Annotated in this window: 211 protein-coding genes, 4 tRNA genes, 1 other RNA gene and 2 pseudogenes; 87 read left to right on the top strand and 131 right to left on the bottom strand. The window is 66.6% G+C overall.

What is annotated here, in order from left to right:
- A pseudogene (locus ACTHQX_RS07925) lies at nt 1-123 on the top strand (sugar phosphate isomerase/epimerase); the annotation flags it as partial.
- A 95-nt stretch (nt 124-218) separates the two neighbouring features.
- Here ACTHQX_RS07925 and ACTHQX_RS07930 read toward each other — a convergent pair.
- Nucleotides 219-1,265, bottom strand: coding sequence for a glycosyltransferase family 4 protein (locus ACTHQX_RS07930; protein ID WP_236806589.1), 1,047 nt, complete (start codon nt 1,263-1,265; stop codon nt 219-221).
- A 179-nt stretch (nt 1,266-1,444) separates the two neighbouring features.
- Here ACTHQX_RS07930 and ACTHQX_RS07935 point away from each other — a divergent pair, with 179 nt between their 5' ends.
- Together ACTHQX_RS07935 and ACTHQX_RS07940 are read left to right on the top strand one after the other, a co-directional pair.
- The gene (locus ACTHQX_RS07935; protein WP_440156970.1) at nt 1,445-2,176 is read left to right on the top strand and encodes a DsbA family oxidoreductase; all 732 of its coding nucleotides are present in this window, start codon (nt 1,445-1,447) and stop codon (nt 2,174-2,176) included.
- Between the two features lie 131 nt (nt 2,177-2,307).
- Nucleotides 2,308-2,958, top strand: coding sequence for a TetR/AcrR family transcriptional regulator (locus tag ACTHQX_RS07940; RefSeq protein WP_236806588.1), 651 nt, complete (start codon nt 2,308-2,310; stop codon nt 2,956-2,958).
- 34 nt (nt 2,959-2,992) lie between these two features.
- On the opposite strand, the gene ACTHQX_RS07945 is transcribed toward ACTHQX_RS07940, so the two are convergent.
- A complete protein-coding gene (locus tag ACTHQX_RS07945) occupies nt 2,993-3,667 on the bottom strand; it encodes a LytR C-terminal domain-containing protein (protein ID WP_236806586.1) in 675 nt (224 codons plus the stop codon).
- Complete coding sequence (locus tag ACTHQX_RS07950; RefSeq protein ID WP_440156686.1) at nt 3,660-3,959, bottom strand: type II toxin-antitoxin system VapB family antitoxin; 300 nt, start codon at nt 3,957-3,959, stop codon at nt 3,660-3,662. The genes ACTHQX_RS07945 and ACTHQX_RS07950 overlap by 8 nt, the downstream gene beginning before the upstream one ends.
- A 148-nt stretch (nt 3,960-4,107) precedes the next feature.
- Here ACTHQX_RS07950 and ACTHQX_RS07955 point away from each other — a divergent pair, with 148 nt between their 5' ends.
- Both ACTHQX_RS07955 and ACTHQX_RS07960 read left to right on the top strand, forming a co-directional pair.
- Nucleotides 4,108-5,037 carry a hypothetical protein gene (locus tag ACTHQX_RS07955; protein ID WP_236806584.1) on the top strand — a complete coding sequence of 310 codons (930 nt, stop codon included), beginning with the start codon at nt 4,108-4,110 and terminating at the stop codon, nt 5,035-5,037.
- 158 nt (nt 5,038-5,195) lie between these two features.
- Nucleotides 5,196-6,767 carry a stealth conserved region 3 domain-containing protein gene (locus tag ACTHQX_RS07960; protein WP_236808928.1) on the top strand — a complete coding sequence of 524 codons (1,572 nt, stop codon included), beginning with the start codon at nt 5,196-5,198 and terminating at the stop codon, nt 6,765-6,767.
- A 102-nt stretch (nt 6,768-6,869) separates the two neighbouring features.
- Here the strand turns inward: ACTHQX_RS07960 and ACTHQX_RS07965 are convergent, their stop codons facing one another.
- Both ACTHQX_RS07965 and ACTHQX_RS07970 read right to left on the bottom strand, forming a co-directional pair.
- Nucleotides 6,870-7,781 carry a phosphodiesterase gene (locus ACTHQX_RS07965; protein ID WP_236806582.1) on the bottom strand — a complete coding sequence of 304 codons (912 nt, stop codon included), beginning with the start codon at nt 7,779-7,781 and terminating at the stop codon, nt 6,870-6,872.
- A 672-nt stretch (nt 7,782-8,453) separates the two neighbouring features.
- Nucleotides 8,454-9,968: a M23 family metallopeptidase gene (locus ACTHQX_RS07970; protein ID WP_440156688.1), complete on the bottom strand. Its 1,515-nt coding sequence runs from the start codon at nt 9,966-9,968 to the stop codon at nt 8,454-8,456.
- A 259-nt stretch (nt 9,969-10,227) separates the two neighbouring features.
- Between ACTHQX_RS07970 and ACTHQX_RS07975 the strand changes: the two genes are divergently transcribed.
- Nucleotides 10,228-11,181, top strand: a complete 954-nt coding sequence (locus ACTHQX_RS07975; protein ID WP_440156690.1) for an oxygenase MpaB family protein — start codon at nt 10,228-10,230, stop codon at nt 11,179-11,181.
- Nucleotides 11,182-11,205: 24 nt separating this feature from the next.
- Here the strand turns inward: ACTHQX_RS07975 and ACTHQX_RS07980 are convergent.
- Nucleotides 11,206-11,293, bottom strand: a tRNA-Ser gene (locus tag ACTHQX_RS07980).
- Nucleotides 11,294-11,369: 76 nt separating this feature from the next.
- Here ACTHQX_RS07980 and ACTHQX_RS07985 point away from each other — a divergent pair.
- The 5 genes from ACTHQX_RS07985 (at nt 11,370) to ACTHQX_RS08005 (ending at nt 17,783) form a co-directional block, all read left to right on the top strand.
- Nucleotides 11,370-11,693, top strand: coding sequence for a hypothetical protein (locus ACTHQX_RS07985; protein ID WP_236806576.1), 324 nt, complete (start codon nt 11,370-11,372; stop codon nt 11,691-11,693).
- Nucleotides 11,694-11,765: 72 nt separating this feature from the next.
- An RNA gene (ffs, locus tag ACTHQX_RS07990) (signal recognition particle sRNA small type) lies at nt 11,766-11,862 on the top strand.
- A gap of 32 nt (nt 11,863-11,894) precedes the next feature.
- Nucleotides 11,895-15,578, top strand: coding sequence for a DNA polymerase III subunit gamma and tau (locus ACTHQX_RS07995; RefSeq protein WP_440156692.1), 3,684 nt, complete (start codon nt 11,895-11,897; stop codon nt 15,576-15,578).
- Between the two features lie 131 nt (nt 15,579-15,709).
- The gene (gene recR, locus ACTHQX_RS08000; protein WP_190604438.1) at nt 15,710-16,309 is read left to right on the top strand and encodes a recombination mediator RecR; all 600 of its coding nucleotides are present in this window, start codon (nt 15,710-15,712) and stop codon (nt 16,307-16,309) included.
- Between the two features lie 115 nt (nt 16,310-16,424).
- A complete protein-coding gene (locus ACTHQX_RS08005; protein WP_440156694.1) occupies nt 16,425-17,783 on the top strand; it encodes an aspartate kinase in 1,359 nt (452 codons plus the stop codon).
- 90 nt (nt 17,784-17,873) lie between these two features.
- On the opposite strand, the gene ACTHQX_RS08010 is transcribed toward ACTHQX_RS08005, so the two are convergent.
- Together ACTHQX_RS08010 and ACTHQX_RS08015 are read right to left on the bottom strand one after the other, a co-directional pair.
- On the bottom strand, nt 17,874-18,059 hold the full coding sequence (locus ACTHQX_RS08010; protein ID WP_236806572.1) for a hypothetical protein: 186 nt from the start codon (nt 18,057-18,059) through the stop codon (nt 17,874-17,876).
- Between the two features lie 176 nt (nt 18,060-18,235).
- Nucleotides 18,236-18,430 (bottom strand): hypothetical protein, encoded by a 195-nt coding sequence (locus ACTHQX_RS08015; RefSeq protein ID WP_194718022.1) that lies wholly within the window; start codon nt 18,428-18,430, stop codon nt 18,236-18,238.
- A gap of 162 nt (nt 18,431-18,592) precedes the next feature.
- On the opposite strand from ACTHQX_RS08015, the gene ACTHQX_RS08020 reads away from it, so the two are divergent.
- A complete protein-coding gene (locus ACTHQX_RS08020; RefSeq protein ID WP_440156972.1) occupies nt 18,593-19,042 on the top strand; it encodes a MarR family winged helix-turn-helix transcriptional regulator in 450 nt (149 codons plus the stop codon).
- Between the two features lie 107 nt (nt 19,043-19,149).
- Here ACTHQX_RS08020 and ACTHQX_RS08025 read toward each other — a convergent pair whose 3' ends face one another.
- Nucleotides 19,150-21,594, bottom strand: a complete 2,445-nt coding sequence (locus ACTHQX_RS08025; RefSeq protein WP_440156696.1) for a S8 family serine peptidase — start codon at nt 21,592-21,594, stop codon at nt 19,150-19,152.
- A gap of 241 nt (nt 21,595-21,835) precedes the next feature.
- Between ACTHQX_RS08025 and ACTHQX_RS08030 the strand changes: the two genes are divergently transcribed.
- The 3 genes from ACTHQX_RS08030 to ACTHQX_RS08040 are packed head-to-tail and all read left to right on the top strand — an operon-like array spanning nt 21,836 to nt 23,836.
- Nucleotides 21,836-22,474, top strand: a complete 639-nt coding sequence (locus tag ACTHQX_RS08030) for an SSI family serine proteinase inhibitor (RefSeq protein ID WP_440156699.1) — start codon at nt 21,836-21,838, stop codon at nt 22,472-22,474.
- A 4-nt stretch (nt 22,475-22,478) separates the two neighbouring features.
- Complete coding sequence (locus tag ACTHQX_RS08035) at nt 22,479-23,435, top strand: 3-methyladenine DNA glycosylase (RefSeq protein ID WP_440156702.1); 957 nt, start codon at nt 22,479-22,481, stop codon at nt 23,433-23,435.
- Complete coding sequence (locus tag ACTHQX_RS08040) at nt 23,432-23,836, top strand: serine protease inhibitor (RefSeq protein ID WP_440156704.1); 405 nt, start codon at nt 23,432-23,434, stop codon at nt 23,834-23,836. Before ACTHQX_RS08035 ends, ACTHQX_RS08040 begins: the two co-directional genes overlap by 4 nt.
- Before the next feature lie 140 nt (nt 23,837-23,976).
- On the opposite strand, the gene ACTHQX_RS08045 is transcribed toward ACTHQX_RS08040, so the two are convergent.
- On the bottom strand, nt 23,977-27,132 hold the full coding sequence (locus ACTHQX_RS08045) for a S8 family serine peptidase (RefSeq protein ID WP_440156707.1): 3,156 nt from the start codon (nt 27,130-27,132) through the stop codon (nt 23,977-23,979).
- A gap of 270 nt (nt 27,133-27,402) precedes the next feature.
- Nucleotides 27,403-27,645 carry a hypothetical protein gene (locus tag ACTHQX_RS08050; protein WP_236806567.1) on the bottom strand — a complete coding sequence of 81 codons (243 nt, stop codon included), beginning with the start codon at nt 27,643-27,645 and terminating at the stop codon, nt 27,403-27,405.
- Between the two features lie 256 nt (nt 27,646-27,901).
- On the opposite strand from ACTHQX_RS08050, the gene purS reads away from it, so the two are divergent.
- From purS to purL, 3 genes are read left to right on the top strand one after another with little or no spacing between them, the layout of a single operon-like run.
- Nucleotides 27,902-28,153: a phosphoribosylformylglycinamidine synthase subunit PurS gene (gene purS, locus ACTHQX_RS08055; RefSeq protein WP_003798434.1), complete on the top strand. Its 252-nt coding sequence runs from the start codon at nt 27,902-27,904 to the stop codon at nt 28,151-28,153.
- Nucleotide 28,154: 1 nt separating this feature from the next.
- Nucleotides 28,155-28,925, top strand: a complete 771-nt coding sequence (gene purQ, locus ACTHQX_RS08060; RefSeq protein WP_236806565.1) for a phosphoribosylformylglycinamidine synthase subunit PurQ — start codon at nt 28,155-28,157, stop codon at nt 28,923-28,925.
- Nucleotides 28,925-31,309, top strand: coding sequence for a phosphoribosylformylglycinamidine synthase subunit PurL (gene purL / locus ACTHQX_RS08065; RefSeq protein WP_440156710.1), 2,385 nt, complete (start codon nt 28,925-28,927; stop codon nt 31,307-31,309). Before purQ ends, purL begins: the two co-directional genes overlap by 1 nt.
- Before the next feature lie 85 nt (nt 31,310-31,394).
- Here the strand turns inward: purL and ACTHQX_RS08070 are convergent, their stop codons facing one another.
- From ACTHQX_RS08070 to ACTHQX_RS08090, 5 genes are read right to left on the bottom strand one after another with little or no spacing between them, the layout of a single operon-like run.
- On the bottom strand, nt 31,395-31,688 hold the full coding sequence (locus ACTHQX_RS08070) for a DUF503 domain-containing protein (RefSeq protein ID WP_111904856.1): 294 nt from the start codon (nt 31,686-31,688) through the stop codon (nt 31,395-31,397).
- A gap of 21 nt (nt 31,689-31,709) precedes the next feature.
- On the bottom strand, nt 31,710-32,027 hold the full coding sequence (locus ACTHQX_RS08075; protein WP_236806561.1) for a putative quinol monooxygenase: 318 nt from the start codon (nt 32,025-32,027) through the stop codon (nt 31,710-31,712).
- Nucleotides 32,028-32,032: 5 nt separating this feature from the next.
- Nucleotides 32,033-32,683 (bottom strand): hypothetical protein, encoded by a 651-nt coding sequence (locus ACTHQX_RS08080; RefSeq protein WP_236806558.1) that lies wholly within the window; start codon nt 32,681-32,683, stop codon nt 32,033-32,035.
- Between the two features lie 13 nt (nt 32,684-32,696).
- Entirely contained in the window at nt 32,697-33,245 is a 549-nt protein-coding gene (locus ACTHQX_RS08085) for a DUF1990 family protein (protein ID WP_440156714.1), read from the bottom strand.
- Entirely contained in the window at nt 33,238-33,642 is a 405-nt protein-coding gene (locus tag ACTHQX_RS08090) for an MmcQ/YjbR family DNA-binding protein (RefSeq protein ID WP_236806555.1), read from the bottom strand. The genes ACTHQX_RS08085 and ACTHQX_RS08090 overlap by 8 nt, the downstream gene beginning before the upstream one ends.
- A 45-nt stretch (nt 33,643-33,687) precedes the next feature.
- Between ACTHQX_RS08090 and ACTHQX_RS08095 the strand changes: the two genes are divergently transcribed.
- On the top strand, nt 33,688-34,713 hold the full coding sequence (locus tag ACTHQX_RS08095) for an isopenicillin N synthase family dioxygenase (RefSeq protein WP_440156717.1): 1,026 nt from the start codon (nt 33,688-33,690) through the stop codon (nt 34,711-34,713).
- A gap of 19 nt (nt 34,714-34,732) precedes the next feature.
- On the opposite strand, the gene ACTHQX_RS08100 is transcribed toward ACTHQX_RS08095, so the two are convergent.
- On the bottom strand, nt 34,733-35,158 hold the full coding sequence (locus ACTHQX_RS08100; protein ID WP_440156720.1) for a CoA-binding protein: 426 nt from the start codon (nt 35,156-35,158) through the stop codon (nt 34,733-34,735).
- Nucleotides 35,159-35,444: 286 nt separating this feature from the next.
- Between ACTHQX_RS08100 and acs the strand changes: the two genes are divergently transcribed.
- The 4 genes from acs to ACTHQX_RS08120 are packed head-to-tail and all read left to right on the top strand — an operon-like array spanning nt 35,445 to nt 40,709.
- Entirely contained in the window at nt 35,445-37,646 is a 2,202-nt protein-coding gene (acs, locus tag ACTHQX_RS08105) for an acetate--CoA ligase (protein WP_440156723.1), read from the top strand.
- An 11-nt stretch (nt 37,647-37,657) separates the two neighbouring features.
- The gene (gene sfnG, locus ACTHQX_RS08110) at nt 37,658-38,866 is read left to right on the top strand and encodes a dimethylsulfone monooxygenase SfnG (RefSeq protein WP_236806551.1); all 1,209 of its coding nucleotides are present in this window, start codon (nt 37,658-37,660) and stop codon (nt 38,864-38,866) included.
- Entirely contained in the window at nt 38,866-40,218 is a 1,353-nt protein-coding gene (locus ACTHQX_RS08115) for an O-acetylhomoserine aminocarboxypropyltransferase/cysteine synthase family protein (RefSeq protein ID WP_440156726.1), read from the top strand. The genes sfnG and ACTHQX_RS08115 overlap by 1 nt, the downstream gene beginning before the upstream one ends.
- Nucleotides 40,215-40,709, top strand: a complete 495-nt coding sequence (locus ACTHQX_RS08120) for a CoA-binding protein (protein WP_440156728.1) — start codon at nt 40,215-40,217, stop codon at nt 40,707-40,709. Before ACTHQX_RS08115 ends, ACTHQX_RS08120 begins: the two co-directional genes overlap by 4 nt.
- Before the next feature lie 263 nt (nt 40,710-40,972).
- Here ACTHQX_RS08120 and ACTHQX_RS08125 read toward each other — a convergent pair whose 3' ends face one another.
- The 4 genes from ACTHQX_RS08125 to ACTHQX_RS08140 form a co-directional block, all read right to left on the bottom strand.
- Nucleotides 40,973-41,764, bottom strand: coding sequence for a hypothetical protein (locus tag ACTHQX_RS08125; RefSeq protein WP_440156730.1), 792 nt, complete (start codon nt 41,762-41,764; stop codon nt 40,973-40,975).
- The gene (locus tag ACTHQX_RS08130) at nt 41,761-42,309 is read right to left on the bottom strand and encodes an RNA polymerase sigma factor (protein WP_440156732.1); all 549 of its coding nucleotides are present in this window, start codon (nt 42,307-42,309) and stop codon (nt 41,761-41,763) included. The genes ACTHQX_RS08125 and ACTHQX_RS08130 overlap by 4 nt, the downstream gene beginning before the upstream one ends.
- Before the next feature lie 103 nt (nt 42,310-42,412).
- Complete coding sequence (locus tag ACTHQX_RS08135) at nt 42,413-42,937, bottom strand: hypothetical protein (protein WP_440156734.1); 525 nt, start codon at nt 42,935-42,937, stop codon at nt 42,413-42,415.
- A gap of 240 nt (nt 42,938-43,177) precedes the next feature.
- Nucleotides 43,178-44,467, bottom strand: coding sequence for an adenylosuccinate synthase (locus ACTHQX_RS08140; RefSeq protein ID WP_440156736.1), 1,290 nt, complete (start codon nt 44,465-44,467; stop codon nt 43,178-43,180).
- Between the two features lie 308 nt (nt 44,468-44,775).
- Here ACTHQX_RS08140 and ACTHQX_RS08145 point away from each other — a divergent pair, with 308 nt between their 5' ends.
- Together ACTHQX_RS08145 and ACTHQX_RS08150 are read left to right on the top strand one after the other, a co-directional pair.
- Nucleotides 44,776-45,987: a cobalamin-independent methionine synthase II family protein gene (locus tag ACTHQX_RS08145; protein ID WP_440174566.1), complete on the top strand. Its 1,212-nt coding sequence runs from the start codon at nt 44,776-44,778 to the stop codon at nt 45,985-45,987.
- Between the two features lie 220 nt (nt 45,988-46,207).
- Nucleotides 46,208-46,840, top strand: coding sequence for a uracil-DNA glycosylase (locus ACTHQX_RS08150; RefSeq protein ID WP_236806536.1), 633 nt, complete (start codon nt 46,208-46,210; stop codon nt 46,838-46,840).
- A 69-nt stretch (nt 46,841-46,909) separates the two neighbouring features.
- On the opposite strand, the gene ACTHQX_RS08155 is transcribed toward ACTHQX_RS08150, so the two are convergent.
- The 4 genes from ACTHQX_RS08155 to ACTHQX_RS08170 all read right to left on the bottom strand — a co-directional run bounded on the left by ACTHQX_RS08155 (nt 46,910) and on the right by ACTHQX_RS08170 (nt 50,293).
- On the bottom strand, nt 46,910-47,332 hold the full coding sequence (locus ACTHQX_RS08155; protein WP_236806534.1) for a DUF3151 domain-containing protein: 423 nt from the start codon (nt 47,330-47,332) through the stop codon (nt 46,910-46,912).
- Between the two features lie 2 nt (nt 47,333-47,334).
- Nucleotides 47,335-48,354, bottom strand: a complete 1,020-nt coding sequence (gene fbaA / locus ACTHQX_RS08160) for a class II fructose-bisphosphate aldolase (protein ID WP_236806532.1) — start codon at nt 48,352-48,354, stop codon at nt 47,335-47,337.
- A 187-nt stretch (nt 48,355-48,541) separates the two neighbouring features.
- Nucleotides 48,542-49,474: a hypothetical protein gene (locus ACTHQX_RS08165; RefSeq protein ID WP_440156741.1), complete on the bottom strand. Its 933-nt coding sequence runs from the start codon at nt 49,472-49,474 to the stop codon at nt 48,542-48,544.
- A 132-nt stretch (nt 49,475-49,606) separates the two neighbouring features.
- The gene (locus tag ACTHQX_RS08170) at nt 49,607-50,293 is read right to left on the bottom strand and encodes a TrmH family RNA methyltransferase (RefSeq protein ID WP_236806528.1); all 687 of its coding nucleotides are present in this window, start codon (nt 50,291-50,293) and stop codon (nt 49,607-49,609) included.
- 52 nt (nt 50,294-50,345) lie between these two features.
- Between ACTHQX_RS08170 and ACTHQX_RS08175 the strand changes: the two genes are divergently transcribed.
- Complete coding sequence (locus ACTHQX_RS08175; protein ID WP_440156744.1) at nt 50,346-51,176, top strand: HAD-IIA family hydrolase; 831 nt, start codon at nt 50,346-50,348, stop codon at nt 51,174-51,176.
- On the opposite strand, the gene ACTHQX_RS08180 is transcribed toward ACTHQX_RS08175, so the two are convergent.
- The 18 genes from ACTHQX_RS08180 to ACTHQX_RS08265 form a co-directional block, all read right to left on the bottom strand.
- Complete coding sequence (locus tag ACTHQX_RS08180) at nt 51,173-52,222, bottom strand: thioesterase domain-containing protein (RefSeq protein ID WP_236806525.1); 1,050 nt, start codon at nt 52,220-52,222, stop codon at nt 51,173-51,175. The genes ACTHQX_RS08175 and ACTHQX_RS08180 overlap by 4 nt on opposite strands.
- 184 nt (nt 52,223-52,406) lie before the next feature.
- Entirely contained in the window at nt 52,407-52,988 is a 582-nt protein-coding gene (pyrE, locus tag ACTHQX_RS08185; protein WP_236806523.1) for an orotate phosphoribosyltransferase, read from the bottom strand.
- A gap of 10 nt (nt 52,989-52,998) precedes the next feature.
- A complete protein-coding gene (locus ACTHQX_RS08190) occupies nt 52,999-54,261 on the bottom strand; it encodes an FAD-dependent oxidoreductase (protein WP_236806521.1) in 1,263 nt (420 codons plus the stop codon).
- A 150-nt stretch (nt 54,262-54,411) separates the two neighbouring features.
- Nucleotides 54,412-54,963 (bottom strand): gluconokinase, encoded by a 552-nt coding sequence (locus ACTHQX_RS08195; RefSeq protein ID WP_236806519.1) that lies wholly within the window; start codon nt 54,961-54,963, stop codon nt 54,412-54,414.
- Nucleotides 54,960-56,189 (bottom strand): D-mannonate dehydratase ManD, encoded by a 1,230-nt coding sequence (gene manD / locus ACTHQX_RS08200; RefSeq protein WP_236806517.1) that lies wholly within the window; start codon nt 56,187-56,189, stop codon nt 54,960-54,962. Before manD ends, ACTHQX_RS08195 begins: the two co-directional genes overlap by 4 nt.
- Nucleotides 56,190-56,272: 83 nt before the next feature.
- Nucleotides 56,273-57,664 carry a glucuronide transporter gene (gene uidB, locus ACTHQX_RS08205; RefSeq protein ID WP_236806512.1) on the bottom strand — a complete coding sequence of 464 codons (1,392 nt, stop codon included), beginning with the start codon at nt 57,662-57,664 and terminating at the stop codon, nt 56,273-56,275.
- Nucleotides 57,665-57,718: 54 nt separating this feature from the next.
- Nucleotides 57,719-59,542: a beta-glucuronidase gene (gene uidA, locus ACTHQX_RS08210; RefSeq protein ID WP_236806511.1), complete on the bottom strand. Its 1,824-nt coding sequence runs from the start codon at nt 59,540-59,542 to the stop codon at nt 57,719-57,721.
- 245 nt (nt 59,543-59,787) lie between these two features.
- Entirely contained in the window at nt 59,788-61,158 is a 1,371-nt protein-coding gene (locus tag ACTHQX_RS08215) for a mannitol dehydrogenase family protein (protein WP_236808917.1), read from the bottom strand.
- Between the two features lie 74 nt (nt 61,159-61,232).
- A complete protein-coding gene (gene uxaC / locus ACTHQX_RS08220) occupies nt 61,233-62,669 on the bottom strand; it encodes a glucuronate isomerase (protein WP_236806510.1) in 1,437 nt (478 codons plus the stop codon).
- 67 nt (nt 62,670-62,736) lie between these two features.
- Entirely contained in the window at nt 62,737-63,798 is a 1,062-nt protein-coding gene (locus ACTHQX_RS08225) for a LacI family DNA-binding transcriptional regulator (protein WP_236806509.1), read from the bottom strand.
- Nucleotides 63,799-63,900: 102 nt separating this feature from the next.
- Entirely contained in the window at nt 63,901-65,067 is a 1,167-nt protein-coding gene (locus ACTHQX_RS08230; protein ID WP_236806507.1) for a Gfo/Idh/MocA family protein, read from the bottom strand.
- Between the two features lie 18 nt (nt 65,068-65,085).
- A complete protein-coding gene (locus ACTHQX_RS08235) occupies nt 65,086-65,946 on the bottom strand; it encodes a sugar phosphate isomerase/epimerase family protein (RefSeq protein WP_440156752.1) in 861 nt (286 codons plus the stop codon).
- 31 nt (nt 65,947-65,977) lie between these two features.
- The gene (locus ACTHQX_RS08240) at nt 65,978-66,862 is read right to left on the bottom strand and encodes an ATP-binding cassette domain-containing protein (RefSeq protein ID WP_440156755.1); all 885 of its coding nucleotides are present in this window, start codon (nt 66,860-66,862) and stop codon (nt 65,978-65,980) included.
- Nucleotides 66,859-68,733, bottom strand: coding sequence for a dipeptide/oligopeptide/nickel ABC transporter permease/ATP-binding protein (locus ACTHQX_RS08245; RefSeq protein WP_236806494.1), 1,875 nt, complete (start codon nt 68,731-68,733; stop codon nt 66,859-66,861). Before ACTHQX_RS08245 ends, ACTHQX_RS08240 begins: the two co-directional genes overlap by 4 nt.
- A complete protein-coding gene (locus tag ACTHQX_RS08250; protein WP_236806492.1) occupies nt 68,730-69,671 on the bottom strand; it encodes an ABC transporter permease in 942 nt (313 codons plus the stop codon). Before ACTHQX_RS08250 ends, ACTHQX_RS08245 begins: the two co-directional genes overlap by 4 nt.
- 6 nt (nt 69,672-69,677) lie before the next feature.
- Nucleotides 69,678-71,210, bottom strand: coding sequence for an ABC transporter substrate-binding protein (locus tag ACTHQX_RS08255; protein WP_236806491.1), 1,533 nt, complete (start codon nt 71,208-71,210; stop codon nt 69,678-69,680).
- Between the two features lie 227 nt (nt 71,211-71,437).
- Nucleotides 71,438-72,448, bottom strand: coding sequence for a Gfo/Idh/MocA family protein (locus ACTHQX_RS08260; RefSeq protein WP_236806490.1), 1,011 nt, complete (start codon nt 72,446-72,448; stop codon nt 71,438-71,440).
- On the bottom strand, nt 72,445-73,293 hold the full coding sequence (locus ACTHQX_RS08265) for a sugar phosphate isomerase/epimerase family protein (protein ID WP_236806489.1): 849 nt from the start codon (nt 73,291-73,293) through the stop codon (nt 72,445-72,447). The genes ACTHQX_RS08260 and ACTHQX_RS08265 overlap by 4 nt, the downstream gene beginning before the upstream one ends.
- Nucleotides 73,294-73,588: 295 nt before the next feature.
- Here ACTHQX_RS08265 and ACTHQX_RS08270 point away from each other — a divergent pair, with 295 nt between their 5' ends.
- Nucleotides 73,589-74,614: a LacI family DNA-binding transcriptional regulator gene (locus tag ACTHQX_RS08270; protein ID WP_236806488.1), complete on the top strand. Its 1,026-nt coding sequence runs from the start codon at nt 73,589-73,591 to the stop codon at nt 74,612-74,614.
- Nucleotides 74,615-74,692: 78 nt separating this feature from the next.
- Entirely contained in the window at nt 74,693-75,547 is an 855-nt protein-coding gene (gene nadE, locus ACTHQX_RS08275; protein WP_236806481.1) for an ammonia-dependent NAD(+) synthetase, read from the top strand.
- Nucleotides 75,548-75,567: 20 nt separating this feature from the next.
- On the opposite strand, the gene ACTHQX_RS08280 is transcribed toward nadE, so the two are convergent.
- A complete protein-coding gene (locus ACTHQX_RS08280) occupies nt 75,568-76,482 on the bottom strand; it encodes an NADP-dependent oxidoreductase (protein WP_236806473.1) in 915 nt (304 codons plus the stop codon).
- Nucleotides 76,483-76,660: 178 nt separating this feature from the next.
- Nucleotides 76,661-77,455, bottom strand: coding sequence for an IclR family transcriptional regulator (locus ACTHQX_RS08285; RefSeq protein ID WP_440156764.1), 795 nt, complete (start codon nt 77,453-77,455; stop codon nt 76,661-76,663).
- Between the two features lie 174 nt (nt 77,456-77,629).
- Between ACTHQX_RS08285 and ACTHQX_RS08290 the strand changes: the two genes are divergently transcribed.
- Both ACTHQX_RS08290 and ACTHQX_RS08295 read left to right on the top strand, forming a co-directional pair.
- Entirely contained in the window at nt 77,630-78,361 is a 732-nt protein-coding gene (locus ACTHQX_RS08290) for a CoA transferase subunit A (RefSeq protein WP_440156767.1), read from the top strand.
- 13 nt (nt 78,362-78,374) lie between these two features.
- On the top strand, nt 78,375-79,049 hold the full coding sequence (locus tag ACTHQX_RS08295; protein WP_440156770.1) for a CoA transferase subunit B: 675 nt from the start codon (nt 78,375-78,377) through the stop codon (nt 79,047-79,049).
- Between the two features lie 81 nt (nt 79,050-79,130).
- Here ACTHQX_RS08295 and ACTHQX_RS08300 read toward each other — a convergent pair whose 3' ends face one another.
- Together ACTHQX_RS08300 and ACTHQX_RS08305 are read right to left on the bottom strand one after the other, a co-directional pair.
- Nucleotides 79,131-79,880: an ankyrin repeat domain-containing protein gene (locus ACTHQX_RS08300; protein ID WP_440156772.1), complete on the bottom strand. Its 750-nt coding sequence runs from the start codon at nt 79,878-79,880 to the stop codon at nt 79,131-79,133.
- 10 nt (nt 79,881-79,890) lie between these two features.
- Nucleotides 79,891-80,469 (bottom strand): GlcG/HbpS family heme-binding protein, encoded by a 579-nt coding sequence (locus ACTHQX_RS08305; RefSeq protein WP_440156775.1) that lies wholly within the window; start codon nt 80,467-80,469, stop codon nt 79,891-79,893.
- Nucleotides 80,470-80,691: 222 nt separating this feature from the next.
- On the opposite strand from ACTHQX_RS08305, the gene ACTHQX_RS08310 reads away from it, so the two are divergent.
- The 5 genes from ACTHQX_RS08310 to ACTHQX_RS08330 all read left to right on the top strand — a co-directional run bounded on the left by ACTHQX_RS08310 (nt 80,692) and on the right by ACTHQX_RS08330 (nt 83,968).
- Nucleotides 80,692-81,888, top strand: a complete 1,197-nt coding sequence (locus tag ACTHQX_RS08310) for a sensor histidine kinase (RefSeq protein WP_440156777.1) — start codon at nt 80,692-80,694, stop codon at nt 81,886-81,888.
- Nucleotides 81,885-82,511 (top strand): response regulator, encoded by a 627-nt coding sequence (locus tag ACTHQX_RS08315; RefSeq protein WP_236806463.1) that lies wholly within the window; start codon nt 81,885-81,887, stop codon nt 82,509-82,511. Before ACTHQX_RS08310 ends, ACTHQX_RS08315 begins: the two co-directional genes overlap by 4 nt.
- 80 nt (nt 82,512-82,591) lie before the next feature.
- Nucleotides 82,592-82,912 (top strand): putative quinol monooxygenase, encoded by a 321-nt coding sequence (locus ACTHQX_RS08320; protein WP_440156779.1) that lies wholly within the window; start codon nt 82,592-82,594, stop codon nt 82,910-82,912.
- Between the two features lie 184 nt (nt 82,913-83,096).
- Nucleotides 83,097-83,300, top strand: a complete 204-nt coding sequence (locus ACTHQX_RS08325) for a cold-shock protein (protein WP_003799085.1) — start codon at nt 83,097-83,099, stop codon at nt 83,298-83,300.
- 80 nt (nt 83,301-83,380) lie between these two features.
- Nucleotides 83,381-83,968, top strand: a complete 588-nt coding sequence (locus tag ACTHQX_RS08330) for a DinB family protein (RefSeq protein ID WP_440156781.1) — start codon at nt 83,381-83,383, stop codon at nt 83,966-83,968.
- Between the two features lie 6 nt (nt 83,969-83,974).
- On the opposite strand, the gene ACTHQX_RS08335 is transcribed toward ACTHQX_RS08330, so the two are convergent.
- Nucleotides 83,975-85,138, bottom strand: a complete 1,164-nt coding sequence (locus ACTHQX_RS08335) for an acyl-CoA dehydrogenase family protein (protein WP_440156783.1) — start codon at nt 85,136-85,138, stop codon at nt 83,975-83,977.
- 178 nt (nt 85,139-85,316) lie between these two features.
- Between ACTHQX_RS08335 and ACTHQX_RS08340 the strand changes: the two genes are divergently transcribed.
- Together ACTHQX_RS08340 and ACTHQX_RS08345 are read left to right on the top strand one after the other, a co-directional pair.
- The gene (locus tag ACTHQX_RS08340; protein WP_440156785.1) at nt 85,317-87,065 is read left to right on the top strand and encodes an AMP-binding protein; all 1,749 of its coding nucleotides are present in this window, start codon (nt 85,317-85,319) and stop codon (nt 87,063-87,065) included.
- A gap of 3 nt (nt 87,066-87,068) precedes the next feature.
- On the top strand, nt 87,069-87,575 hold the full coding sequence (locus ACTHQX_RS08345; protein WP_236806454.1) for a MarR family winged helix-turn-helix transcriptional regulator: 507 nt from the start codon (nt 87,069-87,071) through the stop codon (nt 87,573-87,575).
- Nucleotides 87,576-87,598: 23 nt separating this feature from the next.
- Here ACTHQX_RS08345 and ACTHQX_RS08350 read toward each other — a convergent pair whose 3' ends face one another.
- Together ACTHQX_RS08350 and ACTHQX_RS08355 are read right to left on the bottom strand one after the other, a co-directional pair.
- On the bottom strand, nt 87,599-88,288 hold the full coding sequence (locus ACTHQX_RS08350; protein ID WP_440156787.1) for a PAS and ANTAR domain-containing protein: 690 nt from the start codon (nt 88,286-88,288) through the stop codon (nt 87,599-87,601).
- Between the two features lie 17 nt (nt 88,289-88,305).
- On the bottom strand, nt 88,306-88,494 hold the full coding sequence (locus tag ACTHQX_RS08355) for a YegP family protein (RefSeq protein WP_440156790.1): 189 nt from the start codon (nt 88,492-88,494) through the stop codon (nt 88,306-88,308).
- A gap of 332 nt (nt 88,495-88,826) precedes the next feature.
- Between ACTHQX_RS08355 and ACTHQX_RS08360 the strand changes: the two genes are divergently transcribed.
- Nucleotides 88,827-89,240, top strand: coding sequence for an ArsR/SmtB family transcription factor (locus ACTHQX_RS08360; RefSeq protein ID WP_236806449.1), 414 nt, complete (start codon nt 88,827-88,829; stop codon nt 89,238-89,240).
- Here ACTHQX_RS08360 and ACTHQX_RS08365 read toward each other — a convergent pair.
- From ACTHQX_RS08365 to ACTHQX_RS08390, 6 genes are all read right to left on the bottom strand, one after another.
- Nucleotides 89,237-89,500, bottom strand: a complete 264-nt coding sequence (locus ACTHQX_RS08365) for a hypothetical protein (protein ID WP_236806443.1) — start codon at nt 89,498-89,500, stop codon at nt 89,237-89,239. The two genes, ACTHQX_RS08360 and ACTHQX_RS08365, sit on opposite strands and share 4 nt — an antisense overlap.
- Before the next feature lie 145 nt (nt 89,501-89,645).
- Entirely contained in the window at nt 89,646-90,401 is a 756-nt protein-coding gene (locus ACTHQX_RS08370; RefSeq protein ID WP_440156975.1) for a CPBP family glutamic-type intramembrane protease, read from the bottom strand.
- 62 nt (nt 90,402-90,463) lie between these two features.
- Nucleotides 90,464-91,243, bottom strand: coding sequence for an enoyl-CoA hydratase (locus tag ACTHQX_RS08375; protein WP_236806441.1), 780 nt, complete (start codon nt 91,241-91,243; stop codon nt 90,464-90,466).
- Nucleotides 91,244-91,299: 56 nt separating this feature from the next.
- A complete protein-coding gene (gene mmsB / locus ACTHQX_RS08380; RefSeq protein WP_440156794.1) occupies nt 91,300-92,256 on the bottom strand; it encodes a 3-hydroxyisobutyrate dehydrogenase in 957 nt (318 codons plus the stop codon).
- Complete coding sequence (locus ACTHQX_RS08385; protein WP_440156796.1) at nt 92,249-93,307, bottom strand: enoyl-CoA hydratase/isomerase family protein; 1,059 nt, start codon at nt 93,305-93,307, stop codon at nt 92,249-92,251. The genes mmsB and ACTHQX_RS08385 overlap by 8 nt, the downstream gene beginning before the upstream one ends.
- Nucleotides 93,307-94,806, bottom strand: coding sequence for a CoA-acylating methylmalonate-semialdehyde dehydrogenase (locus tag ACTHQX_RS08390; RefSeq protein WP_440156798.1), 1,500 nt, complete (start codon nt 94,804-94,806; stop codon nt 93,307-93,309). The genes ACTHQX_RS08385 and ACTHQX_RS08390 overlap by 1 nt, the downstream gene beginning before the upstream one ends.
- A 195-nt stretch (nt 94,807-95,001) precedes the next feature.
- On the opposite strand from ACTHQX_RS08390, the gene ACTHQX_RS08395 reads away from it, so the two are divergent.
- Entirely contained in the window at nt 95,002-95,808 is an 807-nt protein-coding gene (locus tag ACTHQX_RS08395; protein ID WP_236806433.1) for an exodeoxyribonuclease III, read from the top strand.
- A gap of 33 nt (nt 95,809-95,841) precedes the next feature.
- Nucleotides 95,842-96,741, top strand: coding sequence for a hypothetical protein (locus ACTHQX_RS08400; protein WP_440156800.1), 900 nt, complete (start codon nt 95,842-95,844; stop codon nt 96,739-96,741).
- Nucleotides 96,742-96,795: 54 nt separating this feature from the next.
- On the opposite strand, the gene ACTHQX_RS08405 is transcribed toward ACTHQX_RS08400, so the two are convergent.
- The 5 genes from ACTHQX_RS08405 to ACTHQX_RS08425 all read right to left on the bottom strand — a co-directional run bounded on the left by ACTHQX_RS08405 (nt 96,796) and on the right by ACTHQX_RS08425 (nt 101,431).
- The gene (locus tag ACTHQX_RS08405) at nt 96,796-97,851 is read right to left on the bottom strand and encodes a LacI family DNA-binding transcriptional regulator (protein WP_440156802.1); all 1,056 of its coding nucleotides are present in this window, start codon (nt 97,849-97,851) and stop codon (nt 96,796-96,798) included.
- 80 nt (nt 97,852-97,931) lie between these two features.
- Nucleotides 97,932-98,195 carry a hypothetical protein gene (locus ACTHQX_RS08410; protein WP_440156805.1) on the bottom strand — a complete coding sequence of 88 codons (264 nt, stop codon included), beginning with the start codon at nt 98,193-98,195 and terminating at the stop codon, nt 97,932-97,934.
- Complete coding sequence (locus ACTHQX_RS08415; RefSeq protein WP_236806428.1) at nt 98,192-99,091, bottom strand: carbohydrate ABC transporter permease; 900 nt, start codon at nt 99,089-99,091, stop codon at nt 98,192-98,194. The genes ACTHQX_RS08410 and ACTHQX_RS08415 overlap by 4 nt, the downstream gene beginning before the upstream one ends.
- Nucleotides 99,088-100,125: a carbohydrate ABC transporter permease gene (locus ACTHQX_RS08420; RefSeq protein ID WP_236806427.1), complete on the bottom strand. Its 1,038-nt coding sequence runs from the start codon at nt 100,123-100,125 to the stop codon at nt 99,088-99,090. The genes ACTHQX_RS08415 and ACTHQX_RS08420 overlap by 4 nt, the downstream gene beginning before the upstream one ends.
- 7 nt (nt 100,126-100,132) lie before the next feature.
- The gene (locus ACTHQX_RS08425) at nt 100,133-101,431 is read right to left on the bottom strand and encodes an ABC transporter substrate-binding protein (RefSeq protein ID WP_236806426.1); all 1,299 of its coding nucleotides are present in this window, start codon (nt 101,429-101,431) and stop codon (nt 100,133-100,135) included.
- 126 nt (nt 101,432-101,557) lie between these two features.
- Here ACTHQX_RS08425 and ACTHQX_RS08430 point away from each other — a divergent pair, with 126 nt between their 5' ends.
- A complete protein-coding gene (locus ACTHQX_RS08430; RefSeq protein WP_440156806.1) occupies nt 101,558-103,405 on the top strand; it encodes a glycoside hydrolase family 13 protein in 1,848 nt (615 codons plus the stop codon).
- 58 nt (nt 103,406-103,463) lie between these two features.
- Here the strand turns inward: ACTHQX_RS08430 and ACTHQX_RS08435 are convergent, their stop codons facing one another.
- The 10 genes from ACTHQX_RS08435 to ACTHQX_RS08480 all read right to left on the bottom strand — a co-directional run bounded on the left by ACTHQX_RS08435 (nt 103,464) and on the right by ACTHQX_RS08480 (nt 109,377).
- Complete coding sequence (locus ACTHQX_RS08435; RefSeq protein ID WP_440156808.1) at nt 103,464-104,075, bottom strand: hypothetical protein; 612 nt, start codon at nt 104,073-104,075, stop codon at nt 103,464-103,466.
- The gene (locus ACTHQX_RS08440; RefSeq protein WP_440156809.1) at nt 104,072-104,722 is read right to left on the bottom strand and encodes a DUF6286 domain-containing protein; all 651 of its coding nucleotides are present in this window, start codon (nt 104,720-104,722) and stop codon (nt 104,072-104,074) included. Before ACTHQX_RS08440 ends, ACTHQX_RS08435 begins: the two co-directional genes overlap by 4 nt.
- Nucleotides 104,719-105,120: a hypothetical protein gene (locus ACTHQX_RS08445; protein WP_440156811.1), complete on the bottom strand. Its 402-nt coding sequence runs from the start codon at nt 105,118-105,120 to the stop codon at nt 104,719-104,721. The genes ACTHQX_RS08440 and ACTHQX_RS08445 overlap by 4 nt, the downstream gene beginning before the upstream one ends.
- Nucleotides 105,121-105,133: 13 nt before the next feature.
- Nucleotides 105,134-105,325, bottom strand: a complete 192-nt coding sequence (locus tag ACTHQX_RS08450; protein WP_003799126.1) for a DUF2273 domain-containing protein — start codon at nt 105,323-105,325, stop codon at nt 105,134-105,136.
- Entirely contained in the window at nt 105,322-105,777 is a 456-nt protein-coding gene (locus tag ACTHQX_RS08455; protein WP_236806420.1) for an Asp23/Gls24 family envelope stress response protein, read from the bottom strand. The genes ACTHQX_RS08450 and ACTHQX_RS08455 overlap by 4 nt, the downstream gene beginning before the upstream one ends.
- A 110-nt stretch (nt 105,778-105,887) precedes the next feature.
- Nucleotides 105,888-106,355, bottom strand: coding sequence for a hypothetical protein (locus ACTHQX_RS08460; RefSeq protein WP_440156813.1), 468 nt, complete (start codon nt 106,353-106,355; stop codon nt 105,888-105,890).
- Between the two features lie 246 nt (nt 106,356-106,601).
- Nucleotides 106,602-108,197: a glycoside hydrolase family 68 protein gene (locus tag ACTHQX_RS08465; RefSeq protein WP_236806416.1), complete on the bottom strand. Its 1,596-nt coding sequence runs from the start codon at nt 108,195-108,197 to the stop codon at nt 106,602-106,604.
- Nucleotides 108,198-109,012: 815 nt separating this feature from the next.
- A tRNA-Phe gene (locus tag ACTHQX_RS08470) sits at nt 109,013-109,088 on the bottom strand.
- 48 nt (nt 109,089-109,136) lie between these two features.
- Nucleotides 109,137-109,210 (bottom strand) — tRNA-Asp (locus ACTHQX_RS08475).
- 94 nt (nt 109,211-109,304) lie between these two features.
- Nucleotides 109,305-109,377, bottom strand: a tRNA-Glu gene (locus ACTHQX_RS08480).
- A 240-nt stretch (nt 109,378-109,617) separates the two neighbouring features.
- On the opposite strand from ACTHQX_RS08480, the gene ACTHQX_RS08485 reads away from it, so the two are divergent.
- From ACTHQX_RS08485 to ACTHQX_RS08500, 4 genes are all read left to right on the top strand, one after another.
- Nucleotides 109,618-110,556 (top strand): DMT family transporter, encoded by a 939-nt coding sequence (locus ACTHQX_RS08485; protein WP_440156815.1) that lies wholly within the window; start codon nt 109,618-109,620, stop codon nt 110,554-110,556.
- A 9-nt stretch (nt 110,557-110,565) separates the two neighbouring features.
- Nucleotides 110,566-110,994, top strand: coding sequence for a metallopeptidase family protein (locus ACTHQX_RS08490; RefSeq protein WP_440156818.1), 429 nt, complete (start codon nt 110,566-110,568; stop codon nt 110,992-110,994).
- Between the two features lie 10 nt (nt 110,995-111,004).
- Nucleotides 111,005-111,925: a cation diffusion facilitator family transporter gene (locus ACTHQX_RS08495; protein ID WP_440156821.1), complete on the top strand. Its 921-nt coding sequence runs from the start codon at nt 111,005-111,007 to the stop codon at nt 111,923-111,925.
- 223 nt (nt 111,926-112,148) lie between these two features.
- Nucleotides 112,149-113,729: a C40 family peptidase gene (locus ACTHQX_RS08500; protein WP_440156824.1), complete on the top strand. Its 1,581-nt coding sequence runs from the start codon at nt 112,149-112,151 to the stop codon at nt 113,727-113,729.
- 49 nt (nt 113,730-113,778) lie between these two features.
- On the opposite strand, the gene ACTHQX_RS08505 is transcribed toward ACTHQX_RS08500, so the two are convergent.
- Genes ACTHQX_RS08505 through ACTHQX_RS08515 form a run of 3 tightly spaced genes read right to left on the bottom strand, consistent with a single transcriptional unit; the run spans nt 113,779 to nt 116,913 of the window.
- Nucleotides 113,779-114,684 (bottom strand): ABC transporter permease, encoded by a 906-nt coding sequence (locus ACTHQX_RS08505; RefSeq protein ID WP_440156827.1) that lies wholly within the window; start codon nt 114,682-114,684, stop codon nt 113,779-113,781.
- 4 nt (nt 114,685-114,688) lie between these two features.
- Nucleotides 114,689-115,747: an ABC transporter ATP-binding protein gene (locus ACTHQX_RS08510; RefSeq protein WP_440156830.1), complete on the bottom strand. Its 1,059-nt coding sequence runs from the start codon at nt 115,745-115,747 to the stop codon at nt 114,689-114,691.
- On the bottom strand, nt 115,744-116,913 hold the full coding sequence (locus ACTHQX_RS08515; RefSeq protein ID WP_440156832.1) for a LolA family protein: 1,170 nt from the start codon (nt 116,911-116,913) through the stop codon (nt 115,744-115,746). The genes ACTHQX_RS08510 and ACTHQX_RS08515 overlap by 4 nt, the downstream gene beginning before the upstream one ends.
- A gap of 154 nt (nt 116,914-117,067) precedes the next feature.
- Between ACTHQX_RS08515 and ACTHQX_RS08520 the strand changes: the two genes are divergently transcribed.
- Nucleotides 117,068-117,727 carry a DedA family protein gene (locus ACTHQX_RS08520; RefSeq protein WP_440156835.1) on the top strand — a complete coding sequence of 220 codons (660 nt, stop codon included), beginning with the start codon at nt 117,068-117,070 and terminating at the stop codon, nt 117,725-117,727.
- Here ACTHQX_RS08520 and ACTHQX_RS08525 read toward each other — a convergent pair.
- Together ACTHQX_RS08525 and ACTHQX_RS08530 are read right to left on the bottom strand one after the other, a co-directional pair.
- Nucleotides 117,724-120,480: a PEP/pyruvate-binding domain-containing protein gene (locus ACTHQX_RS08525; RefSeq protein ID WP_440156838.1), complete on the bottom strand. Its 2,757-nt coding sequence runs from the start codon at nt 120,478-120,480 to the stop codon at nt 117,724-117,726. The genes ACTHQX_RS08520 and ACTHQX_RS08525 overlap by 4 nt on opposite strands.
- Nucleotides 120,481-120,483: 3 nt before the next feature.
- Nucleotides 120,484-121,521 carry a universal stress protein gene (locus ACTHQX_RS08530; RefSeq protein WP_236806405.1) on the bottom strand — a complete coding sequence of 346 codons (1,038 nt, stop codon included), beginning with the start codon at nt 121,519-121,521 and terminating at the stop codon, nt 120,484-120,486.
- Between the two features lie 467 nt (nt 121,522-121,988).
- Here ACTHQX_RS08530 and ACTHQX_RS08535 point away from each other — a divergent pair, with 467 nt between their 5' ends.
- The gene (locus ACTHQX_RS08535; RefSeq protein ID WP_440156977.1) at nt 121,989-122,621 is read left to right on the top strand and encodes an FAD-dependent monooxygenase; all 633 of its coding nucleotides are present in this window, start codon (nt 121,989-121,991) and stop codon (nt 122,619-122,621) included.
- A gap of 87 nt (nt 122,622-122,708) precedes the next feature.
- Here ACTHQX_RS08535 and ACTHQX_RS08540 read toward each other — a convergent pair whose 3' ends face one another.
- On the bottom strand, nt 122,709-123,299 hold the full coding sequence (locus ACTHQX_RS08540) for a copper resistance CopC family protein (RefSeq protein ID WP_440156841.1): 591 nt from the start codon (nt 123,297-123,299) through the stop codon (nt 122,709-122,711).
- Nucleotides 123,300-123,410: 111 nt separating this feature from the next.
- Here ACTHQX_RS08540 and ACTHQX_RS08545 point away from each other — a divergent pair, with 111 nt between their 5' ends.
- Entirely contained in the window at nt 123,411-124,850 is a 1,440-nt protein-coding gene (locus tag ACTHQX_RS08545; protein ID WP_236806403.1) for an NCS2 family permease, read from the top strand.
- 160 nt (nt 124,851-125,010) lie between these two features.
- Nucleotides 125,011-125,976 carry a formimidoylglutamase gene (gene hutG / locus ACTHQX_RS08550; protein ID WP_440156845.1) on the top strand — a complete coding sequence of 322 codons (966 nt, stop codon included), beginning with the start codon at nt 125,011-125,013 and terminating at the stop codon, nt 125,974-125,976.
- Nucleotides 125,977-126,044: 68 nt separating this feature from the next.
- On the opposite strand, the gene ACTHQX_RS08555 is transcribed toward hutG, so the two are convergent.
- Entirely contained in the window at nt 126,045-128,237 is a 2,193-nt protein-coding gene (locus ACTHQX_RS08555) for a transglycosylase domain-containing protein (protein WP_440156848.1), read from the bottom strand.
- A gap of 100 nt (nt 128,238-128,337) precedes the next feature.
- Nucleotides 128,338-129,642 (bottom strand): cation:proton antiporter, encoded by a 1,305-nt coding sequence (locus ACTHQX_RS08560; protein ID WP_440156851.1) that lies wholly within the window; start codon nt 129,640-129,642, stop codon nt 128,338-128,340.
- A 232-nt stretch (nt 129,643-129,874) separates the two neighbouring features.
- On the opposite strand from ACTHQX_RS08560, the gene ACTHQX_RS08565 reads away from it, so the two are divergent.
- Nucleotides 129,875-130,135: a hypothetical protein gene (locus ACTHQX_RS08565; protein WP_236806399.1), complete on the top strand. Its 261-nt coding sequence runs from the start codon at nt 129,875-129,877 to the stop codon at nt 130,133-130,135.
- A 112-nt stretch (nt 130,136-130,247) separates the two neighbouring features.
- Here the strand turns inward: ACTHQX_RS08565 and ACTHQX_RS08570 are convergent, their stop codons facing one another.
- From ACTHQX_RS08570 to ACTHQX_RS08585, 4 genes are all read right to left on the bottom strand, one after another.
- Nucleotides 130,248-130,484: a hypothetical protein gene (locus tag ACTHQX_RS08570; RefSeq protein WP_236806398.1), complete on the bottom strand. Its 237-nt coding sequence runs from the start codon at nt 130,482-130,484 to the stop codon at nt 130,248-130,250.
- A gap of 165 nt (nt 130,485-130,649) precedes the next feature.
- On the bottom strand, nt 130,650-132,245 hold the full coding sequence (gene hutH / locus ACTHQX_RS08575) for a histidine ammonia-lyase (RefSeq protein WP_440156855.1): 1,596 nt from the start codon (nt 132,243-132,245) through the stop codon (nt 130,650-130,652).
- 62 nt (nt 132,246-132,307) lie between these two features.
- The gene (gene hutU / locus ACTHQX_RS08580; RefSeq protein WP_440156857.1) at nt 132,308-134,020 is read right to left on the bottom strand and encodes a urocanate hydratase; all 1,713 of its coding nucleotides are present in this window, start codon (nt 134,018-134,020) and stop codon (nt 132,308-132,310) included.
- Between the two features lie 235 nt (nt 134,021-134,255).
- Nucleotides 134,256-135,080: an IclR family transcriptional regulator gene (locus ACTHQX_RS08585; protein WP_236806395.1), complete on the bottom strand. Its 825-nt coding sequence runs from the start codon at nt 135,078-135,080 to the stop codon at nt 134,256-134,258.
- A 197-nt stretch (nt 135,081-135,277) separates the two neighbouring features.
- Here ACTHQX_RS08585 and ACTHQX_RS08590 point away from each other — a divergent pair, with 197 nt between their 5' ends.
- From ACTHQX_RS08590 to ACTHQX_RS08610, 5 genes are all read left to right on the top strand, one after another.
- Nucleotides 135,278-136,195 (top strand): SDR family oxidoreductase, encoded by a 918-nt coding sequence (locus ACTHQX_RS08590; protein WP_236806394.1) that lies wholly within the window; start codon nt 135,278-135,280, stop codon nt 136,193-136,195.
- Between the two features lie 143 nt (nt 136,196-136,338).
- Complete coding sequence (locus ACTHQX_RS08595) at nt 136,339-137,832, top strand: amino acid permease (protein WP_440156860.1); 1,494 nt, start codon at nt 136,339-136,341, stop codon at nt 137,830-137,832.
- 258 nt (nt 137,833-138,090) lie between these two features.
- A complete protein-coding gene (locus ACTHQX_RS08600) occupies nt 138,091-138,345 on the top strand; it encodes a hypothetical protein (RefSeq protein WP_111903341.1) in 255 nt (84 codons plus the stop codon).
- A 48-nt stretch (nt 138,346-138,393) separates the two neighbouring features.
- Complete coding sequence (locus ACTHQX_RS08605; RefSeq protein ID WP_236806391.1) at nt 138,394-138,612, top strand: helix-turn-helix domain-containing protein; 219 nt, start codon at nt 138,394-138,396, stop codon at nt 138,610-138,612.
- Between the two features lie 105 nt (nt 138,613-138,717).
- Nucleotides 138,718-139,353, top strand: a complete 636-nt coding sequence (locus ACTHQX_RS08610) for a LysE family translocator (protein ID WP_440156865.1) — start codon at nt 138,718-138,720, stop codon at nt 139,351-139,353.
- 13 nt (nt 139,354-139,366) lie between these two features.
- On the opposite strand, the gene ACTHQX_RS08615 is transcribed toward ACTHQX_RS08610, so the two are convergent.
- Nucleotides 139,367-140,116: a 3-hydroxybutyrate dehydrogenase gene (locus ACTHQX_RS08615; RefSeq protein WP_214846108.1), complete on the bottom strand. Its 750-nt coding sequence runs from the start codon at nt 140,114-140,116 to the stop codon at nt 139,367-139,369.
- A gap of 169 nt (nt 140,117-140,285) precedes the next feature.
- Between ACTHQX_RS08615 and ACTHQX_RS08620 the strand changes: the two genes are divergently transcribed.
- Complete coding sequence (locus ACTHQX_RS08620) at nt 140,286-141,206, top strand: LysR family transcriptional regulator (protein WP_440156868.1); 921 nt, start codon at nt 140,286-140,288, stop codon at nt 141,204-141,206.
- A 28-nt stretch (nt 141,207-141,234) separates the two neighbouring features.
- On the opposite strand, the gene ACTHQX_RS08625 is transcribed toward ACTHQX_RS08620, so the two are convergent.
- The 3 genes from ACTHQX_RS08625 to ACTHQX_RS08635 all read right to left on the bottom strand — a co-directional run bounded on the left by ACTHQX_RS08625 (nt 141,235) and on the right by ACTHQX_RS08635 (nt 145,228).
- Entirely contained in the window at nt 141,235-142,209 is a 975-nt protein-coding gene (locus ACTHQX_RS08625) for a spermidine synthase (RefSeq protein ID WP_440156870.1), read from the bottom strand.
- A 77-nt stretch (nt 142,210-142,286) separates the two neighbouring features.
- Nucleotides 142,287-143,804 carry a D-glycero-beta-D-manno-heptose 1-phosphate adenylyltransferase gene (gene rfaE2, locus ACTHQX_RS08630; RefSeq protein ID WP_236806387.1) on the bottom strand — a complete coding sequence of 506 codons (1,518 nt, stop codon included), beginning with the start codon at nt 143,802-143,804 and terminating at the stop codon, nt 142,287-142,289.
- The gene (locus tag ACTHQX_RS08635; RefSeq protein ID WP_440156874.1) at nt 143,801-145,228 is read right to left on the bottom strand and encodes an aldehyde dehydrogenase family protein; all 1,428 of its coding nucleotides are present in this window, start codon (nt 145,226-145,228) and stop codon (nt 143,801-143,803) included. Before ACTHQX_RS08635 ends, rfaE2 begins: the two co-directional genes overlap by 4 nt.
- A 260-nt stretch (nt 145,229-145,488) precedes the next feature.
- Between ACTHQX_RS08635 and ACTHQX_RS08640 the strand changes: the two genes are divergently transcribed.
- A complete protein-coding gene (locus tag ACTHQX_RS08640; RefSeq protein WP_440156979.1) occupies nt 145,489-146,682 on the top strand; it encodes a glycosyltransferase family 9 protein in 1,194 nt (397 codons plus the stop codon).
- On the opposite strand, the gene ACTHQX_RS08645 is transcribed toward ACTHQX_RS08640, so the two are convergent.
- From ACTHQX_RS08645 to ACTHQX_RS08675, 7 genes are read right to left on the bottom strand one after another with little or no spacing between them, the layout of a single operon-like run.
- Entirely contained in the window at nt 146,648-147,349 is a 702-nt protein-coding gene (locus ACTHQX_RS08645; RefSeq protein WP_440156877.1) for an SDR family oxidoreductase, read from the bottom strand. The two genes, ACTHQX_RS08640 and ACTHQX_RS08645, sit on opposite strands and share 35 nt — an antisense overlap.
- A 56-nt stretch (nt 147,350-147,405) precedes the next feature.
- On the bottom strand, nt 147,406-148,779 hold the full coding sequence (locus tag ACTHQX_RS08650) for a PfkB family carbohydrate kinase (protein ID WP_440156879.1): 1,374 nt from the start codon (nt 148,777-148,779) through the stop codon (nt 147,406-147,408).
- On the bottom strand, nt 148,776-149,507 hold the full coding sequence (locus tag ACTHQX_RS08655; RefSeq protein ID WP_236806383.1) for a D-sedoheptulose-7-phosphate isomerase: 732 nt from the start codon (nt 149,505-149,507) through the stop codon (nt 148,776-148,778). The genes ACTHQX_RS08650 and ACTHQX_RS08655 overlap by 4 nt, the downstream gene beginning before the upstream one ends.
- Complete coding sequence (locus tag ACTHQX_RS08660) at nt 149,504-150,757, bottom strand: glycosyltransferase (protein ID WP_440156881.1); 1,254 nt, start codon at nt 150,755-150,757, stop codon at nt 149,504-149,506. The genes ACTHQX_RS08655 and ACTHQX_RS08660 overlap by 4 nt, the downstream gene beginning before the upstream one ends.
- A complete protein-coding gene (locus ACTHQX_RS08665) occupies nt 150,754-151,848 on the bottom strand; it encodes a glycosyltransferase (RefSeq protein ID WP_440156883.1) in 1,095 nt (364 codons plus the stop codon). Before ACTHQX_RS08665 ends, ACTHQX_RS08660 begins: the two co-directional genes overlap by 4 nt.
- The gene (locus tag ACTHQX_RS08670; protein ID WP_440156884.1) at nt 151,845-152,921 is read right to left on the bottom strand and encodes a glycosyltransferase family 9 protein; all 1,077 of its coding nucleotides are present in this window, start codon (nt 152,919-152,921) and stop codon (nt 151,845-151,847) included. Before ACTHQX_RS08670 ends, ACTHQX_RS08665 begins: the two co-directional genes overlap by 4 nt.
- Entirely contained in the window at nt 152,918-153,499 is a 582-nt protein-coding gene (locus ACTHQX_RS08675; RefSeq protein ID WP_440156886.1) for a D-glycero-alpha-D-manno-heptose-1,7-bisphosphate 7-phosphatase, read from the bottom strand. Before ACTHQX_RS08675 ends, ACTHQX_RS08670 begins: the two co-directional genes overlap by 4 nt.
- 115 nt (nt 153,500-153,614) lie before the next feature.
- On the opposite strand from ACTHQX_RS08675, the gene ACTHQX_RS08680 reads away from it, so the two are divergent.
- Nucleotides 153,615-154,559 (top strand): glycosyltransferase family 9 protein, encoded by a 945-nt coding sequence (locus ACTHQX_RS08680; protein ID WP_236806378.1) that lies wholly within the window; start codon nt 153,615-153,617, stop codon nt 154,557-154,559.
- Here ACTHQX_RS08680 and ACTHQX_RS08685 read toward each other — a convergent pair.
- Nucleotides 154,454-155,392 (bottom strand): sigma-70 family RNA polymerase sigma factor, encoded by a 939-nt coding sequence (locus ACTHQX_RS08685; RefSeq protein WP_440156889.1) that lies wholly within the window; start codon nt 155,390-155,392, stop codon nt 154,454-154,456. The two genes, ACTHQX_RS08680 and ACTHQX_RS08685, sit on opposite strands and share 106 nt — an antisense overlap.
- A 184-nt stretch (nt 155,393-155,576) precedes the next feature.
- Between ACTHQX_RS08685 and ACTHQX_RS08690 the strand changes: the two genes are divergently transcribed.
- Nucleotides 155,577-156,641: an NAD-dependent epimerase/dehydratase family protein gene (locus tag ACTHQX_RS08690; RefSeq protein ID WP_440156891.1), complete on the top strand. Its 1,065-nt coding sequence runs from the start codon at nt 155,577-155,579 to the stop codon at nt 156,639-156,641.
- Between the two features lie 57 nt (nt 156,642-156,698).
- Here ACTHQX_RS08690 and ACTHQX_RS08695 read toward each other — a convergent pair whose 3' ends face one another.
- Nucleotides 156,699-157,232, bottom strand: a complete 534-nt coding sequence (locus tag ACTHQX_RS08695) for a hypothetical protein (protein ID WP_440156894.1) — start codon at nt 157,230-157,232, stop codon at nt 156,699-156,701.
- A 207-nt stretch (nt 157,233-157,439) separates the two neighbouring features.
- Here ACTHQX_RS08695 and ACTHQX_RS08700 point away from each other — a divergent pair, with 207 nt between their 5' ends.
- Nucleotides 157,440-157,712: a hypothetical protein gene (locus ACTHQX_RS08700; protein WP_236806374.1), complete on the top strand. Its 273-nt coding sequence runs from the start codon at nt 157,440-157,442 to the stop codon at nt 157,710-157,712.
- A gap of 117 nt (nt 157,713-157,829) precedes the next feature.
- Nucleotides 157,830-158,984 carry a YihY/virulence factor BrkB family protein gene (locus ACTHQX_RS08705; protein ID WP_440156897.1) on the top strand — a complete coding sequence of 385 codons (1,155 nt, stop codon included), beginning with the start codon at nt 157,830-157,832 and terminating at the stop codon, nt 158,982-158,984.
- Nucleotides 158,985-159,050: 66 nt separating this feature from the next.
- Here the strand turns inward: ACTHQX_RS08705 and ACTHQX_RS08710 are convergent, their stop codons facing one another.
- The 6 genes from ACTHQX_RS08710 to ACTHQX_RS08735 form a co-directional block, all read right to left on the bottom strand.
- Nucleotides 159,051-159,812 (bottom strand): glycosyltransferase, encoded by a 762-nt coding sequence (locus ACTHQX_RS08710; RefSeq protein WP_440156899.1) that lies wholly within the window; start codon nt 159,810-159,812, stop codon nt 159,051-159,053.
- Complete coding sequence (locus tag ACTHQX_RS08715) at nt 159,799-161,208, bottom strand: PIG-L family deacetylase (protein WP_440156901.1); 1,410 nt, start codon at nt 161,206-161,208, stop codon at nt 159,799-159,801. The genes ACTHQX_RS08710 and ACTHQX_RS08715 overlap by 14 nt, the downstream gene beginning before the upstream one ends.
- On the bottom strand, nt 161,202-162,539 hold the full coding sequence (locus ACTHQX_RS08720; RefSeq protein ID WP_440156904.1) for a hypothetical protein: 1,338 nt from the start codon (nt 162,537-162,539) through the stop codon (nt 161,202-161,204). The genes ACTHQX_RS08715 and ACTHQX_RS08720 overlap by 7 nt, the downstream gene beginning before the upstream one ends.
- Nucleotides 162,540-162,581: 42 nt before the next feature.
- Complete coding sequence (locus ACTHQX_RS08725) at nt 162,582-163,061, bottom strand: Dps family protein (RefSeq protein WP_236806371.1); 480 nt, start codon at nt 163,059-163,061, stop codon at nt 162,582-162,584.
- Nucleotides 163,062-163,179: 118 nt separating this feature from the next.
- Nucleotides 163,180-163,641: a signal peptidase I gene (gene lepB, locus ACTHQX_RS08730; protein ID WP_440156981.1), complete on the bottom strand. Its 462-nt coding sequence runs from the start codon at nt 163,639-163,641 to the stop codon at nt 163,180-163,182.
- 101 nt (nt 163,642-163,742) lie between these two features.
- The gene (locus ACTHQX_RS08735) at nt 163,743-165,347 is read right to left on the bottom strand and encodes a multicopper oxidase family protein (RefSeq protein ID WP_236806369.1); all 1,605 of its coding nucleotides are present in this window, start codon (nt 165,345-165,347) and stop codon (nt 163,743-163,745) included.
- 357 nt (nt 165,348-165,704) lie between these two features.
- On the opposite strand from ACTHQX_RS08735, the gene ACTHQX_RS08740 reads away from it, so the two are divergent.
- Nucleotides 165,705-167,849, top strand: coding sequence for a VCBS repeat-containing protein (locus tag ACTHQX_RS08740; protein WP_236806368.1), 2,145 nt, complete (start codon nt 165,705-165,707; stop codon nt 167,847-167,849).
- Nucleotides 167,850-167,926: 77 nt separating this feature from the next.
- Here the strand turns inward: ACTHQX_RS08740 and ACTHQX_RS08745 are convergent, their stop codons facing one another.
- Together ACTHQX_RS08745 and ACTHQX_RS08750 are read right to left on the bottom strand one after the other, a co-directional pair.
- A complete protein-coding gene (locus tag ACTHQX_RS08745) occupies nt 167,927-168,604 on the bottom strand; it encodes an O-methyltransferase (protein ID WP_236806367.1) in 678 nt (225 codons plus the stop codon).
- A 62-nt stretch (nt 168,605-168,666) separates the two neighbouring features.
- Nucleotides 168,667-169,002 carry a thiamine-binding protein gene (locus ACTHQX_RS08750; RefSeq protein ID WP_236806366.1) on the bottom strand — a complete coding sequence of 112 codons (336 nt, stop codon included), beginning with the start codon at nt 169,000-169,002 and terminating at the stop codon, nt 168,667-168,669.
- Between the two features lie 112 nt (nt 169,003-169,114).
- On the opposite strand from ACTHQX_RS08750, the gene ACTHQX_RS08755 reads away from it, so the two are divergent.
- Both ACTHQX_RS08755 and ACTHQX_RS08760 read left to right on the top strand, forming a co-directional pair.
- The gene (locus ACTHQX_RS08755) at nt 169,115-169,744 is read left to right on the top strand and encodes a TetR/AcrR family transcriptional regulator (protein ID WP_236806365.1); all 630 of its coding nucleotides are present in this window, start codon (nt 169,115-169,117) and stop codon (nt 169,742-169,744) included.
- Nucleotides 169,745-169,927: 183 nt separating this feature from the next.
- On the top strand, nt 169,928-170,152 hold the full coding sequence (locus ACTHQX_RS08760; RefSeq protein ID WP_236806364.1) for a hypothetical protein: 225 nt from the start codon (nt 169,928-169,930) through the stop codon (nt 170,150-170,152).
- A gap of 67 nt (nt 170,153-170,219) precedes the next feature.
- On the opposite strand, the gene ACTHQX_RS08765 is transcribed toward ACTHQX_RS08760, so the two are convergent.
- From ACTHQX_RS08765 to ACTHQX_RS08780, 4 genes are all read right to left on the bottom strand, one after another.
- Complete coding sequence (locus tag ACTHQX_RS08765) at nt 170,220-170,888, bottom strand: SIS domain-containing protein (RefSeq protein WP_236808893.1); 669 nt, start codon at nt 170,886-170,888, stop codon at nt 170,220-170,222.
- Between the two features lie 92 nt (nt 170,889-170,980).
- A complete protein-coding gene (locus tag ACTHQX_RS08770; protein ID WP_236806363.1) occupies nt 170,981-171,292 on the bottom strand; it encodes an AzlD domain-containing protein in 312 nt (103 codons plus the stop codon).
- Nucleotides 171,289-172,095, bottom strand: a complete 807-nt coding sequence (locus ACTHQX_RS08775) for an AzlC family ABC transporter permease (protein WP_236806362.1) — start codon at nt 172,093-172,095, stop codon at nt 171,289-171,291. The genes ACTHQX_RS08770 and ACTHQX_RS08775 overlap by 4 nt, the downstream gene beginning before the upstream one ends.
- Before the next feature lie 12 nt (nt 172,096-172,107).
- Entirely contained in the window at nt 172,108-173,037 is a 930-nt protein-coding gene (locus ACTHQX_RS08780; protein ID WP_440156911.1) for a glycerophosphodiester phosphodiesterase, read from the bottom strand.
- A gap of 50 nt (nt 173,038-173,087) precedes the next feature.
- On the opposite strand from ACTHQX_RS08780, the gene ACTHQX_RS08785 reads away from it, so the two are divergent.
- Complete coding sequence (locus ACTHQX_RS08785; RefSeq protein WP_440156914.1) at nt 173,088-174,449, top strand: DUF445 domain-containing protein; 1,362 nt, start codon at nt 173,088-173,090, stop codon at nt 174,447-174,449.
- Between the two features lie 185 nt (nt 174,450-174,634).
- Entirely contained in the window at nt 174,635-176,830 is a 2,196-nt protein-coding gene (locus ACTHQX_RS08790; protein ID WP_440156916.1) for a M1 family metallopeptidase, read from the top strand.
- Nucleotides 176,831-176,845: 15 nt separating this feature from the next.
- Here ACTHQX_RS08790 and ACTHQX_RS08795 read toward each other — a convergent pair whose 3' ends face one another.
- The 3 genes from ACTHQX_RS08795 to ACTHQX_RS08805 all read right to left on the bottom strand — a co-directional run bounded on the left by ACTHQX_RS08795 (nt 176,846) and on the right by ACTHQX_RS08805 (nt 179,119).
- Entirely contained in the window at nt 176,846-177,595 is a 750-nt protein-coding gene (locus ACTHQX_RS08795; protein ID WP_236806358.1) for a LamB/YcsF family protein, read from the bottom strand.
- A complete protein-coding gene (locus ACTHQX_RS08800) occupies nt 177,579-178,415 on the bottom strand; it encodes a hypothetical protein (protein WP_236808885.1) in 837 nt (278 codons plus the stop codon). The genes ACTHQX_RS08795 and ACTHQX_RS08800 overlap by 17 nt, the downstream gene beginning before the upstream one ends.
- A gap of 113 nt (nt 178,416-178,528) precedes the next feature.
- Nucleotides 178,529-179,119 (bottom strand): hypothetical protein, encoded by a 591-nt coding sequence (locus tag ACTHQX_RS08805; protein ID WP_236806357.1) that lies wholly within the window; start codon nt 179,117-179,119, stop codon nt 178,529-178,531.
- Between the two features lie 61 nt (nt 179,120-179,180).
- On the opposite strand from ACTHQX_RS08805, the gene ACTHQX_RS08810 reads away from it, so the two are divergent.
- Nucleotides 179,181-180,512 carry an MFS transporter gene (locus ACTHQX_RS08810; RefSeq protein WP_440156919.1) on the top strand — a complete coding sequence of 444 codons (1,332 nt, stop codon included), beginning with the start codon at nt 179,181-179,183 and terminating at the stop codon, nt 180,510-180,512.
- A gap of 50 nt (nt 180,513-180,562) precedes the next feature.
- Here ACTHQX_RS08810 and ACTHQX_RS08815 read toward each other — a convergent pair whose 3' ends face one another.
- From ACTHQX_RS08815 to ACTHQX_RS08825, 3 genes are all read right to left on the bottom strand, one after another.
- Entirely contained in the window at nt 180,563-182,932 is a 2,370-nt protein-coding gene (locus tag ACTHQX_RS08815; protein WP_440156921.1) for a glycoside hydrolase family 65 protein, read from the bottom strand.
- Between the two features lie 87 nt (nt 182,933-183,019).
- Complete coding sequence (locus ACTHQX_RS08820; protein ID WP_440156923.1) at nt 183,020-183,766, bottom strand: HAD family hydrolase; 747 nt, start codon at nt 183,764-183,766, stop codon at nt 183,020-183,022.
- A gap of 631 nt (nt 183,767-184,397) precedes the next feature.
- Nucleotides 184,398-185,015: an alpha/beta hydrolase gene (locus ACTHQX_RS08825; RefSeq protein ID WP_236806353.1), complete on the bottom strand. Its 618-nt coding sequence runs from the start codon at nt 185,013-185,015 to the stop codon at nt 184,398-184,400.
- 172 nt (nt 185,016-185,187) lie between these two features.
- On the opposite strand from ACTHQX_RS08825, the gene ACTHQX_RS08830 reads away from it, so the two are divergent.
- The 7 genes from ACTHQX_RS08830 to ACTHQX_RS08860 all read left to right on the top strand — a co-directional run bounded on the left by ACTHQX_RS08830 (nt 185,188) and on the right by ACTHQX_RS08860 (nt 190,866).
- Complete coding sequence (locus ACTHQX_RS08830; protein WP_236806352.1) at nt 185,188-185,445, top strand: DUF6458 family protein; 258 nt, start codon at nt 185,188-185,190, stop codon at nt 185,443-185,445.
- Nucleotides 185,446-185,688: 243 nt separating this feature from the next.
- Nucleotides 185,689-186,495 carry a DeoR/GlpR family DNA-binding transcription regulator gene (locus ACTHQX_RS08835; protein WP_440156928.1) on the top strand — a complete coding sequence of 269 codons (807 nt, stop codon included), beginning with the start codon at nt 185,689-185,691 and terminating at the stop codon, nt 186,493-186,495.
- A complete protein-coding gene (locus tag ACTHQX_RS08840) occupies nt 186,492-187,496 on the top strand; it encodes a 1-phosphofructokinase family hexose kinase (RefSeq protein WP_236806350.1) in 1,005 nt (334 codons plus the stop codon). The genes ACTHQX_RS08835 and ACTHQX_RS08840 overlap by 4 nt, the downstream gene beginning before the upstream one ends.
- 2 nt (nt 187,497-187,498) lie before the next feature.
- Nucleotides 187,499-189,538, top strand: coding sequence for a PTS fructose transporter subunit IIABC (locus tag ACTHQX_RS08845; RefSeq protein ID WP_440156931.1), 2,040 nt, complete (start codon nt 187,499-187,501; stop codon nt 189,536-189,538).
- Between the two features lie 51 nt (nt 189,539-189,589).
- A complete protein-coding gene (locus tag ACTHQX_RS08850) occupies nt 189,590-189,868 on the top strand; it encodes an HPr family phosphocarrier protein (protein WP_102972873.1) in 279 nt (92 codons plus the stop codon).
- Nucleotides 189,869-190,123: 255 nt separating this feature from the next.
- Nucleotides 190,124-190,597, top strand: coding sequence for an SRPBCC family protein (locus ACTHQX_RS08855; RefSeq protein WP_440156934.1), 474 nt, complete (start codon nt 190,124-190,126; stop codon nt 190,595-190,597).
- A 2-nt stretch (nt 190,598-190,599) separates the two neighbouring features.
- A complete protein-coding gene (locus ACTHQX_RS08860) occupies nt 190,600-190,866 on the top strand; it encodes a DUF7218 family protein (RefSeq protein WP_236806347.1) in 267 nt (88 codons plus the stop codon).
- Between the two features lie 40 nt (nt 190,867-190,906).
- Here the strand turns inward: ACTHQX_RS08860 and ku are convergent, their stop codons facing one another.
- Nucleotides 190,907-192,040, bottom strand: a complete 1,134-nt coding sequence (ku, locus tag ACTHQX_RS08865) for a non-homologous end joining protein Ku (protein WP_236806346.1) — start codon at nt 192,038-192,040, stop codon at nt 190,907-190,909.
- Between the two features lie 40 nt (nt 192,041-192,080).
- Here ku and ACTHQX_RS08870 point away from each other — a divergent pair, with 40 nt between their 5' ends.
- On the top strand, nt 192,081-194,654 hold the full coding sequence (locus tag ACTHQX_RS08870; protein ID WP_440156938.1) for an ATP-dependent DNA ligase: 2,574 nt from the start codon (nt 192,081-192,083) through the stop codon (nt 194,652-194,654).
- A 59-nt stretch (nt 194,655-194,713) separates the two neighbouring features.
- Here the strand turns inward: ACTHQX_RS08870 and ACTHQX_RS08875 are convergent, their stop codons facing one another.
- Both ACTHQX_RS08875 and ACTHQX_RS08880 read right to left on the bottom strand, forming a co-directional pair.
- Complete coding sequence (locus ACTHQX_RS08875) at nt 194,714-194,974, bottom strand: hypothetical protein (protein WP_236806344.1); 261 nt, start codon at nt 194,972-194,974, stop codon at nt 194,714-194,716.
- A gap of 276 nt (nt 194,975-195,250) precedes the next feature.
- Nucleotides 195,251-195,757: a hypothetical protein gene (locus ACTHQX_RS08880; protein WP_440156941.1), complete on the bottom strand. Its 507-nt coding sequence runs from the start codon at nt 195,755-195,757 to the stop codon at nt 195,251-195,253.
- A gap of 459 nt (nt 195,758-196,216) precedes the next feature.
- Between ACTHQX_RS08880 and ACTHQX_RS08885 the strand changes: the two genes are divergently transcribed.
- Both ACTHQX_RS08885 and ACTHQX_RS08890 read left to right on the top strand, forming a co-directional pair.
- Nucleotides 196,217-197,863 carry an MFS transporter gene (locus ACTHQX_RS08885; protein ID WP_236806342.1) on the top strand — a complete coding sequence of 549 codons (1,647 nt, stop codon included), beginning with the start codon at nt 196,217-196,219 and terminating at the stop codon, nt 197,861-197,863.
- A 255-nt stretch (nt 197,864-198,118) separates the two neighbouring features.
- Nucleotides 198,119-199,204 carry an FUSC family protein gene (locus ACTHQX_RS08890; RefSeq protein ID WP_440174569.1) on the top strand — a complete coding sequence of 362 codons (1,086 nt, stop codon included), beginning with the start codon at nt 198,119-198,121 and terminating at the stop codon, nt 199,202-199,204.
- On the opposite strand, the gene ACTHQX_RS08895 is transcribed toward ACTHQX_RS08890, so the two are convergent.
- From ACTHQX_RS08895 to ACTHQX_RS08915, 5 genes are all read right to left on the bottom strand, one after another.
- Nucleotides 199,143-199,946: an SDR family NAD(P)-dependent oxidoreductase gene (locus tag ACTHQX_RS08895; RefSeq protein WP_236806340.1), complete on the bottom strand. Its 804-nt coding sequence runs from the start codon at nt 199,944-199,946 to the stop codon at nt 199,143-199,145. The genes ACTHQX_RS08890 and ACTHQX_RS08895 overlap by 62 nt on opposite strands.
- Nucleotides 199,947-200,023: 77 nt before the next feature.
- The gene (locus tag ACTHQX_RS08900; RefSeq protein WP_440156949.1) at nt 200,024-201,871 is read right to left on the bottom strand and encodes an IucA/IucC family protein; all 1,848 of its coding nucleotides are present in this window, start codon (nt 201,869-201,871) and stop codon (nt 200,024-200,026) included.
- The gene (locus ACTHQX_RS08905; RefSeq protein ID WP_236806339.1) at nt 201,868-202,431 is read right to left on the bottom strand and encodes a GNAT family N-acetyltransferase; all 564 of its coding nucleotides are present in this window, start codon (nt 202,429-202,431) and stop codon (nt 201,868-201,870) included. The genes ACTHQX_RS08900 and ACTHQX_RS08905 overlap by 4 nt, the downstream gene beginning before the upstream one ends.
- The gene (locus ACTHQX_RS08910) at nt 202,428-203,789 is read right to left on the bottom strand and encodes a lysine N(6)-hydroxylase/L-ornithine N(5)-oxygenase family protein (RefSeq protein ID WP_440156952.1); all 1,362 of its coding nucleotides are present in this window, start codon (nt 203,787-203,789) and stop codon (nt 202,428-202,430) included. Before ACTHQX_RS08910 ends, ACTHQX_RS08905 begins: the two co-directional genes overlap by 4 nt.
- The gene (locus ACTHQX_RS08915; RefSeq protein ID WP_440156955.1) at nt 203,786-205,453 is read right to left on the bottom strand and encodes a pyridoxal phosphate-dependent decarboxylase family protein; all 1,668 of its coding nucleotides are present in this window, start codon (nt 205,451-205,453) and stop codon (nt 203,786-203,788) included. The genes ACTHQX_RS08910 and ACTHQX_RS08915 overlap by 4 nt, the downstream gene beginning before the upstream one ends.
- A gap of 300 nt (nt 205,454-205,753) precedes the next feature.
- On the opposite strand from ACTHQX_RS08915, the gene ACTHQX_RS08920 reads away from it, so the two are divergent.
- Nucleotides 205,754-206,266 carry a hypothetical protein gene (locus ACTHQX_RS08920; RefSeq protein ID WP_440156957.1) on the top strand — a complete coding sequence of 171 codons (513 nt, stop codon included), beginning with the start codon at nt 205,754-205,756 and terminating at the stop codon, nt 206,264-206,266.
- Nucleotides 206,267-206,334: 68 nt separating this feature from the next.
- Here ACTHQX_RS08920 and ACTHQX_RS08925 read toward each other — a convergent pair whose 3' ends face one another.
- The 6 genes from ACTHQX_RS08925 to ACTHQX_RS08950 all read right to left on the bottom strand — a co-directional run bounded on the left by ACTHQX_RS08925 (nt 206,335) and on the right by ACTHQX_RS08950 (nt 211,986).
- Nucleotides 206,335-206,661, bottom strand: a complete 327-nt coding sequence (locus ACTHQX_RS08925) for a hypothetical protein (RefSeq protein ID WP_440156960.1) — start codon at nt 206,659-206,661, stop codon at nt 206,335-206,337.
- 167 nt (nt 206,662-206,828) lie between these two features.
- Complete coding sequence (locus ACTHQX_RS08930) at nt 206,829-207,182, bottom strand: GNAT family N-acetyltransferase (protein WP_236806335.1); 354 nt, start codon at nt 207,180-207,182, stop codon at nt 206,829-206,831.
- Nucleotides 207,179-208,492 (bottom strand): acyltransferase family protein, encoded by a 1,314-nt coding sequence (locus ACTHQX_RS08935; RefSeq protein WP_440156984.1) that lies wholly within the window; start codon nt 208,490-208,492, stop codon nt 207,179-207,181. Before ACTHQX_RS08935 ends, ACTHQX_RS08930 begins: the two co-directional genes overlap by 4 nt.
- A gap of 142 nt (nt 208,493-208,634) precedes the next feature.
- Complete coding sequence (locus ACTHQX_RS08940) at nt 208,635-209,519, bottom strand: class II fructose-bisphosphate aldolase (RefSeq protein WP_440156963.1); 885 nt, start codon at nt 209,517-209,519, stop codon at nt 208,635-208,637.
- Nucleotides 209,519-210,427 carry an NAD(P)-dependent oxidoreductase gene (locus ACTHQX_RS08945; protein WP_236806333.1) on the bottom strand — a complete coding sequence of 303 codons (909 nt, stop codon included), beginning with the start codon at nt 210,425-210,427 and terminating at the stop codon, nt 209,519-209,521. Before ACTHQX_RS08945 ends, ACTHQX_RS08940 begins: the two co-directional genes overlap by 1 nt.
- An 83-nt stretch (nt 210,428-210,510) precedes the next feature.
- Nucleotides 210,511-211,986 carry a four-carbon acid sugar kinase family protein gene (locus tag ACTHQX_RS08950; RefSeq protein ID WP_440156965.1) on the bottom strand — a complete coding sequence of 492 codons (1,476 nt, stop codon included), beginning with the start codon at nt 211,984-211,986 and terminating at the stop codon, nt 210,511-210,513.
- Between the two features lie 153 nt (nt 211,987-212,139).
- On the opposite strand from ACTHQX_RS08950, the gene ACTHQX_RS08955 reads away from it, so the two are divergent.
- Together ACTHQX_RS08955 and ACTHQX_RS08960 are read left to right on the top strand one after the other, a co-directional pair.
- Complete coding sequence (locus ACTHQX_RS08955; RefSeq protein ID WP_236806331.1) at nt 212,140-212,841, top strand: FadR/GntR family transcriptional regulator; 702 nt, start codon at nt 212,140-212,142, stop codon at nt 212,839-212,841.
- Nucleotides 212,842-212,916: 75 nt separating this feature from the next.
- Complete coding sequence (locus ACTHQX_RS08960) at nt 212,917-213,129, top strand: dodecin (protein WP_111903282.1); 213 nt, start codon at nt 212,917-212,919, stop codon at nt 213,127-213,129.
- Nucleotides 213,130-213,588: 459 nt separating this feature from the next.
- Here the strand turns inward: ACTHQX_RS08960 and ACTHQX_RS08965 are convergent, their stop codons facing one another.
- Nucleotides 213,589-214,533 carry a helix-turn-helix transcriptional regulator gene (locus ACTHQX_RS08965; protein ID WP_236806330.1) on the bottom strand — a complete coding sequence of 315 codons (945 nt, stop codon included), beginning with the start codon at nt 214,531-214,533 and terminating at the stop codon, nt 213,589-213,591.
- A gap of 219 nt (nt 214,534-214,752) precedes the next feature.
- Here ACTHQX_RS08965 and ACTHQX_RS08970 point away from each other — a divergent pair, with 219 nt between their 5' ends.
- Genes ACTHQX_RS08970 through ACTHQX_RS08980 form a run of 3 tightly spaced genes read left to right on the top strand, consistent with a single transcriptional unit; the run spans nt 214,753 to nt 217,606 of the window.
- Nucleotides 214,753-215,574, top strand: coding sequence for an aldo/keto reductase (locus ACTHQX_RS08970; RefSeq protein ID WP_236808873.1), 822 nt, complete (start codon nt 214,753-214,755; stop codon nt 215,572-215,574).
- 17 nt (nt 215,575-215,591) lie between these two features.
- Nucleotides 215,592-216,563 carry an aldo/keto reductase gene (locus tag ACTHQX_RS08975; RefSeq protein ID WP_236806329.1) on the top strand — a complete coding sequence of 324 codons (972 nt, stop codon included), beginning with the start codon at nt 215,592-215,594 and terminating at the stop codon, nt 216,561-216,563.
- A gap of 53 nt (nt 216,564-216,616) precedes the next feature.
- Complete coding sequence (locus tag ACTHQX_RS08980; RefSeq protein ID WP_236808867.1) at nt 216,617-217,606, top strand: NAD-dependent epimerase/dehydratase family protein; 990 nt, start codon at nt 216,617-216,619, stop codon at nt 217,604-217,606.
- Between the two features lie 27 nt (nt 217,607-217,633).
- Here ACTHQX_RS08980 and ACTHQX_RS08985 read toward each other — a convergent pair whose 3' ends face one another.
- Both ACTHQX_RS08985 and ACTHQX_RS08990 read right to left on the bottom strand, forming a co-directional pair.
- Nucleotides 217,634-217,879: a hypothetical protein gene (locus tag ACTHQX_RS08985; RefSeq protein WP_236806328.1), complete on the bottom strand. Its 246-nt coding sequence runs from the start codon at nt 217,877-217,879 to the stop codon at nt 217,634-217,636.
- Nucleotides 217,880-218,016: 137 nt separating this feature from the next.
- The gene (locus tag ACTHQX_RS08990; RefSeq protein ID WP_236806327.1) at nt 218,017-218,733 is read right to left on the bottom strand and encodes a CDP-alcohol phosphatidyltransferase family protein; all 717 of its coding nucleotides are present in this window, start codon (nt 218,731-218,733) and stop codon (nt 218,017-218,019) included.
- A gap of 168 nt (nt 218,734-218,901) precedes the next feature.
- On the opposite strand from ACTHQX_RS08990, the gene ACTHQX_RS08995 reads away from it, so the two are divergent.
- From ACTHQX_RS08995 to ACTHQX_RS09010, 4 genes and pseudogenes are all read left to right on the top strand, one after another.
- Nucleotides 218,902-219,732 carry an aldo/keto reductase gene (locus ACTHQX_RS08995; RefSeq protein WP_236806326.1) on the top strand — a complete coding sequence of 277 codons (831 nt, stop codon included), beginning with the start codon at nt 218,902-218,904 and terminating at the stop codon, nt 219,730-219,732.
- Between the two features lie 147 nt (nt 219,733-219,879).
- Nucleotides 219,880-220,143: a GlsB/YeaQ/YmgE family stress response membrane protein gene (locus tag ACTHQX_RS09000; protein ID WP_236806325.1), complete on the top strand. Its 264-nt coding sequence runs from the start codon at nt 219,880-219,882 to the stop codon at nt 220,141-220,143.
- A gap of 113 nt (nt 220,144-220,256) precedes the next feature.
- On the top strand, nt 220,257-220,670 hold the full coding sequence (locus tag ACTHQX_RS09005; RefSeq protein WP_236806324.1) for a hypothetical protein: 414 nt from the start codon (nt 220,257-220,259) through the stop codon (nt 220,668-220,670).
- Nucleotides 220,671-221,055: 385 nt separating this feature from the next.
- Nucleotides 221,056-221,825: pseudogene (locus ACTHQX_RS09010) on the top strand (HNH endonuclease signature motif containing protein); the annotation flags it as partial.

Consider the following 221,825-nt stretch of genomic DNA (forward strand, 5'->3'; position numbering starts at 1 on the left):
GAGTGGGAAGACGCCGGCATGGACCGCCTCCACGGCGCCCCCGAAGCCCTCGCCGCGCTGAAGAAGTTCGACTTCCCGGCGTCGCAGACCAGCTTCGACGCCGCTTTCAGCAGCAAGGCCTGACCCCACTGCGTTGGAGTTTTTGTGCAGATATCGTGCTCTCAACAGCCTTTTGAGGCCAGTATCTGCACAAAAACTCCGCCTCAGGCACGCGCGGCCTACCTGTTAGGCCGCGCCGTCTGTTCCGGAATGTTTCCGCCGAGGATCTGTTCGTAGAGCGCCAGATGGTCGGCCACCATGCGGGCCGAGCTGAAGCGCTGCTCGACGGCGGCGCGGCAGGCTTCCCTGCTGAGCCCCGCGGCCTCGGCGGCGAACCCAGCAAGCTGGCCGGTGCTGCCCAGATAACCCGTGACGCCGTGCTCCACGATTTCCGGAGCAGCACCGGCAGGGGTCCCGACCACGGGGGTTCCGGTGGCGAGCGCCTCAATCATCACGAGGCCGAACGGCTCAGGCCACTGGATCGGGTTAAGGAACGCGAGCGCACCACCGACCAGTTCGTATTTCTCGGCGTCGGACAGCGGCCCCATGAACTCCATATCGGGGCCCAGTGCCGGCCTGACCACGTCGTCGAAATAGCCCTGCTCCTCGGCTCCCTGGATCCGGGCGCTGATGCGCAGGGGGATTCCCGCCGCTCGTGCGGTCTGGATTGCTTCGAGGATGCCCTTGTCCGGGGACAGCCGTCCGATGAAGCACAGATAGCCGCCGTCCCCCTGGCCCACCGGAACGGACGCCACGTCCATGCCATGGTGGATCACCTTCGTCACGGTGACCTCCGGCGAGCGGCTCACCTGGTCACGGGAGATGGCAATAATGCCGGTGGTCTTTCCGATCGCGGTGTACAGGTCCACAGCCTGCGGTGCCAGGCGGATATGGATGGTGGTGACCACCGGGACTCCGGCCGGACGGCCGGCGTACAGCGGTCCGCTCATCGTGTGGTCGTGGATGATGTCCATGCCTGTCATGCCGTCGTAGGCCCTGATGATGTGGCTCAGCTCGGACAACGCGAGTCCCAAGTCCGCCGGTTCCGAGGGGCGCATCCGCGGGGCCAGGGGAACCGGGCAGGTGCTGTCGGAAGGGGCGGCAAGCAGCACCTCATGCCCGGCTGCGGCGAACCCGCGTGCAAGGCTGTCCACCACCCGCTCGCTGCCCCCGTAACCGGGCGGCGGCACCGGGATCCACGGTGCCGATATGAGTCCAATGCGCACTTTTGCCTCCCACGAAGGTACGGCCTGACCGCCGGGAGTTAGTCCAAACAATATGGCCGGGCCCGCCGTCAAACAAGGCCTGCGCGACGCCGGACTCCCCGACCACGAGCGGCAGCCAGCGTGACCAAAGCAACTGCCAGAGCAGGAATGCACGGCGAGGCATGCGGGTTGTCGCAGGCATGAAGATTGAGATCTGGTCAGACATTGCCTGCCCCTGGTGCTACATCGGCAAGCGCCGGTTCGAGGCCGCCCTCGCCGAGTTCCCGCACCGCGACCAGGTGGAGGTGCAGTGGCGCAGCTACCAGCTGGACCCCAGCGTGCCCGAGCACTATGACGGCACGGAGCTGGACTACCTCAGCAAGCGCAAGGGCATGGCCCCGGACCAGGTTACGCAGATGTTCGACCATGTAGCAGCCCAGGCCAAAGGCGAGGGACTCAACTACCGGTTCGACGCCGTCGTGGTTGCCAACAGCTTCACGGCCCACCGGCTCATCCACCTGGCCGCCGCGAACGGCAAGCAGGACGTGGCCAAGGAGCGGCTGCTCAGCGACCACTTCGAGCACGGCAAGGACATCGGCAGCCCCGACTATCTCGCGTCGGTGGGCGCGGACCTTGGGCTCGACGCCGGCGAAGTGGCCGAGCTGTTCAGCACCGACAAGTACGCCGACGACGTCCGCCGCGACTTCGCCGAAGCCCGCGCCCTGGGCATCAGCGGCGTGCCGTTCTTCGTGATCGACCGCAAGTATGGACTGTCCGGAGCCCAGCCCGCGGCGAGCTTCACCATGGCCCTCGAGCAGGCCTGGCAGGAGTCGCACCCGCTGGTGATGGTCGGCGACAACGCCGGCGCCAACCACGAAGGGTCCGAGTCGGCTAACGCAGAGGCTTGCGGCCCGGACGGCTGCCCGGTCTGAGCTCCCCGGGCCCGCGGGAGCTCCGGACAGCGGAGTTTTTGTACAGATATCGTCCCCTGAAGGGTATTTAGCGGCCATAAGCTGGACAAAACTCGGAACGGTTTGGTGACAGATGGCGGTAAAGTGTCCCTATGCCCCGGATTTCGGCCCCCAGCAACGCCGCGCAGCGCGCCGAGACCCAGCGCCGCATCCTGAACGCCTTCGGTGAGCTCCTCTTCTCGCACGGGCTGCCCGGGCTCACCATGACCGACGTCGCCCGGCACGCAGGGATCGGCCGCACGGCTGTCTACAACTACTACGCCGACATCGAAGAGCTCCTGATTGCCTACGCACTCGTGGAAACGGAACGGTTCATGACCGGGCTGCGGGAGTCGCTCGCCCGGCTGGACAATCCGGTGGACCGGCTGGCCCTGTACGTGCGGGCCCAGGTGGAGGATCTCAGCCGCCGGCATCTGCCGCCGGGTCCGGCCATGGGCGCCGTCCTCTCGCCGGCGTCGTTCGCCAAGCTGGCCGACCACGTGGGCGGGCTCAGTGACATGCTGCAGGACATTCTTCGCGACGGCATGGACCAGGGCTACTTCCCGGTGGCCGATCCCCTCCAGCAGGCGCAGCTGATCCACGGCACGCTCTCCTCCAGCGCCGCCCGGGGCGGCGACGCCTCCGGGGACCTGGAGGAAAGGATTTCCCGGACCGTCCGCTTCATCCAGTTGGGCGCCGGGGCCAGGTTCGACGACGGCGGCCGCCCCTTGCGCCTGCAGCCGCCCACCGCTGCGGCCGGCTAAGGAACAGCCGGCAAAGGCTCAGGCGGCTAAAGGCTCAGGGCTTGGCGCCCTGGGTCGGCATGACTGGCCACTGCGAATCGTCGGCGACGCGACGGCTTTCCCGCGGGCAGCTGAGCTGGCCCGGCGTCTGGTCAACAAGCTGCGGTTTGACCAGGCCGCGGTAGTCGCCAGTCAGGATCACGTCCACGGTGGCGTCCTTGCGGCCGTCCTGGAAGTAGTCCGAGCCCGGCAGATTCCGCTGCACGGTAAAGGCCGCCGCCTGTCCGGCAGCACCTGAGACGATGGCCGCCACGCCGCGGTAGCCGGTTTCCGTGTTGGCCACATTGCCGAGAACAAACTTCCTCGCCTTGAACTCATTGGCTGCCGCCTTGGCCAGGCCGTTGCGGCTCGTGGCGTTGAGGACGTTCACCTTCACCTTCGCGGGCGGTGTGTAGTCGAACGTTGTTGCCGGGCAGACGGAGGAGTTCTCCTGGGCCTGGATAGCGGACGGAAACTTGATCTGCCCGCTCATCACCCCCATTGCCCCCATGATCCCCGCGACAATAAGGCCAAGCAGCAGCACGAGCACCACACCGTGCAGGATCCGGCGGCGAAGGCGGCCGGGGTTCTCCGCGTTCTCGTCGTCCTCGACGAACGTGGCCCTGAGCTCTGGGCCACTAATCACGCGGTGACCGTGGAGGACGGTCACGTCTTTGGGTTTTCTAGCCATCGATCACAAGCACCCTTGCATGTATGGCGGTGCGCTGGTGGAGTGCAGTCCTTACCGCCCGGTGCAGGCCGTCCTCCAGGTAGAGGGTGCCCTGGTACTGCACCACGTGGGGAAACAGGTCCCCAAAGAAAGTCGAGTCCTCGGCAAGGAGCGCATCAAGATCCAGGGTCCGCTTGGTGGTCACAAGTTCATCCAGCCGCACGGGACGGGGCGGAAGAGCCGCCCAGTCTTTGGGGGTACTGAAACCATGGTCGGGGTAAGGGCGTCCCTCGCCCACAGCTTTGAATATCACCCTGCAAGCTTAAGCAACTGGCCGGTTCCAGGGAATGTGGGACCAGCGCGCCGCCGGAGGTTGTGGCCAAACAGTAACTATCTGTCACATGCTGTCCGCCTGCCCCGGTCCGGGCGGATCGGCCGGTGTCGGCTGACAGAATGGAGCCATGACTGCACCTACCGCGAATGCCGCCCCGGGATTCGGCGCCCACACGCCGTCGACACCCGCCGTGGCCCTGCTCCTGGACGTTGACGGCCCGGTTGCCAGCCCGGTGACCAGGGATGTGAAACCGGAAATCATTGCCGACTTGGTAGCTCTCGCGAACGCCGGAGTGCCGGTCATCTTCAACACCGGCCGCTCGGACGCCTTCATCCGCGAGCAGGTCATGGAGCCCATGATCGCCGCCGGAATGCCGGGCGGAACGCTGATCCACGCAATCTGCGAAAAAGGCGCGGTGTGGTTCAGCTACACCTCGGCCGGCCCCGGACCCATCCACGTGGACCACGAGCTCGCCGTGCCGGCAGCCTACGGCGACGATGTCCGGCGCATGGTGGCTGAGGACTACTCGGCCCACATGTTCTTCGACGAAACCAAGCGCGCCATGGTGTCGGTGGAGCAGCACATTGAGGTGCCCAGCAGCGAATACCTCGCCGAGCAGAAGCTGTTTGATGCCGAGGCGATGGAGCTGATGGAACGCCACGGCCTGGGCGTCGTGCGGCTGGACCACCACGCACCCAACTCCGACGACGAGATCGACTACCGCGTGGACCCCACCATTATCTCCACGGACATTGAATCGGTGCGGCTGGGCAAGGACCTCGGCGCGAGCCGCGCCGTGGAGCTGCTGGCAGCCCAGGGCATTACGCCGCAGGCGTGGCGGACGGTCGGCGATTCCCGCACGGACTACGCCATGGCCGACTGGCTGCACCACAACGACCACGCCGTGAAGCACGTCGACGTCAGGCCTGCGGACGGCGTCCCGGCCAAGCCCTACGACGTCCTCACGGCCGCCGACCTGGGCCTGCAGGAAACGGTCATCCACGACGACGCCGGGGCCGCGTTCCTGTCCAGCTGGCGGCAGGCGCTCCTCGGCTAGGCCCGCTGCCGCGGCCCAGCACACCGGGCCAGGGCCCGGGGGCAGGCCCCGGCCGCCTGCCCGGCATGTTTCCCGGCAGGACTATCATGCAAGTAAGACTTCACCACCCCTAGCAGCATGGGAGAAACGCCATCACGGACGTAACGGTTCAGGACGACATCTATTACGGCGGTCAGGCAGCCGAGGACGACGTACCCGCACTCGCGGAAGCAACGTCGCCGGCGGCTGTGGCGCGCCTCAAACACCGCCCCGACGTCGTCCGCCGATCAGGCCGGTATGCGCTGATCAACGACACCCGGACGCCTTACCAGGCCATGGTGGAGGACCTGCTCTTCCTTCGGAATGTGCTGGACGGGGCCGGGCTGGATTACCTCCTGGTCCGGGGCAACAACGACCGTCCTGTGGTCGCCCTTGACTGGAAGGACCGGAAGAAGCTGCGGTCCGCGCTCGTTGAGGCGTGCCGGCACGAACCGTTCTACTCCATGACCGTGGATGCGAAGAAGAAAACGTCAGTCCTGGTCGCCGACGGCGAGCTCTCCGTCAACCGCCAGGCACGCATCTTCCGGCTGTACCGCCCGCGGGTGGAGCCCGAGGGCGGCTTCGAATTCGGTGCATCCGCCGGCGTCCAGGTAGAACTCTGGAGCTTCCTGGGCAACGAAGTAATCCTGCCGATCGAGAACTCGCTCACCCGCCGCACCATGATGGCCCACGAAGCCGTCCGCGGAACGGTTGAGCGCTACGGCCACACCTGGCCCACCATCGAGAACATGTTCGCTGACCACGCGAGCGACATCAGCTTCGACATCGACATGGTCTTCTCTTGGGTGGACGGCACCTCGCCGGAATACATCGCCGCCCGGCGGGCCCGGATGGCGGGCGCCGTCTTGGGCGAGGGCGACGACCACGAGGCACGCTACCGGCAGATCAATGAGCTCAAATACGCGCTCCGGTCGGTGTACATGTTTGCACCGTGGGTCCGCCGCATCTTCATCGCCACGGACTCCCCCGCGCCGGAATGGCTGAACGACCACCCGTCCGTAACCATCGTCCGGAGCGAGGAGTTCTTCGCTGACCCGTCGGTGCTGCCCACCCACAACTCGCAGGCCGTGGAGTGCCAGCTGCACCACATCGAGGGCCTCTCCGAGCACTTCCTCTACTCCAACGACGACATGTTCTTCGGGCGCCCGGTGGGCCCTGACATGTTCTTCACTCCGGGCGGGATCACCAAGTTCATCGAGGCTGAGACCCGCATCGGCCTCGGCGAAAACGACGCCGAACGCAGCGGCTTCGAGAACGCGGCCCGGGTCAACCGGAAGCTGCTCTGGAACCGCTTCGGCCGGATCACCACCCGCCACCTGGAGCACTCGGCAGCGCCGATGCGCCGGAGCCTCGTGGCCCAGATGGAGCAGGAGTTCCCGGCGGAGTTCGCGAACACCGCCGCCAGCACCTTCCGGGCCGCGGACAATATCTCCGTGACGAATTCCTTCTACCACTACTACGCGCTGCTGACCGGCCGGGCCGTGACCCAGACGGCGGCCAAGGTGCGGTACGTGGACACCACGCTCCGGTCGGGACTGAATTACCTGCCCAAGCTGCTGACCAAGCGCAACATGGACTTCTTCTGCCTCAATGACGGCAGTTTTCCGGAGGTGCCGGCCGACGAACGTGCGGACCTTGTCACGGAGTTCCTGGAGAGGTACTACCCCATCAAGGCGCCCTGGGAAAAGTAGCACTGCGAAAGCAAGAGCTGCACCGCAGGAAACACCCGCCGGATCTGACCAGTTCAGATCCGGCGGGGGTTTCTTCAGTGGAGAGCGCTCCGGCCGGGTTGGCTACTTCCGGGTGAGCACGGGACGTTTGGCCCCTTCGGGGATGCGGATTCCGGCTGCCGCAAGGCGGCGGTCCGTCTCCTCGGGGCTGACATATTCGCCCACAGTGGGAGTGGCGCCCAGCGGCACCACAGAATGCACCACCGTGTGCTCATAAACGTGCACCAGGTTGAAGGCCTGGCCGCCGTCGCGGCCGCGGGTGCCGCCCACCGGAACATTCAGGTCCTGGGTGTAGCACGTGGCTGAGGCCACGGAGACCGGGATGCCGGCGAAGCTCGCCGTCGTGGAGTAGTGCAGGTGGCCGGCAAGGATGCTGCGCACATCGGAGTTCCGGACCACGGCTGCCAGGGACGCCTGGTCGCGGAGCTCCACGAGCACGGACAGGTCCAGCACCGACGGAACCGGCGGATGGTGCAGGGCCAGGATTGTGCCGTCCGGCGCGGGGGTCTCCAGCTGCCCGGCGAGCCAGTCCAGCTGGTTGTCACTGAGTTCGCCGTGGTGGTACCCGGGCACGGACGTGTCCATGGTGATGACCCGCAGCCCGTTGACGTAGTAGCTGTGGTCGACGGGATCGTCGTTGCCGTGCTGGTTGAACAGGCCGGCGCGGAAGTTGGCGCGGTTGTCGTGGTTGCCCATGGCCCAGATGACCTGGGCACCGAGATCCCGGCAGGCAGGCTCCACGACCGCGCGGAGCTTGGCGTAGGCCTCGGGGTCGCCTTTGTCCGCCAGGTCGCCGGTGAAAATCACAGCTTCCGGGCGCGCGCCGGATGCCTGAACCTCGTCGAAGAGCTGGATCAGGCGGGCTTCGCTGTCAACTGCGCCGTATAGGGGGTCCGGACCTCCCAACAGGTGGGTGTCACTCAGGTGGAGTAGAAAATGGCGTGGCCGGGGATGCTCGGCCTCGATGAGCTCCATTGCTGCCTTCGCGGTAGTTAGGAAGCGGGGCGCCTCCTGTGTCCCTCTCAGTACCTTCCATCCAACCAGACAAAAAGCAAACTAGGGGGAAACGGGAGTTGGCATGTTGAAAAATTACAACACCGCCGCCGCTTTCGGGCTACCTTCCTCGCTTTCGTTTCCTTGCACGGCCATCACAGGATGACCGCTTCATTGATATGCCGCGCATTCTTCGATTTGCCGCATTCCGCCGGTATCTGGCGGAGACTGGGCTAGGCGCCCGGCAGTTTTGCTGCAGAGAAAAATGGGAAACCTCCCCTAGGCGTTCCGGGCGGAATACTCTTCCGGAACGTGCCCGGCTTACCGTGCTTGGGGGCCTTTAAAAGAACGACGACGGCGTGCGCCCCCGCTGGGCGCGCCAACGGCCCAGCAGATCCGGTACAGCCCGTACAGCCGCAGTCGGCGGACGCATCCGCCGCCGGCACCGCATCGCCCGAAGGGCATCCGATACCCTGGCGGGTTCCGTCGGGTGTCGGCGGAATCGTTTGGAGGGAAGTCACATCGTGCTCTCTCGCCGGGTGCATGGCTGTTACTAATGACAACGGCCTTGGCCTTCGTTGCATTCCCTGACCCTCCTGACCAGCTGGTTTCACCTCGAGAGCGAACAGCCCGACTGCGGCTGCCCCTCGCCGTCTACGGCGCCGCCGGGGGCTCCGCCGTCGGAACAGCTTCTGCTGTAGCCTTCGCCGTGGCCACGGCAACATCCCCAGCTGGCACGGCACTTGGCGACGTCGCGGGTGCCGGTTCCGATGTGGGAACGGGGGCTGGCGGCGCGGTGACCGGATCCGGCACCGGAGCGGGCTCGACGGGGGCAACTTCCGAACTCGTGATCGGCGCGGAAGGTACCACCGGTTCGGCGGGTGGAGCAGGGTCTGCAGGGACCGCAGGCTCCGTGGGAGCCGGATCAACCGGAGCAGGTTCCGCCGGGGCAGGGTCAACAGGTGGCGTGGTTGGCGTCGTGGGTGTCGGAGTCGGCGTCGTGGGTGTCGGAGTCGGCGTCGCAGGAGCAGGCGCCGGGGCGGGCGTAGGCGTCGGTGTGGGGGTGGGCGTCGGCTTAGGCTTGGTCGTCGCCGGAGGCTTCGGCGCCGGCGGCTTGGGACTTGCCGTAACTGTCGGATCTGTTGCCGGGCTGGAGGCCGACGAACCGGAAGTCGGCGAACCGGACGATGACGCGCTGGAGACCAGGGTGGGCCGCGCGGCTGATGCCGGGCGGGCGGGCGGGTTGGCGAGCGCGGCCGCGGTGACCGGCGTCAGTCCGTCGTCGGTGTTGCCCGGCCCGCTGTTGCCCGGGATGTTGGGGATCGCCCACCCGTAGGTGCTGGCAGCTCCGCCTGCGAAGCTGGTGAACACAGCGGGTGTCAGCTGGTCGGTCTGCCGGATGGGCAGCAGGGTCCATTCCAGGGGATCCTCGTGCTGCCCGTCCTTGATGACCTCGAAGTGCAGGTGGCAGCCAGTGGAGGATCCGGTGGTGCCCACCTCCGCGATGATCTCGCCTACCCGGACCTGGTCGCCCTTTTCGACGGCGATGCCCTGCAGGTGGTTGTACGTGGTGATCAGGCCGTTGCCGTGGTCGATTTCCACCCTGTTGCCCCCGCCCCAGGGGTGCCAGCCGGCGGCCCGGACCACGCCGGCGTCGGCTGCGTAGACACGGGTGCCGCAGGCGGCTGCATAGTCCTGGCCCCAATGGAATTCGCCCGCTTCGCCGGTGATCGGGCTGTGCCGCAGGCCGAACGGGGACGTTGGCGTGAGGTGTTCCAAGGGCGCCATGAGGAAGCCGGCTGCGGGCCGCTTCAGCGCTGCGGAGGCCACGCCCGGAGATTTGGCGGCGCCTGTCTTGGTTGCCTTGGCTTTGGAGTTGGACACGGTGTGTCCGGTGGCGGCCTTCGCGGGGGCAGCGATGCCCGACCCGCTGACCGGGTACCCGGGCGGTGCGGTGTCGGGATCGAGGAGCTCCGGCCCGACGACTCCCGAGGGAGGCGCAAGGGGAACGGCAGCACCCACGGGCTGCTGGATGGTCGTGGCCGGTCCCTGGAATCCGAAGGCAAAGACGGAGAAGCCGACAACCACCGCGGCGGACAGGCTCCGCAAGGCGATCCGGCCCGGGCCGATCACCCTCGGTGCGTGCTTGCGTCCCCCATGATTTGCCACAGAATTCTCCTGGATCAGTACCCGCCAAGCGCGTATCTCGACGAGCGTGTCCTCCATTGTGGCCACAGGCTCAAGAGCCGCGAAACCCCTAAAACTGGGGGATCAGCCGGTATGGATCCATAGGCTTTTAACGGGTGCTGCCTTGGTACTGGCCGCGGGGTACTTGGATGTCTGGCTCATCGGGCGTGCCCGGGGCACAGACAGAAAATGAGGCGGCTCCTCCACTTAACCGGCCCGCCTCGGCGCGCGAGAATGAAATATGCGGACTTTCCTGAGGGAATGGCAGGCGGAACTGAAACGCACGCTCACCGGCAGCCCGGACGCGCAGCCGGACTGGTCCCGCAAATTTGCCCAGGGCGACGACCCCGGGTATTTCCTCCCCGGTTCTGCGGTCTGGACCGTCCATGGCGGCGCGCCGACCATCGTCGGCGGCATCCGGTCCCTGTTGATGCAGACACTTCACCCCGCAGTCCTCGCCGGAGTGCACGATCATTCAAATTTCCGTGAGGATACGTTGGGCCGGCTGGCCCGGACCACTGCGTGGATCCACGCCCTCACGTACGGGTCAACGGCTGAGGCCCGGGCGGCAACCGCGAGGGTGGTCCGGCTGCACGACTCCGTTAACGGCAAGTATGTCGACGGCGACGGCGGCGTCCAGAAGTACTCCGCCAACGATCCTGAGCTGCTCCGCTGGGTGCACATCACGTTCACGGACTCGTTTCTCCGCACTCATGAGCTGTGGGCCGGGCCCATTCCGGGCGGCCCGGATGCCTACGTGCGTGAATGGGCGCAGGCGGGCAGGCTCATGGGAGTGGAGTCCCCGCCGGAGAGCAAGGCCGCCCTCGTCCGGGAGCTCGCGGAATGGTCTGCCGAAGGCACTCTCCGCTGTGATGAACGGGTCTCCGAGACAGTCGCGTTCATCAGGAACCCGCCTCTGCACCCCCTGCTGAAACCGGGTTACCGAGTGCTGTTCGCGGCCGCCGTCCTGAGCCTGGACCCCGACTACCGCCGGCTGCTCGGACTGCGGACTGCCCGGCTCGGTCCCCTGCCGCTGCCGGTGAGGTCGGCCGCCCGGGCGACTCTCGCCGTCGTACGCCTCGCACTGGGTCCGGCCAGTCCCAGCCAACTGGCCGCCCGCGAGCGGCTCCGGAGGCTGGGCGTGACGCAACTCCCTCCAGCAACCGGGGGCAGGAAGCAGAAAACCCGGTCCTGACGATGTCAGAACCGGGTTTCCCAATGGCGGAGAATGGGGGATTTGAACCCCCGAGGGCGTTAACCCAACACGCGTTCCAGGCGTGCGCCATAGGCCGCTAGGCGAATTCTCCAGCTGCTCTTGAACCAAAAGCAGATACTAGGATACCTGAACTTTCCGGCATCTCCCAATCGGCCGAAAATGGTCGCATGTCCCAGCTGCACGCACTCGTGATTTACGTTCCCTATTCCCACGTCGAGGCGGTACTCACCGCCATCGGGGACGCCGGCGCCGGCCGGCTGGGCCACTACTCGCACTGCTCCTTCACGGCGCCGGGTACTGGACGTTTTACCCCCCTGCCCGGAGCGCGGCCCTACATCGGCATCCCGGGTAGGCCAGAGGAAGTCTCCGAGATCCGGGTCGAGTGCATCGTAGAGGAGGACGTGCTCGACGCCGTCGTGCAGGGACTGCGCCGGGCCCACCCCTACGAAGAGCCGGCGTTCATGAGCTGGCCAGTGAACGGACACCGATAAGACGACGGCGGTGCCCGCCACTGCCCAAGCGGTGCCGATTCGGGCCACGCCCAAAGTTCGGGTAAAGTATCTGACGGCCCCTCATGTGGCGTCATCCTGTTGAACTCCCCCAGGACCGGAAGGTAGCAAGGGTAGATGGGCTCTGGCGGGTGCATGAGGGGTCTCTTATTTAATGTCAGTCCCTATAGGTAGGTTTTCCCTGTGACTGTTACAACTGCCCTTTACCGCAGGTACCGCCCGGACTCGTTCGCGGACGTTATCGGGCAGGAACACGTCACGGACCCGCTCATGACGGCGCTGCGCAAGAACCGCGTGAACCACGCCTACCTTTTCTCCGGCCCGCGTGGCTGCGGCAAGACCACATCTGCGCGCATCCTGGCCCGCTGCCTCAACTGTGCGAAGGGCCCCACGGACACCCCGTGCGGCGTCTGCCCCAGCTGCGTCGAACTTGCCCGCGGCGGAGCCGGCTCCCTCGATGTCATCGAGATTGACGCTGCCAGCCACGGCGGCGTGGACGACGCCCGCGACCTTCGCGAACGAGCCACCTACGCGCCGGTGCGGGACCGCTACAAGATCTTCATCATTGACGAGGCGCACATGGTCACCTCGGCGGGCTTCAACGCCCTGCTGAAGATCGTCGAAGAGCCGCCGGAACACATCAAGTTCATCTTTGCCACCACCGAGCCGGACAAGGTCATCGGCACCATCCGCTCGCGCACGCACCACTACCCGTTCCGGCTGGTGCCGCCTGCACCGCTTATGGCATACCTCGAGCAGCTCTGCCACCAGGAAAACGTCCCGGTGGCCCCCGGAGTGCTGTCGCTGGTGATCCGCGCCGGAGCGGGGTCCGTCCGGGACTCGCTGTCCGTGCTGGACCAGCTCATGGCAGGCGCCGGACCTAACGGCCTCGATTACGAGCTCGCCGTGGCACTTCTCGGCTACACGCACGCCTCGCTTCTGGACGACGTTGTCGAAGCAATCGCCGCTTCCGACGCCGCCACGGTCTTCCGCGCTGTGGACCGCGTCATTCAGACGGGCCACGATCCCCGCCGCTTCGTGGAGGACCTCCTGGAGCGCTTCCGCGACCTCATCATCGTGCAGGCCATGCCGGAAAGCGCCCAGGCCATCCTCCGCGGCATGCCGGCCGACCAGATCGCCCGGATGCAGAGCCAGGCACACAATCTCGGTGCGGCTGAGCTGTCTCGCGCCGCCGATGTCACCAACACCGCGCTGACGGAGATGACGGGTGCCACGTCGCCGCGCCTACACCTGGAACTGCTCTGCGCCCGCATCCTGCTGCCCAGTTCCGAGCAGACCGAACGCGGTATCGCCGCGAGGATCGACCGTGTGGAGCGCCGCCTGAACTACGCCGGATCCGACGCCGGTGCTCCGGTTGCAGTTGCGGTCGCGCCGGCTCCGGGGGCGGCCACGCCGGCTCCTGCTGCTCCGGTTGCGGCTGCCCCGGTTGCACCCTCCGCGTCTGTTCCGCCTGCCGCTCCTGTCCAGAACGATTCGGCCTCCCATGCTCCGGCAGCTTCGATGTCAGTTCCTGCCGCTCCGGCCGAGGCAGCTCCCGTGTCCAGCGCGTCGCAGGTGGGCCCACCCAGCATCCAGGCCCCACCCGCGGCGCAGGACGCACCCGGACGCGAAGGATCCTCGGCACAGGGCGCGCCCGGACGGGAAGCCCTGGCCGCACCACGGATCACCACTGGCGACTGGCCTATGGATGACGCCGCCGCCCGCCACCGCCCCGCCCCGGACGCGCACGACGGCCAGGGACGGGACTTCGTCGCCCAGCGTCCCGCGCCCGTACAGACCCCGGAATCCGCCCCGAGGCCGGAAGAGGCCCAACGCCACGAGGCCCCGCCCCAACAGGCCCGAGGCCCAGAGCAGGTTGCCGCAGCGGCGGCCCCGGCCGCTCCCGCGCCGCAACCACACACCCGGCCCCCGTCCAGCGCAGGCTCTGCCAGCACAGCCGCCGCCGGGGCAGCTTCCGCCGGGGCGCATGCCGACGTCGAGGTACTCCGCCGCGCCTGGCCCGAGGTCCTGCAGACGCTGACAAAAATTAAGCGGAGCACCTGGGCACTCGTGGAGCCCAACGCCCAAGTTGGCCAGTTCGACGGCCAGGTCCTGACGCTCGTCTTCACTACCTCCGGGCTGGCCGGTGCATTCGGCCGGGCGGACCACTCCGAGAATCTGCGCCAGGCCATCCACAAGACGATCGGCATCGACTGCCAGATCATCGCGGTGGCAGGCGCCGGCAGTTCAGCGAGCTCTGAGCCAAACCCAAAAGCGCCTACTAGCCGGGACGTTCCGGCTACCACCACCGACGCTGATTGGGGCCTGGCGCCTGCCCCAGGTGGCTCCGGAGACCCGGAGCCCGCCCCTGCCCGCCCTGCGGCAACTGGCCCGGCTCCGGCGTCGACGGGTTCGTCCACCGTACCCGCGGCAGGGCAGGCCCCTGCGTCTTCGCCGCAGGCCCCTGCGTCTTCGCCGGAGGCCCCTGCGGTGTCCGCGCCGCAGTGGTCAGGACCCACCATCACCGCATCCCGGTCGGACACCGCCGCACCCGCTGGCGTGGCAAGCGCTACTGGTGCATCCAGCACACCTGCACCATCGGCGCCCGCCGCCCCTGCCGGCAGCGGCAGCGCGGCGGGAGCATCGGGCAATGAACCGTCCGCAGTCCCCCAGCAGCCGGCCCCGCAGCCTGTGCCCGCCCAGGCGTCCGGCGCGCCGTCCGTTGCCGCGCAGCAAGAGGCGGCACGCGGACCTCAGCAGCAGGCCGGCGACTACTCCTATCCGGATGACGACTGGGGTCCTCCACTCGACGAAGACGCACCTCCGCTGGATGAAGAGCCTCCCATGGACTGGGAGCCATCGCGCCAGTGGCAGGGCAGCCCCGCGCCGTCGTCGGCGCCGGAGATAAAGACACCGGCGGTAAACCAGCCTGCCGAGTCCGCACCCCTGGCTGCGCGAATCCGTGCAAAAACGACACCCCCGGCGCAGGCGGAGCATCAGCCTGCTCCAGACACCTCGGCTGATCCGTGGTCCCGTGCTGTGGAGCAGACACCTGGCGTATGGGCTCTCGGTTCCGAAAGCAACGTGGGCAAGAACCCGGCCGCGGCTGACATGGACTACGACGATGAGTCGAGCGGCTCCTCTGCACCCGTGTACCCGCCAGCAGCCGCCCAGCTGCCACGCGCCGGCGGGGACGCCGGGGGAAGCCAGCTGTCCAGCACCCCGAGTGGGGACACCTCAGTTGAAGGCGGCCCGGGAGTGAGTGGGCCGGCTGTGAGTGGCCCAGCTGAAATCGCCGCTACTGAGAGCGCCCCGGAAACAGCCGAGCGCGGTGCCCCGGAGTTCGAGCCTGCCTACGCCATGGCATCCGCCGCGGCGGCTGCCGGCCACGAGTACGGAGCACCCACCCCGAACCAGGGCGTCCGCGCCCCCGCCGTCACCGCTGCCACCGAAGCCGCCCCGGTCCGCGTGCCCGTATTCGCTTCCGGCCCAGTAGTTCCGGCAGGACCAACGGTGCAGGCAGGGCCCGCGGTTCAGGCCGGACCGGCGGTACTGGCCGGCCCTTCAGTTGCCGCTGCCCGCACCGCTGCACCGGCGGCGGAGCCTGCCACCGAGACTCCCGCAAGGGGCAAACTGAGCCTCTACCAGAGGCTCTCCAACAGCCCGGAGGCCGAGGCTGGGCGGGCCAAGGCGCCCGCGCGGAGCACCGAGGAACCGGCACCATACGTGCAGGACATCCCCAGCGCGGATGACGAAACCATCGAGGAGTCGGGCGTCTTTGGCCGTGCCGCTGTCGAGCGTATTCTGGGCGGAAAGCTCATCGAAGAACGGTCACTGGACGGCAGCCCCCTGGCGCCCCGGTACTAGGCCGCGGAACCCGGCCCTGAAGTAGCTCCAGCCCGGAGCGGGAACCCAAGGGCCGGGCAGCTCGCCCCGTGACGTACCGGTGCCCCGTCTGGCGGCGCCGGCCATCTTTCAACCAAGCAATCGAGGAAAAAGTGTACGAGGGTGCAGTTCAGGAGCTGATCGACGAGCTCGGACGTCTTCCCGGCGTGGGACCGAAGTCGGCGCAGCGCCTGGCGTTCCACATCCTGGAGGCAGACCCCCAGGACATGAAGCGGCTGGTGGAGGCCATCACCACGGTCAAGGAACGGGTCAAGTTTTGCGCCGCCTGCGGCAACGTGACCGAGCAGGAACTGTGCAACATTTGCCGCGACCCGCGGCGCGACCCCTCCGTCATCTGCGTCGTGGAGGAGTCCAAGGACGTGCTGGCCGTGGAGCGCACCCGCTCATTCCGGGGCCGCTACCACGTGCTCGGCGGTGCCATTAACCCAATCGCCGGCGTCGGCCCGGAGCAGCTCCGAATCCGCGAACTCCTCAACCGGCTCAGCGATGGTGCCGTCCAGGAGATCATCATCGCCACTGACCCGAACCTGGAGGGCGAGGCCACGGCCACCTACCTGGCGCGCATGCTGCAGTCGATCGGCATCGCAGTAACGCGGCTCGCTTCCGGGCTGCCAGTAGGCGGCGACCTCGAGTACGCCGACGAAGTCACCCTGGGCAGGGCCTTCGAGGGCCGCCGGAACGCCCTCAGCTGACCGCAACGGTCACAATTCCACAGCGGGCGGGCCACGGCGATAAACTGGGTATGCCGCCGTGCCATAAGGACGCTTGGCCTCCAGAACTCCAATTTGATCCAGTGAGGGTGCACGCATGAGTATGCCCAGTACCGATGTGAAAACCGAACCGCGGCCGCAGGAGCTGCCCGCAGATGCTGCTGCCACCACGCAGCTCATTGTGCAGAAGTTCGGCGGCTCGTCGGTGGCTGACGCTGACGGCATCAAGCGCGTGGCCAGGCGCGTGGTCGACGCCCAGAGGGCCGGCAACGAAGTCGTCGTCGTCGTCTCCGCGATGGGAGACACTACCGACGAACTCCTTGACCTTGCCGGCCAGGTCACCGACTCAGCCCCGGCCCGCGAGATGGACATGCTCCTCTCCGCCGGAGAGCGCATCTCCATGGCCCTGCTGGCCATGGCCATCAACAAGTTCGGCGCCTCCGCGCAGTCCTTTACGGGTTCCCAGGCCGGCATGATCACGGACGGGATCCACGGCAAGGCCCGGATCATTGACGTCGATCCGCACCGCATCCGCACGGCCCTGGACAAGGGCCACATTGCCATCGTCGCCGGGTTCCAGGGCATGAGCCGCTCCACGAACGAGATCACCACCCTCGGCCGCGGCGGTTCGGACACGACGGCGGTGGCCCTTGCCGCCGCCCTCGAGGCTGACGTCTGTGAGATCTACACCGACGTTGACGGCATCTACACGGCGGACCCCCGAGTGGTGCCGTCAGCCCAGAAGATCGACCGCATCTCCAGCGAAGAGATGCTGGAACTTGCCGCGTCCGGGGCCAAGATCCTCCACCTCCGGTGCGTCGAATACGCCCGGCGGTTCGGCGTGCCGCTGCATGTCCGTTCCTCATTCAGCCAGAACGAAGGCACCTGGGTCCTGCCCGGCGCCGATGACAAGATCACGACTCAAGAGGGAGTTGCCTTGGAGCAGCCAATCATCTCCGGTGTTGCACACGACCGCTCGGAAGCAAAGGTCACCGTTGTAGGTGTTCCGGACATCCCCGGCAAGGCAGCCGCGATCTTCCAGGTCATCGCGGACGCGCACTCGAACATCGACATGATCGTCCAGAACGTCTCCACGCACGGCACCGGCAGGACGGACATCTCCTTCACGCTGCCCATCGTCGAGGGCGCCGACGCCCTTGCCGCCCTCCGTGCAGCGCAGGCTGAAATTGGGTTTGAAAGCATCGAGTACAACGAGCAGATCGGCAAGCTGTCGCTGATCGGCGCAGGCATGCGCTCCCACCCTGGCGTTTCCGCCACGTTCTTCAAGGCCCTCTCCGCAGCGGGCATCAACATCAACATGATCTCCACCTCGGAAATCCGCATTTCCGTGGTGACCCATGCAGACCTGCTCGATGACGCGGTCCGGGCCATCCACAAGGCATTCGACCTGGACAGCGAAGCCGTTGCCACCGTCTACGGAGGCACCGGCCGCTAAGGGTCCCGGTCAGGTACTGCGAGTCAGTGCAGAAAGAAGCCCCTGTGCGCTCACGCGCACCGGGGCTTCTTTACTTCGTTGAAGGCGTTGTCACTTATCGAGGTCGCCCTTGCGGACAGCATAGTGGTGCCCTTCCGAGTCGGTCTCGACTTCGAACTGGGCCAGATCGTTTTCGGAAGCATGCTCATAATCGTCATGCAGGTGAACCACCGGCGTGGCTGAGTCGCCGACGGCGGCAGGGCCGAATACGAACCGGAGCCTGTCTGTCAGGTTCATAAAGCCACTGAGCACGTGTGCCACAAGTCCCACCCCCTTCCCTGCTTGAAGGCGGAGAGCGTCTGCCCTTCGACTGCCAGTGCCCTTATTTTACGCCGGGACCCTCAAAAAGAACCCCGGCCGGTACAGCCTGGCCGCTGGCACCGGGCCCGGCCGCCGGGCCCGGCCCTTGGCGGCTAACGCAGGGACTTGTCGTCGGGGTTGCGGGGCACAACGTAGGTGCTGCCGTCCGGGCGGCGGACCGTCTCCCACTGCTGCGTCTCGGCCTCGCGCTGCGCGAGCAGTTTGCGGTTCTCCTCGGTCATGTCGTGCACCAGCGAACTCCTGTTGGCGGGGCCAAAAACCGCCCTGAGCTTGCCGGTTGCCCGCATGAACCGCTGCGCGCCGTTCTCTTTTGCCACGGTGTCCACTCCATTCCACGACTACTGCCACAATCAAGGATACACTAATGATTAGTGCACTAACGATTGAAAGGGATGCTCATCACCACCCGCCCGAAATCCCCGGCCGCCGGCACGGCCGGACCAGCCGCAATGCCTGCCTCCGAGCAGGACGACCTCCTTCTGGAACGGCAACTGTGCTTCGCCCTGACCGTCGCCTCGCGCAGCGTCGTCGGCGCCTACAAGCCCGTGCTGGACAGGCTGGGGCTCACCCATCCCCAGTACTTGGTCATGCTGTGCCTTTGGGAGTCCAGCCCGCGCACCGTCCGCGATATCAGCCAGGCCCTCCTGCACGAGCCCGCGACCATCTCCCCTCTCTTGCGGCGCCTGGAAGCGGCCGGCCTCATCACGCGCAGGCGCGTGCAGGGGAACGAGCGGGCCCTGGCGGTGGACCTGACTCCGCAAGGGGCGGCCCTCCGCCAGCAGGCCACGGCAGTTCCCGGGACCATGATGGCCAAGTTGGGCCTCAGCCGGGACCAGGTGGAGAGCCTGCATAGCTCCATGATGGACCTGATTGCCGCCACAGGCTCCGCCCATGGCTGACTCCCTTTTGCTTTCAACCGGTCCACGCACGACGCCGGGACTCACCACCAGCGGTGAGTCCCGGCGTCGTCCGTCCTGGACCAACTGCGCTCCTTGGACCAACTGCACTACGGCACCGGGCGCACCGCCACCGGTGAACGGACGGTGTTGTCGCCTGACGTCCACGTCAGGGATCCGGTGGAGTACGCGTTCAGCGGCGCCCCAGCGGTAGTGAACGTGATGGTGACCGTGGCACTTTCACCCTCCGCCAGCGTCACTTCTGCCGGACTGACAGTGGCCGTAATACCCGGAAGGGTGATCGCTGCCTGATAGGTTCCCGCCGTGACCGCCGTGACCCGCCGGGTGACTGTCTGGCTGCCGGACATGGCTCCCAGTGCCACCGAGGGAAGGTTGACGTCCTTGGCCGCGATGGGGGCGACGCCAAGGTCGATTCCCTGTCCCTGGAGGAAGCCCATCCAGTCACTGATGCCGGCGTCGTAAACGAGTCCCGGGGAGTCGAACCGGGCGGGATCAACATGGCCGGCGCCCTGGGCAAAGACGTTATGCACTTTGGCGCCGGCCGCGTTGACCAGGTCGTAGGCCGTAGTCATGATGGCTGACTTCACGGCGGCCGGGGACCACTGCGGGTTCTTGCCGAGCAGCAGGGCTCCCGAGCCGGCGATGTGCGGCGATGCCATCGACGTGCCGGACAGGAAGCCGAAATTCTCGCCCTTGAATCCTACGGGCGAAACAGCGGCAAGCACTGCCACGCCAGGAGCCGCAACGTCAGGCTTGAGCAGATCTCCGTTGGATGCCAGGGTGGGTCCGCGTGAGGAGAATTCGGCAATCTGCGGCACCGCCGGGGGTTCGGCTCCGGTGGTGTCTGTCGCCTTGAGGTTTGCCGTCATGCCCGGAGTTGCCGCCACCAGGTCCTTGATCTTCGGGTCGCCAGTATGGACCGTGGGGACACTGTGCAGATCGGCGTCGAGGGAGCCCGGCGTCAGGTTGACCAGGACCATGCCCACACCGCCGGCGCGCTTGACCTCGGCGCTCTTGTCAACGCGTGCCACAACGCCGCGGTCGCAGACCACAATCTTGTCCGCAACCTTGGCCGGGTCCAGGGAGTTCGGCGCGCACAGCGCCGCATCTGTAGCTAGCGCGGCGGCCGCTTTCACGTCCACGGCCAGCACGATCGGCTTGGAGTCAACCTCGCTGCCCATGACACTTGCGCCGGCGAACTTGCTGCCGTCCGACAGTTCCGCGGTTCCGCGCAGCGTGTTGTCGAAGGTCGAGGCGGCCACGCTGGTGATCCAGGGTCCGGCGTGGTTGACGGTCGAGGCCACCGGACCGGAATTGCCGGCGGAGGCGGCCACAAAGATCCCTGCGGCCGCGGCGTTCAGGAACGCGAGCGAAACGGCGTCGACAGTGGAGTTGTTGTTTCCCGAGATGGAGAAGTTCAGCACGTCCACGCCGTCGAGGACGGCATCCTGGATGGCGTTAAGAATGTCCGACTCAACGCACCCGGTAGCCTCCGGAATGGAGCCTTCCCAGCAGACCTTGTAAACGGCAATCTTGGCCGCCGGCGCAACGCCTGAGCTCTTGCCAAAGTCCCGGCCGCCTACCGTCTGGGTGACGTCACTGTTGCCGGCTGCGGTGCTGCCCGTGTGGGATCCGTGGCCGTTAACGTCCAGCGGCGAGAACTTCTCACTCGGGGACCGGAATTCCGGGGGGACCGCCGCCTTGTAGGCCTTGTCGTAGAACCTGGCGCCGATGACCTTGCTGTTGCATTCCGTGCCGTCGAAACCGTCGCCGGCCACGCAGTTACCAACGAAAGTTCCGCCGTTGGCCTTCCGCATTGCGATCACGTTGCCCTGGAGGCGGTACGGCACGCCGACGTCCGGGGTGCCGGACAGCGGATCAACGGTGTCCCCCGCAAAGAACGGGTTGTCGGGCGTGTAGCCGGTGTCCACCACGCCCACGACGACGCCCTTGCCCGCCTCACCCGTGCCGCCGAACTGCTGGTCCCACACGCCGTTGCCGCCGGGAAGTCCAAGGAAGTCGGTGCTCGAGTAGTCCGGCTTGCGCATGCCGTCCGGGACCACGGCCAGCACGCTGCTGTCACCGGCGAGCGCCTTGGCCTGCGCCGCGGAAAGTACAGCGCTGAACCCGTTGAGGGCCAGGGTGTAGCTCCTGTTGATGGTCACGCCCTTGGATGCCGCCGCCCGCCGCTGCTTGGCCCTGAGATGAGTATCGTATTTGCGGGAGTTGGGGCCGGAGGGGTTCAGCTTCTTGCCTTTCGGCACCGCCGTGCCCGGGATGCCCGGGACGCCACCGGAGTAGGTGGCCAGCGGCTTGTCCTTGAGCATCACGATGTAGTGGCCGTCGTCGAGCGGCGACGCCGCCGGCCGGGCGGCGGTTGGCTGGAGAGCAGCCGGCTGCGCCGATGCAGCTACTGGAGCCGCCGCCGTCGGTCCGGCGAGGCCCTGGCCGATGACCATGGCAAGGGATACGGCGAAGATGGCCGGCAGCCTACTGCCGTGTCCGGGGCGGGTAGTGGATTGCTGAGGGATCATGGGGGATGCCTTCCTTGGTTCAGGACCTGTAGACCTTTGGTCCCACGAACTGGACGCTCTGCCCCCCATGGGCGTCATCACTATTTGGTTATGCCGCGCACCCGTTGATGTCAGAAAGATACCGCGGACGCCCCCAAGAATCGATACCCTTCCGTTAGCAATTGCCGGGTACCGTTATCGGGCTGTACCGGACGGCCCGGGGCCCCGACGGTAGAATGGGAAAAACTTGAGGAGACCCGGCATGCGCAAGCAACTGATTTCTGTGCTGCTCGCCCTCGCAGCGACGGGCGGTCTCGCAGCCTGCACCCCGAACACCGGAACCGGCCAGCCTTCGGCCACCCCCGGGACCACCACCGGCTCGCCTGGGACGCCATCGCCCGGGACTTCTTCACCGGGCACCGAGAGACCGGGCACAGAAACCCCCGGCACCGGCACTCCCGGTACCCCGGCGCCAGGCTCCACACCGCCCGACGCCGAAACGACCGTCCCGGCGCCCGCACCCTCTGCCGCTTCTCCCCTGCCGTCCGGACCGGGCGCCGGCGATGCCGAACTGTCCATCACGGTCAAAGCGTCGAAGGACGGAAAGGCCGCCAATTACACGCTGGTCTGCAAGGGCGGCGCGCCAATGGCGGAAAGCCAGCACCCCACCGCCGCAGCAGCCTGCGCGTCGCTGAAGGACAACGCAGCCATCGTGAACCCCGCGGCGCCGTCCAAGGGCATCTCCTGCACGCAGCAGTATGGCGGGCCGCAGGTGGCCACCGTGACGGGCGAAGTCAATGGCACTCCTGTGGAGACCTCCTTCGCCCTGCGGGACGGCTGCCAGATCGGAGCCTGGAACGCCGCCAAGGACATCCTCGGTGCTGCAGGCGGGGCTCTCTAGCACCGTGGCAGGTACTGCATTGACGATCCCCGCCGCCCAGGTCCTCCCCCCTGCTGCCTGGAGGGGACGGGAAGCCGCGCACGTGCGCCGGGTGCGCCGTTACGCCGATCCCTACCTTGCCCGCCGCTCCGCGGGGCGGAAGCATCCCGTGGAGGACTTCCTCTTCACGTACTACACGCAAAAGCCCGGCCAGCTGCTGCGCTGGCATCCCGGCGATGGTGCGGTCCTTTCCGGAACGGAGGCGGCTGCCCGCAAGGACTGGAAATTCTACAAAGCGCTCGACGGCGGTGAGCTGGCCAGCGCGGGCCTCCCGCCCGGCGGTACCGCGGTGGTGTTCGACCGTCAGTCGTTCCTGGCCGAACGGCGCGAGGCCGTCCTGTTTGCCCGGATCATTCTGGCCGGAACGGCCGCGCGGCCGGCGCAGTTCGGCTGCTTCGGCCTGCACGAGTGGGCCATGGTCTACCGGCAGGAGAAGTTCGAGCTGCGCCACGAGTACCTTAAGCTGCGGCTCGGCGGTGCGGGCACGGACAAGGTGGTCGAGGACAACAGGATCCGCTGCTCGCACTTCGACGCGTTCCGGTTCTACACACCCGACGCCGTGCCCCTGAACGAACTTTCCCCCAGCCGGGAGAACCAGCGGACCATGGAGCAGCCCGGCTGCCTGCACGCCAACATGGACCTTTACAAGTGGGCGTACAAGCTCTCCCCTGCCCTGCCCAGCGAACTCGTCATGGACTGCTTCGAGCTGTCCTGGCGGGTGCGGGCCATGGACATGCAGGCCTCCCCCTACGACCTCACGGACTGGGGTTACCCCGCCATTCCGATTGAGACCCCCGACGGCAAGGCTGCCTACGTGGAGCAGCAGCGAGCCTTCTCGGCGGAAGCCCAGGAGCTGCGCGGCAGGCTCATGGCCGCCCTCGCGCCGCTCTTCGGCAGCCTCGGAACGGAGACCGAACGATGAGCGGCACACCTCCGTTCCCGGGCGCAGGCCCGGACGTGGCCCTGCCTCCGGACGCAGACCTTGAACTGACCGTCGCCCTCACCCACGCCCCGGGCGGCCCCGAACACATCTTTGTCCTGGTCAGCCGTTCCGGCCTACTGGTGGAATCAAACCTGCCGGATCCCGCGGCGGCGGTTGCCGCCGTCGGACGCTTCGGCGAACGGATCTTTTTCCCCGAACCGGGCCCGCCCAGGCTGTGCACCCAGCAGTACGGCGGCCCCCAGGTGGCCGTGGTCACCGGCACTTTCAACGGCCGCACCGTGAACTCGCGGTTCTCCATGACGGACGGTTGTGAAATTGCCCGTTGGCGTGCGCTGTCCCCGCTGCTGGGCGGGGTGGCAGGGTCCACGGGCGCCATCTGAGCCCCTGCGAGATCAGCGCTGCCCCGGGGTGCTCGAACAGAGGGATGGCACGGCGAAGGCCGACGGGATCCTGGCAATTTGCGCCATGCCCGCCGGCCTTCGCTGTGGGGCCCCTTCGGGAGCCGCGTTCCGGGACCTTCCTAGATGGAGTTATCCGGTGACCGCGTCAGGTCCTGGTTCTGGACCTTCCCCCGTTCCTTCTTTTTCTTCGGATCTTCCGAAGCCGGTGCGACCGCGACGGCGCCGCCCTCCGCCACCACGACGCTCACGAACGTCGGGGCGCTGGCCCCGTCGAAGGTGATCCGCCCGATGTAGGAGCCGGGCGCCAGGTTTTTCCAGGTGAGGGCGAGCTTCCCGCTGAGCCCGTTCGCAAGGCGGACCGGATCAGGAGTCACGGTCGCGTTGCCCTCATTCGCCCCGAGGACCGCAGCATCCACCGAGGCCTTGGTGGCCTGTTGGTCGGGACTGTCGTAGAGATTCACGAACATCTGGTAGGTACCGGCAGCAGGGTTCGGAATCGAAACAGACTCGCTCGCCGAGGCCGTGGCGACCACAATTGCCTGCCCGTCCGGCGTGACCACCACCATGTCGAAGTCGGCGTTCTCATCCGCGGAAATCACGGACAGCTTGGCCAGGGGCACGCCGGCCGGAACTTCCACCGTCTTGACGAAGTTCGAGGCGTCGGCCTCGTACCGGAAGGGACCGGGTACGAGCTCGATGGCCGAGGAGTCCGCCTTCGACAGGCCGTCGAGTGTCACGTTCGTGCGCGAGTTCGACCCCGAGACGATGCCGATGTTCCCGGAACCGTTGGCCCCTTGGGAGGTGAACGCAATGTTCTTAGGCGCAACCACCGACTGCGGCCGCACCGCAATGGGTGAGGTCACGCTCTTGTTGGCACCCCGCCACGTGAGGGAACCCGCGGCGAACTCGCCCAGCTTGGCGCTCTGGTTTTCAAAGGCCACCTTGAACGTGCGCTTCTCGCCCGCCGCGCTGAAGGACAGGACCGACGGCGTCACCGTGACCTTCACTCCGGGCACGCTGGCCTTCGCGCTGTACACACCCGGTGTCAGGGCGGTCACCGTCCGGGTGACCTCGATCCTGCCGGCCAGGTTTCCGAGCGAGAAGGACGGGACGTTCATGTCGCGGGACCGCGTGCTGCCAAGCCCGGGCATGCCAAGGTCCATGCCGGTTCCCTGGATGAACCGCAGGTAATCGTCGGTGGTGGCGTCGTACACGAGGCCCGGATCCAGGACGCGGGCGGGGTCGACCTGTCCCGCGCCGGTGGCGAGGACGTCCGTGTTCTTGCTGCCGTCTGCGAGCTTGACGTCGCTGGCGGTGGTCATCATGGCCGACTTCACGGCGGCCGGGGACCAGGTGGGATTCTTGCCCAGGATGAGGGCACCGAAGCCGGCCACGTGGGGCGACGCCATGGACGTGCCAGACATGAAGCCGAAGTCGTCGCCGCCGGCACCGATCGGAGAAACACCGGCCAGGACGGCGACGCCGGGTGCGGCCACGTCGGGCTTCAGCAGGTCAGAGTCGGTAGCGAGGAGCGGTCCGCGGGAGGAGAAGCCGGCGATCTGCGGCTGCGCCTCTGCGGGCAGTCCCGTGGTGTCCTTGTTGACCAGCGAGACCGTGATGGCCGGGTTCGCCGTCACCTTGGCCTTGATGGTTTCCGTGGCCGGCGGATTCACGTGCACGGTAGGGACGGAGTGCTTGTCGGCGTCGAGCGATGACGCGGCCAGGTTCACGAGGATCATGCCCACCCCGCCGCCCCGCGCAACCTCGGCGCTCTTGGCCACCCGGTCGTAGACGCCCCGGTCGCAGACCACCACCTTGCCGGCGATCTTGGCCGGGTCGAGGGAGCCTGGGGCACACAGTGCAGGGTCGGCGGCCTGTCCGGATGCTGCACTGGCGGCGAGCACAACGCCCGCGCCGGAAACTTCGCGGTTCATGATGCTGGCGCCGCGGAACTTGCTGCCGTCGGAGAACTCCACGGTGCCCTGCAACTCCTGGGAGAAGCTGCTGGCCGCAACGGTGGTGACCCACGGCTCGCCGTGGTTCACGGTGCTGGCTTCGGGGCCGGAGTTGCCCGCGGAGGTGGCCACGAAGATGCCAGCGGACGCTGCGGACAGGAACGCCATGGACACCGGGTCCGTCGTGGTGGACGTGGTGCCCGAGATCGAGTAGTTGAGGACATCCACGCCGTCGAGTACGGCCTGGTTGATGGCGTCGACAGCGGCCGAGGTGTAGCAGCCGCCCGTGCTGGGATCGTTGTCCTCCCAGCAGATCTTGTAGGTGGCAAGCTTGGCGGCCGGTGCGATGCCGCCGGTCAGGCCGAAGCTGCGGCCGTCGACGAAGGTCTCCACGTCGACGTTGCCGGCCGCGGTGCTTGCCGTGTGGGTTCCGTGGCTTCCCACGTCCACCGGCGAAACCAGTTCCTCCGGCGCCCGGTCCTGCTTGGGCACGGAATCCTCGAAGGCGTCGGAGAAGTACCTGGCACTGAGGACCTTGGAGTTGCAGGCCGTACCGTTGAACTCTTCGCCCGTTTGGCACTCGCCCTCGAAGGTGCTGCCGTCTGCTTTCAGCATCGCGATGTTGCCGCCGGCAGTGCGGTAGGGAACGCCTACCTGCGGGTTGCCCTTGAGCTGTGCAACCTCAGTGCCGGCGAAGAACTGGCTGCCCGGCGTGTAGCCGGAGTCGATGACGCCCACCACAACACCCTTGCCGGCGCCGGCCTTTCCGCCGAACTGCCTGTTCCACGTGCCATAGGCTCCGCTGAGCTTGAGGAAGTCCGTGGTGGAGTAGTCCGGGGCCTGCTGGGTATCGGGTGCCACCGCGAGGACCTCAGGGTTCTTGGCAAGGTTCACGGCCTGGTCGGCGGTAAGCCTGGCGGTGAAACCATTGAGTGCCGCCGTGTACTTGCGGCGGATCTGCACGTTTTCCTTCTGAGCCAGCGCGGCCTGTTTCGCCTCCAGGTGGGCCTGGTACTTGCGTACCTCTGCCCGGTCGGCGTCGAGTTTATGGCCGGACCGCGGCTTGGTGGCCTGCAGGCCCGGAGTGCCGCCCTCGTAGGTGGCGGCGGGCTTCTCGGTCAGGACCACAATGTAGCGGCCGGCCGAGTAGTCGTTGGGGTCAACGTTCTTTTGCTGTGCGGCCGTCGCCGCAACCTGCGACGGCGCCGCGGTTGCCGGCAGCGCGCCGACCGACGAAAGAAGCAAAGGCAAGCCGACAGCCAGTGCCACTGCTTTCCCGGCCCCCCGGCTTCGGAATAAGCTTTTTCCTGCTGATTTCACGAGTGGTTGGAACCTTTCCTAAGGAACAGCCCCGGCTACATTGCCGGGCGCAGGCGGCAACGACACGTGAAGATGACAGGTCCTGTCGATCCCAGCAATCGTCGACCGATCCCCACAGTACCTACTGAGAGCCGTATATGACATAGGCCACAATCCACCAATTTACTTTTTTGTCACTGCCCTTGACGCTCGCATCAAAAAGCAGCGGCGGGCGCCCGAAAAGGGCACCCGCCGCTGCGAGTTGAAGTCTGTGCTGCCGCCTGGCGGGAGCTACTGCCGGGGCGTGCGGACCACCTCACTGATCCACTGGCGCGTCTTCTCGTCGACCGGACCGGCCACCCGGTCACCGCCGGCAGCGCCTCGGCCAGCACGGCGCCCAACCCGGTCCTGGCCGGCATTGTTCTGGCGGGCCGCGCGGTCGGCTTTGATCTTCTGGAACACCATCCTTCCGAGGCCGGCGAACACGGCGACGGCCATCACAGGCAACAGGACGGATTTCGAATTCTCAGCCATTCCGCAATCCTACTGAGCGTGCCCCCGGCGGGCCAGAGCCGGCGTCGTTCTTCCCGCTCAGTGGCGTCCGCCGCACCGGATACGAAAGTGGTGCGCTGCGGCCGGTAGAATAGGCATGCAAGCTCGCGGAGCGCCCGTCCACACCATGCCATTTGAATGCCCTGCCATTTGAACCGGGCAGGCAATTTCAGGAATGGCGTGAGACGGCACCACTCCGCTGCGCCCTTACCCAATGCACACGCACAGGAGTTACCGGATGCCCCGGATCGTTGTCGACGTCATGCCCAAGCCCGAGATTCTGGACCCCCAGGGGAAGGCCATCGTGGGAGCACTCCCCCGCCTGGGCTTCACCAGCTTTAGCTCTGTACGCCAGGGCAAGCGTTTCGAACTGACCGTTGACGGCGAGGTGACCGAGGACATCCTGGCCCAGGCCCGCGATGCCGCCGAAACCCTGCTGTCCAACCCGGTGATCGAGGACGTCGTGAACGTCGAGGTCGTCGAGGCCTGAGATGACTGAACTTCCCCTGATCGGCGAGGCAATCGCCGTCGCCGCCGAGCCGCGCTTGGCAGGCGCGAAAATCGGCGTCGTCACTTTCCCCGGAACCCTGGATGACCGGGACGCTTCCCGTGCGGTCCGGCTCGCGGGCGGCACGCCGGTGGAGCTCTGGCACGGAGACTCCGAACTGGGCGACGTCGACGCCGTCATCCTGCCGGGCGGCTTCTCCTACGGCGACTACCTGCGCGCCGGCGCCATCGCGCGCTTCGCCCCGCTGATGTCCAAGATCATCGACGCCGCCAACTCGGACGCCAAGCTGCCGGTGCTCGGCATCTGCAACGGCTTCCAGCTGCTGACCGAGTCGCACCTGCTGCCCGGCTCCATGATCAAGAACGACCACCTGAAGTTCATCTGCCGCGACCAGGTGCTGCGGGTTGAAAACAACAGCACCTACTGGACCGGGGACTACGCCACGGGCCAGGAAATCACGGTGCCGCTGAAGAACCAGGACGGCCAGTACATCGCGGACGAGAAGACCCTCGACGCCCTCGAGGCGGAGGGCCGCGTGGTGTTCCGCTACGTGGGCTTCAACCCGAACGGCTCGCGCCGTGACATTGCCGGCATCTCCAACGCCGCCGGCAACGTGGTGGGCCTCATGCCGCACCCGGAGCACGCCGTGGAGGTGGGCTTCGGCCCCGAGTCGCTGGACGGTATCGGCGGGTCCGACACCGAAGGCCTCGGTCTCTTCACCTCGGTACTGAACAAGATTGTGGGAGCGAACTAATGACCGAGATCTCACGCCCCACGGGCACCCTAACCTCGCACGCTCGGCCAGGGAACCCTGCCAGTGTGGACCCCAGCTCGATCACCGAGACCAAGAAGTTCAACATCGACACCGTCGAGCACGCGGCCAAGACGCCGGACACCGAACTGCCGTGGGCCGAACTCGGCCTGAAGCAGAACGAGTTCGATGAGATCGTCAAGGTCCTGGGCCGCCGCCCCACCGGCGCGGAACTCGCCATGTACTCCGTGATGTGGAGCGAGCACTGCTCCTACAAGTCCTCGAAGAACCACCTGCGCCAGTTCGGCGACAAGGTGACCGACGAGATGAAGAAGGACATGCTGGTGGGCATCGGCGAGAACGCCGGCGTCACCAACCTGGGCGACGGCTGGGCCGTGACGTTCAAGATCGAGTCGCACAACTCGCCGTCGTTCGTTGAGCCGTACCAGGGTGCCGCCACCGGCATCGGCGGCATCGTCCGCGACATCATCTCGATGGGCGCCCGCCCGGTTGCCGTGATGGATCCGCTCCGCTTTGGCGCCATCGACCACCCGGACACCGCCCGCGTCATGCACGGCGCGGTCGCCGGCATCGGCGGCTACGGCAACTCCCTCGGTCTGCCGAACATCGGCGGCGAGATGGTCTTCGACTCCGTGTACCAGGGCAACCCGCTGGTCAACGCCTTAGCCGTGGGCGTCATGCGCCACGAGGACATCCGCCTGGCCAACGCCTCCGGCAAGGGCAACAAGGTGGTCCTGTTCGGTGCACGCACCGGCGGCGACGGCATCGGCGGCGCCTCGGTGCTCGCCTCCGAGTCCTTCGACGACACCAAGCCGTCCAAGCGGCCTGCGGTCCAGGTGGGCGACCCGTTCGCCGAAAAGGTCCTGATCGAGTGCTGCCTTGAACTGTTCAAGGGTTCGCTGGTTGAGGGCATCCAGGACCTCGGCGCCGCGGGCATTTCCTGCGCCACGTCCGAGCTCGCCTCCAACGGCGACGGCGGCATGAACGTCGAACTGACCTCTGTCCTGCTGCGCGACCCCACACTGACCCCGGGCGAGATCCTGATGTCCGAGTCGCAGGAACGCATGATGGCCGTGGTGACGCCCGAGAACGTCGAGGCCTTCGAAGCCGTCATGGACAAGTGGGCCGTGGAGTACGCCTGGCTGGGTGAGGTGACCGACAGCGGCCGCCTGATCATCACGTGGGAAGGCGAAGTCATTGTCGACGTCGACCCGCGCACCGTGGCCCACGACGGTCCGGTCTACGACCGCCCGTTCGCCCGCCCCGAGTGGCAGGACGCCCTCCAGGCCGACTCCTTCACCGGGTCCGCCCAGGACGCCGGCCGCCCCTCCGCCCCGGCGGAACTGGCCGCGGCCGTCACGGAGCTCGTCGCTTCGCCGAACATGTGCGACAAGTCCTGGATCACCAACCAGTACGACCGGTACGTCGGCGGCAACACCGCCTTGGCGTTCCCGGACGACGCCGGCGTGGTCCGCGTGGACGAGGAATCCGGCCTGGGCGTTGCCCTGGCCACCGACGCCAACGGCCGCTACACCTACCTTGACCCGTACCACGGCGCCCAGCTGGCACTGGCCGAGGCCTACCGCAACGTAGCCACCTCCGGCGCCGTGCCGATGGCCGTCAGCGACTGCCTGAACTTCGGTTCCCCCGAGGACCCGGACGTCATGTGGCAGCTGGCCGAAGCCATCCGCGGCCTCTCCGACGCCTGCATGGTGCTGGGCATCCCCGTCACCGGCGGCAACGTCTCGCTGTACAACCAGACTGGCACCACGCCGATCCACCCCTCCCCGGTGGTGGCAGTGCTGGGCAAGCTCGACGACGTTGCCCGCCGCACGCCGTCGGGCTGGCGGGAAGACGGCGCAGCCATCTACCTGCTGGGCACCACGGCGGCAGAGCTGGACGGCTCCGAATGGTCCAACCTGCGCGGCCACCTCGGCGGTCTGCCGCCCAAGGTTGACCTCGAGGCCGAGCGTGCGCTGGGTGAGATCCTGATCAACGCGTCCCGCGACGGCATGGTGGACTCGGCCCACGACCTCTCCGAGGGCGGCCTTGCCGCGGCCCTGGTGGAAGCGTCGCTGCGCTACGGCGTGGGCGCCCGGATCGCGCTGCAGGATGTCCTGGACCGCGACGGCGTGGATCTCTTCACCGCGCTGTTCTCCGAGACCCAGGGCCGCGCCGTCGTGAGCGTTCCGCGCTCCGAGGAAGTCCGCTTCAAGGACATGTGCACCGCCCGCGGCTTCGAGCACCTGCGCATCGGCGTGGTGGACGCAGCCAGCGGACAGTTGGAGATCAACGGCGTGGACACCCTCTCGCTGGACTCGCTCCGCGAAGCCCACGAGGCCACCCTGCCGAAGTACTTCGGCTAATCCCCACCGCCCACATAAACCAACGCGGGGTCACTTCCCGCCCAATAATCCCCCCGGATTGGGCGCGAAGTGACCCCGCGTTGCTTTAATCCTCGCTGTGGATCTCCCGCTGCCGGGCGCTTAGCAGCTCCAGTTCCGGACGGTAGGCCACGAAGCGTTCGACGGCGGTGAGCACCTCCACGAGGTGCGCGCGGTCTGCGGCGACCAGGCCGGCGCCGATCCTCGTGCGGCGGTACTGGTCGTGGTCCCCCACCTCGGCCACGGAGACGTCATAGCGCCGTTTGACCTCGGCCAGCAGCGGCCGAACAACAGACCTCTTCTCCTTGAGGCTGTGCACGTCGCCGAGGAGGATGTCGAACTCGATCCAGCCGATCCACATGCACACAATGCTATCGAGTGCTCAGATCGTGAGTTCGCCCATCGCGTCCCAGCCGTCGCCGTCGAACTGACGGCTGATGATGCGCGGGGTCTCCGCGAGGGCCTGCGGCATGTCCGCCATGGCCTTCTTGAAATGGGCGCTGTTGACATGGTCCCCGGCGGCATCGTCCTTGAACGCTTCGACCAGGACGAACTCGTTGGGGTCGTCCACACTGCGGGACCAGTCGAACCACAGGTTGCCGGGCTCCTGGCGGGTGGCCTCGGTGAAGTCAGCCACGAGGCCGAGCCATTTGTCGGACCAGTCTGGCTTGACCTTGAACTTGACGACGATGAATATCACGGGATTTATGCCTTTCCTTGGGTTTGTGCGTTCTGTCCGGAGGAGAGTGCCTGCTCGCACTCCTCGATGGCCTCGCGGGCATACTTCTGCTGGGCCGGGGTTCCGACGCGTTCGGCCCACTGCTCGGCGAGCTGGAACTCCACGAGGGCCTCGGTGAGCCGGCCCGCTCCGTGCAGGGTCCAGCCCAGGTTGTTGTGCAGGGCCACCATCCAGCGCTTGGTCCGCTCGTCGTGGACCGTCGAGGCGTACTCCAGGGCGCTGCGGGTCCAGAGCTCCGCGTGGGCGGAGTCGGCGATGGCCAGCATGTGCAGTGCGTCCACGGCCAGGAATTCCTCGCCAAGGTGGTCGCCGAGCTCGGCCGCCTGCTCGAACAGCGGCACCGCCATGGCCGCGTGCCCGCTCGAGTTCAGGACCCTCCCGCGCTCCAGCAGGACGCGGACACCAACCGTCGGCTCGTCCCCATCAATTGAGTCGAGCAGGGCGTCGGCCTCTTCGAAGCGACCCTGGAGCCCGATGGCCCGCCCCAGCTGCGTGGAGAGTTCGGCCCGTTCGTCGGCGTCGTACCGCGGGTCGGCCAGCGCGTCCCGAAAACGCTGCTCGGACAGCTTCGGATCCTCGAAGTTCCACAAAAGGTCAAGGCTCTTTTGGTCCAGCATGTACCTCTCCTGATCAGCTTTCACCTGCGGCGAGTTGCCGTGCACCTTCAATGTAGCGGGAAGTCATGAGGCGCTGCGCACGGCGGGCCAGCGCGCCGCCGGCAGCGTAGAACCAGTTGGACGGCCGGCTGAACGCAGTGATGCTGAGGTACACCCTGCCTTGGGCGTCAATCTCGGCCTCAAACGACTCCTCGCCGCGCACCGGGTGGCCAGGCAGGGAGCCATAGCCGAAACCGGCCGACTGCGGTCCGCCGCCCGGCACGGGACGGTGCACCCACACCACCTCGCAGGGGGCATTGAGGCGGAAGGGCCCGACGCCGAATCCGCTCACCACGCGCGCGCCGGGAACGACGACGTCGGACTCGGTCCGGACGCGCAGCCCGGACCGCCGCTGCAGTTCCCAGGCCAGTATCCCCCGGGCCACCCGGTGGTAGACGTCCGTCCCCTCGCCGAGATAGGTGCGGGACGCCACCCGGCGGTAGCCTGCCGGGTGCCCGCCGCGCTCGGTGGCGCCGATCTCGGCGTAATTGAGGGCACCACGTGCCAGCCGCTTTTCAGCCATCGCGCACCTGGCCGGCCCAGCCCAACTGTTCCCGCTGCTTCCGGCTCAAGGACGCGACCACAAGATCGTAGGAGTCCTCCACCATGTCCCGGACCATGTCGTCCGGCAGTCCACCGTCCAGCCGGACGCCATTCCAGTGCGTCTTGTTCATGTGCCACGCCCCGGTGATCTCGGGATGAACGGCCCGGAGCTGTTCTGCCAGGGCAGGCTCGCACTTGAGGCTGACCGACCAGTCATCAGGATCCATGGTGGACGCGGCGAACATCTTGGCCTCCTGGCGCGCCCCGCCGGACACGGCCGACCTGACCTTGAATACCGACGTTTCGGGCCCGAACGGGAAGTCCTCGAAGGCGCCCGGAAACGACAGGCAGATCTTTCTCAGCGCGGCTTGATCCATGCTGCGAGCCTACAAACCCTTTCCGGGCGGTGCTAGTCTGCGAATATGGCAGCTGCCCGGGAGACCATACCTGTACTGGATCTCGGCTCCTCCCGCCGGGGCGACGGTACATTCAATCCGGAGTTCATCGAGGAGCTCCGCAATGCCACGCACCGCGTCGGTTTCTTCCAGGTCATCGGCTACGGCGGTGCACCCGGCCAAGCCAAGGAGCTGCTGGCGACGATCAGGGGCTTTTTCGACCTGCCCCTCGAGGAACGCATGAAGCTGGACAACCGGCTGTCCCGGCATTTCCGTGGCTACACCAGGATGGGCACGGAGGTCACGCAGGGAAGGGCGGATGCACGCGAGCAGATCGACTACTCACCAGACCGGGAGCCCGTGGAGGACTATCCGCCCGAGCAGCCGTACTGGCTCCTGCAGGGCCACAACCTGTGGCCAGAGTCCATGCCGGAACTGAAGCAGGCGGCGATGGCCTGGGCCGAGCTCATGTCCAAGGTGGGGGCGGAGCTCATGCGGGCCATCGCCGTGTCCCTCAAGCAGCCGGAGAACTATTTCGACGAGCCGTTCGGGGATACCCCCGCCTGGATGGGCAAGCTGGTCCACTACGTTGGCGGCGTAGTGGAAGCAGCCGGAGACCAGGGCGTGGGCTCCCATGCGGACTACGGATTTGTGACCCTCCTGCTCCAGGATGACGTGGGCGGCCTCGAAGTGCTGCCTCCGGGCGCCAGCGCATGGGCACCGGTGGAACCCATCCCCGAAGCGCTGGTGGTGAACCTGGGCGAAATGCTCGAAGTGGCCACCGAGGGGTATTTGGCCGCCACCATCCACCGGGTCAAAGCTCCGCCGCCCGGTGTGGACCGTTACTCGGTCCCGTTTTTCTGGTCGCCCCGTCTTGATGCGGTGATCGATCCGGTGCCCCTCCCGGCGGAACTCAAGGCCCAGGCGCGCGGCATCTCAGACGACCCCGCCAACCCGATGCTCGCCTCGTTCGGCCTGAACATGCTCAAGGGCCGGATGCGTGCCCACCCGGATGTGACCGAGCGTCACTACCCCGGGCTGATGAGGTCCTGACCCGGAGCCTCCGCACAGGCTAGATGCCCACGCGCCACCCTTCGCGGGCAGGGCATGAATTCACGACGACGTCCAGCCCGGCGGCCTTCGCGCGCTCCACGGCGGCGTCGTCGAACACGCCGAGCTGCAGCCACACTGCCTTGGCGCCGACGGCGATGGCCTCGTCGATGACGGGCCCCACCTTCTGGGAGTTGACGAAACAGTCCACGACGTCGATCGGGTGCTTTTCCGCCGGAATCTCGGAGAGGGAGCGGTAGCCCTTCTCTCCGTGCACGTCGTCGCCCGGCAGGTTAACCGGGATGATCTCCATGCCCATGCGGTCGCGGACAAACAGCGAGACGTCGTACGCCGAGCGCCACTCATTCCGGGTCAGGCCAACGATCGCCCAGGTGCCCTTCGTTCGCATGAGTCGGTCGACAACCGCCGGATCGTTTTCGTGAGCCATGCCTCAACTCTACTCCTGCCGTACTTTTGCGGCCTTTTCCGAATATGTGGATGACGGGCAGCGAACGTGGGCCGTGATGAACGAATATTACAGCTCCCCAGACGCCAATTTTGAGAAATCCTGCAACTCGGCTCTAGTAGATAGTGACCATCCCGAGCGGCCGAGAGACCTGGATCGATGAAGCCGCAGCAACCCCGGTGACGTGAGACGACCATTCCCACGTCACTGTTCTTCCATTCCGGCGGAGGACCAGGGGTGCTACTGCCAGGACCGATGGAGTGCTGCAATGACACCAAAGAATACTTCTGCCCTGCCCACCCTTGCCCGGATCCCATCCGAGGCAACCCCACGAACCACTTCGGACGCGACGGCGAACGAAGCAGGGCTGCGTGACGCGCCCGGCTCCTTCAGCGGCTCTTCGGGATGGTCCTCGACCGAGCCAACGGACGGCGCAGTGCACGGCGTCCCCACCGACGGGCCGGCGCGTCACAGCGGCACCACCCCCATTGTGGACGCCGGCAATGTTGCCTTCTGGGAGGAACAGGCCCTCCGGCTGGACTGGGCCGAGCGCCCCGGCGGCCAGGAACCTGGCACCCAGAACCACGGCACCCACAAGCCTTGGCACACGGCGCACAGCTGGCGGCCCGCCGACGTCGAAGCCGGCCGTGGGCCGGAAATCAAGTGGTTCGACGGCGGCAGGCTGAACGTCGCGTACAACTGCGTGGACCGCCACGTCGCCGCCGGCCGCGGGGACAAGGTGGCGCTCTTCTTCGAGGGCGAACCGGGCGACCGCCGCGCTATCACCTACGCCGAACTGCAGGGTGAAGTCTCCAGGGCCGCCAACGCGCTGCTGTCCCTCGGCATCACCAAGGGCGACCGCGTGGTCATCTACCTGCCGGTAATTCCGGAAACGGTCATCATCACCCTCGCCGTGGCCCGGATCGGCGCCATCCACTCCCTGGTGTTCGGCGGATTTTCCGCCGAGGCCCTCCGGTTCCGCGTCGAGGACACCGGAGCCAAGCTACTGGTGACCACCGACGGCCAGTTCCGCCGCGGCGTCGCGGTGCCGGTCAAGGACAACGCAGACGCCGCCGTCGCCGGGGACAACGCCATCGAGCGCGTCCTGGTCATCAACCGCACCACGGCCCCCGACGATCTCGCAGCGGTCCCCATGACCGCAGGCCGCGACGTCTGGTGGCACGACGTCGTCGAACCCGCCTCCGACGTGCACGAACCGGAGGCGTTCGACGCCGAGACTCCCCTGTTCATCATGTACACCTCCGGCACCACGGGTAAGCCCAAGGGATTGGTTCACACATCCGGCGGCTACCTGACCCAGGCGTCGTGGAGCTTCGAGCACCTGTTCAGCAACCCGGACCCTGCGCTCCGGGACCAGGATGTGCACTGGTGCACCGCCGACCTCGCCTGGGTCACCGCGCACACCTACGAAATCTACGGTCCGCTCTCCAACGGCGTCACGCAGGTGATCTTCGAGGGCACGCCCAACACCCCGCACCCGGGCCGGCACTTCGAGATCATCGAACGCTACGGCGTCACGCAGTACTACACAGCGCCCACCCTGGTCCGCTCACTCATGGGCTGGTTCCCGGACGGCGTCCCGAACAGCTACGACTTCTCCTCCATCCGTTTGCTCGGCACCGTGGGAGAGGCCGTTAACCCGGAGGCGTGGCGCTGGCTCCGCGACAACCTGGGGGCGGGGTCCGCCCCGGTGGTGGACACCTGGTGGCAGTCCGAAACCGGGGCCACCATCATGTCCCCCGCGCCCACGGACACCGAGTTCAAGCCCGGCTGCGCCGCCCGGCCGCTGCCCGGCGTCAGCACGCGCGTGGTGGACGAGGCCGGGAACCGCACCGCACCCTGGGTACAGGGCTTCATCGTCGTGGACCAGCCCGGCCCGGCAATCGCCCGGACAGTCTGGGGCAACCCGCGCCGCTACTTCGACTCCTACTGGAGCCAGTACGCGGAGCAGGGCTGGTTCCTTGCGGGTGACGGCGCCAAGTACGACGACGACGGCGACATCTGGATCCTGGGGCGGGTGGACGACACGCTCAACGTCTCAGGCCACCTGCTCTCCACGATCGAGATTGAGTCCGCCCTCGTCACCCACCCGGATGTGGTGGAAGCGGGTGTCTGTCCGGTGGCCGATCCCAAGACGGGGCACGCCGTCGTCGCGTTTGTTGTTTTGAAGAACGGGGTTTCGGCGAGCTCAACCAGCGAAACCCTCCGCAACCACGTTGCCAAGGAAATCGGCCCGATCGCCAAGCCACGCGACATCGTCGTTGTCCCCGACGTACCCAAGACCCGCAGCGGCAAAATCATGCGCCGTCTGCTGACCCAGCTTTTCGAGGGAACCGCGCTGGGCGACACCACCTCACTCCAGAACGAACCGGCCATTGCCGGTATCCAGAAAGCGCTACACAGCCGCGCTGCCGCCGTCCCCGGAAACCCCAACTCCGGGCAGAAGTAAAGGAACAATTCATGAATGACATCAGCAACGTAGCCCGTCTTTCCGAACCGCTGAAGTTCGCTTACTGGGTGCCGAACGTCTCCGGCGGCCTGGTGGTCTCCACCATTGAGCAGCGCACCAGCTGGGACTTCGACTACAACAAGAAGCTGGCCCGCATCGCGGAGGAATCCGGTTTCGAATACGCCCTGACCCAGACCCGCTACGCCGCCTCCTACGGGGCGGACAAGCAGCACGAGGCGACGTCCTTCAGCCTCGCCCTGCTCGCCGCCACCGAACGTCTCAAGGTGATCGCCGCCGTCCACCCGGGCATGTGGCACCCCGGCGTGCTGGCCAAGTACATCATCACCGCCGACCACATTTCGAACGGCCGAGCCGCTGTCAACATCGTTTCCGGCTGGCTGAAGAACGAGTTCACCAACTTTGGCCTCGAATGGCTGGAGCATGACGAACGCTACGTCCGCACCGAGGAATTCATCAGGGTGCTGCGCGGGCTGTGGACCGAGAAGGAGTACAGCCAGGCCGGCAAGTACTACAACATCACGGACTTCACCCTGAACCCTGCCCCCGTGGACGTTCCGGGCCGCGCCCACCCGGAGATCTTCTTCGGCGGAAACTCCACGGCGGCCCAGGCCACCGCAGGCCGCGTCGCCGACTGGTACTTCTCCAACGGCAAGGACCTTGAAGGCTTCAAGGAAAACATCGCCGGCGTCGTCGCTGCTTCGGGCGAGACCAAGCGCGGCACGGAAGGGCAACTGGCCGCCCCAAGGTTTGGCCTCAACGGCTTCGTCATTGCGCGTGACTCGGAGAAGGAAGCCCGCGACACCCTCCGCGAGATCGTGGAGAAGGCGCACAAGCCGGCGGTCCAGGGCTTCCGGGACGCTGTGCAGGAAGCCGGCGCGTCCACCAAGGACGGCAAGGGCATGTGGGCTGACTCCAAGTTCGAGGACCTGATCCAGTACAACGACGGCTTCAAAACGCAGCTGATCGGCACCCCCGAGCAGATCGCCGAGCGCATCGTCGAGTACAAGAAGATCGGCGTGAACCTGTTCCTGACCTGCTACCTGCACTTCCAGGAGGAGGTCGCCGCCTTCGGCCAGGACATCCTGCCCATCGTCCGGGAACTTGAGGCCGACCTGGCCCGCAAGCATGGCGCCGAGCTGGACCTGTCCCAGACGCCGGTGGCTTCGGCGGGTTCAACCACCGGGCTGGTGACTGTCTAGTGGCTGACCGCAAATTCGGATTCCGCACCCGCGCCCTGCATGCCGGCGGCACTCCCGACGCCGAGCACGGCGCCCGTGCCGTTCCGATTTACCAGACCACGTCCTTCGTATTCAAGGACACCCAGGATGCCGCCAACCTTTTCGCGCTGCAGAAGTACGGCAACATCTACTCCCGCATCGGCAACCCGACGGTGGCCGCGTTCGAGGAGCGCATCGCCTCGCTGGAGGGTGGCATCGGCGCTGTTGCGACGTCGTCGGGCATGGCCGCGGAGTTCATCACCTTCGCCGCCCTCACCCAGGCCGGTGACCACATCGTCGCGGCATCCCAGCTCTACGGCGGCACGGTCACCCAGCTCGACGTGACCCTGCGCCGTTTCGGCGTAGACACCACGTTCGTCCCCGGCACCGACCCCGCCGACTACGCAGCGGCCGTCCGGGAGAACACCAAGGCCATCTTTGTCGAGGTGGTGGCCAACCCGTCGTCCGAGGTCCAGGACCTGGCGGCCCTGGCAAAGGTGGCGCACGACGCCGGCATCCCCCTCGTCGTCGACGCCACCTTGAGCACGCCGTACCTCGTGCGGCCGATTGAGCACGGCGCGGACATCGTGATCCACTCCGCCACGAAGTTCCTCGGCGGCCACGGCACCACCCTGGGCGGCGTCATCGTGGAGAGCGGCCGGTTCAACTGGGGCAACGGCAAGTTCCCCACCATGACCGAACCTGTGGCCTCGTACGGCAACGTGTCCTGGTGGGGCAACTTCGGCGAATACGGGTTCCTCACCAAGCTGCGCTGCGAACAGCTGCGCGACATCGGGCCAGCCCTCTCCCCGCAGTCCGCATTCCAGCTGCTGCAGGGCGTCGAAACCCTCCCCCAGCGCCTGGACGAGCACCTGAAGAACGCCCAGGCTGTGGCCGAGTGGCTCGAAGCCGACGAACGCGTGGCTTACGTGAACTTCTCCGGACTGCCCTCCCATCCGCACTTCGAGCGGGCCCGGAAGTACCTGCCGCTGGGGCCGGGTTCCGTGTTCTCCTTCGGCGTGAAGGGCGGCCGGGCAGCCGGCCAGAAGTTCATCGAGTCCCTGCAGCTGGCCTCGCACCTGGCCAACGTGGGCGACGCCCGCACCCTGGTGATCCACCCGGGCTCGACGACCCACCAGCAGCTCAGTGATGAGCAACTGGAATCCGCCGGCGTTCCTGAGGACCTGGTCCGCATCTCGGTTGGCCTGGAGGACCTCGAGGACATCCTCTGGGACCTGGACCAGGCGCTCACGGAAGCGCAGAGCGCCACGGCGGGTGGCGCCGTCGTCCTCGAAGAAACTGCTGATTCCTGCACGATTGGAGCACGGTCATGAGCAACACTGAGCGAACCTGGGCCGGCCCGTCCGCGCCGGAGCGTTTGAACCTGCTGCGTGAAGCTAAGTCGATTGCCATCGTGGGCGCCTCGGACAAGCCGTCCCGGGCGAGCTACTTCGTGGCCACCTATCTGCAGTCCTCGACGCGGTACAAGGTGTACTTCGTGAATCCCGTGGTCAAGGAGATCCTCGGCCAGCCCACCTACGCCTCGCTGGCGGACCTGCCCGAAAGCCCGGACATCGTGGACGTTTTCCGCAAGCACGATGACCTTCCGGGTGTGCTGGACGAGGCTGTGGCCGCGGGTGCCAAGACCCTGTGGCTGCAGCTCGGCTCGTGGCACGAGAGTGTGGCACAGGATGCCGAGGCCGCAGGACTGAACGTGGTGATGGACCGCTGCGTCAAGATCGAGCACGCCCGTTTCCACGGCGGGCTTCACCTGGCCGGGTTCGACACGGGAGTGATCTCCTCGAAGCGGCAGGTCCTGGCCTAGCAACAGCGCCTGGCATCAGGGCCTGGAAACAGGCCAGCAGGACCGGAGAGATAAAAAATGCCGGGCTGGATATTGATGGGGGACAACTTCCAGCCCGGCACTCTCACTTCGGTAATCGACGGGGAACCCGAAAGGGTTACGCCGATTCCAAACCTTTTCAAAAAACTTTTTTGCGCCCCCCCTTCCTTCAGTTTTTGTCCACGTATCGCGACTTCGGCGGCCATTTGCGGCCAATAAGTGGACAAAAACTCGGGCGGCTCCCTCTACGGCGTGCCGGGGACCGGCTTGGCCGGGACGGTCGGCATGCCGCCCGGCAGCGTGGGCACTGCCGGCAGCGGCTTGGCCGGAAGCTTGGGAGCCACGCCGGTTCCGGGGACGGTGGGCAGCTGGCTGGGCCTGCCCGGGGCCGGGGCTTGGCTCTTCGCCGCGTTGCCGGAGGAACCGTTCGCGGCCGATGGATGGGATGATCCCTTCTCGGCAGCCGGGTCCGTCTGGACGGGCGTCACGGGTGCCGACGGCGAAGCAGCCGTTCCGGTAACCGATGGCTGGGGTGCAGCAACAGTCGGCGTCGGAGCCGCCGGAATGCCGGCGGGCGACGTGGGCACCGGCGTCGGCGCGGTTGTCTCGCTGGTCGGCTGGAAGATTCGGACCACGGTGTGGCCTACGCTGTTGCGGAAGTCCTCGCTGGAGGCTGCGACAGCGCCGGCCCCAAGCCCCATGGCACCGACCACTGCGGCGCCCACCACAAAGCCCATCCGCCGCTGCCGGTTGCGGCGGTGAAGTTCAAGGCTCGCCACGTTGGAGGCGGCGCGCCGCATGGCCGGGCCCGGGGCGGGCCTGTCTGACGCGGGTATGTCTGAAGCTGGTGCACCGTGTGCTGATGCCCCGTGTGCGAGCAGGGCGGCGAGATCGGCCCGCGGCTGGGGTGCGGAGTCCTGGGCGAGCCCGCGCAGTTCTTCAAGGGACCTGCGGAGATCGGCGTCGTCTTCGAGCCCGGAATCCAGGAGGATCGCCTGGATCTCTCCTTCTTCGCGGCCTGCCGGCATGACACTCATGATGCTGCGTGGTCCTTTTCCTTGACGAGTTCGCGCAGGGTTATCAGCCCGCGGCGCTGGAGCTGTTTGATGGCCCCGGGGGTCTTGTCCATGATGCCGGCCACCTGTTCCACCGAAAGGTCCGCGACGATCCGCAGGACCAGCACTTCCCGCTGGTCATCGTTGAGCATGGCAAGTGATGAAGTGATTCCGCCCAGTGAACCGAGCACCTCGTCCTCGGCGGAACTCGACCGGCGCTCATCCAGGAGCGGGTCGAATTCAGTAAGATGCGGCGTCCGCGCGGACCGGCGGTGATAGTCCACGAGGCGGGCATGCGCCACGGAGAAGATGAAGGTCCGCAGCCCGGAGTGGCCGCCCCTGACATTGCTGAGCTTGGGCAGGACATCCACGAAGACGTCCTGCGTGAGGGCTTCGGCGTCGTCCACCCCGCGGGCCCGGAAATAACCGAGGACGGCAGGGGAAATGATGCTGTAGACGGCGCTGAAGCCGGAAGGGTCGCCAGACAGGGCTGCTGACAATTCGTCGTCGGTCAGCTGAGCTGCCAAGGAGCGATCCTTCCCTTTACTGCAGGTGTGCGGCGGTAGTAAGCCTAGCCGCCGCACACCTCACGCCCCTATTCGGGGAACGCCCTGTTTCGCGTGCTGTGGACTACTTGCCGGTGGGCAGGTCAGCAGCAGCGTCAGCCTTGACATCAGCGGCGACGGACGGAGCGGCCGGCTTGGCCACGTGGTCCGCAACGTCCGGCACAGCCGGGGCGGCGGGAATGGCCGGGGTGGCCGGAACGCCGGCACCACCGGGAACAGCGGGGATTGCTGCGGTAACATCGGCGCCTGCAGCCTTGTCCCCGGCGGAGACGTTCGCGTTGGCGGCGGCCTTGTCCTTGTCAGCTTCCACTGCGGCGTCGGCTGCGTCAGCAGCTTCGCCGGCAGCCTTGGCCTTGGCGGCCGGGGCGGCAGGAACCGTCGGGGTGGCCGGTGTGGCCGGGACGGCGGGTACTTCCGGAACCTCGGGGGTCGCGGGAACGGCCGGGGTGGCGGGCGTAGCGGGGGTCACCTCTGTGTGCTGCGAGCTGGAAACCTGGGCAGCGTTGGCCAGTCCGATGCTGGAGAAACCTCCAACAGCGACGATGGCGGCTGCGACAGCAATCTTGGTGGTCTTGCTAACACTCTTCATCAGAAAAAAATCCTTTGGTTGATTGAAGGCCGGGCCGGAGGCCGATGGGGGACAACCTCCTGCCCGGCGCTTACATATACGTAATCGCTGCGGCGGGCCGGCAGGTTACGCGGTTCCGAAAACTTTTTTCTGTCGGGATGGTTTCTGCCCGGAAAGCACGACGGCGGCGGGCCACCGTAAGGTGACCCGCCGCCGTCGGGAACTGCTTGTTTGAGCTGTTGTTGCCGGACGCTTTCCGCGTCAGTCGTTGATCAGGTCGTTGACCACGATGGTCTGGTCGCGGTCCGGTCCGACGCCGATCGCGGAGAAACGCGTGCCGGACAGCTTCTCGAGGGCCAGCACGTAGTTGCGGGCGTTCTCGGGCAGGTCGGCCAGCGCGCGGGCACCGGTGATGTCCTCGGTCCAGCCTTCGAAGTATTCGAAGATGGGCTTGGCGTGGTGGAACTCCGTCTGGGTCATGGGCATCTCGTCGTGCCGGACGCCGTCGACGTCGTAGGCCACGCACACCGGGATCTGTTCGATGCCGGTGAGGACATCCAGCTTGGTGACGAAGTAGTCGGTGAAGCCGTTCACGCGGGAGGCGTGGCGGGCCAGGACGGCGTCATACCAGCCGCAGCGGCGCGGGCGGCCGGTGTTGACGCCGAATTCGCCGCCGGTCTTCTGCAAGTACACGCCCATCTCGTCGAACAGCTCGGTGGGGAACGGCCCGGCACCGACGCGGGTGGTGTACGCCTTGATGATGCCGATGGACCGCGAGATGCGGGTGGGGCCGATGCCCGAACCCACGGAGGCGCCGCCGGCGGTGGGGTTCGAGGAGGTGACGAACGGGTAGGTGCCGTGGTCGACGTCGAGGAACGTGGCCTGGCCACCCTCCATGAGCACCACCTTGCCCTCGTCCAGGGCAGTGTTCAGCACGAGGGTGCTGTCGATGACCAGGGGGCGCAGCCGGTCCGCGAAGGAGAGGAAGTAGCTGACCACTTCCTCCACCTCGATGCTGCGGCGGTTATAGACCTTGACCAGGAGCTCGTTCTTTTGGCGCAGTGAGCCTTCCACCTTCTGGCGCAGGATGGACTCGTCGAAGACGTCCTGGACCCGGATGCCGAGGCGGGCAACCTTGTCCATGTAGGTGGGCCCGATGCCGCGGCCGGTGGTGCCGATGGCGCGGCTGCCGAGGAAGCGTTCGGTAACCTTGTCCAGCACCTGGTGGTACGGGGCCACGAGGTGGGCGTTGGCGGAGACACGCAGCTTGGAGGTGTCCGCCCCGCGCGCTTCGAGGCCTTCGATCTCCTGGAAAAGTGCCTCGAGGTTGACGACGCAGCCGTTGCCGATGATGGGGACGGCGTTGGGGCTGAGGATGCCGGCCGGAAGGAGCTTGAGCTCATACTTCTCACCGCCTACGACGACGGTGTGCCCGGCGTTGTTGCCGCCGTTCGGCTTCACTACGTAGTCGACGCGGCCGCCAAGCAGGTCGGTGGCCTTACCTTTTCCTTCGTCGCCCCACTGGGCTCCGACGATCACGATTGCTGGCATGGGATCCTCCCCCATTCGTTCGGGCCTAGCCCGGCTGGATCACCGAGGTGCTTCAACCGGAGGTCGGCGCCGTTCATGAGAATGCCCCGAATTCGTCGTCCGAACCCGCGGCGCTGGCCGGGGAGGGGACGCAAGAGTTCCGGGGCTCTTACCACCCAAGTTTAGCGGATGCGGGGCAAAAGTATGGCTTTTGGTGTTTCGTCCGTGCAGCAGATTCCGGCGACACATTCCACCTGCGATTTGCCACTGTCTCCGTCCGGAGACTTGAGTGAGAGTGAACCATCCCGAGCGGCCGAGGAGACCCAACCATGTCACTGAACACCGACCACATCCGCGTCACACACGCCGGATCCCTGCCCCGCACCCCGGAACTCATCGCCGCCAACGCCGCCAAGGAAGCGGACGGAATCACGCCGGAGTTCCTGGACCTCCTGGAAACCTCGGTGGTGGACATCGTCCGGCGCCAAAAGGACCTGGGCATCGACATCCCCAACGACGGCGAATACGGGCACGCGATGTCCAGCAGCGTCGACTACGGTGCCTGGTGGAACTACTCGTTCGCCCGCCTCGGCGGCCTCGAGCCCACCAACGTGGACCGCTGGGCCGATGCCGAGGTGCACCGTTCCACACCTGGCAACATCGTCCTGACCTCCTTCCCCGACCGCCGGGACAGGCAGAAGTTCAACGACGCCTACAGCGACCCATCCTCCGGGATCCTCGCCCACCGGAAGAGCGTGGCACAACCCAAGATCGCCGGTCCGCTGACCTACACCGGGCAGGACCTCGTGGCCTCTGACGTCACCAACCTCAAGACCGGCATGCAGGCAGCCGGCCTCACCGAGGGTTTCGTCGCGTCGCTTTCGCCCGGCTCCTGCGCACGGGTTGCCAACGACTACTACAAGACCGAAGAGGAACTGGTCTACGCCTGCGCCGACGCCATGCGCGAGGAATACAAGGCAATCGTCGACGCCGGGCTGACCGTGCAGCTCGATGACCCGTCGCTGGCGGAGAGCTGGGACCAGATCAACCCGGAGCCCAGCCTCGAGGACTACCTCAAATTCATCCAGCTCCGGGTCGAGGCCACCAACTGGGCACTTCGCGACCTGCCCCAGGACCAGATCCGGCTGCATGTCTGCTGGGGATCCTGGCACGGCCCCCACACCACGGACATCCCGTTTGCCGACATCATCAGCTCCGTCCTGCAGATCAATGCAGGCGGCTACTCGTTCGAGGCAGCCAATGTCCGGCACGAGCACGAATGGCGCGTGTGGGAAGACACCAAGCTTCCCGAGGGCAAGGTCATCATTCCGGGCGTTGTCTCGCACGCGACCAACGTCGTGGAGCATCCGGAACTGGTGGCGGACCGGATCGAACGCTTCGCGAGGCTCGTGGGACGCGAGAGCGTGATCGCCTCCACCGACTGCGGCCTCGGCGGCCGGGTGCACCCGCAGATCGCGGTCGCGAAACTGGAGGCGCTGGGAGAAGGCGCACGCCTCGCCACCAAGCGGCTCTGGAAGTGATTTAGCCCTCATTCACCGCCCTGCAGGCCCTTCCCCGCGCGAGTCCGCCATGGCGGCGCGCGGGGGCGGGACATTGCGGTTCGGACGCCTTGCTAAACTGGGAAGGACCGGTCAGGTACCGGTCCACACCTCATTTTTCACCACGCCGCACTCGGCATGCCTGCGGCGTGCCGGACTGCGGCGCGGCGGCGCGACCCACCTGCAGGAGACACAGCACCATATGACCGCTCTGGCTACCGAATCCTTCCATGAACAGCTTCTAAGGCGCCGCTACGAGCCCAACGTTGCCGCTGTCAATGAGCTCTGCGATACGTTGCAGAGCGCCAAGCCGGGCACCCAGGTGCCGTACGTCGACCCCGCGCACGACGTCGACGAATGCCGCATCATCAGCCTCTTCTCCAACATCGGCACGGCATCGCCCACCGGCTTCATCATGCCGGGCGACGACGATGCTGCCACCCGCATGCTGGGCCTCCAGTGGAAGCTGGGCCTGCGGCCGGAGTACATCATGCCGTGGAACGTCCACCCGTGGCACACGCCGGATGAGCCCAACGGCAAGTTCACGCCCGACCAGATTCAGGCCGGCCTCAAGCCGCTGCTGAAATTCCTGGCACTGGTCCCTCGCGCCTCGGTCATCGTGGCCCACGGCACCGAGGCCAACCGCCTCGCAGGCCTGCTGCTCAAGACCGAGGTTCCGCTGCTCTGGCGCCGGGGGCTCAAGACCTACAAGGTCCGTTCGCTCAGCGGCCGCTCCTTCGCCGGAAGCCCCGAGCGGCAGAAGCAGTACCTCGACGAGATGCACGTTGCCTACGCCGACGCCATGGCCCGCACCGGCCTGCAGAGGGCCAGCTAACATACGACGGCGGGCGGTCACCTTCCTTGGAAAAGGTGACCGCCCGCCGTCGTATTTAACTTGGTTGTACTACTTGCCCTCGATGGCAGCCTTGGCCGCGGGGTCCGAGTCGTTGAGGAACTTCTCGATGCGCTGAGGTTCCTCCGCCTCGTTGATGGCGGCGGAGGCGCGGCCCAGCGAGTAAAGCGCCCGCAGGAAGCCGCGGTTGGGCTCGTGCTCCCACGGGATGGGACCCACGCCCCGCCAGCCGTTACGGCGGAGCGAGTCCAGGCCGCGGTGGTAGCCGACCCGTGCGTAGGCGTATGAATCGATGGTGCGGCCTTCCGACCACGCCTCCTCGGCCAGCACGGCCCACAACAGCGACGACGTGGGGTGCTTTTCCACGAGGTCCAGCGCCTCGGCGCCGAGCGCGAGGTGCTGGTACACCTCGGTCTCAGCGGGCAGGAGCGTGGGCTCGGGACCCATAAGGTTCTTGCGGAACTCGTCGGACATGACTAGAAGGTCTTGCCCGCGGAGCCCAGCTGCTGGGTTGCCTCGACAACGCGTGCGGCGAGGCCGGCCTCGGCGGAAGCGCCCCAGACGCGGGGGTCGTAGGTCTTCTTGTTGCCCACTTCGCCGTCGACCTTCAGGACGCCGTCGTAGTTGCGGAACATGTGGTCAGCCACCGGACGGGTGTACGCGTACTGGGTGTCGGTGTCGATGTTCATCTTGATGGTGCCGTAGGACACGGCGTCCGCGATTTCCTGGTCAGAGGAGCCGGAACCGCCGTGGAACACCAGGTCGAACGGATTCTCCTTGCCGATCCGGGCACCGACCTGGGCCTGGATGTCCTTCAGGATCTCCGGGCGCAGCTTTACTCCGCCCGGCTTGTACACGCCGTGTACGTTGCCGAAGGTCAGGGCGGTGATGTAGCGGCCGTTCTCGCCGGCGCCGAGAGCCTCGATGGTGGCGAGGGCGTCGTCCACCGTGGTGTAGAGCTTCTCGTTGATCTCGTGCTCGACGCCGTCTTCCTCGCCGCCGACGGTGCCGATTTCAACCTCGAGGATCATCTTTGCGGCCGCAGTGCGCTCGAGCAGTTCGCGGGCAATGCGCAGGTTCTCGTCCAGGGTCTCGGCGGAGCCGTCCCACATGTGCGAGTTGAACAGCGGGTTCCGGCCGGCCTTGACCTCGGCCTCGGAAGCGGCCAGCAGCGGCAGGACGAAACCGTCCAGCTTGTCCTTGGGGCAGTGGTCCGTGTGCAGCGCGATGTTCACGTTGTAGTTCTTGGCCACCTCGCGGGCGAACGCGGCGAAGCCCAGCGAACCGGCAACCATGTCCTTGGTGGAGGCGCCGGACCAGTATGCAGCACCACCGGTGGAGACCTGGACGATGCCGTCAGACTCGGCCTCGGCGAAACCGCGCAGGGCCGCGTTCAGGGTCTGGGAAGACGTGACGTTGACGGCCGGGAACGCGAAGCCGCCCTTCTTGGCGCGGTCGATCATGTCGGCATAGATATCTGGGGTTGCAATGGGCATGCTGACTCCTAAATCGAATTTCGTCTGCGGGTTTCGTTGACCCTGGAGTGAACCTCGTCGGCTAGGAACCATCCTAGCCATTTCTTTACACGCGCCGTGGTTTGGGTCACCCGGCCGGGTAACACTTGCGGCTGTTAGTGAGATGGCACTTCACGGCAGTCTTCGGCGCCAACACTGCCGCGAAGTGTCATCTCGCGCGCCAGCCCCGGCTCTGCAGCGCCGCCCGGACCTTGCCGACGACGGCGGGACGGTCACCGGCGAGGTCGAACTTCGACACCCGGACCTCAAGCCAGCCATGCTCTGCCGCAATGTCCGCCCGCCGGATATCCCGCAGGTACTGGTCGGCCGCATTGTGGTGCGAGCCCTCGTACTGGACCGCTACTCGCTGCGCCGGGTAAGAAGCGTCCGGCCAAAGCACCGGCCTTCCAGAAACCCCAGTCACCACATGGTTCAGAACGGGTTCGGGCAAGCCGCTCCTGATCAGGTGCAGGCGCATCCTTGTTTCAGGCTGGGAATCCGAACCCACACGCACCAGTTCCACCGCGGATCTGGCGGTACGTATGCCGCGCATCCCGGGGTGCCGGGCGATGGCAGCCCGAAGGTCCTCGACAGTGCACATTGGCTCCCGTGGCCGGGGAAAGTCCGGTCCGTGCGAGCACACAAGCGAGTCGCCGGCAATGACGAGCTCATCGGCGGTCAGGACCGAGGCCAGGTCCAGCCACGTCCGGGCAGGGGAGGTGAGCCGGACGCCGTCGTACTCAATGACCTCACCGGGGAGTAGCGTGAGCAGGTGACCCACCACGTTCACCCTGCGCGGCATGCTGAATCCGCGCCGGCGGGCTACGTGGATACGCCAGTCCTGCTCCAGCCAGACGGGCAAGCAGACCTGCAGCATCCTGGCGGCCGAGGCTACGGCAAGCACGGAGGCGTCATCAAGCTCGGTGTAGGCGCGCAGCGCATCCGCCCCGGACGCCTCCGAGCCTAGGTGCATCCGGATTCCCCGCGAAACCGTGACCAAGTCGTTCGCCTCGGTGCCGGTCCTACTAACTCCGGCCTTATCTGCGGCGCGGAGGGAGAAGGAGCCCTTCCTCAGGTGCTCGGGGAGCGGTGCCTTGCGCATGCTCAATTGTTGCTGCTCAGTCAGCGGCCACCGGGGTTATCCACAGGGACAGCTGCCGTACCCGCTTCGAAATGGCACTTCACGGCAGTGTCGGGCGCAAACATTGCCGTGACGTCTCACCTCGACAGAAAACTAGACGTGCTGGCCGAACACGTGCCGGCGCACCCAGGCGTGCATGGCGATCGCCGCGGCCGAGCCTGCGTTGATAGACCTCGTGGACCCGAACTGCTCGATCGACAGCGTGGCCTCTGCAGCCTCATGCACTTCGGGCGTCAGCCCCGGCCCTTCCTGCCCGAAGACCAGCACGCACTTCTGCGGCAGCTCGTAGGTCTCCAGCGGGACGGAATCGGGGAAGATGTCGATCCCGATGATGGCCAGGCCCTCCCCCTGCGCCCAGGCCACGAAGTCCTCCACGGTGGGGTGGTGGCGGACGTGCTGGTAGCGGTCGGTGACCATCGCCCCGCGCCTGTTCCACCGCCGTCGTCCGATGATGTGGACCTCCTTGGCGAGGAATGCGTTGGCGGTGCGCACCACGGTTCCGATGTTGAGGTCGTGCTGCCAGTTTTCGATGGCTATGTGGAAGTCGTGCCGTTTGGCATCCAGGTCCGCGACGATCGCCTCGTGCTTCCAGTACCGGTACTTGTCCACGACGTTGCGCCGGTCGCCATCCGTCAGGAGGTCCGGATCCCAGTGGTCGCCTTCCGGCCATTCACCTTCCCAGGGCCCGACGCCGACCTCCGGCTTTGGCTCCGGCGTCCCGTTCGGTCCTGGCTGGGATGGTTCTGGTTGGGGTTCGGGTGTCCCGGGCGTTTGCGTCACCCCTCAACACTAGACTGGGCTCCGAATGCAAACATCTCGGTGAAGGAATGACATGGCAGAAGCGGACAAGGTAAAGACATCGGCGGCCGTGTACCGCAGCGGCCAGGACATTGAATGCTGGCTCACCGACATGGACGGCGTCCTGGTGCATGAGAACCAGGCCGTTCCCGGGGCCGCGGAGCTGGTCCAGCGCTGGGTGGACACCTCAAAGCGCTTCCTCGTCCTGACCAACAACTCCATCTTCACGCCGCGCGACCTCGCCGCCCGCCTGCGGGCCTCCGGCCTGGAAATCCCTGAGGAGAACATCTGGACGTCGGCCCTGGCCACGGCCCAGTTCCTGAAGGACCAGGTGCAGGGCTCGGATTCCGGGAACCGCGCGTACACCATCGGCGAGGCAGGACTGACGACGGCGCTCCACGAGGCCGGCTTCATCCTCACCGACCAGAACCCCGACTTTGTGGTCCTCGGCGAAACCCGCACGTACTCCTTCGAGGCGATCACCATGGCGATCCGGCTGATCCTCGCCGGGGCGCGTTTCATCGCCACCAACCCGGACGCCACCGGCCCCTCCAAGGACGGTCCGATGCCCGCCACGGGCGCCATCGCCGCCCTGATCACCAAGGCGACCGGACGGGAGCCGTACATTGTGGGCAAACCGAACCCCATGATGTTCCGCTCGGCCATGAACCAGATCGATGCACATTCGGAGACCACCGCGATGATCGGCGACCGCATGGACACCGACATCATCGCGGGCATGGAGGCCGGGCTGCACACCGTCCTGGTGCTCAGCGGCATCACGCAGCGCAACGAAATCGCCTCCTACCCGTTCCGGCCCAACCAGGTGCTGAACTCCGTGGCGGACCTCAAGAACCAGATCTAGAACGGTGTCATCTTTCCGCCGCCTCCGGGCAGCGGGAAGATTTCGTTCTCCAGGTCCTCGAGGATGGGCCGGTACACGAACGGGTTCCAGCCCGGGCTGGCGTGTGCCGGCAGTGCGCCCGTGGTCTGCCGGTCGGCCGTGACCATGTTGGCGGCGAACGTGTGGGCCCAGGAATCACGGGCCGTCCGGTAGTTGACGGTCTGGTCCCGGGGATTTCCGATGTAAGCCATGCGGGTATCGCCGATCTGGCCCGCAAAGCGCGTGGCATCGAAGTGGTAGATGTAGGCGGATTCCGTCTGCACCAGGACGCTGGAGGGTGCGATCGGGGACAGCTGCTCCAGCGTCTGGTCGAGGATCTGCCGCCATGAGCGCTCGTCCTTGTGGGCCACCCGCTCCCCCAGCTCGTAGCCGCCGCGCAGCACGGAGGGGATCCGGAACCCGCTTTCGTAGAGGAACACCACGCCGTCGAACCAGCTCTGGTCCAGGACGTCGAACTTGCTGTAGGGGCTGCAGTCGAGCACGATCAGCTCAACCTTGACGCCATGCAGCTCCAGCAGCCGGGCTGCCACCTGCGTAGCCACCATCCCGCCAAAGCTGTGACCGTAGAAGTACAGGGTAGTGAGGTTGTGTGCCCGGACGTGCTCAATCACCGCGATGACCAGCTGGTCGATGTCCAGTCCGAGGTTCGAATACCCGGCCGCCGCGAGCTGGCCGCGCAGCCGGAGGCTCCCGCGCAGCGAATTGAGGATCCACTGGGCCTCTTCCCAGCTTGTCTTGTAGCCGGGGAACAGGATCCAGCTGGCATTCGGAAAGTAACTCTGCGCGAAGTCGTCCTCGACCACGAGTATTTTATGGACCTGCCGCTCCTCCTGCACGCGCTTCGTGAACAGCATGTCGGCTGCGAGGACAGTGGAGGCGCCGGCTCCAGTGAGGAAGGTCCGGCGGGAGAAGCGTTTGAGGTTGGCGGCGCGCCGGAGAAGCCGGGCAGCGTCTGCGCCCGGCGGCTTCTGCTGGCCGGTCTGGCCCGCGGCCCCTTCGTATGGCACTGAACTACCCTAGGCACAGCCGGGCGGGGCAGCACAAGCGGGGGGGCCGTGGAGCCCAAAAGCTTGGGGCCAAAAGCCGAGCGGACGACGGCGGGAGGTCCCGCCGTCGTCCGCTTCAAACGGCCCGCTCCAGTCGGTCCGCTCCGGGCGTCCCCTCTGGCTGCCAAAGCAGCCTGGGCGAGGATCAGCTCAGGCCGAGTTCGTCCTTGCTGAAGGCGTACAGGTACGGCACACCGGCTTCGGCTTCGATCTTTTCCTTGGCGCCGGTGTCGCGGTCGACGATGACGGCGACGGCGACGACGTTGCCGCCGGCGTTCCGGACGCCCTCGACGGCGGTCAGGGCCGAGCCGCCGGTGGTGGACGTGTCCTCGAGCACCAGGACCTTGCGGCCGTCGACGGAGGGACCTTCCACCTGGCGGCCCATACCGTAGGACTTCTGCGCCTTGCGGACCACGAAGGCGTCGACCGCCCGGCCGGCGTCGGTGGCGGCGTGCATGACGGCGGTGCCCACCGGGTCTGCCCCCATCGTGAGGCCGCCGGCGCACTCAAAGCCGATGCCGGCGTCGTCGATGAGGGACAGCATGACCTGGCCAACGAGCTTGGAGGCCTCGTGGTGCAGGGTGATGCGGCGCAGGTCGATGTAGTAGTCGGCCTCGGCACCGCTGGACAGGATGACCTTGCCGCGGACAACCGCGAGCTCCTTGATCAGTTCCAGAAGTCGGGCACGGGCAGCGGTGTTGGAAAGCGAGTCCGGGGTGGAAGTCATGGGCTCCAGTTTAGTCGGTGCCGGATGCCTTGCCGGGCCCCGCGTCCACCCGCCGGGCAAAGGCGGGCGCGTGCTCGGGCAGGGGTCCGATCGCGATCATCCGGGGCAGCAGCCGCATCAGGACGGGCACGTGCTGGGCGAGGTACATCATCACCGGCGGCGCTCCCGACCTCTTGCCGGTAAAGAGCGGAACGAAGACGCCGCGGTGCATGAAGCGCTGGACAGACTGGATGATCATGGTGGGCAGCTGCCGCCGCCGCTGCACCGCGGCCAGATCCTTCACGGTGACTTTGCCCCGCAGCAACGCGGGGGCGAGCCGGGTTGCCGCGGCCACGGCGTCCTGGATGGCTAGGTTGATCCCCACCCCGCCGGCCGGGGACATCGCATGCGCGGCGTCACCGATGCACAGCAGCCCGTCGACGTACCAGCGCCGCAGGCGGTCCAGCCGGACATCAAGCCAGTGAAGGTCGTCCAGGGAACTGATGGCATCGACCCTGTCGGCGAGGTCAGGGCGCAAGGCGGCGATGCGTTCCCGGAACCGTTCCACTCCCTCGCTCTTGATGCGGTCGCCGGAGCCTTTCTGGGCGAAGTAGCCCATCTGGTAATAGGTGTCCCGGAACAGGGCGATAACGCCGGCGCGGTCACCGAAGGCCGGAACGATCCCGGCCACCTCCCCCTGTTCGGACTCGGCCCTCGGCAGCTTGAACCACCAGGTGTCGAACGGCACCGGGTATTCCTTCGACGTCAGGCCGGCCGCCTGCCGCAGCACCGAATGCCGGCCGTCCGTGGCCGCCACAAGGTCCGCGCGGAGTGCGCCTTCGGCGCCGTCCTTGGTGAGGTAGCGGACACCAGTGACCCGTCCGCCGTCGGACATCAGGGACGTTGCCGTGTGCTCCATCAGGAGCGTGAACGTCGGCTCCTGCTCGGCAGCCCTGGCGAGGAAGTTCAGGAAGTCCCACTGCGGCATCATGGCAATGTAGTTGTACGGTGGCCGGAGCGCGGCGAAATTGCCCAGCGTGACCAGGCCGCCGCCAGGCACGGGGAAGGCGACATTGCGCAGCCGGCTTTGCGGCAGTTCGCGGAACTCGGCGCCGAGGCCGAGTTCGTCGATGAGCCGGATGGTGGAGGCATGGACGGTGTCGCCGCGGAAGTCCCGGAGGAAATCGCCGTGCTTTTCGAGGACGGTGACCTCGACGCCGGCCCGTGCCAGCAAGAGGGCCAGCATCATGCCGGCCGGCCCGCCGCCCACCACCGCGCACCCTGTACTCTCCATGAGCCATACGGTACGCCTCCCGGTGCACGGGAGCACAGAGCGCGAACGGATCCTTGTGGCCCCGCCGGACGCGAACTGGCAGCTAATGACCTCAAACCGCGGATTTGGGGTCATCAGCTGCCAGTTCGCGCAGTGGACGCAGGAGCGTCGCTAGCTCGCCGCGCGGCAGCCCAGGTGCTCGAGGCCGGCCATCGCGTGTTCGACGACGGCGTCCACCGGCGCGGCGATGTCCACCACCACGCCTGCCTCATCAACCTGCAAGGGTTCGAGGGTGGCCAGCTGCGAGGCGAGGAGGGCGGGCGGCATGAAGTGGCCGGTCCGTCCCTCAGTCCGGGCGGTCAGGACCTCTTTGCTGCCGTGCAGGTGCAGGAACACCGTATCCGGCGCCTGTTCCCGGATCGCATCCCGGTAACTGCGCCGCAGCGCCGAGCAGGCGAGGACCAGTCCGTCCGGACCGGCGGCCGCCAGTTTGCGGCCCACGATCGCCAGCCATGGCCAGCGGTCCTCGTCGGTCAGCGGCGTGCCTGCGGCCATCTTGGTGACGTTCTCCACCGGGTGCAGCGAGTCGCCGTCGAGGAACGGGGCCCCCAGTTCGCGGGCCAGGAGGTCGCCGATAGTGGTCTTGCCGCAGCCGGACACGCCCATGACGATCACGTGAAGGCCGGCGGCCGGGACATGTCCGCTGGAACCGGGCCCGCTCACCAGTCGTGGACCGTTCCGTCGACGAGGCGGTTGTAGGGCAGGTAGGCCTGCTGGTACGGGTAGGCGGCCGCGGCTTCGGCGTTGAATTCGACGCCGATGCCGGGCTTGTCGCCCGGGTGCAGGTAGCCGTCGGTGAAGGTCATGGACTGCTCGAAGACCTCATTGGTCGCCGCGGAGTGCTGCATGTATTCCTGGATGCCGTAGTTGTGGATCGCCAGGCCCACGTGCAGCTGCGCGGCGAACCCGACCGGGGAAATGTCCGTGGGGCCGTGGAAACCGGACTTGATCTGGTACTGCGCGGCGAAGTCCATGACCTTCTTCAACGGCGAGATCCCGCCGAAGTGGGTGGACGCTGCCCGGACGTAGTCGATCAGCTGTTCCTTGATGATGCTCTGGTAGTCGTACACGGTGTTGAAGATCTCACCGATCGCCAGCGGCGTGGTGGTGTGGGAGCGGACCAGGCGCAGCGCCTCCTGGTTCTCCGCCGGAGTGCAGTCCTCCAGCCAGAACAGGTCATACGGCTCCAGCGCCTTGCCCAGCTTCGCGGCCTGGATCGGCGTCATCCGGTGGTGCCCGTCGTGCAGCAGCGGCAGTTCCGGGCCGAACTCGTTCCGGACCGCCTCGAACACCGTGGGCAGGTGGCGCAGGTAGGCCCGGGTGTCCCAGTCCTCCTCCACCGGGAACGCACCCCGGCCGGCCGGTTCATAGTCGTAGCGTTCGCCGGAGGCCTGCGCCTGCGCCGCCACCCCGTACACGGCCTTGATCCCGGGCACCGCGGTCTGGATTCGCACCGACCTGTACCCCAGTTCCAGGTGCTCCCGGACCGAATCGAACAGGGACGGGATATCCGAACCCGAGGCGTGGCCGTAGGCGCGCAGCCCGTTCCGGGACGCCCCGCCCAGCAGCTGGTACACCGGCATGCCCGCCAGCTTGCCCTTGATATCCCACAACGCCATGTCCACCGCAGCGATCGCCGCCATCGTCACCGGCCCGCGCCGCCAGTACGAAGACCGGTATAGGAACTGCCACGTGTCCTCAATCCGGTGCGGATCCTTCCCGATCAGCAGCTGCGCCACGTGCTCCTTCAGGTACGCCGCCACCGCAAGCTCACGCCCGTTCAGCGTGGCGTCACCGATACCGGTCACGCCGTCCTCCGTGGTGATCCGCAACGTTACAAAGTTACGGGATGGGCTGGTCACGAAGACTTCCGCGGCAATGATTTTCACAACAGGTCCTTTCGGATGGACTGGGTCAGGGGTCGGCTGGTGGATGCTCGGTTGGTAGGTACTGCCCAGATGGCGGACGGTGCTCAGTTGGTGGTCGTGGTGACGGGCCCGACGGCGGCACCGGCCGTTTTGGGGGCATCGCCGCTTTCACGGCGGGCCGTGATGTCCGCCAGGATCTGGGCGTGCATGGTGTCCGTGAGCTTGTACTTGGCCATGACCAGCACGGCCAGCAAGGTCATGACGGCCGGCAGCGCCCCGGCGGCCACCTGGATTCCGAACACGGCCTCGGCCGTCTGGGCGGCGCCGGACTTGTAGCCGCCGAGGGCCAGCGCATAGGCGGCCAGCGCTCCGCCCACCGCCTGGCCGGTCTTGCGGGTGAAGGAGAAGAGCGCGTAGGTGATGCCTTCCGTGCGTACGCCGGTCTTCCATTCGCCGTATTCAACGGTGTCGGCCTCAAGGGCCCAGACCACGATGCTCACGGCGAGGACGCCCGTCACGCTGATCACCAGGCCGGAGAAGCCGATCCACACCTGGGTGGCCGGGGTGAAGAAGACGATCGCGCCGCCCGCAGCAGAAATCAGTGACGAGACGATGTAGACGCGCTTCTTGCCGACGGTCCGCACCAGCCTGGGCATGAAGGCCGACAGCACGAAGGTGAGAACCAGCTGGGTGATGGAGAGGACCGGGTACAGGTCCAGCCTGCCCAGGACGTCGCGCAGGTAGTACAGCTGCACCGACGTCAGGGCGAGATAGCCGGTGAGGAAGAAGAAGGAGCTCAAGCACAGCATCAGGAGCGGCTTGTTGCCTTTGAGCGTGTCCATGCTCTGCTTGAAGGTGACGTTGGGAACGGCGCGGTGCACCCGTTCCTTGGCGGTCAGGGCGGTGAAGAAGTAGAGGCCGGCGCCGATCACCACAAACACCAGTGTGAGGGCGGTGAACGTTGCCTGCAGATTGGTGGCGCCGGGCTTGATCAGCGGTGCCACGAAGATCCCCAGGGAAGAACCAACCAGCAGTGCGCCGATCATGCGGGCCGAGCCGAGCTTGGCCCGGTCCCCCGGGTCCTGTGTCATGGCGCCGGCCAGCGACCCGTACGGGATGTTGACCAGGCTGTAGGCCAGGCCGAGGGCGGCGTAGGTGACGTAGGCGTAAAGCAGGCTGCCCGACTCACCGAGCTGCGGCACCGAGAAAGTGGCCACGCTGAGCAGCAGGAGCGGGATGGAGCCGAACATGATGAAGGGCCGGAACTTGCCGAACCGCTTGCTGTACGTACGGTCCACGATCCGGCCGGCAAAAACGTCGGCGAAGGCGTCGAAGATGCGCACCGCCAGGAGCAGGGTGCCAGCCGCTGCCGCCGAGATACCGGCGACGTCCGTGTAGTACACCAGCAGGAACATGGTGGCGGTGGTGAAAGCGAGGTTGTTCGCGGCATCGCCGGCGCCGTAGCCGATGATGCTGAGCTTGTTCAGCTTCTTCATGAGTGGGCTCCTTTACCCGAGCCGGCCTAAGGGCGGCGCAAAATGTGAAAAGCGTTAGGGGTTGGTGAGGGTCTTGCCGGTGACGTTCTTGCTGCCGGCGAGCGCCGTCCAACGCTGGCGCAGGGCGAAGGCAGCAGGCTTGGGCCGGCGGTCCCGGGTGAACACACCCTTCTTGTTGCCGTCCACGCGCATGATGCCGTTGTAGGTCTGGAAGTCCGCGAAGTTCCACACCTGCTCCCCCACCATGGCATCCACCCGGTCAAAGACGCGGTGGTACATGGCGAGGAACGCGGCCTGGTACTCCTCGCTCCATGGCTGTTCGTAGATGGAGTGGAAGCCGGGCATGGTGTCCGGGCCGTACTCGGTCATGATCATGGGCTTGCCGTACTTGGCTTCCCATTCCCGGAGTTCCTTCTCGAGGACCTGCTCGGCGGTTTCGAGGTCGCCGTTGTGGACGTACCAGCCGTAGTAGCGGTTGAGCATGAGGACGTCGAAGAGGTCGGCCAGCACTTCCTTCTCGGGGGTATCGAACATGACGTTGACGTAGCCCACCGGACGGGTGGGGTCCAGCTCGCGGGTCAGGTCGGCCAGCGGCTGGAAGTACTCGCGGGCGCCTTCCTCGGAGCCATTGGGTTCGTTGGCGATGGACCAGATCACCACGGACGGGTGGTTCTTGTCCCGGGCGACGAGCTCGGTGATGGCCTGGCGGTGGTTGGCCGCGGTATTGGCGTCCACACCGCCGTCGACGTACGTGGGTTTGGCGATGCCGCCGAATACGGCGCCGAAGCCGAGGTGCAGTCCCACGGCGGCGGTTTCGTCGATCACCACGATGCCGTGCCGGTCGGCGAACTCCATGACCTCTTCGGCGTAGGGGTAGTGCGAGGTGCGGAACGAGTTGGCGCCCACCCAGTCCAGGAGCTGGAAGTCGTTGACCATCTGGGCGTTGCTGTGGCCCTTGCCCACCGTCACGTGGTCCTCGTGCATGCCGAAGCCGGTGAAGTAGAACGGCTCGCCGTTGATCAGGAATTCCTTGCCGCTGACCTCAACGGTGCGGACCCCGACGGGCAGGGTGTACGTGTCAGCCAGCCGGCCGCCGTCGTAAATTTCCGCCGCCAGGCTGTAGAGGTAGGCGGCGCCGGGCTGCCAAAGTACGACGCCGTCAATCGCCAGGGTGCCCGCGGCACCTTCCGCGGTGGCCACCGTGGCGCCGGCGGCGTCCCTGAGAGTGACCCTCACGTCTTCGTTGCCGGCACCTCCCGCCGTGGCGATGCGGTAATCCACCGAGCCGGTGGTGCCTTCGAAGCCGGTCACCACGGTGATGTCCTCAACGGAGACGGCAGGTGTGCTGAACAGCCAGACGCTGCGGTGCAGGCCGGCATAGTTGTAGAAGTCGTGGAGGTAGCTCTGCTGCCGGCGGCCGTCCTCGGTGACGGTGATGGTGCCCGGCGGGATGGTGGCCTGGGTCAGTTCGTTGTTCACGGCGACGGTGAGCCGGAACGCCTGCCCGGCCGCGACGTGCTCGGTGATGTCCGCGCTGAACGGCATGTAGCCTCCGGTGTGCTCGGCCACCAGGACGTCGTCGACCCAGACCATGCCCTCATGGGTGGCGGAGTCCAGGCGGATGTGGATCCGCTCCCCTGCCCAGCCGCGCGGCACGCGCACTTCACGCTGGTACCAGACGTAGCCCACGTGGTCGCGGATGGCCTTGTCCGGGAAGACGTCGTTGTAGCTGGCGGGAACTCCCATTTCGAGGTCCGTGGCCAGCGGAGACCTGAACCACTCCTGCCGGTGCCCGGCCCGGTCAAAGTCCACCTTAAAGCGGTAGAGGCCGTCGAGGTTGATCAGCTCTCGGGTTTCGTTTGCCTGGGGCTTAAGCATCTGGTGGGTCCTATCGCGTCTTTGCGGACTGAGCCGGGTGTGGGGTTCTTGTTGTAATGCTAGTCACCTGGCAATCAAATGGCAAGCGGTTGCCAAAAATTCCTTGAAACTTTTACAAAACGGGGACTGGAGCGGAAGTCGGCCTGCGCGGGAACGGCACTCCCCACAAAGAGCACGGCCTCCACACAACACTGCCCGGCTCCCTATGGTCCAGGAGCCGGGCAGTGCCGCATATGCGCGGGGCGCTACGGGGACGCAGCGGGCTCCCCGAAGCTTCCCCGTAGGTCTTCTATCAGGCCTACAACGTCGGCGTCGCCGGCCAGGGCCGGGTCCACCAGGGCCAACAGCGCGCGGACACGCTCGAGGCCGCTCCCCTCCGGGCCACCCAGCCGGTTCACCGCGGCGATTTGGTCCGCCAGGGGGTCCTGGACCGTCCCCGCCCGCGCGGTGAAGTCCATCCAGGCAGCAATCATGAGCGCGGCGGCAGCCCCGGACCTGCCTGCGGCACGCTCGGCCCGCAGCACCGGCACGGCCCGCATCCGCAGCTTGGTGCTGCCGTCCATCGCTATCTGCGCCAGGTGGTGGGCGATGCGCGCATTGCCGAAGCGCACCAGGAGGGCCTCGCGGTAGGCCGGAATCTGCAGGTCCTCAGCACTCCCGCCAGGTCCATGCAGGCTGCTTGCCGACTCATCCCAGAACGCTTCCACGGCCTTCCTGCACAACGGGTCGGCCAACGCTTCCGCCACGGTGGTGTGGCCACGCAACTGGCCGGCGTACGCCAGCAGCGAGTGGGCCCCGTTCAGGAGCCACAACTTGCGGTTCTCGTACGGCTCGATGTCGCCGACAAACACCGCACCGGCGTCTTCCCACCGGGGCCGGCCCGCAGGAAAGTCACCGCTGAGCACCCAGTTGGCGAAAGGCTCGGCCACCACCGGAGACGTGTCGCGGTAGCCGCAGGACGCTTCGACGGCTTCGAGGTCCGCATGGGTGGTGCGCGGCGTGATCCGGTCCACCGAGGTGCTGACGAAGCTGACGTTGCCCTCAATCCACACAGCGAGCTGAGGGTCCCATGCGCCGGCGACGCCCACCACGGCGTTCCGCGCCACGGTGCCGTTACTGGAGAGGTTGTCGCAGCAGACGACGGCGAGCGGACCCGCATCGGCAGCCCGGCGCGCGGCGAGGGCAAAGACCAGCCGGCCCAGCGGCGTCGCCGCGTTTCCGCTTCCGGAAGACAGCAGCGCAAGGTCGGCCACGACGTCGGGAGCGCTGCGGTCGAGCTGACCGTCGGCGCCGAGCCGGTAGGCGGCTTCGGTGACAGTAAGGGTGACGACGCCGGTCTGCGGGGCCGCGACCAGCTCCGCCAGCCGCTCCACATCGGCCCCGTCCACGGCCTCCACGATGCTGCCGACCACGTCGAAGGAGTCGCCGCCGTCGGACCGTTCCACCAGCGTGAACAGCCCGTCCTGTTCTGCCAGGGCCAGGGCAGCATCGGGGCGCCGGCCGGTGAAGGCAGCAATGCCCCAGTCGGCGGCGTCGCTGGCCCGGTGGGTATACCAGGCCTGGTGCGAGCGGTGGAAGGCGCCGAGCCCCAGATGGACGATGCGGATGGGGGCCATGGTGCCCGGCTGCAGGGTGCGGTCGAGCCTCGGCCGGTCCACGGCAGCCGCCTTTTCGGGCCGCAGTCCGACGCTCACAGCTTGAAGACCCTTCGCGGCGATCCGTCCACGATGTCCACGATGAGTTCGTGGGCCCGCTCCTCACTGACGCGGTGCTCGGCCACCAGCCGGGCGAGGAAGGAGGCCTCAATGCGGCGGGAGGCATCGTGGCGGGCGGGGATGGAGCAGAAGGCGCGCGTATCGTCGATGAAGCCCGAGGAACGGGAGAAGCCGGCGGTCTCGGTAACGGCAGAGCGGAAGCGGAGCATGGCGTCCGGGGCGTCAAGGAACCACCACGGGGCGCCAAGGTAGACGGACGGGTAGAAGCCGGCCAGCGGCGCGAGTTCGCGCGAGAAAACCGTCTCGTCAAGGGTGAAGAGCACCAGGTGGAAATCCTTGGCCGTGCCGAAGTCCTGCAGCAGCGGGCGGATGGCCTCGGTGTAGTTGACCGCGAACGGAATGTCGTGGCCGGTGTCGGGTCCGTACTTTTCGAACGTCGGCTCGTGGTGGTTCCGGTACGAACCCGGATGGATGGTCATCACCAGGCCGTCCGCCACTGACATCCGCGCCATCTGGTACATCATGTGCGCTTCGAACGCGTCACGGTCCTGCGCCGTGGCCGCACCGGAGCGGGCGCGGTCAAACAACCGCGCGGCGTCGCGGTCGTCAAGCTTCAGCGTGGCAGGGGTGCGCACGCCGTGGTCGGCAGACACCGCACCGTGCTCCACGAAATAACGACGTCGGTTTTCCAAGGCGGTGATGTACCCGGCATAGCCGGTGCCGCCATCGCCCGCTGCCGCGATGAGGCGGTCAACGTTCGCGGACCACGCGGGATGCGCGATGTTCAGGTAGGCGTCGGGGCGGAAGGTGGGCAGGACTCGGCCGTGGAATGTGGGGTCTGCGGCGATGGCCTTGTGGCTGGCGAGGCTGTCCAGCGGATCATCCGTGGTTGCGAGCACTTCGATGTTGAAGTCCTTGAAGAGCTGGCGCGGTCGGAAGCCTGGTTCCATGAGCTTGGCGGAGATCGCGTCGTAGCTGGCGTCGGCGGTCTCGGCACTGATCTCCCGGTCCAGGCCGAATACGCCGCTGAACTGGGTGCGGAGCCAGTAGCCGGAGGCGGTCCCCTCGAACAGCGGCCAGGCCCGGCAGAATTCGCGCCAGATGGCCCGGGAGTCCGGGGCGGTCGAGTCCGCATTCGGGGAACCTGCAGCCGAGGAGTCCGGTTGGCGCAGGCGGTCAAACGGCACGCCGCTGGCGTGGATGAGGCGGGTGACGTAGTGGTCGGGGCTGACCAGCAGCGCCGCCGGGTCGGGGAAGGGCGTGTTCTGCTCGATGACTGCGGCGTCAACGTGCCCGTGCGGGGAAATGATGGGGAGGTCCTGGACGCGCTGCAGGAGGTCGCGCGCAATGCTGCGCGTTCCCGGGTCCGCGGGCAGGAGCCTGTCTGGGTTGGCGGCAATCGAGTGTGACATAGCTCAATGGTCGGCCTTCATCCAGTTCTTGTCAACCGGTTGCCAAAGATTGCCAATTCGGTTGCGGTTAGCGTGCTGGAAGAAGCCTTCCGCTCGAGCCGCGCAGCACGAGCTCCGTCTCCACGCGCAGAGTTGCGGCAGGTTCGCCGTCGCCGTGCAGCAGGTCCAGCAGGAGTGTGGTGGCTCCCGATCCGCACTCCCCCAGGGGGGAGCGCACGGTTGTGAGCGGCGGGGTGGTGAAGTCGGCACCGAAGATGTCATCGAAGCCCACGATGCTGATCTGGTCCGGCACCACCAGGCCGGCGGCCTGGAGTTCCTGCATGAGGCCGATGGCCAGGAGGTCGTTGTAGGTCAGCACGGCGGTGGCACCGCTGTCCCGCACGTCGCGCGCCACCTGCCTGCCGCCGTCGACCGTTGGTTTACCGGATTCCAGGCGCACGGCCTCGAGTCGGGACCATTCGCAGGCCGCCTGGACGCCTTCCCAGCGGCGGGCGGACATCCAGGACTGCTGCGGGCCGGCCACGAACGCGACCTTTTTGTGGCCGTTGGCGGCCAGGCTGCGGACGGCCTCGCTGATGCCCTTGTTGACGTCGGGGACCACGCAGGGCACGCCATGGACATCGCGGTTGATCACCACCACAGGCTTGTCGCGGGCGAGCGCGCGGATGTCGTCATCGTCCATGCGGGGGCTGGCGAGGATGAGCCCGTCCGCGGTGGTCATCATCCGCCGGGCCGCGGTGAGCTCGGTGACGGCCGACTCGGCGGACTCCGCCAGCACGAGGGTGTAGTCGCGGAGGGTGGCGGTGGTTTCGGCGCCGCGAATGATGTCGAAGAACGTCGGGTTGGTGATGTCCGCGACGATGAGCCCGAAGGTGTTGGTGCGGCCCGTCGGCAGGGCGCGGGCGAAGGGGTTGACCTGGTAGTTCAGTTCGGCCGCGGCATCCTCGATGAGCTTCTGCGTCCTGGCGCTGACCCGGCCGGGTTTGCTGAGCGCCCGCGAGACCGTGGACGGATTGACGCCGGCCAGTTTGGCGATGTCGTAGATGGTGGCGTTGGACTTGCCGTCCCTGGCGTGCTTCCTGGCCGGAGCCTTGGTGGCGGGGGCATCCGGCGTCTTGGGTTCGGTCACTGCCCCATCCTAACGAGGAACCGGCCCATCCAGGTGGCAGCACAGGGCATTCCCAGCGCCGGGAACGCCCTGTGCTGCCACTGAGTTGGGCGGGGTCGGAGATTACGAGCGCTCGGGGAACTTGCCTTCGCCCGCGATGCGCTTGTTCAGCTCCGCCAGGAACTCGTCCTCGTCAAAGTCCAGGCCCACCTCCGTGCCGGTCCAGCTGGAGAGGTGGATGGCGTTGGCCAGGCGGACCCCGTTGATGCCGTCCGAGCCCGGCGCCAGCAGCGGCGTGCCGTCCAGGATGTTGGCCGCGAAGTTCTGCAGCACGCCGGAATGCTGCGCACCCCAGGCGGACTCGAACTCGAGGACCTCGGTAGTGTAATACTCCTCGGGATTCAGCTGGCCCATGAAGAGTTTGCGGACATCGTCCATGTCCATGCCGTCGCTGAGTTCACGTTCCGGCCTGACCAGGCGGGTCACCGTGGCGGTCTTGGAGCCTTCGACGACGATCTTGCCCTGGTCACCCAGGATTTCGAAGCGGTCGGTTCCGGTGAGGTCGTGCGTGGCCGTGACAAAGACGCCGGTGGCCCCGTCGCCGTAGTCCACCACCGCGGTGACCTCGTCCTCAACGGCGATATCGCGGCGGAAGCCGTAGGCCACCTTTGCGTACACCGACTTGGGCACGCCGCAGATCCATTGCCACAGGTCCAGCTGGTGCGGGGCCTGGTTCACCAGGACGCCGCCGCCTTCCCCGCCCCACGTGGCGCGCCATTCGCTGGAGTTGTAATAACCCTGCGGCCGCCACCAGTTGGTGATGATCCAGTTGGTGCGGCGGATAGCGCCGATCTCGCCGTTATCGACGATCTCCTTGAGCTTCTGGTACAGCGGGTTGTTGCGCTGGTTGAACATGATGGCGAAGGACAGCTCGGGCTTGCCGGCGGCAAACTCGTTGAGCTCCCTGACCTGCTTGGTGTACACGCCCGCGGGCTTTTCCACGAGCGCGTGGATGTTGCGTTTGAGCGTTTCGATGCCCATTTCCGGGTGCAGGAAATGCGGGACGCAGGTGACCACGGCGTCCACGTCGCCGCTTTCCAGCATGGCGATGTAGTCGTCATGGAAGGGCACGTCAGCGTACTGGGAAGCCGCTAGTTCCTTCTTGGCTGGGTCGGTGTCGCAGATGGCGCCGATCACCATGTTCGGGACCAGTCCCTCCGTGATGAACTTGGCGTACGCGCCGCCCTGCTGGCCCAGGCCGATGATGCCAAGGCGTACTTTCTTACTCATGTGCTGATACTCCGTTGTTTAGAAAAGGTCGGCGTGGCCCATGGCCACGAGGTTGTCGTAGGAGGTCTGCAGCGCGTCCCAGACGGTGCGGCCGTACAGCTGGTCCTGCTCCACCAGAAGGTACTTTGCGCCGGCAGCCCGCGCGGCGGGGACGATGGCGGGGAAGTCCAGGTTTCCCTCGCCCACTTCGGCGAACTGCACCACGTCCTTGAACTCGGCCATGAAGCCTGCGATGTCACCGGATTCCAGCAGCCCGAAGGCGGACTCCGGCAGCTGCCCGATCCGGTAGTCCTTCAGGTGCACCATGGCGGTGCGTCCGGCGTACTTTTCCAGGGTCCGGACCGGGTCCAGGCCGCCACGCTGCACCCAGTGGACGTCAATTTCCATGCCCATCGCCGGCGAATTCTCCGCAATGATGTCCAGCATGTACTGGCCGTCGAACTTCGCAAACTCGATGTGGTGGTTGTGGTAGTAAAGGCTGATGCCGTGCTCCTGCAGGCGTTCGGCGTAGTCGTTGGCTTCCCGTGCGAAGTCGACGACGGCGTCGAGGGACTTCATCGCGGGGAACGGCAGCATGCCGATCCGCAGCAGGTTGGAGTCCAGCGTCTTGGCGTCGTCCACGATCTTGCCGAAGTCTTCACGGAGCGAATCGCCCGGCCGGCCCTGGGGTTTCTCCAGCATGACGGACAGCGCCGCGATATCCATCCCGAGTTCGCTGCGGAAGCGGTCCAGTTCCGCCACGTTGTCCGCCGTCATCGGGATCTGGGAAATTTCGACGGCGTTGTAGCCGATCGCGCTGACCTTGCGGAGCGTTTCGAACGCCCCGAGTTCGCTGAAGCTGTCCTTCAGCATCATCGCTTGTACGCCAATGGTGGCCATGGTGGTCCTTTCGTTGGTGGCGGTCGGTCCCCTAGGCAGGGACGCCGGCCTGTTCGTTCTGCTGCCGCTGGATCTCCAGCAGGCGGTGCCGGTCCGCCCGGCGCTGTTCCTGCCGGTCCGGGTCGGGCACCGGGGATGCCAGTAGGAGCCGCTGGGTGTAGGGGTGCTCGGGATCGCGGGTGACCACCTCGGCAGGCCCCTGTTCGACGATCTCGCCGTGGTACATCACGGCAACGCGGTGGCTGATGTGCCGCACCACGTCGAGGTCATGGGAGACGAACAGGTAGGACACGCCGGTGTCCTTCTGGATCTGCAGGAACAGGTCCAGGACGCGTGCCTGGGTGGAGAGGTCCAGGGCACTGACGGGTTCGTCGCAGACGATCAGCTTGGGTGAGAGCGCCAGGGCCCGGGCGATCGCGACGCGCTGGCGCTGGCCGCCGCTGAACTCCCGCGGCAGGCGGTGGATGGCGTCCGAGGGCAGGCCAACCTGGTCCAGCAGTTCCCTGACGCGCGTCCTGGCCGCCTTCTGCTCCATGCCCTGCACGCCGAGGGGCTCGGCGAGGATGTCGCCGATTTCCAGGGCCGGGTTCAGGGAGGTGTACGGGTCCTGGAACACCACCTGCAGGTCACGGCTCAGGATCCGGCGCTGCTTGCGCGTGGCCTGGCTGATGTCCTTGCCCTCGAAGACGATCCTGCCGCCGGTCACGGGCGCGAGGCCAAGGACGGCCCGGCCCAGGGTGGTCTTGCCGGAGCCTGATTCGCCCACCAGGCCAAGGGTCTCGCCCTGGCCGATGGAGATGTTGATGTCCGTCAGCGCCCGGAACGGCCGGGCCCGGAATTTCTTGCTGGGGTACTCGACCACCAGGTTGTCCACCGTCAGCAGCGGTGCGCTTTCCTTGAGTTCCACAGTATTCATGCCACCGGTTCCTTCTGGCTGGATACAAGCATGGACATGGGGGTTTTGCCCTCGAGCATGGACGCCAGCAGGGTCTGCGTGTACCGCTCCTTCGGATTCCGGAGGATGTCGCGGACGGATCCCTCCTCCACCAGCCGGCCATTCTGCATGACGGCCACCCGGTCGCAGAGGTCCGCCACCACGCCGAAGTTGTGGGTCACCAGGATGACGCCGATGTTCAGCCGCTGCTGCAGCTCGCGCAGGAGGTCCAGCACGTCGGCCTGCACCGTGACGTCCAGGGCCGTGGTGGGTTCGTCGGCGATCACCAGGTCAGGTTCGCAGCTGATGGCGCCGGCGATCAGGACACGCTGGGCCATGCCGCCGGACACCTCGTGCGGGTAGGCGCCGAAGGTCCGCTCCGGATTCACGATGCCGACGTCGGCCAGCTGCTTCAGCGCGCGCTTGCGGGCTTCCTCCTTCGAGATTCCAAGGACCCGCACCATGGGGGTGACCAGCTGGTAGCCGATGGTGAACGCCGGGTCCAGGTTGCTCATCGGCTCCTGCGGAATGTAGGAGATCCGCTTGCCCCGCAGCTTGGACAGCCGGTCCTGGCTGACCCGGTCCTCGCCCGGCGCCACCGTGAACTTGCCGTCGAACTGGATGGATCCGGCCACAATACGGGCGTTGTCCGGGAGCAGGCCCAGGATGGAGAACGCGGTCTGGGACTTCCCGGATCCCGACTCCCCCACGATGCCGAGGATTTCGCCGCGGTCCACGTGGAAGGAGACGTCGTCCACCACCTTCTTGACAGTACCGTCGGCCTGCGGATAGCCGACGCCGAGGTTGGTCACCTTCACGAGGTGGTGCTCGGTTCCAAGCTCGACGGCGGCCACGGACTTACGCGACTGGCCCGCCTTGGCGGGTGCCGCCGTCGTGCCTGCCGCAGAAGCACCCGGAGCCGGTGTCCGCTTCCTGCGGTGCTTGATCTTCTCACCGTCCTCGAGCGCGTCCCGGATGGCGTTGCCCAGCAGGACGAGTCCGCCGATGGTCAATGCCATGGCAAACGCCGGCCAGAAGAGCAGTGTCGGGGTCAGGTAGACGTTCTTGAAGCCTTCGGACAGCATGACGCCCCAGGTTGCCTTGGTCGGGTCGCCGAGACCGAGGAACTCGAGTCCGGACTGGATGGCGATGGCTACGCCGGCGATGGCCGCCGTCTGGATGATGATGGGGGCGCGGACCACGGAGAAGATGTGGCGGGCAATGATGCTCAGGTCCGAGAGTCCGGATACACGGGCGGCGTCGACGTAGAGCTCGTTCCGCACTGACTGGACCGCGGCGCGGGTTAGCCGGAAGTAGGACGGGCTGATGAGGATGCCGAACGCGATCATGGAGATCCACACCGAAGGACCGAACGCGGCACGGATGGTGAGCAGCACAATCAAGCCCGGGAGGCTCATGAGGATGCTGACAACCCAGTTGGAGACGGCCTCGAACCTGCCTGAGTAGTAGCCGGCGATCAGGCCGGCCGGGAGGCCGATGGCAATGGCAACACCGGCACACAGCAGCGCCGAAAGGAGGGTCAGCTGGGCTCCGAAGAGCAGCCTGCTCCAGTTGTCACGGCCGGCGCTGTCCGTGCCCAGGATGTTCACCCCGTCGGGCGCCGCCAAGGTCTTGGTGATGTTGGCAAAGTTCTCGTCGAAAGGTGCCAGGACGGGGGCGAGGATGGCCAGCGACGCTATACCCGCCAGGATCACCAGGGATGCGATGCCGAGGGGGTTCCTGAGGAGCCGGCGCATCACGGTGGAACGGACCACCGTTCCGCTCTGCCCGGTTTGATGCGGCCCCGCCGGGGCGGGCGCGGCAACAGCCGCTGTTTCTACGGAATCACTCATGACACACGCACTTTCGGGTTGAGCCAACCATTGAGGATGTCCACCAGGAGGTTCACGACGATGACCACCACCACGGTGTACATCACCACCCCCATGACCACGGGCAGGTCCGTCTGGCCCGTGGCGGTGACCGCGAGCGGACCCATGCCCGGGAGGGCGAAGATCTGCTCGATGATCACCACACCGCCCAGCATGCCGATGAGCTGCAGGCTGAGCACGGTCAGGCCGGCCGGAGCGGCGCTCCGCAGCACGTGCTTGAACAGGATCTCGCGCTCTCCGACGCCGCGGCTGCGCAGCGTGCGGACGTAGTCGCGTTCCAGCTGCTTGATGACGGCGCTGCGGATCTGCTGCGCACCGCCGGTCACGCCGTTGATCAGAAGGGCGATGACCGGAAGGGTCATCGAGTAGACCCACGCCTCGGGACCCACCTCCGGAGAGATGGTGCTGGTGGCGGGAAAGAAGCCCAGCTGGATGGCCAGGAGGGTCACGAGGAAGACGCCGATCACGTACCCCGGGATGGAGTCGCCAACGATCGCGCCCACCTGGACCAGCCTGTCCACCCAGCCGCGCTTGACGGCTGCGGCAACGCCGATCAGCGCTGCGCAGATGGCGATCAGGATCATTGCGGCAAAAACCATGGTCATGGTCACCGGGATCCGGGTGGCCAACGAGTTGGCCACCGGTTCCGACGTGAACCAGGAGACTCCAAGGTTCCCGCCCAGGGCATCGCCCAGCCAGGCGAAGTAGCGCGTCAGGAGGGGCTGGTCCAGCCCCAGTTCCTGTTCTTTCAGGGCAACCTGTTCAGGGGTGGCCTGGTCGCCCAGGATGTTCCGCGCAATGCTGCCGCTGGATGTGTACAGCAGAGTGAAGGTGAGCGCCGAGACTACGAACAGCACCACCAGACCGCTGCCCAGTCTTTTCGCAATGAACCTGATCATGGGGTCCTACTTGGCCGGCGAGTAGTTGTAGATGGACGGAACGGCCTGCTGGACCTGCGGCGTGACGTTCACCTTGGCGTTGTGGTAGTACATCTGGTTCACCCGGAACAGCGGCGCGAACCATGCCTGTTCCACCACATATTTGTTGACTTCCTGTGCCAGCTTGCCTGCATCCTCGCCCCCGGTCCGGACAGCCTGGATCTTTTTCTCGAGCTCCGGCGTCGTGTTCTTGAACGGGTTGTACAGGGCCTTGGTGGAGACGATCTGGTCAATCGCCACAGTGGGCTCGCCCTGGAAGAGGTTGAAGAACAGTGCGTTGTACTTCCGGGCGGCAACGTCCGAGGTGAAGGTATTGGTGATCGCTGCACCGGGCTTCAGGGTGATGCCGACGTCTGCGAGTTGCTGCTGCAGAACCGAAATCAGGGTTTCAGCCCCCGGAAGGGTGGGGACGTCCAGAGTCACGTTGTTCTCGAAGCCGGATTCCTTCAGCAGCAGCTTGGCCTTGGCGGGGTCGTAGCTATAGTAGTTTTCCAGCTCCTCCATCCATGCGCCGCTGTCCTTGCCAAACGGCTGCGAGGTCGGGGTTCCCTGGCCGAGCATCACCTGTTCAAGGATGGTCTTGCGGTCGAACGCGTAGTTGATGGCCTGGCGAACCTTGACGTTGGCCAGCGCCGGGTTCTTGGCACCGTCCCGGTCCAGGAGGAGCAAACCGGACCAGTCGACCTGGTTGGTTTCGAGCTTCATCTTGGTGCCTTCGGCCTGCTTGCCGTTTTTCGGGTCCAGGAGCGTGGCGTCGATCTGGCCGGAAACCAGGGCGTTGGTGCGGGCTGTGGGATCGGTCAGGATTTTGAGGGTGAGCTTCTGGAACTTCTGCAGGTCCTTGTTCCAGTAGTCCTTGCGCGCAGTGAAGACCGTCTGGGAGTCCTTCACGGAGGCAGCCTTGTCCATCACGTACGGGCCAGAGCCGACCGGCAGGGTCTTGATGGCCTCGGTGCCCAGGGCCTCGGGGCTTCCCATCAGGCCGGCGGCCTGGCTCAGGAAGTATTCCAGGGCCGGCTCCGCGGCGCTGAGGTTGATGTCGATGGTGTCCGCGTCCACCACGCTCACGTCCTTCACGGAGGCGAGCTGGGCCATCTGGGGGCCGTTGGCCTTCTTGAAGTGGTCCAGGTTGGCCTTCGCGGCCTCGGCGTCGAACTTGGCGCCGTCGCTGAAGGTGACGTCGGTCCGGAGGTCCACGGTGAGCTTGGTGTTGGTGCTGTTGTACTTCCAGTCGGTAGCCAGCATGGGGCTCAATTTCCCGTCCGGTTCGCGCAGGATCAGGGTGTCATACGCGGCCTGGTACGGCTGCAGCCCATGGCCGACGTGGGCCTGTGCGGGATCCCAGGAGGTGATGTCCCGGAGGGTGCCCAGCGTCAGCGCTGTTCCGGCGCTTCCACCGCCGGCGTTTGAGCCCGAGCCGGCGCCGCCGCCACATGCGGTGAGTGCTAGCGAGGCGCTCAGTATGATGGCGGTTGCTGCCGCCTTGGGACCTAACTTCATTGTTGGCTCCTTGAAAGGAATTAGAAGGGAGTCTGTAGAAACGTGGGCTTTTTGATGAGGCCGGTGTGGCGTGGGCCACACGCTGGCCGTCTGGAATTCAGAGTACGCACTGTTGCACCGCTTGGCAACCGATTGTCAAAAAAGTGTTGCCATGTTTCTTGAAGAAGGCTCAGCACAGCCCAGTAGAACGGCAGAGTAGTAGTGCAGCCGGTTGCCAATGCGGAGCATTAGGAGACCCTTGCAGCGGACTCCGAATAGCTCTGGCGGTACACGTCCTTAACAATGCGCAGGGACTTTTCGGCCTCCGCGGGACTGATCCAGAAGGGATCAGCGTCGCCGAGCCGGGCGTAGAAATCGCCGATCAGCAGCTCGTGCGAGACGCCCCAATAGGACCGGCCGCCGGACTCACTGCGGCGCTCCGGAACGACCTCCACGCGCCCGTCCGCGTAAGTGATGGTGAGATCGCCGCGCAGGGTCAGCACAGCCTCCTCCGTGACCACATCCAGGGTGACCGGGGCGTTGGTGGCATGGGCCAGCGTGGCATAGAACGCGCTCCGCGCACCGTTGGCGTGTTCCGCCACGAACTCCGCAGTGTCCTCCACCTCGATGGTTCCGCCCAGGAAGCGGGTGGACGCGTTGCCGCTGACGGCCGTCACGTCACCCACCAGCCACTGGAGCAGGTCCACGGTGTGGATGGCCTGGTTCATCATCAGGCCTCCCCCGCCGCCTGCCCAGCTACCCCGCCATGGCCGGTCGCGGTAATACTCCGCGGTGCGCTGCCACATCACCGTGGCCGAAGCCCCCAGCACGCGCCCCAGGCCGCCTGCGGACAGCAGCGAATGCATGGCCTGCGACGTCGCGTTGTACCGGTTCTGGAAACACACCGCGATCTTCGCCCTGCCGGCAGCGGCGACTTCGACCAGCCGCCGTCCCTCCGCGAGCGTATGGGCCAGCGGCTTCTCGACGATGACGTGCACGCCGCGCTCGAGGCAGTCCGCCGCAACCGAGGCGTGCCGGTCATGCGGGGTGCAGATGTGCACCACGTCCGGGCGGACAGCTTCGATGAGGCTCTGGTGGTCCGCAAAGCCCGGGACGCCGTAGGCGGCCATCGCGGAAGCCAGCCGCTGCGGGTCCGGATCGCAGACGCCCACCAGGGTGGCGCCGTCGAGTTTTGCTATCGCCTCGAAGTGCACAGAGGAGACATCGCCACAGCCGATGACGGCCGCCGTCGTACTCACGACAGTTCTATTCCGTTTTTCGCGGCGAGCGCGGCGAAGGCGCGGGCAGCGGTTCCGAAAGCCACCGGGCCGGAGAATCCGCCCAGCTCGTGGGCGCTGGCCAGGTGCGGTTCCAGCGAGGCAAAGCCGGTGAATCCGTCCGCCTTAAGGGCGGCGATGGTGGCATCGAGTTCGCCGTCGCCCTCGCCGGCAGGCACCACTTCGCCGGTGGTCGAGAGCGCGTCCTTGACCTGGAAGTACTCCAGGTAGGGGCGCAGCATGGCGTAGCCGTCGGTGTAGGGCTTGACGCCCACCTGGACGAAGTTGGCGTTGTCCCAGGCGATGCGCAGGGCCGGCGAATCCACTGACTGCATGATGTCCAGCACGCGTTCCGGTGTATCCCCGTAGATCCCCTTTTCGTTCTCATGCAGAAGTACGACGCCGGACTGCTCGGCGAGCGCCGCAAGGGCACCCATGCGGGCCAGGACATCCTCCCGGATGCCCTCAAGGCTTTGCCCCTCCGCCCGGTAGAAGGAAAAGATCCGGATATACCGGGCGTCCAGGCCCCGGGCCACGGAGATGATCTGCTTCAGCCGCTCCAGCTCGTGTTCCACCGGGAGGCTGACATCCACCTTGCCGATGGGGCTGGCGACCGCCGAGACCTTGAGGCCCTTGCTGTCCAGGATTTCCTTGAGCCGGGCAACCTGCGCGGGGGCCAGTTCGGAGACGTTGGTGCCCCAGGCGCTGCGGACCTCGATGTGGCTGGCCCCCAGGGCAAGCAATACGGCGGCCTGCACCGCCGGGTCCGGGTCGATCTCGTCGCCGAATCCCGATAGCGGCCAGACGGTGGTTGGGGTTTTGCTCACGCGGGGTCTCCTGGTTTTGGCGGCCGCCGCGCGGCAGTCCGTTCCTGGGGCAGTCCGTTCCCGGTCCGCCCCCGGCCTGAGCGCGGTGACGCAGTTCACAACAGTGTCGGAGCCAGTCTAGGGCCAGTGGCACGCCCACGACAACCGATTGCCAAACTTTGACAACCTGTGGCATTCTTGTTCAACGGACCTGTGCCGCCAGTCACAGACCCGCCATTTCGACCCGTGCCGCAAGGGCCCGGGCGGACGGAGAGAGCCGCAAAGCAAGTGGCTCGTAGGTTCAGAGAGGAGCGCCGTGGCTGCGACGCAACCAGCTGCAGTGGACCGGCCGGCCACCATCCACGATATTGCCGCGCTCTGCGGCGTGGCGGCCTCCACCGTTTCCCGCGCGCTGTCCACCCCGGACCGCGTCAATATCCGCACCCGCCAGCGGATCGAAGCGGCGGCCGCCCAGCTCCGATATGTTCCCAACAGCCAGGCCAAAGCGTTGAGCTCCGGCCGGACCGGCGCCGTCGGGGTCCTGGTGCCGGACATCACCAACCCCTTCTACTTCGACCTCATCAGGGGCACCCAGCTGCAGCTCAAGGCGGCCGGATACACGCAGCTGCTGGTGGACACGGAGGAATCCGATGAGGTGGAGGCCAGCGCCGTCGAGCAGCTGCGCAAGAGCGCGGACGGAGTGGTGGTGGCAGCATCCCGGCTCACCGACGAAGCGCTGCTGGCCGCCGCCGCGAAGATGCCGATGGTCACCATCAACCGCGACGTTGCCGGCGTTCCCGCCGTCATCATCGACACGCCGTCGGCCACCACCCAGGCGCTGGACCACCTCATCTCGCTCGGCCACAGCAGCGTCGCCTATATCGCCGGCCCGGCAACCTCCCAGTCCAGCACCCGGCGGTGGGACACGCTGTCCGGGGCGGCCGAGGAGCGCGGCGTGGAGGTCCGCAGGCTGGGACCCTTCGCCCCGAAGACGCAGTCCGGAGCCGCCGCCGCCGACGCCGCGGTGCACAGCGGAGTGACGGCGTGCATCGTCTTCAACGACCTCATTGCTATCGGGATGCTCCAGCGGCTGCGCGAACGCGGCATCAGGGTGCCCGAGGACATGAGCATCGTGGGCTGTGACGACATCTTCGGCGCCGACTTCTGCAACCCGCCGCTGTCCACCATGGCCTCCCCCATCGAGCAGGCGGGCCGCGTCGCTGTCTCCATGCTGCTGGCCCAGCTGAACCCGCTCGCCGGCGGCGTCGCACGGAGCCGCTCTGTCATGCCCACGCACCTGACGGTCCGGGGCTCCACGGGCCCGGCACCGGCCGGTCGGTAGCCGGAGGGGGCCGTCCTCTGGCGCGAACTCGGCGGAAACAGTTGAGCGGTACTGACGCCGCTGACTAGGCTGTGTCACATGCGCACACTCCAAGCCAAGATCATCGAAGAAATGGGCGTCCAGCCCCAGATCGATCCCGCAGAGGAGGTGCGCAAACGCGTCACTTTCCTGAAGGAGTACCTCAAGGCCACCGGCACCAAGGGCTTCGTCCTGGGCATCTCCGGCGGCCTTGACTCGTCGCTCGCCGGGCGGCTCGCACAGCTCGCGGTCGACGAGCTGCAGTCAGAAGGCGTGGACGCGGAATTTGTGGCGGTCCGCCTCCCCTACGGCGTGCAGCACGACGAGGATGACGCGCAGGCCGCCCTGGACTTCATCAAGGCCTCGAAGGAATGGACGTTCAACATTTCCGCCGCCGTGGACGGCTTCGAGGACGAGTTCGAAAAGACCGTCGGCAACGGGATCTCCGACTTCCACAAGGGCAACACCAAGGCCCGCACGCGCATGATCGCCCAGTACGCCCTGGCCGGAGAGCACAACTACCTCGTCATCGGCACCGACCACGGCGCTGAATCCGTCACCGGATTCTTTACCAAGTACGGCGACGGCGGGGCCGACATCCTGCCGCTGTTCGGCCTGAACAAGCGGCAGAACCGGACCCTGCTGGAACACCTCGGCGCCCCGGAGCGGGTGTGGAAGAAGGTGCCCACGGCCGACCTCCTGGACGACAGGCCTGGCCGCACCGACGAGGACGAACTGGGCCTGAGCTACGACCAGATCGACGACTACCTCGAGGGCCGCGACGTCGGCGACAGCGCAGCGGAGCTGATCGAGGAGAAGTACCTGCGGACCCGGCACAAGCGCACAGTTCCCGTCAGCATCTTCGACACCTGGTGGAAGCACGCGGGTCCGGAAGAGGCCAGGGCAGGTCTCTAGCCGCGGGCCTCCTGACGCGCCTAGGGCAGCAGCAGGATCTTCCCGCGGCCGTGGCCGCCGCGGCTGATTTCCAGCGCATCGGCGGCCTCGATCAGTGGCATCCGGTGCGCGATCGTGAAGGTAATCTGGCCCTCCGCGGCGAGCGTCCCCGCTTCCGCCACCCGGCCTTCCAGCTGTTGTACGGCCACCAGGCCGGCCGCCGATGACTGCTCGCCCGGAACTGTGGTCACCGCCCGGCCGGCGCCCTGGAGCAGCTCGGCCGTTGCTGCCAGCGAATCCTCGCTCCCCACGGTGTCCAGGACAGCGGTGACTGTTCCGGCGTCGTCGGCCAGGGAACGCACCCGTTCGGCCAGGCCGCGGCCGTACGTCACGGGTTCGGCGCCCAGTTCGCTGAGGTACTCCTGGTTGGCCTCTGACGCCGTGCCGATCACGCGTGCCCCGAAGGCCTGCGCGATCTGGACCGCGGCCGAGCCAACCCCGCCAGCGGCTCCGTGGACAAGCACCGTGTCCCCGGCTCCCACCGCGAGCTGCTTCAGGGCCGAATACGCCGTGCCGCCTGCCACCGGAATGCACGCTGCCTGTTCGAAGTCCACGCCCGCCGGCAGGGGGGTCAGCTGGTCGGCCGGCACCACGGCCGCTGTCCGGTAGCCGCCCACGAGTCCGTTCCAAATGACCTCGTCACCCACCGCAAACCCCTCAAAAGCGGTCCCGACGGCGGTCACGACGCCGGCCGCTTCGCAGCCGGGCACCGCCGGAAAGCCCAAAGGCGTCCACTTTTTCAGGTAGCCGGCCACGAGTTTCCAGTCTACGGGGTTGACGCTGACCGCCCGGAATTCCACCCGGACCAGGCCGTCGCCCGGCTCGGGCAGCTGCTCCGTCCCCACCTTCAGGACCTGCGGACCGCCGTATTCCTCAAAGTAGACCCGTGTGCTCATGGCCCTGGCTCCTTCGGTGCTGTCCGGCTTTTCTGCGGACAGCGCTGTCCGCAGAAGGTGGGCTCGTCTGCGGACGGCGCTGCAGGGGATCCCTCTGCAAGGGTAGGCACGGGCAGCAGGCACCACAACAGTTCCAGCAGTCCCGTCCGGCGATGCTGCGCAGCGCCAGGTGCGGCAGCTAGTTCTGCCGCCTACGCTGCCCACCCGCGCCGAGCCGAACGGTGAGCCGGTGGGCCTCCTCCAGCAGGAGCCGTCCCAGCTGTTCGCGCCGGTCTTCACGGAACCGGGGTTCGATGCCGGTCAGGGACAGCGCCCAGGACGGACGCCCAGCCTGGTCGAAGACCGCTGCGCCCATCCCCCAGCTGCCTTCGAGCACCAAGCCGGGGTTCACCGAGTAGCCCCGGCGGCGGGTCTGCTGCAGGCCCTTCCGGACCAAGTCTTCCGGGTGCCCGTCGGCGTATTTGCTGGCGTGAGCAGCCCAGTCGGACAGGATCTGCTCCTGTTCCGTCTCGGGCAGGAACGCCATGATCGCCGTTCCTGCGGATGCCACACCCAGCGGAAACCGGACGCCCTCGTGAAGCACGAAGGAGCGGACAGGGAAGCTGCCTTCTTCCCTCAGCAGGCACACGGTTTCAGAGCCCCGGCGAATCGAGAAGAAAGCGCTCTCGCCGGTCTCCTCCGCAAGCCGGCGCAGACTGGGCCTCGCGAGGTCCTCCAGCGGGAAACGCGCGGCAGCAACCGAGCCCATCAGCAGGGCCTCGGGGCCGAGCACCCAGTTCCCGCTCAGGTGATCGTGGTCGAGGAGGCCCTCGGCCGCGAGTGACGTGAGCAGGCGGTGCACGGTAGGACGCGTCAGCCCCGAGTCACGCACAAGCTCCGCGAGCGGGCTCCCTTCCGGCTTGCGTCCCACGATTCGCAGGAGCCCCGCGATGCGGCTGACGACCTGTGCGCCTTGGACCGGTGCCTGATTCACGACTTCTCCCGATGATCCATATTGTGGACACTCACCAGCCTATCGTCCACAGTGTAAAAGCGCGAGTAGCCCCGGGCCTTAGAGCCTTGACACCGTCGTCTCGGCCCGCCTACGCTCCACAGTCAGAACCAGCGTCCATAAAGTGGACTATAACGAGCTCAACGAGGAGATGCGATGTCGAAACTGAAATCCGGAGCCGCCCAGGCCCTGCACAATGTCCTGCAGGACGGGATCACCCTTGCCGTGGGTGGCTTCGGCTTGAGCGGCATCCCCTCCGACCTGATCGAGGCCGTGCGCGATTCGGGCGTGAAGGACCTTACCGTGGTGTCGAACAACATGGGGGTCGACGGCAAAGGCCTAGGCATCCTGATCGAGGCCGGCCAGGTCCGTAAGGTCATTGCGTCCTACGTCGGCGAGAACAAGCTGTTCGCCGAGCAGTACCTCGCCGGCGTCCTCGAAGTGGAGTTCACCCCGCAGGGCACCCTGGCCGAGCGGCTGCGCGCCGGCGGCGCCGGCATCCCTGCCTTCTACACCAAAACCGGGGTGGGAACCCTGGTTGCCGAGGGCAAACCGCACGAGGTGTTCGACGGCGAAACGTACGTCCGGGAGCGCGCCATTCGGGCCGACGTCGCACTGGTCCATGCCCACACCGCCGACACGGACGGCAACCTGATCTACCGCTACACCGCCCGGAACTTCAATCCGGTGGTCGCCACCGCCGGCGCCGTGACCGTTGCTGAGGCGGAGGTCATCGTCGAACCCGGCGCGCTGGATCCGAACCACATCGTCACGCCCGGCGTCTACGTCCAGCACCTGGTCCGGGCCAGCAACAGGGTCAAGGACATCGAACAGCGCACCGTCCGCCCCCGCGCGGACCGGATCAGCCCCGAACTCGTCAACAACTAACAAGGAGACTCCCGTGGCCTGGACCCGGAATGAGATGGCCGCGATCGCGGCCGAAGAACTGAACGACGGCGACTACGTCAACCTCGGCATCGGCATCCCCACGCTGGTAGCCAACAACCTGCCCGACGGCGTGCGCGTGGTTCTGCAAAGTGAAAACGGACTGCTCGGCATGGGCCCGTTCCCGTACGAGGGCGAGGAGGACGCCGACCTGATCAACGCCGGCAAACAGACCGTCACCGTCCTGCCAGGCGGCAGCATCTTCGACTCCGCCACCTCCTTCGGCATGATCCGCGGCGGGCACGTCAAAGTCGCCATCCTCGGCGCCATGCAGGTCTCCGGCAACGGCGACCTCGCCAACTGGACCATCCCCGGCAAGATGGTCAAGGGCATGGGCGGCGCCATGGACCTCGTCGCCGGCACCCCGCGCGTCGTGGTCCTCACCGAACACAATGCCAAAGACGGCAGCCCCAAGATCGTCACCGGCTGCACCCTCCCCCTGACCGGTGTGAACGTCGTGGACCGCGTCATCAGCGACCTTGCCGTCTTCGACCTCTCCAAAAAGGACGACGGCGGCCGCCGGCTCACCCTCACCCGCCTCGCCCCCGGCGTCACCGTGGACGAAATCCGGGAGAAAACCGGCGCCGAGTTTACTGTTGCCCTGGACCTCGCCGAACCGGCCCAGCTTTGACGGGCAACCTCGCCGCGGAGGCGCGAACGGTGGCGGCCGGCGGTCCAAAAGCGGGCCAGTCCGGCCGCCGCACTTTGACGCTCAGCTCCGCGACCGGATAAGCCGGGCCATCCCGGCAAAGCCCAGCCGCTCAGCGTTCTCCAAGGCCGTCCTGCCCTGCGGGTCGCGGATGTTGGGGTCTGCCCCGGCGTCCAGCAGCTGCCGCACCACGTCCTGCTGCCTCGGACCTCCGTTGTTCAGGAGGATGGCTTCCTGCATCGCGGTCCAGCCAAGATTGTTGACGTGATTGACGCGGACACCGGCGGCGATGAGAATCCGTACTGTCTCCACATGCCCATGCTCGCTGGCCGGAATCAGGGCGGTGCCGCCAAAACGGTTGGTGCTCCTGACGTCCGCACCGTGGGCCAGGGTCAGCCGCAGAATCTCATTGAAGCCCTCGGCGCCCGCGTACAGGAAGGCCGAATCCTGGATCGAGTCCTTGGCGTTCACGTTCCCGCCTTCCCGGATCAGCTGCGCCACGAGCGGCGCGTCGTTGGCTTTCGCGGCCAGGACCAGCCGATGGTCCAGCTTCTGCTGCTCAGCCGGAGACAGGGCAGGAGGTGCAGTGGCGGGAGCCGACGACGGCGGCCGCGCAGTGCCGCTCGCACCGGAACCGCCCGACGTCGTCCGGCTGCCATGGGCTGAAGCGACCGGGCTGGAACTGACTGGGGCCGGGTCCCCGGCCGACGGGGCGCCGGAGCAACCTGCCAGCAGGGACGCCACGAGCACCGCCAGGCCGGCGAGCGAAAAAGCGCTGGCTGGCCGGCCGCCGTCGTTCCTGTCTTTAACCACAGGCCGCAACCTACTTGGCGGCAATCACGGCGGCGCCAGCCTCGGCGCAGGCTTCGTCCAGCTTGCCGTCGGGGGCGCCACCGACGCCAATGCCCGCCACGGAGACGCCGTTCACCTTCAGCGGGACACCGCCGCGGAGGAACAGTGTGCCGGGAAGGTCCGCGATGCTCGGCCCGTTGCCGGAGATGCGCTTGGCAAGTTCACTGGTGGGGCTGCCGAGTGCTGCGGCCGTGTACGCCTTGCGCTTGGCCGACTCGATGGTGTGCTCGGCGGCATTGTCGCCACGCAGGAGGGCCTGGACGGTGCCGAACCGGTCCACGAGGGCCACCGTGACGAACGGCAGCTTGTCGGCCTGGCACTTGGCGAGCGCAGCGCCCACTGCCTTCGCCGAGGCGCCAACGGTGATCCGGTTCTGGGCGACGACGTTGTCCGCACCCGGCTGGACATCCGCGGCGGGCACAGCCGCCGCGGGCTGGACCGAAGCCGCTGCGGGGGAAGGCCCGGACCCCGAATTGGTGAGGGCGGCACCGGCGGTGATGACGAGCGCTCCGGCCGCGGCGGCGGCAAAAATCTTCTGGGACTTCTTCACGGTGGTTCTCCTTCAATAAGCGGGGCGCAGCCCATGTTGGCGGGCGCAGCAAAACGGCTGCATCTCCATGGTGAACCTGTGCCACCACGGGCGCATCAGGCCATCAGTTGGGACCGGCTCGTACTTCCGGATGGCGGTATCAGCCAAAAGGCTGAGAGACCAGCAACGATGCGCGCAATAGCATGGTTCCTAGCACGCCTCCCACCGGAACCGGACCCGCCCATGCCCTTCACCGCCCCCACTGCACCGGAACTACTTCCCGCACGGACCGGCCATGTTCCGGGCAGCCGGCTTGGACGGATCGACGCCGCGGTCCACCTCGGCTTCGCCGTGCTCATCGTGGCTTCGGTGGTGCGCTACGTGATGCGGCACAGCGCCCAGGACAACCTGCTTGTCCTCGCGCTGGCGGCCGCCGCCTGCGCCCTGTACGCCGTCATCGCCGTGCTCGCCCAGCGCCGGCGCCCCTGGGCGGTGTGGATGTTCGTCCTGGTCGCCGTCTGGGCCGTCCTGGTGATCTCCGCACCCAGCTTCGCCTGGTGCTCGTTTGCGCTGTTCTTCCTGTGCCGCATCGCCTTCACAGGGGCGGTCGCCTACGCGGCGGCGGGGGCGACGGCGGCGGCCACCGCGGCGGGACTGTTCCGGCTCAGCGACGGCACCGATCTGGCCATGCTCCTGGGACCGCTCGCCGTCGGCGTCCTGCTGACGCTGATCTACGACCGCATTGAGCACGACGCCGCCGAGCAGCGGCGCCTGCACCGTGAAGTGTCTCTCGCCCAGGGTCAGCTAGTGGCCAGCGAGCGCCGGGCAGGCACCATCGAGGAGCGTGAGCGCGTCTCCCGGGAGATCCACGACACCGTGACCCAAGGCCTCGCCAGCAGCCTGCTCCTGCTCGAAGCCGCTAACCGTGCCTGGCCGGAGCCGGCGTCCCGGCAGGATCTTCGGCATGCCAGCGAATTGCTGCGCCGGAACCTCTCCGACACCCGCAGCCTGGTCCACGAACTCGCCTCCCCCGGCCTCGACTCCTCGCCGCTGCCGGACGCCCTGCTCCAGGCCGCCTCGCAGTACGTACCGGACGCCACGCTGCTGGTCACCGGCGAACCCCGGCAGGTGGCAGGCGAGGTCCGCCATGCCCTCCTCAGGGTGGTGCAGAGCGCCACCTCGAACATCAAGCTGCACGCGTCCGCGGATACCACCACCATCACCCTCGGCTTCCTGCCGGATGCGGTCACGCTGGACATCTACGACGACGGCGCGGGCTTCGATCCGGCGGCGGTAGCACCGCCGTCGGACGCCGGTGGATACGGACTGCGCGCCATGCGGCAGCGGGTGGAGCAGCTGGGCGGCGCCTTCTCGGTGGAAAGCGCCCCGGGCGAGGGAACTGTTGTGGCGGCGCAGCTGCCGGCAAAGGGGGAAGAATGAGCGCCATCACCGTGCTCCTGGTCGACGACCACCTCGTGGTCCGCAGCGGATTGAAGGCCCTGCTGGGGACGCAGCCGGACATCGAGGTGGTGGCGGAAGCCTCCTCGGGCGAGGAAGCCCTGACGGCTGTGGAAGGGCACGCCCCCGACGTCGTGATGATGGACCTGGCTATGGGCCCGGGCATGGACGGGATCGAGGCGATCCGGAAGGTCCGCGAACGCAACCGCAGGCAGGCCGTGCTCGTCTTCACCACCTATGATTCCGACGCCGACATTGTCCGGGCAGTTGATGCCGGGGCCATGGGCTACCTTTTGAAGGACGCCGCGCCCGAGGAAATCTTCGCCGCGGTCCGGGGCGCCGTCCAGGGCAAAAGCGTCATGAGCCCGCCGGTGGCCTCCCGCCTCTTCCAGCAGCTGCGCAACCCTGACGAGGTACTGACACCGCGGGAAGCCGAACTGCTGAGCCTTCTCACCGAAGGACTCAGCAACAGGGAGCTGGGGCAGCGGCTGTTCATTTCCGAGGCCACCGTCAAGACCCATCTCGCCCACATCTACGCCAAGCTGGGGGTGGAAACGAGGGCCGCGGCCATCGCCACCGCCATCCGCCGCGAGGGGATGCGCTAGCAGCCGCATAACGGTTGCGCGGGCCCGGCGCCGGGTCTACCGTGAGCGGCATCAGTCACCACCGCCGTCAAGGAGCCGTCATGGCCGGGTTTGTGCAGATCATTGAATTCCAGACCTCACGCATTGAGGAGGTCGAAGCGCTGGGCCGCCCGTCGAGAACCGAGGGAACCACCACACCGACGTTTCGCCGCATCACCGCCACGGCGGACCGCGACCGTCCCGGGACATACCTCACCATCGTGGAATTCGACTCCTACGAGTCGGCGATGGAGAATTCCAACCGGCCTGAGACGTCAGACTTCGCCGCCCAGATGGCGGCCCTGTGTGACGGACCCCCGGTTTTCCGCAATCTCGATGTGCAGTGGGAGGACACCGGCCAGGAGCCGGGCAGCACACCCTAGAGCAGGAAACAGCCCCTCCGAATGGGGTTTGTGGACAGAATCTCCCGTTACGGGTGGGACTCCTGATGACGGCAACTATTGCACGCCCGGCGGATGGCCCATAGGTTGGAGACAGCGGAGAACAATTTCCGCGTCTGCCTGCTGTCGGAGCAGGACCAGAAAAAGGGTTACAAAGGAAGTAGCAATGGCAACAGGCACAGTTAAATGGTTCAACGCCGAAAAGGGCTTCGGCTTCATCGCTCCGGATGATGGATCAGCAGATGTATTCGCACACTATTCAGCAATTGCCAGCAGCGGCTACCGCTCCCTGGATGAAAACCAGAAGGTCGAGTTCGAGGTGACCCAGGGCCCCAAGGGTCCGCAGGCAGAGAACATTCGCCCGCTGTAACGGCTTTCCAAAGACTCCCCTGTCCGTGCCTCGCACGCACAGGGGAGTTTTTTGGTTTTTAGCCCGGTAGAGTGCCGCCCATGGACGAAAAAGCCACCCTCCACCATTACCTCCGGACACGTCGCGCCCAGCTCCTCGCCAAGCTCGACGGCCTGGGCGAGTATGACGTCCGCCGGCCGATGACGCCCACCGGCACCAATCTCCTGGGCCTGGTCAAACACGTGGCCAGCGTGGAACTGGATTATTTCGGCGAGGTCTTCGGCCGGCCCAGTGGCCGGGTGCTGCCCTGGTTCGCCGACGGTGCCGAACCGGATGCGGACATGTGGGCCACCCCGGAGCAGACGCGTGCCGAGATCGTCGAGCTGCACCACTTTTCGGCGGCGCACACCGATGCCACCATCGAGGCGCTGCCACTGGACGCCCCCGGCGTGGTGCCTTGGTGGCGGGAAAAACGCAGGAACGTGACCCTGCACCAGATGCTGGTGCACATGTGTGCCGAGACAGCGCAGCACCTCGGACACGCCGACATCATCCGCGAACTCATCGACGGCTCCGCCGGGCAGGGCCCCGGCGACCCCAACCTTCCACAGCGGGGCGCCGCCGAGCAGTCCGCCTACGTGGAGCAACTGGAGGCCGCAGCGCGGAAAGCCGCCGCGCTGTCCGGGTAGATCGGCCTAGACGAAGGCCGATTTTCCTGTCACGGCCCGGGCCACAATCAGGGAATTGATCTCGTAGCTGCCCTCGTAGGTGTAGAGGATCTCGGCGTCACCAAAGAGTTTCCCCATCTCGAAGTCGCTGCTGATGCCGTTGCCGCCCAGCAGCGACCGGCCCAGGGCCACGGAGGCGCGGGCCAGCCGGGTGGTGGTGGCCTTGGCCATTGCCGCCTGGGCCATTTCCAGCCTGCCTTCCTCCTGGACCCGGGCCAACTGTGCCATCAGTGCCAGTGAGGCCGAGGCGTTGCCCAGGATCTCGGCGAGCTGCTGCTGGATGAGCTGGAAGCGTGCCAGCTCCTTACCGAACTGGCGGCGCTGCAGCGAATAGGAGCGGGCAACGTCAAAGGCCGCGAGCTGGATCCCCGCAGCCTGCCATCCCACCCAGGCGCGGGAATCCCTCAGCAGCTCGTTTGCCTTGGTGAAATCCGTGGCCCCCGGGAGCAGGTTGGCCTCCGGAATGCGGACGCTGTCCAGCCGGATATCGGCGTTCTGCATGATCCGGAGCCCGATCTTGTTGCTGATTTTGGTCGCCGTGTAACCGGGTCGGTCCGTTTCGACAATGAAGCCTTTGATCTGCTGGTCGGCGGCGTCCCGGGCCCACACCAGCGCAAAGTCGGCGATGGTTCCGGCGCCTATCCACCGCTTGGCCCCGTCGATGACCCACTCGCCGTCCTCCAGCCGGGCCGTGGTGGCCAGCCCGCCGGCGATGTCCGAACCGTGCTCCGGCTCGGTCAGCGCGAAGGCCCCCAACTGTGTGAAGGCGGTCAGTCCCGGCAGCCACCGCTGCTTCTGCTCCTCCGACCCCAGGGCGTCGATCATGCCGACGATCAGTTCGTTGTGGATGCCCACCAGTGCCGACAGGGAGACGTCGGCGCGGGCCACCTCAACGTACATGAGGCCTTTGAAGAGCGTGGATGTTCCGTCCGTCTGCAGCCCGCCAAGTCCGTGCTTCCCCAGCTCCGCGAGCAGCCCGAACGGGAACTCTTCCCGATTCCAGTATTCGATGGACTGGGCCCGGACCCTGGACTGCAGGAAGTCCCGGATTTCGAGATAGCGGGTCCGCTCGGCTGGCGGAAGCAGGTCGGCAACATACATCAGATCCGCATCGGCGAACGGCGGCGCCATCGTCCCCGTTTCCCCCGCCGCGGCTTTCCCCGTTGTAGCCTCTGCGGGCTGTCCGTTGTCACGTCCTTGTGGCTGCACGGGCATAGGTCCCTTCGCTCTTCCAAACCGTTGGATGTCCTAGTATATTGCACAGTGATGCGGATCACTAGGACGTGAATCCCCAGGCGAAAGGTGCCCCATGACAGTCACCGACGACTTCCGCGCCGCACGCGACCAGCTGCTCGCTTTGCGCCAGGACTACCGTCAGGCGAGGGCCAGCTTCGAATGGCCGCGGCCCAAGGAGTTCAACTTCGCCCTCGACTGGTTTGACCCCATCGCCGCCGATCCTGCCAGCGCTGCCAACCCGGCGCTGGTGATCGTGGAACAGGACGGCTCGGCCACCCGGCGCAGCTTCGCCGAACTGTCGGCCCGCTCCAACCAGGTGGCCAACTGGCTCCGCAGCCAGGGCGTGAAGCGCGGCGACCGCATGATCATCATGCTGGGCAACCAGGTGGAACTGTGGGAACTCGTGCTGGCCGGCATCAAGCTTGGCATCGTGCTGATCCCCACCACCACCCTCATGGGTCCAGCTGACCTGAAGGACCGGGTGGAGCGCGGGGAAGCGGGGTGGGCCGCCGTCGGCAGTTCAAACCTCGGCAAGTTTGCCGAGGTGCCCGGCCGCTACCGGCTGATCGAAGTCCCCGATGCCGGAACGAGCGGTGCCGCGCAGGCGCTGCAGTACGCGGATTCCACGGCGTCCCCCACTGCCTTCACCCCCGATGCCCCCACCCTGGCGGACGAAACCCTCCTCCTCTACTTCACCTCGGGCACCACCTCCAAGGCCAAGCTCGTGGAGCACACGCACACGTCCTACCCGGTGGGCCACCTGTCCACGATGTACTGGATCGGTCTGGAGCCGGGCGACGTGCACCTCAACGTGGCCTCTCCGGGCTGGGCAAAACACGCCTGGTCTAACCTGTTCGCCCCGTGGATTGCCGAGGCCTGCGTGTTCGTTTACAACTACGAACGCTTCGATGCCAGGGCCCTGATGGAGCAGATGGAACGGGAGAAAGTCACCAGCTTCTGCGCTCCGCCCACCGTCTGGCGGATGCTCATCCAGGCCGACCTGAGCCTTCTCAGGAATCCGCCCACCAAGGTTGTTTCCGCCGGCGAGCCGCTCAACGCGGAGGTTATTGGCCAGGTCCAGCGCGCCTGGGGCCAGACCATCCGCGACGGCTTCGGCCAGACCGAGACCACGGTGCAGGTGGCCAACACCCCCGCCCAGCCCGTCAAAATCGGCGCCATGGGCCAGCCACTGCCGGGGTACGACGTGGTCCTCGTCGATCCGGTGACGGGAGAGGAAGCGGACGACGGCGAGCTGTGCCTGCGCCTGGATCCCCGCCCGGCCGGGCTGATGAAGTCGTACTACGGTGACCCGGAGAAGACGGCCGAGGCCTTCCGCGGCGGCTACTACCACACGGGCGACATGGCGAGCCGGGACGAGCACGGCGTCATCACCTACGTGGGCCGGGATGACGACGTCTTCAAGTCCTCCGACTACCGGCTCTCCCCATTCGAGCTGGAGAGCGTACTGATTGAGCACCCGGCCGTGGCGGAAGCGGCCGTCGTCCCCTCCCCCGACCCGCTGAAGCTGTCCGTGCCCAAGGCATTTGTGGTGCTCGCTGCCGGCCACGAACCGGGGCCCGAACTCGCCGAGGAAATCCTGCGCTACTGCCGCGACCACCTGGCGCCGTTCAAGCGCATCCGCAGGCTTGAATTCGCCGAACTGCCGAAAACCATTTCGGGAAAAATCCGCCGGGTGGAGCTGAGGCACAGCGAGGAGCTCCGCCACGCGGACGGCGTCCAACCTGGGGTGACCGGGGTACCGCTGGGCCTGGGCACGGAATACTCCGAAGCGGATTTCCCGGGCCTGAAAAGCCAGGGCTGAGCCGTGAGCCCTCCGCTGCCCCGTGACCCGATTGCCGATGCCCAGCGCAACTGGGAGAACCACGGCTGGAGTGACGTGGCCGCGCCGATGGCTGCCATCACGGCAATCATGCGCACCCAGCAGATCCTGCTGGCCCGCATCGAGGGGGCCCTGAAGCCGTTCGGGCTGACCTTCGCCCGCTACGAACTGCTGGCGCTGCTCAGCTTCGCCAGGAGCGGCGCCCTGCCCATGAACAAGGCGAGCGCCCTGCTGCAGGTCCACCCCACCTCGGTGACTAACGCCGTCGACCGCCTCCAGACAGCGGGACTGGTGGTCCGCTCACCGCATCCCACGGACGGGCGCACCACGCTGATCGAGCTCACGCCCGAGGGCCGCACGCTGGCAAAAAGAGCGACGGCGGTGCTCAACGCCGAGGTATTCGGCCAGTCCGGTTTCGGCGACAAGGACGTGAACCAGCTCATCCGGATCCTGGGCGATTTCCGCCGGGGCGCCGGAGACTTTACGGACTGACAGGCTTTACGGACTGACCGGCTTCACCGACTGACCGGCTTCACCGACTGTCCGGCATCACGGACTGCCCGGCCGCCCGTGCCCCGCTGGAGCTCCTGGACGAACGTGTCAAGCAATGCCGCCTGCTGCGGGGAGTTGGCCAGCCGTACCAGATCGGCAGCTGTGCTGGCCACCTTGATGTTGGTGTCCTGGCTGTATGTGGCCAGCAGGTCGAAGGCGGCCTGGGAACCAATCCGCAGGATGCCCATCAGGATGCCTTTCGCCTGTTCTATGGTGCTTCGCGTGCCAAGGGCACCCTCAACCGCTTCCCGTGCCGCCCTTTCCGTTTCCCACTGCAGCGTGCTGGTCAGGTCCACGATGAACCCCTCAACAGCAATGAGCCTGCCGTCCTCCAGGAGGGCCTCGCCGGCAGTGAGGACACGGTGTTCCCGCATGCGGGCATCAAGGATGCTGTGGTAGCTGCAGAAAAATCCGCCCGCTTCGCAGGCTGCCATGAAGATGTCATGGCAGCGGTCCCTGTCGTCCGGATGCTTATGGGCGTAGAGGAGCTCCACGGTGGGCACGATTTCGCCGCGCCGGTAACCGTGGAGCGTGTACAGCTCATCGGACCATTCAAGCCGCCCCGAAATGGCGTCGTAGTGGAACGTGCCGGCAACGCAATCTGCCGGCCCGAGAGCACTCGAGTACGCCCGGACGGTTTTTGGAAGGCTCATCGCGGTTCCCTGCCGCCCTAGCCGGCCATCCTTTGGCACGGGAGGGGCATACGCATGGAGCGGGGTCGAACGGCAGCGATGCCTTCGACCGCGGCAGCCTTGCTGGGAAAAGGGCGGGATACGGCCAACACGGTGCCGTCCGGGGCGGTGAGCTGGAACCTGAAGGAGTCCCCTGCGTCAATGAAGAGTTCGAACATGCCAGCCATTTAGCCCTCCTGGATACGGGAACACGGCGTCCGGGACGCCGTCGTCGCCAGATGCAACTGAAGTTTTTTCTCCTTACCGCTTCCGCGGATGACCCGGGCGGTAATTGAGGAATTTATGAAATTGTGAACTAGATCCGCGCTCTTGGCAAGGGCGGTCCGCGGCCGCAACAGCGCTCGTTCCCGGTCCGCCAGCAAAAGTTCTCCCCGCTCGTCGGGGACAGACCGTTCTGTCTCTATACTGGGGTCTATACGCCTATGGGGGCACCGAGGTTGGCGGGCCGGCAACACCCGGCCAAGAAGCACGTGGCAAGAAGCAGTGGAAGGAATCCAGAATGGGCGACATGCCCGACGGCGTGATCCACACCGGGGTAAAGGCTGACCTGTTCAAGTCCATGGGCCACCCGGCACGCATCCGGGTACTGGAGATGCTGGTCAACGGCCCCGAGACCGTGAGCAACTTGCGGGACTGCACCGGGCTTGAGGCTTCCAATCTCTCACAGCACCTCGGCATTCTGCGGCGCCAGCGGCTGATCGTTCCGTCCCGGAAGGACGGCCGCCTGTTCTACGAACTGACGTCACCCGAAGTACGCGAGGTCCTCGAAGCGGCCCGTGGCCTGTTGGGCACCATCCTGGACGTTGGCGTCCTGCGGCAACCTAACGGCGGAACGGATGGCAACGGTTCCAACGCGGACCCGGGCGCCGCGCCAGCATCCGCTCTTACGCCGGCAGCACAAACCGCAGGCTAGGCGGGGTCGGCGACGGCGGCCGGCGCGGCATGCCCGAAAAGCCAGGCCGCGACGTCGCTCCTCAACACGACGTGCGGGCTGCCCGTTCCGCTGACACTTCCGGCTGGCACGTAGTACCCGCGGCCGCCGCCCGGACCGCCGGCAGCCCTGTCCAGCGCCTCAACGATTTTGCGGCTCAGGTGCCCCTGCGGGCCCGTGGCGTGGATTTCATCAAGCTCGGCCGCGGTGAGCCGTCCCAGTACAGCAGCGATGTCGGCCACGATCGTTCCCCTTTTCGCACGTTTGCCTGAAAAACACTTTTGCCTGAAGTGCAAGGCTAGGGCATCGCGATGAACTGCGGGTTAAATCCCGGCGGCCATTTCAGGATTCCGCTGTGGAGTTTCGCGGGTGGAATGGACTCGGGAGTCAGTACAGGAAGATGTCGATCCACGCCCGGTTGTGCGCGTGGAGCAGCACCAGGAACAGCACGAAGTCGAAGAGCAGGTGCACGCTCACGATGTACGAAAGCGACTTGGTCACCGTGAAGATGCGGGCCTGCAGCAGGGCGAAGGGGTAGATGAAGAACGGCGCCCAGGCCTTGAACCCCAGCTCCCACAGGAACGACGTGAACAGGACGGCCTGCAGCAGGTTGGCCTGCCAGTCGGGCAGGTGGCGGCGCAGCAGGGCGAAGCAGGTGCAGATGAAGAACAGCTCATCCCAGATGCCCAGGGCGTTGGTGCCGACGAAGAGCCGCGCGATGCCCTCCGGATCATGCACGGCGGGCCAGTTCGAGTAGACCCCGGTCCGGATCATGTACACGGGCAGCAAGGCGTAGCCGATCACCACGACGGCGGGAAGGTACCACTTCTCCGCACGTGTCCATTTCTGCCCGGTCCGTACCGGGAAGACCACCGCATGCTCTTTGGTGACGAAGCGCGATACAGCATAGGGGATCCCCACGGCCGCGATCATGGCCGAGCCCATGACGAGCATGTGGGAGGTGCTGACGTCGGTGGTGATGGGCACGGCACTGATGATGGCCACTCCGGCCGCGATCAGCGCGAGGTCGCGGAACAGCAGCCGGTCCACCAAGGCCGCGAGCACGAGCGCTGCAGCGAGCAGGGCATACCCCAACAGGCTCTGCTCCAGCGCGAACAGGACAAAGCCGGCCAGCGAAACCATGGCCGCCGGGACAACGCGCAGGGAAGTCCCCTTCACGGTGCGCTCCCCGGTCAGCCGGGCGCTCACCGGTGCCTGAACTCCGGCTGGCGCTTCTCCGCGAAAGCGGCCATGCCTTCCTTCTGGTCCTCCGAGGCGAAGAGCGAATGGAACAGCCGCCGTTCAAACAGCACGCCCTGCGCCAGACCCGTCTCGAAGGCCGCGTTAACGGCTTCCTTGGCCAGCATGGCGGCCGGCTTCGACTTGGACGCGATGACCTCCGCGGCCTTCAGCGCCTCCTCCACGGTGTCCGCGGCAGGCACCACGCGTGCCACCAGGCCTGAGCGCTCCGCCTCGGCCGCGTCGATGAACCGGCCGGTGAGGATCATGTCCATCGCCTTGGCCTTGCCCACGGCGCGGGTGAGCCGCTGGGACCCGCCCATGCCCGGCACCACTCCGAGGTTGATCTCGGGCTGGCCGAACTTGGCGTTGTCGCCGGCGATGATGAAGTCACACATCATGGCCAGCTCGCAGCCGCCGCCCAGCGCGAAGCCGGACACGGCCGCGATCAGCGGAATGCGCAGCCTGGTGAGATCCTCCCACCCGCGGAACCAGTCGGCGTCGTACATCTCCAGGTAGCCCTTGTCCGCCATCTCTTTGATGTCGGCGCCGGCGGCGAAGGCCTTCCCCGAGCCGGTAATCACGACGGCGCCAACGCCGGGATCCGCGTCCATGGCCGAAACCGCCGCCACGAGTTCTTCCAGCGTGGTCCTGTCCAGGGCGTTCAGCGCCTCGGGCCGGTTCAGGGTGACGAGTCCGACGCGCCCGCGGCGCTCCACCAGAATGTTCCCGTACTCGTGCGTCATCCATGCCCCTCACGTGGTTGGTTCGTCCTGAAACTTGATCCGTCCTGAAACTAAGCCTACTGTCCAGACTTGTCCCGGATATCGGTGATGATGCCGGAGAAATCCCGGCCGGCACCGCCTTCAGCGGCGAAGGCGTCGTAAATCTCGGAGGCCAGGGGGCCCATCCGGGCGGCGACGCCGGTGGACTGGAGGGCGTTCAGCGCCAACCGGAGGTCCTTGGCCATCAATGCTCCGGCGAACCCGGGCTGGTAGTCGCGGTTGGCGGGACTGGTGGGCACCGGTCCCGGGACCGGGCAGTTGGTGGTGAGGGCCCAGCACTGGCCCGATGCCGCGGACGCAACATCGAACAAAGCCTGGTGCGTCAGCCCCAGCTTTTCCCCGAGGACGAACGCCTCGCTGACCGCGATCATGGAGACGCCCAGGATGAGGTTGTTGCAGACCTTCGCGGCCTGGCCGGCTCCGTGCTCTCCGCACAGCACCGCGCGTTTGCCCATGACGTCGAACAACGGCCGCACTGTCTCGAAGTCCTCCGGCAGCGCACCCACCATGAACGTCAGGGTGCCGGCCTCCGCCCCCACCACGCCGCCGGAAACGGGCGCGTCCACGGAGCGGTGTCCGGTGTCGAGGGCCAGCCGGGCGGCTTCCCGTGCCTCGTCAACATTGATGGTGGAGCAGTCCAGGAACATGGTGTTCGGCGCAGCGGCCGCCAGCAGGCCCGGCTCCCGGTCGTTGCCCCGGTAAGCGTCCAGCACATGCTGCCCGCTCGGAAACATCGTGAGCACGATCTCGGCTCCGGGGATGGTTTCCGCGGCACTGGTGGCGACGGGGATGCCGTGCTCGCGCGCAGCATCCAGCGCGGCGGGCACCACGTCGAAGCCGATGATGTCGTAGCCTGCCTTGACCAGGTTGACCGCCATGGGTCCGCCCATGTGACCCAATCCGAGGAAGGCGACGCGCGGTTTTGCTGTACCAGGCCGGCTTGCTGCTTCAGGCACGGTTGCTTCATCAGGCATGGTCCGACTCCCTTTCCCACAGAACCAGTTCCCGGTCCCCCAACGGCGCGAAGTACCGCTCGACGTCGTCCGCGTGCACCTCCGGCAGCGTTGCCGGCTGCCACTGCGGGTTGCGGTCCTTGTCCACCACCTGCGCCCGGATCCCCTCCCGGAAGTCCGGTCCGGCGAGGCAGCGCAGTCCCACGCGGTATTCCTCGGCGAGCGCCTGGTCGAGCGTCAGCCCGCGCGACCGGCGGAGCGAGGCCAGGGTCACCTTGACGGCCGTGGGCGACTTCGCCTCGATGGTGTCCGCGGCGGCCGCTGCTTCCCCGCCCGCGGCACGCAGCCGCCGGACGATTTCCTCGGCGTCGTCCACTGAATAGCAGGAGTCGATCCAGTCCCGCTGCGCCTCCAGCGCCGAGGCGGGCGGCTTTTCGGCAAAGCGTACGACGGCGGCCTCCGCATTTTCGTCTTCCAGCGCCACCGCGAGGTCCGCGAGGCTGCCGGACGGGACAAAGTAATCGGCGAGCCCCAGGAACAGCGCATCCGCACCGCTCAGGTGGGCGCCGGTGAGGGCGGCATGGGTACCCGCCTCCCCCGGTGAGCGTGACAGCAGGAGGGTCCCGCCGACGTCGGGCACGAACCCGATGGTGGTCTCCGGCATCCCGGTCCGCGTGCGCTCGGTGACGATGCGCAGGGAGCCGTGCGCGGAGATGCCCACGCCGCCGCCCAGCACCAGGCCGTCCATGAAGGCGACGTACGGCTTGGGGAACCGTTCGATCAGTGAGTTCAGCCGGTATTCGTCCGCCCAGAAGCCGGCCGTTTCGTCGCCGCCGGCGAGGATGTCGCGGTAAATGGCCACGATGTCCCCGCCCGCGCACAAACCGCGGTCGCCGGCACCCTGGACCAGCACGGTGGCAACGCTATCGTCACCTGCCCAGGCAGTGAGTTGCTCCAGCGCGGCGGTGACCATGCCAGCCGTAAGCGCATTGACCGCTTTGGGCCGGTTGAGCGTGACCACCCCCAGCTTGCCCCGTTGTTCGAACAGCACCTGTTGTTCAGCTTCAGTCATCAGCTTCCTTCCGGCATGATGAAGCTGGCGCCCTGCCGGATACCGGAGGGCCAGCGCGAGGTCACGGTCTTGGTCTTGGTGTAGAAGCGGAAGGCGTCGGCCCCGTGCTGGTTGAGGTCACCGAACCCGGACGCCTTCCAGCCGCCGAAGGTGTAGTAGGCAATGGGCACGGGGATGGGGACGTTGATGCCCACCATGCCCACCTGCACCCGGCTGGCGAAGTCCCGGGCCGCGTCGCCATCGCGGGTGAAGATGGCCACGCCGTTGCCGAACTCGTTCTCGCTGCAGAGCCGCAGCGCCTCGTCGTAGTCGGACGCGCGGACGACGCTGAGCACCGGGCCGAAGATCTCCTCTCGGTAGATCTTCATGTCCTTGGTGACGTTGTCGAACAGCGTGGGCCCCACCCAGAATCCGCCGTCGTAGCCGTCCACGGCCAGGCCGCGGCCATCGACCAGGAGCGAGGCGCCCTCCTCCGCACCGGCCTTGATGTAGCCCTCGATCCGCTCCTTGGCCGCGGGCGTCACCACCGGCCCGAAGTCTGAGTCCTTGGCCAGGCTGTGCCCCACCTTGAGGGACTTGATCCGCTCCTGCAGCCGTGCCACCAGGCTGTTCGCGGTCTCCTCTCCCACCGGAACGGCAACGGACACTGCCATGCAGCGTTCACCGGCCGACCCGTAACCGGCGCCGATCAGGGCATCGGCGGCCATGTCCAGGTCCGCGTCCGGCATGATCACCATGTGGTTCTTGGCGCCGCCGAAGCACTGCGCCCGCTTGCCGTGGGCCGCCGCCGTGGCATAGATGTACTGGGCGATCGGGGTGGAGCCGACGAAGCCGATGGCCTGCACGCGCTCGTCCTCGAGCAGCGCGTCCACGGCTTCCTTGTCGCCGTTGACCACGTTGAAAACGCCGTCCGGCACCCCCGCCTCGGAGTAGAGCTCAGCCAGGCGCAGCGGCACTGACGGATCGCGTTCGGACGGCTTGAGGATGAACGCGTTGCCTGCCGCGAGCGCCGGCCCGGATTTCCACAGCGGGATCATCGCGGGGAAGTTGAAGGGCGTGATGCCGGCAACCACGCCCAGCGGCTGGCGCATGGAGTGCACGTCGATGCCCGCGCCGGCGTCGTCGGAGAATTCGCCCTTGAGCAGGTGCGGGGCGCCGGCGGCGAACTCCACCACCTCGATGCCGCGCTGGATATCGCCGCGGGCATCGGCCAGGGTCTTCCCGTGTTCCGATGACAGGAGGGCGGCGAGCTCGTCCATATGCTCGTTCACGAGGTCCACGAATTTGAGCAGGATGCGGCCGCGCCGCTGGGCGTTCATGGCGCCCCACTCCGGCTGGGCTTTCTCGGCGTTCGCGACGGCGTTCCGGACTTCTTCCGCGCCCGCCAGCGGCACCTTCGCCTGGACCTCGCCGGTACAGGGATCAAAAACGTCGCCGTACCGGCCGGACGTGCCGTCTACCCGCCGGCCGCCAATGTAGTGGGAAAGTTCGCGAACCATGGATGCTCCTTTGCATGACCCCGGTCATCTTTGGTGCTGAATCTACTCGGACTTCCTACTAAATTCCAGAGTCCGGCAGGTGAGGTTGCCAGCAGCACGGACGCGGTTCGAACGCGGTTCGGGTACGGTTCGGGTGGAAGCGTGCCGCCATCCGCCGGGAGTCCCATCCGCGTCCAAGTTCGGTAAGTTAGGACTGTGAAGATAGCTACCTGGAATGTGAACTCGCTGCGTGCCCGTGCCGACCGTGTGGAGGCGTGGCTGCAGCGCTCCGACTGTGACGTCCTGGCCATCCAGGAAACCAAGTGCAAGGACGACAACTTTCCGTGGGAGCTCTTCGAGCGCATGGGCTACGAGGTGGCACACTATGGCGTCAACCAGTGGAACGGCGTTGCCATCGCCTCGCGGGTGGGCCTGGACGACGTCGAACGCGGCTTCACCGACCAGCCGCATTTCGGCAAGGCGGGCAAGGATCCCGTCCAGGAAGCACGCGCCATGGCCGCTACCTGCGGCGGAGTCCGGGTGTGGAGCCTCTACGTCCCCAACGGCCGCTCCCTCGACGACGAGCACATGCCCTACAAGCTCAAGTGGCTTGATTCCCTGAAGAACCACGCGGCCGGATGGATCTCTGAGGACCCGTCCAAGCAGGTCGCGCTGATGGGCGACTGGAACATCGCCCCCACCGACGACGACGTCTGGGACATCGACCTGTTCCTCACCCAGGGCTACACCCACGTCAGCGAACCGGAGCGGGCCGCGTTCCACGCCTTCGAGTCGGTGGGCTACTCCGACGTCGTGCGCCCCCACACCCCGGGCCCGGGCGTTTATACGTATTGGGACTACACCCAGCTGCGTTTCCCCAAGAAGGAGGGCATGCGGATCGACTTCGTGCTCGCCTCGCCGGCCCTCGCCTCGCGCGTTTCCGGCGCGTCAATCGACCGCGAGGAACGCAAGGGAAAGGGCGCGTCCGACCACGCACCGGTGATTGTGGAACTGACCGACTGATGGAGGCTGACGGCTGATGACAGGCAGGCATTCATGACGGGCAACCTCTACCGGGGCCAGGCCGGGCTCCCGTTTTCTTCCACGCTGCGCGTCTATGAACCGCTGGACGCGTTTCCCGAGGATCAGCAGGCCGCCATCAAGTCAGCCGGTGAGCGGGCGGTGTCCCGCGCCGCCGTCGAAAACGCGGAGCTACTGGCTTCCCTGGGGCGGATCACCCGCCCGGGCGGCGATCCCTTCCCCACCGGCCGGACCGACCTGGTGCGCGTCACCCGCGCCCCGGGGATCCCCGTGGAGGATGCCGGCACGGACAGCGCCGAGGAGGAAACAGCCGACGGCGTCGCGCTGCTTTACTGCCCCAGCCAGCTGGTGCTTCGGGCCGGGTTGGCGGCAAACGCCCTGATCGAGGGCATCCACGGGCCCCTGGCCGAACTGCTGATTCCCGAGGAGCAGCGGGACCGGCACCAGGAACGCATCGACCTGGTCAACGCGCGCGACGGCATCACCAGGGTGCACACCCGGGCCTCCACCTGGGGCATCCCCTTCAGCTGGTTCTCGCTGTTCCTCGAGTCCGACCCGCAGGACGTCGTGGAGGCCGGCGGCAGGATCCTCACCGTGCGCGTGTGGGCGCCCATCTCGGATGCTCTCGACAGGGTGCGCTACGCCGTGGCGAACCTGGCGCTCGCCGCTCCTGACCTTGACATGCTGGACGACCTCACGCAGCTCACCGAATGGCTGGAGCTCTTCCACGCAGACTCCATGGTGGAACTGGACTACGGCGCAGTGGCGGACAAGGTCTACCCCGATGACTCCCCCATGGACGTGCGGCTGGGGATCGAGTGCCTCGCGGAGGGTGACATGACGGGCGCGGCCGCCGCTTACCGCCGGCTGGCTTCCCGCTGGATCCCGATTCGCCAACTGGCCCGGGCCTCGTAACCCGCGCGCTTCCCCGCCCGGCACCCTGCTCTTTCAAGGGCGTGAGCTGCGCTCCTAGGCGGACCTGGGCGGCGCCGTCGTGCGTCTGACGATCAGACGGTGCGGCGCGACGGAGGACCGCACCGAACCGGGGATCCCCAGGAGTTCGTCGAGCAGCATCTTGGTGCCAAGCTCGGCTTGCTCGTCGGGCCGCTGCCCCACAGTGGTGAGGCCGATCGCGTCGGAGAAATCGTGGTCGTCTATGCCGATCACGGACAGGTCCTTGGGCACCCGGACGCCGACGCGGTTCGCTTCGAAAATGACGCCCATGGCCATTTCATCTGAGGCACAGAAGATGGCGGTGGGTTTCTCGCCTGGCTGGGCCCAGAGCCGCCGGAATGCCTCCTGGCCGCTGCGGACGGTGAAGTCGCCCCACTCGTCCCACTCGGGACGGACTTCCAGGCCGGCAGCTGTCATGACGTCCTGGAAGGCCAGGATGCGGACCCGGGGAACATCGAAGTTGAGGTCGGTTTCATCGTCCCCATGCAGCAGCGCGATGTCCCGGTGGCCGAGTTCGATCAGGTGTTTGACGGCGGTGGAGGCTGCCGCGTAGTCGTCGATGCCGATGTAGGCACATTCCTCCACGTGGCCGCCCACCACCACCAGCGGGATGTCGATCTTCTGCAGGTGCTCCAGCTCGTCCCGGGTCAGCGCCATACACAAAACCAGGAGGGCGTCGATCTGCTTGTAGACCATGGTCTTGCTGAAGAGCCGCTCGCGGTGGCTGCCGTGGCCGCCCAGGTTGAAGAGTGAAAGGTTGTACTGCCGGGCATGGAGTTCGCGGTCCGCGCCCTCGATGGCCTTGGAGAAAAACCACCGGCTCACAAACGGGGCCAGCACGCCAATCGTTTTGGTGCGTCCCGTGGCGAGGCCGGACGCGGAGGATGAGGCGACGTAGCCCAGCGCCGCTGCCACCTCCAGGATTTTTTCCCGGGTGGCCGGCGAAACCCGAGGCAGTCCCCGCACGGCGCGTGACACGGTCGCCGTGGAAACTCCCGCGGCCGCGGCCACGTCCTCGATACTGACTCCTGAGTGGCCACCGCGCTGTGCCCTTTCAGTAGTGCGCGCCACGATGTCCTCTCTAAGTCCTCATGCAGATTTCCGCCACGCCGTTCTCCCGGCGGCAAGAATCCATTTTAGTCCCGCAGGTTCTACTTGCGGCGCGTGGCCGTGCGGGCGGGAAGGCGCCTGCGGAGCCTGACCATGCCGAACAGTGCCAGCAGTGTGGCCAGCAGCCCCAGCGCCCAGAAGACGGCGGGCTGTGCCGTCACCTCCATCCAGACGGTGACGACGAGCAGCACCACGGCCCAGAATCCAAGGAATCCGATGATGATGTCGAAGTCCTCGCCGGAGCGGACGCGCTTGTGCGCGGCCGCTTCCGGCTTCCGGTTCTGTGGTGCTGCTCCGTGCGTCACTTGACAGCGCCCGCCGTCAGGCCGGCCACGATCTTGCGCTGGAACACCAGCACCAGGATGACCAGCGGAATGGTGACGATGGTGCCGGCGGCCATGATGGCCGTGTACGGGATCTGGTTTGGCTGGGCACCGGCAAAGTTGGCGATGGCCACAGTCACCGGCTGGGTCGCGTCGCTGGAGAGCTGGCTGGCGATGAGGAATTCATTCCACGAGGAGATGAAGGCCAGGATCGCCGTGGTGAAGATGGCCGGTGCGGCGAGGGGCATGATCACCTTCCGGAAGGCCTGCCCCTGCGTGCAGCCGTCCACCCGGGCCGACTCCTCCAACTCCCATGGCATCTCCCGGAAGAAGGAGGTCATGGTGTAGACGGTCAGCGGCAGCACGAACGAAATGTTCGGGATGATCAGCGCCTGGTAGGTGCCCATCCAGCCGATGTTGGTGAACAGCTGGAACAGCGGGGTGATCAGGGCAACGCCGGGGAACATGGAGGCCCCCAGGATGAAGCCGAGCACCAGGAACTTGCCCCGGAAGTTCAGCCGGGCCAGTGCATACGCCGCGAAAACACCTATGATCAGGGATATCAGCGTGACGACGACGCCGATGAAGATGCTGTTCAGCAGGGCCTGGCCGAACCGGTTCCCGAAGGAGGTGTCGAACGCGGTCCTGAAGTTGTCCAGCGTGACGTGGGTGGGCAGGATCGAGGTGTCGTAGGTGAAGCCCACCTCGCGGAATGCCGTCACCACCATCCAGTACGCCGGTGCCAGGCACCAGATCAGGATGACGGCGGCGCTGATGTAGGTCCTGCCCTGCGCCCACCGTTCCTTGTTCTGAGCCTTGCGGCGGCCTCGGTCCTGCTCCGCGCGCAGGGATGCTGCTGAGGATGTCGCGGCGGTCATTTCTTCCCCTTACCGGTGGCGCCGCTCTGTTCAACAACGTTTGCCCCCAAGAACCGGACAAAGATGAACGCGACAAGAAAGATGATGATGAAGGTGATGGTCGACAACGCCGCGGCTGCATTGAACCCTTGTCTAATCTGGTTGATCACCAGGATGGACAGGGTAGTGGTGTTGTTCGCGCCGCCCGTCAGGATGTACGGGAGGTCGAACATGCGCAGCGCGTCCAGGGTGCGGAACAGGATGGCCACCATGAGGGCGGGCTTCACCAGTGGCAGCGTAATCAGCCGGAAGCGCTGCCAGGCGGTGGCACCGTCGACCTTGGCGGCCTCATAAACCTCGGCCGGGATCATCTGGAGTCCGGCGAGGATCAGCAACGCCATGAAGGGTGTGGTCTTCCAGACATCTGCGATGACCACTGCCCACTTCGCCGGCCATTCGCTGCCGGTCCAAAGGATCGAGGTGTTGAACAGCTTGTTGGCAATGCCTTCGAAGGCGAAGATGAAAAACCAGAGCTTTGCAGTGACGGCGGTGGGAATGGCCCACGGCACCAGCACGGCAGCGCGGACCATGCTCCGGCCTTTGAAGGTGCGGGCCATGATCATTGCCATCCAGAAACCCAGGACGGTCTCGAAGGCCACGGTTACCACGGTGAAGAAGAAGGTTGTGGCCGTGGCAGACCAGAACTGCGAACCGAGCGTGCCGGGCGGGCAAGCAACGGTTCCGCCGGCCGGGGCGGAGCACTGCTGGGCAATCCAGTTGACGTAGTTTTGAACGCCGGCCGGCCCACCTGCGGTGAAGAGGCCGGTGGCCGGATCAAGGCCGGCATCCTTTTGGAAGGACATCACGATTGCGCTGATGATCGGGTAAACGATCACCACGGCAAGGGCGATGATGGTGGGGGCCAGGAGCCATGTGGCCCACTTGCCCTGACTGAGAATCTTGTTGTCCTCACCCACGCCCTTGGGGCCGTGGTGGACCGGGGTGCCGCCCGACGCCGGTGCCTTGACCGGCGTCGGGCCTACTTCGGTTGCCATGGCAGAACTACGATCCTGCACCGGCGGATTCGATGGACTTCTGCATGTCAGACAGTGCAGTGTCCACGGGCTTTTCACCCTTGATGGCTGAGTACGCGTTCTCCTGGATCGCCTTGGTCACTGCCGGGTAGAACGGGGTGACCGGGCGCGGCACGGCGTTCTCGATGGAGGTCTTCAGGACGGGCAGGTACGGCAGCTTCTTCACCAGGGTGGCGTCAGTGTAAAGGCTGCCCAGCACGGGAGCCAGCGAACCCTGCGTGGCGTAGAACTTCTCGGTCTCTTCGGACGTCATGAACTTCAGGAAGTCCAGGGCAGTTGCCTTGTTCTTGGAGTAGACGCTGACAGCCAGGCTGTGGCCGCCCAGCGATGAGGCGCCGGGGCCGTCCTTGCCCGGGATCGGTGCGATGCCCAGCTTGTCCTTCACCTTGGATGATCCTTCGGTGGTGGCCAGGTTGTAGACGTAGGGCCAGTTGCGCAGGAAGAGGAGCTTTCCGTCCTGGAAGGCCTGGCGGCTCTGCTCCTCCTGGAAGGTGATGCCTTCCTTCGGGATGTTGCCGTCAGCGTAGGCCTTGGCCAGGTTCTCCAGGCCAGCCTTGGCCTGGTCGGTGTTCAGACTGGGCTTGCCGTCCGCGTCCAGGACGGAACCGCCGGCGGAGTTGATGGCCTCCGACGCGTTGACGGTCAGGCCCTCGTACTTGCTGAACTGGCCGCCGTAGCAGCCGATCTTGTTCTCCTTGGCGATGGAGCACATGCCCATCATTTCATCCCACGTTTTCGGCGCGGTGGGGACCAGGTCCTTGCGGTAGTACAGCAGGGCGCCGTCGGAGGTCTGCGGGGCTGCGTACAGCGTTCCCTTGTAGGTGGCGCTGTCGACGGTCGGCTTCAGCATGGCGCTGGTATCGAAGGCCATCTTGTCCTTCAGCGGCTGAAGCCATCCCTTGGCCGCGAACTCCGCGGTCCAGACGACGTCAACGTCCACGACGTCGTAGCTGGCATCCTTGGCCTGGAAGTGCTGCACGATGTCATCGTGCTGCTGGTCAGCCTGGTCCGTCTGCTCCTTGAAGGTCACCTTCTCGTTCGGGTGGGCGGCGTTCCACTTCTCGATCAGCGGGCGGACGACGTTGCTGTTGTCCTTGCCCTGAACGTAGGTGATGGGGCCGCGGCCGTCGAGGTTGTTGGCGGCGTCACCGCCCCCGGCACCGCCACCTCCGCCCGTGGTGCCGCCCCCGCCGCCGCCACAGGCGGACAGGGTCAGTGCGAGCACGCCGGCAGTGGCGACCGGGAGTAAGAACTTAGGGGTTTTCATTGGCTGGAGACTCCTCGCTGAGTGACATGGAAATCATTCGTGCGGTTGATGTGGTGACTGTCACACTAGTAACGTTGCCCGAAGATATGCAAGCGTTTACACCTAATTGTTACCGGAGAGGCAACCATGAGTCACCGCCCGATCAGCACGCCAGCTTCCGAGACGACCGCGTGGTGGGCCCATGCAGCTGTCTACCAGATCTATCCGCGTTCCTTTTCCGATGGGAACGGTGACGGCATGGGTGACCTGCCCGGTGTCACGGCACGCCTGCCCTACCTGCAGCAGCTCGGGGTCGACGCCGTCTGGCTTTCGCCGTTCTACCGGTCGCCGCAGGCGGATGGCGGCTACGATGTCGCCGATTACCGGCAGGTGGACCCGGCCTTCGGTACGCTGGCCGACTTCGACGCCATGCTGGAGGACGCCCACGCCCGCGGGCTGAAGGTGATCGTCGACCTGGTCCCGAACCACACATCCGATGAACACGTGTGGTTCCAGGAGGCCCTCGCGGCGGAACCCGGCTCCGCCGCCAGGGAGCGTTACATGTTCCGGCCGGGGAAGGACGAGACTGCAGGCTCCGGCGACGGCAACCTCGCGCCGAACAACTGGAAATCCATCTTCGGCGGACCGGCCTGGACGCGGACCACGAACGCCGACGGCTCCCCCGGGGACTGGTACCTGCACCTTTTCGACACGAAGCAGCCGGACCTTAACTGGGAAAACCCCGAGGTCTGGGAGGAGATGCGTTCCGTGCTCCGCTTCTGGCTGGACAGGGGCGTGGACGGCTTCCGGGTGGATGTGGCCCACGGGATGGTGAAGGAGGCCGGGCTTCCGGACTGGGAAGGTGTGGCCGCCATGGTGGAAGGCTCCGCCGACGCCGCCCATGTGACGGATCCCCCGGGCGCCCACGGAGAGGAAGTTGAGCCGCACACAGCGCACACCCCCGATGGGGACAGCACCGTCGGGGATGCCGCCGGGGGCGCGGAACACGAACCGGTGTCGCCGCTGTATCCGCCGTCGCCGTTCTTTGACCAGGACGGCGTCCATGAGATTTACCGGGACTGGAACCGGGTCCTGGCCGGCTACGACGGCGACCGCATGCTGGTGGCCGAGGCGTGGGTTGAACCGGCGGAACGGCTCGCGCGGTACATCCGGCCGGACGAGATGCAGCAGGCCTTCAACTTCGATTTCCTGCTGGCAGGCTGGGACGCCCGGCGGATGGCCGTGGCCATCGAGGATTCCCTCGTGGCTGCCGCCTCCGTGGGGGCACCAGCGACCTGGGTCCTGAGCAACCATGACACGGTGCGCCATCCGACCCGCTTCGGTTTGCAGGATCCCACCACCTTCCCGAAGGGGATTTCCGCCGAGGACGAGCAGCCCGATGCAGCCCTTGGCCTGGCCCGTGCCCGGGCCGCCTCGCTGGTGTCCTTGGCCCTGCCCGGCTCCGCGTACATCTACCAGGGCGAGGAGCTTGGTCTCCCGGAGCACACCACGCTGCCCGCCGAAGCCCGGCAGGATCCGACGTTCTTCCGGACCAACGGCATTGAGCGCGGGCGCGACGGCTGCCGGGTGCCGCTGCCATGGAAATCCGCAGCGCCCGGGTATGGCTTCGCGGAGGCGTCCACTGCGCAGGACCCGGCCGCGCCCTGGCTGCCCCAGCCCGAATCCTTCGAAGATCTGGCCGCGGACCGGCAGGACGGCGTCAAAGGCTCCACACTGGAGCTGTACCGCGCCACGCTCACCGCACGCCGCACCCACGGTCTGGGATCCGGCACCTTCTGCTGGGCGGACAACCACGACCCCGGCCTGGGCGTCCTGGCGTTTCACAACCGTGATGTCCTGGTGGTCGCCAACACCGGGGCGGATTCCACGCCGGTCCCCGACGGATACCGGGTGGCGCTGTCGAGCGCTGCAGAATCAGGCGCTGAAGAAGCCGTGGTTGCGCCCAACAGTGCGGCCTACCTGGTGGCCGGATAAGAGGCCCGACGGTTTCTGGCTAACCGGTTCCGGCTAGCCAGAGTCCTGGATGACGGAGCTAGCGGACCCGCTCGGCGCGGCTGAAGCGGGTCCGCGCACCGGCCGCGATGTGCACCAGAACCGGTGTCCGCTGACCCACCACGGCGCTCAGCGCGTCAACCAGGTCCGCCGCTTCGGCCGCGACGGCCTGCGGTGGCACACCCGGCCGTGGGTGCAACCGGAGCTTCAGCGCCGGCTGTCCCTTGACGTCGTAGATCGAGACCGTGGCACCGGCGAGGTCGGGACGGTCGGCAAGGGCGTTCTTCAGCGCCTGCTCGGCCACTCCCCCGCCGATCCTGATGTCGCCCGGCACGCCGCCCGGATCCTCTGCCGCGAGCAAGAGGTCGGTGCGGCCTTTGCCCTGCTGCGCGATCCACGCAACCATGAGGCCGATCAGCAACACCACCGCGAGGGCCAGGACCACCCACAGCCAGCTCCCCTGCCGGCCGGGAAACTGCGTACCCTCGAAGGCCGCGGTGACGTTGTCCGACACGCTTCTGGACCAGGAGTGCCACCACACCGCGACGGCAGGGACAGCCGCCAGGAGTACGAGCAGCACGCCGATCACCAGCAGCTTGAAGCCAAGAATGCCGAGAAGGATCCGGTTGAGAAGCCTGGGTGTGCCGTTCATGCGCCCACCACCCCGGAGGTCGACAGGTTGACGGTCACCTGGGGCATGGGAGACGGTCCCATCGCCGCCAGTTCGTTTTCCACCGCTTGCAAGATGGCATTCTCGCTGGTCGGAACGCCGGAGGTGGGGCGGACATTGACCACCACCTGGCGCTGGGAAACCACTACCATGACCTGTTCCTGCGTGACATTGGCCGCCAGACGCGCACTTCGGGCAAGGGCGGCCGCGATGACTTCATCATCAACCACTACGGCAATCCGCGGGTCAGACAGAAGGTGCCTGGCCCGGCGCCCGGGCAGGACCGCGCTCAGGAAAAAGAAGAGACCTGCGGCAGCTGTCACGGCGCCGGCAGCTCCCAGCAGCAGCGGCGGCAGACCGGACGGGAGCGCCACGATCCGTTCCGCTGCCGTTTGCGGATCGATGAGCCAGGGCGGCTGGCCGATGGCGCGCACCGCGGATTCCAGGAGAGCGTAAAGGCAGAGCACGATGACCAGGGAACCGGCGATGACTGCTGCCACGGCCCGCGAGGCGTGGGTCTCGCGGTGCAGGACGCGGCGCATGTCAATGGCGGCGGCGTACCCCGCACCGGAGCTGCCCTGCGCCGGGTCCCCGCCGGCCTCATGCTGCTGTTCGACGACGGAACTCACCGGACCCTGCCCTCTTCCGTGACGTGGGCACCGCTGATGCGGATGTCCACCCTGCTCAGGCTCGCACCGCTGAGTTCGGTGACCTTGGTCAATATGTCTGTTTTGGCGTGCACGGTCCTGTCCCAGATGGAGCCGCCCAGCGCGGCGACACGGCCCGGGTCGCGGAGAACGGCAGTCAGGCTGGGGATCCGGATGGGGGCGACGAGTGACAAAGCCAGCAGGCCGCCGTCGTCCGACCAGTCTGCGCGCACGTCATGGGCATGAATGCCCAGGGCCTCGGCAGCGGCAGCCTTGGCCAGGCTGGTGAGCGCCTGGGTGCTGATCCTGTTGTGTCCGCTGTACTGCCCGCTGGGCGTGGCTGCTCCGGCTGCCTGTACCGTATCCGTTGCCCGGCTCATGAGGATGCACCGTTCATGAGGAAGAGCGCCGGCCGCTGATGGCATCGATGACGCTACGGAGGTCCAGTTTCCCTTCTGCGGCGCGGCCCAGGAGCGCGCCGATTCCCATGAACAGCAGGGAAATCAGGAAGCCCCAGAGGCCGAACTGTAGTGACATGAACGCCACGAAGGCGCCGACTGCGATTCCAACGACAGTGGGGCTCACAGGACCGCCTCCCTCTCAGCGACGGCGGAAGCGCCCGTCGGTTTCACGGGCGGTGCAATGTAGACGTCGTTGATCTCGACGTTCACCTCGATGACCTGCAGGCCCACCAGTTTCTCGACGGCCGCATAAACACTTGCCCGTACCTGGTTGGCCAGTGCGTGCAGCGGAACGCCGTAGACCGCCACCAGGGTGATGTCTACTGCCACCTGGGTTTCGCCGACCTCGGCGTGCACCCCCGCGGCATGATCGGAGCTGCCCACCGCGTCCCTGATGGCACCGAGTGCCCGGGAGGAGCCCGTCCCCAGGGAGTACACGCCGGGCACGGCCCGGGCCGCGATCCCGGCGACTTTGGCCACGGCGGTCTCGGAGATCACGGTCCGCCCCCCGGCTCCAGCCTGTGTCAGGGCAGGGTCCACGCGAACGGCGGCGGTTTGTGGATTCTGGTATTCCATCAGCACTCCCCTTCTGTTGAACACAACCCTATCCCCTGGGCCGGACAACGTCAGGGGCCGCGCGCAGCGCGTTCCCCGCGGGCCCCGGCGCAGCGCAATCCCCTTGAGGCTTAGTGGCAGTTCGCAGACAGCCACCCGGTCACGGGGGCCACGGCGGCCTCGAACTCGCCGTTGGAATACACGCTCTGGTCCGAGAGCCCCGCCAGAGCCACCTCGTTGAACCGCGCAAAGTCGGCCTTCAGCGCCTCAGGCACCCGCTGCGCCGTCTCCGCGAGCTCCGCTTTCTTCTGCTCCAGTTCTGCGGTCTTGCCCTGGGCGGCGGAAAGCGGCAGCAGGGATGCCCCCGTGGCTTGCGTGGAGATGGCGTCACAGGCCTCGGCTGCGGAGGCGTAACCGCCGTACGGACCGGAAGCGGCACTTGCGGACGCGGTCGGAGCGGCGCTGCCGGCCGCCGTCGTGGACGTTTCAGGCGCCGACGGCGCACTGCCGGAGGCAGGCCCGGAGCAGGCGGTAAGTGCCGCTACGGCGAGAAGAGCGACGGCGTACAGCGGGCGGGCAAGTTGTTTCACGGTTTCCATTCCTGGAGTGGTTTTGCCGCCTTTCGGCGGCCTGGCTGGGCAGCCGCAAGAGGCCTGCCCCGTCCCCCGGCGTGCGAGTCTAGCCCGGCCGGCGCGCGTCTTTCCAAGTTGACAGGGCGGGTGCACTTTGCAGTCGTGCCTCAAAACGGCTCTGTATATACAGGGACTGAGGTGCAGCAAAAGGCGCCCGGACCCGGAAATACTCACCAGGTCCGGGCGCCCCCCGATTACTGCAACAGGAACGGCTTACTTGTAGAGGCCGTTGCCGCCAACGTGGACGTTGGTGGGCAGGTAACCGAACGGGCCGAGGCCGTTCTTGCCGAAGCTGCGGTCAACCTTGGACACGCCGTCGCGGAAGTTGAGCTTCACGGTGGGCGACAGGGAGCCGCCGCGGACGCCGTTCACGTTGTCGATGAAGGACTGGACCAGGCCGCCCGGCTGCACGTAGTGCGAGTAGGCCTGGAACTGGCGGCCGTTCTGGTTCGGCGTCGGTGCTTCCGGGGACTCGGACGGCAGGTTCAGGTCTGTCGGGGAGCCGAGGGCCAGGCCGCTGTTGTTCATCGGCTGGTAGTCGGAGCGGACGCCGTTGCCCACGAAGCCGTAGACGCCGTCGGGTCCGCGCATGCCTGCAGCGTAGGTGAACTGGTGGCTGATGGTGAACAGGTAGTACTTGTTCTTGCCGCCTTCATTCTGGATGAAGATCTGCGGACGCTCGGTCTGGTCGTTGACGCAGTTGGCGGAGAGGATCGGAGGCAGGAAGTGCCACTTGGTCAGATCCTTGTTATCTGCCACGGCGAGGCCAACGTTGGCGGTCTGGTAGTAGGCACCCTTGCTGTTGACCTCGGCGAGGTTCTCGGCGTTGGGGTCACCCTTGGCGTAGCCCAGGTCCGCGTTCTCGCAGCGGTAGTCGCCGCGCTTGCCACCGGTGTTGCCTTCGAACACCATAAAGGTCTTGCCGGGGTGCGCCGGGTCAGCGAAGGTGTACGGGTCGCGGAACGCGAACCCCGGGTTCTGCGCCTTGTTCTGGTACAGCTTTCCGTCCGGTTCGAGCAGCTTGGTGTGCTGGAAGCCGTCGAAGGTCACGCCGTTCTTGTCCGCGTGGATGTTGCCGAGTGCCTTGGCGATGGCGGCGTCCGGGGCGATGCCGCCGCCGCCGGCGTTGCGCTCCTTGACGTCGTAAAACGTGGTGGCCGTGTAGAAGACGTTCACATGGTTGCCCTGCATCAGGCGCGTGGAGCCGGACCATTCGGTGTTGCCGATGGAAGTGTTGTCCAGGAACAGGTGTCCGCCGTAGTTCCATTTGTCCTTGGCGGGGTCGGCGTTGGTCTTGCGGAAGAAGTAGCCGATCCGGGCGTTCCAGTGGCGCTGGTCGAAGCCGTAGCCCGCGTGCCGGTCAGCGACCAGCGAGAAGATCACGTCGTAACCCTTGTAGCTGATCTGGTTCGCGTTCTCATCGGTCAGCGACCAAGTGTCCCAGACCCACACGTCGTCATTCATGGCGGGGAAGTCCTCGGGGATCTCCGGCATGGTGACGTCGGGGCTCATGGAGTTCTGGCCGGGCTTAACCTTGGAATCGCTCTGCGCCATGATCTGCTTGGCATCCGCACGGGTCCACTTTGAGGTGAAGTCCGACGCCGGGTCGTGCGCCGTCTGGGTGTGGGGCGTCGGCAGGGGGAAGCCCGGAGCCGGCGCCGGCATCTGGGTGCTCGCCGGCGGATCCGACGGCTCGTTTGCCTGTGCCGAGGGCACGGCGAGGAACGCCGTGGCGGCGACAGTTGCCACCAGAGCCGCGGCGGCGGGGCGCCACCGCAGCATCCGGGGGGTGTTGGGGTGCTTGTGCATGTTTTGCTCTTCTCGCGGAGATACGTTCGTCGAAGACGGGCAGCTGCCCTTGTCCCCGCACTCCGAAGTCCCCCGGTGACACGGCATGCGTCATCGAGGACGCCGTTGTGTCGAGGGAGAAGCGGGGTTTGGGTGGGACCCCGCGGTGGGCGATCGGAAATGTCATACATTTCGCGGCCCACACTCAACGCTAGACAACGTTGTCAGCCGAGTTCAACCCGGTTTTCGGACGTCGCCTTGAGTCTGCCCTCCTACTGCGCAAGCGCTTACATCTCGTTTGCGCGCGCGTGCCCCACTTCAGGACGGGAATCAAACGTATCTTCATAATTACGTCATCAATGGTGTTGCTCACACCGCCAGCAGGGAGCGGGCCGGGCCAAAACGGGGCGCTTCGACGCGCGACTCGCCGGCCGCCGTCGTGATGTACGACGCCGGAGCCTCCAAAGTGACCCCCGACGGCTCATTCACCGGGAGCCACGCCTGGATCCTCGACGCCGACGGACTGATAGGCCGGCTTCCCTGCCGCTCGCCCGACGCCGGGCGAGCGGCGGTCGGTGGGCGCAGTGGCGCACCCCGGGGCACGCTTCCCCACCTACAGCGGGCAACCTGAGGAAGCGTTGCCAGAAAAGCCGCAGGAGGTGAGGACGCGCTCCCTGAAAGACCGCAGGACCTGAGGACGCGTTGCCAGAAAGGCAGCAGGACCTGAGGAAGGGTCGCCAGAAAGGCGGCAGGAGGTGAGGAAGGGTTGCCCAAGTCGGGGGAACCCGGGGAACGAAAAAACCCCGCTGTTCTTCATGGAACAGCGGGGTTCTAGCTGGTGGCTCCGACCGGCGTCGATCCGGTGACCTTTCGATTTTCAGTCGAACGCTCTACCAACTGAGCTACAGAGCCTAGGTGACGTGTCACCATGAATGCCGGAATCTCTTCCGGCAAACAAAGCGACCCTGACGGGACTTGAACCCGCGACCTCCGCCGTGACAGGGCGGCGCGCTAACCAACTGCGCTACAGGGCCTTGCTATTTCTTGCTTTCCGCAGTATCGCTACCGCGTTTTTTCAAGGACTCCAGCCTACCAGACTTTTTTGCCTGCTTTGACCACTTCCTTGCGTACCCCCAACGGGATTCGAACCCGTGCCGCCGCCGTGAAAGGGCGGTGTCCTAGGCCGCTAGACGATGGGGGCCTGGACTCAATTTGGTTGAACAAGGGCAAAAATAAAGGGCCGAAGCCTTTCGTTCTTGTCCTTTCGTGTTCCTCCGAACTGGACCTGTAAAACTATAGAGCCTCTCCCCGGAATTTCCAAAATCGGCCCGATGGACACGCAAACGGCAAGCAAAACAGGGGCCGCCACGTGGCAGTTTCTTGGCTAGACATGGCCGATTTCCGCCAGCCACCGTGCGGGGAACGGAGCTAGATTGGCATCATGGCATCCACCGCCGGCACCAGCCCCCTCCAGCCCCACTCCCCCGATGACCTCTCCCCCCGGAAACCCGCACCCTCCATGAACGCGCTGGGGGTCGCCGCCGTCGTGGTGACCGTGGTGCTCTGGGCCTCCGCCTTCGTTGGCATCCGCGCCGTTGGCCCAAGCTTCTCCCCGGGAGCGCTGTCCCTGGGGCGGCTGGCGATTGCCGCCGCCGTGCTCGGCGCGGTGGTGCTTCCCAAACTGCGGGCGCTGCCGCGGGGACGCGAGTGGTGGCCGATCCTCGCCTACGGCGTCATGTGGTTCGCCGGCTACAACGTGGCGCTCAACGCCGCGGAGCATTCGCTCGACGCCGGAACCAGCGCGCTGCTCATCAACGTGAACCCGATCCTGGTGGCTGTAATGGCAGGCATCATCCTCAAGGAGGGCTTCCCGCGCTGGCTGATCATCGGCAGCCTGGTGGCGTTCGGCGGCGTCGCAGTGATCGCGCTGGGATCGGGGACGCGTTCGACGGCGGACGTGGCAGGCGTGCTGCTTTGCCTCCTCGCTGCTGCACTCGCCGCGGTCAGCGTCATCATCCAGAAGCCCGTGCTGCGGAAGTTTCCGGCGGGCCAGGCAACCTGGTTCGGCATCATGGTGGGCCTGGTCTGCTGCCTGCCGTTCGCCGGCCAGCTGGGTCAGGAACTGCAGGCGGCCCCGCTGCCGGCCACCCTTGGCCTGGTCTACCTGGGCATCTTCCCCACCGCCATCGCCTTCACCACGTGGGCCTACGCCCTATCGCTGATCGATGCCGGTAAGCTGGCTGCCACCACGTATCTGGTGCCGGGCACGACGGTGCTGATCTCGTGGCTGGTGCTCAGCGAAATCCCGACGGTCTGGGGACTCGTCGGCGGCGCCATCTGCCTCCTCGGTGTGGGCCTGACCCGGCGGAGATCCCGCTAAAGTTTGGGTATGCCAGCTAACCTGCCGCCCGGCCTACCGATCGTGCCGGACGGAGCCGGCGGATCCCCCGGTTTCGACATGTCGGAGGCCGACTTCGAAGCGGCTGTCAGCGACGCCCTGGACCAGCTTCCGGCCGAGGTGGCACAGGCCATGGACAACGTAGCGGTGTTCATCGACGACGATTACGTCCCGCAGCCCGGTGAGGACCCGGACACGGTTCTCCTGGGGCTGTACGAGGGCGTTCCACTGACCGAGCGTGATTCCTGGTGGGATGCCGGATCGCTTCCGGACCGCATTACCATCTACCGCCAGCCCATCCTGGACATCTGCTCGTCCCGCGAGGATGTGGTGGAGGAGGTGGCGGTGACGGTGATCCACGAGATTGCGCACCACTTCGGAATCGACGACCAGCGGCTTCACGAACTCGGGTGGGACTAGCCTTGTAGGCATGGGACACGACCACAACCACACCCACGGCCTCACCGCCACGGGTAGGCACCGCGTCAGGCTGATTGCGGTTCTGGCCATCACCCTCTCCGTGATGCTCATCCAACTGGTCGGGTCCCTGCTCTCCGGCTCCCTGGCCCTGCTGGCCGATGCGGGCCACATGCTCTCCGACGCAGCCGGCGTCTTCATCGCCCTGATGGCTGCATGGATCGCCGCACTGCCGGCCAACGATCTACGGACCTACGGTTACCAGCGCGCGGAAGTCCTGGCTGCCCTCGCCAACGCCCTGATCCTGGTGGTGGTAGCGGCTGTCATCTTCACCGAAGCCATCCGCCGCATTGGCTCCGCACCCGAGGTGCATACCGACATCATGCTGTACGCCGCCATCCTCGGTGCGGCCGCCAACCTCGTCTCGCTGCTGATCCTGCGCAAGGCCCAGCAGGAAAGCCTGAACGTCCGCGGCGCCTACCTGGAGGTGCTGGGCGATCTCCTCGGCTCGTTCGCCGTGATCGCCGCGGCTCTGGTCATCAAGTTCACCGGCTATCTCGCGGCGGACACCATCGCCTCCGTGATCATCGCGCTGATGATCCTGCCGAGGGCCTGGCACCTGCTCCGCGAGGTGGTGGATGTCCTGCTGGAGGCCACTCCGAAGGGCGTGGAAGTCAGCATGATCCGCGAACACATCCTCTCGGTGGCAGGCGTGGTTGCCGTCCACGACATCCACATCTGGACCATCACATCCGGCGTGCCGGTGTTTTCCGCCCACGTGGTGGTGGAGGACGAGGTGCTAAGCGCGAAGGGCGCGGACCAGGTCCTGGACAAACTGACGACCTGTCTGGGGTCGCATTTCGATACCGAGCACTGCACCTTCCAGCTGGAACCGGCCAGCCACTACGAGCACGAATCGCCTCAGCACGCCTGACGGCGATTCACAGTTCTGTTTCGTTGGCCCCGGGTGACGGTCGACGCGACACGCCCGCTTCATCTCCGCCCAAATGACGCTGGTGTTGTTTATGTTATTGATGTGACCAGTGTTGCCAATGTGGCAACCGGCGCTCTAACCTCAGAGGGCTGGGCATCTTCAGAGGAGCACTTCCGTGCTGCCTCCCGACTCGTTCGCCCCGCCCTGACTTGCGAGGTTATGAATGAGTTTGACTGGCCCCGGCCGCACAGCGGCCGTCCTGTGCACCGCCGTCGTCCTCTTTGGAACCCTCGCGGCACCTGCGAACGCTCACCGGGGGGTCGCGGTGAGCCCGCCAACATCGGTCTTCGGGGCAACAGCCCTGACGGCACCGGCACCGCCAGAAATCCCCTCCCCCGCGGAAATCGCTGCCGCCAAGTCAAGTGAAAGTGCGACGGCGGCAAAGGTCGCCGACATTGAGGGCATCCTGGCCGAGGCCGCGACGGCCCAGGAAGCCACGTTCGCACGCACGCTCGAAGCCAACAACGCCTACAGCAATGCCCTCGTCGAGCTGGACACGAGGTCGGAGGCGGCCGCGGCGGCCACGGCCAGGGCTGCCGCCGCGGACAAGGAACAGTCCAAGAGCCGCAAGGCCGTGGGGCAGCTGGCCGGGGACCTGTACCGGAACGGTGGCCTCAATCCGGAACTGAGCGGCCTGGTCGCGGGCACGGGCGACGTCCTCGCCAAGGCCGCAACACTGCAGGCCCTCACCGCGGGCCGGAGCAGGGCCTTCGCCGCAGCCGAAACCACCGCCACAGCCGCCGAATCCCTCACCGCTGCTGCCGCCGACGCACGCCGCGCTGCGGACGATGCCGCGAAAACTGCCGAGACCCTCAAAGCACAGGCCGATCAGGCCAATGCGGCCCAGGTGAAGGAAGTGGCGGACGCGAAGGCGCAGCGGACCGTTCTTGTGGGGCAGCTTGCCTCACTACGGAACACCACAACGGCGCTTGAGTCCGCCCGCGTGGACGGCCTGGAACGCCAGCGCCAACAGGCCCGTCTCGCCGCCGTGACTGCGGCAGCTGAACGTGCCGCAGCGGCCCAGGCGGCCACAGATAAGGCAGCGGCAGGGAACGCTGCGGACGCAGACCAGACACCGGTGGCGAACGCTGCGGCGGCAGGCAGCGCAAGTGCTGCCTCGGCGCAGCAGTCTGCTTCCGCGCCGTCCCGGACGCCGGCCCAGACCACTCCTTCACGGGCAACTCCGGCGGCTCCCGCGCCTGCGGCTCCGGCTCCTGCGGCCCCCGCGCCGGCCCGCCCGGCTCCCGCGCCGGCACGCCCGGCACCTGCTCCGGCCCGCCCGGCACCCGCACCAGCACGGCCGGCACCCGCCCCGGCTCCCGCGCCTGCGCCGATTCAGCCGGCGCCGGTTCGGCCTGCCCCGTCTCCAGGCGGCTCCAACCAGGCGGCCATTTCCGTGGCGATGGGCAAGGTGGGGTCGCCGTACTTCTATCAATATGGCGGCACTGGCGCGTATGGCTTCGACTGTTCGGGCCTGGTCCAGAACGCGTTCGCGGCCTTCGGGAAGCAACTTCCGCGCACGGCTGCGGAGCAGTTCGCCCAGGCCCCCGTTCACGTGCCCCTGTCCGAGGCGCAGCCCGGTGACCTGCTAGTTTGGGGATCGGCGCCGGGTTTCTACCATGTGGCGATCTACCTCGGCGGCGGCAGGGTAGTCCAGGCACTGAACCCGTCCGCGGGCATCACCGTGACAGATCTGGGCATGATGGCCGGCATGCAGCTCCACCCGGTCGCCGCGCGGTACTAGCCGCAGACCACTACGGACCCGATGGCGGAAACGCCCGCCCAGGAAACGCCTAGGACAGCACGTCCTTGCTCACGAACCTGCCGTACGCGAGCGCGCCGAAGACAGCGATATAGCCCGCCTGCAACAGCGCATTGTCGCCGAACGAATCCCAGCCGACCGGTTGGCGAAGCAGGTCTGCGAAGCCGAACCAGTTGTGCGTGAACAGCCACGGGTGCAGCCACTCCAGCTGGGGCAACTGATCGAGCACCTGGGAAACGACGGACAGGACTATCGTGGCGGCCATGGCGCCGACAGGCACGTCCGTCAGCGTGGACAGAAACAGCCCGACGGCCGATAAACCGAGCAGCGACACGGCCTGGTAAGCGGCGATCAGCAGCATCCTCACCAGCGCCTCATCCGGTTCCACAAGGTCGCCCGAGAGCAGTGCCACCGGTCCCACCGGGAAGAGCACCCAGCCGATGCCCGCACCGGCGAGCGCCACTGCGAGCGGAGCGGAAATGCAGAACACAGCAGCCCCGGCATACTTGACCAGCAGCAGGCGCACCCTGCCGGCCGGAGCCACCAGCAGGTACCGCAGCGTGCCCAGTCCGGCCTCCCCGGCAATGGTGTCCCCCGCGACCACGCCAATGGTCAGCGGGAGGAACAGCGGAACGGACACCAGCATCGCGGTGACGGCCACGAACAGGCCGTTCTGGCTGATCCGGTCCAGGAACGCCGGCCCCCTCCCGGGGGGAACGGCTGAGGAAACGCGGACGACGACGGCGATCACCACCGGGATGGCGGCCAGCGCCAGGAGCATGGCCTGGGTCCTGCGGCGGCGGAAAAGCTGCTTCAGTTCCGAGGCGAGCAGCGAACCGCTGGACGGCCGGCGCCTGGTACCCGGCGCCGGGCTGTCTCGCACGGCGAGCCGCTGCACCGCCGGTTCCTGCACCGGCGGCCGATCACTGTGCGACATCGAATCACTGTGCGACATCGAAGCCCTCCCCCGTCAAAGCCACAAAGCGGTCCTCCAGGCTGCCACGCTCCACCGTGAACCCGCGCACCCGTACGCCGTCTGCCACGAGGGCAGCAACTATTGCCTCCGGTGCCACGCCTCCGTTGGCGGCGGGTTCACCTGCTGTCGCTGGACGACCCGCAGTGTGCGAGAACCCTACCGGACCCGAGTGACCCGCAGCCCCTGAAGACTCCGTGCCGACGGGCAAGCTGGAAGTGATGACGGCATCCGCTCCGTCTGGATGACTCGCAACCGGAGACAGACCGAACCGCACTAAAACGCCCGAGGCCGTACCGGCGTCGGGCGTCACGAGGCGGAGCTGCGCGGTGCCCGACTCGCGGAGTTCGGCCAGGGGCCCCTGGGCCACCAGCCTTCCGGCACTCATGATGGCCGCGTGGGTGCAGATCTGCTCCACTTCGGCCAGCAGGTGGCTGGAGACGAACACCGTGGCGCCGTCTGCGGCGAGGGACCGGACCAGGTTCCGAACCTCCCGCGTGCCCTGCGGGTCCAGCCCATTGGTCGGTTCGTCCAGCACCAGCAATTCGCGCCTTGCCAGCAGCGCGTTGGCGATTCCCAGCCGCTGCTTCATGCCGAGCGAGTAGGCCCGCACCTTCTTCCGGGCGGCATGGGAAAGCCCCACGCGTTCCAGTGCTTCCGCCACCCGCGCGCGGCGGGTGGACGGCGCGGCGTGGCGGTCCGCTGCATCAAAGCGGTGCAGATTTGCCGCCCCCGAGAGGAAAGGGTAGAAAGCCGGCCCCTCCACCAGCGCACCGACCCTTGGCAGGACCTCATCCAGCTGCCGCGGCATGTCCATCCCCAGGACCCTGACCTCGCCCGCGGTCGGCGCGGCGAGGCCGAGCATCATGCGGATGGTGGTGGTCTTGCCTGATCCGTTGGGCCCGAGGAAGCCGAAAACAGAGCCCCGGGGCACGGCGAGGTCGATGCTGTTGACCGCCAGCTGGTGGCCGAACCGCTTGCTCAGCCCGTGTGTCTCTAGCGCAAGAGCGCGGCCAGCTGCTGTCACCTCGCGGCGGCGGCGGCCTGGAGCCGCTCCAGGGGCATGGAACCAACGAACGTCCGGCCGTCGTCGGTCAGCAGGACATTAACCAGAGATGTGGAGATGGCCCGCCCGCCCGGGACGGTCACGGTCGCCTGGCGAAGCAGTGGATCATTGAGCAGCCGGTCAGCTGATTGCTTCCCGGACTCGCGGGACTGGGATGGCGCGGAAGCGGAGGGGGCCGGAATGCCGACGATCCGTTCCCAGCCGGAGCCGGTGACGGTGGGGACGTGCCCGCGCAGGTTCTTATTGTCTGTGCTCCTGTCGGCCGCGTCCTTGCCAGCCAGATCCTTGTGGGCCCGGTTCTTGTCGGCCTGGCCCTTCGTGCCGCTGGGCTTTGCCGGCACCGCCAGTTCCTTCACCGAGGCACCCGGCGGCGGCGCGAAGTTAAACAGGGCCGCATCGGGAGCGCCAAGCGTCAGGCTGGAGAAAGCGGTCCGGAACGCAGGCTCCTGCTGGCCGCGGGCCCGTACCTCCACGCTCAGCGGCAGACCGTTCTCACCGTCCACGGCCACAGCCACGGAACCCACCAAGGTGACGTCCGAGCGCGGCGTAAGAACCAGGTTGTACGCCGCCCTGCCTGCCACCTCGGTGTCTTCGGCCACCGCCACGTCGGTGCCGTCCAGCTTTTCAAGCATCTTCGCGGCCAGTTCCTCCGGGGTTGCCACACCTGCCGGCATGTCATGGCTGCGGGATTCCTTCGTCGCACCGGCGGGAAGCGTGACGTGCGTGGCCGTGTTGTCCTTGGAGTTGTACAGCCACAGCTCATTGCCCTGCCGGACGGCGTCGCGTTCGGCCATCCGGTCCATGACCTGGATGCGGGCCTTGGTTGGGCCATCAACGTAAACGCGGGCGCTGTGTGGGCCGGTCAGCAGCTCCGCGAGGGAACCCGTCCCGGCACCCGAACTGGGCCCAACCTGGGGGACATCCGGCAGGCCGAGTTCGGACGACTGCTCCACCGTGCCGGAGAACGACTTGGCCTGGTGTTGTCCGATCATCGCCAGCACCTGGGCAGGTGTCTTCTCTGGCAACGGGTCCCGGGCGCTCGCGGGCAAGGACCCCGCCAGGACTCCGGCAGCTATCACAGCAGGTACGGCCACGGCGGGTGTCCACCGCAGCCAGATGGCAGTCATGTCAACTCCGCTCCGACGTCGCAGCTCATACCCTCAGGGTACGCCTCGGCCTCCCATGTGGCAGCCCCCGGCCGGGCTGTCGGCTTTCCCTGCCGCGTCCAGTGGGCCAGACTGGGTGGGCCTTCCGTTTTCCAGCTTCCAGGAGCCTTCACCAATGCGCATTCCCGGCGCCACATCCAGTCCGGCCGACGAACTGACAGGCATCGTGGGTTTCGCCGCCCACGCGATCGATTCGCTCGGGGAATGGGGTGTCGGACTCTTTACCTTCCTCGAGACGGTGTTTCCGCCGATTCCCAGCGAAGTGATTCTTCCGCTCGCCGGGTTCCTGACCCGGCAAGGGTCCCTCAACCTGGCCCTGGTCTTCGTGACCAGCACGCTGGGGGCGTATCTGGGCGCTCTTGCGCTGTATTTTCTGGGCGCGAAGGTGGGGCTGGAGCGTTCGATCCGCTGGCTGTCCAAGCTGCCGCTGGTGGACCGGGAGGACTTCGAGCGCGCGGACGTCTGGTTCCGCCGCCACGGCAGGTCGGCGATTTTCTTCGGCCGGCTGCTGCCCGGCGTGCGGAGCCTTATTTCGCTGCCGGCGGGCGCCGAGAGGATGCACCTGGGCACCTTCAGCATTTTCACCATTGCCGGCAGCGGCATCTGGAACGCGGCGCTGATCGGCTTGGGCGTACTGCTGGGCCGGCAGTACGCGATGGTGGAGCAGTACTCCCGCTACCTCAACTACGCCGTCTACGCCGCCCTGGCCCTCTTCGTGGCCTGGCTCGTGGTCCGGCACATCCGGCGCGGCAAGCCGGCACGGGACCCCCGCTAGGCCAGCGGCACCACGGTGCCGGCGCCGCCGTCGACCGTCACTTCCTGGCCAGTCCGGAGCAGCAAGGTGGCGTCAGCGACGCCCACCACGGCCGGGATGCCGTACTCCCGGGCCACCACTGCGCCGTGGGAGTTGGGGCCGCCCATCTCCATCACCAGGCCGCCTGCCGTGAGGAAGAGCGGGGTCCAGCCAGGATCGGTGGACGGCGCCACCAGGATTTCGCCCGGTTCCAGGTGGGCGCCCACGGGGTCGAGGATGACACGTGCGGGCGCCGTCACCGTCCCCGCCGACGCCGGGCTCCCGGACAGTGCCCCGGCCGCGGTTCCGACGGCGGTAAGCAGCGTTTCCGGTTCCGTTCCGTCCGAGAGCAGCATCCGCGGGATATGGCGCCGCTCCAGTTCCAGGTAATAGGCCCCCTGCCGCTGTGCCACGACATCCTGCATGTCGGCACCCTCCAGCGCCTGGTGCGCTTCGGCGAAATCCAGGAAGAAGATGTCCTCTGCCCGGGCCAGCCGTTCCTGCTCCGCCAGCACGGCCCCGACCGCCGCCAACTGCTTCCGGACCTCGGCCAGCGCCAGGACGATCTGGAACTTGGGAAGTTCGCGCAACCCGGCGAAGAGCCGTGCCCGCCGCAACGCCGCCCTGACAGCCACACCACGGAGCCGTCCCCGGGTCCTGGCCTCGGCCACCAGCCGCTCGATCTGTGCCTCCGCTTCGGCTGCAGCCTTGCTGAACTGGCGGTCGGGGGCACGTTCCGGGTCCTCCAGCCGCAGGTAGTTGGCCAGGACGCCAAGAATATGGGTGGGATCGTCCCGCCAGCGGGGCATGCCGACGTCGATCTCGGCGACAGCCCGGTGGCCGTACCGCGCGAGGAATTCCGCCAGTGCGGTCTGGGCCGCGGCGGGCAATGCGCCTGCGGCGAAGAGCTGCGCCAGCACGGCCGGCGGGTTCCCGGTGAGCACGGCCAGCGATTCCGCGTCGGACTTGATCTTTATGGCGACGCGCCACAGCTCGAGGTCCATCTCGGTGGTCACATTGTTGGGCAGGCCGCGGAGTACAGGCTGCAGGTCCGTGGTTCTGCTTCCTGCGGCACCAGCCTCGCGGGCGCCGCCCTCGCCGGCACCAAAGAGTTTGCCTGCACCAAGAAGTTTCCCGGCGAGGCCGAGCATGGCGAAGCCCAGGCCGGCCAGCGGGAGCACGGCCGGAAGATTCGGGAAAAGCCGCGACAGGATCCCCTCGACATGGTCAAGCCGCGCGCGCGGGGAAGCGCCCTGGGGCAGTTCCAGCGTCGCGTTGAACTCCGTGGTGAAGCGGTTCAGGCGTTTGAGTGCCGCCTCGGGACGGACAAGCGCCCGGATCGCTGCTTCCGGCACGCGGGCCCGGGCAGCTATGGGGAGCACGTGCTTGAGGAGGTCCCAGGGTGTACGTCGGGTGATGGAAAGGCGGGGGTCGCCGAACACGCTGCGCAGGACTTTCGCGGAGCGTGCCTCCATGACGTCAAAGACCCTGGGAATGATCCGGCGGCCCACGGTGCTCCGGGCGGCTGCGGTCAGGTCGAAAAAGATTCGCTGTCCGGCTTCGACGTACGGCGGCGGACCGCTGCGGGGATCCGGAACGTCGAAGCCCGCTGCGGCAGCAACTGATGAGCCGATCCGCCGGAGGGCGGCAAGTCCCATCGGGGTCAGCGGCCGGGTAAGGCCTTGGGCGAGGCTGAAGCAAAGGTAGACGCGCAGGTCCTCCCCCGGGCCGGGCCGTTCCTGCTCTTTCTCCGGGCGGGTGGCCTTCTCCGGCAGCGGGTAGAGCGTGGTGATGGGCCGCGACTGGGTCAGCCAAAACTTGCCGTCGACGTCGAGCGCCCACTCGGTGTCCTGCGGGGCGCCGTAGTGGGCCTCCGCCTTGCTCCCCAGCGCCGTGAGTTCCCGGATCTGTGCATCCGTCAGGCACGGCTGGTTTTCCACGCCCGGGCCGGCTGCCGTCTGCTCGACGGATTCGGTACCCCCCGCGGGCAGCGGCCGGACAGCCGTCCGCTTGTCCCCCAGCCGGCGCTGCAGGATGGAACCGGATGCGGTGTCCACCACGAAATGGTCCGGATTGACGGCGCCCGACACCACTGCCTCGCCAAGGCCGGGGCTGGCGTCGATCACAGCCTCGCGGCGCCTGCCGGTGACCGGGTTCGCCGTGAACATCACGCCCGCCGCCTCGGCGTCCACCATCCGTTGGACGACGACGGCGAGGGCCACCGTTGCGGGATCAATGTTCCGGCTGGCGCGGTATGCCACCGCCCGGTCAGTCCACAGTGAGGCCCAACACTTCCGGACGGCATCCAGCAGCGCCACAGCGTCTATGACGTTCAGGTATGTGTCCTGCTGGCCGGCAAAGCTGGCGAAGGGAAGGTCCTCGGCCGTGGCCGAGGACCTCACCGCGACCGGAACACCGTCCAGCGCCCGGTATGCCGTTAGCACCTCCCCAGCGATCGCCGTCGGCAATTCTGCCGAAATGATCTGACTGCGGGCCCTGGCAGCCAGGCTGGCGAGCGCTTCGAGATCATCGGCAGGGGTGTCCTGGAGGGCGCGGTGCACGTCTGCGAGGCCCAGTGGCTCCACGGCCTGGATGTAGGCCCTGGTGGTGAGGCAGAACCCGTCCGGGACCGGGAGTCCGGCCGCAATCAGCTCGCCGAGGTTGGCAGCCTTGCCGCCAACCTCCGGCAGCATGGAGGCGCTGAGGTCCCCGAGGCCGAGCACCAGGCCGTTCATGCGCTACGAGGCGCCGAGCATGGGTCCGAAGCTGGCGCGGTCTGCGAGCCGCGGGTCCTCCCGGTCCGGCACCACCATCACGGGGCTCTTGGCATGGTGGAGGACGCCGTCCGACGTCGACCCCAAAAGCATGCCGGTGAAGCCGCCGCGGCCGCGGGTACCCACGACGATCAGCTCAACATGCCGGCTGGCCTCCACCAGCACATCCACGGGCGATCCATCCAGCAGCCGGGTCTCAATGGCCAGCCGCGGGAAATGGCTCTGCAGCCAGGCCACCCCGGCCTTCAGCTGGACCTGGATGTCGGCGAACAGCGCTTCCCGGTCCAGTGGGGCCGGAACCCAGGCAAGGGAGCCGCTGTACTGCGGCACGGCGCAGATTACTCGCAGCGGCGCACCCAGCCGTTCGGCCTCCTCCGCTGCTTCCAGGACGGCGACGCGGGCCTGCTCGGACCCGTCCACTCCCACCACGACAGCTTTTTCCACGGGGCCGTGGCCGGCCTTGGCCTGTTCCGCGCGGATGTGCTTGTCCTGGGTGGTCTCGCCCAAGCGGTCGGAGCAGATCAGCGGAACCGTCACAGTGGGGCATTTGGCGTGGGCGGGGAGCGCGCTGCTCACGGAGCCAAGGAGCCGCCCAACAAAGCCACCCCGCCCGCGGGTGCCGAAGACCAGCAGTTCGGCGGTCTCGGACAGGTCGAGCAGTACGCCCGAAGCGTCCCCGTTCTCGACCGAGGCGCTGACGCTGAGGTTGTAGCCGGCCACCTTGTCCACTGCGTGCTGCAGGATGGCCTCCGCGCCCTCGCGGATCACCGAGTCGTCCACTGTGGCATAGCCGCCGTCGAGTCCGGAGGCGGCGAAAATGGGCACCGAGTAGGCGGTGACAATATGAAGCGGACTGCGGCGGCGTTCGGCTTCACGGGCGGCCCAAACGAGGGCACACTGTCCGTGGTCCGAACCATCGACGCCCACCACGATTCCCTGGGGTCTGGCGTGCCGTGCACCGCCATCCCGTGCCGGGTCGGGATGCAATTCGTGTGCGTCCATGTGGTCCGCCTCCTCGCGATACTGCCTGATGATGCGGCTATTCTGCCAGAAGCAGCGTGCCTAGCCAGCACCGGCAGGCCGTCCGGTTCCCGGTTACGTACAGCCTGCACCTAAGTCCAACTATTCTCGGTCCGCGATCTCTTAGCAAGCGGTCCCTTCGCGGCTTTTCGGGCCTTTCCTAAGGCAGTTTCCTGCCTGTTCCGGGCGCTCTTCCGGCACCGCTCCCGCGTGCTCTTCCGGCGCCGCACGGGGCGCGCCGCTAACGCCGTGCAAAGCCCCGCAAACCAATGTTTCAGGTGGGGTATCCAGCGACCAAAAAATTCTGTAATGTCGAGGCACTATCGGTCCGGATTGTGCTCCACCGCACATCCGGGGATGGCTTGTGTCTGCTTGCTGGGGCAGTGGACGGTGCACGGCGATGATGCCTGCGCTTCGAAATTCTCGAGGAGGAAGTTGTAGTGTCACGCATGCCTGGTCTCAGCGGCGCAGAACGGACCACCACTGTGGTCATCGGCACCGGACTTCCCGGTTTGGCAATCGCCACGGAACTCCGGCGCCGGGGCGTTGATTCAATCATCGTCAGCAGGCTCGAATCCCCGAGGGACGGCCAGTCCTTCCAGAAATCCGCGCCGCAGCGGTGCGACGACGCCGAGGCAGCGTCGCTCCAGGAGCGGAACGAAATCCTCCGGCACCTGCGCAACTACGCGTCGAGCCACCAGCTGGACATCCGCAGCGACACGTCTGCCGTGTTGCTCGACAAGATGGGCCCGGGGGCGGAGGCCTCGCTTCACCGCTGGGCCGTACACACCCCGGACGGCGTGCTGCTGGCCGACCACATCGTGCTCACCCGCTGTGCCCACAGCCAGCTGCGGCGCATGCTCACGGACCTCGGCATCTCCATTGGCGCCAACCTCGTCGCAACCATGCGTGCCATCGGCATTTACCTGGTGGGCGTCGGCGAGCTCATCACGCCCACACCGAGGGAGGTCCTGCGCCAGGCCAAGGTGGTGGGCCAGGCCATCTCGGCGAAGGTCTACCCGGACAGCGTGCCGTCGGTGCTGACCGGGAGTTTCCCGGCGCTGCCCGCCGGGGCACTTTGAAGTCGGGGCACTTTGAAGTCACGGCGCTCTGAAGAGGCCGCGGCTGGCTAAAGCCGCGGCCTCTTAGGCCGCGGCCGTCTAAAGCGGTTAGTTCCCGTCGCGGTCAGGCTCGTCACTCACGCCTAGGCGCCGGCGGGCCAGCACACCCAGGGTGATGAGCAGGCCGAGGGCCACGGCTGCGAACACCACGATGCTCCACGGGAAGGGTTCGGAGGAATCCGGCGCGGTCCCCGTGGCCTGCGTTGCCCCGGGCTGCGGCGTGCCGACAGTAGGAACCGGCGCCGCCGCTGCCCCCGCCGCAGCCGCCGTGGCTGTGAAGGAGAACGTCCCCTCGATCGGGTGCGAGTCAGAGCTCACCACCCGCCAGACGACCGAATACTTCCCGGCAGGGGCACCTTCCCGCAGCTTCTGCGAGGCGACGTTGTCCACGATCTCCACCTTGCCGTCGGCCCAATCGGTTCCGGCGGCATCCGTTACCTTGACCTGGGAACCGAGCCCCAGCGGGGTGTTGTTGAAGGTTATCGAGACCTTCGCGGGCGCCGTCGCCACGGTGCTGCCGTCGGCCGGGCTGCTGGATTCGGCGGCGTCGTGCGCGGAAGCGGGACCCGCGGTGAGGAGCAGGGCGACGAGCGCGAGCGCGCCAAGGAGGGCGGACAGCAACTGGCGGGTGAAACGCATGGGCAGACTACTCCTAGTGTTGACTTCCTTACAGACTAGGCGAATTTGCTGGGACGGCACCCGGCAACCTACTAGGATTCAAGTAACCCCCACACTCTCACCGGAGGACTAATGCTCAAGCAGGGCTCTGCACTGGACCGGTACTTCAAGATATCCGAACGGGGGTCCAACTTCTCCCGTGAAATCCGGGGCGGTTTCGCCACCTTCTTCGCCATGAGCTACATCGTGGTGCTGAACCCCCTGATCCTGTCCGTTGCGGACTCCTCCGGCGCCACACTCGGTTTCCAAGCCGTCGCTGCGGTCACCGCCTTTGTCGCCGGTGTCCTGACCATCCTCATGGGCGCGTGGGCCAAGCACCCGTTTGCCATGGCCACCGGCCTGGGCGTCAACGCCTTCGTGGCCGTGACGGTGGCCACCAACCCGGGACTGACCTGGCCGGACATGATGGGGCTCGTGGTCCTTTCCGGCGTCACCATGATGATCCTGGTCCTGACCGGATTCCGGACCGCCGTGTTCCGGGCCGTTCCGGACGGGCTCAAGACCGCGATCGTGGTGGGCATCGGCCTGTTCATCGCCCTCATTGGCCTGGTCAACGCCGGCTTCGTCCGGCGCGTTCCGGACGCCGCCGGGACCACCGTGCCGGTGGGCCTGGGCTTTGACGGCAAGCTCCTGGGGTGGCCAACCCTGGTGTTCGTCTTCGGCCTGATCCTGACCATCGCCCTGCTGGTGCGCAACGTCAAGGGTGCCATCCTGATCGGCATCGTCGCCTCCACCATCCTGGCCGTCATCCTTGAGTTCACGCTGCACATCGGCCCCAGCTTCGACGGCAAGAACTTCAACCCGCAGGGCTGGTCCCTGGTTGCCCCCAAGTTCACCGAGTGGGCGGCTCCCGATCTCTCGCTGATCGGCAAGGCCAACCCCATTGGCGCTTTCGGCCATCTGGGCGTGGTGGCCGCCGCGCTGCTCGCCTTCGTGATCCTGCTCAGCATCTTCTTCGACGCGATGGGCACCATGGTGGGCCTGGCCAACGAGGCCGGAACTGTGGACAAGGACGGCAACATCCCCAACGTTGACCGCGTGCTGCAGGTGGACGCCCTGGGCGCCATCGTCGGCGGCGGCGCCTCCGTGTCCTCCAACCAGATCTACGTCGAGTCCGGCGCGGGCATCGGCGAGGGCGCACGGACCGGTCTGGCCTCGATCGTGACCGGCCTGCTGTTCCTCGTGGCCATGTTCTTCACCCCGCTGATTAACCTTGTGCCGTTCGAGGCTGTGGCCCCCGCTCTGGTGGTGGTCGGCTTCATGATGGTGGCCCAGATCGGCAAGATCCACTGGCAGGACTGGGGCATCGCCCTGCCCGCCTTCCTCACGTTCACGCTGATGCCGTTCACCTATTCGATCGCCAATGGCCTGGGCGCCGGCTTCATCTCCTACGTCCTCATCCGCACCTTCCAGGGCCGCGCCCGCGAAGTGCACCCGCTGATGTGGGCCGTCGCGGCAGCCTTCGTCCTGTTCTTCGCCATCGGCCCGATCGAACAGGCACTCGGCATGTAACAGCCTCCGCTTTCCCGCCCCGGAGATGGCAGTTGGCGGCAGTGTTCCTCAGCGACACTGCCGCCAAGTGCCATCTCGCGCTTAAGCCGGTTCCGGTATTTCAGACATCACGACGGCGGCGCTGCTGGCTTTCGCTGTGTCCGTACGGTGAGCTTGAAGCATGGACTTTCCCGCGCTCTCGGTTGACGCTGCACCCCGCCCCTGGACAGGCCGCTACGACGGCGACGGTGAAGCCCACCGCCGGTGGTGGCAGGCGGTAGCGCCGGCAACCGGCAGCACTGCGGTCCCGCACGCTCCCGTCACCGCCGGACGCCCTGCCGTGATCCTCGGCTTCTGCAGCGATGAGGGCGTGCGCCGGAACAAGGGCAGGACCGGAGCCGCGGCCGCCCCCGCGGCCATCCGCAGTGCGCTGGGCCCCCTGGCCTACCACTCGGAGCGCGCCGCCGCCGACGCCGGCGACGTGGTGGTCCGCGACGGCGAGCTGGAGGCCGGCCAGGCCCGCGCCGGCCTCGCCGTGTCCGCACTGCTCAACGGCGGCCACCTCACCTTGCTGCTGGGCGGCGGCCACGAGACCGCGTACGCGAGCTACCTCGGCGTGGCAGGGTCCCGGGCGGTCCGCGATGGCCAGCGGCTGGGCGTGCTCAACCTCGATGCCCACTTCGACCTCAGGGATGAGGCCACCCCGAGTTCGGGGACTCCGTTCCTCCAGATGGCCCGCGCCGAAGCGGCCGCAGGACGCGAACTGAACTACGCCGTCGTCGGAATTTCCGAACCCAACAACACACGGGCGCTGTTCAGCACCGCCGAGGAGCTGGGCGTGCGGTACCTGCTGGATGAGGACTGCACTGCCGGGGCGGCGGAGGCCTTTGTGGCGGATTTCCTCAGCGGAATCGACGTGCTGTACCTGACCATCGACCTTGACGTGCTGCCGGCGGCGGTGGCTCCGGGAGTAAGCGCCCCGGCCGCATATGGGGTTCCGCTGCCGGTGATCAGTGCCGTCTGCCGCCAGGTGGTGGCCAGCGGCAAGCTGCTGCACGCGGACGTCGCCGAGCTGAACCCGGCCTTCGACATCGACAACCGGACGGCCCGGGTGGCCGCGCGGCTGGTCAGCATCCTGCTGGGCTAAGCAGCTGCTGGGCTAAGCAGCTGCTGGTCCGCCCGGCTCATCCTTGGGCCAGCTAATCCTTGGTCGAGCTAAGGCTTGGGCTTGGGCTTGGGCTTGGGCTTCGGGGCTGGCCGGGCGGGCGCCTTGGGCTTGGCCGCGGGCTTGCTGACGATCGACCCCGGCGGCTTGGGGAAGGCGGCCGCCGGATAGAGCCGCGCCACCTGGAGCATGTAGTTCGCCCACTGCGGGCCCGCGATCATGTAGCCGTCAATGCGGTCGTAGTGCTTGCCGTTGACAGTGAGGTTCCTGCCCGGCCGCTGCTGGCCCTCCAGGGCGTCCCCGAAGAACGAGGCCGTGGCCAGGCCGGTGGTGTAGCCCAGCACCCAGGTGGCACTGTTGCTGTTGTTGGTACCCGTTTTGGCTGCCACCGGCACACTCTTCTGCACCTTGGGGTTGATGTAAATGCCGGAGCCCTTGTTGAGCATGTCCTGGAGCGCCTTGTTTACGCCGCGGACCACGTTCTTGTCCACGGTGTCGCTGCATTCCTCGGCCTCCGCGGGCAGCTTCTTGCCCGCCATGTCCGCCACCCCGGCCAGGGCCACCGGCACGCAGTACCGGCCGTCGGCGGCGAAGGTGGCAAAGGCGTTGGCCATAGTCAGGGGCGCCACCCCGGTGCCGCCCAGGAGGTTGCCCAGCTGGTGCATGTTCACCGGTGTCCCGTCCAGGCCGCTGCGGAGCCCGACGGCGTTGACCATGTTCTGGATCCCGCAGAAGTCCAGCTGCGCGGCCTCTGCGAAAGTGGCCGTGTTGATCGAGTTGTAGAGCCCGTAGTCGGCCGGCATCTTGCGGTAGTAGCCCTCCGACGCATTCTGCAGGTCGTCAGCCGTTTCGAGTCCTGCCCTGCGCTGCTTCGTGCTGTAGCCGCCCGCCACCTTGCCGCAGGAGGACCGCCAGCGGAAGCCCAGCGGGTACTCGCGCTTCGAAGCGTCCACCACGGTGGTCATGGTCTTGCCCTGGTGCAGCCACTCGGCGAAGGTGAAGGGCTTCATGGTGGAGCCCGGCTGGAACCCGCCGGCGCCGTTGAGATCGTTGCCGTTCGCGTCCTTGGCGTCCACGTTGAAGTTCAGCTGGGTGTCGAACTTTCCGCGCCCGGGCAGGTACACCGTGTTCTGCGCCATCGCCAGGACCCGGCCGGTGCCCGGCTGGACCGTGACCAGCGAGGCGCCCCACCTGTCCGGATTGGCGCCGGCTGTGGCGTTCACCTGCGCCTGGGCCTTCGCCTGCAGCCGGCTGTCCAGGGTGGTGGTGATGGTCAGCCCGCCGCGGAAGAGCCGCTTTTCGCGGGCCTCGGTGTCCGCGCCGTAGGCCGGGTTGTTGAGGAAGAGCCGGGTCACGTAATCACAGAAGTACGGTGCCATGGTGGCAGCGGCGCAGCCCTGCCGCGAGGGCTTCACCTTCAGGCCGACGCCGGAGGCCACAGCGGCGTCATGCTCCTTCTTGGTGATCATCTTCTGCTTGAGCATTTCGCCAAGGACCTGGTTGCGGCGTTGCAGCGAGTTCTTGGGGTTGGTGACGGGATCGTAGAAGCTGGGGCTGTTGACCAGGCCCGCGAGCAGCGCGGACTGGGGCAGGGTCAGCTTGCTGGCCGGGACGCTGAAGAAATACTGGGACGCCGCCTCAATGCCGTAGGCGCTGCGGTTGAAGAAGACGATGTTGAGGTAGCCCTCGAGGATTTGGTCCTTGGTGAACTTCTTTTCCAGTGCCATCGCGAGCCTCATCTCGCGCAGCTTGTCCCCCATGGTCTTCTGCCCGCTGAGGACCACCTGGTCCTCACGGCCCTCGGAGATCAGGGACTCGTTCACAATGTTGGTGACGTACTGCTGCGTGAGGGTGGAGGCGCCCTGCCGGTCGCCGCGGGTCAGGTTGCTGGTCAGCGCGCGCAGGATGCCCTGCGTGTCGACGCCGCTGTGTTCGTAAAAGCGGCTGTCCTCGATGGCGACGGCGGCCTTCCGGATGAACGGGGACATCTGCTTCAGGGGCACGCGGACGCGGTTCTCGGAATAGAACGTGGCGATGAGTTTGCCGTCCGCCGTCAGCATGCGGGTGGTCTGCGACGGGGCGGGCACCGCGAGCTCGGTGGGCAGGCTGTTGAAGTAGGAAATGGACCTGCTGACCGAGGTGCCGGCGAGGGCGGCCCCGGGCACCAGGAAGCTGGCCGCGAGGACCCCGCAGAGGCAGCTCACAAGCACGAACCCCAGCAACTTTGCCAGGCCGAGAGCCATACGGGATATCAACCTTTTGCCTGCCATGATCCAAGCTCACCACACCACCGGAGTGAATACAGAATATTCACGGCCCGGGACCTTCATTCGTTCCCCGGCGTCAGACCGGCGTGTGCGGCGCCTTTCCCTCGTCGCCGAATTCCTCCGCGGCCCTACGTGCACGCAGCCGGTCCAGGCGTTTCATGACCGGCGCCGTGGTGGCGCCGTGCAGCACCACAGACATGGCCACGACGAGTCCGACGATGCTCCACAGATACTCCGCCCGGTCCCCGAAGGCGCCCTGGCCCAGCGCGTAGGCAAGGTAGTACAGGGACCCGATGCCCCGGATGCCAAAGAAGGAAATGGCGATCCGTTCCCGGGGGCCGGTCTTGCCGCCGGCCAGTGCCAGCCAGCCGGACAACGGACGCACCAGAACCAGGAAGGCCAGCGCAACGCCCACCTCAGCCCAGCCGACGTCGGCCAGCAGGCCCCGCGCGATCGCTCCGCCCAGGAGAACCAGGATGACCACTGTCAGCAGCCGCTCGAGCTGTTCCACGTAGGAGTGAAGAATGCGGTGGTAACCGTGGGTGCGCTCCGCCGCCCTGATGGTCACGGCACACACGAACACCGCGATGAAGCCGTAGCCCTCGATCATTTCGGTGACACCGTAGGCCAGGAAGGTGGCGGCCAGCGCGACGAAGCCCTCGGAGTGGTTGGACAGTCGGATGCTGTCATGCCGGGCGGAGAAGAAAAGCCGTGCCAGCGCCTTGCCCGTGCCGTAGCCCAGCAGCACGCCCATTCCGATGCGCCACAGGACGTCCACGCCGAACCACTCCGGAAACCAGGCCGACGGCGCCGTCCCCACAAGGCTCATGGCAATGGCCAGGTACACAAAGGGAAAGGCCAGCCCGTCATTCAGTCCCGCCTCGGAGGTCAAGGCGAACCTGACCTCGTCCTCCTGGTCGGTGCCCTCCTCCTCGTCGGCCGGTTCGCCCACCTGCACCTCGGAGGCCAGGACCGGATCGGTGGGTGCCAGTGCGGCGGCCACGAGGAGCGCGGCGGCAAGTCCCAGGCCCAGCAGCCAGAGTCCGAGGAGCGTCAGGCCCAGCATGCATAGGGGCATGGCAATGCCGAGCATCCGCCAGGTGGTTGCCCAGTTCCGCCGCCCCACCGAACGGTCAAGCGCTAGCCCGGCTCCCATCAGCGAGATGATCACGCAGATCTCGGTCAGATGCAGCGTCAGCTCGGGGTGCTGGACGGGGTTCGGGTCCGGAAGGTTGGGAAGCAGGCCGAAGGCGGCCGCGCCGGCGCCCAGGAAGACCATTGGCATGGAGATCGGAGCATCGCGCAGCGCCTTGGGCAGGATGGCGGCAACAAAGACGGCTACGCCCGCCGCGGCGAACATGATGCTGGCACCTTCAAACACGGTCGCCTCCTGCGCCGTCGGCCTCTCAGACCTGACCAACATTAGCGCGCAGCACGAGGGAGGGGGTCTCCGGGCGCTGCTCGGTGTGGCTTTTACCGGCCCGGGACGACAGAATGGTTGATAAGACAACTATCGTCAACATGGCTGTCAAATGACAGTCATCTTACCTTTGCCCTGACTCCCGGTAGAATGGTCTACTGCCCCCCGGCAAGAACCAAAGAAAGTCAGTACATTGAGCACAGCAACCCTGGAGCGCCCAACCGCTCCTACGAGCGCGTCTCCCTCTGCGGATGCCCGGTCCATCCACCTGGCATTCACGAGTGCCGCCCAGGTCCACGACGGCCTGGAAAGCGCCGTGGAGACGCTGATCGAAACGGCCGCCCAGGAAGGCACCTGCGGCATCAAGGTCACGCGCCTCGAGCCAGGCCGCTACACGGTGGCCCTCGACGAGTCTGTTCCCTTCGGTGAAACACACGAGGACATCGCGGCCTAGCGCGCGAAAAAGCCCCCGATCCTGAACTCATTCTGGCCGAAGGGCCGAATGAGCCAAGGTCGGGGGCTTTTTGTTTTTCCGGAGCGCGGCCTGCCGCGCCGCTTCTGCCGGATTACATCCGGCGCACCTGCACGCCGTCGGACCTCATAAAGAGCTGCGACTCAGGCGCTCCACCGCAGATCAGCCACAACACGTTTCCGCTCCGTGAGACTTCCTCCACCTCGCCTGCCGCAATGACATGGGCATGCTTGATGATCTCGACCCGCTCGCCCACGTGCAGCGATCCCCAGTTGGTGACCGTAGCTGCGTGTGCCATGCGTCTGGACAGGACTGCCCCGCGTGCTTTCATTTGAACTTCTACCCCTTTGTGGATGTTCTCTTCCGCCACAGCCTCTTTGATGTGACTTTTACTACACCTTTAGTTCTACTACACCCGCCGGGCTGTGTGCGGCCCGTTGCGGAGTATTTCGGCACCGCCGGCAAAATGTTTGCCGGCGGTGCACTTTGTTCACCGTCAGGCGAGATTTCCGACGGCGGATTCGGCTGCCGCCCGCACCGCACCAGAGCCGACCAGCTGGTCGGCGGCCTCGAGCTCCGGTGAGAGGAACCTGTCCGTGCCCGGACCGCCCACGACGGTCCGCAGCGCTTCGAGGACAGCCGCCCCCGCAGGACCCGGGGTCAGCTGGCCATCCGAGAGCTGCGTGCGCATATCTATGGCCCGTGCCGACGTCACGAGTTCGATCGCGAGAACGCGGCGGAGGTTCTCCACGGCCTTCCGGAGCTTGCGGGCGGCGTGCCAGCCCATGGACACGTGGTCCTCCTGCATGGCGGAGCTCGGGATGGAGTCGACGGAGGCGGGCACCGCGAGCCGCTTGTTGTCCGAGACCAGGCCCGCCTGGGTGTACTGGGCGATCATGAGGCCCGAGTCCACGCCCGGATCCGCTGCCAGGAACGCCGGCAGGCCGTGCGAACGGGCCGGGTCAAGCATGCGGTCCGTGCGCCGTTCGGCGATGGAGCTGAGGTCCGCCACGGCGATGGCCAGGTAATCGAGCACGTACGCCACCGGTGCGCCGTGGAAGTTGCCGTTGGAGCTGACCCGGCCGTCAGGCAGGACCACGGGGTTGTCGATGGCGGCCGCGAGTTCACGGGAAGCCACCAGCTCAGCGTGGTCGACCGTGTCCCGGACGGCGCCCGCAACCTGGGGTGCACAGCGCAGCGAGTATGCGTCCTGGACACGTGAATCGCCCACCCGGTGCGAGGCCACGATGGCCGAGTCAGACAGAACCCGGAGCATATTGTCCGCGGAGGCGGCCTGGCCGGGGTGCGGGCGGAGGGCGGCGTGCAGCTCGGGCAGGAACACCTGGTCCGTGCCGAGCAGCGCCTCGACGCTGAGCGCGGCGGTGATGTCCGCCGTCGTCAGCAACTGCCGCAGGTCCGCTATGGCCATCAGGAGCATGCCCAGCATGCCCTCGGTGCCGTTGACCAGCGCCAGACCTTCCTTCTCGGCAAGCGTCACCGGTTCGATGCCGTGCGCGGCGAGCAGTTCAGCAACCGTGGGTTGGCCGGCGCCGCCGTGCAGTTCGCCGTCGGGTCCTGTCGCTTCGCCTTCACCCATGAGGACCAGGGCGCAGTGGGACAGCGGTGCCAGGTCGCCGGAGCAGCCCAGCGAACCGAACTCCCGGACCACCGGGGTGATGCCGGCGTTGAGCACGTCCACCATGGTCTGCAGGACCACCGGCCGGACACCGGTACGGCCCGAGGCGAGGGTCTTGGCGCGCAGGAACATGATGCCGCGGACTACTTCGCGTTCCACCGCGGGGCCCATGCCGGCGGCGTGGCTGCGGATCAGCGACTTCTGCAGCTGGGTCCGCAGCTCGCCGGGGATGTGGCGGTTGGCCAGCGCGCCGAAGCCCGTGGAGATGCCGTACGCGGGCACGTCGCTGTGGGCCAGTTCGTCGATGTGTGCGCGGACCTTGGCGACGGTTTCCAGGGCGTTCTGGGAGATGGTCACCTTGGCGTCATGGCGTGCGACGGCGACGAGGTCCTCGGGCGTGGCACCGCTGGCACCGAGGGTAACGGTGAGCGGTTCGTGGGTGGTGATAGTTGTCATTTCTTCTTCCTTCTTCCCAACTGACTGGCAGTTGTTGTCGTTTTGAGCAGCCAAAACGACGTCTAATGCGAGCTACTTGGGGTGGATTCGTTCATCGGGATCCGGACGCCGCGTTCCTTGGCGACGTCGACGGCGCGGTCATAGCCGGCGTCGACATGCCTGATCACGCCCATGCCGGGATCGTTGGTGAGGAGCCGCTCGAGCTTCTGCGCTGCGAGATCGGTGCCGTCGGCGACCGAGACCTGGCCGGCGTGGATGGAGCGGCCGATGCCGACTCCTCCGCCGTGATGGAGGGAGACCCAGGTGGCGCCGGAGGCGGTGTTGAGCAGGGCGTTGAGCATGGGCCAGTCGGCGATGGCGTCGGAGCCGTCGGCCATGGCTTCCGTTTCCCGGTACGGGGAGGCGACGGAGCCGGAGTCCAGGTGGTCGCGGCCGATCACGATGGGCGCCTTGACCTTGCCTTCCTTGACCAGCTGGTTGAACAACAGCCCGGCCTTGGCGCGTTCGCCGTAGCCCAGCCAGCAAATGCGGGCCGGCAGGCCTTCGAACTCCACGCGCTCGGCGGCGGCGTCGATCCAGCGGTGCAGGTGCTGATTCTCCGGGAAGAGCTCCTTGATGGCTTTGTCGGTGACGGCGATGTCCTCGGGATCCCCGGAGAGGGCGACCCAGCGGAACGGGCCCAGGCCCTCGCAGAACAGCGGGCGGATGTAGGCCGGAACGAAACCGGGGAATTCGAATGCCCGGCTGTAGCCGCCCTTGCGGGCCTCGTCGCGGATGGAGTTTCCGTAGTCGAACACCTCGGCGCCGGCGTCCTGGAATTCGACCATGGCCTGGACGTGCTTGGCCATCGATGCCTGGGCCTTCTTGGTGAAGCCCTCCGGGTCAGCTTCTGCTTCGCGGTGCCATTCGTCCACGGAGATGCCTTCCGGCAGATAGCTCAGGGGGTCGTGGGCGGAGGTCTGGTCGGTGACGATGTCGATGGTCAGCTCGCCGGCCTTGTGCCGGCGAAGGAGTTCGGGGAACACCTCGGCGGCGTTGCCGACATAGCCCACGGACCAGCCGCGGCGCTCTTCCTTGGCCTTCAGGACCTTGGCGATGGCGGCGTCGAGGTCGGTTTCCACCTCGTCCAGGTAGCGCTTGCCGGCGCGGCGGCGGAGGCGGGTCTCGTCGACGTCGACAATCAGGCAGGCGCCCTCGTTCAGGGTGACGGCGAGGGGCTGGGCGCCGCCCATGCCGCCGCAGCCGCCGGTCAGTGTCAGGGTGCCGGCGAGCGTGCCATTGCTGTCTCCAGTGAGCTTGCGCGCGATGGCTGCGAAGGTTTCGAACGTCCCCTGCAGGATGCCCTGCGTGCCGATGTAGATCCAGGAACCGGCCGTCATCTGCCCGTACATCATCAGGCCCTCGGCCTCGAGCCGGCGGAACTCGGGCCACGTAGCCCAGTCGCCGACGAGGTTGGAGTTGGCCAACAGCACACGCGGCGCCCATTCATTGGTGCGGAAGACGCCCACCGGCTTGCCGGACTGGACCAGCAGGGTCTCGTCCTTGTCCATCGTTTCCAGGGTGCGGGTGATGGCATCGAATGCGGCCCAGGAGCGCACGGCCCGGCCGGTACCGCCGTAGACCACCAGGTCATCCGGGCGTTCGGCGACCTCAGGGTCGAGGTTGTTCATGAGCATGCGCAGGGGTGCTTCGGTCTGCCAGGACTTGGCGGTGAGCTCGGTGCCTCGGGCTGCTTTGACCGGGCGGGCACCGGTGGTGAAATCGGCGGGTGCCATGGTGGCTCCTTCGTATCGCGGGGATGTGTGTATCGCTGTTGCGTGTTGCGGAATGCTGTGTTGTCAGGCAAATCGTGGTTCGAGCGAAAGTGCTTCTGTATCAACTAAAGCCCCTTCATGGCGGGCCAAACAGGGGTTTCCGGCGGGTGCTGTCCGGTATTCCAGACCCAACTAGGTAGCAGCTGAGGACGTTCCCGGCGCTGAGAACGCCCTGTGCTGCGACCTAGTTGGGCTGCTACTTCGCCGGGCGGCCGTGGATGCGCACCGAGAGTTCATCGGCGACCTTCTGTACGCGGGCGGCGAGCACCGGCCACTGGTCCTCCGGCAGCTTGTCCTCGAGGAACGTGACGGCGACCGCCGCCGTCGGCCATCCAAGGTGATCCGTGACAGCGGCGGCGATGGAGCCAAAGCCCGGTGTCACCTCGCCGTGTTCCGTGGCGTAGCCACGCTGCCGCACCCGGTCAAGGTGCGACGACAACGCGGAGTACTTCATAATGGCACCCTCGACCTCGTGCCGGGCGGTGAAGGCGGCCGCGTTGGGATACAGCGCGCGGACCTGCGACTTCGGCAGCGCGGCCAGGATGGCCCGGCCGCTGGCGGTGAGGTGGCTCGGCAGCCGGACGCCGACGTCGGTCACGAGGGACGGCCGGTTCTTGGCCCGCTCCTCCACGATGTAGAGCACGTCCCGGCCGTGCAGGACGGCCAGGTGCGCACTCTCGCCAAGGACATCAACGAGTGAAGCCAGCATGGGTCGCCCAAGCCGGGACAGCGGTTCCTGCCGGGAGTACGCGGAACTGAGCTCGAAGGCGCTGATGCCAAGGCCGTACCGCTGCTCCTCGTGCAGGTGCAGGACAAAGCCGTTCGCCTCCATGACGCCAAGGAGGTGGTACACGCTGGAGCGCGGCAGGCCCAATGCCGTGGCAATGTTCGACGCCGCCATCGGCCCCCGCTTGGAACCCAATAGTTTGAGGATCCGCAAGGTATTTTCGGCGGCTGGAACTTTCGCCTTGACTGCTGATTCCGGCCGTTTTGCCGCTGCTGCGGTCATCGTGCCTGCCATGTGTCCTCCGGGCCTCGCCGTTGAGCTGTCTATCTGTCTTCAGGTGTCCCGGAAAGGTGTCCGGTATCCCGTACTTAAAGTTTGGGCCTCGCCCATGGCTGAAGTCGCCCTTCAGCAGCACCCCTGTCTGGAATACCGGACATCCCAGGCGCCCGCCCATCATCCCGCTTTCCCGCGCACGGAGCTAGCGTTGGTCCATGGAATCTCCACTCAAGGGCAAGGTAGCTCTGGTCGCCGGGGCCACGCGAGGGGCAGGTCGCGGTACCGCCGTGGCCCTGGGTGAGGCCGGGGCGGTGGTCTACTGCACCGGGCGCACCTCGAAAGCCCAGACCTCCGACTATCGTCGCCCCGAAACCATTGAAGAAACCGCCGCCATGGTCAGTGCGGCAGGCGGAACTGGCATCGCAGTGGCCGTCGACCATCTCAATGCTTCGGAGGTGGACGCGCTGGTCCGGCACATCGACCACGAAGACGGCCGGCTGGACATCCTGGTGAACGACATTTGGGGCGGTGAGAACCTCATCCAGTGGAACACGCCCCTGTGGGAACACGATGTTGACGGCGGTTTGCGGATGCTGCACGGCGCCGTCGACACGCACCTGATCACCAGCCACTTCGCGCTGCCGCTCCTCATCCGCCGCCCGGGAGGACTGGTGGTGGAGATGACGGACGGAACTCGAGAGTACAACGCAGCGCATTACCGGCTCTCCGCGTTTTACGATCTCGCCAAATCCGCCGTCCTGCGGCTCGCCTTCAGCCAAGCCGAGGAGCTGAAGGCGTTCGGTTGCACGGCCGTGGCGCTGACGCCGGGCTGGATGCGCTCGGAAATGATGCTCGAACACTACGGCGTGACCGAAGCCAACTGGCGCGAGGCGGCCGCCACGAATCCGCATTTCGCCGCCATCTCCGAAAGCCCGCGCTTTGTGGGCCGGGCGGTCGCCGCCCTCGCCGCCGACCCTGACGTGCACAGCCGGACCGGCGGCTCCTTCTCCTCCGGCGGGCTTGCGCAGGAGTACGGCTTTACCGACGTCGACGGCTCCCGGCCAGACTGCTGGCGCTATCTGGAGGAGATCCAGGAGGCCGGGCTGCCGGCGGATGCCAGCGGCTACCGCTGAAGCGCCGGGAGAACAGAAGCGCGAACTGGCAGCCCACACAGTCTGAAATCGAAGACACCAAGACCCCGTGAGGCTCATCACAACTCCCGTATACGTGGTCTGCTGGATAGCGATCCCCCTCCCAATGACGAGAAGGTATTGGCATGCAACAAGCCCAAACAAGAGATGAATTGGCGCCCGGAAACGGGACCGGAACGGTACGCACCGCCGCCGGAACCGCCGTCGGAACCGTTCTGAACCGCGGGCTCAACGTCCGCCACATCCGCTTCATGGCGCTGGGCTCCGCCATCGGCACCGGCCTGTTCTACGGTTCGGCCTCAGCCATCCAAAAGGCCGGCCCCGCCGTGCTGTTCGCCTACATGATCGGCGGTGCCGCCGTGTTCATGGTGATGCGCGCCCTGGGGGAAATGGCCGTGCGGCATCCGGTCTCGGGATCCTTCGGGCAGTACGCCAGCCGCTACCTTGGCCCGCTGGCCGGATTCGTGACCGGCTGGACCTACGTCTTTGAAATGGCGATCGTGGCCATCGCCGACGTCACCGCCTTCAGCATCTACATGGGTTTCTGGTTCCCGTCCGTGGAGCGGTGGGTCTGGATCCTGGCCATCATCTTCCTTCTCGCTGCGCTGAACCTGCTGAGCGTAAAGGTGTTCGGTGAACTCGAATTCTGGTTCACGCTGGTCAAGGTTGCAGCAATTATCGCCATGATCGCTGGCGGAGCGGGCATCCTCGCGTTCGGATTCCAGACCGGCGACGCCTCGGCCGCCCCGGGCCTGGGAAACCTCGTGGAGCACGGCGGCCTGTTCCCGAACGGCTTCGAGGGGCTCCTGGCCTCGTTCGCCGTCGTCATGTTCGCCTTCGGCGGCATCGAAACGATCGGCATCACGGCCGGCGAGGCAGCCGACCCCAAGAAGGTGATCCCGAAGGCCGTCAACACGGTACCGGTCCGCGTCCTGCTGTTCTATGTGCTGACCCTTGGAGTGCTGATGAGCCTCTTCCCCTGGAACGAGGTCGGCAGCAACGGCAGTCCCTTCGTCCAGATCTTCAGCGGGCTGGGTATTCCCGCCGCCCCCCACATCCTCAACGCCGTGGTGATAACCGCCGCACTGTCCGCCATCAACAGCGACATCTTCGGTGCCGGGCGGATCCTCTTCGGCCTGGCCAAGCAGGGCCATGCTCCGCAGAGCTTCGGACGGGTGTCGCGGCATGGCGTGCCGTGGATGACCGTGGTGATGATGACCGGAATCCTCCTGGTGGGAGTGGTGCTGAACGCAGTCATCCCTGAAGGTGTCTTCCTGCTCATCGCCTCCATCGCCACGTTCGCCACGGTCTGGGTGTGGGTGATGATTCTCGCCTCCCATGTGGCCATGAAACGCGAAATCGCCCGGAAGGGCCTGCCGGCGTCCGACTTCCCCTCCCCGTGGTGGCCGACTGCGTCCGTTCTCACCATCGGCTTCATGGTCCTGGTGATCGCAGTGCTGGGCTTCTTCGAGGACACTCGCGTGGCGCTGTACGTGGGGGCCGTGTGGTTGGGACTGCTGGTGGCCGCCTTCCGGCTTTGGGTCAGGGGCACCGGACGACGCCGGGCCCACCTTGAGGACGAGACCTCCCCGCTGCCCGTGGTCGCCAAAACTGAGTAGGATTTCTGCGAAAATGGCGCTCAAGGGTGGATTACGCGAAAACAAGTAGTAAAAATGGAAAAAGACAGGTACTTGGCGCCTGTTACGCGAGTGCACGGTGTGATAAATGAGGTAGATGTTACCCGTGTGACGCATGTGATTGCTCCCTAAAGTGGACTACACGGTGCCAGCCGGCCGGGGGTAGAGACCCCGCATGATGTACCGGCTCCGCGCCACCAGTGACTCGACGATTGGTCACACTGCGAAGGAGTGGTCCTCATGTTGGAAATCCAGGCCGGGGCGCCGGCAGAAAATATTCAGTCCGGGCGGTTGTCCGGCTTCCTGGCCCAGACGCTGCAACGGGCGCGCACGGCCGCTGTTCCATACAGAATCGGCGACGTTCTGCTGGGCGACGATCCGTTCAACGGCCGGCGGGAAGGCACCGTGGTGGTCAAGAACGGCCGGTCGATCGGGATCCGCTCCTCAGACCGGGTGTACTTCTACGATCACCGGCAACTGAGGCGGCCGGACTAGGCGGGTCATCCCCGCCAGTCCAGCCGACGAGCAACAGGAGCCGATTCCATGTCCATCGCCAACCTGCCAACTGCCTATCTCACCATTGCCGAGGTGGCCGCTGCCTTGCGCCTTTCCAAAATGACCGTCTACCGGATGGTCCGGGCCGGAACGCTTGCAGCGGACCGGTTCGGGAAGTCCTACCGTGTGCCGGAGTCGGCCGTGGAGGAGTACATCCGGGCCTCAGGCAACCCGGGCCCGGATGATCCCCCGGGCGCACGAAGCTGAGCGCGCGAAGCTGAGCGCGCGAAGTTGAGTGGCCGTCGGTCTGTTGCCAACCCCTTGGAGCACATGGTGCTGGTTGGCCATCAACCGCCGGCGTTACCATCAGGCATGCTGCCGCTGCAGAATCTCCTGGCCTTTGCCTTGGTCTCCGCATTGCTCATCGCCGTGCCGGGCCCAAGCGTCCTGTTCGTCATCGGACGGTCGCTGGCTTTGGGACGGCGGGGCGGACTGCTGAGTGTCCTCGGCAACGCGGCCGGGGAACTGCTGCAGATCGCAGCCGTGGCGTTGGGGCTCGGCGTGGTGCTGGCTGAGTCGTTACTGCTGTTCACGGTGGTGAAGTTTGCCGGCGCGGCCTACCTCATCTATCTGGGAATCCAGGCGGTGCTCCACCGCCGGGGCGGCCCTTCAGGCCCTGATCCGTCCAGGCCGGCCACCACCCGGCGGATTCTGCGCGAAGGCTTCATTGTGGGGGCCACGAATCCGAAGTCCGTGGTGTTCTTCGTGGCGGTCCTCCCCCAGTTCGTGGACCATTCTGCCGGTGCCATTCCCGCCCAGCTCGCCCTGCTTGGTGCCACGTTCCTGGCCATCGCGCTGGTTTCGGACAGCGCTTGGGCGCTGGCCGCGGGAACTGCACGGCAATGGTTCGCCCGCTCACCCCGCCGGGTGGCAGCCGTCACGACAACCGGCGGGGTGATGATGATCGGGCTCGGCGGAACCCTCGCCCTGACGGGGACCAAGAGCTAGCGGACGGTGGGGACTACCGGGCGGACCAACCCCCGTCCATCGTGTAGCTGGCCCCGGTGACCATTCCGGCGGCGTCGGAGGACAGCCATGCGACCAGGGACGCCACCTCCTCGGGTTCCACCAGCCGTTTCACAGCGGATTCGGTGAGCATCACCTTCGCCAGGACCTCCGACTCCGGAATCCCGTGGACACGCGCCTGGTCCGCGATCTGCTTCTCCACCAGCGGCGTGCGCACATACCCGGGGTTGATGCAGTTGGACGTGACCCCGTGCTCCCCGCCTTCAAGTGCCGTTACCTTGCTCAGCCCCTCAAGCCCGTGCTTCGCCGAGACGTAGGCGCTCTTGAACGGGGAGGCCCGGAGACCGTGCACTGACGACAGGTTGATGACGCGCCCAAAGCCATTGGCGTACATGTGCGGCAACGCGGCCCGGATCAGCAGGAAGGGCGCTTCGAGCATGAGTGCCAGGATCCGCCGGAACGCCACGGGATCGAAGTCCTCGATGGGGCTGATGCGCTGGATGCCGGCGTTGTTCACCAGGATGTCGCAGTCCAGGCTCAGTGCGGCAAGCGCCTCGACGTCCAGGAGGTCGACAGCCCAGGATGTGCCGCCCACCTCATCGGCGAGGGCCGCGGCGCCGGCTTCGTCGACGTCGGCCACCACCACCTTGGCTCCCCTGGCGGCCAGTTCCCGTACGCACGCCGCGCCGATCCCGCTGGCCCCGCCGGTGACCAGGGCCTTGCGGCCGTTCAGGTTTTTTTCCACGTCCGGACCTTGTGCGTCCACAGTCTGCTCCTCCAAGTGTCCACGTTGACACGTGCCGCACGCCGTTCACTTCCAATTCGTGCAGCACTTCCGATTCACCCGAGTATTCCTGCAGACGGAACGCGGTTCAATGACTAATCAGGCACTGGATTCGTGCAAAATTGCAGATATGGATGCCAACCCCGACGACCTGCTGGTGCTGCTCGCCGTCTCCCGCTCGGCAAAATTCACGACGGCGGCCCAGGTCCTGGGCCTGAACCACACCACGGTTTCACGCCGGATCGCCGCGCTGGAGAAGGCCCTGGGCGGCCGTGTTCTCGCCCGGGCCTCAGGGGGCTGGGAGCTGACAGCACTCGGAGCCCAGGCCGTGCTGGTTGCTGAGCAGGTGGAAACGGCGGTGCGTGCGCTGGGACCGTCAGGCCGCGCGCCTGACCCGGTTACCGGCGTCGTACGCATGACGGCGACCGACGGCTTCAGCGCATATATCGCCGCTCCCGCGGTTGCCCGGCTGAGGAGGGACCACCCGGGGCTCAGCGTGGAGATCGTCACCGTCACCCGCCGGGCGCTCCAGCAACGCTCGGGACTGGACATCGAGGTGGTGGTCGGCGAGCCGCAGGTGCACCGGGCCGAAGCGTTCCGGCTCGGCGAGTACGAGCTCGGAATGTACGCGTCCCGCTCGTACATCGAGGCGAACGGAACGCCGGAGTCGGTGGAGGCCCTGACCACCCATCCGCTCGTGTACTTCGTGGACTCCATGCTGCAGGTGGACGATCTTGATGCACCGCGGCGCCTGGTGCCGGCAATGCGTGACGGCGTCAGCTCCACCAACGTGTTTGTGCACGTCGAGGCCACCCGGGCAGGAGCCGGGGTGGGGTTCCTCCCCTGTTTCATGGCCGACAGGCACGAGGACCTGGTGCGCCTGCTGTCCCGGGACATCGCCGAACGGCTGCCCTACTGGATGGTCCTGCGTCCGGAGTCGATGCGCCGGCCTGCGGTCGCTGCCGTGGTGACGGCGCTGCGCGAACAAACGACCGCGCACCGGGAGTGGCTGCTGGGGCAGGGACGCGGCGGTTCAGCCGCTGCTGAGTAGGTGCCGTTTTGAGCGCGCAGAAGGGCAGTTACTCAGGAGTCGACGGTGGCGCAGGATCGTGGCGCACCGGGGCTCCGGCGGCGAAGGCCCGAACCTTCTCGTCGTCCCAGATATGCGCCGGCACCGCCCCGCCCAGGAGGCGCCGCGCGAGCTGCGGATCGTCGTCGAAAGGCTGGTCGCTGCCGGCCATCACCATGTTGCCGTAGCGGCGCCCCTTCAGCATGGCCGGGTCCGCGATGATGATGGTGTGTTCGAAGGCGGCCGCGATGGTGGCCGCGTCCTCCCGGGCATTCTTCAGGTCGGGACCGTCGCCAGAATTGACCACGTAAATTCCGCCGGGGGCGAGCACCCGGCGGACATGTTCGTTGAACTCGGCCGTGGTCAGCGCAACCGGGGTCACCGCGCCGGCGAAGACGTCCCGGATGATGAAGTCGCGGGTGTCCGGGGTGAGGGTCTCGGTCACGGCACGGGCCTCGCCGACGCGAAGCCGCAACAGCGGGGCCTTGGGAAGGTCGAACCAGCCGCGGACGTACTCGGCGAGCTTTCCGTCCAGCTCCACCACCACCTGGCGGGCGTCCGGGTAGGCCGCGTGGAAGTAGCGGGCCAGCGAGCACGCTCCGCCGCCCAGGTGCAGGCCCCGCAGCCTGGGCTTGGTCTCAGGCTGCCAGCGGGATTCGATGAGGGCGGACATCCAGCGCATGTACTCGAAATCGAGGAACAGCGGATCGGCAAGGTCAATGTGGGAACTCATCACGCCGTTGATGCGCAGGAGCCAGCCCGTGGAGTTGTCCTGGTCGGCGATGAGCTCGCAGTCGCCAGTGTCGATGTAGTAGACGCCCGCAACGGGGCCGTCTGAACGTGCTCCTTTGGCGACTTCCAGCACGTCGGAGGCCGCTGCTGTGCCTCTTCTGCCGCCTGTTTTGCTGCCTGCGTGGGAACCCGGCTTCCCGCCTGACTTGGTGCGCCGTCCCATCAGTTCCCCGCCGCTTCCGTCATGCTTCAAGCCTAGTTGACCGGGGTGAAGGGGCCCGCCGGCCAGAGCTTGCCCTCCGGCGGGCGGCGGCAGGCCACGCCGCCGGTTTACCCCTCCGGGACAGGGGCGCCCTCGCCGTTGCGGATGCGCTGGACCATCGCCGTGGTGGAACGCTCAGCCACATAGTCGAGGATGGTGACCGTGCCGCCGTACGCCTCCACGGCCTCGGTTTCGGCCAGCATCTCCGGCGTGTAGTCCCCGCCCTTGGCGTAGATTTCCGGACGCAGCTGTTCGATCAGGGGAATGGGCGTTGCGGTGTCGAAGACAGTCACGTAGTCCACGCAGCTCAGGGCGGCGATCACGGCCGCCCGGTCCGCCACGCTGTTGATGGGACGGCCCGGCCCCTTGAGCTTCCGGACGGAGTCGTCACTGTTGAGAGCGACCACCAGGACGTCGCCGAGCTGCTTGGCCTGGTTCAGGTAACGGGTATGTCCGCGGTGCAGGACGTCGAAACACCCGTTGGTCAGCACCACGCGCTGGCCGTCGTTGCGGTGGGCACGGATGTGCCGCTCCAGTTCGTCAGCGGTCAGGGCGGCGTCCCCGAAGCTTTCCAGGTAGCGGCCCAGCTCGTCCGTGCCGCACACCGACGTCCCGGGATGGTGGACCACCACATCCGCAGCGGCCTGTGCCAGGTCCAGGCTGGCCGACAGCGGCAGTGACGCCGCACGCGCCAGGGTCAAGGCAGCCACGAACGTGTCGCCTGCACCGGAGGCCTGCTTCTCGGTGGCAGGCCGTGCCCACGTCCGGTGCTGGTTTCCGGCGGCTGGAATGAGGACCGTCCCGTCCCGGTCCAGCGTGACCACGACGGCGCGTGCTCCCGTCGCCTGCAGCAGCTCGCCGGCGTGCTCGGTCACCACGGCCGCGCGCTCGGGCCCGCTGCCCAGCCGGAGGTCAAGCATCCGGGCGGCCTCCTGCGCGTTGGGCGTGGCCAGGTCCGGCTCCAGTCCGGCCCACGGGCGCGGATCGTGCGCGTCCACCACCACAAGCGTTCCCTGCCCGCGCCCGGCCAGGGACTCGATGAGCCGGGCGCGGACCGGTTCTGCGAGGACGCCCGTTCCGTAGTCGCAGATCACCACCGCGTTCTGGCGTCCGACGGCGGCAGGAACCGCGGCCTCGAACGTCGCCAGGGCGTCGGGCGGGACGGTTGCCGCGGTGTCGTCGAAGCGCAAGAGGACCTGCCCGCCGCTGCTGATCCGGATTTTGGTAGGGGTGGCCATGTCCGGGTGTTCGGTGAGCAGCGTGGTGTCCACCCCCGCGGCGACCAGTTGGCGCCGAAGTTCCGCGCCGGCGTCGTCCGCTCCGATGATTCCGGCTACGCTGACGCGGGCGCCGAGTGCGGCCAGGTTCATAGCGGTGTTGGCGGCACCGCCGGGGGCAAAGTCACGCCGGGCGATGTCCACCACGGGAGCCGGGGCCTCGCGGCACATCCTGTCGATCGTGCCGCTCCACCAGCCGTCGAGCATGAAGTCGCCCACCACGGTGACGGCAGGATGTTCCTGGGCCAGCCTCCGGGGAAGCCACGCCGCAAGGCCGCGCTGCTCCGAAAGCACCGGTTCGGCGGTCATGACGCTGCCCCATTGACGTCACGAGCTGCCGGCGCAGGCGGCGCAGCGATGTGCACCACCTTGACCCGGCTGAATTCGTCCAGGAGTTCGGGTCCGTAGCCAAACCCGTGCCCGCTTTCGCCCCGGGGCTGGGCGGCCCCGCCGGGTGCGCCACCGAACACCTCGTTGACCTTGACAGTCCCCACCGGCAGCGCGGCGACCGCCTGCTGGGCGTGGGCGATGCTGCCCGTCAGGACGGTGGCGGCAAGGCCGTACCGGCCGGCCGCGGCGAGCGTGAGCCCTTCCTCGAAGCTTTTCACCACGCGCACCGGCGCCACGGGGCCGAACGTCTCCTCGGACATGGCGTCCATGGCCTCTATGCAATCCACGAGGACCGTGGCCGGGTAGAACGCACCAGGCCCGTCCGGGACAGTGCCGCCCTCCATTGCCCGCGCGCCCAGCTGCAGTGCCTCGGTCACGTGCCCATGCACGGCGTCCCGCATCCTCGTGTCTACGAGCGGCGCCAGCCGGTTCTCCCGGTTGCGGTCCCTGGCCTGCTCCACGAGAGCCTGGCAGAACGGTTCGGCGATGGACGCGTGGACGTAGATCCGCTCCACCGACGTGCAGATCTGCCCGCTGTTGCTGAAGGCCCCGATCGCTGCCTGCTCCGCGGCCCAGCCGGGATCCACGTCCGCGTCCACCAGCAGCGGATCGTTCCCGCCGTTTTCCCTGATGACATAGGCACCCGTCAGTACCGCCGCCCGTGCAATCCGGTCTCCGGTCGCGCTGGACCCGACGTGGGCGAACATATCAACGTCCGGCTGCTGCGTGAGGAGGGTCCCGACGTCGGCCCCTCCGGTCAGCGTGACCAGCACGTTGGGCGGAAAGACCGGCGCCAGCGCCTCCCCCAGCAGCTTTCCCAGGTGGGGGCAGCGCTCGCTCGGCTTGTGAATGGCGGTGTTCCCGGTAACCAGGGCGGCGCCGATGAGCCCGCAGGCCACGGCGACGGGGTCGTTCCACGGTGTCAGCAAGACGGCCACGCCGCGCGGCTCGGCGACGGTGTAATCCGCCGCCAGCACGTTGCCGCGAAGGCTGCGGCCCCGGTGGACCGGACCTAGTTCCGCGTACTGCTCCAGTGTGGAAACACCGGCGGCAATGCCGGCAAGGGCCTCCTCCAACGGACGGCCGGTCTCCTGGGCATTTAGTTCCGCAAGCTCGGCGGCGGCGGCCTCCAAGGCCCTGGCAGCCTCGCGCAACAGCTTTCCCCGCTCCCCTGGCGGCGTGGCAGCCCAGCCGGGCTGGGCCGCGCGGGCAGCTGCCACGGCTCCCGCCACGTCATCTGCGCCGGCGACGGAAAGGCTGCCGACGGTTTCCCCTGTTCGCGGGTTGAGGATGGTGAGCATGTCTTCCGCATTGGCCAGCTTGCTGGTGATGGTCGATTGCATGTGGCTCCTCACTGGGTTGGCCTGTGCCTGCCGGGCGTCGATTCCTGCCCTCTCTGAGGTGACCGTACCCCGGCGTCGAAAGGTTTACACGCGGCTGCGGCAGGAGTTTCCAGAGATGGCGGGCCGGGTCCGGGCGGGGTGGCGGGCAGGGTATCCCGGGCTGGCAATACGGTGCCGATGCACCGTAGGGTGGCTCCACATAACCCATCCTGACCTGAATGCATCCCGACCTCAACGACGGAGCCGAGAGGGCTGACACCATGGAACTCATCAACGCCGACTTCGGCGGAGCGCGCATCACGGGCCAAGGAATCGGCCCGGTTTTGGAAGCCTTCAGCGGTATCTCCCGCATCGCCGTTCTCCGTGGCGGCGGACTGGGTGACCTGATGTTTGCCATTCCCGCGGTGGCTGCCCTAAAGGCCGCTTATCCGGACGCCCGAGTCACCCTGCTCGGCACGCCAATTCATGCTGAGCTGCTGTCCCAGACCATGGGACCGGTGGATGAGACCGTGATCCTGCCTTTTTCCGAAGGTGTCCGCCCAGGGCTGGAGGACGACGACGAACTGGAAAAGTTCTTCACCGAAATGCGCGCCAGGAACTTCGACCTCGCCGTCCAACTGCACGGCGGCGGGCGCTACTCAAATCCCTTCCTGCTCCGGCTCGGAGCCCGGCACACCGTGGGCACCAGGACCCCGGATGCGGAGCCGCTGGAGCGTACCGTGCCGTACCTGTACTACCAGCACGAACCCCTCCGGGCCCTCGAGGTGGCAGGATTTGCCGGCGCCCCTCCCCGCGAGCTCGAAGCCAGACTCCAGGCGCTGCCGGAGTTCGGCCAGCAACTCGAGCAGGACCTGCCCTTGGGGAACGGCGGGCCCGGAGACCACCCGACACTCGTGATCCATCCGGGCGCGACGGATCCGCGCCGGCGCTGGCCCGCCGAACGCTTCGCCGCGGTGGCGCGGAAGGCCGCCGACGACGGCTTCCGGGTTCTTGTGGTCGGCGACAGCAGTGAAAAGGAACTGGCCGAAACGGTGGTGGAACTCGCCGTCGAAGATGCCCGCACAGACCGCTCCAACGCTGCCCGACCGGCCGTAGAGTCACTCGCCGGCAAGCTCAGCCTGGGCGAGCTCGCGGCACTCCTCGCGGGCAGCGACGTCGTGCTGGCCAACGACAGCGGACCCCGCCACCTGGCCCAGGCCCTGGGCACACCCACTGTGGGCATCTACTGGACGGGCAACGCCATCAATGCCGCACCGCTGGGGCGCAGCCTGCACCGGATCCACCTGGGCTGGGCCACGCGTTGCGAGGTGTGCGGCGTGGATATTACGCAGGTCGGATGGACGGCCCCACGGTGTCCTCATGACGAGTCCACCGTGAAGGCCGTCGAACCCGCCGAGGTCTACGAGGACGTGCTCCAGCTCACGGCCACGAGCCCTCTTCTTCGTGGCAGATAAGCATTTCCCGGACCTCGCAGCCGGTGGGCTGGGACAGTGCGAACAGAATCGCCTGGGCCACGTTGCCGGGGTCGTTCAGGCGTGAGTCGTCCTGCGGCTTGTACTGCTCTGCCCGGTCATCAAAGAAGCGGGTCTTCATACCGCCGGGAATCATGGTGGTCACGCCGATCTGACCGCCCGTCTCAGCCGCCAGCGAATGGCTGAAGCCCACTACCCCAAATTTTGAGGCGCAATAGGCGGTGGCCTCCGGCAATGCCCGCTTGCCCAGCGTGGACGCAATGGTGACCACCCGCCCCCGGGACTCCTTCAGATACGGAAGCGCCGCCCGCACAACGGACACTGTGCCCATCAGGTTGACGCCGATGACGCGTTCCCATTCCTCCGCCGCCACGTCCTCCAGCTTGCCGCACCGGTCGATGCCCGCCGCGGTGACGACGGCATCCAGCCCGTCCAGTGTCTCGGCTGCCTGCCGGACAGCTTCAGTCACGGCAACGCGGTCTGAGACGTCCACCTCGAAAGCCTTCGCAGCCGCAACGTTCCGGATGTCCCGGTCCAGCACCACCGGTGTTCCCCCGGCTTTCAGCACGGCATCAACGACGGCGGCCCCCAGACCGGAGGCGCCGCCGGTTACCAGGACCCGGCCGGGCCGGAAAGTCGATTCAGTCATGGTGTTCCTTTCGGTTGGGTCTTAACAAGATCGTGTTGCAGTTCAGGTGACACAGTTCAACTGACCTTCGCCAGTGCATCCGCGAGGACTGACGTGGACCGGGCCTGGTGGAACGGCACCGTCACACAGCGCCCGCCCCAGCCCGCGACCAGGCCTGCCTCGGGCAGCTCCGATGCGCGGTAATCGCCGCCCTTCACCCAGAGGTCCGGCCGCAGTGTCTCCAAGCATGCCTCCGGGGTGTCCTCCCCGAAAACCAGGACAGCGTCCACGCACTCAAGTGCCAGCAAAAGCTCCGCCCGGTCCTGCTGGCTCACAATCGGCCGCTGCTCACCCTTGATCCGGCGCACCGACTCGTCCGAGTTCAGGCACACGATCAGGCAGTCACCAAGGTCCCTCGCAGCCGCCAGCGTGCGGGCATGGCCGGCATGCAGCAGGTCGAAGCAGCCTCCCGTGGCCACGACCGTTCCTCCGTTGGCGCGCACCCGCCGGGCAAGGTCCAGGGCGTCTTCCTCGCGGCTGTGGTGCCAGACCGGCCGGTGGCGGTCGGGCAGGGAGGCTACTCCGCCGGCGCCGAGGAAGGCAGCCGCTTCATTGATCGCGAGTTCTGCGGCGTCGCTGAGGCTGCGTCCCTCGGCCAGGTGCACGGCAAGGCTGGCCGCGAGCCGGTCGCCGGCGCCGCAGGGATCCGTGACCTCGGTGGGAGGGGCCGGTATGGTCACGGGTGCTGTGTCGTTCCGGGACAGCAGTCCACCTTGCTCCCCCATGGTCACGAGGACCGCCTGGCTTTGCCAGCGGTCCAGCAGTGTTTTGCCGAGGGCGCTGCCGACGGCGGCAATCGCCGCAGGCGTTCCCGTGCCGGATTCCGCAGCCTTGGCCGCCTCGGAAAGATTCGGCGTCACCACGGCCACGCCGCGCACCGGGACGGCGCCGGACGGGTGCGGATCCCATACGATCGGGATGTCGCCCGCGCGGGCCTCGAGCAGCTCGCGGATCTCCGGGTTTGCGGCAAGGCCCCTGCCGTAGTCGGCCACGATGATGACCTCGGCCTGGTCCAGCGCCCTGAGCATACCCGCGGTGGCCGCCGGCACTTCCGGCCGCCCGCATCCCTCATCCACCCGCACCACCGGCTGGCGACCCGCGCGGATCCGGGTCTTAACAGGGGTTCTGGCGCCGGAGGGCCCGGAGACAACCCGCACGCCGGCGAGCGCGCCCTCCAGTGCCAGGGAGGCGTCGTCGTCGGAAAGCACCGTCACCAACGTGACCGGATGGCCGTCCTGGGCCAGCATGCGGGCCACGAGCCCGGCGCCGCCGGCCCGGCGCCGGACCTCGGAGACGTCCACCACCGGCACCGGCGCGTCGGGGCACAACCGTGTTGCCTCACCCGAAAGGTCCACGTCCAGCAAAACGTCGCCCACCACAGTGATCCTCATGCGCGATCAGCCTCCAGACCGGCATTGACCTGGCCTTTGCGGGCCACCTCGGCTTCAAAGGCCCGGCAAATGGCATGGAGGGCGATCAGGTGCCCTTCCTGAGCATTGGCGGAGATGGCATCGATGGCCACAGCCTCATCGCAGCAGGACGCCAAGGGATTGGGCGCCGGCCCGGTCAGGGCCCACGTGGTCACGTTCAGTCTGGCCGCCGCCTCGGCTGCACGGAGCAGGTTGGGGCTCTGGCCGCTCGTGGACAGCAGCACGAGGATGTCCCCCGACCTGCCGTGGGCGCGGACTTGCCGGGCGAAGAGTTCCTCATAGCCGTAGTCGTTGGCAATCGCCGTGACGGCCGAACTTTCCGCGTGCAGGGAGATCGCGGAAAAAGGCATCCGTTCGCCATCAAACCGGCCCACGAGCTCCGCGGTCAAGTGCTGCGCTTCGGCAGCGGACCCGCCGTTCCCGGCAGCAAGCAGCTTCTGCCCGCTGAGCAAACGCTGGGCCAGCTCCACGCCCCATTCGGCCAGCCGGTCGGCCTGGCGTTCCAGGGACCGCAGGGCAGGCAGGACGTTTTCCAGATGGGTCCGCACCGCCTCCCGCGAGCCCGCTCCGGCGTTCTGCCTGCCCGTCTCCTGGGAGGAGAACTGGTCCTGGGAGGGGGGGAGGTCCGGAGAGATGCCAACCTGGTTCATGGCCGGAAGTTCGGCCTCCCGCAGGGATTCCGCAGTCACAGAGCCGCTCCTTCCATTGGTTCCAGCCGGCCCGCGTCCGCAGTGCCTGCGATGGCCAGCTGGTAGGCCTTTTCGGTTTCGGCAGCGACCCTGCTCCAGGAGTAGCGGGCCTTCGCGCGCCGCTCGCCGGCCCGTCCGAGCTTGGCCCTCAGTTCGGGGTTGGCCAGCAGGGTGCCGACGGCCTCTGCGATGGCTTCGGGATCCTTCGGCGGTACATGCAGGCCGGTTCCGCGGTCCACCACACTGTCTGTCAGGCCTCCCACCGCAGCGGCGACTACCGGAACACCGCAGGCCATGGCCTCAAGGGGAACAATGCCGAAGGGCTCGTACCAAGGAGTGCAGACCACAGCGTCCGCACTCCGGAAGATACCGGGCATGGCCTCCCGGGCCACCTGGCCCCGGAGCTCAACATGGTCCGCCACGCCGAGGTCCCGGGCAAGGTCCAGCAGCCTGCGCGCCTCCGGATCCTGCCCGCCCGCGTCCTCCCCGCCGCCCACGATCAGCAGCTCGACGTCGTCGAACCCTTCCTTGAGCAGGTACGGCAGCGCACGGATCACCAGATCAACGCCCTTGCGCGGAACAAGCCGCCCCACGGAAAGGATCCGATGCGAACGGGCCGGAGCGTCGGCCAGCCCGTCACTGGAGAAGAGGTCCAGATCCACCCCGCAGGGGGCGATGGAAACCCTGCGGGTATCAATTCCCATTGCCCGCAGTTCGAAGACCTCGTCAGAACACGTGGCCACGATGCGGTCAGCCGACCGGCCCACGGACGGTTCAAGGAAACGCCTCTCGGCCGGGCTGGTGTCCGCGGCGCCCTGGTGGCGCCGCTTAACCGTGCCCAGTGCGTGGAAGGTCTGGACCACGGGAACCCGGAATCCGCCCGGCTCGCGGCGTGCGGCGTCCAGCGCGGCGACGCCAGACATCCAGAAGTGGCCGTGCACCACGTGCGGCGGTGAGTCGCCCCAGTCCTGGACCACGCCATCCGCCAGGGCGCCCATGAAGGGCAGCAGCTCGTCCTTGGGCACATGTTCGGCCGGCCCTGCGTCCACGTGTACCACCTCGAGCCGGGGATGCACCCGCACCTTCGCGGGCAAATCCGGCGAGTCGCGCCTCGTGTAGACAGTTACCCGATGGCCCCGACGGGCCAGTGCCGACGAAAGGGCCGCCACATGAACGTTCTGGCCGCCGGCATCCACGCCGCCAAGCGCTGCCAAAGGACTGGCGTGTTCCGAAATCATTGAGATCTTCAATGGATGTTCCCTTCTCGCGCCGCGGTGGGGGCGTCCGGTCCGGAGCCCTTCAAAGCTGCATCGCCGGAGGGTGACCCCTCCAAAGACCCATGCTGCCGCTCCTCCCCCTGCACTTTCCCCCCGCCGCCGGCCGGCACCAGCTCCGCCAGCAGCTCGTCCCAGTCAGCCAGAAAACGTTCCAGCCCATAGCGCTCCAGCGCCGCCTCCCGGGCAACTTTGCCCCGGCGTCGGGCCTCCTCCGGATCATTGACCAGCTGCCGGGCGATCCGGCTCAGCTCCTCTACCTCAGTGGAAATGCCGCCTGCCTCCGGCGGGACGGCCCGTGCCGCCTCGGTGGTGGCCAGCGCCAGAACCGGCATGCCAAGATGCATCGCCTCCAGCAGCGCGAGCCCAAGGGAAGTCCAGCGCAGCGGGTGCAGGTATGCCCGGCAGCGCGCCAGTTCACGGTGCAGCTCCGCGGTTTTCAGGTCACCCCGGACGGTGAGCTGCGCCGAAGGGATTCCCGTGGCCTCCGCCAGCCCGTCGCCGCCCATGCCGAAGACCTGGAGCGGGGCTGCCGTGGCGAAGCGTGGCAGCAGGTCCGTGCCCGTCACGCGGCCGCGGCGTACCGGTTCGTTGACCACCACGCCCAGCTCCGGGACCTCGCCCGTGTAAAGGTAGCCGGGGTCCGCGATGCCATGCTCAATGACCTTGGTCCGTGCCCGGCCGCTGTCCCAGAACAGTTCGTTGAAATGGGTCACGTGGACGATCGGAATGCCGTTCTGGTCCCCGAGGGGATGGACCGTGAAGGGAACATTACCTTTGGGGGTGTTGTGTTCCACGTACACGGCGGGAAGGTCGACGCCGGCCCGGCGGCCCAGGATGCGCGTCACCTCCGCGGCTTCCTCCGGACGTTGAAGCACGACGGCGTCGATGCTGCCGGCGTCCAGCTCCGCGAGCGCGACCTCCCGCGCAGAAGCGGGCCAGGGCCGGCCGGCCCGGCCCAGCCCCCAGGGACCGCCGCCGGGCAGGACAGGCAGCAGGTACTCGTGCCGGCCGCGGACAAAGGCGTCCGTCCACGACCCGTGCACGTGCCAGAGCAGGATTCTCATTGTTTCCGGACCTTTCTCCGTGTGCTGAGCGACGAGACCCCGCTCAGCAGGCGTTCGACCGCGTCCACCACCTGCTCCGGCGGAACAGAGCTGAGGCAGGGATGGCCCGGTACCGGACAATCTCGTGCACGGCTGAGCCGGCACGGCGCGTTCTGGTCTCCCAGCAGTTCCAGCGGAACGCCGTACGGCGCCCAGCGGACGGCCGGCACGACCGGGGAAAACAGGCTCACCACCGGGGTTCCGACGGCGGCCGCCAGGTGGGCGGGACCGGTGTTTCCGGTGACCACGACGTCGGCGTTGGCCAGGACCCCGGACAGCGTAGAAAGATCCGTCCGGCCGCCGAGATCGATGGCGGAGGGTCCGGCCACGGTAGCGGTGAGGGCGGTTTCCCCCGGGCCGCCGGTCACCACCACCCGGTGGCCGGCGCCCTCCAACAGCTCCACGGCCGCCGCATGGTGCAGCGGCGGCCAGGCCCGGGCCGGGACCGTTGCCCCCGGGTGGACCACCACGTACGGGCCCTCGCCTACCAGGTGCCGGACGCCGGGAGGGTCCTTGACCATGAGTTTTCCTTCGTCACCCGCCTTGAGCTGGAAGCCCGCCGCGCGGGCGATCCCGAGCGCCCGCACGGACTCTGGCTGGTCCTCGGGAATGTCCTCGCCGGGTCTCAGCCTGACGTCGAGAAGGGAGCCCGGGTAATCAGTGGACGCGCCGGTGATGCGCTCCACACCGGCCAGCCGCAGCAAGAGTGCCAGCGGAAGAGGCGACTGGTGGAAGGAGGTGAGGATGACCGCTTCGGTGATGCGGGAATTGCGGACATAGCCCACCAGCGAGTCCAGATGAGGTCCGGTGACCGCGGGGGCGGGGTTGCTGATCCACGGGGAATCCCAGGAATACACGTCGGCGACGTTGGGCAGCAGTGACGCTGCCGACTGGCCTTGCGGTCCGCAAAGCACGACGACGTCGTTGGGGCTGCCGCCGTCGGCCCGGCGTCCGTTCGCCACTGCCCGGACTGCCGGGCCCGCCAAGAGGACGTCACCGACGCTGTCCAGCCGTGCCACGAGGACCCTGCTCATGCGGGCCCTTTCAGCAGCGGCCCCAGGGGCGCAGGTCCCCGAAACAGCGGCTCCCCGAACAGCAGCGCGACGGCCTGTTCGAGGTCAGCGGCAACCTCGGGGGCCGCTGCGACTTCCTCAGCCCGGGTCTGCGGGGTAGGAACAAGGACACCGCGTGCGCCGGCGGCCGCGGCCGCCTCCACGTCGCTGCCGATGTCACCTATGAACGCCGCCTCCGAGGGATCGATGCCAAGACGCCGGCAGGCGCTGCGGACCATGCCCGGCGCCGGTTTCCGGCACAGACACGCGTCCCCGCTCCCGTGCGGGCAGACCTCCCAGACGTCAAAGGGGCCCAACAGGTCCTCAACCCGTGCGTTCACGCCATCAACCTCCTGCGCCGTCAGGAGGCCGCGGGCAATGCCCGACTGGTTGCTCAGCACGCCGGTGGCGAGTCCCCGGCTGCGCACTTCGTCGAGGACTTTCCGTGCATGCGGAAAAGGCTTGACCAGCTGCGGATCTCCGTTGTAGGGCACGTCAACCACAAGCGTTCCGTCGCGGTCGAACAGCACAGCCTTGAGCGTAGAAGCGTTACTTGCCATACCCACCTCGTTCCCCGACCAGCGGAAACCTAAACAACAGACCGCCTACTTCTTCTCGGCTAGACTCCTCGACAGACGTCCGAGCAGGGCGGCTGAAGAGAGGAGGGATACGGCTGTGGAAGCATCAAACGGCAAGCACGATCAACCTGTCCTGCTGGTCCTGCGGGCCCTGAAGCTCGGGGACCTGCTGGTTGCTGTGCCGGCACTGCGAGCCCTGCGCCGCGCCTATCCGAACCACCGCCTGCTGTACGCCGCGCAGGGCTGGCTGGAGGACGCCCTGGAGCTGGTAGGCGGCTACGAACTGCTTCCCACCCACGGCCTGGATGTTCCGATTCCCATTGAAGCCGGCCTAGTGGACGTTGCGGTCAATCTGCATGGCAGTGGACCCGAAAGCGAGGAGCGGCTGGCCGCGATCCGGCCCAGGACCGTCGTAGGCCACCGGACGCCGGCACGGCCCGGCCCGTGGTGGGTCGACGACATCCACGAGCGCGAACGCTGGACCAGGCTGCTCCAGTGGCACGGCATCGAAGCCCGGCCGGACGATTACCGTCTCCTCCCGCCTGCCGTTCCCAGCCCCTGCCCGGGCGCCACGGTGCTACACGTGGGGGCCGCCTATGGCAGCCGGCTGTGGCCGGAGGACCGCTTTGCAGAAGTGGCCCGTGCCCTCTCAGAGGATGGTCACCAGGTGATATTCACCGGCAGCTCAGCGGAACGGCCACGGGCACTGGACGTTGCGCGGCTCGCCGGGCTGCCGGAGGACCAGGTCCTGGCGGGAAAGCTGCGGCTGGCCGAATTCATGGCTGCCATCACGGAGGCTCGGCTGGTGGTCTCCGCGGACACGGGTGCGGCGCACTTGGCCTCTGCGTATGCCCGGCCTTCGGTGGTGCTTTTCGGTCCGGCACCGGCCGAGGTGTGGGGCCCACCCCCTGGGCCCCACGTTGTGCTGACTGACGCTCAGGCGCGCCGAGGCGACACCTTCGCGGCCACCCCTGACCCGGCCCTCCTTGCGGTTTCGGTGGAGGACGTCCTGGCCGCTGTCGGGCAGCTTCCGCTCGCCTGATCTGCGCTGGTTCTGTAGCTGCCGGTCCTGCCGGTGCCGGTTCCGCCACCGTCCGTGCCCGAGCTCCGGTCCTCCTCGTCGAGCAACCGGCGCTGAAGCCAGACCAGGATGCGGGACAGGCGCCGGGACACCTGCATCTGGGAGATACCGAACCGTTTGCCCAGTTCCGTCTGGGTCTCCTCCCGGAAGTACCTCCGGTACAGCATCTCCCGGTCGTCAGGGTCCAGCTCCTGGATGGCCTCATTGAGGCATACGAGTTCCTCGAGGTGTTCGATCGGCTGGTCCGCCGAGACAAGCCCCTCGCCCATCGTTGGTCCACCCCACGGATCGGGACTGTCCAGCGAGTCCGGATGCATGCTGCTGCCTGCTGCCTGGGCTTCCCGAACGTCGGCGGGGCTGACGCCCAGTTCGCTGGCGAGTTCTTGTGCGGACGGTGTCCGCCCCAGCGATTGGGCCAGGTCCGGTGTGGTGTGCAGTACCTGCGTCCGCACGTCCTGGACATGCCGCGGCGGCCGCACTGTCCAGCACCGGTCGCGCAAGAAGCGCTTGAGTTCACCGCTGATGGTGGGCGCCGCGTAGGCGGGGAAACTTTCGCCTTTCTCGGCATCGAAGCCCCGGGCAGCCTTGACGAGGCCCAAGTAGGCCACCTGGACCAGGTCTGAGCGCTCACGTCCGCGGGTGGCGAACCGGGAGGCGAGCGACTCCGCCAGGTCCAGGTAATTGAGCACCAGCTGGTTCTGGAAGGCATCATGCAGGCGCCCCGCCTGGGTCGCAGGTTGGGGTGCTGCATGGGGCGGGCCGGGCGGGGAAAAAGAAGGTGGAGTTTCTGGCATTGTCGTGGGTTCCTTCGATCGGGAGCTCGAGAAAGCCTGCGGCAAGACTTAGAAGAAGGAAATCATAAGCGTGCTTATTACACAATGGTCCGAGGCGCTAGGCTCAAAAGAAGCACCAAGGCCACGGCACCGTTACCAGACGGCCTGGCCATCACATTCCACGGCAATGGACGGAGCGGATTTCATGCGTATCGTGATTACAGGTGCCAGCGGCAATGCCGGGACAGCACTCCTGCGCAGGCTTCAGAATGCGCGGCAGGAACACCCCGGCGGCTTGGAACTGGTGGGCATCAGCCGCCGTACACCGGACACTTTACGGTCACCTTACGCGGGCGTGGAGTGGCACACCCTGGACGTGGGCGGTGACGGTGCGGTGCAGAAGCTGGCCAAGGCCTTTGCCGGAGCAGACGCTGTGGTGCACCTGGCCTGGCAGATCCAACCGAACCGGGATCTCCCCCAACTGCACCGCACCAATGTCACCGGCACGGCGAACGTGCTGGCGGCTGCCCGGGAAGCAGGGGTGGGGCACGTGGTTTGCGCCTCCTCGGTGGGCGCCTACAGCAAGTCACCCAAGGACCACCGCGTGGACGAATCCTGGCCTGCGGGCGGCATGGAGGGCTCACATTACAGCCGGCACAAGGCAGAGCAGGAAAAACTGCTGGATAGGTTCGCGGCGGACAATCCCTCCGTTGCCGTGGCCAAGCTGCGCCCCGGACTCATTTTCCAGGCGGAGGCCGGAAGCGAAATCGGCAGGTACTTCCTGGGGTGGGTCCACCCGAGGTTCGTCCCGCGCCGGCCGGCATTGCCCTTATTGCCAATTCCCGACGAACTGGTCTTCCAGGCGGTGCATGCCGACGACGTAGCGGACGCGTACTGGCGCGTGCTCGAGCGCAGGGCCAGCGGGGCGTTCAATGTGGCGGCCGAGCCGGTGGTCACGCCGCAAAACCTGGCCAGGCTCTTTTCCGCCAAGAGGATCCTCCCCGTCCCGATCAGCGCGCTGCACGCCTTCGTTGGCGCCACCTGGCGGCTCCGGCTTCAGCAGACGGACTCGGGGTGGGTGGAGATGGCGGCGGGTGCGCCGATCATGGACACCCAGCGGATCCGTAACGAGCTCGGCTGGGAGCCGCAAACGCCGTCGCTGGAGGCCATCCAAGAGGTGATTGACGGCATGGGCAAAGGTGCCGGCGTGCCGGCGTCTCCGCCGCTCAAACCGCGGCGTAGCCTCCTCGGCCTCACCCGCCGTCGCTAGCTTCCGGGCATTGGTTCCGGACGCTGGTGACGGCGGGCGTCAACGGCTGACGGCGACTCACTCGCGCGGCGTGTTCCGCCGGGCAGCGTCCGTCGTGGCACCGGCATCCGGGTCGCGCCCGTCGGCTCCGGCGTCAGCGGCCCGCCCGCCAGCGTTCCGCGCATCGGCGTTCCGCGCATCGGCGGCCCGATCATCATCAGTTCCGGCATGCGTCCGTGCATCGTCGCGCCGGTTGCCATCCTCGTCCACGTCCGGGTCAAGCGCGTTCGCCTTGTACTGGTGCTTCTCGGCATCCGTCCGGAGGTCCTGGGCGGCCGACTGCTTTTGCTCGGCCTCCTGGCGAAGCCGGGCCGCCTCAACCTGCGCTTTCTCGGCGTCAGCCTTGGCATGCATGGCCCGAGCCTCGTTTTCCCGCGCCTCAAGGTCGGCGTTCTCCGCTTTCCTGCGGATCTCGGCTGCGTGCTGGCGATTCTGCTCATCGCGCTTTTGCCGGAATGCCTCCCTGCGTTTGCGGCTGGACATCAGAAGCACCACAACGAGTGCGATGACGACAATTACAACGACGATCCAAATCCAGGCACTCGGGTCCACTGTGGATCCACCTCTCTCTTTTTCCAGTACGCAGCTATCCGGCAGGGGCCCGCCCACCTGCCCCGACCAAACACTGCCGGAACGGGCGGCCGGTTGAACTAGCGGCCATCAGGGTACTTACTATCTAATAGTAATCATGCTTACTATTTTATGGCGAGTGATTGCCGGTTGTACTCAGCAACCCGAGATGCGGGAGAGGTACCAACTATGACCGAGAACCAATGGCCGCAGGCCGCGGGGGCCCGACCACCCGATGATGAGGAAAGCACAGATCCCGAGCTGGCTGGCGGCGGCCCACGCAGCGGTGGCCCAGGCCAAGATGCCAATCCGCTCGCCTCTGGCCAGCTGGCCGAGACTCCGCAGTCGAACACCCGAATGGCGGACGATCCGCTGAACGGAAAGCAACCGGCCGATGATCCGCTGGGCAGCGACCCGCTAACCCTGGACCGCCGCAACCCACCTAGAGCCCCCGGACAGTAGCGACTGACGCACTATGCGAGCTGTTGCACGACCCACGAGCCCCAACGCCTGACAGCGGGCAGGGAACGTTCCGTGACTTGCGGAACATGGCCCCGCCTGCGAACGAAAGGATCCCCAATGGCTACGAAAGAAGCCCCGGAAACCAGCACAGCAAAGGCGGGAAGCGCACCTGCCCCGGATGACACGCGAAAGCCGGACAGCCCCACCGATGTGGACAAGCCATCGTGGAAGTACATTGCCCGCAAGACCCTGCGTGAATTTACTGCGGACCAGTGCCCCGACCTCGCGGCCGGACTTACCTACTACGCCATCTTCTCGCTCTTCCCCGCCCTGCTCGCCCTCGTTTCGCTGCTCGGCATCTTTGGACAGGCGGAAAAGACGACGTCGGCACTCCTGGAAATCGTCCAGGGCGTCGCGCCCGGGCAGGCGGTGGAGATGATCCGCGAGCCTATCCAGGAGCTGACCACCTCACCGGCGGCCGGCTTCACCCTGGTTATCGGTCTCGCGACAGCCATCTGGTCCGCGTCTGGGTATGTGACCGCGTTCGGCCGGGCGATGAACCGGATTTATGAAATAGATGAGGGCCGCGGATTCGTAAAGCTTCGCGGCACCATGCTCGGCGTCACGGTGGTCTCTCTGATCATCGTTGCGCTGCTCGCTGCAATGCTGGTCATCAGCGGCCCGGTGGCTGAGGCCATCGGCAATGTCCTGGGGCTGGGCGGAGTGTTCCTGACCGTGTGGAACATCGCGAAGTGGCCCGTCATCGTCGCGCTCGTGATCGTCGTCATCGCCATCCTCTATTACTTCACTCCGAACGTCCGCCAGCCAAAGTTCCGCTGGATGAGCCTTGGCTCCCTCATCGCCCTGGTGATCTTCGTGCTGGCCTCGGTGGGTTTTGGCTTCTACGTGGGTAACTTCAGCAACTACAACAAGACGTACGGCGCCATCGGCGGCGTGATCGTCATGCTGCTGTGGCTCTGGATCCTCAACATGTCCCTGCTTTTTGGCGCCGAGTTCGACGCCGAGATGGAGCGCGGCCGGCAGCTGCAGGCCGGCATTGAGGCTGAGGACACGCTCCAGCTCCCTCCCCGCGATACGAAGAAAAGCGACAAGCTCCAGGAGAAGGAAGAGGAAGACATCCGCTTGGGACGCGAACTGCGCGAGAAGTACAGCGAGCAGGGCAACGGCAAAGACGGCAGCGGCCGGGACGGCGACCGCCGGAACGGCCATGGCGGAGCCACCGCCAGCCGGGGCAATGGCAGCAGCCACTGAGCGATCTGACGTGAACCCCGGGCAGCTGCCGCCACAGGCTGCTGCCCGGGAGGTGCGGCGCAGCTTTTAGCTGCTTCGGAGCGCGGCAGCCGTCTCCACGCCCAGGGCACGGAGGTAGGCACCAAAACCGTGCGGCGCCCGGGCGGCGGTCCGGCCGGAAGTCAGCACGCGTGTGGTGTCCGTGGCCATGACGGCGAAGCCCCTCCGCCGCAGCTGGGCGACCAGGGCGCTGTCCTCGGAGGTGCGCAGCGGCGGAAATCCGCCAGCCCGGCGGTAAGCCGAGGCGCGCACGCCGAGGTTGGCGCCATAGACATTGCCGTGCCTTTCCTCCAGGGGGTGCCGCAACCGCCAGCTGCGCAGGAGCTCCGGATCCATCCCCGCGGAGTCCGGCTCCACGGAACCCAGCACCACGTCCCAACCAGCGTCCGCAAACCCCAACTGGCGCACGAGCCAGTCCGTCGGAACGCGGGAATCGGCGTCGGTATTTGCCAGCCAGGTGCTATCCGAATTGCCAGCGTCCAGCAACGCCGCGGCCACTCCTGCCGCCCTGCTGGCACCCGCGTTGCGGAACCGCCGCTGCAATACCCGCACGCCGGTGTTTGATCCGGCGGCTGACTCGGCGAAGCGTGCGGCGATCTCCGCTGAACGGTCGGTGCAGTGGTCCAGGACTACAGTGATTCCCACAGCTGCCCACGGGCGCTGTTGCACCAGAGTTTCGGCCGCGGCCAGGAGCGCGGCAAGCGCGCGGCCAAGGTGGTGCTCCTCGTCATGGATCGGCATCACCACCTCCACCCGGCTGATGACCGGCCGGGAACTATCCGGCGTCATGCGCGGTCTCCGGCCGTGGGTCACCGGCGGACTCCGGCGCGATGAAAGTTTCGAGCACAAAGTCCCGCTCCCGGTATATGGCGGCAGACGGCCACTGCAGCTGGCTCCGGGCCTGCGAGTGGACGGCGTCGCCGTCGAGCTCCCAGCCGGAAACCGGATGCCGCCAATGGCAGAGCAGCAGCGTTCCGCCCGGGGCCAGGGAGGCGGAGATCCTGGTGAACAGCTCCGTCAATTCCGTCGACGCGAGGTAGTAGCCCATCTCCGAGACCACGATCAGGTCGAAGCTGCCCTCCGGCCACTGCTCCGGGAGGGTCAGCTGCCGGGCTTCAGCTTCCGGATACCGGGCTAGCCGTTTGGCGGCCCGCCCCACGGCGGTGCCGCTGGCATCCACGGCCAGGAGCCGCCCGCACCGTTTGGCCAGCTCCTCACTCAGGGTGCCGATCGAGCAGCCGGCCTCCAGGCCGGCGTCGTACTTCTGCTCAGGCAGCGCGGCGAGCGTCAGGCTGCGCTTACGCTGCTCGTACCAGCTGTCCTGGTACCTCCACGGGTCCTCGGCGCTGTGGTGCAGGGTGTCAAAGACGGCTTCGGCGTCCCGGGCGCTCCGCCGGCCGGTGACCGGCGCCCGCCAGGCGAACACCTCGAAGGGCCGGGAGAAATGCGCAAGGAACTGCTCGGACAGCAGGACCTCGTCGCCCGGCCGGTCAGAGAGCGGCTGAAGCTGGGAGGCATGAGTGTTCAGGGCCTCGCGTTTGGCCCGCTGCTCGGCAGGGCTCAGCAGCAGCCTCACCCAGTTCCGCCAGGCGGTGTCCTCAGGGGTGGCCCACAGCCAGTACCAGATGGGGTACTCCAGCAGCCCGTGGCCTCCGGCTTCGGCGGTCTCCGCCGCGAGGGCCCCCAAGGTGTCGTGGTCGATGTGCCCGTCGCCGCGGTACGGGGCAACAATGACCAGCCCTCCGTCGGCGTCGGGCCTTCCACCAGCGCGGCGCCCAACAACGTCCGCCAGGCGTTCGGCGATGACATGCCGGTGTTGAGCCAGCCCGCTGTCCGGGAGGTTCAGGAACTCCCAGTGTTCCGCCAGCCCGAACGCGCCCATGGCAGCCGCGAACTCTTCACGACGGACCGCAGCCAGCTGCTCCGGCGTGGTGGTGGGCGAACCCGGGTGGGACGCCTCCCCCGCCGAACACAGCAGTACCTCAACATGCGCACCGGCGGCCGTAAGCCAGGCCAGCAGCCCTCCGGCGCCGAGGGACTCGTCATCCGGATGCGCAACGAGGACGACGAACTCCATCCGAGCCAACTCGGCGGCATCCAGCGGGAGCTCGCCGATCGTGTCCAGCCCGCTGCCTTCCCAGGCCGCTTCATCGGTGCCCGCATCCGCGTGCGAGAACGTCACCATGCATGTTCCCCTTGGAGGGTGAGTGCGCCCAGCTGGGCGTCGTCACGCATTGCGTGGTGCTGCCGCACGTACAGGGACAGGTCCGCCATGCATTTGCCGTACCGTTCATCGAAGGCAAGGGGGCCGGGCCCCAGGTTCTGGCTCACCAGGAGCTGGACGCGTTCGACGGCGGCGGCAACCGTTCCCCGGACACGGAGCGCCTCGCTCCACCCGCCAACAGTGCCGGCGCCGGCCGCTTCCGCGGCGGAATCCGGGTCTGTCTGGGCGGCGCCAGTGGCCTCGGCATCCACGGCCTCTGCTGCCCGGGCGAGGTACTGGACGGTTGAGGTCAGGATCCGGTCCACTTCGCCCAGGGCGGCTAGTGCCACCTGGTCGGGCTCGCGCTGGGACCTGGCTCCCCGCTGGAGCGCGGCCTCGAAGTGCCGGCCGAGCGCCACCGCGCCGCCCAGCCAGCACGCTGCAACGCCCATGCCGCCCCACGCAAAGCCGGGGCGCTGGAAGTACCAGCCGTCACCGCCGAGCGGCACGGCCGGCACCCCGTCAAAGTGGACAGTTCCGCTGGGGATTTCGCGCAGTCCGCGGCTTGTCCATTCCGGCACATCGCACGTGACGCCGGCGGCCCTAAGATCAACGGCGAACGCCGCCCGGCCGCCGGTGGTGGTGTGCGCGGTCACCACCGCGTGGTCCACGAACTGTGCCAGCGAGCACCAGGGCTTGGAGCCGGTCAGCTGCACGCTGCCGGATGTCCCGCTTAGTTCTGACTCGTGGGGTTCTGCCCCGGCAGGTTCTGACCCGGCGCGTTCAGCCGCGGCGGGTTCTGCCCCGGCGGGTTCTGCCCCGGCGGATTCTGTCTCAGCAGTTTCAGCCCCGGCGGGGGGCCGCCCGTCAGCCGCGACCGATGCCGCCGCGGCCGTCAGCCGGGTACCAGGGGCCTCGGCTGCGTAGACACCCCACGATCCGGTGAAGGATCCCGGCGCTCCCGCCTGGGACAGGATGGCACCGGCGTCCAGGTGCGGCTCCAGAACCCGCGCGGCGGCCACGTCCACCGCGGCCACGGAAGCCAGCAGTTCCCAGAGCCGGGCTGTCCGCCCGTCACCGGGCTTCGGCGCGGAACGGCCGGCCTGCTGGGCGATGGCCAGCAGGGCAGGGACATCCCCCACAGCCGAAGCGACCCTGTCCAGCAATCGCTCAACATCCAGTACAGGTTCGCCTTCCGGTAGACGTCCCGCTCCAGGCGCAGGTTGGGCTTCCGGCGCAGCTTCGGCGGCCATCTCCCGGGACGGCGCCGGGCTGAATCGGACAGGCTGCCACTGGCGGTGCTGTGCGTTCATGCAGCGTCCGCTGCCGGCTGAGTGCACCGGGTCATGGCGCTGCTAATCCTGTGCCGGTGCAGTCACCGACGCAGAAGCCGGCATCACTTCCGCGTTCACCATCCAGGCCAGTTGCTCAAGCCGGGTGATGGCCACGTGCAGGAGGTCCGCGCTCGTGGGATCTTCTTCATTCACGTCATCGTGGACATCGCGGATGGTCTTCACCGTTTGTTCCAGCCTCGCGGTAATGAGCTTGGCGGTGTCTTTGGTGACGGTCAGGCCGGCAGGAAACTGCTCCAGCCTAGTGCCCGAGGAAACGGTGGCGCTCCGGCCGTCCGGAAGTGCATGCAGCGAACGCATGCGTTCGGCCGTCTGATCGGCAAGCAGCCGGGCGCTGTCAACAATTTCATCTAGCTGCAGATGCAGATCACGGAAGTTGGTGCCCACCAGGTTCCAGTGCGCCTGCTTGCCCTGAACGTGCAGCTCGATCAGGTCAGTGAGGACCTTCTGAAGATTGCTGGCCAGAGTCTCGGATGCTTTCATGTCTTCCTCCGCTGCCGTCACCGATGCATGTCCGGGCCTGGCCGGCTGGGCAGCTGGCCAGGATGATTCCCAGCATACTTACCTTTCGGGCAGGGGTCTTCGCGGCGCGTGCATGTGCCTAGCGGCCGGCGGGCCAGAGAACCGTTGCCTGTAGCGCTTCCAACGGCACGCTTCCGTAGGCCCGTGAATCGATGGAGCCCGCACGGTTGTCACCCAGGACAAAGACGTGCCCGGCCGGCACCGTGACCGGACCAAAGTAGGTGCCATCGATGCGGCTGTGGTCGATGCCCGGCTCGGCCTGCGGAACCCCGTCCACCACCAGCACAGAGTCCTCGATGGCAACGGTCTGGCCCCCCAAGGCAATGGCCCGTTTGACAGCAGGGCTCCCGTCCTCCGGACTCGTGAACACCACCAGGTCTCCGGCCTTGGGCGCACCGAGCGCGGGCCCGGGTTTGAACATCAGCACCGTGCTGCCCTTGGGCAGTGCCGGCTCCATGCTTTCCGAGCTGACCGTCACGGGCTCCACCAGCCACAGGCGCGAGGCCAGAAGGACAGCGGCGAGCAGCACCGCCGTCGTGATTGTCCTCCCCCGAAAGCCCTGCCGGGGGGATCCGGCAGGCCTCTCGGTGACGGCTACCCTTTCGGGGGCCGCCCCGGACTTCGGGCTGGCCCTGTGCGCCGCTAGCCGTCCCATTGGGGCAGCGCCGCTGTCATGGGATCGTTGGGATCGTTGTCATCTTCCTTCAGGCCCACCCGGAACTGCACCATCATGTCGTGGTCCTCATGAGGCAGGTTGTGGCAGTGCACCATGTAGCGGCCCTGGTGCGGACCGAACTTCATCAGCAGGCGGACCGTCTCGCCCTCACCCACATAGACAACGTCCTTGGGTCCGAGCTCCTGTGGAAACGGTGCCCGGCCATTGCGGCTGAGGATCTTGAAATCCACCAAGTGAATGTGAATCGGGTGGAACCAGCCGCCGGACCTGTTTTCGAACTCCCACACCTCGACGGCGTCTAGGTCGACGTCCGCAGCGACCTTCTTGTAGCCGCTGGCTATGACGTCCTGCCAGTTGCCGTCGTCGATGGTCCACATGTTGGTGACGTCGTTCCGCTTGACCCGGAACTTCCGGACCTTGGTGGCCTGCTTCTCGGTCATCGCCATGATCTCGTTGGCGGGTGCCAGCTGCGCGGGTACGGTGTTCCAGGTCGGGTCGCTGGTGTTGACCGCGTCATCAGTGACGTCGAAGGCCATCACCTTGTTCGTGAAGTCGTAGTCAACGTTGTTCGGGTTGGACAGGTTGCGCAGCTCGACCCGCTGGCCGGTCTTGTACTTGCGGAAATCGATGAGCACCTCGTAACGCTCTGCCCCGGCATGGCGGTAATTGGCCACTCGCTGCGGCGTGGGGACCAGGCCGCCGTCGGTGCCCACGATAATCAGGGGATCGCCGGTGCTCAGCGTCAGCCGTACTGAGCGGGAAATGCTGCAGTTCAGCACCCGGAACCGGTAGATGCGCTTCTGGACCTTCATGACCGGCCACGGCTTGCCGTTGACCAGGATGACGTCCCCCCACAGGCCTGAGTGGGTGTTGTCGTCATACCCCAAGGCGCCGTTTGCCGCGAACATCGCGTCGGAAATGATGAGCGGCACGTCGAAGTCGCCCTGCGGGAGCAGCTGCCGCTCCATCGGGTCGTGCATGTGGTACTGCCCCGCCAGGCCGGAGTACGCGTTCTGCGCCGTGAAGTGCACCCCGTGGTCGTGGTACCAGAGCGTGCGGGCGGGCTGGAAGTTCGGGTAGTGGTAGTCCTTGAAGAATCCGGGATGCGTGACGTCGCTGGCGTACCCGTCGAACTGTGGCAGCGAGGCTGACCCGTGCAGGTGCACGGACGTGGCGAGCACGTGGCCATCGTTCGGGTGGGTTGCGGGAAGCTTGTTCCGGACCCGCACCACTGCCTTGGTGCCTTGGTCCAGGCTGATCGTGGGGCCGGGGAAAATCCCGTTGTAGCCCAGGATCGGAGTCTTGAGCCGCGGCAGGATGGACGCCATAGCGGCCATCTCGGTCACCGTGTAGTAGTTGACAGGTTTGCCGTCCGCGGGGTCCACCCCCGTCCGGTCCGGCGCCAGCTCCGGAGGTTTCACGAAAGCCGACTGGAACGGCTTGGGCATCTCCGCGCTGCTCAGCCGGCTGGCGGACTTGGCCTCCACCTCGCCCCGCGGGAGTGAAAGCACACCCGCTCCGACGGCACCGAGGCCGCCCAGCAGCAGGACATCTCGTCTGGACACGGTCATAACCGGGCCTCCTTCCGATTGGGTTCGAGACCGGTTGGGATGCTTCGAGGATGTCCCGGCGTGGTTGGAAAAAACCGGACCGAACTGGGAAGGGTGGGGGTTCTAAGGGGGCACCCCCAATTGGGCCCCCTCAAATCGATGGTCTAATTCGGTTGCTCCAGCGGTAGTCCGCTCCATGAGGGCCGCACCCAGGGCTGCATGCGAGCTTTGGCTCGCGCAGACCCCCGGCATCCCACCGGCTTTATCCGACTTTTATCCAAGGTGCGGCGTCCACTGTTGTCGTGGTTGGGAATCGACTTTCCGACCTGGCCTTGAAGGTACTGGGGGCCACAAATCGAGTGTCCACAAGGAGTCTCAATGTTCTCGCAATCTGTACGGCCCAAAATGCCTGATGGAGCCAACCGCTCCGGGGCAGCGCACCGCAAGCCCACCACCACTCTCAGCCGCATGGCCCCTGCTGTTGCCGGCGCCCTGCTCGCCGCCGCCCTGTCACCCCTCGGCGCTATGCCGGCGAACGCGGAAACCGCCGGGATGGGCCCGGTTGACGCCGCGAATGGCTTCCCGACGTGGTATTCGGACGGCACAGTCCGGCTGCAGCTCTGCTACGAGGCCGGCAAGGGCTGCCTCTCCGAACCTCCGGATCCCAATTCCCCGGCGTCCTACCCGGGCAACTTCCCCGAGGAAGCTTTTTGGTTTTCCGCGTCCGCGGATGTCGGAACGATCGGCAGCTACGAGGCGGCCTTGGAAGCGGCACATGTCAACGGCCCCGTGGTGCCTGGCGAGCAGATGGGTTTTGCCCGCCTGCGGTTCCGTTTTGATGGCCTGCAGCCCAACGCGCAGTACACCATCACCCACCCCTATGGCGTTGCGACGTTCACCGCTGACGTTGACGGCAGCATCAACGAGACGACCGACGCCGGCGCTTGCGCACCCAATGACACAGTTGCTTGCGACTGGGCGGGCGTCGGCGCAGCCTTCCTCGGCGACTTTGACAGGGGGACCACGGCAACGTTCCTCACGCAGGTTGGCGCCCCGGCAGGAACACTTGGCGACATCAACACCGCGCGGCCAGTCACCGGAGCCCCCTCGGGTATCAACTCCGTAACGGTCACCGGCCCCAACGCGGGCGGGCCGGGCATCAACACCATCACCCAGAGCAACTTCACCGTCCAGGGCCTCATCGCAACCGACTCCGTCGGAGGTCCCAATACACCGGACCTGGCGGCAGCCAGCGACAGCGGCCGCTCCAACTCCGACAACATCACTAACGTAACCGCGCCTACGATTACCGGCAGCCTTCCCGCCGGCACCGCGGGCCCCGTTCAGCTGATCGTGGACAATGGCGCCCCGCTGGCTACCACGCTCACCGGTTCCACCTACTCCGTGAAGCTGGCCCCGCTGGCCCAGGGCCCCCACACTGTGCAGGCTGTTGCCGGCGGACTGAATTCCGGAACGCTCAACTTCACGGTGGACACCACGGCTCCGGCCGTTGCGGTAACGGCACCCTTCCCGTCCACGCCCAGCCTGGACAACACGCCGTCGCTGAGCTTCTCGGGAGAAACAGGCGCCAGCTTCGAGTGCCGGCTGCAGCCCACCAACCAGGCCTGGGACAACACCTGTGCCTCCCCGAAGACCTGGGACGCACAGGTCAACGGGTTCTACACCTTCGGCGTCCGCGCCAGCGACGCCGCCGGCAACGTGGCATTTACCAGCCGTAACGTGCGCATCGGTACGGGCACCGGTGTCACAAGCGTCCCGCAGGACTTCAACGGCGACGGCCGGGCCGATCTCGTTACCCGGGATTCCAGCGGCGTCCTCTGGACCTACCTGGGCAGCGGCTCGGGTACCTTCCCGACCCGCACCAGGGTCGGGGGAGGCTGGAACTCCATGAACTCCATCAGCGCCACCGGAGACCTCACCGGCGACGGGCGTGCCGACCTGGTGGCCCGCGACTCCAGCGGAGTCCTCTGGACCTACCGCGGAAGCGGCTCCGGCACTTTCCCGACGCGGATTCGGGCCGGAGCAGGCTGGAACTCCATGAAGAACATCAGCGCCGCCGCTGACCTCACCGGCGACGGGCGGAATGACCTGCTGGCAGTCGACGCCGGCGGCGTCCTCTGGAGCTACGCCGGCAACAATGCTGGCGCATTCCCGACCCGTATCAGCGCCGGCGCGGGTTGGAACGGCCGGGCCATCAGCGCCGCCGGCGACCTCAACCGTGACGGCAAAGCTGATCTGGTTGCCCGGGACTCCGGGGGGACTCTGTGGTCCTACCTGGGCAACGCTGCTGGCGCATTCCCGACGCGGGTCAGCGCCGGTGCAGGCTGGAACGCCATGAACGCGATCAGCGGCGCCGCTGACCTCAACGGAGACGGACGCGACGACCTCGTCGCCCGCGACACCAGCGGAGTTCTCTGGTCCTACATGGGTAACGGCGCCGGCGCGTTCCCGAACCGGGTCAGGGTCGGCGGTGGCTGGAACACCATGACCGCACTCAGCTAACCGCTGAAGCACCGCCACCAAAAACAGGCACCGCCCTCGTACATCCAGTGCGAGGGCGGTGCCTATTTGTGTACGCCCTAACGCACCACAGCCAGCGCGAAGCCGTCCCAGCCCTTTGACCCCACGGTCTGGATGACAGTGGCGTCCAGCCGGCTGTCCTCCCCCATCATCTTCAGCGCGCCGATGATTCCGGGGGCATTGACTTCGTCCAGGGACGGATCCAGCGCCACGCCCTCCCACACGACGTTGTCCATCACGATGCTGGTTCCGGACCTGCCCAGCCGCACTGCCCACTCCAGGTACTGGGGGTTATTCTCCTTGTCCGCATCGATGAAGACGAAGTCGAACGGATCGTCTCCTTCAGCTTCGAGGGCCGCGAGCGTGTCCAGCGCCGCGCCTATCCGGATGTCCACCTTGTGGCCCACCCCGGCCGCGTCCACGTTGGTGCGGGCCACTTCGGCGTGTTTCGGGAGGTATTCGCACGTCACCAGCCGGCCGTCGTCGGGCATGCCCTGGGCCATCCAGATGGTGCTGAAGCCGGCCAGCGTGCCGATCTCCAGCACCCTGCGGGCACCGGACGCCGTCACCAGCAGCTTTAGCAGCTTTCCGGCGTTAGGTGTCACCTCGATCGGCGGCATCCCGGCCTCCTCGGCGGACCTGACGGCGCGCTGGACGGCATCGTCGGGGTGGACGACGACGTCTGACAGGTACTCTTCTACGGCCGTCCACTCGGGCCGCGGCTTGTGCTCAAACATGGGCACAGTCTTCCAGCAAGCGCCAGGCCGGGCTAGGCTGCCGCGGCCAATCGTCCTGGCCGTCAGTCGCCCTGGACCAGGGCGCCCTCCAGGCGCTCCACCTTCGCGGTGAGCTCGCCGGAGTAACCGGGCCGGATGTCGGCCTTGATCACCAGGGACACCCTGCTGCCGAATTTCCCCACGGCCTCGGTGGCGCGCCTGACCACGTCGAACACCTCGTCCCATTCACCCTCGACAGTGGTGAACATGGAGTCCGTCTTATTCGGCAGCCCGGATTCCCTGACAATCTTGACGGCGGCAGCCACGGCGTCGTGCACGGAGGCGTCGCCGGCACCCGCAGCGGCGTAGGCGGGATCAGCAGGAATTCCGGAAGGGGCGACTGAAAATGCAAGCAACATGCGTCCAGTCTGTCACGGCGGAATCTGCCGCCCGCATCGTGTGCTGCGTCATATTCGGCGCTACCAACGGGTAACGGAGTCAGGCTGACACTGCGTTGCTAACCTTGATTCCATGAACCTCGCAGTAGAGCGCAAGCCCCTTCGTGCTGACGCTGCACGCAATGTGGACAAGATCATAAATGCCGCCCGCGAGTGTTTCCGGCAGTACGGCCCCGATGTTCCGCTGCAGACCATTGCTGCCACAGCGGGAGTGGGTCCGGCGACGCTGTTCCGGAATTTCTCGGACAAGGAGCAGTTGGTTTTGGCGGCCCTCAACCGCCAGCTGAGGCTCAACGTGGACCCGGTTATCGACGTCGCCCTTGCGGGCACTGATGCGGCCGAGGGCCTGTTCCGGGTCATCGACGCCGTGATGACCGCTGCCAGTGACAACGCCAACCTGCTGGGCGCCGTGGCCGGGCGGCGGGATTTGCTCACCGGCATTACCGGCAGCCTGATTGAGTCCGTTGGGGTCCTCCTTGGCCGCGGCCAGGACCAGGGCACCCTGAGGGTGGACATCTCACTGACGGACATGGTGCGGCTCCTGGCAATGCTGATCGGAGTCGTCGACACCATGGAACCCGGCTCCGACGCCTGGCGCCGGCCGGCTGCCCTCGTCGAGGACGCCATCCGCGCGGAACGTCCCACAAGGTCGCTGCCTCCGCAGGTGCCGCTCGCGGCGTCGCAATTCGAGCAGTTCGAGTAGCTGGCAGGTTCGAGCAGGCGCGGAGGATCTTCGCTGGAAGAAGAACGGTCATGTTCCGTACACCGGGCCAGCACAGTAAGCTATGCACACCGGTGGGTTAGGAAGTCAGCCTCGGGCATCTTCATATACGGAGCACACCATGTCATTCCTTGCATGTGGTCAACTCGGGCCGGCAGTTTCACCATGAACCGCTCGCAGCTCGCACACTTCATGAACCACTCGACGGATCCTGAAACAACTCTGTTGGCTGCCACCACGGACGAACTCGGCATTCTCGTGGACGCGCTCTACCGCAACCTCGATACGCCGACTCCCGTGTATGGCGCACAGGACTGGTATGACCTCGCCACCGAAGAGCTCGCCAGGCGGTCCGTGCCTGCTTCCCCTGACGCCCGCGGTGTTGCCTAAGCCCAAACCCGTTACCTGAGCCCGCCCCTGCTAAAGGCGCTGCCCCGGGCTCACCCGGACTTCGGGGTCACCGGCGGGATTCAGGCCGGACGGACAACGCGTGCAGGGCGGCGGCCAGGCATTCGCTCATCGCCTGCAGCGCAATCAGCTGCGCTTCCCGCACCTGGGGTTTGGGAGCGTTGATGCAAATTGCTTCATCGGCGGCCTGGGCCAGCGGGTTCGGGGCCGCGCCCGTGACAGCCCAAACCGTGGCTCCGGCGGCCCGCGCCGCCGCTGTCGCCTCCAGCAGTGCATGCCGGTGCCCACTGGCCGAGACCGCCAGGAGAACGTCGTCGGAACGGATGTGGGCCCGCACCTGGCTGGCAACCTCTTCCGCGTGCCCCTGTGCAATCTCCACGGCACTGACGGGCGCAGCGCCTGCTGCTGCCGCACCTGGCCGCAGGGCAATGACGGAAAACGGCTGGCGGTCGCCGGCGTGGCGCCCCAGCAGTTCCGCGGTGAATTGCTGCACTTCGGCCGCCGAACCGGCACTTCCCGCCGTGACCAGACGGTTCCCGGAAACCAGGCGGCGGGCAAGCTCCTCGCCCCAGCCGGCCAGCCGCGAGGATTCGTTCCGCAGGCAGGCCACGGCGGGCCCCACCTGCCGCAGGTGCTCGAGGACGACGTCCACCGGCGCTTTCATTTCGAACGGCGCGTCCGTGGCACGGGTGCGGGACAGTCTGCTGACGGCCTTCATTTTCACAACCCCTCTACCTTTAGAGCATACAACGGTTGTGACGCACATCACTCAGAACTGCTGCCGCTGCCTGCAGGGAGTTACTCGCTGTTTCAGTTCCAGCCGGCCAGCCGGAGCAATGCGGCGGCTCCGGCCCCCGCCAGCACAACAACCAGGAAGGGCGCCCGCAGGAACAGGGCCGCAGCGGCGGCTGCCAGGGCGCCCAGGCGGGCATCGAGCACCAGGGCCTGCCCGGTAGCCAGGGTGTTGACAATCGTCAGGGACGCCAGCAGCCCGATGGTCATGGTCCCTGCGATCCGGGACATTCTCGGGTTCTGCAGCAGGCTGGCCGGCAGAAGGTAGCCCACCAGCTTCCATGCATAGGCGAAGAGACAGGCCAGCAGCAGCCACACCCACAGACTCATTTGGCACCTCCGGGGTTCGTCCCGTCGCCTTTGGAATGCCCGTCGTCATGCCGGTCGCGCGGGTGATGGCTGGGATGCCACTCCGCGTAGGGGTCGATGTCCGGTTCAAGCCCTTCGTCCTTGCGGCCGTGGCTGAGCCAGCCGATAAGGGCGGCCACCACTGCGGCAATCAGGATCGGGACGCCCGCGGGGACGAAGGGTACGGCCAGCACGGTTGCCAAGGCGCAGACGACGGCGATCGCCACCGGTTCCCTGCCCTTCAGCCGCGGCCACAGCAGGCCGAGGAACGCTGCGACAGCTGCGCCGTCGAGCCCCCACTGCTTCGGATCTCCCAGCGCGCTTCCGGCCAGGGCACCCACCGCGGTGAAAAGGTTCCAAAGTACGAAGATCCCGATGCCCGCCGACCAAAAGCCTCTTTGCTGCTCAGCAGGATCAGTCTGCCCCGTGCTTGTGGCCGTGGACTCGTCGATGGTCAACTGGGCGGCCGCATACCGGCGCCACCCCCGCGGCTGGAGCAGCACGTTGAGCTGCATGCCGTAGATGCCGTTGCGCATTCCCAGCAGGGTGGCCGCTCCCATGGCCGCCAGCCCCGAGCCGCCGCCGGCGACCACCCCGATGAACGCAAACTGGGAGCCGCCGCTAAAAAGCAGGAAGCTCAGTGCCATGGTCTGCCAGAAGTCCAGGCCCGAGGTCACGGAGAGCGCACCGAAGGACACCCCGTACAGGCCGGTCGCGATGCTGATGGACAGGCCAACACGGACCGCAGGAGAACGCAGGAGTTTCGGGGGCCAGGTGATGGGCATGCCACCACTCAATCACAGCGGTGGCTGTGATTGAGTCGCGCCGGAGCTTGCTGCCAGGGCTGGCTGCTGGAGCTGGGCCAGCACCTGCGCCGGCCGGTTGGTGGTGATCTCCTGGATGCCCATCCCCCGGCACAGCGCCACGTCAGCCTCGGCGTCCACCGTCCAGACCCGGAAGCGGCGGCCGGCATCCCGCCAGCGCCGCACGGTGTCCGGATGCCGGCGCACGTAGTCGATGCCCGGCCCGGCCATGCCCGCTTCGCCGCCGTCAAGGATCCGTTCCCCCTCCAGCTGCGCGGCCTTCATCACGTTGGCCACGGCACTGCCGGTGAAAGGCCCCAGGCCCAGTTCCTCGCGGATTCCGGTGACGTTCACGTCGTCCACGAGCTGGCAGATAAACTCCGCCGGGACTGCCTTGCGCAGGTGCCTGACTGAGTCGGGGCTGAAGCTCATGAAGGTCACCCGGATGTTGCCCAGCCGGGATGTCGCGGCGTCCCATCCCTCTGCCCGCAGCACCTGCAGCACCCTGTCCTCCAGCTTCAGCTGGTAGGGGCTGGGATGCTTCAGCTCGATGGCCAGCCCGACGTCCCGCCCGGCAGCCCGGAGCAGGTCCAGCAGGTCCGGCAGGGTGAGGAACTGTTCCGACCTCGGCCCGTAGGCCTCGGGGATCCGCACGCCCTTCCAGGCCGAAAAATCGAGCAGCCGCAGCTGGTCCACGGTCCGTTCGGCCACAGGACCGGTGCCGTCCGAGGTCCGGTCCAGGTTGGAATCATGCAGCAGGACAACGTGCTGGTCGCGGGTGAGGTGCACGTCGCACTCCACACCGTCCGCGCCGTCGGCGAGCGCCCGGAGATACGCCGCCCGGGTGTGCTCCGCGAAATCCGCGCTGGAACCCCGGTGGGCGTAGACCAGGGGACGGGTTGGGGCTGACTCGTCGGCTGTCATGGTCACACGTTAGCCGACCGCGGCCGCCAAAGCGGGGCTAGGCTTGGCACATGCAGGTGAACTCTGAGCCAACCACCCAGCTGGCGTCTCCCCCGGGCGAGGCCACCCGTGATCGTCCGGGAGAGGACGGGCGCGCTACGGCGCGCTCCGCCGTCGTACGGCAGCTCACAGCGGGCGACGCCGAAAAGGCGGCAGCCCTCCGGAAGATGAAACTGGTGGCGTTGTGCCTCCTCATTGCCATGGCCGTGGTGTTCGTCGTCGCGTTCGCGCTGCAAAAGCAGTACCCGTGGTTGCAGTACGTCCGGGCCGCGGCGGAAGGCGGCATGGTGGGCGCCCTGGCCGACTGGTTCGCAGTGACGGCCCTGTTCCGCTATCCCATGGGGCTGAAAATCCCGCATACCGCGATCATTCCGCGCCGCAAGGACCAGATCGGCGCGTCCCTGGGCGAGTTCGTGGAGACCAACTTCCTCTCCGAACAGGTGGTCCAGGACAAGCTGGCCAGCATCAACATCTCCGGCAAGGTTGGCAGCTGGCTGTCAGGGGCGGGCGGCGCAGAGCGCGTGGCCAAGGAAGGTGCCGCCGTCATCCGCGGCACGTTCAAAGTGTTGAACGACGACGACGTCCAGGCCGTCATCGAGGGCATGGTCCGCAAGCACCTCCTGGCTCCGCCGTGGGGACCGCCGGTGGGGCGCATGGCCGAGCGGATCTTCGCCGACGGGCACCACCACAAGCTGGTGGACCTCCTCGTGGACCGGGCAGCGGACTGGGTGGCCGCCAACCACCAGATGGTCAGCCGGCTCGTCACGGAGCGCTCCCCGCAGTGGGTGCCCAGCTTCGTGGACGGCCTCGTGGGCGACAAGGTCTACATCGAACTGCTGAAATTCACCCGTGCGGTCCAGGATGACCAGCAGCACCAGGTCCGGCTGTCCATCGACAAGTACCTGACGGACCTGGCCCAGGATCTGCAGCACGACCCCGCCATGATCGCCCGGGCAGAGGGCATCAAGGCGCAGGTGCTCGGCGACCCGGAGGTCCGGGAACTGGCGTCCCGGACCTGGGCGACCATCAAGGGCGCGCTGCTTTCCGCCGTCGACGATCCGGACAGCGAACTGACGGTGAAGTTCAAGGCGGCCGTCCGCGATTTCGGCACCCGCCTGGTCAACGACGACGAGCTGGCAGGAAAGGTCAACGCCTGGATCGGCGATGCGGCCGGCTATTTGGTCCGCACCTATCGGTCAGACATTGCCGGGGTGATCACGGATACGGTGGCGCGCTGGGACGCCGAGGAAACGTCGCAGAAGATCGAACTCCAGGTGGGCAAGGACCTGCAGTTCATCCGGATCAACGGCACAGTGGTGGGCTCGCTCGCAGGGCTCGCCATCTTCACGGTGGCCCACCTGGCGTTCGGCTGACGGGCTGCGCCCAACACACACCCTCCGGTGCACCAAAAGGCTCTTGACAGGGCCGATCCCGCCGGGCCACCTTTGGTGTCAATCGCGCCGCCGGGTCTCCTGCCCGTCCCATCCGTTCGGTCCACCTGATGAAGCCCACGGATCCGGCATCGCGGCGATTGTTGGGGATATCCGGATGAGGCGCCATGAGCCTGTTAACCGCCCGTCGTTTCCGCTCCGCCCTTTTTCCTTGGGCCCTCGCCCTCACCGTCCTCCTCCCGTCGCAACTTGCCCTACCTGCGCCTTCCGGCGCGGCAACTGGCGGAGCGAGGTCGGTCATTGCAGAAACCGGCGGCACGGGTTTTGAACCGGGTTCGCCCGGCTTGGGCGATCCGTACTATCCGCGGGACGGCAACGGCGGCTACGACGTCGAGCACTACCTGCTGGAGCTCAGCTACGACCCTGCCAGCGGGCTCCTCGCAGGCTCTGCCACCATACGCGCCCGTGCCACCCAGAACCTTTCGTCGTTCAACCTGGACCTGGAGGGGCTGACTGTCCGCGGAATCCAAGTCAACCACCGGAGCGCCGCCTTCAGCCGCAGCGGCGCGGAGCTCACGGTGACGCCCCGGAAGGGAATCAGGGACGGCCGGGAGTTCGAGGCGGTGGTGCACTACGACGGCATGCCGAAACCGATCATTGACCAGTTCGGGGTTTCTGGATTCCTCCGGACCGACGACGGCGCCCTGGTGATCGGGCAGCCACACGTGGCGGCCACCTGGTTCCCCGCCAATGACCATCCCCTGGACAAAGCGTCCTTTACCTTCAAAATCACTGTTCCGGACGGGCTGGAAGTGGTTGCCAACGGTGTGCTGCGCGACGAGGAGTCCGAGGATGGCAAAACGACGTGGACCTGGCGTGCGGCAGAACCGATGGCCACCTACCTGGCCACCGCGAGCGTCGGCAAGTTCCAGCTGAACCGGTACAGACAAGACCGGATCAGCTATGTTGATGCGATCGATCCCGACCTCTTCAATCCGGTGGTGACGGCCCAAATGGGTCGAAACTTCGCCTGGTCCCACAGCAGCCTGAACTCCTACACGCGCCTTACGAGAACCATCAACGTGCCGCAGTCTGGCGCCACGCTCTCGTTCGGGCTGCAACGGGATATAGAACCGCAGTTCGACTTCGCCTTCGTGGAAGCACGGCTGACTGGCGCCGCAAGCTGGACCACGCTGCCGGACAGCAACGGACACACCACGGACAGCCCGGGAATTGCATGTCCCAGCAGGTTGGCGCTCCACCCGTTCCTGAAACACTATCTGACCGACAAGGGTGACGGGACGTGCACATCATCCGGCAGTACAGGACAGTGGTGGGCCGCTTCCGGGCCTAGTCCAGGCTGGGAACCGTGGGTGTTCGATTTGGGCCGCTTCGCCGGGAAGAGCGTGGACGTAGCCATCACCTACATGAGCGACAACGTGGTGCCGTTCGACGGCGTGTTCGTCGACGACATCACAGTTTCGACCGGGGAGGGCAGCACATCCTTCGAGGATGACGGCAACACACTGGATGGGTGGGCTGCTGCGGCGCCGCCCGCGGGAAGTCCGCCCAACACGGTCCGGTGGACAGCTGGCGCGGACGGTCCTCCGCCGCTGGGGGAGCGTGTCGAGGCGTCCTTCAAGAGGCAGCCCGAGATCATCGACTTCCTGTCGGGATACTTCGGCCGGTATCCCTTTAACGCGTCCGGCGGAGTTGTGGATGACCTGAATAACCTTGGCTTCGCGTTGGAGAACCAGACCCGGCCCATCTACTCCAAGAACTTCTTCAAGGACCGGCAGGGAGGTGACTCAGTGGTAGTCCATGAACTGGCGCACCAGTGGGTCGGCGATGACATGGCGGTCAAGGGCTGGCGGGACATCTGGCTGAATGAGGGATTTGCGAGCTACACCGAGTGGCTGTGGAGTGAACACGAGGGCCGGGAAACCCCGCAGCAGCTGTTTGACTTCTACGCGGCAACGATCCCCGCCGACGCACCGTTCTGGGCCGTGAAGATCGGCGATCCCGGCACGGCGGCATTGTTCGCGCCCCCGGTGTACGTCCGCGGCGCGATGACCCTTCAGGCATTGCGTGTCCTCGTGGGCGATGACGTGTTTTTCGGCATCCTCCGCGAGTGGACGCATGCCCATACCGGCGGCAATGTCTCCAGCGCAGACTTTATTGGCCTGGCACAGGAGCTATCCGGCCAGGACCTGGGGAGCTTCTTCAACGCCTGGCTCTTCACCCCCGCCAAGCCGGCGGGGCTGGTGCCCACCCTACGCAGCGTTGTGCCACCGGCCTTGGATCCGCCGGTAACAGCACGGCTCCTCGAGCGGCTGATTGAAGCACGCCGGGAAGCGCGCTAGTTCACGGGCGTGCCCTTAGGCGAACGGCGCCAGTTCGACCCCGTTTTCCTGAAGACCTGCCCGGACGGCGGCAGCCATTTCGACGGCGCCGGGGGTGTCACCATGGATGCACAGTGAATCGGGGTCGACCCGGACCACCGTCCCGTCCACCGCCACCACCTCGCCCTTGAGCGCCAGGCGAACTGCCCGCTCAACGATCGGGCCGACGTCGTGCAGCACGGCACCTTCCTGCGAGCGCGGCACCAGTGTGCCGTCCGGCAGATAGGCGCGGTCCACAAACGCCTCCCGGAAAACAGGATGCCCCGCGTCCTGGGCCTGCTTCAGCAGCTCGGACCCCGGAAGCCCCAGTATGGGCAGGCCGGGATCGTAGGCCTGAATGGCTGCCACCAGCGCGGCAGCCTGCTCGGCGTCGTGGAACGCCCGGTTGTAAAGGGCGCCGTGCGGCTTGACGTAGTCCACCGTGGCGCCCACCGCGTGCGCAACCCCGTCCAGCGCACCGAGCTGGTACAGGACGTCGCCGAACAGCTCGTCGAAGGACATGTCCAGGGAGCGGCGTCCAAAACCGGCGAGGTCCCGGTAGCCCACGTGGGCGCCGACCGTGACGTCCAGTTCATAGGCGGCGCGGCAGCTGTCCAGCATTGTCACAGGGTCCCCGGCATGGAAGCCGCAAGCTACGTTGGCACTTGTGATGAGCTCGAACATGGCCGCGTCATCACCCATGGTCCAGGAGCCGAAGGACTCCCCAAGGTCAGCGTTCAGATCCACCGGTACCACCTTCCGTTGTCCCAGGTTCCGTTTTACCGGATTCCAGGGAGGGGCCAGCCGTTTCCGCAGGCTTGAGCTCCCCCGGCACCGTGTCCGGCATCGGCCCGAAGGCCTCTTTTGCGTTAGCGACGACGGTGCGGCCCATCATGAGGTTACCGGCACCGCCGACCACCGCCCCGATGCCGAACGGCAGCGCACGTCCGAACAGGGCGGTTCCCTGCCTCCTGAGCAGGTTCCGCAGGAAGGCCTTCTGGATACGCTCGCGGATAAAGCCGGCTCCGGACTGCGACATCCGGCCCGCCAACACGTTTCCCCAGGCCTGGCTGGCACCCTTGCCCCGACCCATGGCCTGGCCGCTGAGCGAACCAAGCAGAGCGGTTCCCTCCTCGCCGAGCATCACGGCCATCACCAGGGTGCTGGCCTTCTCCGGGTCGGCCATCCGGATCCCGTGAAGTTCGGCCAGCGAGGTGGCGTAGAGGGCTGTCGCCTCGAGGAAGCCAACCGTGGCGGCGGCGGAGAGGCCCAGAGACGCCACAGTGCCGACTCCGGGAACGACGGCGGTGGCCCCCACCAGCGCTCCCCCGCCGGTCACGGCCCGGAGGTAGTCACGTTCAAGGATGTCCGCGAGTTGGGCGGCGGATGCCCTCGGATTGCGGCGCTGGAGCCGGCGGATATACGCGACCACCAGCGGGCGTTGGATCTCCACGGCCCGCAGCAGCACGTTATGAACGCCGGGCTTGGGATTGCCGTGAGCGTCGAACACGGCGTTGTGGGCTGTTTCCTGCGCGATTCTCATCGCGGGGTTACGTCGCGTGGCCATCATCACCTCTACCTCGGAACAACCGGCAGCGGATACCGCCGTCTAGCCTTAACACTAGGCCACACACCAACATACCAAGCATGCTGATCACCCCCCGTCGCTGAACCGGGCGGTCACATCGCCCAGGACTCAGCCACCGCCATGTACGCGGAGGAGGAGGGCCCGCGCGGGCCGGGGTAGACAGTGGGGGCGCCGGGCCATTCGACGCCGAACTCGGAGAGTTTTCCCGTGCTGCACGGATGGTAGATGTTGCTCATCGAGGCGCTGGAGGGCCCCAGCTGGAAGTCGGGCGCGGAGAACTGGCGCCGGTCCAGCACTCCGGAGATTTCGAGGGCGGCCTGCCGCCCGGTGGCCCGGAACCCGCGTTCGAGGTCCAGTTCGACGTCGAACTCGTCCTGGGTGTGGCTGACCCCGGCGAGCGGAAATCGCGCGGCTTCCGGAAAGAAGCGCGTCAGTTCGGTGGCGAGGGACGAGGCGAAGAATTCGTTGGAGCCGTAGCTTCGCCAACCCTGGAGCGTGGCCACCATGAGGACTGTCCCGGTTCCCCACCGGGACCAGTCAGCCACCCAGAACGAAGCAAAGCAACTGGCGGGCTCGCCTGCAATATGGACGCCGTTCCGGTCCACCGGATGCAGGGCAAGGCCAAAGTTTGCGCCGATGAGCGCCACATTGCGCCGCCCCGGCCTGGCCGGTGTGTTCCCCATGGCTCGAGCCTATCCCGCCGGGTACGTTCCACCCGGCAGAGGCTCGGCCTAAGATTGCCGTGTGCCCCTCCCCCGCGCGCTTCGACCCTTTTCCCACCGCGAATACCGTGTGCTGATCGGCGCCCTGGCCGTATCCATCTTCGGCTCGGGCATGTGGGCCGTGGCCATGGTCTACCAGGTCATCCACATCGGCGGCGGTCCGCTTGAACTGTCCCTCGTGGCCGCCGCAGGCAGCGTGGGGCTCGTGGCGTTCGTTCTTGCCGGCGGCATCGCGGCGGACCGTGTTCCGCAGCGGCTGCTGATCATCGCCGTCGAGGGAACCAACCTTGCCGTAATCGCAACCGTCAGCGGGCTGGCGATGGCAGGCTGGCTTCAGCTCTGGCATCTGGTTGCCGGTGCCTTCATTCTTGGCGTGGGGGCCGCGTTTTTCTTCCCGGCCTACTCCGCGATTCTGCCGCGGATCCTGCCGCCGGAGGACCTGCTGGCGGCCAACGGCATGGAAGGGACCCTGCGTCCCACGCTTCAGCAGGCGGCGGGTCCTGCTGCGGCAGGCGTCGTCGTGGCCGCACTGTCGCCGTCGCACGCCGTGACCGGCGTGGCCGTGTGCCACCTGTTGGCGTTCGTCATCCTGAACTTCCTCGGCCAGCACGCCCTGTATGCCCCCGGGAACGGTTCGGAGCATGCGGACAGGGAGGCGCCGGAGGACGGCGCCGCCAAGGCACCAGCCAAGACCTCTTTTTTCTCCGACCTCCGCGAGGGCGTCAGCTACACGGTCCGGACGCCGTGGCTCCTCTGGACGCTGCTCTGGGCCTGCATTTCCGTGCTGTTCCTGATCGGGCCCATTGAAGTGCTCCTGCCCTTCGTGATCCGGGACCAGTTGGGCGGCGACAGCCGGATGTTCGGTTTCCTGCTGGCCGTCATGGGAGTGGGCAGCGCCGCGGCCTCACTGGTCACGGCATCCGTCCGGCTGCCGAGGCGGTACCTGACCGTCATGATGGTGTGCTGGGGAGCTGGCACGCTGCCACTGGCCGCGGTGGGGCTCATGGACAACTTCTGGCTGCTCGCCCTGGCGGTCTTTATTTTCGGGGCCACCGGCAGCGTGGGCATGGTCATCTGGGGAACCCTGCTGCAGCGCCGCGTCCCCCCGCACCTGCTGGGGCGGGTTTCCAGCCTGGACTTCTTTGTGTCCCTGGCGCTGATGCCGGTGTCCATGGCGCTGGCCGGCCCCGCCGCCGCCGTGCTCCCGATCTGGCTCATCTTCCTGGTGGCCGGCGGGGTATGCCCGGTCATGGCGGTGGCGGCCCTGCTGGTGGCCCGGATGTCAGCGGACGAAATCGCCCATCCGCTCAACCGCCTGGGCCCCCTGCCCACCGAAGCCGAGGCCACCACCTAGCTCGCGCGTTACAGGCCCCGCGTTGCAGGCCACGCGTCACAGGCCCGGCGTCACTCCCGTGCGCGCACCACCGGGAGGCTCGCGGTCGGCGGCCCGCTCGGGAATACCGAGGGCTCGGGGACGTGCACAGGATCCAGGGGAACGCGCATTGGCTGGGAAGCCACCACGAACCGGACCCCGCGCACGTCGACGTCCAGCGCTTCGCCCTCGAGGACCGTCAGAGTGATGGCGTCCTGATCGAGTTCCACCAGGAGCGGGCGGCCCTGCAGCCTCAGCCGGAAGCGCAGGGTGTCCCATTCCTCGGGCAGCCGCGGATCAAAGAACGGCACGGGCCCCTGGTCACGGAGCCCTGCGAAGCCGCACACCAGCGAGCTCCACACTCCGCCGGTGGACGCGATGTGGACACCATCAATCGTGTTCCCGTGCGTATTGTCCAGGTCGATGAACGCGGCATTCGTGAAGTGTTCCAGAGCGGCCTTGCGGTAACCCACCTCGGCGGCCATGATTCCCTGGACGCACGCCGAGAGCGTGGAGTCCCCCGTGGTGATGGGATCGTAGAAATCGAAGGCCCGGCGCTTTTCCTCGGCGGTGAACTCCTGCCACTGCAGGAACATGGCCAGCACCGTGTCCGCCTGCTTCAGCACCTGGTGGCGGTAGATCACCAGCGGATGGAAGTTCAGCAGCAGCGGGTACTTGGAGCGCGGCGTCGTCCAGTCCCACGGCTCAAGGGTCATGAAGTCGTTGTCCTGCGAGTACACCTGGAAGTGCTCATCGAAGGGCAGCTGGATCCGCTCCGCAGCCGCCTCCCACAGCTCCCGTTCGGCGTCGTCCACTGCCGGGTGGTCCAGCGCCGCGGCGGCCCGCAGGTTAAACCGGGCCATGACGTTCGTGTAGAGGTTGTCGTTCACCACCGCGGTGTACTCGTCCGGCCCCGTCACGCCGTGGATGTGGAACGCGCCGTCCTTGCCGAAGAAGCCCAGCGATACCCACATGCGGGCGGTTTCGATCAGCAGGTCGGCGCCCATCCCGGCACGGAACTCGGAATCACCGCTGGCCCAGACGTACCTGTTGGCGGCGAAAGCAACGGCTGCGGCGATGTGGAACTGCGCGGTGCCGGCAGCGTAGTACGCGCTCGCTTCCAGGCCGTTAATGGTGCGCCAGGGGAAAAGCGCGCCGTCCACGCTTAGCTCCTTGGCGCGGATCTTGGCGTCCGGGAGCATCTCGTGGCGGAACTCCAGAACCTGGCGCGCGCCGTCGGGGTTCGAGTACGTCAGGTACGGCAGGAGGTAAACCTCCTGGTCCCAAAAGTAGTGCCCGTCGTAGCCGGAGCCGGTGACCCCCTTGGCCGGTATGCCGGCGACGCCGGCCCTTGCGGTGGCCTGCGCAAGCTGGAAGAGGTTCCAGCGGATGGCCTGCTGGAGTTCGGGCTGCCCGCCCACCTGGATGTCGGCGTCGGCCCAGTAGCTGCGGTAGTGCGCCTCGCTCTCGGCGAAGACGTCGCCGACCGGCTTCAGCCCTGCTTCAGCCGCGTCCGCCGGGTCCTCCCCCGCTTCCGCGTCGGCCGCTCCAGGCAGGCCCGTCCGGGCACCTCGGGCCACGGCGTAGCTGACGCTCTTTTCGAGCCGGAACGGCTCCTCGGCGGCAATCGCCAGCACATAACGGACGCTGCTGTCATCCTGGTCCACAAGGGTGTCGAACGGCTGGTGGCCGGCGGACGTCCAGTGGTCCACGGCGATCCCCACGCGCTGCTTTGACTCCGCGGCCTCCCACGACAGGCGAAGCGAACCGTCCCCGCCCTCCATCCTGAGGGGCAGCAGGACCCGGCCTGCGTGCCGGCCCGCGCGGCGCGGGTCATGGGTGGAGTGGTCCTCCACGGGTTGATCCTGCCGGTTGATGACGGACGAGGTGACGTCCGCTGATACTGCCCGGTCGGCCGAAACGTCCAGGGAGATGCCCAGGCTGCCGCGCGCTTCGAAGCCCACGGCCCGGCGCTCCACGGTGGTCACCGTGGCGCCGGAACGGCACTGCCACACGATGGCGCACTCGTAGATGCCGGTGGCGAAGTCCACGGACCTGCGGTAGTCCACGACGGTGGATTCGGAAAGGCTGAGCATTTCGCCGTCGATGACCACGGTGAAGTTGTTGGCATCCGGAATGTAGAGGATGCGCTGGCCCGTACGCGCGAAACCAAAGGCATTCTCGGCGTGCTTGATGTCCCAGATCTCGTGGAACCCGTTGATGAAGCTGCCGGGCAGCGCGGCATCCGACGGGGCCCAGTGGGCACCCCGGACACCGAGGTGGCCGTTGCCGAGCGCAAAAAGCGTTTCGAGCGTCCCGGCGTCGCCGGGTGCGTGGCTCGTTTCCACGAGCTTCCAGGGATCATTGGGGAAGCGGACGCGGTCAGCGTTGATGAGTGCCATGAGAGGCGTTCCTTAGACGGTCGAAAACGGTGCTGGAAGTTCTGTCGGGGCGGGCGGTACCCCGGTTGCGGCCCTGGGGCTGCGGGACTAGAGAAGTTCCTCGAGGTCGCTGACCACAAGGGTGGCGCCGGCGTCGAGCAGCGTCTGCCGCCCGGCACCACGGTCCACGCCGATGACCGAATGGAAACTGCCGGCACTGCCCGCCTGCACGCCGGACACGGCGTCCTCGACGACGACGCACTGCTCACTGGGCAGCCCCAGGAGCCGGGCGGCGTACTCGTAGGTTGCGGGGTCCGGCTTGCCGGGCAGCCCTTCCTCAGCAGCCACGACGCCGTCCACGACCACCCGGAACCGGTCCGCCAGCCCTGCCGAACGCAGCACCGAAGGGGCGTTCCTCGAGGAGGAGACGACCGCGACCTTCAGTCCGTGGTCGAGTGCGGCTTCCAGGAAACGCACCGACCCCGCGTAGGGCTCCACCCCGGCGCTGACTATGTCGTTGAAGATTTTGTTCTTCCGGTTGCCGAGGCCCTGGACCGTGATGTTCTCCGGATCGTCATCGGCAGGGCCCTCGGGCAGGGTGATGCCGCGGGACGTCAGAAAGTCCCGGACGCCGTCGAACCTTGGCTTGCCGTCAATGTGGTCGAAGTAGTCGCTCTCCCGGTACCCGTCCTTTTCGGGAACGGTTTCGAGGTACCCGTCGAACAGCTCCTGCCAGGCGCGCTCGTGGACCACGGCCGTCGGCGTAAGCACGCCGTCCAGGTCGAAGAGGATGGCGGCGGCACCGGTCCAGCTGTTCGGCCGGCTGCCAGCGCTGGTATTCAGGGTTTCGGTCATGCTTAGTTCCGTGTCCTTTCGGGGGTGGGACAGCAATATGTTGGGGATTACCAGGAACGTGGTCGCCAGTGACCAGAAGGGGTGTGCCTGCAGGACCAGCGCCCGGAACCCTTTCATTCAGGGCGCCGCCGGCCCGGAAGGTTCCGTTTTCGGGTGATTCTGCAGTTTGAAGGACAGGCCGGCGTTTCGCGCGGACCGGGCTGCATTGCGCTGGCCGCTAACGGCGACGTCCCGCTGCTTTGCGCGGCCCGGTCTGTTTAGGGGCCGGCCGGGTTATGTCCGGCGCGTGAATTCGCGCGGTTCCGCCACTTGCACCGCATCGTTGCGGGCCAGGCAGAACGCTTCCATGCGCGGGCGTAGGATTTTTTGCCTACGTCCATGATGAGGGCGGAGGCGGTTCAGGGCAAGCCAGCGGAACGTCCCCGCGGGATGGGTGGCGCAAGGATGCATGGCGCGGTCCTGCCCTTTCGAACACTCTTTGGTCGTGCACTGCCAGCCGCCCACCGCCGGGCGGACGACTGATGGCCGGGTCCCGGCCGAAGAAGAGTGTAAGCGCTTACAGATTTAACCTGCAACTGTTTTTATTTCCGCTGCTGATTCCGTGGGGAGCCTCCCTAGCCGGAGCCCAGACTCAACCCAGGACGTAATGCCGCAGGAACGCACTGACATCCACCATCTCCGCTTTAGACATGGCGTGGCCCATGCCGGGATAAGTGCGTGCCGTGAGCCGGGTGTGCGTGTTCAGCCATTCCTCCGTGAAGGCCGTTGCGTCCCCGTTGATCACGAGGTCCGCCTTATCCCTCCCCCAGAAGAATGGGGGCCGCTCATCAAAAGACTCGCTGAGCGCCAGCAGGTCGTTGTCCAGGACGAACCCGGAAAGTCCCACCACCGCCGGAAAATCCCGTGGCCGCAGGCGCAGGAGTGTGCTCGCCATGGCCATCCCCTGGGAATAGCCCAGCAGGCTCACGCTAGTGTGGTGTCGCCTGGCTGAGTCGATCCAGGAGAACACGGAATTGGCGGCCGCGATGACGTCGGCAAAATCGTTGGTCAGGAAATAGTCCAGCAGGAACCAGCCGTAGCCGTTCGCGATCGGCATGGGCGCCCGCAGCGCGGCGCAGGTGAATTCCCTGGGCAGATAGTCGAAGAGATTGACCATCCGGGATTCGTCGGTGCCGTAGCCGTGCATCATTACCAGCAGCGGGGTGCCGGCACGCTCCTCTTCCGGCTTCGACCATACAACCGTCTCCATCCGATCAGCCTACCGAGTCCCCCGGAAAGCCCGCCCGCCGCTGACCTGCGGATTTGATTGAAACCGGACTTACCGGGATGTAGCCTGACGCTTGACAGCATGCTTAGCAAATGAGGCCCGCCAACCGCACGAACCAAGGTTGCGAGGAGTCCGCGAACGCAAGGAGCAAGTCATGAGAATCGGTTCCTCCATCTTCCTTATTGCCCTCGGCGCCATCCTCGCCTGGGCCATCACGCCGGGCCTTATCCCCAATGTGGATCTGACACTGATCGGCTACATCCTGATGGCCGTCGGCGTCATCGGCCTCATCGCCTCGCTGGTCATTGCTTCCCCCGGCAGGAGCCGCCGCGTCAGTGAGACACGCTCAGTGGTGGACCCCAACACGGGCGAGAGAATCACCAGGAACGAAAGCCGCGACAACGGCCTTTAGCGCCGCGCGGAAACGAACGGACAGCAGTGGACGCACCAGGCAGCGCCGGACCGGACCTTCGGGTCGGGTCCGGCGCTTTTGGTTTTCTGTGGTTTTCGTTGACAAACCAACATGAACGAAGATAAAGTCAAGTACTTGCAGATCTGTGACAGCGGTCACGGTGGACCAGATCCAAGCAATCAACGGATGCAGGAAAGACGCGCTGCGGGAAATGCAGGGCAGTCAGTACGCAATGGAGGGTATGTGTTTGCCGAGGAGCGCCAGCAGCAGATCGCCGGGCTTGTTGCAGCCAGCGGCCGCGCCAGCGTGACCGACCTCGCCGAGCGCTTCCGCATCACCACCGAAACCGTCCGCCGGGACCTGGCTGCCCTGGAATCGGCCGGCACGGTGCGCCGCGTCCACGGTGGCGCCGTCTCCGCAGACCGCTTCAGCACCACGGAGGAGAGCATCCTCGAGCGGACCATCCAGCGGCAGGCGCAGAAGCTGCGCATCGCCGAGGCCGCGCTCAGCTTCCTCCCAAAGGGGCCCTCGAGCAGCATCCTCCTGGACGCCGGTTCCACCACCGAAGTCCTCGCTGACCTCCTCGCCCGAGGCGGCGCGGCAAGTCCGGCCAAGCCGGCCGATCCCGCCCAGGAGCTCCTGGTCATCACCCACGCCGTTCCCATCGCCGCCAAGCTTGCCAGCACCCCCGGCATCGCCCTCCAGCTTTTGGGCGGCCGGGTCCGCGGTCTCACGCAGGCTGCGGTAGGCCAAGGCACGGTGGAAGCGGCCGGCAAGCTGCGGCCGGACATCGCTTTCGTGGGGACCAACGGCATCCACGCCAGCTTCGGCCTCAGCACTCCAGATTCCGAAGAAGCCGCAGTCAAGGCTGCTTTCGTCCATTCGGCACGCCGCATCGTGGTCCTGGCCGATTCGTCCAAGCTGGACGCGGAAACGCTCGTCCAGTTCGCCTCGTTGAAAGATCTGGATACCGTGATCACTGACCGCAAGCCCGGCTCCGAACTAGCAGCGGCCCTCGCCGAGGCCGGCGTGGAGGTGGTAGTCGCATGATTGTCACCCTCACAGCCAACCCCAGCCTGGACCGGACGGTGGCGCTGCCCGGCCCGCTCGAGCGGGGCGAAGTCCAGCGCGCAGTCTCCGTCCGCCAGGAGTCCGGCGGCAAGGGAGTCAATGTGTCCCGCGCCCTCGTGACCTCCGGCCTCGAGACTCTGGCGGTACTGCCCGGCGCGGAATCCGATCCCGTGCTCGCTGGCCTGCGGGAAGAAGGCGTGCCTTTCGCGTCGCTCGCCATCCACGAAGCGCTGCGCACCAACGTGGCCCTGACCGAGCCGGGCGGTGTGACCACCAAGATCAACGAGCCCGGCCCGGTCCTCGGTGAGGACGCCCAGGAGGCGCTGATCAGCCTGCTCCTGGAACGTTCGCGGGGAGCCAGCTGGGTGGTCCTGGCGGGTTCGCTTCCGCCCGGGGTTCCCGCTGATTTCTACGCCACAGTCACCCGGCGGCTGCGCAATGCCGACGCCGGGGCGGGCGTTCCGAAGATCGCTGTGGACTCCTCCGGTGCTCCCCTGGCAGCGGCCGTCGCCGGCGACGCACCGGCAACAGCAACAGTTTCCGGAAAACCGGACCTGCTCAAACCCAATGCCGAGGAGCTGGCGGAACTGGCCGCAGCAGCAGGTTTTTCCTCGGCAAGCACGGCTGAGGAACTCGAAGCGGATCCGTACGCTGCCGCCGCGGCAGCTGCCGCCGTCGTGCGTTCCGGTGTGGGGGCCGTGTTGGCAACGCTCGGTTCAAAGGGCGCTGTCCTCGTGACGGCCGACGGCGCGTGGCTGGCCACGCACCCGCCGGTCACCGCAGTCAGTACGGTCGGCGCGGGTGACTCGTCGCTGGCCGGCTACCTGCTGGCCGCCAGCCAGGGCGCCGCCCCGGCTGACTGCCTCCGCCAGGCTGTGGCGCATGGCGCCGCCGCCGCTTCCCTGCCGGGCTCCACCGTTCCGGCAGTCCACCAAACAACCCCCGACGCCGTAACCATCACGGCCCTCCGGAAGGATTGACAGTGACTCAGCTCATCACCGCGGACCTGGTCGAGCTTGACCAGAACCTGGGCAATTCGCCCGAGGACGTGATCCGGCACCTGGCCGGCCGTGTTGCCGCCAACGGACGTGCGAGCGAAGTTGAAGGCCTCTTCACCGATGCCTTCGCCCGCGAGCAGAAGACGGCCACCGGCGTGCCCGGCGGCATCGCCATCCCGCACTGCCGCTCGGCCGCCGTGACCGAACCCACCCTTGCCATGGCACGGCTGTCCCAGCCCGTCGACTTCGGCGCCAAGGACGGCCCCGCCGACCTCATCTTCTTCATCGCTGCACCGGCCGGCGCTGACCAGGAGCACCTGAAGCTGCTGTCCAAGCTCGCCCGCTCGCTCATCAAGAAGGACTTCACCGGTTCGCTGCGCGCAGCCACCTCCCGGGAAGAAATCGTGGAGCTCGTGGACAATGCACTGGCGGACAAGCCTGCTGCCGCCGCCGCACCGGAAACGGCAACTGCTACGGCTTCCACCTCCGCGGCGGCCGGCGCTGCTGCCGGCGGCGGCGTATCCGGCGGACCGCGGCGCCTCGTCGCCGTAACCGCCTGCCCCACCGGCATCGCGCACACCTACATGGCCGCTGACTCCCTCGTGGCAGCAGCCAAGGAAGTGGGCGTGGACCTGCAGGTCGAAACGCAGGGCTCCTCGGGCGCCAAGCCGCTGGACCCCGCAGTCATCGCCGCTGCTGACGCCGTGATCTTCGCCGTCGACGTGGACGTTCGCGGCAAGGAGCGCTTCGCCGGCAAGCCGGTCATCAACGCACCGGTCAAGCGCGGCATCGACGAGCCCGCCAAGATGGTCCAGGAAGCACTGGACGCTGCGGACAACCCGCACGCCCGCCGCGTTCCGCACTTTGGCGCCGAGGAGCAGGCCGAAAAGGAAGCCGCCGAAAAGGGCGAGCACATCGGCCAGAAGCTGAAGAGGGCACTGCTCACCGGCGTCAGCTACATGATCCCGTTCGTGGCCGGCGGCGGCCTGCTGATCGCGCTGGGCTTCCTGCTCGGCGGATACGACATCACCGGAGTCGCCGACAAGGTTGTTGTTGAGAACAACTTCGGCAACCTTCCCGAAGGCGGCCTCGCCATCTACCTGGGCGCCGTGATGTTCAAGATCGGAGCCCTGTCCATGGGCTTCCTGGTACCGGCACTGGCGGGTTACATCGCCTACGCGATAGCTGACCGCCCGGGCATCGCGCCGGGCTTCGTTTCCGGTGCCGTGGCCGGATTCATGGGTGCGGGCTTCCTCGGCGGCATCGTCGGCGGCCTCCTCGCCGGCTACATCGCCCACCTGATCGGAACATGGGCAGTGCCGCGCTGGCTCCGTGGCCTGATGCCCGTCGTCATCATTCCCCTTCTTGCGTCCATTGTCGCTTCCGGCCTCATGTTCATGGTGCTGGGCGGCCCGATCGCTGGCCTCACCGCCGGACTTAACGCCTGGCTCTCAGGCATGACCGGCGCCTCCGCCGTTGTCCTCGGAATCATCCTCGGCCTCATGATGTGCTTTGACCTCGGCGGCCCGGTTAACAAAGTGGCCTATGCCTTCGCGGTTGCCGGCCTGAGCGCCGGCAGCGCCACCAACCAGGCCCCCTGGCAGATCATGGCCACCGTGATGGCCGCCGGCATGGTGCCGCCGCTGGCGATGGCCTTGGCCACCGTCCTGGACAAGAAGGTCTTCAGCCTGGCCGAGCGCGAAAACGGCAAGGCGGCCTGGCTGCTGGGTGCCTCCTTCATCTCCGAGGGCGCCATTCCGTTCGCGGCGGCAGATCCGCTGCGCGTCATCCCGGCCAGCATGGCCGGGGGTGCCGTCACCGGAGCGATCAGCATGGCCTTCGGCGTGACGTCACAGGCACCCCACGGCGGCTTCTTCGTATTCTTCGCCATCGGCAACCTCCTGATGTTCACCGTCTCCATCCTGGCCGGAATGGTGGTCACAGCCGTCATCGTGGTGGCGCTCAAACGCTGGGCCGCCCGCAAGGCCGTTGATACGGTGGAGTCCGTCCCTGTAACTGTCTGACCCCAGCTGTCCTTCAGCATTCCAACCACACTGCAATTGCAAGGAGCAGAAATGTCCGAACGTAACGCAACCGTCGCCAGCCGCGTAGGCCTGCACGCCCGTCCCGCCGCGATCTTCGCCGAGGCCGCGGGCGAGTTTGACCTCGACATCACCATCGCGCGGGAAGGGGAGCCGGCCGACGAGGCTATGGACGCCGCCAGCATCCTCTCCCTGATGAGCCTTGGCGCATCGCACGGCGACGTTGTGGTGCTGCGGGCCGAGGGCGACGGCGCCGACGCCGCCCTCGAGCGCCTGGTCCAGATCCTGGAAACGGACCACGACGCCGAATAGGCACCGCGCGCTTTACGGCCGGTTTCCGCCGCAGTCCCCTCAGGGGACGGCCGGCGGAGGCCGGCCGTAGCCGTTTCCGAATGGATTTTGCTCCTGTGAGCGACCGGGGGGACATCGGGCCTGATCAGCGGGCGATTACGACTAACTAAGCAACCTTAGTAATTTCTTGTTTTTGATTCTGCGCCCTACTAGCTTGGAACTGTGGCCAGCCATTGAAAGACCGGCGGAACTGCCGGGCTGAAGGAGGATGACAGAGTGGAAACCTTGCAGGAAAGCGTGGACGTCGAGGTACCAGTCAGCACCGCCTACAACCAGTGGACACAGTTCGAATCGTTCCCGCACTTCATGAAGGGGGTCGAGTCCGTCGAGCAGATCGACGAAACCTCGCTCCATTTCCGCACCAGCGTGGCGGGCGTCAAGCGCGAATACGATGCGCAGATCCTGGAACAGACGCCGGACCGGTGCATCGCCTGGGTCAGCAAGGACAAGCCCCGCAACGCCGGCCGGGTCACCTTCGAGAGCCTGGACGAGAACCTCTGCCGGGTGAACGTGGAACTCGAATGGGAGCCGGAGAGCCTGCTGGAGAGGGCCGGGGCCGCCGCCCACGTTGATGAACAGCAGGTGTCCTCCGACTTGGCGCGGTTCAAGGAGTTCATCGAAACCCGGGGGATCGAGACGGGCGCCTGGCGTGCCGCTGTGGCCCGGGGCGAAGTGGACAGTGGGAGGTAGCCATGCCAGAGAAGAAGAATCCCAGCCTGAAAGATCCCAAGCTCTACGAAGAGCTCCGCGACGAGGGTGCATCGAAACAGAAGGCGGCGCGCGTCTCCAACGCGGCAGCCAATAAGGGACGCTCCGAAGTGGGCCGGAAGGGCGGCAAGTCCGGCGACTATGAGGACTGGACCGTGGATAAGCTCAAGGCCAAAGCCAAGGAAGTCGGCCTGAAAGGGTATTCAGGCAAGAAAAAGAGCGAACTCATCTCCGCGCTCAGGAATTCCTAAGCGGGTGCACGTGCAGCCGCGCGGCGGGGCACCCGCCGCTTCAGGCGCCCTTCCGCACGGTCTTGGCGGTGGACTTGGCAGCGGTACCGGTCTTCGACGCAGTGCCCGTCTTGGACGCAGTGCCGGTCTTCGACGCAGTGCTTGTCTTCGACGCCGTACCGGTCTTGGACGCGCTGCCGGTTTTGGAAGCAGCACTCGTCTTGGCAGCGCCGGCGGTCTTGTTCCGGGCGGTTGCAGCAGCCTTCCTGGCAGGAGCGCTCTTGGCTGTTTCGGCGTCGGAATCCTCAGTGTCCTTTTTGGCGGCGCTGCTCCGGCTGCTGCGCTTGGCCGGTTTGGCCGGCTCGTCGTCAGCCGACTCGTCCTCACTCGACTCTTGCGCGGCCGCCCCTCCCCCGCGCTTCTTGTCGAGGCTGCGCTTCAGGGCTTCCATCAGGTCGATCACTTCGCCGTTGCCACCCTCGGCCTCGGCACCGAACGTCTCTTCCGTGTCCAGCGCGTCGCCCTTTTCCAGCTTCGCCTCGATGAGCTGACGAAGCTGTGCCTGGTAGTCGTCGGTGAACTGCTCGGGTTCGAAGTCCGAGGCCATGGACTCCACCAGCGCGGCGGACATCTCACGTTCCTGCGCCGAGATGCGGATGGATGCGTCCAGGGCGGGGAACGCTGCCTCGCGGACTTCGTCGGCCCACAGCAGGGCCTGGAGCATCAGGACGTCGTCGCGAATCCGCAAGGCACCCAGCCGGGTCTTGTCCCGCAGTGCGAACTGCACCACGGCCACGCGCTCCGTATCCTCCAGTGCCCTGCGCAGCAGCATGTAGGCCTTGGGCGACTTGGAGTCCGGCTCCAGGTAATAGCTCTTCTCGAACATGATCGGGTCAAGCTGGTCCGAGGGCACGAACTGCACCACTTCGATCTCGTGGCTGTTCTCTGCGGGAATGGCCTTGAGCTCCTCCTTGGTGAGGATCACTGTCCGGCCGTCGTCCTCGTAAGCCTTCTCGATGTCGGAGTAGTCAACCACCTCGCTGCAGACCTCACAGCGGCGCTGGTAGCGGATCCGGCCGCCATCGGCGTTGTGCACCTGATGGAGGCTGATGTCATGGTCCTCGGTGGCGCTGTAGACCTTCACCGGGACGTTGACCAGCCCGAACGCGATGGCGCCTTTCCAGATGGCTCTCATGGGACTAGTCAACAGCACACAGGGCCGGAGGTGAAGCCCCATGGCCGGAGGTAAGGAACGCGTGCGGGTCGGCGGCCGAGAACTGACCCTCACCAACCTCGACAAGGTGATGTATCCCGCCACCGGCACCACCAAGGCGGACGTGATCGCCTATTACGCTGCTGTGGCCCCGGTGCTGATCCCGGCTGCCAGGAACCGCCCGGCAACCCGCAAGAGGTGGGTGCACGGGGTGGGAACCGAAACCCAGCCCGGCGAGATGTTTTTCCAGAAGAACCTGGACGACTCGGCCCCGGGCTGGGTGCCCCGCGCCGCCATCACGCACAAGACCAACACCAACTACTATCCGCTGGTCAACGATCCGGCCACCCTCACCTGGCTGGCGCAGATCGCCTCGCTGGAGATCCACGTGCCGCAGTGGACGGTGGACTCCCACGGCAGCGCCCTGCCTCCCGACCGGCTGGTCCTGGACCTCGATCCCGGGGAAGGGGCGGGACTGCCCGAATGCGTGGAGGTGGCCAAGCTGGCGCGGACCATCCTGCAGGACGTGGGGCTTGATCCCCTTCCGGTCACCAGCGGCAGCAAGGGGATCCATCTGTACGCCGTCCTGGACGGTACACAAACCTCCGATGAGGTCTCCGCCTTCGCCCGTGAACTGGCCCGTGCCCTGGAGGCCGACCATCCGGACCTGGCGGTCAGCGACATGAAGAAGACCCTCAGGACGGGAAAGGTCCTGGTGGACTGGAGCCAGAACAACGCAGCGAAGACCACCATCGTTCCGTATTCGCTCCGCGGCCGCCTGCACCCCACTGTGGCGGCTCCGCGGACCTGGCGGGAGTTGAGTTCGCCGTCGCTGAAACACCTGGACTATCAGGAGGTCATGCGCCGGGTGGCGGCCGGCAAGGATCCCTTCGCCCCGGTCAGTTCGGCCTCCGGGCACCCAGGCGCCGGCCACGCGGACACCAGCCACGCCGCCCCCGCACCTCCGAAAACAGCAGAGGCGAACGGCGGCGGGCATGCGGATGCCCGGCTGAACAAGTACCGCTCCCTGCGCGACCAGGGCAAGACACCGGAGCCGTTCACCGCGGAAGAGCACCACGCGGCAAAGGCCAACGGCGTTGCGGCGCAGGCGGGCAAGGAGATCTTCGTCATCCAGGAACACCATGCCAGCCGGCTCCACTACGACTTCCGGTTGGAACACGAGGGCGTACTTGTCTCCTGGGCACTTCCGAAGGGCGTGCCGGAATCAGGGGACAAGAACCACCTGGCGGTACAGACCGAAGACCACCCCATGGACTACGCCGATTTTGAGGGCGACATCCCCAAGGGCGAGTACGGGGCGGGCAGCGTCAGCATCTGGGACAAAGGTGTATACGAGCTCGAAAAATGGGTCAACGGCAAAGAAGTCATTGCCACACTCACGGGCCGCGAGGGCGGCGGGCTTGGCGGCACCAGGACGTTCGCCCTGATCCATACCGGGAAGGGCCACGGCGAGGAGTCACAATGGCTCATCCATCTGATGGACCGGGGTCCGGGAAAACGGAAAAAGCCAGTCGGCACCAAAGCGGCGGTGAGCCCCAAGGAACCGCCTGCCGCCAGAGAACCAGCGAGCCCCGCCCGCACGGCCGCTTCGAGGCGGGCAGCTCCCCGAGATGACACCCTCCAGGAGGATCCGGTCCCCATGCTCGCCTCGGCCGGCACCCCGGCTGACCTGCACGGCAGCGAGTGGCTCTTCGAACTGAAGTGGGACGGAATCCGTGCGCTCGTGGTGGCGGACGGCGATCGAATCAGGCTCCTGAGCCGGAACGGCAACGACATGTCGGCCAGCTATCCCGAATTCACGGACAGGAGCTGCTGGCCCCCGCAGGACTTCATCGCGGACGGCGAGATCTTCGCCGTCGGGCCTTCCGGTCGGCCCGACTTCGGGCTCCTGCAGGGAAGAATGAAGCTGACCAGGCCGGGCGACGTGAAACGGGCGCGCACCACCATCCCGGTGCGGATGATGCTCTTCGACCTCCTGGCCGACGACGGCGATGACCTGCGAAGGCTGCCCCTGAGGAAGCGCCGGGATCGTCTCGCCGCCTTCTTCGAACCTGGCGGATGCCCGGTGGAACTGTCGGAGACCCTCGACGAGAAGGTGGAGCACATCCTGGAAAGCGCCCGCGAGCTGGGCTTGGAAGGCGTGATGGCCAAGCGCGCGGACAGCCGCTATGTGAGCGGGCAACGAACCCACACGTGGATCAAGCTCAAGATCGAACAGACGCAGGAAGTGGTGGTGGGCGGCTGGCGTCCGGGCAAGGGCGACCGGTCCAACACCGTGGGGTCCCTGCTGGTGGGCATTCCTGAGGGCAAGACGCTGCGGTATGTGGGCCGCGTGGGAAGTGGCTTCAGCATGCGTGAACTGGAGGAGCTGCGGAAAAAGATGGAGGGGCTGGCGCAGAAGACGTCGCCATTCGATGATGTTCCGTCGGCGGACGCGGCGGACGCGCGCTGGGTGAACCCCGCCCTGGTGGGTGAGGTGACCTTCGGTGAGTGGACCGGGAGCGGCAAGCTTCGCCACCCGGTATGGCGCGGCTGGCGGCTGGACAAGGAACCGGCGGAAGTGGTGCTGGAATGAAACAGCCTGGCGTCACCCGAATAAAGTGTGTCGCCAGGCTGTTTCGTATTGTCAGTTGGTCAGGACGAGTGAGGCATCTGCGGGCGGCCGGTCCGGTGGATTGCCGTCACAGCGGCGCCCTGTCCCGCGCGTCCGGGGCTTGCGCCGTGTTCCTTGGGGTGGCGCCGTTTGCCGTTGCCATCCGGCCACTGCATTGCCCCGCCCATGGCCGCGGTCACGGCCAGGGTCTCGGGAGTGGGCAGCGCGGGCCTTTCCATCGATTCCGCCAGATGCGCAGCGACATCCGGCTTGATGCTGCTTCCGTTGTAGGAGTCGGCCATTTGTTCTTCCTTTCCGCGATGAAATGAAGTGTTCCCCATATTGGATCCGTGAATCCGCCTACCGGACAGCTAGTAAGCCCTGCTTCAGCGAAGAGGCATTGCGAAGGCAGAACTGAACAGGCGGAGTTGGTTGCGGCGGTGAATGCCGGGCAAGGCGGCCAACAGTGTACTGGTCAACAGCGAACTGCGGCCGCCATGGCGCGTCCATTACTCAAAGATCAGTGTTCCCATGGGTCCACCTTAGGCAGAAACATTCCGCCCGGGAAGAGATCTTTCTTAGTCCTCGGCCCCGGTCCGGAAGGATCCTTCCCAAACCGCCCTGGACCCTGATTCCCCGATGATCGCCACGGCGGCTACCGCACCGCCGCAGAGCACCACGGCGACAACGACGGCGACAATCCCCGCGATGCGGGATCCGGTGGCGCCCATGCGCCAGCTCATCCCCTCTGCCTGTGTGGCGCCGTAGCGGAACCACAGCCACTGGGCGAGGGCCACAAGGAACACACCTACCACCCACGGCAGGAGCATCCCGGCAAGCTGCATGTGGTCACTGATCCGTGGGGTGGAATCCACCCTGTCCAGCAGCCAGGCTCCGGCCGCCGCCGTGAGCGGCACCAGGACAAGCGCCAACAGGGCGACCAGCGGCGTGACGATCCCCAAACGCCGTCGGGCGGCGGGCCAGAGAAGGCTGAGCAGCGTGCAAAGGGCCGCCAACGGAACGAAGACCACCGTGGCGTGAACGAGCAATACATGCATCGGCAAACCGCTGATCTCGTAGTCCATGGCGAACACCCTGTCTGGAAGTCATATAAACCGTATGGAAGTTATGAACGCTCAGTCCCGGCCTCCCGGTCCACCGTCCCGGGCCCTGAACCTGGACCTAACCAATCAGACGAGTAGCGCCGCTGTTCGGTTCAATCCCCGCCCCTCCGCCGCCGTGTACACCCCGCCAGCGGCCAGAATCGAGGCGCCTGGAAGGCCGGATTAGGAGCGGAATCCGGCCCGAAGAGCCCCGTTCCAGAAAAACTTTTGATAACGATCGCCCGGGTCGCGGAAAATCCGCAGCATAGCGGGCCCAGATCGGCCAAAATAAATCTGATTTCAGCCCGGTTGGACCCCAAAACCGGGTGATCATACGGCACCGAAGTCTCGAAATCCATGGAAATCACGTAAAATTGAAGGCCTGCCCGGAGCGGGGCAGCTATAAGTCGCAAGCAAATGACCTCCACAGGAGTTGCCCAAATGCCCACAGACCGAAGCACGACCGACTCTTCAGCAGGCGCCAGGAACGCCAGCGGAACTGACCAGGCCGCACCCCAGAGTGCGAAGAAACCAAAGCTGCTCGCGCGGCGCCGGCTCAAGGTATCCGACGTGAACGTCGTAGACCAGCCCATGCTCAAGAAGGCCCTCGGCGGCACCATCGTGGGCAACACTATGGAGTGGTACGACGTCGGCGTCTTCGGCTACCTCATCACCACCATGGGTCCGGTGTTCCTGCCGGAAGCCGACAAGAGCGTGCAGACGCTGTTCCTCCTGGGCACGTTCGCTGCCACCTTCATTGCCCGCCCACTGGGTGGCGTCGTCTTCGGCTGGCTCGGCGACAAGATCGGCCGCCAGAAGGTCCTCGCGGCCACGCTGATGCTGATGGCGGCGAGCACCTTCGCCGTCGGCCTGCTGCCCGGCTACGCGCAGATCGGCATGTGGGCAGCCGCCCTCCTGGTGGTCCTCAAACTCGTGCAGGGCTTCTCCACCGGGGGCGAATACGCCGGTGCCACCACCTTTGTGAGCGAGTACTCGCCGGACAAGCGGCGCGGCTTCTTCGCCAGCTTCCTGGACATGGGCAGCTACCTCGGCTTCGCCCTGGGCGCCGCGCTGGTGTCCGTGCTGCAGCTGACGCTGGGCCAGGCCGCCATGGAAGACTGGGGCTGGCGCCTGCCGTTCCTGATCGCCGGTCCCCTGGGCCTGATCGCCGTGTACTTCCGAAGCAAGATTGAGGAGTCCCCGCAGTTCCAGGCCACCCTGGACGCCCAGGAGGAGCTCGCAAAGGACGCGGCGGCCGGTGATGAGGCTGCGGCAAAGGGTCCTGTGGGCATCGTCAAGGCCTACTGGCGCTCGATCATCATTGCCATGATCCTCGTGGCTGCGGCAAACACGGCCGGCTACGCGCTGACGTCCTACATGCCTACGTACCTCACCGAGTCCAAGGGCTATGACCCTGTCCACGGCACGCTGCTCACGATCCCGGTACTCGTGGTCATGAGCCTTTGCATTCCGCTGACGGGCAAGCTTTCCGACCGCATCGGCCGCCGTCCTGTGCTCTGGATCGGCGCCGTCAGCACCGTGGTCCTGGCTGCCCCGGCCTTCGCCCTGATCGGCATCGGCAGCATCTGGTCCACGCTCGCCGGCCTGTCGCTGATCGCGTTCCCCGTGACCTTCTACGTTGCGAACCTCGCCTCGGCGCTGCCGGCGCAGTTCCCCACGGCCAGCCGCTACGGTGCCATGGGCATTGCCTACAACTTCGCCGTGGCGATCTTCGGCGGCACCACGCCGTTCATTGTGGATGCCCTCATCAACGCCACCGGCAACGACATGATGCCTGCCTACTACCTGATGGCCACCTCGGCTGTTGGTGCCGTGGCCATCTACTTCCTCAAGGAATCCGCCCAGCGCCCGCTGCCCGGCTCCATGCCCAGCGTGGACACCCAGGCCGAGGCCCGTGAACTGGTGGCCACCCAGGACGAGAACCCGCTGATCAACCTCGACGAACTGCCGTTCGAGACCGTTGATGAACTCAACAGTGCCCTGGAAAAGGAAAGTGCACTGGATAAGGATCTTGACGACGAACTGAACGTTGACGACGAACTGAAAAAGGTGCCCGCCCGCTCCTGATGCTGGCGAAACCTGCTGGCACAGCCTGCTGCGGCTAAAGGCTGGCGCGACTGAAGGCCCGTCCCCGGTATGCCCCTTCCACGGGGCACGCCCGGCGGGCCTTCGCGCCGCCCGCGCCGCCCGCGCTGCCGCGCTGCCGTGCTGCCAAATTTTGCCCAGTCGAGGCAGCTCTGTTGCCTGCCTCACTTTGTGACGCAGCGCGCGGTGAGATCTTTGCTGGAGTGCTAATTTCGAAGGATGAAGGGGGTCCTGCCGGTGCAGTCTTTAGTGCGCCACCTGCGGCAGCTGCACAGCTTTGGCCCCGCCAACAATGACTATCTCTCGGCGTGGCGGGTGGCCATCAGCGTGGCCGTCCCCTCCCTCGTCCTGCTGCTCCTTGGCCGGCCCGAGCTCACCATCTATGCCGTGTTCGGCGCGCTCACCGGCATGTACGGCCGCTCCGAGCCGCACCAGCTCCGGCTCACACATCAGCTGCAGGCGGCACTGGTTCTGCTGTCCGGCGTGACCGTTGGCGTGGTCCTGTCGGTCAACGGCCTGCACTCCTGGTGGCTCGTGGGCATCGAAGCCCTGCTGGCCGGCGCGGGGTCTGTCTATTCCGACAAAGTGCGGCTGCGGCCCAACGGCCCCTTCTTCGGGATCCTCGCCCTGGGCGCCTGCGCATCCGTTCCCACCGCCGTGCCCTGGTATGCTGCGCTGCTCATTGCTGCCGGTTCCGCCGCTTTCTCCCTGCTCGTGGGATTCGGCGGCTGGGTCCGCGGCAGGGCCTGGCATCCCGGCGCGGTCCGTCCTGCAGTCCGCCTCCACGGAACCTTCCGGCGCCACGCCGCAATCCACGCGGCCCGCTACGTGCTGGCCGTCGGGGCCGCCGGCACCGTTGGCGTCCTGACCGGAAGCGGCCACCCGCACTGGGCGATGGCCGCCGCCGCGGTACCACTCGCCGGCGCGGACCTGCCCAGCAGTGTCCACCGCGGCATCCACAGAATCATGGGGACGTTCCTCGGGCTGGTGCTGGTCGCCGTCGTACTTCTGCCGGGCCCCTGGGCCCCGCTGCACTTTTTCCCGGGAGCGGAGGCCGCGGTGCTGGCACTACTGGTGATCGTCTTCCAGTTCGGCACCGAACTCTTCATGACCCGGCACTACGGGCTGGCGATGGTCTGGTTCACTCCGGTCATCCTGCTGATGACCCAACTCGCGGCGCCGGCGGACCCGCAGGTGCTCATTGTCGAACGCGCCGTTGAAACCGTGGTGGGGGCCGGCACCGGAATTCTGGTGGTGGTGCTTATCCGCTCGCGGCGGAACCGGCGCCAGGCTCCTGCGGCCGGCGCGGCGGTCCGGCCGTAAACCTGTCCGGCACCACGCGGACGACGGCGGCCAGCACCTTGTAGCGCTTGGTCGGGATGGAAACAGCCTTCCCCCGCTCATTGTCCGCCAGTGCTTCGCGGACCACACGGCCTGGCCGCAACCAGGTCCAGCCTGGGGCCACGGATTTGTCCATGCCCATCCGGTCGTGGAACTCGGTGTGGACAAAGCCGGGGCAGACGGCGGTCACCTTCACGCCGCGGGGCGAGTAGGCGAGGTTCGCCCAGCGGCTGAAGCTGAGCAGCCACGCCTTCGCCGCCGAGTAGGAGCCGCGGGGCAGGAAGGCCGCCACGCTGGCCACGTTGATGATGCGGCCGGAACCGCGCGCCAGCATGCCCTGAAGGGCGGCGTGGCAGAGTTCCATGGACGTCTCCACGTGCAGCTTCAGGTGCTTCTTCTCGTCCTCGATCGAGTTCTCGTCGAAGTTGTGCAGCAGCCCGATTCCGGCGTTGTTCACCAGTACGTCCACCGGCCGTGCGGGGTCGGAAAGGCGCCCGACGACGGCGGCCACGCCGCCGTCGTCGGTCAGGTCCGCGGTCAGCACCTCAGCCGTTGTTCCGTACCGCCGCTGCAGCTCCTCCGCGGTGGCCTGCAGCCGTGCCGTGTCGCGGGCCACGAGCACGAGGTTGTTCCCCTGTTCGCCAAGCTGGCGGGCGAATTCTGCACCCAGTCCCGCGGTGGCGCCGGTGACGAGGGCGGTGGGTCTGGCGGTGTTGGGCGTCATGGCAACAGCCTAAGCCCGCGGCACGCTGAAAACAGCCCCGCGGCACCGCTGAGATCAGCCCCGCCGGGCGGCCGAGTTCAGGCGAAGTTGGCCAGCGGATTCGCGAGCCTTCCCGCCTTCTGCAGGCCACCGGACGGGTCGGCAAGATCGAGCATCTGCTGGTTGTTGCGCAGCTGCAGCCGGTTCAGGCAGGACAGCTCGAAGTCCGGGGCAAACAGATCATGGCGGACAAACTGATCCGCCAGTTCCGGGTGCTCACCCTGGTAGTCGCGAACCGCCGCCGCCGCCGTGCGCCAGAACTCCTCGCCGCTGAGCACGCCGTCTTCCTCCAGAAGGGCCGCAAGGAAACGGAAGATACAGTCGAACACATCGGTGAAGATGGACAAGACCTTGTCCCCGTCAGGAATGTCCACCTTGATCCGGGACACCGCTTCGGGCAGGTCAAGCCTGTCCCCCATCACCACAATCTCCTCGGCGATGTCCTTCATGACGGCGCGGACCGGCACGCCGTTCTCAAGGACCAGGATCACGTTTTCGCCGTGGGGCATGAACGCGAGCTCGTAGCGGTACAGGCAGTGCACCAGCGGCACGAGGTACGCCTCGAAGTACTGCCGCAGCCACGCGGCAGGCTCCAGCCCCGACTGCTCGATCAGCGCGGACACCATGGGTTTGCCGGCGGCGTCAACGTGCAGGAGCGAGGCCATGGTGGCCAGCTGCTGCCCGTCCTTGAGCAGCGGCAGCGGGCTCTCCCGCCACAGCGCGGACAGCATCTTGCGGTAGGGCGATCCCTTCGCAGCGGCTGCCTCGTAATAGCCGTTGTGATAACCAATGGCCGCCACTTCGCGGATCATGGCGAGCCCCCGGCCCTGGAGCGCCCCGTCACCGGCGATCAGGTCCTGGAGCCAGTCATTGATCGCCGGCGTGGCCTTCATGTACTGCGGCGACAGCCCGCGCATGAACCCCATGTTGAGGACCGACATGGCTGTCTTCACGTACGTCTTCTCCGGCGCCGCGGTGTTGAAAAACGTGCGGATGGACTGCTGCGCCTGATAGCTGTCGGCCCCGATCCCGAGGTGGACGATGCGCCGTTGCGCGATCTCGGCCGCGAATGTGACCGTCAGCTTGTTCTCCCACTGCCACGGATGCACCGGCATCAGGAAGTACTCGGCCGGGTCGAGGCCCAGGGCACCGAGCTCGGCGTCGAAGAACACCAAAGCGCCCGTCCCCAGTTCGGCTTCAAGGTGGGCGGTGTAACTCAGGCCTACACTGGAGGTGAAGACCGCTTTGCCGCGGTGCACCGCGATCCACTCCAGCTGCACCGGGGCTCCGGCCTCGGGGGCGAAGGCACAGTAGTCACCGATTCCGAAGCCCAACCGGCCGTTGTTGGCCACAAAGCACGGATGCCCCTCGGTCATGCTGCGTTCAATCGCCTGGAAGTCCGTGGCTGCATCCGCGCCGCGGGTCACGCCGGCCGCCAGTTCGGCCGACGACGGTTGGCCCACCCATTGCTTGAACGCATGGCTGGAGAGCGTGCTGCTGATCTCCTCAAGGTAGACCGGGAGCATCTCCTGGCGGATGCCGAGGGTGCCGGAGAACTCGGTGATGAAGCGCAGCGCGTCCAGCGGGGCGTCCTCGCCGTTGCGGCTGCAGGTGATGGAGGAAGCGTCGATGGACCAGTGGTCCAGCTGCAGGACCCGGGCCGAGAAGCGGTATTCAGCGGTGCTGTCATCGCTCCGGACCCGGTACCCGCCGGCACAGTTGCTCTCATTGTCACCCACCGGCTCCGGAACCAGGATCCGCTCATGTGAGAACTCGGAGAGCGCCTTGCGGACCAGGTGCCTGTTGGCAGCAGCCCAGCGTTCGGGTGTGAGGTGGGCTGCCGCGTTGCCTGCGGTCAGGGCAGATTCGAATTCAAGGGTGGTCACAGTGATGCTCCCTGGGTTGGCTGGCGTTCGGGGGTAGAAGAACGGGCGGAGTGGAACGACTCGCGCGTGCAGAAGCTCAGGAGGGCCTGCTTGTCCGGAAGGGTCACCTCGCCGGCGGGCTCGAAGCCCAGCCGCGCGTTGAGGACGTGGATCTTGGTGTTGCGGGCGTCGGGCTCCACCACCACGCGCTCCACGCCGGGCTTTTGGAAGAGCCGGTCCAGGACGGTCTCCATGACGCCGGCAGTGAACCCGTTGCGCGGCGTCCCCTGCGGCGGAGCCACCAGCAGGTGCATGCCGATGTCGCCGGGCTGGACGGTGTAGACGTCCGAGAGCGGCGATGACTCCGGCAGGTACTCCTCCATCAGGAAGGCGGGGACGCCGTCGTCGATCCCCAGCAGTGCGTGGTGATGTCCGCTGGACTGGATTTTGGAATACTCCTCCACGACGTCCTCGACTGTCGCGTTCAGCATCCCCCAGAAGGAGGCGTACCGGCGGGTGACCCAGCTGTGGATGAGTGGGGCGTCGGCAGCCGCGTCGACGCAGCGGAACGTGAAGCTCAAGCGGGCACCTCGATGTTCGTAGATACTGCAGCGGGTGCGCCGAACTCCTGGAAAGCGATGCTGCGCTCCACCGGATAGACCTCGCGGCCCAGGATTTCCCCGAGGATGCACGAGTTGCGGTAGGCGGCCATGCCGAGGTCCGGTGTGACGAAACCGTGGGTGTGGAGTTCCGCGTTCTGCACGAAGATTTCGCCGGGTTCGACGCCGGTGCTGTAGTTGCGCTGCACGGCGAACCTTCCTGCGCCGTCCCGGGCAATGCGCTCCTGCACGCCGGCCAGGAACGCCGGCTCACGGTACGCGTATCCGGTGGCCAGGACCACCGCCTCCGTCTCCAGGGAGTAGTCCGTGCCCTGCTCCCCGTGGGCCAGCTCCAGGGAGTGGGAGCCGGCGGAGGCATTCCAGCCGGCACCTGTCACGGTCGAATGCGTGAGCAGCCGGGTATCCACCATGCCCGAGAGGCTCTTGGTGTACAGGAGGTCGTAGATCGAATCGATGAGCTCGGAGTTGATGCCCTTGTAGAGGTTCTTCTGGTTCTTGATGAGCGAGTCGCGCCGCTCCTGCGGGAGCCCGTGGAAGTAGTCAACGTACTCCGGCGAGGTCATCTCCAGCGTGAGCTTGGTGTATTCCAGCGGAAAGAACCTGCCCGAGCGCGTGACCCAGTTGAGCTGGTACCCGTGCACGTCGATGTCCTGCAGCAGTTCGTAGTAGATCTCCGCCGCGCTCTGCCCGCTGCCCACGATGGTGATGCTGCGCCGCTGCTGGAGTTCGCTCTTGCGTGCCAGGTAGTCCGCGTTGTGGAGAACCGTTCCCCCGGACCCCAGGATCTCGCGGCACGCGTCCGGGATGTAGGGCGATGTTCCTGTACCGAGCACCAGCCGGCGCGCACGAATCACCTCCGGCCCGGCCGGGCCGTCCACCGAAAGCGTGTACACGCCGCCGTCGTACGTCACCTCGGTGACGTGCGTGCCAAACCGGACCGAAGGCAGCTGCCCGGCAACCCACTGGCAGTACTGGTTGTACTCCGCCCGCAGGGGGTAGAAGTTTTCACGGATGTAGAAGCGGTAGAGGCGCCCGGTCTGCTTGAGGAAGTTCAGGAATGAGTATGGTGACGTCGGATCCGCCAGCGTCACGAGGTCCGCCATGAACGGTACCTGCAGGTGGGCCGGCTCCAGCATCATGCCGGGATGCCAGTCGAAGGATTCGCGGCGCTCGAGGAACACGCCGTCGAGGCCTTCAATGGGTTCACTCAGGGCCGCGAGCCCAAGGTTGAAGGGCCCGACGCCGATCCCGGCGAAGTCGTAAACGCGGGCTTTGTTTGAGGTGCTGGATGCAGGGGTGCTGAATGACGGCGTGCTCATGCGGGGGCCTCGGTCTTTGCCTCGGAGCCGGCACCCGGGAGACCGGCTGCGAGCAGGCTTTCGCCGGAGCTTCGAAGCAGGCCGATGATCTCGCCGATGTCCTCGAGAGTCGCCTCGGCGTTGAGGAGCGTGAACTTCAGGTAGTGCCGTCCTGCCACCTTCGTGCCCGCCACGACAGCCTGGCCGGACGCGAACACTGCGGAGCGGATAGCCGGATTCAGCTCATCGGCCGCGTCCTCCGAAAGCCGTGTGCCGTCTGCCAGGACCGGACGGTACCGAAAGACCAGCGTGCTCAGCTGTGGTTCGGCCGCCAACTCGAAGTCATTGTCTGCCGCGAGTACCGAGCCCACCCGGGAAGCCAGGTCGATGGCTTCGTCGAGCAGTGCGCCCACGGCGGCGGCACCCATGATCCGGAGCGTCAGCCACAGCTTGAGGGCGTCGAACCGGCGCGTGGTCTGGATGCTCTTGTCCACCTGGTTGGGGATCTCGGCGCGGGCAGCGGTTTCCGGGTTGAGGTAGTCGGCGTAGTAGGTGACGTGGCGCAGCATTGCACCCTCGCGGACCAGCAGTGCGCTGGAACTGACCGGCTGGAAGAAGGTCTTGTGGAAGTCCACCGTGACGGAGTCCGCCAGCCGGATGCCGTCCAGGAGATGGCGGTGGCGGTTGGAGACCATGAGCCCGCCGCCGTACGCGGCGTCAACGTGGAACCATGCGCCGTAGGCTCCGGCCAGGGCGGCGAGGTCAGTCAGCGGATCCACGGCGCCGAAGTCGGTGGTCCCGGCCGTACCCACAACCGCCATGGGAACCAGGCCGTCGTCGTGGGCCGTGGCCAGCGCGCTGGCCAAAGTAGCCGGATCCATCCGGTGGTCCGCCGTGCAGGCGACGGATACGACGGCGTCGAACCCCAGTCCCAGCATGGAGGCCGACTTCTGGATGCTGAAGTGGCTGTCCACTGACGTGAAGATCCGCAGCTTCTCGAGCAGCAGCGGGAGACGCAGCCCCTCGTTGGCCGGGTCCTGCCGCAGCCGGGCCACCGCATGGTTGCGGGCGATGAGCAGCGCCTGCAGGTTGGACTGGCTGCCGCCGGACGTGAACACGCCGTCGGCCTCGTTTCCCAGCCCGAGCCGCTCTGCCGACCAGTCGATGAGGCGGCGCTCGATCATGGTGGCGCCGGCGCTTTGGTCCCACGTGTCCATCGACGAGTTCACCGCCGAGAGCACTGCCTCCCCCACCAGGGCGGGAATGACCACCGGGCAGTTCAGGTGCGCGGCGTACTTCGCATCATGGAAGTACACGGCGTCGCGCAGGTAGGTGTGCTGCAGCTCCTCGAGGGCAGCCGCGGTATCCGGCAGCGGCTGCTCCAGGTCTACGGCGTCCACGCGGCGCTTCATCTCGGCCGGGCCGACGCCGGTGAACGGCTGCGAGGTCCGCTCGAGTTTGGTGGCCACGGCGTTGACGCCCTGTAGCACCTGGGCCACGTAGCGCGGCGCATTCCGGGCATTGAACAGCTGGTTGCTGGCGGCGAGGGCGAGTTCCACACCGGACCCGAAGTCCAGGCTGGAAGCAGCCGGGCCGGCGTCTTGGGCGTAGGGGTTTCGAGCCTCAACTCCGGTTCCGGCATCGAAGTCCGTGCGTGGCTCTTCCACGTCGGGCAGCAGCGTCATAGTCATCCTTCTATCGGTGGGATAAGCACCAAGTACCAGCAATGGGCACCAAGCAAGGACAGCCTTACTTAGGTAAGCCTTTTAGTCAAACTTCCGTGATGTAATTTCTGCGGGCCACCCGAATCCGGGGGTTCTTCTTCGTTATCAGGGGTCATTGACTTTCCCGACGCGGCCGAACGGCACATAATGCCCAGCCGGGAGAGCGCGGGCCGCCGGGGCGGTCGCCACCGGGGACAGGGCAGGACGGGCGGAGTAGAGTTTCTGGCACGAGGCGTAGACCGCAGCAGGAAGCAGGGGGGCATGTCCGGCAGTGAGCATGATCCGATAAATTTTCGGGAAGTCGATCCACAGGGAAACCCCACCGGATACGGGCGCTTGACGCCTTCCGGTGACGGCCGCCTCGGCCCTTCAGCGGCGGGCCAGGGCAGGCAAGAATTTGGGCAGCCGGGCCTCGGGCCGGGACAACCGGGCGCGGGGTATCAAGGCGCCGGCCCGACCGCTTCCGGGCCAGCGGGTTTCGCACCCTACGAGGCGGCGGACATCGGGCAGCGGAGCCGACTGGCCGTGAACCCGTTCATCGCGGGGTTGTGGGTTCTCGTGGCGATCCTGCTGGTGTCGCCGTTCGGGGTCTTCACGCTCGCGCAGGAATCATTGAATTCAGGCACCGAGCCGCAGGTCATGCCCGTCAGCTACATGTGGATCACGTTCGCGCCGCAGATCCTTTTCGCCGGGCTCCTCGGGGCCCTCGGCCTGCTTTTCTGGCACGCGGCGCAATGGCAACGGACGCATTGGCTACGGAACGGCGCAAGGTAACCCCCGCCGTCGTAATCCCCACCCAGCGCGAACGCACCCAGCGCGAACGGACACGTGGGCTCCCGCGCCTACCCGGCGGGGACCTCGCTCGCCACGGGGGCGGCCGCAGCAATGGTGCCCGGAACAACGGCGGCCGGGTGGGACGGGCCAAGGTGGCGCAGCCGGAGCTCGTCGGTGACCTGGAGATACCAGAAGCGCGCACCGAAAGCAGGGCTGGGAGTGTCCAAGTGCCGGTACAGCCCGTCCGCCAGCCGGGCCAACCCTGCATCCGGAATCGAGGCGAGCGTTGCACCGGGGTCCACGGCATCGTTCAGGCATCCGTCCAGAAGACGGCATAGTTCTTCGTCCGTCATGGGACCGGCGGCTATGTCTTCAGGAATAGTTTCTTCGTTCATCGCCGCGTCAGTCATCGCCCCGGCCCGCGCAGTTGTGGTTCAAGGAAGTCCCCAAAATAGAGAGTCTGAAGGCCAACTGCATAGCCCTGCCCGATCGTACGGAAATGTCCCGGCAGTCACAAGTACCGCGGTTAACGGCCCGTGGGGATCCTACGTGCGGGGACGCTTCAGGTACCCAAAAGCTTGGGCGCGGCCGCCTCAGGCCAGTCGATGCACTGCGTGTACACCTCGTGCTTGCGCAGGTAACGGGCCGTAAACGGGCAGTGCGGGATGATCCTCTTGCCCGCCGCCACAACATCGTCTAGGGCAAAGTGGATCAGCACCTTGGCCAGGCCATGGCCCTGGAACTGCTCGGACGTCTGGGTGTGGATGAAGTCCACGTGCCCAGGCTTGTCTTCGAACCTGACTTCCACCGCCAGCTTCCCGCCCACGTGCAGTTCGTAGCGGTGGAGCGCATCGTTCCGGAAGGTGGTGACGTCCGGGGTGAACTGGTCCTCGGCGGCTGTCGTGTTCTCGGTCATGGTTTGACATTGGCACTTAATGGCTGTGCTGGCAATGGTCGAATTCCGCGTGCGGGAACGCGCCCCAGCAACAGCACGGCCAGAAGGAAGCAGGCGGCACCGCCGCCCAGGAGCCCCAGCGTCAGGCCATTAACGGCGGCGTCAGCCACCGGGACAAAAACGACGACGACGGCGGTCACCACAGCCCCCGGCGCCCGGCCCCGTGAGTGCATGGCCGGCGTCGGCCGTTCCTCAAGCCGACCGAACAGGAGAACCGCCGGCAGCAGGAGGAGGAGCACTCCGAGGAAGACGAGCGGGCGTGACCACCACCATTCCGCGCTGCCCGAGGCGGGCTTAGGAAAGTCGGTCAGCAGGAGCAGCCCGGTCATGGCAGCCAGCAGCGGCAGGTGCCAAAGGTAGACCGTCATGGCATGCCGGCCGACGACGGCCATCACGGTGCGGATCCAGCGCACGCCGGCGAGGGCGAACAGCTGCGGCCGGGAAAGCTGCAGCACCGCCGCCTGCGAGATGCCCAGCAGGAACAGGCTGAGGTTGGGCGGATTCAGGTTCACCAGCATGTTGTCCCGGTACAGGCCCAGCACCACCAAAATGAGCATCAGCACGTTGCTCGCGGCGACCAGCCCTGCCAGCTCCGACCTGCTGCACCGGTCCAGCCAGCCGTCCGCCATAAAGAACCCGAGTTGCTGCACGGCGCACCACACGAACACCATGTTGATGTACGCGAGCGTCGGGAAAGCCCCACGGAAGCAGTCAACCGTCACCACGAGCGCCACCAGGCCCAGCAGAGTCAGCCACGGGGCACGCCGGTGCAGTCCCACCAGGAGCGGAATATTCAGCTGGGCCGCCAGATAGGCCGCGAGGAACCACAGCGGCATGCCGGCCCCGCTGGCCAGCAGCTGCACCACCTGCGGATCCACGCCGGCCAGCAGCGCGCCCCACAGGCCGACGAACATGACCGCCAGCAGTGCTGCCGCCGGACGGACCAGTCGCAGCAGCCGGGACTGGACGAACTCAAAGCCGCTGCCGCCGCGCGCCTGCATGCGCCGCCAGGACTGCGCCCCGGTGATGCCTCCTGCCACGAAGAACAGCGGCATCACCATGAAGACCCAGATGACCGGCTCGAACCAGTCCTGCTCGGCCAGGGTGTTTTCCGTGGTGACGGTGCCGTCGGGGTGCAGCACCGGGCTGGTCATCATGCAGTGCCCCACCACCACCAGGGCGAGGCAGACTAAGCGCGCGAAATCGATGGCCAGGTCCCGGGCGGGCTCGGCAATGTCCGTCCCCGCCGCCGGCTCCGTGGAATTCTTCATGGCGCCCCACCACTGGAACTCGCTTACGTCGTTGTAGTTTCCATTGTGCGCCAACTTGGCCCTCATGTGAGGTCTGGAGTTTTGTCCACATATCGGCCGCTAAAGGCCCCCCCAAGTCGCGATACGTGGACGAAAACTCCCGTCAGCGGCTGAGGACCGCCAGCGTTCCGGCGCTGAAGTCCTTCGCGGCGGCGTTCCACCGGGCCAGCAGCCCCTGCAGGTTTTCGCCGTCGGCCCGGTGCACGGGAAGCTGTTCCTCGAGCGCGGCGAGGACGCCGGTGCGGAGTTCGGTGTTGAAGTTGACCTTGCCCACGTTCATGGCCGGGGCCTTGGCCAGTTCGTCCCCCGGAATGCCGGACGCGCCGTGGAGCACCAGCGGGATGTGCGTGCGCACGGCGATGTCCTGCAGGACATCCCAGCGCAGCCGGGGCTCGCCCTTGTACTTTCCGTGGACGTTGCCCACGGCCACGGCGAGCAGCTGCGCGCCCGTCCGAGCCACAAAGTCCTCCACCTGGGCGGAGTCGGTGAGCCCGGCAACCTCGTTGCCCGCGCCGTCGCCCTCCGCGCCGTCGCCCTCTGCGCCGAAGGCCTTGTCCTCGTCGCCGGCCAGGCCGCCCAGTTCAGCCTCCAGGACCACGCCGGCGTGACCCTGGGCCTCGAGCGCGGACCGCACTGCATTCACCAAGGCGATGTTGTCTTCGTACGGCAGGGCCGAGCCGTCTGCCAGGACGGAGTCCGCCCCGGCTGCGACGGCGGCGGTGATGACGCCGATGTCTGAGGCGTGGTCGAGCTGCACGGCAACCGGCACGGACGCGGCGTCTGCCAGGCCCCGGAGCGCACAGATGAGCCTCAGTCCGTTGGCCGTTGCGGCGGTCTTGGGCGCTACCAGCAGGATGACGCCGAGTTTCGCTTCCTCCGCAGCGCTCACCACGGCAAGGGCCGTGGTGAAGTCGTAGCAGGTGAAAGCCGGCACGGCCGACCCCCGCTTGAGGGCGGATACCACCAGCTCATCGAGCTGCGCCCGCATCAGCCTTCCCCGGCGGTGCGCTTGGTGGGGGCAACCACCTTGATGACGGCGGAGTCGTCGGCGGCGGCGAGCCCGTGCGCCTGGCCCAGCAGGTACAGCTGCTCGGCGGCGGCGGCAACGGGGGTCGCCAGGCCAGCACTGCGCGTGGCCTTGCCCACGATGCCCATGTCCTTGACGAAGATGTCCAGGCGGCTGAGTACCTCGGCGCCTTCCTCCGTGTAGGCCTCCAGGATGCGGGGTCCGCGGTTGGACAGCATGAAGGAGCCCGCGGCACCGGCCTCGAGGGCGGCCAGGGTCTTCGCCTGGTCCAGGCCCAGGGCGTCGGCCAGCGCCATGGCCTCGGCGGCCGCAGCGATGTGGATGCCGCACAGCAGCTGGTTGACGGTCTTCAGCGCCTGCCCGTCACCGGGCTTGTCGCCGACGACGGTCAGCGTGGAGGCGAGCAGTTCCAGGACTGGACGTGCCCCTTCCAGGGCAGCGGGCTCGGCTCCGACGACGATCAGCAGGTCGCCTTCGCCGGCACGCTTGGGGCCGCCGGAGAGAGGCGCATCCACGAGCCCGACGCCGAACTCTGCCAGGCGGGCGACGGTGGACGGGATGGCCTCCGTGCCCACGGTGCTGGTCAGGATGACGACGGCACCCGGCTTCAGCACCGAGGCCACGCCGTTCCCGCCGAACAGGACGTCGTCGAGCTGTTCACTGTTGCGCACGGCGAGCAGCAGGGCGTCGGTGTCCTGGGCTGCGTCCCGGGCGGAAGCGAAGGTCTTAACGCCGGATTCCTCGGCGAGGCGCAGGCGCGGTTCGGCGATGTCGAAGCCGTGGACGGTCAGCTGACTGGCGAGACGGGTAGCCATGGGCAGTCCCATGGCGCCCAGTCCGAGGACGGTGACTGTGTAATTCGAGGTCATGGTGTTCTCCGTTATGTGCGAGGTGTGGGATCGGTGATTGAGCTCGTCGAAATCGCGGTCTCGGCAAGCTCGACCAACGGATGCTAGAACGTGTTGCTGAGCTTGCTTGTGACCTGGGCGAGCGACTCGTCGTCACCGACGTTGCCGGCAAAAACGATGTACGGGATCCCCTTGGCCGGGCCGTCAACCGGCTCCCACAGGCTCACGATGCCAGGCAGCATGGGCCCGCGGACGATCGCATGCCGGATCTCCAGACCGTGCGCCGCCACATCCGAAGACGTGATGCCGCCCTTGGCGATGACAAACCGCGGCGGGAAGGTTTTCAGCGTCCGGTTCACCACGGCGACGACGGCGGCGGAGACGGTGCGCGCGATCCGCAGGCTTTCAGCCGGGTCGTCGGTCTTGATCAGCAGGCGGCTCGTGTGGACAATGACGTCGCCGCCGCGCAGCGCCTCAACGACACTGTCCACCGTCTGGTCGAGGTACGCGGCTGCCTCCTCACCGAGGAGCCTTTCGACGTCGATCTCCACAATGCGCGCACTGCCGTGCCGGTCCGTGAGCACCTTGAGCTGCCGGGTGGTCACGCCCACGTGGGAGCCGACGACGATCAGGCCGCCGGCTTCGGATGGGGTGTTGCCCGCGTACGCTTCCTCGCCGCTGAGTTCAGGCCTGATGTCCTGGCCGATCCGGGCCCGCATGAACGGCGGGCCAACCCGGTACAGCAGCTTCTTGCCGCGGCGCTCGGCCTCCTCCAGACCTAGGGCCAGGGCGCGCATGTCGTTTTCCGTGACAATGTCCACCACGATGGGCGTGGACTGCGTGGCCGGCTCGATCGCGTCAGCGATTGCCTTGGCCGACACCTCAGCCTGCCCGGTGGCGGAACCGGCGCGGATGATGTTCAGGTCCAGCACGATCACAGAGTCTGCGGCGAACCGCCCCTGCGACTTCTCTTCCACGTACCGGGCCATCTCGGAATTGGCGAAGCCGAAGGTGACGTCCTTCGCGAATTCGGTCTCCGCAACAGGCGTCAGCTGGCCGGCCTCCGGCCCGCGCGTGTAGTGCACACCGCCTATGGTGACGCGGCCGGCGTCGGGAAATGCCGGAACCATCACGACGCCGTCCGTTGAGTCGCCGCTTTCGGCTGCCACCGTCGCAGCAATGACGTCCGGTTCCAGGGGGAAGTGTCCGCGGAGGGTCGAGTCGCTGCGGCTCACGAAGCCGAGCTTTACCTCGCCTTCGCCGTTGCGGGCAGCAGCGAGGGCGTTGCGCACCACTTCTTCATTGCGCTCAGCCGCTTCTGCCGGGTCAAGACTGCGGGTGTTCGTCAGCACGTAGACGGCTGGCTTACCCTGATGCAGAGCCCACTGGAAGTCCTCGACTTCCCAGCGGGTGAGCACAGGAAGATCCGCCACCGACTGCGTGCCGGTGGGATCGTCGTCGAGCACCACGAGGACGCGCGGGGACGTGGCAGCCGTCGCCGCGACAGCGTCGGCCACCTGGCTGGCAGGGATCTGGAGCTCGGCGGGAAAGGCGGCCAGAACGTCTGATTCGAGGGGCACTGTGCACTCCGTTGTGTCGAGACTGTCTTGGGGGTCATTTGTCAGATGTCAGACATCTGGTGTTTGGTGCTAGTGTGGCATAACGCACAGCCCGTGCGCAAGTACACTTTGCAGGTACCCCGGCTAAAAGGCCATAGACGCTGAACGGAAGAAATGGCACGCAAATCATTGGTGGGCGTCGTCGCCGACGAACTCCTTGACCGCATCATCTCCGGCGAGTTTCCGCCGGGCAGCAGCGTGCCAGGAGAACTGGAACTCAGCGCACGGCACGACGTCAGCCGGATGACAGTGCGGGAGGCGATGAAGACCCTCGAGGCGCAGCGCATCCTTAGCGTGGAACGGGGCCGCGGCACGTTCGTGAACCCCCTGAACCGCTGGTCGTCTCTCGAGGCAGTGCTGCGGGCCACCTCCGAGGGGCAGAACGGCCCGGCCGCCGCCATTCAGCTGATCGAGTTGCGCCGGATGCTGGAAACGGGTGCCTGCGAGCTCGCTGCACAGCGCATTACCGAAGCGGAGCTTGAAGGCCTTCGGGACTGCGTGGCGGACATGCGGAAGGCCCACCAGAACAATGATGTGGCGAGCTTTGTTGCCGCCGACCTGGCTTTCCATGACCAGATACTGCAGGCGTCTGAAAACGTCTTTGTGGCCGTCCTCTTTGAACCGCTGCACCGCGTTCTCGAAAAGGGACGGACCGAAACCTCGAAGGTGCCGGATATCCAGGAGCATGCGATCGGGCACCACCAGAGCATCTACGAGGCTCTGGCTGCCCGCGATCCACAGCAGGCACGCGATGCCATGGACGCCCACATGCAGCAGACCCTCAGCGACCTCAGAAGCTACGTGCTGGAAACCTAGTCCCCGGGCGCCGCGTCCGATACTCTGCAGGAACGGCCCGCAGCCGGGTATCGATGGCGATCACGAGGAGCGAAGTTGTCTAATAACACCTACAGCATTTCTGAAATTGTCGGAACCTCGACTGAAGGCATCGATGCGGCCGTCCGCAACGGCATTTCCGACGCCGCAAAGACGCTGCGCAACCTGGACTGGTTCGAAGTCAAGGAGGTCCGCGGCCACCTCGAGAACGGCCAAGTGGCGGACTGGCAGGTCACCCTCAAGCTCGGGTTCCGCCTGGAGCGGGACTGACATAGCAATACCCGGTTTCACCGGGCGTAGCGAACCAGTAATGCGGCGCCGGCTGAGGTTCAGCCGGCGCCGCATCACTTGCCTAATCCTGGCCGGTTGCTCGCCGGCGCCACACTGTCGGAATCCCCTGGAACGCGGGAAATACCTGCCCTTCAAAGAAAGCATGCGCCTCGTCCGGCGAGTCGGCAGGGGCCCACATTCCCGACGCCGGGCAGTGGGTTCCGGTCGAAGCGGAAGGTGTCTGGCGTTCCCGAAGCAGTGCGATGCGTTTCATCGTTGAATGTCATCCTTGGGGTCTGAGGGCTGGTAGGAGTTCCTCCTCCAAGGCTATGAAACGGACCACACCGGCCCAATGTGCGAGTGAATAGAATCAGCCCCTCGGGCTGGGCAACAGCACAGGAAGCGGCCACGAGCCGGGTTGCCGGCAGCGGCGGGCAGCACCGGCCGCCCAGGCAGCCGTCAGGGGCCGTTCGAGTTCCGCCTCACTTCCGCCTTGGCCGCCGTGTCCGGCGGGCCGGAAGCGGCCTTTCCCTCCGTCGTCGTACTTCCAGCCCCGCTGCCAGCGGCAGTGCCCGCGCCGAGGCTGCCCAGCAGCGTGAGTGCATCCGCGGACGGGGAGCCGGGCCGGGCCGAATAGACCCGTAGCATCTGGTCGGCGTCGTCCGGAAGGACAAGATTTTCAAAGTTCAGTTCCAGGTCGCCCACGGCGGGGTGATGGAGCCGCACGACGCCTGACGAGCGGGTGCCCACCCGGTGGCCCGCCCACCATTGACGGAAATGCTCACTGTGCACGGCAAGCTCCCCCACCAGCTGGTTGGCCTGCGCATCGTTGGGATGCCGCCCCACGTCCACCCGCAGCGCCCCGGCAGCCTCCGCCGCCACGCTTTTCCAGTCCCGGAAGAGCTCACGGGCCCGCAAATCGAGGATGAGCCAGCGCGTCAGGTTCCGCTTCCCGGGCGGCAGCTCGGGGAAGTCCGCGAACAGCAGGAAGGCCATGCGGTTACCCGCCAGGACGTCCGTGCGGCGTCCCAGGACCAGCGCAGGCACGTCACCCACTGCCTCCAGCAGCTGGTGCAGTGCGGGCCGGACCGCCTGGACCGGAAGCGGGGCCCGCGCCGATTCTGCGCAGTGTTCCATGAGGTTCATCATGTGGGCCTGCTCTCCGGCGTCGAGCCTGAGTGCGCGCGCCACCGAATCCAGCACCGCCCGCGACGGGTGGATATTACGGCCCTGTTCCAGCCGGGTGTAGTAGTCCGTGCTGACACCTGCCAGGCGGGCGATTTCCTCCCGCCGCAGCCCCGGGACCCGCCTGGCACCGGCGCCGTCCGTGATGCCGGCTTCTTCCGGTTTCAGCCGGGACCGCATTGCTTTGAGGAATTTGCCGAACTCGGCGCTCTGACCCATGAATTCCATTCTGCCCGTCCCTAGGGCGCAGTTTCTACAACGAAGGTAGGACTGGCAATCCTAGGAAAAACAGGGACAGCCACAGCTGCTGACTCGTGAGCTCGGGATGCATAGGCTCGTATGGAGCCAGCCCCTGATGCAAGGAGAATTCACATGTCCCAGACCCCGGAATCCGCCATCCACGCCTCCGGGCAGGGTCCCGCGCCGCAAGGCTTGGAGATCCCGCACCTCACCCTCAACAACGGTGTCTCCATCCCCCAGCTGGGATTCGGCGTGTTCCAGGTGCCGCCCGAGGAGACCCAGCGCATTGTCGAGGATGCCCTCGAAGCCGGATATCGCCACATCGACACCGCAGCGGCGTACCGGAATGAGGCGGGAGTGGGCGCAGCCATTGCCGCCTCCGGGATACCCCGCGAGGAACTCTTCATCACCACCAAGTTGCGCAACGGCGAGCAGGGCAACGCACAGGAGGCGTTCCAGAACAGCAGGAAGGCCCTCGGGCTGGACTTCATTGACCTCTACCTGATCCACTGGCCGGTGCCGTCGCAGGGTCTCTATGCCGAGGCGTGGAAGGAACTGGAAAAGATTTACGCCACCGGCGAGGCACGCGCCATCGGCGTTTCGAATTTCCTGGAGGAGCACCTGGACACGGTCCTGGCAGGCGCCGGGGTGGTTCCGGCCGTTAACCAGTTCGAACTGCACCCCACATTCCAGCAGGCCCCGCTCGCTGCCAAGAGCCGGTCCCACGGAATCGCGGTGGAAGCCTATAGCCCGCTGGGGCAGGGCGCGGACCTGGACGCGGCTGCCGTCACCGGCCTTGCCGAGGACCGCGGGGCCACCCCAGCGCAGATTGTCCTCGCGTGGCACCTGGCCGCCGGTAACATCGTCATCCCCAAGTCCGCCGACTCCTCCCGTATGCGGGAGAATTTGGCGGCAGCGGCGATCCAACTGACCGCCGCGGAAGCGGAGTCAATCAACGCGCTGGAGGCCGGGTCGCGCATCGGCGCGGATCCCGCCGTCGCCGCTTTTTCCCAGCTATAAGCGAAGGACAACCATCCATGCAGTACACGCATCTGGGCCGTTCGGGCCTGAAGGTTTCCCGGCTTTGCCTGGGCACCATGAACTTCGGCCCGCAGACCGACGAATCCGCCGCGCACTCGATCATGGATTCCGCCCACGGGGCGGGCATCAATTTCTTTGACACCGCCAACGTCTATGGCGGAACCGAGCACCGCGGCTGGACCGAGGAAATCATCGGCCGCTGGTTCGCCAAGGGCGGCGAGCGCCGCGAGCGCACCGTGCTCGCCACCAAGCTTTATGGCAGTATGACGGACCGCCCCAACGAGTCCAAGCTTTCCGCCCTGAACATCCGGCGGGCACTCGATGCCAGCCTCAAGCGGCTCCAGACTGATTACATCGACATCTACCAGTTCCATCACGTGGACCGGAACACGCCGTGGGATGAGATCTGGCAAGCCATCGAAGTGGCCGTCCAGCAGGGCAAAATCCTCTACTCGGGCAGCAGCAACTTCGCCGGCTGGCACATAGCGCAGGCGCAGGAAGCCGCCACCCGCCGGAACTACACGGGCCTCATAAGCGAGCAGTCCATCTACAACCTGCTGACCCGGAACGTAGAGCTGGAGGTCATCCCCGCCGCCCAGCAGTACGGCCTGGGCATCATCCCGTGGTCGCCGCTGCACGGCGGGCTCCTGGGCGGGGTACTGAAAAAGGAGCGCGACGGCGTCCGGCGCCTTGAGGGGCGGGCGGCGGAAACACTCAAGAAGCACCACGACCAGATCCGGGAATATGAGGACTTCGCCGAGGAACTGGGCCATGAGCCCGGAGACGTCGCCCTCGCGTGGCTGCTTCACCAGCCGGCTGTCACCGCCCCGATCGTCGGTCCGCGCACGCAGGAACAGCTGGATGCAGCCATCCGGGCCCTGGACGTCCCGCTGAATGAGGATGCGCTCAAGCGCCTCGATGCCATCTTCCCGGGACATCGCACCGCCCCGGAGGACTACGCCTGGTGAGCGGCCCGGCCAATGCTGCGCCCCCGCAGCCGCAGTTTCCGGACGGCTCACGGCTGAAGCTGCTGTTCATCGGTGGAACCGGCGCGATCAGCGCTGCGGCGGTGGCGCGTGCGGCGGAGCTTGGCCACCGGGTCACCGTGCTTAATAGGGGAAGATCGGTGGACCGTCCTACGCCCGCCGGCACGGAGATCCTGCGGGCAGACGTCCGCGATCCCGCAGCAGTCCGGAACGTTCTGGGCGGACGCGAGTTCGACGCCGTCGCGGACTTCATCTCCTTCACTCCAGAGCACGCCGTCGCCGCTGTGGAGCAGTTCCGCGGCCGCACCGGACAGTTCGTGTTCATCAGCTCAGCCTCGGCGTACCAAAAGCCGCCGGCCCGGCTCCCCATCCTGGAATCGACCCCCCTGCGGAATCCCTACTGGCAGTATTCACGGGACAAAATTGCCTGCGAGGATGTCCTGCTGCAGGCGTACCGCGAGGAGGACTTTCCGGTCACGGTGGTGCGGCCGTCTCATACTTACGACCGGACCAAGATCGTGCTGCTGGGAGGCTGGACGGACATCCACCGGATGCGGGCGGGCCTGCCAGTTGTTGTGCATGGCGACGGGGCTTCGCTGTGGACTGTTACGCACAGCAGTGATTTCGCCAAGGCTTTCGTGGGGCTCATGGGCCGCTATCAAGCGGTGGGTGAAAGCTACACCATCACCTCGGACGAGTTCCTCACGTGGGACGCGATCTACCGCCAGTTCGCGCAGGCGGCCGGGGTTGCCGGGCCGGAACTGGTCCATGTGCCATCGGAAACTATCGCGGCCATCGATCCGGTCCGCGGTCCCTGGCTGCTGGGCGACCGGTCGCACTCGGTGGTGTTCGACAATTCCAAGATCAAGGCCCTGGTTCCACAGTTCTCGGCAACCATCCCATTTTCCTTTGGTGCGCGGGAAGTGGTGCAGTGGCACGACTCCTGGCCGGAGCTGCAGGTGGTGGACGACGGGTTCATGGACATGAGCGACAAACTCATCGACTGGGTCCGGCGGCCCTTCTAGGACAACCGACAGCTTCTTACCGGGTTCTTACCGGGCGGGCGGCCGCTGGGGATCCTCCAGCGCCGGCTCGTCAGGCTCGCCGTCCGGGCCGGTGGGTGGCCCCGGGTTGTCCTGGTGGGGAACTTCGGGTTCCTCCTGGGGCGGGTCCTGGTTGGGGTCAAAGGGGAAGCCTTGGGGTGAACCGCTCTCGTTCTGGTCCTGGTCCTCGTTCTGGTCCTGGTCTTCGTTCTGGTCAGTCGGGTTCTGCTCCGGATCTGCGTGCGTCTCGCTCATGGTCTGGATCCTTAGCTGCTGGAAGGGCCAGGATTTCCTCCTGCCGGGCCACTCCAAGGATTACCAGCGGGACCTCGGTTAGTCCAGAGCACGAAGCCCTGCGAGAAGTGGCGGAAGAGTCAGTTCAGCCGAGACCATCAGTTCACCAGTTCGGTGCTGGAGTGCCGGCCGGTCCACTTCCGATAGCCTTGCTCGAGCTCGACGACGTCCCGGCCAAACGAAGCCAGCAGCGCCACAAGCGCCAGGACAACGGCAGCAGCGGTGATTCCACCTGGCAACCCCGGCGTGAGTGCCAGCAGCAAGGCGCAGGGCTGGTAGGCACCTATTACCTTGCGCAGCCTCTTAACGGGCAGAGTTCGTTTCAGTTCAGGCCGGAACCACCCCGCTGCCACGAAGGCGTACCACATGAGTCCGACGGCCAGGACCCAGGGACCGACGATGGGTACTGCCGCGCACGACAGTACGAGGACCAGCGCCGCGTCAGTCTGGACGTCCAGCCGGCCTCCCGCCGGGCTCTCACAGGCAAATCGCCGCGCAACGGCCCCGTCCACCGCATCAAGAAGGAAAGCCGCCGCACCCAGCACCACCACCGCCACGCCGGGCCCGCTTCCGCCCAACAACGCTGGAACCGCTATTGCCGCGCAACACGAAATCAACACAGCGCGAGTCAGGGTAACGCGATCCGCGGCCGTCGTCAGCAGGGGCTTGCGGCTGAGGACAGAGGCCGCGGCATTTCCCACCACCGCCAGTCCGGCACTCATGGCGGCAAGGAAGTACGTCACTTCAGCACCTGCCGCGGTCAGGATCCAGCTGCCGGACACAAGGAAAGCAGCCATGGCAACGGCTACGTCCACCAGAGCACGCCTAGCGAGCAAGACCTGCATATGCCTCCTTGCGCTCATCGTAACAACAGGAGGTCCACGAGCATTCGAGGGCTGACCTCGGAAGATAGCAAGACTAGGACACTCGAGGCAGCAAACGGGGTCTGGGCAAACTGCCGCCGATAGGAAAGACTCTTCCGCATGGCACAAGCACCAGTCATCACGCTGAATGACGGCAACCGGATACCTCAGATCGGCCTTGGCACCTGGCCACTGAACGACCGGGAGGTGAGCGACGCCGTCGTACGGGCTGCGGAAGCCGGGTACCGGCATATCGATACAGCCGTCCGGTACGGGAATGAGACCGGCGTCGGATCCGGGATCCGCGAGAGCGGCCTGGACCGGACGGAGTTTTTCATCACCACCAAGCTGGACGGCGAATTCCAGGGTGGGGATCTGGCTGTGGCAGGCCTCGAAGGCTCGCTCAGGCGGCTCAACCTGGACTATGTGGACTTACTGCTGATCCACTGGCCGCTCCCCCGCCGCGGCGATTTCATCTCCACCTGGAAGACCTTTGAGCGGCTGCAGGGCGAAGGGAAAGTCCGGTCGATCGGCGTATCAAACTTCAAGCCCGCTCATCTTGAAAAGCTCATGTGGGAAACCGACGTGGTGCCGGCCGTCAACCAGATCCAACTCAACCCCTCCATAAACCGCTCCGCGGACTGCGCGTACAACGAGCGGCACGGGATCGCCACAGAATCGTACAGCCCGCTAGGTGCCGGGTCGGGGCTGCTGTCCGCGCCAGTCCTGACACGAATCGCCGGCAAGCATGGCAAAACGGCGAGCCAGGTGGTGTTGCGCTGGCACGTCCAGCAGGGGTTGGTGGCCATCCCCAAGTCCTCCGATCCCCAGCGGATGAAAGAGAACATTGACGTCTTCGACTTCGCCCTGGATGAGGAGGACCTGACTGCCATCAGCACCCTCGATGAAGGCCCCGAGGCAGGGGTAAATTCCGACGTCCAAGGCCACTAGCCCCCGGCACCCGGAGCGCGCTGCCCCTAGCCCCTCACCAGATAGCGACTGGCAAAAAAATAGTAAGCATGATTAGTATTGAGCAGAAGGACGAAGCGTACCCGGCAATCCGGGTAACTCCTCTAGATGAAGAAGGAACGATAAAAGATGGGTTTTTTCGCATTTCTGATTCTTGGCCTCATTGCTGGAGCCATTGCTAAAGCCATCCTCCCCGGCCGGCAGGGCGGCGGCATTTTCATCACGCTTCTGCTCGGTGTGGTTGGCGCAATTCTCGGCGGCTTCATCGGCAGCGCGCTCTTTAATGTCGGTATCAACGAGTTCTTCTCGCTGTCCACCTGGCTGCTGGCGATCGGAGGCGCACTTATCGTGCTGCTCGTTTACGGCATGATCACCAAGCGCACGGCCCGCTAGACAGGGCAGTGCCGGAACCGGCTCCGGGAAAACTCCCGGGGCCGGTTTCCTACCCCAGGCCCTGCCGGGCCGAACCAAATCGTACAGATCCCCCTCAAGAGTAGGAGATCATCATGAAATCCAAACTTCTCTTCGGCGCCGGAATCGCTGCAGGCTACGTACTCGGATCCAGGTCCGGCCGGGCAGCGTACGACAAGCTCAAAGCGCGCGCCGCAGGCATCTGGGACAGCAAGCCGGTCCAGGACAAGGTCACGGCAGCAACCGAAGCCGTCAAGGAAAAGGCTCCTGAAGTTGGCGACCAACTGGCGGAAGCCGCGCGCCGGGCAGGAACCGTGCTCGGCTCGGCCATGCATCGTGATGCACCGAAGCCGGGTGACGCTGGCACCGCTTCTGCCGGCACTGCGTCTGCAGCGGGCACATCCGGAGACAGCGGGCACGTGCCCGCCCACAGCACGCATCCGGAGACCGTCAACCTCGGAACCTCCGATGCTGAATCCGATCCGGCACTAAACGACAGCAAGAGTTAGGACTGGTCCGACAGGGGCGGAGTGACTCCCGCCGGGGCTGCCACGAATGGCAATCCGGACAAGCGGTAGCTTCAGGTTTGCCCGCTTGAGCCTGCACCCTGGGCGGTGTGGGTAAGAACTAAAAATGTCAGAGCCCTCTGACAGTGTCTTCCTATGGAAGCCATCGGGGAAGGCGTGGACGGTATGCCAGGCCGGGCAGCAGTGCCCGGCCTGACTGCTGCCCGGCCGCCTTGCGTGCCCGCTTTCGGGCGACCGGCTTCTGCCGGGTCCGGCACCGCCGCTGCGGACACATCATCGTCCGACGGCGGTGCTGCCGCCCGCTTCGTGGCCTGCAGTGTCCCCGGTCACATCCAAAAATGTCAGACCCTGTTGAGATAGTTTTCCTATGGAAGCCATTGGGGAAGATCGAGCGGATACCGCAGCCGGGACTGGCGTCTCCGGCTTCAGCGCCGCCGCTCTGATCCGCGGCCCCGGGCTTCGCAGCGTTCTCGCCATCGGTTCCGTTTCCAGCGCTCCTATACTTTCCGACGCCCCAATAAAAGACACGTCCGACGGCGTTGCTGCCGCCGGCTTCGCTGCCCCTGGCTCGGCTACCCCCGGGCCGGTATCAGCTGACCTGGCAGCCACTGAGCTGGCGTCGCGAGCGCCGGCGACTCCTGACTTGAAGGCGGCCCTGGCGCTGCTGGACACTGCTATCACTACCGCGCCGGACGAGCTGGCCGGAGCAAACTTCCTTCAGGCGGCTGATTTCGCAGAGCTGACGGAGGAACTGTCCCGCCGCGTCGAGTACCTTCAGCTGCAGGCGGCCGCGGCCGTGGAGCGGACGCGCACGGAGGCGATCACCGCCGCGGAGACGGCCAGCCGCGCGGCCGGCTGGACCACCGGCTGGGGCAAACCGCCCGAAGCCGCCGCGGCACCGCACGCTCAGCTCTCCCGTGCTGCCGTCGACGCCCCCGCCAAGACCCCGGCTGCGGCTTCCATTACGGCCCAGTCGGTTCCAGTCCGCGCGGCGACCACCTGGTCCCCGGCCGATGACGGATCCCGGAACACCGCCGAGTTCCTCCGCACCCGGCTACGGATCAGCTCCTCCGAAGCACGCCGCCGACTCGCCCTCGCCGACGCCACACTCCCCCGCACCGGACTCGCCGGCCGGCC

Source organism: Arthrobacter sp. SAFR-023, from assembly GCF_051965295.1.
Lineage (GTDB): Bacteria > Actinomycetota > Actinomycetes > Actinomycetales > Micrococcaceae > Arthrobacter.

Bases quoted from the DNA above. Each gene is read 5' to 3' on its own strand.
- ACTHQX_RS08650 (WP_440156879.1), bottom strand. From the start codon at position 148,779: ATGAGGATCACTGTGGTGGGCGACGTTTTGCTGGACGTGGACCTTTCG.
- ACTHQX_RS08605 (WP_236806391.1), top strand. From the start codon at position 138,394: ATGTCCATCGCCAACCTGCCAACTGCCTATCTCACCATTGCCGAGGTG.
- ACTHQX_RS08245 (WP_236806494.1), bottom strand. From the start codon at position 68,733: ATGAGTGATTCCGTAGAAACAGCGGCTGTTGCCGCGCCCGCCCCGGCG.
- ACTHQX_RS07940 (WP_236806588.1), top strand. From the start codon at position 2,308: ATGCCCCGGATTTCGGCCCCCAGCAACGCCGCGCAGCGCGCCGAGACC.
- ACTHQX_RS08370 (WP_440156975.1), bottom strand. From the start codon at position 90,401: ATGGTTTCGCTGGCCGGCTTTGTCCTGTTCGCGCTGGAGCAGAGCCTG.
- uidB (WP_236806512.1), bottom strand. From the start codon at position 57,664: ATGAAGAAGCTGAACAAGCTCAGCATCATCGGCTACGGCGCCGGCGAT.
- ACTHQX_RS08735 (WP_236806369.1), bottom strand. From the start codon at position 165,347: ATGACCGTGTCCAGACGAGATGTCCTGCTGCTGGGCGGCCTCGGTGCC.
- ACTHQX_RS08010 (WP_236806572.1), bottom strand. From the start codon at position 18,059: ATGAACCTGACAGACAGGCTCCGGTTCGTATTCGGCCCTGCCGCCGTC.
- ACTHQX_RS08145 (WP_440174566.1), top strand. From the start codon at position 44,776: ATGTCACTGAACACCGACCACATCCGCGTCACACACGCCGGATCCCTG.
- ACTHQX_RS08465 (WP_236806416.1), bottom strand. From the start codon at position 108,197: ATGCACAAGCACCCCAACACCCCCCGGATGCTGCGGTGGCGCCCCGCC.
- rfaE2 (WP_236806387.1), bottom strand. From the start codon at position 143,804: ATGACCGCCGAACCGGTGCTTTCGGAGCAGCGCGGCCTTGCGGCGTGG.
- ACTHQX_RS08460 (WP_440156813.1), bottom strand. From the start codon at position 106,355: ATGGAAACCGTGAAACAACTTGCCCGCCCGCTGTACGCCGTCGCTCTT.
- ACTHQX_RS08535 (WP_440156977.1), top strand. From the start codon at position 121,989: ATGCCTGGTCTCAGCGGCGCAGAACGGACCACCACTGTGGTCATCGGC.
- ACTHQX_RS08360 (WP_236806449.1), top strand. From the start codon at position 88,827: ATGGGCGACATGCCCGACGGCGTGATCCACACCGGGGTAAAGGCTGAC.
- ACTHQX_RS08840 (WP_236806350.1), top strand. From the start codon at position 186,492: ATGATTGTCACCCTCACAGCCAACCCCAGCCTGGACCGGACGGTGGCG.
- hutH (WP_440156855.1), bottom strand. From the start codon at position 132,245: ATGACAACTATCACCACCCACGAACCGCTCACCGTTACCCTCGGTGCC.
- hutG (WP_440156845.1), top strand. From the start codon at position 125,011: ATGGACTTTCCCGCGCTCTCGGTTGACGCTGCACCCCGCCCCTGGACA.
- ACTHQX_RS08715 (WP_440156901.1), bottom strand. From the start codon at position 161,208: ATGGTGACGTTCTCGCACGCGGATGCGGGCACCGATGAAGCGGCCTGG.
- ACTHQX_RS08785 (WP_440156914.1), top strand. From the start codon at position 173,088: ATGCAGGTGAACTCTGAGCCAACCACCCAGCTGGCGTCTCCCCCGGGC.
- ACTHQX_RS08240 (WP_440156755.1), bottom strand. From the start codon at position 66,862: ATGAATACTGTGGAACTCAAGGAAAGCGCACCGCTGCTGACGGTGGAC.
- ACTHQX_RS08765 (WP_236808893.1), bottom strand. From the start codon at position 170,888: ATGAAGGCCGTCAGCAGACTGTCCCGCACCCGTGCCACGGACGCGCCG.
- ACTHQX_RS08775 (WP_236806362.1), bottom strand. From the start codon at position 172,095: ATGCCCATCACCTGGCCCCCGAAACTCCTGCGTTCTCCTGCGGTCCGT.
- ACTHQX_RS08710 (WP_440156899.1), bottom strand. From the start codon at position 159,812: ATGACGCCGGATAGTTCCCGGCCGGTCATCAGCCGGGTGGAGGTGGTG.
- ACTHQX_RS07965 (WP_236806582.1), bottom strand. From the start codon at position 7,781: ATGGAGCTCATCGAGGCCGAGCATCCCCGGCCACGCCATTTTCTACTC.
- ACTHQX_RS08310 (WP_440156777.1), top strand. From the start codon at position 80,692: ATGCCCTTCACCGCCCCCACTGCACCGGAACTACTTCCCGCACGGACC.
- ACTHQX_RS08215 (WP_236808917.1), bottom strand. From the start codon at position 61,158: ATGGCCCCCATCCGCATCGTCCATCTGGGGCTCGGCGCCTTCCACCGC.
- ACTHQX_RS08140 (WP_440156736.1), bottom strand. From the start codon at position 44,467: ATGCCAGCAATCGTGATCGTCGGAGCCCAGTGGGGCGACGAAGGAAAA.
- ACTHQX_RS08955 (WP_236806331.1), top strand. From the start codon at position 212,140: ATGGCACGCAAATCATTGGTGGGCGTCGTCGCCGACGAACTCCTTGAC.
- ACTHQX_RS08015 (WP_194718022.1), bottom strand. From the start codon at position 18,430: ATGCGGGCAACCGGCAAGCTCAGGGCGGTTTTTGGCCCCGCCAACAGG.
- ACTHQX_RS08485 (WP_440156815.1), top strand. From the start codon at position 109,618: ATGGCATCCACCGCCGGCACCAGCCCCCTCCAGCCCCACTCCCCCGAT.
- ACTHQX_RS08635 (WP_440156874.1), bottom strand. From the start codon at position 145,228: ATGCAATCGACCATCACCAGCAAGCTGGCCAATGCGGAAGACATGCTC.
- pyrE (WP_236806523.1), bottom strand. From the start codon at position 52,988: ATGACTTCCACCCCGGACTCGCTTTCCAACACCGCTGCCCGTGCCCGA.
- ACTHQX_RS08050 (WP_236806567.1), bottom strand. From the start codon at position 27,645: ATGGCTGAGAATTCGAAATCCGTCCTGTTGCCTGTGATGGCCGTCGCC.
- ACTHQX_RS08320 (WP_440156779.1), top strand. From the start codon at position 82,592: ATGGCCGGGTTTGTGCAGATCATTGAATTCCAGACCTCACGCATTGAG.
- ACTHQX_RS08325 (WP_003799085.1), top strand. From the start codon at position 83,097: ATGGCAACAGGCACAGTTAAATGGTTCAACGCCGAAAAGGGCTTCGGC.
- ACTHQX_RS08525 (WP_440156838.1), bottom strand. From the start codon at position 120,480: ATGAACGGCCTGGTGCTCGGCCTCGGGGACCTCAGCGCCTCCATGCTG.
- ACTHQX_RS08515 (WP_440156832.1), bottom strand. From the start codon at position 116,913: ATGACTGCCATCTGGCTGCGGTGGACACCCGCCGTGGCCGTACCTGCT.
- ACTHQX_RS08590 (WP_236806394.1), top strand. From the start codon at position 135,278: ATGGAATCTCCACTCAAGGGCAAGGTAGCTCTGGTCGCCGGGGCCACG.
- ACTHQX_RS08885 (WP_236806342.1), top strand. From the start codon at position 196,217: ATGCCCACAGACCGAAGCACGACCGACTCTTCAGCAGGCGCCAGGAAC.
- ACTHQX_RS08945 (WP_236806333.1), bottom strand. From the start codon at position 210,427: ATGACCTCGAATTACACAGTCACCGTCCTCGGACTGGGCGCCATGGGA.
- ACTHQX_RS08100 (WP_440156720.1), bottom strand. From the start codon at position 35,158: ATGGCTCACGAAAACGATCCGGCGGTTGTCGACCGACTCATGCGAACG.
- ACTHQX_RS08435 (WP_440156808.1), bottom strand. From the start codon at position 104,075: ATGAACGGCACACCCAGGCTTCTCAACCGGATCCTTCTCGGCATTCTT.
- ACTHQX_RS08750 (WP_236806366.1), bottom strand. From the start codon at position 169,002: ATGTTGCTTGCATTTTCAGTCGCCCCTTCCGGAATTCCTGCTGATCCC.
- ACTHQX_RS07955 (WP_236806584.1), top strand. From the start codon at position 4,108: ATGACTGCACCTACCGCGAATGCCGCCCCGGGATTCGGCGCCCACACG.
- ACTHQX_RS08085 (WP_440156714.1), bottom strand. From the start codon at position 33,245: ATGGCTGAAAAGCGGCTGGCACGTGGTGCCCTCAATTACGCCGAGATC.
- ACTHQX_RS08555 (WP_440156848.1), bottom strand. From the start codon at position 128,237: ATGGCTCTCGGCCTGGCAAAGTTGCTGGGGTTCGTGCTTGTGAGCTGC.
- ACTHQX_RS08175 (WP_440156744.1), top strand. From the start codon at position 50,346: ATGGCAGAAGCGGACAAGGTAAAGACATCGGCGGCCGTGTACCGCAGC.
- ACTHQX_RS08670 (WP_440156884.1), bottom strand. From the start codon at position 152,921: ATGAGCAGGGTCCTCGTGGCACGGCTGGACAGCGTCGGTGACGTCCTC.
- ACTHQX_RS08445 (WP_440156811.1), bottom strand. From the start codon at position 105,120: ATGAGCCGGGCAACGGATACGGTACAGGCAGCCGGAGCAGCCACGCCC.
- uxaC (WP_236806510.1), bottom strand. From the start codon at position 62,669: ATGTCACACTCGATTGCCGCCAACCCAGACAGGCTCCTGCCCGCGGAC.
- ACTHQX_RS08235 (WP_440156752.1), bottom strand. From the start codon at position 65,946: ATGGCCACCATTGGCGTACAAGCGATGATGCTGAAGGACAGCTTCAGC.
- ACTHQX_RS08280 (WP_236806473.1), bottom strand. From the start codon at position 76,482: ATGAGCACACGGGTCTACTTTGAGGAATACGGCGGTCCGCAGGTCCTG.
- mmsB (WP_440156794.1), bottom strand. From the start codon at position 92,256: ATGCCTGATGAAGCAACCGTGCCTGAAGCAGCAAGCCGGCCTGGTACA.
- ACTHQX_RS08600 (WP_111903341.1), top strand. From the start codon at position 138,091: ATGTTGGAAATCCAGGCCGGGGCGCCGGCAGAAAATATTCAGTCCGGG.
- ACTHQX_RS08800 (WP_236808885.1), bottom strand. From the start codon at position 178,415: ATGGCCACGCGACGTAACCCCGCGATGAGAATCGCGCAGGAAACAGCC.
- ACTHQX_RS08355 (WP_440156790.1), bottom strand. From the start codon at position 88,494: ATGGCTGGCATGTTCGAACTCTTCATTGACGCAGGGGACTCCTTCAGG.
- ACTHQX_RS08790 (WP_440156916.1), top strand. From the start codon at position 174,635: ATGAGCCTGTTAACCGCCCGTCGTTTCCGCTCCGCCCTTTTTCCTTGG.
- ACTHQX_RS08150 (WP_236806536.1), top strand. From the start codon at position 46,208: ATGACCGCTCTGGCTACCGAATCCTTCCATGAACAGCTTCTAAGGCGC.
- ACTHQX_RS08340 (WP_440156785.1), top strand. From the start codon at position 85,317: ATGACAGTCACCGACGACTTCCGCGCCGCACGCGACCAGCTGCTCGCT.
- ACTHQX_RS08745 (WP_236806367.1), bottom strand. From the start codon at position 168,604: ATGTTTGAGCACAAGCCGCGGCCCGAGTGGACGGCCGTAGAAGAGTAC.
- ACTHQX_RS08425 (WP_236806426.1), bottom strand. From the start codon at position 101,431: ATGAAAACCCCTAAGTTCTTACTCCCGGTCGCCACTGCCGGCGTGCTC.
- ACTHQX_RS08995 (WP_236806326.1), top strand. From the start codon at position 218,902: ATGGCACAAGCACCAGTCATCACGCTGAATGACGGCAACCGGATACCT.
- ACTHQX_RS08935 (WP_440156984.1), bottom strand. From the start codon at position 208,492: ATGAAGAATTCCACGGAGCCGGCGGCGGGGACGGACATTGCCGAGCCC.
- fbaA (WP_236806532.1), bottom strand. From the start codon at position 48,354: ATGCCCATTGCAACCCCAGATATCTATGCCGACATGATCGACCGCGCC.
- ACTHQX_RS08675 (WP_440156886.1), bottom strand. From the start codon at position 153,499: ATGGCAAGTAACGCTTCTACGCTCAAGGCTGTGCTGTTCGACCGCGAC.
- ACTHQX_RS08915 (WP_440156955.1), bottom strand. From the start codon at position 205,453: ATGACGCTGCTGCCCGACGTGGAAGAGCCACGCACGGACTTCGATGCC.
- ACTHQX_RS08820 (WP_440156923.1), bottom strand. From the start codon at position 183,766: ATGACCGAAACCCTGAATACCAGCGCTGGCAGCCGGCCGAACAGCTGG.
- ACTHQX_RS08500 (WP_440156824.1), top strand. From the start codon at position 112,149: ATGAGTTTGACTGGCCCCGGCCGCACAGCGGCCGTCCTGTGCACCGCC.
- ACTHQX_RS08740 (WP_236806368.1), top strand. From the start codon at position 165,705: ATGTTCTCGCAATCTGTACGGCCCAAAATGCCTGATGGAGCCAACCGC.
- purQ (WP_236806565.1), top strand. From the start codon at position 28,155: ATGACTGAACTTCCCCTGATCGGCGAGGCAATCGCCGTCGCCGCCGAG.
- ACTHQX_RS08020 (WP_440156972.1), top strand. From the start codon at position 18,593: ATGCCTGCCTCCGAGCAGGACGACCTCCTTCTGGAACGGCAACTGTGC.
- ACTHQX_RS07975 (WP_440156690.1), top strand. From the start codon at position 10,228: ATGCGGACTTTCCTGAGGGAATGGCAGGCGGAACTGAAACGCACGCTC.
- ACTHQX_RS08495 (WP_440156821.1), top strand. From the start codon at position 111,005: ATGGGACACGACCACAACCACACCCACGGCCTCACCGCCACGGGTAGG.
- ACTHQX_RS08940 (WP_440156963.1), bottom strand. From the start codon at position 209,519: ATGCGGGCGCAGCTCGATGAGCTGGTGGTATCCGCCCTCAAGCGGGGG.
- ACTHQX_RS08985 (WP_236806328.1), bottom strand. From the start codon at position 217,879: ATGAGCGAGACGCACGCAGATCCGGAGCAGAACCCGACTGACCAGAAC.
- ACTHQX_RS08620 (WP_440156868.1), top strand. From the start codon at position 140,286: ATGGATGCCAACCCCGACGACCTGCTGGTGCTGCTCGCCGTCTCCCGC.
- ACTHQX_RS08290 (WP_440156767.1), top strand. From the start codon at position 77,630: ATGTCGAAACTGAAATCCGGAGCCGCCCAGGCCCTGCACAATGTCCTG.
- ku (WP_236806346.1), bottom strand. From the start codon at position 192,040: ATGAGAGCCATCTGGAAAGGCGCCATCGCGTTCGGGCTGGTCAACGTC.
- ACTHQX_RS08705 (WP_440156897.1), top strand. From the start codon at position 157,830: ATGGCTACGAAAGAAGCCCCGGAAACCAGCACAGCAAAGGCGGGAAGC.
- ACTHQX_RS08755 (WP_236806365.1), top strand. From the start codon at position 169,115: ATGAACCTCGCAGTAGAGCGCAAGCCCCTTCGTGCTGACGCTGCACGC.
- ACTHQX_RS08190 (WP_236806521.1), bottom strand. From the start codon at position 54,261: ATGGAGAGTACAGGGTGCGCGGTGGTGGGCGGCGGGCCGGCCGGCATG.
- ACTHQX_RS08520 (WP_440156835.1), top strand. From the start codon at position 117,068: ATGCGCATTCCCGGCGCCACATCCAGTCCGGCCGACGAACTGACAGGC.
- ACTHQX_RS08925 (WP_440156960.1), bottom strand. From the start codon at position 206,661: ATGAACGAAGAAACTATTCCTGAAGACATAGCCGCCGGTCCCATGACG.
- ACTHQX_RS08120 (WP_440156728.1), top strand. From the start codon at position 40,215: ATGAGCAACACTGAGCGAACCTGGGCCGGCCCGTCCGCGCCGGAGCGT.
- ACTHQX_RS08760 (WP_236806364.1), top strand. From the start codon at position 169,928: ATGAACCGCTCGCAGCTCGCACACTTCATGAACCACTCGACGGATCCT.
- ACTHQX_RS08030 (WP_440156699.1), top strand. From the start codon at position 21,836: ATGCGCAAGCAACTGATTTCTGTGCTGCTCGCCCTCGCAGCGACGGGC.
- ACTHQX_RS08850 (WP_102972873.1), top strand. From the start codon at position 189,590: ATGTCCGAACGTAACGCAACCGTCGCCAGCCGCGTAGGCCTGCACGCC.
- ACTHQX_RS08315 (WP_236806463.1), top strand. From the start codon at position 81,885: ATGAGCGCCATCACCGTGCTCCTGGTCGACGACCACCTCGTGGTCCGC.
- ACTHQX_RS08090 (WP_236806555.1), bottom strand. From the start codon at position 33,642: ATGGATCAAGCCGCGCTGAGAAAGATCTGCCTGTCGTTTCCGGGCGCC.
- ACTHQX_RS08645 (WP_440156877.1), bottom strand. From the start codon at position 147,349: ATGACTGAATCGACTTTCCGGCCCGGCCGGGTCCTGGTAACCGGCGGC.
- ACTHQX_RS08880 (WP_440156941.1), bottom strand. From the start codon at position 195,757: ATGGACTACGAGATCAGCGGTTTGCCGATGCATGTATTGCTCGTTCAC.
- ACTHQX_RS08155 (WP_236806534.1), bottom strand. From the start codon at position 47,332: ATGTCCGACGAGTTCCGCAAGAACCTTATGGGTCCCGAGCCCACGCTC.
- ACTHQX_RS07935 (WP_440156970.1), top strand. From the start codon at position 1,445: ATGAAGATTGAGATCTGGTCAGACATTGCCTGCCCCTGGTGCTACATC.
- ACTHQX_RS08400 (WP_440156800.1), top strand. From the start codon at position 95,842: ATGACGGGCAACCTCTACCGGGGCCAGGCCGGGCTCCCGTTTTCTTCC.
- ACTHQX_RS07985 (WP_236806576.1), top strand. From the start codon at position 11,370: ATGTCCCAGCTGCACGCACTCGTGATTTACGTTCCCTATTCCCACGTC.
- ACTHQX_RS08420 (WP_236806427.1), bottom strand. From the start codon at position 100,125: ATGGCAACCGAAGTAGGCCCGACGCCGGTCAAGGCACCGGCGTCGGGC.
- ACTHQX_RS08825 (WP_236806353.1), bottom strand. From the start codon at position 185,015: ATGGAGACGGTTGTATGGTCGAAGCCGGAAGAGGAGCGTGCCGGCACC.
- ACTHQX_RS08430 (WP_440156806.1), top strand. From the start codon at position 101,558: ATGAGTCACCGCCCGATCAGCACGCCAGCTTCCGAGACGACCGCGTGG.
- ACTHQX_RS08690 (WP_440156891.1), top strand. From the start codon at position 155,577: ATGCGTATCGTGATTACAGGTGCCAGCGGCAATGCCGGGACAGCACTC.
- ACTHQX_RS08080 (WP_236806558.1), bottom strand. From the start codon at position 32,683: ATGCTGGACCAAAAGAGCCTTGACCTTTTGTGGAACTTCGAGGATCCG.
- ACTHQX_RS08135 (WP_440156734.1), bottom strand. From the start codon at position 42,937: ATGAAGAGTGTTAGCAAGACCACCAAGATTGCTGTCGCAGCCGCCATC.
- ACTHQX_RS08390 (WP_440156798.1), bottom strand. From the start codon at position 94,806: ATGGTTCGCGAACTTTCCCACTACATTGGCGGCCGGCGGGTAGACGGC.
- ACTHQX_RS08545 (WP_236806403.1), top strand. From the start codon at position 123,411: ATGCTCAAGCAGGGCTCTGCACTGGACCGGTACTTCAAGATATCCGAA.
- ACTHQX_RS08165 (WP_440156741.1), bottom strand. From the start codon at position 49,474: ATGCGCAAGGCACCGCTCCCCGAGCACCTGAGGAAGGGCTCCTTCTCC.
- ACTHQX_RS08585 (WP_236806395.1), bottom strand. From the start codon at position 135,080: ATGGCAGGCACGATGACCGCAGCAGCGGCAAAACGGCCGGAATCAGCA.
- nadE (WP_236806481.1), top strand. From the start codon at position 74,693: ATGCGCACACTCCAAGCCAAGATCATCGAAGAAATGGGCGTCCAGCCC.
- ACTHQX_RS08815 (WP_440156921.1), bottom strand. From the start codon at position 182,932: ATGGCACTCATCAACGCTGACCGCGTCCGCTTCCCCAATGATCCCTGG.
- ACTHQX_RS08490 (WP_440156818.1), top strand. From the start codon at position 110,566: ATGCCAGCTAACCTGCCGCCCGGCCTACCGATCGTGCCGGACGGAGCC.
- ACTHQX_RS08895 (WP_236806340.1), bottom strand. From the start codon at position 199,946: ATGACGCCCAACACCGCCAGACCCACCGCCCTCGTCACCGGCGCCACC.
- ACTHQX_RS09000 (WP_236806325.1), top strand. From the start codon at position 219,880: ATGGGTTTTTTCGCATTTCTGATTCTTGGCCTCATTGCTGGAGCCATT.
- ACTHQX_RS08230 (WP_236806507.1), bottom strand. From the start codon at position 65,067: ATGAGTAAGAAAGTACGCCTTGGCATCATCGGCCTGGGCCAGCAGGGC.
- ACTHQX_RS08025 (WP_440156696.1), bottom strand. From the start codon at position 21,594: ATGATCCCTCAGCAATCCACTACCCGCCCCGGACACGGCAGTAGGCTG.
- ACTHQX_RS08570 (WP_236806398.1), bottom strand. From the start codon at position 130,484: ATGAAAGCACGCGGGGCAGTCCTGTCCAGACGCATGGCACACGCAGCT.
- ACTHQX_RS08595 (WP_440156860.1), top strand. From the start codon at position 136,339: ATGCAACAAGCCCAAACAAGAGATGAATTGGCGCCCGGAAACGGGACC.
- ACTHQX_RS08720 (WP_440156904.1), bottom strand. From the start codon at position 162,539: ATGAACGCACAGCACCGCCAGTGGCAGCCTGTCCGATTCAGCCCGGCG.
- ACTHQX_RS08540 (WP_440156841.1), bottom strand. From the start codon at position 123,299: ATGCGTTTCACCCGCCAGTTGCTGTCCGCCCTCCTTGGCGCGCTCGCG.
- ACTHQX_RS08805 (WP_236806357.1), bottom strand. From the start codon at position 179,119: ATGGGGAACACACCGGCCAGGCCGGGGCGGCGCAATGTGGCGCTCATC.
- ACTHQX_RS08375 (WP_236806441.1), bottom strand. From the start codon at position 91,243: ATGACGCACGAGTACGGGAACATTCTGGTGGAGCGCCGCGGGCGCGTC.
- ACTHQX_RS09005 (WP_236806324.1), top strand. From the start codon at position 220,257: ATGAAATCCAAACTTCTCTTCGGCGCCGGAATCGCTGCAGGCTACGTA.
- ACTHQX_RS08830 (WP_236806352.1), top strand. From the start codon at position 185,188: ATGAGAATCGGTTCCTCCATCTTCCTTATTGCCCTCGGCGCCATCCTC.
- ACTHQX_RS08920 (WP_440156957.1), top strand. From the start codon at position 205,754: ATGTCCGGCAGTGAGCATGATCCGATAAATTTTCGGGAAGTCGATCCA.
- ACTHQX_RS08255 (WP_236806491.1), bottom strand. From the start codon at position 71,210: ATGAAGTTAGGTCCCAAGGCGGCAGCAACCGCCATCATACTGAGCGCC.
- ACTHQX_RS08330 (WP_440156781.1), top strand. From the start codon at position 83,381: ATGGACGAAAAAGCCACCCTCCACCATTACCTCCGGACACGTCGCGCC.
- ACTHQX_RS08910 (WP_440156952.1), bottom strand. From the start codon at position 203,789: ATGAGCACGCCGTCATTCAGCACCCCTGCATCCAGCACCTCAAACAAA.
- ACTHQX_RS08665 (WP_440156883.1), bottom strand. From the start codon at position 151,848: ATGAGAATCCTGCTCTGGCACGTGCACGGGTCGTGGACGGACGCCTTT.
- purS (WP_003798434.1), top strand. From the start codon at position 27,902: ATGCCCCGGATCGTTGTCGACGTCATGCCCAAGCCCGAGATTCTGGAC.
- acs (WP_440156723.1), top strand. From the start codon at position 35,445: ATGACACCAAAGAATACTTCTGCCCTGCCCACCCTTGCCCGGATCCCA.
- ACTHQX_RS08505 (WP_440156827.1), bottom strand. From the start codon at position 114,684: ATGTCGCACAGTGATCGGCCGCCGGTGCAGGAACCGGCGGTGCAGCGG.
- ACTHQX_RS08350 (WP_440156787.1), bottom strand. From the start codon at position 88,288: ATGAGCCTTCCAAAAACCGTCCGGGCGTACTCGAGTGCTCTCGGGCCG.
- ACTHQX_RS08930 (WP_236806335.1), bottom strand. From the start codon at position 207,182: ATGACCGAGAACACGACAGCCGCCGAGGACCAGTTCACCCCGGACGTC.
- ACTHQX_RS08125 (WP_440156730.1), bottom strand. From the start codon at position 41,764: ATGAGTGTCATGCCGGCAGGCCGCGAAGAAGGAGAGATCCAGGCGATC.
- ACTHQX_RS07945 (WP_236806586.1), bottom strand. From the start codon at position 3,667: ATGGCTAGAAAACCCAAAGACGTGACCGTCCTCCACGGTCACCGCGTG.
- ACTHQX_RS08250 (WP_236806492.1), bottom strand. From the start codon at position 69,671: ATGATCAGGTTCATTGCGAAAAGACTGGGCAGCGGTCTGGTGGTGCTG.
- ACTHQX_RS08780 (WP_440156911.1), bottom strand. From the start codon at position 173,037: ATGACAGCCGACGAGTCAGCCCCAACCCGTCCCCTGGTCTACGCCCAC.
- hutU (WP_440156857.1), bottom strand. From the start codon at position 134,020: ATGGCACCCGCCGATTTCACCACCGGTGCCCGCCCGGTCAAAGCAGCC.
- ACTHQX_RS08860 (WP_236806347.1), top strand. From the start codon at position 190,600: ATGCCAGAGAAGAAGAATCCCAGCCTGAAAGATCCCAAGCTCTACGAA.
- ACTHQX_RS08640 (WP_440156979.1), top strand. From the start codon at position 145,489: ATGGAACTCATCAACGCCGACTTCGGCGGAGCGCGCATCACGGGCCAA.
- ACTHQX_RS08070 (WP_111904856.1), bottom strand. From the start codon at position 31,688: ATGTGGATCGGCTGGATCGAGTTCGACATCCTCCTCGGCGACGTGCAC.
- ACTHQX_RS08415 (WP_236806428.1), bottom strand. From the start codon at position 99,091: ATGACCGCCGCGACATCCTCAGCAGCATCCCTGCGCGCGGAGCAGGAC.
- ACTHQX_RS08700 (WP_236806374.1), top strand. From the start codon at position 157,440: ATGACCGAGAACCAATGGCCGCAGGCCGCGGGGGCCCGACCACCCGAT.
- ACTHQX_RS08965 (WP_236806330.1), bottom strand. From the start codon at position 214,533: ATGGGTCAGAGCGCCGAGTTCGGCAAATTCCTCAAAGCAATGCGGTCC.
- ACTHQX_RS08610 (WP_440156865.1), top strand. From the start codon at position 138,718: ATGCTGCCGCTGCAGAATCTCCTGGCCTTTGCCTTGGTCTCCGCATTG.
- ACTHQX_RS08770 (WP_236806363.1), bottom strand. From the start codon at position 171,292: ATGAGTCTGTGGGTGTGGCTGCTGCTGGCCTGTCTCTTCGCCTATGCA.
- sfnG (WP_236806551.1), top strand. From the start codon at position 37,658: ATGAATGACATCAGCAACGTAGCCCGTCTTTCCGAACCGCTGAAGTTC.
- ACTHQX_RS08095 (WP_440156717.1), top strand. From the start codon at position 33,688: ATGGCAGCTGCCCGGGAGACCATACCTGTACTGGATCTCGGCTCCTCC.
- ACTHQX_RS08455 (WP_236806420.1), bottom strand. From the start codon at position 105,777: ATGGAATACCAGAATCCACAAACCGCCGCCGTTCGCGTGGACCCTGCC.
- ACTHQX_RS08975 (WP_236806329.1), top strand. From the start codon at position 215,592: ATGCAGTACACGCATCTGGGCCGTTCGGGCCTGAAGGTTTCCCGGCTT.
- ACTHQX_RS08530 (WP_236806405.1), bottom strand. From the start codon at position 121,521: ATGGACGCACACGAATTGCATCCCGACCCGGCACGGGATGGCGGTGCA.
- ACTHQX_RS08870 (WP_440156938.1), top strand. From the start codon at position 192,081: ATGGCCGGAGGTAAGGAACGCGTGCGGGTCGGCGGCCGAGAACTGACC.
- ACTHQX_RS08385 (WP_440156796.1), bottom strand. From the start codon at position 93,307: ATGACTGAAGCTGAACAACAGGTGCTGTTCGAACAACGGGGCAAGCTG.
- ACTHQX_RS08685 (WP_440156889.1), bottom strand. From the start codon at position 155,392: ATGCCAGAAACTCCACCTTCTTTTTCCCCGCCCGGCCCGCCCCATGCA.
- ACTHQX_RS08725 (WP_236806371.1), bottom strand. From the start codon at position 163,061: ATGAAAGCATCCGAGACTCTGGCCAGCAATCTTCAGAAGGTCCTCACT.
- purL (WP_440156710.1), top strand. From the start codon at position 28,925: ATGACCGAGATCTCACGCCCCACGGGCACCCTAACCTCGCACGCTCGG.
- uidA (WP_236806511.1), bottom strand. From the start codon at position 59,542: ATGCTTAAGCCCCAGGCAAACGAAACCCGAGAGCTGATCAACCTCGAC.
- ACTHQX_RS08040 (WP_440156704.1), top strand. From the start codon at position 23,432: ATGAGCGGCACACCTCCGTTCCCGGGCGCAGGCCCGGACGTGGCCCTG.
- ACTHQX_RS08335 (WP_440156783.1), bottom strand. From the start codon at position 85,138: ATGGCGCCGCCGTTCGCCGATGCGGATCTGATGTATGTTGCCGACCTG.
- ACTHQX_RS08005 (WP_440156694.1), top strand. From the start codon at position 16,425: ATGAGTATGCCCAGTACCGATGTGAAAACCGAACCGCGGCCGCAGGAG.
- ACTHQX_RS08875 (WP_236806344.1), bottom strand. From the start codon at position 194,974: ATGGCCGACTCCTACAACGGAAGCAGCATCAAGCCGGATGTCGCTGCG.